Source organism: Streptomyces sp. NPDC029674, from assembly GCF_044903205.1.
Taxonomy (GTDB): Bacteria; Actinomycetota; Actinomycetes; order Streptomycetales; family Streptomycetaceae; genus Streptomyces.
The window spans coordinates 56,446-282,889 of the sequence record NZ_JBJDPY010000012.1 but is presented as its reverse complement, the minus strand read 5'-3'; the positions used below and the strand labels follow the sequence as shown (position 1 = coordinate 282,889).

At 70.7% G+C, this 226,444-nt stretch carries 207 protein-coding genes, 14 tRNA genes, 1 other RNA gene and 2 riboswitches (2 of these 224 running past the window's edge); of the genes, 100 read left to right on the top strand and 122 right to left on the bottom strand.

What is annotated here, in order from left to right; genetic code table 11:
• The 8 genes from ACI2L3_RS27950 to ACI2L3_RS27915 all read right to left on the bottom strand — a co-directional run.
• Positions 1–1,038 carry the 5' portion of a M23 family metallopeptidase gene (locus ACI2L3_RS27950; RefSeq protein WP_404755131.1) on the bottom strand. It extends 48 nt beyond the left edge of the window, so 1,038 of the gene's 1,086 nt are visible here — the first part of the coding sequence; the start codon lies at positions 1,036–1,038; its stop codon lies off the left edge, out of view.
• An 11-nt stretch (positions 1,039–1,049) separates the two neighbouring features.
• Positions 1,050–1,197: riboswitch (cyclic di-AMP (ydaO/yuaA leader) on the bottom strand.
• Between the two features lie 221 nt (positions 1,198–1,418).
• Entirely contained in the window at positions 1,419–2,579 is a 1,161-nt protein-coding gene (locus tag ACI2L3_RS27945) for a PP2C family protein-serine/threonine phosphatase (RefSeq protein ID WP_404755130.1), read from the bottom strand.
• A gap of 175 nt (positions 2,580–2,754) precedes the next feature.
• A tRNA-Met gene (locus ACI2L3_RS27940) sits at positions 2,755–2,828 on the bottom strand.
• 128 nt (positions 2,829–2,956) lie between these two features.
• Positions 2,957–3,029 (bottom strand) — tRNA-Lys (locus ACI2L3_RS27935).
• Positions 3,030–3,177: 148 nt separating this feature from the next.
• Positions 3,178–5,250 carry a LamG-like jellyroll fold domain-containing protein gene (locus ACI2L3_RS27930; protein ID WP_404755129.1) on the bottom strand — a complete coding sequence of 691 codons (2,073 nt, stop codon included), beginning with the start codon at positions 5,248–5,250 and terminating at the stop codon, positions 3,178–3,180.
• 191 nt (positions 5,251–5,441) lie between these two features.
• Positions 5,442–7,772: a DEAD/DEAH box helicase gene (locus ACI2L3_RS27925; protein WP_404755128.1), complete on the bottom strand. Its 2,331-nt coding sequence runs from the start codon at positions 7,770–7,772 to the stop codon at positions 5,442–5,444.
• Positions 7,773–7,996: 224 nt separating this feature from the next.
• Positions 7,997–8,542: a hypothetical protein gene (locus tag ACI2L3_RS27920; RefSeq protein WP_404755127.1), complete on the bottom strand. Its 546-nt coding sequence runs from the start codon at positions 8,540–8,542 to the stop codon at positions 7,997–7,999.
• 167 nt (positions 8,543–8,709) lie between these two features.
• Positions 8,710–9,060, bottom strand: coding sequence for a metallopeptidase family protein (locus tag ACI2L3_RS27915; protein WP_404755126.1), 351 nt, complete (start codon positions 9,058–9,060; stop codon positions 8,710–8,712).
• Positions 9,061–9,131: 71 nt separating this feature from the next.
• Between ACI2L3_RS27915 and ACI2L3_RS27910 the strand changes: the two genes are divergently transcribed.
• The 4 genes from ACI2L3_RS27910 to ACI2L3_RS27895 all read left to right on the top strand — a co-directional run bounded on the left by ACI2L3_RS27910 (position 9,132) and on the right by ACI2L3_RS27895 (position 11,047).
• Complete coding sequence (locus ACI2L3_RS27910) at positions 9,132–10,682, top strand: metallophosphoesterase (protein ID WP_404755125.1); 1,551 nt, start codon at positions 9,132–9,134, stop codon at positions 10,680–10,682.
• Positions 10,683–10,762: 80 nt separating this feature from the next.
• Positions 10,763–10,835: transfer RNA gene (locus ACI2L3_RS27905), tRNA-Glu, on the top strand.
• Between the two features lie 39 nt (positions 10,836–10,874).
• Positions 10,875–10,949: transfer RNA gene (locus ACI2L3_RS27900), tRNA-Asp, on the top strand.
• 24 nt (positions 10,950–10,973) lie between these two features.
• Positions 10,974–11,047 (top strand) — tRNA-Phe (locus ACI2L3_RS27895).
• A gap of 326 nt (positions 11,048–11,373) precedes the next feature.
• On the opposite strand, the gene ACI2L3_RS27890 is transcribed toward ACI2L3_RS27895, so the two are convergent.
• From ACI2L3_RS27890 to ACI2L3_RS27875, 4 genes are all read right to left on the bottom strand, one after another.
• On the bottom strand, positions 11,374–12,495 hold the full coding sequence (locus tag ACI2L3_RS27890; RefSeq protein ID WP_404755124.1) for an ABC transporter permease: 1,122 nt from the start codon (positions 12,493–12,495) through the stop codon (positions 11,374–11,376).
• 38 nt (positions 12,496–12,533) lie between these two features.
• Positions 12,534–13,388, bottom strand: coding sequence for a cytochrome c biogenesis CcdA family protein (locus ACI2L3_RS27885; RefSeq protein ID WP_404755123.1), 855 nt, complete (start codon positions 13,386–13,388; stop codon positions 12,534–12,536).
• On the bottom strand, positions 13,385–14,176 hold the full coding sequence (locus tag ACI2L3_RS27880; RefSeq protein ID WP_404755122.1) for a DsbA family protein: 792 nt from the start codon (positions 14,174–14,176) through the stop codon (positions 13,385–13,387). The genes ACI2L3_RS27885 and ACI2L3_RS27880 overlap by 4 nt, the downstream gene beginning before the upstream one ends.
• Positions 14,177–14,265: 89 nt before the next feature.
• The gene (locus ACI2L3_RS27875; protein WP_404755121.1) at positions 14,266–14,637 is read right to left on the bottom strand and encodes a hypothetical protein; all 372 of its coding nucleotides are present in this window, start codon (positions 14,635–14,637) and stop codon (positions 14,266–14,268) included.
• Between the two features lie 83 nt (positions 14,638–14,720).
• Between ACI2L3_RS27875 and hrpA the strand changes: the two genes are divergently transcribed.
• The 3 genes from hrpA (at position 14,721) to ACI2L3_RS27860 (ending at position 19,597) form a co-directional block, all read left to right on the top strand.
• The gene (gene hrpA / locus ACI2L3_RS27870; RefSeq protein WP_404755120.1) at positions 14,721–18,701 is read left to right on the top strand and encodes an ATP-dependent RNA helicase HrpA; all 3,981 of its coding nucleotides are present in this window, start codon (positions 14,721–14,723) and stop codon (positions 18,699–18,701) included.
• 95 nt (positions 18,702–18,796) lie between these two features.
• Positions 18,797–18,871, top strand: a tRNA-Asp gene (locus tag ACI2L3_RS27865).
• Positions 18,872–19,342: 471 nt separating this feature from the next.
• Positions 19,343–19,597 (top strand): DUF6274 family protein, encoded by a 255-nt coding sequence (locus tag ACI2L3_RS27860; protein WP_404755119.1) that lies wholly within the window; start codon positions 19,343–19,345, stop codon positions 19,595–19,597.
• Positions 19,598–20,064: 467 nt separating this feature from the next.
• Here ACI2L3_RS27860 and bldC read toward each other — a convergent pair whose 3' ends face one another.
• On the bottom strand, positions 20,065–20,271 hold the full coding sequence (bldC, locus tag ACI2L3_RS27855; RefSeq protein ID WP_003949541.1) for a developmental transcriptional regulator BldC: 207 nt from the start codon (positions 20,269–20,271) through the stop codon (positions 20,065–20,067).
• Between the two features lie 454 nt (positions 20,272–20,725).
• Positions 20,726–21,559, bottom strand: a complete 834-nt coding sequence (locus ACI2L3_RS27850; protein WP_404755155.1) for a hypothetical protein — start codon at positions 21,557–21,559, stop codon at positions 20,726–20,728.
• Positions 21,560–21,711: 152 nt separating this feature from the next.
• Between ACI2L3_RS27850 and ACI2L3_RS27845 the strand changes: the two genes are divergently transcribed.
• Complete coding sequence (locus ACI2L3_RS27845; protein ID WP_404755118.1) at positions 21,712–22,788, top strand: Leu/Phe/Val dehydrogenase; 1,077 nt, start codon at positions 21,712–21,714, stop codon at positions 22,786–22,788.
• 317 nt (positions 22,789–23,105) lie between these two features.
• Positions 23,106–23,363, top strand: a complete 258-nt coding sequence (locus tag ACI2L3_RS27840) for a DUF3073 domain-containing protein (protein ID WP_344522176.1) — start codon at positions 23,106–23,108, stop codon at positions 23,361–23,363.
• Between the two features lie 117 nt (positions 23,364–23,480).
• On the opposite strand, the gene purM is transcribed toward ACI2L3_RS27840, so the two are convergent.
• Both purM and purF read right to left on the bottom strand, forming a co-directional pair.
• Entirely contained in the window at positions 23,481–24,554 is a 1,074-nt protein-coding gene (gene purM, locus ACI2L3_RS27835) for a phosphoribosylformylglycinamidine cyclo-ligase (protein WP_404755117.1), read from the bottom strand.
• Between the two features lie 36 nt (positions 24,555–24,590).
• A complete protein-coding gene (gene purF, locus ACI2L3_RS27830) occupies positions 24,591–26,117 on the bottom strand; it encodes an amidophosphoribosyltransferase (protein ID WP_404755116.1) in 1,527 nt (508 codons plus the stop codon).
• A gap of 215 nt (positions 26,118–26,332) precedes the next feature.
• Here purF and ACI2L3_RS27825 point away from each other — a divergent pair, with 215 nt between their 5' ends.
• Entirely contained in the window at positions 26,333–27,790 is a 1,458-nt protein-coding gene (locus ACI2L3_RS27825) for a sulfatase (RefSeq protein ID WP_404755115.1), read from the top strand.
• Between the two features lie 512 nt (positions 27,791–28,302).
• Here the strand turns inward: ACI2L3_RS27825 and ACI2L3_RS27820 are convergent.
• From ACI2L3_RS27820 to purS, 8 genes are all read right to left on the bottom strand, one after another.
• Entirely contained in the window at positions 28,303–29,169 is an 867-nt protein-coding gene (locus ACI2L3_RS27820; RefSeq protein ID WP_404755114.1) for an META domain-containing protein, read from the bottom strand.
• Between the two features lie 55 nt (positions 29,170–29,224).
• Entirely contained in the window at positions 29,225–30,025 is an 801-nt protein-coding gene (locus ACI2L3_RS27815; RefSeq protein WP_404755113.1) for a sterol carrier family protein, read from the bottom strand.
• 10 nt (positions 30,026–30,035) lie between these two features.
• Complete coding sequence (locus ACI2L3_RS27810; protein WP_404755112.1) at positions 30,036–30,674, bottom strand: TetR/AcrR family transcriptional regulator; 639 nt, start codon at positions 30,672–30,674, stop codon at positions 30,036–30,038.
• A gap of 5 nt (positions 30,675–30,679) precedes the next feature.
• Complete coding sequence (locus tag ACI2L3_RS27805) at positions 30,680–31,519, bottom strand: M23 family metallopeptidase (protein ID WP_404755111.1); 840 nt, start codon at positions 31,517–31,519, stop codon at positions 30,680–30,682.
• Between the two features lie 42 nt (positions 31,520–31,561).
• Positions 31,562–32,068, bottom strand: coding sequence for an ArsR/SmtB family transcription factor (locus ACI2L3_RS27800; RefSeq protein WP_404755110.1), 507 nt, complete (start codon positions 32,066–32,068; stop codon positions 31,562–31,564).
• A 115-nt stretch (positions 32,069–32,183) separates the two neighbouring features.
• Positions 32,184–34,433: a phosphoribosylformylglycinamidine synthase subunit PurL gene (purL, locus tag ACI2L3_RS27795; protein WP_404755109.1), complete on the bottom strand. Its 2,250-nt coding sequence runs from the start codon at positions 34,431–34,433 to the stop codon at positions 32,184–32,186.
• Positions 34,430–35,110: a phosphoribosylformylglycinamidine synthase subunit PurQ gene (purQ, locus tag ACI2L3_RS27790; RefSeq protein WP_404755108.1), complete on the bottom strand. Its 681-nt coding sequence runs from the start codon at positions 35,108–35,110 to the stop codon at positions 34,430–34,432. Before purQ ends, purL begins: the two co-directional genes overlap by 4 nt.
• A complete protein-coding gene (gene purS / locus ACI2L3_RS27785; protein WP_404755107.1) occupies positions 35,107–35,358 on the bottom strand; it encodes a phosphoribosylformylglycinamidine synthase subunit PurS in 252 nt (83 codons plus the stop codon). Before purS ends, purQ begins: the two co-directional genes overlap by 4 nt.
• Before the next feature lie 332 nt (positions 35,359–35,690).
• On the opposite strand from purS, the gene ACI2L3_RS27780 reads away from it, so the two are divergent.
• The 8 genes from ACI2L3_RS27780 (at position 35,691) to ACI2L3_RS27745 (ending at position 40,239) form a co-directional block, all read left to right on the top strand.
• The gene (locus ACI2L3_RS27780; RefSeq protein ID WP_404755106.1) at positions 35,691–36,008 is read left to right on the top strand and encodes an Lsr2 family protein; all 318 of its coding nucleotides are present in this window, start codon (positions 35,691–35,693) and stop codon (positions 36,006–36,008) included.
• A gap of 122 nt (positions 36,009–36,130) precedes the next feature.
• Positions 36,131–36,202, top strand: a tRNA-Gly gene (locus tag ACI2L3_RS27775).
• 79 nt (positions 36,203–36,281) lie between these two features.
• A tRNA-Gly gene (locus ACI2L3_RS27770) sits at positions 36,282–36,357 on the top strand.
• Between the two features lie 142 nt (positions 36,358–36,499).
• Positions 36,500–37,471 carry an ABC transporter ATP-binding protein gene (locus ACI2L3_RS27765; RefSeq protein ID WP_404755105.1) on the top strand — a complete coding sequence of 324 codons (972 nt, stop codon included), beginning with the start codon at positions 36,500–36,502 and terminating at the stop codon, positions 37,469–37,471.
• Positions 37,468–38,247 (top strand): ABC transporter permease, encoded by a 780-nt coding sequence (locus ACI2L3_RS27760; RefSeq protein WP_404755104.1) that lies wholly within the window; start codon positions 37,468–37,470, stop codon positions 38,245–38,247. The genes ACI2L3_RS27765 and ACI2L3_RS27760 overlap by 4 nt, the downstream gene beginning before the upstream one ends.
• A 13-nt stretch (positions 38,248–38,260) precedes the next feature.
• The gene (locus ACI2L3_RS27755; RefSeq protein ID WP_404755103.1) at positions 38,261–39,535 is read left to right on the top strand and encodes a sensor histidine kinase; all 1,275 of its coding nucleotides are present in this window, start codon (positions 38,261–38,263) and stop codon (positions 39,533–39,535) included.
• Complete coding sequence (locus ACI2L3_RS27750; RefSeq protein WP_362991970.1) at positions 39,532–40,140, top strand: response regulator transcription factor; 609 nt, start codon at positions 39,532–39,534, stop codon at positions 40,138–40,140. The genes ACI2L3_RS27755 and ACI2L3_RS27750 overlap by 4 nt, the downstream gene beginning before the upstream one ends.
• Before the next feature lie 23 nt (positions 40,141–40,163).
• Positions 40,164–40,239, top strand: a tRNA-Gly gene (locus ACI2L3_RS27745).
• A 60-nt stretch (positions 40,240–40,299) separates the two neighbouring features.
• Here ACI2L3_RS27745 and ACI2L3_RS27740 read toward each other — a convergent pair.
• From ACI2L3_RS27740 to ffs, 6 genes are all read right to left on the bottom strand, one after another.
• Entirely contained in the window at positions 40,300–41,196 is an 897-nt protein-coding gene (locus ACI2L3_RS27740; RefSeq protein ID WP_404755102.1) for a phosphoribosylaminoimidazolesuccinocarboxamide synthase, read from the bottom strand.
• 292 nt (positions 41,197–41,488) lie between these two features.
• A complete protein-coding gene (locus ACI2L3_RS27735) occupies positions 41,489–42,970 on the bottom strand; it encodes a N,N-dimethylformamidase beta subunit family domain-containing protein (RefSeq protein WP_404755101.1) in 1,482 nt (493 codons plus the stop codon).
• A 969-nt stretch (positions 42,971–43,939) separates the two neighbouring features.
• Entirely contained in the window at positions 43,940–45,781 is a 1,842-nt protein-coding gene (locus tag ACI2L3_RS27730; protein WP_404755100.1) for a hypothetical protein, read from the bottom strand.
• A gap of 363 nt (positions 45,782–46,144) precedes the next feature.
• Positions 46,145–47,398, bottom strand: coding sequence for a phosphoribosylamine--glycine ligase (gene purD / locus ACI2L3_RS27725; RefSeq protein WP_404755099.1), 1,254 nt, complete (start codon positions 47,396–47,398; stop codon positions 46,145–46,147).
• A gap of 428 nt (positions 47,399–47,826) precedes the next feature.
• The gene (locus ACI2L3_RS27720; RefSeq protein ID WP_404755098.1) at positions 47,827–50,097 is read right to left on the bottom strand and encodes a DNA polymerase III subunit gamma and tau; all 2,271 of its coding nucleotides are present in this window, start codon (positions 50,095–50,097) and stop codon (positions 47,827–47,829) included.
• 44 nt (positions 50,098–50,141) lie between these two features.
• Positions 50,142–50,240, bottom strand: an RNA gene (ffs, locus tag ACI2L3_RS27715) — signal recognition particle sRNA small type.
• 120 nt (positions 50,241–50,360) lie between these two features.
• Here ffs and ACI2L3_RS27710 point away from each other — a divergent pair.
• A tRNA-Ser gene (locus ACI2L3_RS27710) sits at positions 50,361–50,445 on the top strand.
• A gap of 77 nt (positions 50,446–50,522) precedes the next feature.
• Here the strand turns inward: ACI2L3_RS27710 and ACI2L3_RS27705 are convergent.
• The 17 genes from ACI2L3_RS27705 to ACI2L3_RS27625 all read right to left on the bottom strand — a co-directional run bounded on the left by ACI2L3_RS27705 (position 50,523) and on the right by ACI2L3_RS27625 (position 61,576).
• Entirely contained in the window at positions 50,523–50,759 is a 237-nt protein-coding gene (locus ACI2L3_RS27705; RefSeq protein WP_404755097.1) for a hypothetical protein, read from the bottom strand.
• A gap of 10 nt (positions 50,760–50,769) precedes the next feature.
• Positions 50,770–50,997: a hypothetical protein gene (locus ACI2L3_RS27700; protein ID WP_404755096.1), complete on the bottom strand. Its 228-nt coding sequence runs from the start codon at positions 50,995–50,997 to the stop codon at positions 50,770–50,772.
• Between the two features lie 50 nt (positions 50,998–51,047).
• Positions 51,048–51,902 (bottom strand): peptidoglycan-binding protein, encoded by an 855-nt coding sequence (locus ACI2L3_RS27695; protein WP_404755095.1) that lies wholly within the window; start codon positions 51,900–51,902, stop codon positions 51,048–51,050.
• Between the two features lie 27 nt (positions 51,903–51,929).
• Positions 51,930–52,565 carry a hypothetical protein gene (locus ACI2L3_RS27690; protein ID WP_404755094.1) on the bottom strand — a complete coding sequence of 212 codons (636 nt, stop codon included), beginning with the start codon at positions 52,563–52,565 and terminating at the stop codon, positions 51,930–51,932.
• 54 nt (positions 52,566–52,619) lie between these two features.
• A complete protein-coding gene (locus ACI2L3_RS27685; protein ID WP_404755093.1) occupies positions 52,620–52,793 on the bottom strand; it encodes a hypothetical protein in 174 nt (57 codons plus the stop codon).
• Positions 52,790–55,171 (bottom strand): hypothetical protein, encoded by a 2,382-nt coding sequence (locus ACI2L3_RS27680; RefSeq protein ID WP_404755092.1) that lies wholly within the window; start codon positions 55,169–55,171, stop codon positions 52,790–52,792. The genes ACI2L3_RS27685 and ACI2L3_RS27680 overlap by 4 nt, the downstream gene beginning before the upstream one ends.
• Positions 55,158–55,997, bottom strand: a complete 840-nt coding sequence (locus tag ACI2L3_RS27675) for a hypothetical protein (protein ID WP_404755091.1) — start codon at positions 55,995–55,997, stop codon at positions 55,158–55,160. The genes ACI2L3_RS27680 and ACI2L3_RS27675 overlap by 14 nt, the downstream gene beginning before the upstream one ends.
• Before the next feature lie 50 nt (positions 55,998–56,047).
• Positions 56,048–57,160 carry a hypothetical protein gene (locus ACI2L3_RS27670; RefSeq protein WP_404755090.1) on the bottom strand — a complete coding sequence of 371 codons (1,113 nt, stop codon included), beginning with the start codon at positions 57,158–57,160 and terminating at the stop codon, positions 56,048–56,050.
• A 41-nt stretch (positions 57,161–57,201) separates the two neighbouring features.
• Positions 57,202–57,750 (bottom strand): hypothetical protein, encoded by a 549-nt coding sequence (locus ACI2L3_RS27665; protein ID WP_404755089.1) that lies wholly within the window; start codon positions 57,748–57,750, stop codon positions 57,202–57,204.
• Positions 57,751–57,829: 79 nt separating this feature from the next.
• Entirely contained in the window at positions 57,830–58,387 is a 558-nt protein-coding gene (locus tag ACI2L3_RS27660) for a hypothetical protein (RefSeq protein ID WP_404755088.1), read from the bottom strand.
• A gap of 66 nt (positions 58,388–58,453) precedes the next feature.
• Complete coding sequence (locus ACI2L3_RS27655) at positions 58,454–58,870, bottom strand: hypothetical protein (RefSeq protein WP_404755087.1); 417 nt, start codon at positions 58,868–58,870, stop codon at positions 58,454–58,456.
• 8 nt (positions 58,871–58,878) lie between these two features.
• Positions 58,879–59,169, bottom strand: a complete 291-nt coding sequence (locus ACI2L3_RS27650) for a hypothetical protein (protein WP_404755086.1) — start codon at positions 59,167–59,169, stop codon at positions 58,879–58,881.
• Positions 59,170–59,316: 147 nt separating this feature from the next.
• On the bottom strand, positions 59,317–59,898 hold the full coding sequence (locus tag ACI2L3_RS27645) for a phage tail protein (RefSeq protein WP_404755085.1): 582 nt from the start codon (positions 59,896–59,898) through the stop codon (positions 59,317–59,319).
• A gap of 103 nt (positions 59,899–60,001) precedes the next feature.
• Complete coding sequence (locus tag ACI2L3_RS27640; protein WP_404755084.1) at positions 60,002–60,403, bottom strand: hypothetical protein; 402 nt, start codon at positions 60,401–60,403, stop codon at positions 60,002–60,004.
• A gap of 212 nt (positions 60,404–60,615) precedes the next feature.
• Positions 60,616–60,813 carry a helix-turn-helix domain-containing protein gene (locus tag ACI2L3_RS27635; protein WP_404755083.1) on the bottom strand — a complete coding sequence of 66 codons (198 nt, stop codon included), beginning with the start codon at positions 60,811–60,813 and terminating at the stop codon, positions 60,616–60,618.
• The gene (locus tag ACI2L3_RS27630; protein WP_404755082.1) at positions 60,810–61,370 is read right to left on the bottom strand and encodes a hypothetical protein; all 561 of its coding nucleotides are present in this window, start codon (positions 61,368–61,370) and stop codon (positions 60,810–60,812) included. The genes ACI2L3_RS27635 and ACI2L3_RS27630 overlap by 4 nt, the downstream gene beginning before the upstream one ends.
• Positions 61,370–61,576, bottom strand: a complete 207-nt coding sequence (locus tag ACI2L3_RS27625; RefSeq protein ID WP_404755081.1) for a hypothetical protein — start codon at positions 61,574–61,576, stop codon at positions 61,370–61,372. Before ACI2L3_RS27625 ends, ACI2L3_RS27630 begins: the two co-directional genes overlap by 1 nt.
• Before the next feature lie 498 nt (positions 61,577–62,074).
• Between ACI2L3_RS27625 and ACI2L3_RS27620 the strand changes: the two genes are divergently transcribed.
• From ACI2L3_RS27620 to ACI2L3_RS27600, 5 genes are all read left to right on the top strand, one after another.
• Positions 62,075–62,431 (top strand): helix-turn-helix domain-containing protein, encoded by a 357-nt coding sequence (locus tag ACI2L3_RS27620; protein WP_404755154.1) that lies wholly within the window; start codon positions 62,075–62,077, stop codon positions 62,429–62,431.
• Between the two features lie 66 nt (positions 62,432–62,497).
• Entirely contained in the window at positions 62,498–62,926 is a 429-nt protein-coding gene (locus ACI2L3_RS27615; protein ID WP_404755080.1) for a hypothetical protein, read from the top strand.
• A gap of 119 nt (positions 62,927–63,045) precedes the next feature.
• Complete coding sequence (locus ACI2L3_RS27610; protein ID WP_404755079.1) at positions 63,046–64,500, top strand: FG-GAP-like repeat-containing protein; 1,455 nt, start codon at positions 63,046–63,048, stop codon at positions 64,498–64,500.
• Between the two features lie 150 nt (positions 64,501–64,650).
• Positions 64,651–65,394, top strand: a complete 744-nt coding sequence (locus ACI2L3_RS27605) for a hypothetical protein (protein WP_404755078.1) — start codon at positions 64,651–64,653, stop codon at positions 65,392–65,394.
• Positions 65,330–66,079 (top strand): ankyrin repeat domain-containing protein, encoded by a 750-nt coding sequence (locus ACI2L3_RS27600; protein ID WP_404755077.1) that lies wholly within the window; start codon positions 65,330–65,332, stop codon positions 66,077–66,079. Before ACI2L3_RS27605 ends, ACI2L3_RS27600 begins: the two co-directional genes overlap by 65 nt.
• A 36-nt stretch (positions 66,080–66,115) precedes the next feature.
• On the opposite strand, the gene ACI2L3_RS27595 is transcribed toward ACI2L3_RS27600, so the two are convergent.
• Entirely contained in the window at positions 66,116–67,717 is a 1,602-nt protein-coding gene (locus ACI2L3_RS27595; RefSeq protein ID WP_404755076.1) for an ABC-F family ATP-binding cassette domain-containing protein, read from the bottom strand.
• A 170-nt stretch (positions 67,718–67,887) separates the two neighbouring features.
• Between ACI2L3_RS27595 and ACI2L3_RS27590 the strand changes: the two genes are divergently transcribed.
• From ACI2L3_RS27590 to ACI2L3_RS27570, 5 genes are all read left to right on the top strand, one after another.
• Positions 67,888–68,478 (top strand): HhH-GPD-type base excision DNA repair protein, encoded by a 591-nt coding sequence (locus tag ACI2L3_RS27590; RefSeq protein WP_404755075.1) that lies wholly within the window; start codon positions 67,888–67,890, stop codon positions 68,476–68,478.
• A 104-nt stretch (positions 68,479–68,582) separates the two neighbouring features.
• On the top strand, positions 68,583–68,912 hold the full coding sequence (locus tag ACI2L3_RS27585) for a hypothetical protein (RefSeq protein WP_404755074.1): 330 nt from the start codon (positions 68,583–68,585) through the stop codon (positions 68,910–68,912).
• A gap of 81 nt (positions 68,913–68,993) precedes the next feature.
• On the top strand, positions 68,994–69,158 hold the full coding sequence (locus tag ACI2L3_RS27580) for a hypothetical protein (protein WP_404755073.1): 165 nt from the start codon (positions 68,994–68,996) through the stop codon (positions 69,156–69,158).
• 248 nt (positions 69,159–69,406) lie between these two features.
• Complete coding sequence (locus ACI2L3_RS27575; RefSeq protein ID WP_003955420.1) at positions 69,407–69,703, top strand: type II toxin-antitoxin system VapB family antitoxin; 297 nt, start codon at positions 69,407–69,409, stop codon at positions 69,701–69,703.
• Between the two features lie 117 nt (positions 69,704–69,820).
• The gene (locus ACI2L3_RS27570) at positions 69,821–70,474 is read left to right on the top strand and encodes a LytR C-terminal domain-containing protein (RefSeq protein ID WP_404755072.1); all 654 of its coding nucleotides are present in this window, start codon (positions 69,821–69,823) and stop codon (positions 70,472–70,474) included.
• 28 nt (positions 70,475–70,502) lie between these two features.
• Here the strand turns inward: ACI2L3_RS27570 and upp are convergent, their stop codons facing one another.
• Positions 70,503–71,138, bottom strand: coding sequence for a uracil phosphoribosyltransferase (upp, locus tag ACI2L3_RS27565; RefSeq protein WP_404755071.1), 636 nt, complete (start codon positions 71,136–71,138; stop codon positions 70,503–70,505).
• Positions 71,139–71,238: 100 nt separating this feature from the next.
• Between upp and ACI2L3_RS27560 the strand changes: the two genes are divergently transcribed.
• The 9 genes from ACI2L3_RS27560 to ACI2L3_RS27520 all read left to right on the top strand — a co-directional run bounded on the left by ACI2L3_RS27560 (position 71,239) and on the right by ACI2L3_RS27520 (position 76,775).
• Positions 71,239–71,415, top strand: coding sequence for a hypothetical protein (locus tag ACI2L3_RS27560; protein WP_230901671.1), 177 nt, complete (start codon positions 71,239–71,241; stop codon positions 71,413–71,415).
• 204 nt (positions 71,416–71,619) lie between these two features.
• Positions 71,620–72,177, top strand: a complete 558-nt coding sequence (locus tag ACI2L3_RS27555; protein WP_404755070.1) for a hypothetical protein — start codon at positions 71,620–71,622, stop codon at positions 72,175–72,177.
• Between the two features lie 101 nt (positions 72,178–72,278).
• Positions 72,279–72,710: a tRNA adenosine(34) deaminase TadA gene (gene tadA / locus ACI2L3_RS27550; RefSeq protein ID WP_404755153.1), complete on the top strand. Its 432-nt coding sequence runs from the start codon at positions 72,279–72,281 to the stop codon at positions 72,708–72,710.
• 59 nt (positions 72,711–72,769) lie between these two features.
• Positions 72,770–72,857 (top strand) — tRNA-Ser (locus ACI2L3_RS27545).
• Between the two features lie 312 nt (positions 72,858–73,169).
• Positions 73,170–73,349 (top strand): hypothetical protein, encoded by a 180-nt coding sequence (locus ACI2L3_RS27540; RefSeq protein ID WP_150169725.1) that lies wholly within the window; start codon positions 73,170–73,172, stop codon positions 73,347–73,349.
• 55 nt (positions 73,350–73,404) lie between these two features.
• A complete protein-coding gene (locus ACI2L3_RS27535) occupies positions 73,405–73,698 on the top strand; it encodes a Dabb family protein (protein ID WP_404755069.1) in 294 nt (97 codons plus the stop codon).
• Positions 73,699–73,909: 211 nt separating this feature from the next.
• Positions 73,910–74,839, top strand: a complete 930-nt coding sequence (locus ACI2L3_RS27530) for an RNA polymerase sigma factor SigF (protein ID WP_404755068.1) — start codon at positions 73,910–73,912, stop codon at positions 74,837–74,839.
• Between the two features lie 244 nt (positions 74,840–75,083).
• The gene (locus ACI2L3_RS27525; protein WP_365366118.1) at positions 75,084–75,947 is read left to right on the top strand and encodes an RNA polymerase sigma factor SigF; all 864 of its coding nucleotides are present in this window, start codon (positions 75,084–75,086) and stop codon (positions 75,945–75,947) included.
• Positions 75,948–76,532: 585 nt separating this feature from the next.
• Positions 76,533–76,775 (top strand): hypothetical protein, encoded by a 243-nt coding sequence (locus ACI2L3_RS27520; protein ID WP_404755067.1) that lies wholly within the window; start codon positions 76,533–76,535, stop codon positions 76,773–76,775.
• A 391-nt stretch (positions 76,776–77,166) separates the two neighbouring features.
• On the opposite strand, the gene ACI2L3_RS27515 is transcribed toward ACI2L3_RS27520, so the two are convergent.
• Positions 77,167–77,370 carry a hypothetical protein gene (locus ACI2L3_RS27515; protein WP_404755066.1) on the bottom strand — a complete coding sequence of 68 codons (204 nt, stop codon included), beginning with the start codon at positions 77,368–77,370 and terminating at the stop codon, positions 77,167–77,169.
• Positions 77,371–77,545: 175 nt separating this feature from the next.
• On the opposite strand from ACI2L3_RS27515, the gene ACI2L3_RS27510 reads away from it, so the two are divergent.
• The 3 genes from ACI2L3_RS27510 to ACI2L3_RS27500 all read left to right on the top strand — a co-directional run bounded on the left by ACI2L3_RS27510 (position 77,546) and on the right by ACI2L3_RS27500 (position 81,663).
• The gene (locus ACI2L3_RS27510; protein ID WP_404755065.1) at positions 77,546–78,049 is read left to right on the top strand and encodes a MarR family winged helix-turn-helix transcriptional regulator; all 504 of its coding nucleotides are present in this window, start codon (positions 77,546–77,548) and stop codon (positions 78,047–78,049) included.
• 13 nt (positions 78,050–78,062) lie between these two features.
• Positions 78,063–80,621, top strand: a complete 2,559-nt coding sequence (locus ACI2L3_RS27505; protein WP_404755064.1) for an MFS transporter — start codon at positions 78,063–78,065, stop codon at positions 80,619–80,621.
• A gap of 220 nt (positions 80,622–80,841) precedes the next feature.
• Complete coding sequence (locus tag ACI2L3_RS27500; protein WP_404755063.1) at positions 80,842–81,663, top strand: YceI family protein; 822 nt, start codon at positions 80,842–80,844, stop codon at positions 81,661–81,663.
• A 72-nt stretch (positions 81,664–81,735) separates the two neighbouring features.
• Here ACI2L3_RS27500 and ACI2L3_RS27495 read toward each other — a convergent pair whose 3' ends face one another.
• The 11 genes from ACI2L3_RS27495 to ACI2L3_RS27445 form a co-directional block, all read right to left on the bottom strand.
• Positions 81,736–82,512 (bottom strand): TetR/AcrR family transcriptional regulator, encoded by a 777-nt coding sequence (locus tag ACI2L3_RS27495; RefSeq protein ID WP_404755062.1) that lies wholly within the window; start codon positions 82,510–82,512, stop codon positions 81,736–81,738.
• A 62-nt stretch (positions 82,513–82,574) separates the two neighbouring features.
• Positions 82,575–84,083: a DHA2 family efflux MFS transporter permease subunit gene (locus ACI2L3_RS27490; RefSeq protein WP_404755061.1), complete on the bottom strand. Its 1,509-nt coding sequence runs from the start codon at positions 84,081–84,083 to the stop codon at positions 82,575–82,577.
• A gap of 125 nt (positions 84,084–84,208) precedes the next feature.
• Positions 84,209–86,299: an ArnT family glycosyltransferase gene (locus tag ACI2L3_RS27485; protein WP_404755060.1), complete on the bottom strand. Its 2,091-nt coding sequence runs from the start codon at positions 86,297–86,299 to the stop codon at positions 84,209–84,211.
• Positions 86,300–86,319: 20 nt separating this feature from the next.
• A complete protein-coding gene (locus ACI2L3_RS27480) occupies positions 86,320–87,636 on the bottom strand; it encodes a glycosyltransferase (RefSeq protein ID WP_404755059.1) in 1,317 nt (438 codons plus the stop codon).
• Between the two features lie 26 nt (positions 87,637–87,662).
• Positions 87,663–89,261 carry a sensor histidine kinase gene (locus ACI2L3_RS27475; protein WP_404755058.1) on the bottom strand — a complete coding sequence of 533 codons (1,599 nt, stop codon included), beginning with the start codon at positions 89,259–89,261 and terminating at the stop codon, positions 87,663–87,665.
• The gene (locus ACI2L3_RS27470) at positions 89,258–90,007 is read right to left on the bottom strand and encodes a response regulator transcription factor (protein WP_404755057.1); all 750 of its coding nucleotides are present in this window, start codon (positions 90,005–90,007) and stop codon (positions 89,258–89,260) included. The genes ACI2L3_RS27475 and ACI2L3_RS27470 overlap by 4 nt, the downstream gene beginning before the upstream one ends.
• A 120-nt stretch (positions 90,008–90,127) precedes the next feature.
• A complete protein-coding gene (locus ACI2L3_RS27465; protein WP_404755056.1) occupies positions 90,128–90,484 on the bottom strand; it encodes an antibiotic biosynthesis monooxygenase family protein in 357 nt (118 codons plus the stop codon).
• Positions 90,485–90,635: 151 nt separating this feature from the next.
• The gene (locus ACI2L3_RS27460; protein ID WP_404755055.1) at positions 90,636–91,526 is read right to left on the bottom strand and encodes a DUF2797 domain-containing protein; all 891 of its coding nucleotides are present in this window, start codon (positions 91,524–91,526) and stop codon (positions 90,636–90,638) included.
• 213 nt (positions 91,527–91,739) lie between these two features.
• Positions 91,740–92,864: a hypothetical protein gene (locus tag ACI2L3_RS27455; RefSeq protein ID WP_404755054.1), complete on the bottom strand. Its 1,125-nt coding sequence runs from the start codon at positions 92,862–92,864 to the stop codon at positions 91,740–91,742.
• A 479-nt stretch (positions 92,865–93,343) separates the two neighbouring features.
• Positions 93,344–93,416: transfer RNA gene (locus ACI2L3_RS27450), tRNA-Arg, on the bottom strand.
• Between the two features lie 183 nt (positions 93,417–93,599).
• Positions 93,600–93,690, bottom strand: a tRNA-Ser gene (locus tag ACI2L3_RS27445).
• A gap of 214 nt (positions 93,691–93,904) precedes the next feature.
• Here ACI2L3_RS27445 and ACI2L3_RS27440 point away from each other — a divergent pair.
• Positions 93,905–94,324 (top strand): SSI family serine proteinase inhibitor, encoded by a 420-nt coding sequence (locus ACI2L3_RS27440; protein WP_404755053.1) that lies wholly within the window; start codon positions 93,905–93,907, stop codon positions 94,322–94,324.
• Between the two features lie 203 nt (positions 94,325–94,527).
• Entirely contained in the window at positions 94,528–98,964 is a 4,437-nt protein-coding gene (locus ACI2L3_RS27435) for a PAS domain-containing protein (protein ID WP_404755052.1), read from the top strand.
• 18 nt (positions 98,965–98,982) lie between these two features.
• Here ACI2L3_RS27435 and ACI2L3_RS27430 read toward each other — a convergent pair whose 3' ends face one another.
• Positions 98,983–99,558, bottom strand: a complete 576-nt coding sequence (locus ACI2L3_RS27430; RefSeq protein ID WP_404755051.1) for a TetR family transcriptional regulator — start codon at positions 99,556–99,558, stop codon at positions 98,983–98,985.
• Between the two features lie 135 nt (positions 99,559–99,693).
• On the opposite strand from ACI2L3_RS27430, the gene ACI2L3_RS27425 reads away from it, so the two are divergent.
• Entirely contained in the window at positions 99,694–100,971 is a 1,278-nt protein-coding gene (locus tag ACI2L3_RS27425) for an MFS transporter (protein WP_404755050.1), read from the top strand.
• Between the two features lie 10 nt (positions 100,972–100,981).
• Here ACI2L3_RS27425 and ACI2L3_RS27420 read toward each other — a convergent pair whose 3' ends face one another.
• The 9 genes from ACI2L3_RS27420 to ACI2L3_RS27380 all read right to left on the bottom strand — a co-directional run bounded on the left by ACI2L3_RS27420 (position 100,982) and on the right by ACI2L3_RS27380 (position 109,663).
• The gene (locus ACI2L3_RS27420) at positions 100,982–102,652 is read right to left on the bottom strand and encodes a long-chain fatty acid--CoA ligase (RefSeq protein WP_404755049.1); all 1,671 of its coding nucleotides are present in this window, start codon (positions 102,650–102,652) and stop codon (positions 100,982–100,984) included.
• Positions 102,653–102,750: 98 nt separating this feature from the next.
• Positions 102,751–103,332 carry a SigE family RNA polymerase sigma factor gene (locus ACI2L3_RS27415; RefSeq protein WP_404755048.1) on the bottom strand — a complete coding sequence of 194 codons (582 nt, stop codon included), beginning with the start codon at positions 103,330–103,332 and terminating at the stop codon, positions 102,751–102,753.
• Between the two features lie 182 nt (positions 103,333–103,514).
• On the bottom strand, positions 103,515–104,351 hold the full coding sequence (locus ACI2L3_RS27410; protein WP_404755047.1) for a DUF1906 domain-containing protein: 837 nt from the start codon (positions 104,349–104,351) through the stop codon (positions 103,515–103,517).
• A 52-nt stretch (positions 104,352–104,403) separates the two neighbouring features.
• A complete protein-coding gene (locus tag ACI2L3_RS27405) occupies positions 104,404–105,570 on the bottom strand; it encodes a lipid-transfer protein (protein WP_404755046.1) in 1,167 nt (388 codons plus the stop codon).
• Positions 105,567–105,986 (bottom strand): MaoC/PaaZ C-terminal domain-containing protein, encoded by a 420-nt coding sequence (locus ACI2L3_RS27400; RefSeq protein ID WP_404755045.1) that lies wholly within the window; start codon positions 105,984–105,986, stop codon positions 105,567–105,569. Before ACI2L3_RS27400 ends, ACI2L3_RS27405 begins: the two co-directional genes overlap by 4 nt.
• Positions 105,983–107,011, bottom strand: a complete 1,029-nt coding sequence (locus ACI2L3_RS27395) for an acyl-CoA dehydrogenase family protein (protein WP_404755044.1) — start codon at positions 107,009–107,011, stop codon at positions 105,983–105,985. The genes ACI2L3_RS27400 and ACI2L3_RS27395 overlap by 4 nt, the downstream gene beginning before the upstream one ends.
• Before the next feature lies 1 nt (position 107,012).
• On the bottom strand, positions 107,013–107,981 hold the full coding sequence (locus ACI2L3_RS27390; RefSeq protein ID WP_404755043.1) for a bifunctional MaoC family dehydratase N-terminal/OB-fold nucleic acid binding domain-containing protein: 969 nt from the start codon (positions 107,979–107,981) through the stop codon (positions 107,013–107,015).
• On the bottom strand, positions 107,978–109,141 hold the full coding sequence (locus tag ACI2L3_RS27385) for an acyl-CoA dehydrogenase family protein (protein ID WP_404755042.1): 1,164 nt from the start codon (positions 109,139–109,141) through the stop codon (positions 107,978–107,980). Before ACI2L3_RS27385 ends, ACI2L3_RS27390 begins: the two co-directional genes overlap by 4 nt.
• A 210-nt stretch (positions 109,142–109,351) precedes the next feature.
• Entirely contained in the window at positions 109,352–109,663 is a 312-nt protein-coding gene (locus ACI2L3_RS27380; RefSeq protein ID WP_404755041.1) for a hypothetical protein, read from the bottom strand.
• A gap of 408 nt (positions 109,664–110,071) precedes the next feature.
• Here ACI2L3_RS27380 and ACI2L3_RS27375 point away from each other — a divergent pair, with 408 nt between their 5' ends.
• Entirely contained in the window at positions 110,072–110,968 is an 897-nt protein-coding gene (locus ACI2L3_RS27375; protein WP_404755040.1) for a bifunctional DNA primase/polymerase, read from the top strand.
• 80 nt (positions 110,969–111,048) lie between these two features.
• Here the strand turns inward: ACI2L3_RS27375 and ACI2L3_RS27370 are convergent.
• A tRNA-Ser gene (locus tag ACI2L3_RS27370) sits at positions 111,049–111,133 on the bottom strand.
• Positions 111,134–111,187: 54 nt separating this feature from the next.
• Entirely contained in the window at positions 111,188–112,711 is a 1,524-nt protein-coding gene (locus ACI2L3_RS27365) for a S1C family serine protease (protein WP_404755039.1), read from the bottom strand.
• Between the two features lie 246 nt (positions 112,712–112,957).
• Here ACI2L3_RS27365 and ACI2L3_RS27360 point away from each other — a divergent pair, with 246 nt between their 5' ends.
• The 3 genes from ACI2L3_RS27360 to ACI2L3_RS27350 all read left to right on the top strand — a co-directional run bounded on the left by ACI2L3_RS27360 (position 112,958) and on the right by ACI2L3_RS27350 (position 115,507).
• Entirely contained in the window at positions 112,958–113,794 is an 837-nt protein-coding gene (locus ACI2L3_RS27360) for a glycerophosphodiester phosphodiesterase (RefSeq protein ID WP_404755038.1), read from the top strand.
• 53 nt (positions 113,795–113,847) lie between these two features.
• On the top strand, positions 113,848–114,465 hold the full coding sequence (locus tag ACI2L3_RS27355; protein ID WP_404755037.1) for an ATP-binding protein: 618 nt from the start codon (positions 113,848–113,850) through the stop codon (positions 114,463–114,465).
• 61 nt (positions 114,466–114,526) lie between these two features.
• Positions 114,527–115,507 (top strand): DUF5926 family protein, encoded by a 981-nt coding sequence (locus ACI2L3_RS27350; RefSeq protein ID WP_404755036.1) that lies wholly within the window; start codon positions 114,527–114,529, stop codon positions 115,505–115,507.
• A 280-nt stretch (positions 115,508–115,787) separates the two neighbouring features.
• Here the strand turns inward: ACI2L3_RS27350 and ACI2L3_RS27345 are convergent, their stop codons facing one another.
• On the bottom strand, positions 115,788–116,339 hold the full coding sequence (locus ACI2L3_RS27345) for a hypothetical protein (protein WP_404755035.1): 552 nt from the start codon (positions 116,337–116,339) through the stop codon (positions 115,788–115,790).
• Positions 116,340–116,394: 55 nt separating this feature from the next.
• Entirely contained in the window at positions 116,395–117,072 is a 678-nt protein-coding gene (locus tag ACI2L3_RS27340; protein ID WP_404755034.1) for a bifunctional DNA primase/polymerase, read from the bottom strand.
• Positions 117,073–117,661: 589 nt separating this feature from the next.
• Between ACI2L3_RS27340 and ACI2L3_RS27335 the strand changes: the two genes are divergently transcribed.
• A complete protein-coding gene (locus ACI2L3_RS27335) occupies positions 117,662–119,080 on the top strand; it encodes a PP2C family protein-serine/threonine phosphatase (RefSeq protein WP_404755033.1) in 1,419 nt (472 codons plus the stop codon).
• A 123-nt stretch (positions 119,081–119,203) separates the two neighbouring features.
• The gene (locus ACI2L3_RS27330) at positions 119,204–120,667 is read left to right on the top strand and encodes an aminopeptidase P family protein (RefSeq protein ID WP_404755032.1); all 1,464 of its coding nucleotides are present in this window, start codon (positions 119,204–119,206) and stop codon (positions 120,665–120,667) included.
• Between the two features lie 70 nt (positions 120,668–120,737).
• On the opposite strand, the gene ACI2L3_RS27325 is transcribed toward ACI2L3_RS27330, so the two are convergent.
• Positions 120,738–121,253 (bottom strand): carboxymuconolactone decarboxylase family protein, encoded by a 516-nt coding sequence (locus ACI2L3_RS27325; protein WP_404755031.1) that lies wholly within the window; start codon positions 121,251–121,253, stop codon positions 120,738–120,740.
• A 47-nt stretch (positions 121,254–121,300) separates the two neighbouring features.
• Between ACI2L3_RS27325 and ACI2L3_RS27320 the strand changes: the two genes are divergently transcribed.
• Complete coding sequence (locus tag ACI2L3_RS27320) at positions 121,301–122,818, top strand: PLP-dependent aminotransferase family protein (protein WP_404755030.1); 1,518 nt, start codon at positions 121,301–121,303, stop codon at positions 122,816–122,818.
• Here ACI2L3_RS27320 and ACI2L3_RS27315 read toward each other — a convergent pair.
• Positions 122,781–123,242: an ATP-binding protein gene (locus ACI2L3_RS27315; RefSeq protein ID WP_404755029.1), complete on the bottom strand. Its 462-nt coding sequence runs from the start codon at positions 123,240–123,242 to the stop codon at positions 122,781–122,783. The genes ACI2L3_RS27320 and ACI2L3_RS27315 overlap by 38 nt on opposite strands.
• A gap of 250 nt (positions 123,243–123,492) precedes the next feature.
• On the opposite strand from ACI2L3_RS27315, the gene ACI2L3_RS27310 reads away from it, so the two are divergent.
• From ACI2L3_RS27310 to ACI2L3_RS27270, 9 genes are all read left to right on the top strand, one after another.
• Positions 123,493–124,398: a hypothetical protein gene (locus ACI2L3_RS27310; RefSeq protein ID WP_404755028.1), complete on the top strand. Its 906-nt coding sequence runs from the start codon at positions 123,493–123,495 to the stop codon at positions 124,396–124,398.
• A gap of 142 nt (positions 124,399–124,540) precedes the next feature.
• The gene (locus ACI2L3_RS27305; protein WP_404755027.1) at positions 124,541–125,263 is read left to right on the top strand and encodes a YcnI family protein; all 723 of its coding nucleotides are present in this window, start codon (positions 124,541–124,543) and stop codon (positions 125,261–125,263) included.
• Positions 125,264–125,350: 87 nt separating this feature from the next.
• Positions 125,351–126,037 carry an SCO family protein gene (locus ACI2L3_RS27300; protein ID WP_404755026.1) on the top strand — a complete coding sequence of 229 codons (687 nt, stop codon included), beginning with the start codon at positions 125,351–125,353 and terminating at the stop codon, positions 126,035–126,037.
• Positions 126,038–126,093: 56 nt separating this feature from the next.
• Positions 126,094–126,546 (top strand): copper chaperone PCu(A)C, encoded by a 453-nt coding sequence (locus tag ACI2L3_RS27295; protein WP_404755152.1) that lies wholly within the window; start codon positions 126,094–126,096, stop codon positions 126,544–126,546.
• A gap of 14 nt (positions 126,547–126,560) precedes the next feature.
• On the top strand, positions 126,561–128,561 hold the full coding sequence (locus ACI2L3_RS27290) for a copper resistance CopC/CopD family protein (RefSeq protein ID WP_404755025.1): 2,001 nt from the start codon (positions 126,561–126,563) through the stop codon (positions 128,559–128,561).
• An 11-nt stretch (positions 128,562–128,572) separates the two neighbouring features.
• Complete coding sequence (gene efeB / locus ACI2L3_RS27285; protein ID WP_404755024.1) at positions 128,573–129,817, top strand: iron uptake transporter deferrochelatase/peroxidase subunit; 1,245 nt, start codon at positions 128,573–128,575, stop codon at positions 129,815–129,817.
• Positions 129,818–129,876: 59 nt separating this feature from the next.
• The gene (pheA, locus tag ACI2L3_RS27280) at positions 129,877–130,812 is read left to right on the top strand and encodes a prephenate dehydratase (protein WP_404755023.1); all 936 of its coding nucleotides are present in this window, start codon (positions 129,877–129,879) and stop codon (positions 130,810–130,812) included.
• Positions 130,813–131,417: 605 nt separating this feature from the next.
• Positions 131,418–132,695: a serine--tRNA ligase gene (serS, locus tag ACI2L3_RS27275; protein WP_404755022.1), complete on the top strand. Its 1,278-nt coding sequence runs from the start codon at positions 131,418–131,420 to the stop codon at positions 132,693–132,695.
• Positions 132,692–133,516, top strand: a complete 825-nt coding sequence (locus ACI2L3_RS27270) for an HAD family hydrolase (RefSeq protein WP_404755021.1) — start codon at positions 132,692–132,694, stop codon at positions 133,514–133,516. The genes serS and ACI2L3_RS27270 overlap by 4 nt, the downstream gene beginning before the upstream one ends.
• Before the next feature lie 29 nt (positions 133,517–133,545).
• On the opposite strand, the gene ACI2L3_RS27265 is transcribed toward ACI2L3_RS27270, so the two are convergent.
• The 4 genes from ACI2L3_RS27265 to ACI2L3_RS27250 are packed head-to-tail and all read right to left on the bottom strand — an operon-like array spanning position 133,546 to position 137,084.
• Entirely contained in the window at positions 133,546–134,265 is a 720-nt protein-coding gene (locus tag ACI2L3_RS27265; protein ID WP_404755020.1) for an ABC transporter permease, read from the bottom strand.
• Positions 134,266–134,276: 11 nt separating this feature from the next.
• Positions 134,277–135,188, bottom strand: coding sequence for an ABC transporter ATP-binding protein (locus ACI2L3_RS27260; RefSeq protein ID WP_404755019.1), 912 nt, complete (start codon positions 135,186–135,188; stop codon positions 134,277–134,279).
• Positions 135,185–136,102 carry an ABC transporter permease gene (locus ACI2L3_RS27255; RefSeq protein ID WP_404755018.1) on the bottom strand — a complete coding sequence of 306 codons (918 nt, stop codon included), beginning with the start codon at positions 136,100–136,102 and terminating at the stop codon, positions 135,185–135,187. Before ACI2L3_RS27255 ends, ACI2L3_RS27260 begins: the two co-directional genes overlap by 4 nt.
• Positions 136,092–137,084, bottom strand: coding sequence for an ABC transporter ATP-binding protein (locus tag ACI2L3_RS27250; protein ID WP_404755151.1), 993 nt, complete (start codon positions 137,082–137,084; stop codon positions 136,092–136,094). Before ACI2L3_RS27250 ends, ACI2L3_RS27255 begins: the two co-directional genes overlap by 11 nt.
• A 260-nt stretch (positions 137,085–137,344) precedes the next feature.
• Between ACI2L3_RS27250 and ACI2L3_RS27245 the strand changes: the two genes are divergently transcribed.
• The 5 genes from ACI2L3_RS27245 to ACI2L3_RS27225 all read left to right on the top strand — a co-directional run bounded on the left by ACI2L3_RS27245 (position 137,345) and on the right by ACI2L3_RS27225 (position 142,583).
• Complete coding sequence (locus tag ACI2L3_RS27245) at positions 137,345–138,196, top strand: M24 family metallopeptidase (RefSeq protein WP_404755017.1); 852 nt, start codon at positions 137,345–137,347, stop codon at positions 138,194–138,196.
• Positions 138,193–139,986, top strand: a complete 1,794-nt coding sequence (locus ACI2L3_RS27240; protein WP_404755016.1) for an SDR family oxidoreductase — start codon at positions 138,193–138,195, stop codon at positions 139,984–139,986. Before ACI2L3_RS27245 ends, ACI2L3_RS27240 begins: the two co-directional genes overlap by 4 nt.
• Entirely contained in the window at positions 139,983–140,891 is a 909-nt protein-coding gene (locus ACI2L3_RS27235; RefSeq protein WP_404755015.1) for a metal-dependent hydrolase, read from the top strand. Before ACI2L3_RS27240 ends, ACI2L3_RS27235 begins: the two co-directional genes overlap by 4 nt.
• Positions 140,892–140,939: 48 nt before the next feature.
• Positions 140,940–141,872: a MerR family transcriptional regulator gene (locus ACI2L3_RS27230; RefSeq protein WP_404755014.1), complete on the top strand. Its 933-nt coding sequence runs from the start codon at positions 140,940–140,942 to the stop codon at positions 141,870–141,872.
• Between the two features lie 141 nt (positions 141,873–142,013).
• Positions 142,014–142,583, top strand: a complete 570-nt coding sequence (locus ACI2L3_RS27225) for an RNA 2'-phosphotransferase (RefSeq protein WP_404755013.1) — start codon at positions 142,014–142,016, stop codon at positions 142,581–142,583.
• A 19-nt stretch (positions 142,584–142,602) separates the two neighbouring features.
• Here ACI2L3_RS27225 and ACI2L3_RS27220 read toward each other — a convergent pair whose 3' ends face one another.
• The gene (locus ACI2L3_RS27220; RefSeq protein WP_404755012.1) at positions 142,603–143,514 is read right to left on the bottom strand and encodes an LLM class flavin-dependent oxidoreductase; all 912 of its coding nucleotides are present in this window, start codon (positions 143,512–143,514) and stop codon (positions 142,603–142,605) included.
• A gap of 140 nt (positions 143,515–143,654) precedes the next feature.
• On the opposite strand from ACI2L3_RS27220, the gene ACI2L3_RS27215 reads away from it, so the two are divergent.
• On the top strand, positions 143,655–144,563 hold the full coding sequence (locus tag ACI2L3_RS27215) for a Cof-type HAD-IIB family hydrolase (RefSeq protein WP_404755011.1): 909 nt from the start codon (positions 143,655–143,657) through the stop codon (positions 144,561–144,563).
• Here ACI2L3_RS27215 and ACI2L3_RS27210 read toward each other — a convergent pair.
• From ACI2L3_RS27210 to ACI2L3_RS27190, 5 genes are all read right to left on the bottom strand, one after another.
• Positions 144,560–145,654 (bottom strand): murein hydrolase activator EnvC family protein, encoded by a 1,095-nt coding sequence (locus ACI2L3_RS27210; protein ID WP_404755010.1) that lies wholly within the window; start codon positions 145,652–145,654, stop codon positions 144,560–144,562. The genes ACI2L3_RS27215 and ACI2L3_RS27210 overlap by 4 nt on opposite strands.
• 148 nt (positions 145,655–145,802) lie before the next feature.
• Positions 145,803–147,539 carry a GAF domain-containing sensor histidine kinase gene (locus ACI2L3_RS27205; protein ID WP_404755009.1) on the bottom strand — a complete coding sequence of 579 codons (1,737 nt, stop codon included), beginning with the start codon at positions 147,537–147,539 and terminating at the stop codon, positions 145,803–145,805.
• A 43-nt stretch (positions 147,540–147,582) separates the two neighbouring features.
• Positions 147,583–151,113 (bottom strand): thiol reductant ABC exporter subunit CydD, encoded by a 3,531-nt coding sequence (gene cydD / locus ACI2L3_RS27200; protein ID WP_404755008.1) that lies wholly within the window; start codon positions 151,111–151,113, stop codon positions 147,583–147,585.
• 73 nt (positions 151,114–151,186) lie between these two features.
• Positions 151,187–152,191, bottom strand: a complete 1,005-nt coding sequence (cydB, locus tag ACI2L3_RS27195) for a cytochrome d ubiquinol oxidase subunit II (protein WP_404755007.1) — start codon at positions 152,189–152,191, stop codon at positions 151,187–151,189.
• A 19-nt stretch (positions 152,192–152,210) separates the two neighbouring features.
• Entirely contained in the window at positions 152,211–153,752 is a 1,542-nt protein-coding gene (locus ACI2L3_RS27190; protein WP_404755006.1) for a cytochrome ubiquinol oxidase subunit I, read from the bottom strand.
• Between the two features lie 241 nt (positions 153,753–153,993).
• On the opposite strand from ACI2L3_RS27190, the gene ACI2L3_RS27185 reads away from it, so the two are divergent.
• Entirely contained in the window at positions 153,994–154,362 is a 369-nt protein-coding gene (locus tag ACI2L3_RS27185; RefSeq protein ID WP_404755005.1) for a cyclophilin-like fold protein, read from the top strand.
• Positions 154,363–154,375: 13 nt separating this feature from the next.
• On the opposite strand, the gene hisC is transcribed toward ACI2L3_RS27185, so the two are convergent.
• Positions 154,376–155,458 (bottom strand): histidinol-phosphate transaminase, encoded by a 1,083-nt coding sequence (hisC, locus tag ACI2L3_RS27180; RefSeq protein WP_404755004.1) that lies wholly within the window; start codon positions 155,456–155,458, stop codon positions 154,376–154,378.
• A gap of 395 nt (positions 155,459–155,853) precedes the next feature.
• On the opposite strand from hisC, the gene ACI2L3_RS27175 reads away from it, so the two are divergent.
• From ACI2L3_RS27175 to ACI2L3_RS27165, 3 genes are all read left to right on the top strand, one after another.
• Positions 155,854–156,975, top strand: coding sequence for a LacI family DNA-binding transcriptional regulator (locus ACI2L3_RS27175; protein WP_362992161.1), 1,122 nt, complete (start codon positions 155,854–155,856; stop codon positions 156,973–156,975).
• 227 nt (positions 156,976–157,202) lie between these two features.
• The gene (locus tag ACI2L3_RS27170; protein ID WP_404755150.1) at positions 157,203–158,273 is read left to right on the top strand and encodes a metallophosphoesterase; all 1,071 of its coding nucleotides are present in this window, start codon (positions 157,203–157,205) and stop codon (positions 158,271–158,273) included.
• A gap of 180 nt (positions 158,274–158,453) precedes the next feature.
• Complete coding sequence (locus ACI2L3_RS27165; protein WP_404755003.1) at positions 158,454–159,347, top strand: hypothetical protein; 894 nt, start codon at positions 158,454–158,456, stop codon at positions 159,345–159,347.
• 6 nt (positions 159,348–159,353) lie between these two features.
• Here ACI2L3_RS27165 and ACI2L3_RS27160 read toward each other — a convergent pair whose 3' ends face one another.
• From ACI2L3_RS27160 to thiC, 4 genes are all read right to left on the bottom strand, one after another.
• Positions 159,354–160,382, bottom strand: coding sequence for a hypothetical protein (locus ACI2L3_RS27160; RefSeq protein WP_404755002.1), 1,029 nt, complete (start codon positions 160,380–160,382; stop codon positions 159,354–159,356).
• Positions 160,379–161,017: a hypothetical protein gene (locus ACI2L3_RS27155; RefSeq protein ID WP_404755001.1), complete on the bottom strand. Its 639-nt coding sequence runs from the start codon at positions 161,015–161,017 to the stop codon at positions 160,379–160,381. The genes ACI2L3_RS27160 and ACI2L3_RS27155 overlap by 4 nt, the downstream gene beginning before the upstream one ends.
• 166 nt (positions 161,018–161,183) lie before the next feature.
• Positions 161,184–161,858, bottom strand: a complete 675-nt coding sequence (locus ACI2L3_RS27150; protein WP_404755000.1) for a hypothetical protein — start codon at positions 161,856–161,858, stop codon at positions 161,184–161,186.
• Positions 161,859–162,213: 355 nt separating this feature from the next.
• Positions 162,214–164,022 (bottom strand): phosphomethylpyrimidine synthase ThiC, encoded by a 1,809-nt coding sequence (thiC, locus tag ACI2L3_RS27145; protein WP_404754999.1) that lies wholly within the window; start codon positions 164,020–164,022, stop codon positions 162,214–162,216.
• Positions 164,015–164,170: riboswitch (TPP riboswitch) on the bottom strand. Its footprint overlaps the gene before it by 8 nt.
• Positions 164,171–164,241: 71 nt before the next feature.
• On the opposite strand from thiC, the gene ACI2L3_RS27140 reads away from it, so the two are divergent.
• On the top strand, positions 164,242–165,714 hold the full coding sequence (locus tag ACI2L3_RS27140) for a YibE/F family protein (protein WP_404754998.1): 1,473 nt from the start codon (positions 164,242–164,244) through the stop codon (positions 165,712–165,714).
• 182 nt (positions 165,715–165,896) lie between these two features.
• Here ACI2L3_RS27140 and ACI2L3_RS27135 read toward each other — a convergent pair whose 3' ends face one another.
• The 4 genes from ACI2L3_RS27135 to ACI2L3_RS27120 form a co-directional block, all read right to left on the bottom strand.
• Positions 165,897–166,334, bottom strand: a complete 438-nt coding sequence (locus ACI2L3_RS27135) for an SsgA family sporulation/cell division regulator (protein WP_404754997.1) — start codon at positions 166,332–166,334, stop codon at positions 165,897–165,899.
• 103 nt (positions 166,335–166,437) lie between these two features.
• On the bottom strand, positions 166,438–167,151 hold the full coding sequence (locus ACI2L3_RS27130) for an IclR family transcriptional regulator (protein WP_404755149.1): 714 nt from the start codon (positions 167,149–167,151) through the stop codon (positions 166,438–166,440).
• Positions 167,152–167,463: 312 nt separating this feature from the next.
• Entirely contained in the window at positions 167,464–167,685 is a 222-nt protein-coding gene (locus ACI2L3_RS27125; RefSeq protein WP_404754996.1) for a DUF5326 family protein, read from the bottom strand.
• 215 nt (positions 167,686–167,900) lie between these two features.
• Entirely contained in the window at positions 167,901–168,218 is a 318-nt protein-coding gene (locus ACI2L3_RS27120; protein ID WP_362338708.1) for a cupin domain-containing protein, read from the bottom strand.
• Positions 168,219–168,283: 65 nt separating this feature from the next.
• Between ACI2L3_RS27120 and ACI2L3_RS27115 the strand changes: the two genes are divergently transcribed.
• The 4 genes from ACI2L3_RS27115 to ACI2L3_RS27100 all read left to right on the top strand — a co-directional run bounded on the left by ACI2L3_RS27115 (position 168,284) and on the right by ACI2L3_RS27100 (position 171,594).
• Positions 168,284–168,664, top strand: coding sequence for a phage holin family protein (locus ACI2L3_RS27115; RefSeq protein WP_404754995.1), 381 nt, complete (start codon positions 168,284–168,286; stop codon positions 168,662–168,664).
• 67 nt (positions 168,665–168,731) lie between these two features.
• The gene (locus tag ACI2L3_RS27110; RefSeq protein ID WP_404754994.1) at positions 168,732–169,931 is read left to right on the top strand and encodes a cystathionine gamma-lyase; all 1,200 of its coding nucleotides are present in this window, start codon (positions 168,732–168,734) and stop codon (positions 169,929–169,931) included.
• Positions 169,932–170,147: 216 nt separating this feature from the next.
• Positions 170,148–171,053 (top strand): LysR family transcriptional regulator, encoded by a 906-nt coding sequence (locus ACI2L3_RS27105; protein WP_404754993.1) that lies wholly within the window; start codon positions 170,148–170,150, stop codon positions 171,051–171,053.
• A gap of 58 nt (positions 171,054–171,111) precedes the next feature.
• Positions 171,112–171,594: an NUDIX domain-containing protein gene (locus tag ACI2L3_RS27100; RefSeq protein WP_404754992.1), complete on the top strand. Its 483-nt coding sequence runs from the start codon at positions 171,112–171,114 to the stop codon at positions 171,592–171,594.
• Positions 171,595–171,629: 35 nt separating this feature from the next.
• Here ACI2L3_RS27100 and ACI2L3_RS27095 read toward each other — a convergent pair whose 3' ends face one another.
• Together ACI2L3_RS27095 and ACI2L3_RS27090 are read right to left on the bottom strand one after the other, a co-directional pair.
• Positions 171,630–173,006: a globin domain-containing protein gene (locus ACI2L3_RS27095; protein ID WP_404754991.1), complete on the bottom strand. Its 1,377-nt coding sequence runs from the start codon at positions 173,004–173,006 to the stop codon at positions 171,630–171,632.
• Positions 173,007–173,408: 402 nt separating this feature from the next.
• Positions 173,409–174,041 carry an HAD family hydrolase gene (locus tag ACI2L3_RS27090; protein WP_404754990.1) on the bottom strand — a complete coding sequence of 211 codons (633 nt, stop codon included), beginning with the start codon at positions 174,039–174,041 and terminating at the stop codon, positions 173,409–173,411.
• A 260-nt stretch (positions 174,042–174,301) separates the two neighbouring features.
• Here ACI2L3_RS27090 and ACI2L3_RS27085 point away from each other — a divergent pair, with 260 nt between their 5' ends.
• The gene (locus ACI2L3_RS27085) at positions 174,302–175,171 is read left to right on the top strand and encodes a GNAT family N-acetyltransferase (protein ID WP_404754989.1); all 870 of its coding nucleotides are present in this window, start codon (positions 174,302–174,304) and stop codon (positions 175,169–175,171) included.
• Between the two features lie 98 nt (positions 175,172–175,269).
• On the opposite strand, the gene ACI2L3_RS27080 is transcribed toward ACI2L3_RS27085, so the two are convergent.
• Both ACI2L3_RS27080 and ACI2L3_RS27075 read right to left on the bottom strand, forming a co-directional pair.
• Positions 175,270–175,719, bottom strand: a complete 450-nt coding sequence (locus ACI2L3_RS27080; protein ID WP_404754988.1) for a heme-binding protein — start codon at positions 175,717–175,719, stop codon at positions 175,270–175,272.
• 79 nt (positions 175,720–175,798) lie between these two features.
• Positions 175,799–177,007 (bottom strand): MFS transporter, encoded by a 1,209-nt coding sequence (locus ACI2L3_RS27075; RefSeq protein ID WP_404754987.1) that lies wholly within the window; start codon positions 177,005–177,007, stop codon positions 175,799–175,801.
• A 139-nt stretch (positions 177,008–177,146) separates the two neighbouring features.
• Here ACI2L3_RS27075 and ACI2L3_RS27070 point away from each other — a divergent pair, with 139 nt between their 5' ends.
• Complete coding sequence (locus ACI2L3_RS27070) at positions 177,147–177,605, top strand: MarR family winged helix-turn-helix transcriptional regulator (RefSeq protein WP_404754986.1); 459 nt, start codon at positions 177,147–177,149, stop codon at positions 177,603–177,605.
• A gap of 81 nt (positions 177,606–177,686) precedes the next feature.
• Positions 177,687–178,139: a GNAT family N-acetyltransferase gene (locus ACI2L3_RS27065; protein WP_404754985.1), complete on the top strand. Its 453-nt coding sequence runs from the start codon at positions 177,687–177,689 to the stop codon at positions 178,137–178,139.
• A 103-nt stretch (positions 178,140–178,242) separates the two neighbouring features.
• Here ACI2L3_RS27065 and ACI2L3_RS27060 read toward each other — a convergent pair whose 3' ends face one another.
• Both ACI2L3_RS27060 and ACI2L3_RS27055 read right to left on the bottom strand, forming a co-directional pair.
• Positions 178,243–179,619: a serine hydrolase domain-containing protein gene (locus ACI2L3_RS27060; protein WP_404754984.1), complete on the bottom strand. Its 1,377-nt coding sequence runs from the start codon at positions 179,617–179,619 to the stop codon at positions 178,243–178,245.
• Positions 179,620–179,702: 83 nt separating this feature from the next.
• Positions 179,703–180,167, bottom strand: coding sequence for a carboxymuconolactone decarboxylase family protein (locus tag ACI2L3_RS27055; RefSeq protein ID WP_404754983.1), 465 nt, complete (start codon positions 180,165–180,167; stop codon positions 179,703–179,705).
• Between the two features lie 248 nt (positions 180,168–180,415).
• On the opposite strand from ACI2L3_RS27055, the gene ACI2L3_RS27050 reads away from it, so the two are divergent.
• Positions 180,416–181,141, top strand: a complete 726-nt coding sequence (locus ACI2L3_RS27050) for a dienelactone hydrolase family protein (protein ID WP_404754982.1) — start codon at positions 180,416–180,418, stop codon at positions 181,139–181,141.
• 37 nt (positions 181,142–181,178) lie between these two features.
• Here ACI2L3_RS27050 and ACI2L3_RS27045 read toward each other — a convergent pair whose 3' ends face one another.
• The 3 genes from ACI2L3_RS27045 to dnaB form a co-directional block, all read right to left on the bottom strand.
• On the bottom strand, positions 181,179–182,072 hold the full coding sequence (locus ACI2L3_RS27045; protein WP_404754981.1) for an alpha/beta fold hydrolase: 894 nt from the start codon (positions 182,070–182,072) through the stop codon (positions 181,179–181,181).
• Positions 182,069–182,680: a TetR/AcrR family transcriptional regulator gene (locus ACI2L3_RS27040; protein WP_404754980.1), complete on the bottom strand. Its 612-nt coding sequence runs from the start codon at positions 182,678–182,680 to the stop codon at positions 182,069–182,071. Before ACI2L3_RS27040 ends, ACI2L3_RS27045 begins: the two co-directional genes overlap by 4 nt.
• Before the next feature lie 107 nt (positions 182,681–182,787).
• The gene (gene dnaB, locus ACI2L3_RS27035) at positions 182,788–184,263 is read right to left on the bottom strand and encodes a replicative DNA helicase (protein WP_030780096.1); all 1,476 of its coding nucleotides are present in this window, start codon (positions 184,261–184,263) and stop codon (positions 182,788–182,790) included.
• 460 nt (positions 184,264–184,723) lie between these two features.
• On the opposite strand from dnaB, the gene ACI2L3_RS27030 reads away from it, so the two are divergent.
• Complete coding sequence (locus ACI2L3_RS27030) at positions 184,724–186,061, top strand: MATE family efflux transporter (protein WP_404754979.1); 1,338 nt, start codon at positions 184,724–184,726, stop codon at positions 186,059–186,061.
• Between the two features lie 132 nt (positions 186,062–186,193).
• Here ACI2L3_RS27030 and rplI read toward each other — a convergent pair whose 3' ends face one another.
• The 4 genes from rplI to rpsF all read right to left on the bottom strand — a co-directional run bounded on the left by rplI (position 186,194) and on the right by rpsF (position 187,935).
• Complete coding sequence (gene rplI / locus ACI2L3_RS27025; protein WP_398301807.1) at positions 186,194–186,640, bottom strand: 50S ribosomal protein L9; 447 nt, start codon at positions 186,638–186,640, stop codon at positions 186,194–186,196.
• Between the two features lie 18 nt (positions 186,641–186,658).
• Complete coding sequence (gene rpsR / locus ACI2L3_RS27020; protein WP_003949403.1) at positions 186,659–186,895, bottom strand: 30S ribosomal protein S18; 237 nt, start codon at positions 186,893–186,895, stop codon at positions 186,659–186,661.
• 74 nt (positions 186,896–186,969) lie between these two features.
• Positions 186,970–187,566: a single-stranded DNA-binding protein gene (locus tag ACI2L3_RS27015; protein ID WP_404754978.1), complete on the bottom strand. Its 597-nt coding sequence runs from the start codon at positions 187,564–187,566 to the stop codon at positions 186,970–186,972.
• A gap of 78 nt (positions 187,567–187,644) precedes the next feature.
• Positions 187,645–187,935: a 30S ribosomal protein S6 gene (gene rpsF, locus ACI2L3_RS27010; RefSeq protein WP_016644628.1), complete on the bottom strand. Its 291-nt coding sequence runs from the start codon at positions 187,933–187,935 to the stop codon at positions 187,645–187,647.
• A gap of 266 nt (positions 187,936–188,201) precedes the next feature.
• Between rpsF and ACI2L3_RS27005 the strand changes: the two genes are divergently transcribed.
• From ACI2L3_RS27005 to ACI2L3_RS26995, 3 genes are all read left to right on the top strand, one after another.
• On the top strand, positions 188,202–188,516 hold the full coding sequence (locus ACI2L3_RS27005; protein ID WP_404754977.1) for a hypothetical protein: 315 nt from the start codon (positions 188,202–188,204) through the stop codon (positions 188,514–188,516).
• A 147-nt stretch (positions 188,517–188,663) separates the two neighbouring features.
• Positions 188,664–189,785: a peptidoglycan bridge formation glycyltransferase FemA/FemB family protein gene (locus ACI2L3_RS27000; RefSeq protein ID WP_362988283.1), complete on the top strand. Its 1,122-nt coding sequence runs from the start codon at positions 188,664–188,666 to the stop codon at positions 189,783–189,785.
• 66 nt (positions 189,786–189,851) lie between these two features.
• Entirely contained in the window at positions 189,852–190,883 is a 1,032-nt protein-coding gene (locus ACI2L3_RS26995) for an alanine racemase (protein WP_404754976.1), read from the top strand.
• 145 nt (positions 190,884–191,028) lie between these two features.
• Here the strand turns inward: ACI2L3_RS26995 and ACI2L3_RS26990 are convergent, their stop codons facing one another.
• Both ACI2L3_RS26990 and ACI2L3_RS26985 read right to left on the bottom strand, forming a co-directional pair.
• Positions 191,029–192,564, bottom strand: a complete 1,536-nt coding sequence (locus tag ACI2L3_RS26990; protein ID WP_404755148.1) for a glycosyltransferase family 87 protein — start codon at positions 192,562–192,564, stop codon at positions 191,029–191,031.
• Between the two features lie 126 nt (positions 192,565–192,690).
• Positions 192,691–195,468, bottom strand: coding sequence for a transglycosylase domain-containing protein (locus ACI2L3_RS26985; RefSeq protein ID WP_404754975.1), 2,778 nt, complete (start codon positions 195,466–195,468; stop codon positions 192,691–192,693).
• A gap of 373 nt (positions 195,469–195,841) precedes the next feature.
• Here ACI2L3_RS26985 and ACI2L3_RS26980 point away from each other — a divergent pair, with 373 nt between their 5' ends.
• The 4 genes from ACI2L3_RS26980 to ACI2L3_RS26965 all read left to right on the top strand — a co-directional run bounded on the left by ACI2L3_RS26980 (position 195,842) and on the right by ACI2L3_RS26965 (position 199,589).
• Positions 195,842–196,528, top strand: a complete 687-nt coding sequence (locus tag ACI2L3_RS26980) for a helix-turn-helix transcriptional regulator (protein ID WP_404754974.1) — start codon at positions 195,842–195,844, stop codon at positions 196,526–196,528.
• 59 nt (positions 196,529–196,587) lie between these two features.
• Positions 196,588–197,670: an inositol-3-phosphate synthase gene (locus ACI2L3_RS26975; protein WP_404754973.1), complete on the top strand. Its 1,083-nt coding sequence runs from the start codon at positions 196,588–196,590 to the stop codon at positions 197,668–197,670.
• A gap of 80 nt (positions 197,671–197,750) precedes the next feature.
• Positions 197,751–199,007, top strand: coding sequence for an MFS transporter (locus tag ACI2L3_RS26970; protein ID WP_404754972.1), 1,257 nt, complete (start codon positions 197,751–197,753; stop codon positions 199,005–199,007).
• Between the two features lie 114 nt (positions 199,008–199,121).
• Positions 199,122–199,589 carry a hypothetical protein gene (locus ACI2L3_RS26965; RefSeq protein WP_404754971.1) on the top strand — a complete coding sequence of 156 codons (468 nt, stop codon included), beginning with the start codon at positions 199,122–199,124 and terminating at the stop codon, positions 199,587–199,589.
• A gap of 101 nt (positions 199,590–199,690) precedes the next feature.
• Here the strand turns inward: ACI2L3_RS26965 and ACI2L3_RS26960 are convergent, their stop codons facing one another.
• Entirely contained in the window at positions 199,691–201,157 is a 1,467-nt protein-coding gene (locus tag ACI2L3_RS26960) for a CCA tRNA nucleotidyltransferase (RefSeq protein ID WP_404754970.1), read from the bottom strand.
• A 192-nt stretch (positions 201,158–201,349) separates the two neighbouring features.
• Between ACI2L3_RS26960 and ACI2L3_RS26955 the strand changes: the two genes are divergently transcribed.
• From ACI2L3_RS26955 to trxA, 7 genes are all read left to right on the top strand, one after another.
• Entirely contained in the window at positions 201,350–203,758 is a 2,409-nt protein-coding gene (locus tag ACI2L3_RS26955; protein WP_404754969.1) for a DUF6049 family protein, read from the top strand.
• A 46-nt stretch (positions 203,759–203,804) separates the two neighbouring features.
• Positions 203,805–206,288: a murein biosynthesis integral membrane protein MurJ gene (gene murJ / locus ACI2L3_RS26950; RefSeq protein ID WP_404754968.1), complete on the top strand. Its 2,484-nt coding sequence runs from the start codon at positions 203,805–203,807 to the stop codon at positions 206,286–206,288.
• 118 nt (positions 206,289–206,406) lie between these two features.
• A complete protein-coding gene (locus ACI2L3_RS26945) occupies positions 206,407–208,119 on the top strand; it encodes a protein kinase family protein (RefSeq protein WP_404754967.1) in 1,713 nt (570 codons plus the stop codon).
• 42 nt (positions 208,120–208,161) lie between these two features.
• Positions 208,162–208,893 (top strand): RNA polymerase sigma factor SigM, encoded by a 732-nt coding sequence (gene sigM / locus ACI2L3_RS26940; protein ID WP_404754966.1) that lies wholly within the window; start codon positions 208,162–208,164, stop codon positions 208,891–208,893.
• On the top strand, positions 208,890–209,864 hold the full coding sequence (locus ACI2L3_RS26935) for an anti-sigma factor family protein (RefSeq protein WP_404754965.1): 975 nt from the start codon (positions 208,890–208,892) through the stop codon (positions 209,862–209,864). Before sigM ends, ACI2L3_RS26935 begins: the two co-directional genes overlap by 4 nt.
• Before the next feature lie 172 nt (positions 209,865–210,036).
• Entirely contained in the window at positions 210,037–210,996 is a 960-nt protein-coding gene (trxB, locus tag ACI2L3_RS26930) for a thioredoxin-disulfide reductase (protein WP_404754964.1), read from the top strand.
• Between the two features lie 40 nt (positions 210,997–211,036).
• Positions 211,037–211,366 (top strand): thioredoxin, encoded by a 330-nt coding sequence (trxA, locus tag ACI2L3_RS26925; protein ID WP_404754963.1) that lies wholly within the window; start codon positions 211,037–211,039, stop codon positions 211,364–211,366.
• 94 nt (positions 211,367–211,460) lie between these two features.
• Here the strand turns inward: trxA and ACI2L3_RS26920 are convergent, their stop codons facing one another.
• Positions 211,461–211,856, bottom strand: coding sequence for a RidA family protein (locus tag ACI2L3_RS26920; RefSeq protein ID WP_404755147.1), 396 nt, complete (start codon positions 211,854–211,856; stop codon positions 211,461–211,463).
• A gap of 99 nt (positions 211,857–211,955) precedes the next feature.
• Here ACI2L3_RS26920 and ACI2L3_RS26915 point away from each other — a divergent pair, with 99 nt between their 5' ends.
• Positions 211,956–212,930, top strand: a complete 975-nt coding sequence (locus ACI2L3_RS26915) for a helix-turn-helix transcriptional regulator (protein WP_404754962.1) — start codon at positions 211,956–211,958, stop codon at positions 212,928–212,930.
• Between the two features lie 10 nt (positions 212,931–212,940).
• Here the strand turns inward: ACI2L3_RS26915 and ACI2L3_RS26910 are convergent, their stop codons facing one another.
• The 9 genes from ACI2L3_RS26910 to rpmH form a co-directional block, all read right to left on the bottom strand.
• Entirely contained in the window at positions 212,941–213,558 is a 618-nt protein-coding gene (locus ACI2L3_RS26910; protein WP_404754961.1) for a GNAT family N-acetyltransferase, read from the bottom strand.
• A gap of 305 nt (positions 213,559–213,863) precedes the next feature.
• Positions 213,864–214,979, bottom strand: coding sequence for a ParB/RepB/Spo0J family partition protein (locus ACI2L3_RS26905; RefSeq protein WP_404754960.1), 1,116 nt, complete (start codon positions 214,977–214,979; stop codon positions 213,864–213,866).
• A complete protein-coding gene (locus ACI2L3_RS26900) occupies positions 214,976–216,052 on the bottom strand; it encodes a ParA family protein (RefSeq protein ID WP_404754959.1) in 1,077 nt (358 codons plus the stop codon). Before ACI2L3_RS26900 ends, ACI2L3_RS26905 begins: the two co-directional genes overlap by 4 nt.
• A gap of 318 nt (positions 216,053–216,370) precedes the next feature.
• Entirely contained in the window at positions 216,371–217,087 is a 717-nt protein-coding gene (gene rsmG / locus ACI2L3_RS26895; protein ID WP_404754958.1) for a 16S rRNA (guanine(527)-N(7))-methyltransferase RsmG, read from the bottom strand.
• 115 nt (positions 217,088–217,202) lie between these two features.
• A complete protein-coding gene (locus tag ACI2L3_RS26890; protein ID WP_404754957.1) occupies positions 217,203–217,718 on the bottom strand; it encodes a protein jag in 516 nt (171 codons plus the stop codon).
• Between the two features lie 14 nt (positions 217,719–217,732).
• The gene (gene yidC / locus ACI2L3_RS26885) at positions 217,733–219,055 is read right to left on the bottom strand and encodes a membrane protein insertase YidC (RefSeq protein ID WP_404754956.1); all 1,323 of its coding nucleotides are present in this window, start codon (positions 219,053–219,055) and stop codon (positions 217,733–217,735) included.
• Between the two features lie 3 nt (positions 219,056–219,058).
• Entirely contained in the window at positions 219,059–219,415 is a 357-nt protein-coding gene (gene yidD, locus ACI2L3_RS26880) for a membrane protein insertion efficiency factor YidD (RefSeq protein WP_404754955.1), read from the bottom strand.
• Positions 219,412–219,783, bottom strand: a complete 372-nt coding sequence (gene rnpA, locus ACI2L3_RS26875) for a ribonuclease P protein component (protein WP_404754954.1) — start codon at positions 219,781–219,783, stop codon at positions 219,412–219,414. Before rnpA ends, yidD begins: the two co-directional genes overlap by 4 nt.
• A 21-nt stretch (positions 219,784–219,804) precedes the next feature.
• Entirely contained in the window at positions 219,805–219,942 is a 138-nt protein-coding gene (gene rpmH, locus ACI2L3_RS26870; protein ID WP_003949374.1) for a 50S ribosomal protein L34, read from the bottom strand.
• A gap of 367 nt (positions 219,943–220,309) precedes the next feature.
• On the opposite strand from rpmH, the gene dnaA reads away from it, so the two are divergent.
• The 5 genes from dnaA to ACI2L3_RS26845 all read left to right on the top strand — a co-directional run.
• Positions 220,310–222,175: a chromosomal replication initiator protein DnaA gene (dnaA, locus tag ACI2L3_RS26865; protein ID WP_404754953.1), complete on the top strand. Its 1,866-nt coding sequence runs from the start codon at positions 220,310–220,312 to the stop codon at positions 222,173–222,175.
• 909 nt (positions 222,176–223,084) lie between these two features.
• Positions 223,085–224,215: a DNA polymerase III subunit beta gene (dnaN, locus tag ACI2L3_RS26860; protein WP_404754952.1), complete on the top strand. Its 1,131-nt coding sequence runs from the start codon at positions 223,085–223,087 to the stop codon at positions 224,213–224,215.
• A gap of 89 nt (positions 224,216–224,304) precedes the next feature.
• Positions 224,305–225,189, top strand: coding sequence for a phosphogluconate dehydrogenase (NAD(+)-dependent, decarboxylating) (gnd, locus tag ACI2L3_RS26855; protein WP_223775665.1), 885 nt, complete (start codon positions 224,305–224,307; stop codon positions 225,187–225,189).
• 80 nt (positions 225,190–225,269) lie between these two features.
• Complete coding sequence (recF, locus tag ACI2L3_RS26850; protein WP_404754951.1) at positions 225,270–226,391, top strand: DNA replication/repair protein RecF; 1,122 nt, start codon at positions 225,270–225,272, stop codon at positions 226,389–226,391.
• Positions 226,388–226,444 carry the 5' end (the start) of a DUF721 domain-containing protein gene (locus tag ACI2L3_RS26845; protein ID WP_404754950.1) on the top strand. 507 nt of this gene lie beyond the right edge of the window, so only the first 57 of its 564 coding nucleotides appear in the window; it begins with the start codon at positions 226,388–226,390; its stop codon lies off the right edge, out of view. The genes recF and ACI2L3_RS26845 overlap by 4 nt, the downstream gene beginning before the upstream one ends.

Sequence of the window (226,444 nt, the reverse complement as noted above, 5' to 3'; positions counted from 1 at the left end):
GGAACCGCCGGGCGTGTGGACCTCCAGGTGGAGGTGGGGGCCCGTGACGTTGCCCGTCGCGCCGACGCGGCCGATGACGTCGCCCGTGCTGACCTTCTGGCCCGCGCTGACGTTGAGCGACGACTGGTGGCAGTACCAGACCTCCGTGCCGTCCTCGAGTTCGAGCACGGTGCGGTAGCCGTACGCGCCCGCCCAGCCGGCCTCCTTGACGGTGCCGGTGTGCACGGCCTTGAGGGGGGTACCCGTGGGAGCGGCGAAGTCCAGACCCGTGTGATGCCCGGAGGACCACATGGAACCGGCGTCACCGAAGTGCGACGTGAGGGTGTACGAGGAGGTGGGGATGGCGTAGCTCTTGGCGAGCTCGGCCCGGCGCTCGGCCTCGGCCTTCGCCTTCCGGGCCTCCTCCTCCTTCTTCTTCTTGGCGGCGGCCTTGGCGTCCGCGGCCTTCTCGGCCGCTTTCTGCTGCTCGGCGGCCTCTTCGGCGGCCTTCTTGACGGCGGCCTCCTCGGCCGCGGTCCGCACGGCGGTGTCCGCCTGGTCCTGCTGGTTCTCGGCCTGCTGCATGATGCGGGCGCGCAGCGCCTCGCCCGCGTCGGTGGTGCCCTGCTCGGCGTCGGCGGTGCTGACACCGGCGGCGGTGAGCGGTGCGGCGGCCGCGACCGTGGTCGTCTCCGGCGCGTCGTCGGCCATCAGGGAGCCGACGCCCGGCAGGGACTCGGCCTCGGGCAGCGAGTCCGCGACGGCGCCGACGCCCGGCAGGTCGGGCATGGATATGGAGACCGGCGGCTTGCCGTCCTGCGCGGTGGCGATGCCGCCCGCGCCGACGGCGGCGATGACGCCCACGCCGAGCACGGTGGAGCTGCGGGCGAGGCCGCCGCCGCTCTTCTTGTGCACGCGGTGCCTGCCGCGGACGGGACGGATGGACTCCTCGGTGGGGTTCCACTCCTCGAAGGTCTCGGTGGAGCCCTCGTCGTACGAACCGAAGTCGTCGTCATTCGGCACGTACACGGCTTGGGGGGCAGGCCGGTTGGACGCCACTGGGGCGCGCTCCTTTCCTTCCTTCTCGCCTACCGGGTTAGCTGACGGGTTCGGAGCAGGAAGGTCTCCTACGAACAGCCGGCGCGTAGGCACAGCTGCCCGATTCACCCCAAGTTGGTGGTTCCCCGGCTCCCTTGCGGGATTAGGCGCGTGCGCGCGGAGCCGCCTCGAGTGACGGCTGGGACGACCGCGCTGCGTTATCGAACGTTAATAGACAGGGGGTCCGTATTCCAAGCCGTTCCGGTTGATCGTTAACGCTCATCGGCTGTACGTACCGGGACACGAGGGTGCGGAACGGGGCGAGTTGACCCCGCCCCTCCAAACACCGGAGCTTCACATTTTCTTGACAGAGCGTCAGTTGTTATGCGGAGCGGTGTACTTCAGTCACCACCGGTGACCCCCACCTCGCCGGCGGTGGGCCGCCGCACCGCGAGCAGCGCCATGTCGTCCGTCATCGCGCCTCCGGTGTGCCGCCGCACCTCCCCCGCGAGGGCGGCGAGCAGCGCGTGCGGGCCGCCCCTGCCGGGGAAGATCCGCCCGCCGAGCCGCGTCGCCGGATCGTAGAACTCCCCCGCCGCGTCGCGCGCCTCCGACAGGCCGTCCGTGTAGAAGAGCAGCGTCGCGCCGGGCGGGAACTCCGACTCGTCCGCCCGGTCCGGCCAGACCCCGAGGTCGCCCATGCCGAGCGGCAGCGCCGGCTCGCTCGCCGACATGACGCACAGCCGCCCGTCGCCGCGCAGCAGCAGTGGCGGCGGGTGCCCGCGGTTGATGAGGCGTACGGAACCCTCGCCGTGCCGGATCTCGGCGAGGACGGCGGTGGTGAACCCCTCGAACGCGTCGAGACCGTCGCGCCGGGTGCCCTCGCGGGCGAGCGCCCGCTCCAGGCGCTGCGCCACCGCCTCCAGGGTGGCCTCCTGCTCGGCGGCCTCCCGGAAGGCACCGATGACGACGGCGACCGCCGCGACTGCGCCCATGCCCTTCCCGCGTACGTCGCCCACGATGAGCCGTACGCCGTGCGGGGTGTCCTGCACGGCGTACAGATCGCCCCCGATGAACGCGTCGGCCTGCGCGGCCTCGTACCGTGCCGCGATGTCGAGCCCGCCGATGCGCGGGTCCGGCGCGGGCAGCACGGCGCGCTGAGTGGCCTCGGAGATGGAACGGGCGATGGCGAGCCGGTCGTTGCCGCGGCGCACGACACGGTTGATCACGATCGCGAGGGCGGCGACGGTCGCCACGGTGACCACTTCGGTGACGGCCTCGACATGGCTGCTGACGCGGTTGCCGTAGTGCAGGAAGAGGACGGCGCCCGTGGCCGCGGCGCCGGTCAGGACGGTGTTGAGCAGCGAGTAGAAGGGGGCGGCGATCAGCGGGGCGGCCGTGAAGAGCGGGGCCGCGGTGAACTCGGCCGGAGTCGCGGCGTCGTACCCGACACCGACCATGAGGAGCAGCAGCGGCAGTATCCGGACGAAGGCACGCTCGGTCCCGGTGGCCCCCCTGGCCGCCCTGGCCTCCCTGCCGCCGGGTCCTCCTCGCTGCCCCACCGCTTGTCTCCCGCCGACTCCGCGCCCATGACCGCGCTCCACTCAGGGTTCCCGCAGCGGGGGAAGGGTGCGACCCGTGTGGGCCGAGCGGGTTACGGACGCGTACGCCCTCTGGGGCCACGGAAAACACCCAGGGCCCGGAACCATGTTCTGGTTCCGGGCCCTGGGTCTTCAGTAGCGGGGACAGGATTTGAACCTGCGACCTCTGGGTTATGAGCCCAGCGAGCTACCGAGCTGCTCCACCCCGCGTCGGTGAACCCAACAGTACGCCATCCGGAGGGGTGCGTCGAACCACTTCCCTCGCGGCCACCGGGCACCCGCCCGGAACGACGCGGCGCCCGCATCCACCGAGGTGGGTGCGGGCGCCGCGCAGCGGGTAGACCGTGTGGGACTCGAACCCACAACCAATGGATTAAAAGTCCACTGCTCTGCCAATTGAGCTAACGGTCCTCGTCGGTGCACCCCCGAGCATAGCGGGACGGGGCCCGCCATCCGATCGGGTATTGCCGTCGAGGACCGGTGCTGTTGCGGAATGAGAGGTTCCGCGACCTGTGGAAGCCTCCCGCGGACGCTTCCGCGGGAGCCCACCTGCCGAGCGTCAGATCGCCCCGCTCAGCCCCACCACCTCCTGCTCACTGAGCACGCCCGTGTAGGCGTGCACGTCGTCCACGGCCCCGTGCAGGTACTCGCCCTGGCCGACCCGCAGCCCGCCGGTGGCCTTCCACGCGTGGTGGAACGGCGCACGAGCCTGCACCGTGCCGTCGACGTACAGCAGCACCTCGTCGGCCCCGTCGTCGTACACCACCGTCAGGTGGTGCCGGTCACCCGTCGATGCCCAGTCGTTGTCCGCCTTGAGCGTCGTCGTCTCCGCTCCCGCCCGGTCCTCGTGAGCCAGGGACAGCTCCCATATCTGCCGCTCCGGCGTGTACCGCAGCGTGGCGAGGTCGCTGTTCTCGCCCGGCAGGGAAAGAACTGTCATCGTCCGGTCCGCTGCGGCCGGGTCGAGCCGCACGTGTGCGGCCAGCGAGAAGCTGTCGCCGGTGTCCACGACCGGAGCGCCGGTCGCGGCGAAGTCACCGTCGCCGTCGAGGAGCAGTTCCCCCTCGCCCACCATCACGGGGTCCCCCGGACCGCACGCCGGGTCCAGCGGATCGCACGTCTGGTCGTCACGACGGATCTTCGCGTCGCCGCCCAGCTTCAACGGCTGCCCGCCGTCCTCCTCGGGGCTCACTCCCCCGGGCGCCCGGTCGAGCCGCCAGTGCCCCGCACGCACGGCCGCGCGCTCCGCGAGCTTCGCCGCTTCCGCCGGGACGACGACCCGGTTCCAGGCACGTACGTCGGCGATCCGGCCGGCCCAGTTCCCGCCCTGCCCGGACGCGTCCAGGACCCGGCCGATCTGCGCGCCACCGGTCCCCCGGGGTACCGGAACGTTCTCCGCCTTGTCGACGAGGCGGCCGTTCACGTACAGCCGGGCCGTCTTCACCGCCGGGTCGTACACACCCGTCAGCTGTGCCCACTCCCCGCTCTCCGGAGTGCCGCCCTTCGCCCGTACGACAGCGCCCTCCGGCCCGCCCAGCGCGAAGGACCACGTCCCGTCACCGTCGGTCCCCAGCCGGTAGGCCGCCGCCCCGTCACCGTCCTGGCTCACCGCGGCCATGCTCCGGCCCACCTCGTCGGGCCGCACCCAGGCGCTCACCGCGAAGGCCCCTCCGGTGTCCACGGCCGGGGCGCCCGGCGACAGATACGCGTCGGCCGAACCGTCCAGCCGCGCCGCCGACCCCACCCCCGTACGAGCCGGCCCTTCGGCGCCGAAAGTGACACCGGAGCCCGCCTTCGCGGGCTTGCCGCCCGATTCGGCGGCGCCTTCGGAAGCCCCCGCCGGGTCGGCGAGCTTCCAGTGGGCGGCCGGTGCGCTGCCCTTCTTCACGCGGAACTGGTAGCTCGTCGGTGCGCTCCTGTTCCCGGCACGGTCCTGCGCCTGGACGCTGACCGTCATCGGGCCCTCCCGCTCCGGCAGCCAGCTGAATGCGGCAGGCCCGCCCGGCCGTCCGGGCTCGACGGTCTTCGGCGTCTCCCCGATGAAGCTGTAGACGTAGGCCACGGTGTCGTCGGAGTCCGAGTCGACCGTGAAGGTGCCGCGCACGCCGACCCCGTCGTGCCACACGTCATCGTCCGGATACTGCGGCGACGCCACCGAAGGCTTCGCGGGCACCTCGTTGTCGTACACGAACTCGCAGCCGCCAGAGGCCGCCTCCGCGCTCCACGGCCCCCACGCCGAACCGTCGAAGGCCCGCACCCGCCAGCTCACCTCGGTGAGCGCCGGCAGATCTTCGGGAACGGTCCAGCTGAACGACGAGCCACTCCCCTTGGACGTCGTCCGCGCGGAGCGCACCTGCCGCTCCCCGTCCTTGCCCGTCCAGGACACCTCGAACTCCGCGGAGACCGGCTGCGCGTCCGGATCACGGAGCACCGCCCTCAGCTGCGGCCGGGTACGGACATAGGGTCTCTCGGCGTCGGCGGCGCACTCCTTGTCACCGGTTCTCAGATCCGCCCGCGCCGGTTGCTCCGGCGGACGGTTCTCCGCCGCCCCGGCCGCCCACGGTGTGGCGACGACGGCTGACGAGGCGAGTGCGGCAGCGACTGCGCAGCGCACGAAGGCATGACGAACCACGGGGTCCCCTCCCAATCGGCCCGGCTCCCCACCGGACCACCATTCCCAACGTGCCCGAAGGTAACAGCGAGTACTGACATCGGTACGCCATTTATGAGGGGGTGGTCCGGACACGCCGAAGGGCCCGCGCGACGCGTACGTCGTGCGGGCCCTTCGGTCAGGCAGACCTGGCTACAGATCCTGGCTGAGGATCAGCCGTTGCGCTTCCAGCGCGGCTTGTCGTCACGGCGGCCGAACGAGCCCGTGCCGGAGCCGGAGCGGTCGTCGCGGCGGTTGTACGACGGACGGTCGTGGCCGCCGGAGCGGAAGCCGCCGGAGCCGCCGGAGGGACGGTCGTCGCGACGGTCGCGGTTGAACGGGCGGTCGCTGCCGCGGTGGCCGCCGGCCGGGCGGTCGTCACGGCGGAAGCCGCCACGGTCGCCGCCCGACGGACGGTCGTCACGACGGTCGCGGTTGAAGCCACCGCCACGGTTGTCGTCACGGCGCTCGAAGGAACGGCCGCCGCCCGACGGACGGTCGTCGCGGCGGTCGCGGTTGAAGCCGCCACCACGGTTGTCGTCACGGCGGAAGCCGCCACGGTCACCGCCGGAGGGACGGTCGTCACGGCGGAAGCCGCCACCGCGGTTGTCGTCACGACGGTCACGGTTGAAGCCACCGGACGGACGGTCGTCGCGACGGAAGCCGCCGCCACGGTTGTCGTCACGACGGTCGCGGCTGAAGCCACCGCCACGGTTGTCGTCACGGCGCTCGAAGGAACGGCCGCCACGGTCGCCGCCGCGGTCGTCGCGGTTGAAGCCGCCACGGTCGCCGCGGTCGTTGCGACGCTCGTAGTTGCCGCGCTCGTCACGCTGCGGACGGCGGTTCTCGTACGAGGAGGAGCGCTCCTCGCGGGCCGGGCGCTCGGCGACGGGCTGCTCCGGGACCGACGCGGCGGCCTCGACGACCGCCTCGGCGGCAGCGGCGGCCTCGGCGACCGCGGTCTCCGGGTCGTCACCGCGCTCACGGGCGGCACGCGCGGTGAGGCGGTCGGCCTCCTCGCGCAGCTCGGCGGCGCGACGGGTGGCGCGCTCCAGCTCCTTGGTGAGCTCCTTGACCTCGCGCTCGGCCTGGACCGCGGCGTTGCCCGCGGAGTCGGCCTGCACCTCGGTCATCGAGCGGGCGCCGGTGATCTCGGCGACCTCCGGGTCGAAGGTGCCGCCGCCGTTGATGATGTGGCGCGTGGCGTCGACGCCCGCGTCCTCCATCAGGCGGAAGATCTGGCGGCGCTGGTGCGGCAGCGAGAGCGAGACGACCGTGCCGGAGCGGCCGGCTCGGGCCGTACGGCCCGAGCGGTGCAGGTAGTCCTTGTGGTCGCCGGCCGGGTCCACGTTCAGGACCAGGTCGATGCCGTCGACGTGGATGCCGCGGGCGGCGACGTCGGTGGCGACGAGGGCGTTGACGTAGCCCTTCTTGAAGTCCTCCAGGACGCGCGTACGAGCGCCCTGCGTCATGCCGCCGTGCAGCGCGTCGGCCTTCACACCGGAGTCGCAGAGCTGCTCGGCGATGCGGTCGGCGCCCAGCTGGGTGCGGACGAAGATGATCGTGCGGCCCTTGCGCGCGGCGATGGCGGCCGTGACGGGCGCCTTGTCGCGGGGCTTCACGATGAGGATGTGGTGCGTCATGGTCGTGACGTTGCCCTGGGCGCTGTCGACCTCGTGCGTCACCGGGTTGGTCAGGTAGCGCTTGACCAGCGTGGAGATCTCGTTCTCCATCGTGGCCGAGAACAGCATGCGCTGGCCGCCGGACGGGACCTGGTCGAGCAGCTCGGTGACCTCGGGCAGGAAGCCCAGGTCCGACATCTGGTCGGCCTCGTCGAGGACGGCGATCTGGGTGTTCTCCAGCGAGCAGGCGCCGCGGTTGATGATGTCGCGCAGGCGGCCCGGGGTGGCGACGAGGATGTCGACGCCGCGCTCGAGGGCGTAGATCTGGTTGCCCATGGACGTACCGCCGCAGACGACCTTCATCTTCAGGCCGAGGACGTCGCCGTAGGGCTGGAGGGCGTCCGCGACCTGCATCGCGAGCTCACGGGTCGGGGTGAGGATGACGCCGCGGGGCTTCTTCTTCTCGGTGCGGCCGTCGGCGGCCAGCGTCGCCAGCATCGGCAGACCGAAGGAGAGGGTCTTGCCGGAGCCGGTGCGGCCGCGGCCGAGGATGTCCTTGCCGGCCAGGGCGTCCGGGATGGTCGCGGCCTGGATCGGGAAGGGCGTGGTGACGCCGTTCTGCGCGAGCTTGCGGACGATGCCCTCGGGCAGACCGAGGTCGGCGAAGGTCATCTCGGGCTCGGCGTCGGCGTCGGCGGCCGCCTCGGAGACGTCGGAGGCGTCAGAGGAGGCGTCAGCGGCCTGAGGGGCCTCGGGGGTGACCTCGGGGACGTCCTGAGCCTCGGCGGACTCGACGATCTCGACGGCGGCCACTACGGCCTCGTCGTTCTCGACGATCTCGTTCTCGGGCAGGACGGCGTGGTCAGAACTGAAAATGGACATGCGAAATGCGAAACCTTCCGGAGTCTCGGCACGCGCCCGTCAACTCCGTGATTTCGCAATGGACCGCCTCGATGCGGTCAGCCACGGCAAGGGAGAGTACGCGCCACGCGGCGCTCTTCTGTGTCGGCGCCGGGCAAATGGGATCAAACGATCTACCACCATACGCACCCTCCACCCCTTATGGCAAACCGCCCCCACGAAAACCCCTCTCACCTGCACATATGTCACTGGGGGCCCGCCTGGGGCGACGGCTCGCGCTCCACGATCTCCGCGTTCCGCCGCTGGAGCTGCGCGCCCTGTCCCGACCCCTCCGAGGACGACGGCTCCGGAGTGGTCGGATCGGGCGTCGGGGTGGGCGTGGGCTTCGGCGGCTCCGGTGCCGGGGTGGTCCGCGTCGGGGTCGGATTCGGCCGGGTCGGGGTCGGCTGCCCCGGCCTGCCCGGCTTCGCCGGCCGCTCGGAGGCTGCCGCCGTGGAGGACTCCGCGGGCTTCGCGGCCCCCGCACCGGCCCGGTCCTCGCGTGAGGACCCGCCCCCGCCCTTCTGCTTCCCCTTGTGCCGCCCGCGGCCCGGCGCGTGCTCACCCCCGGACGCCACGTCACCGCCCTGCGTCACGGGGTCGCCGTCGGGCGCGGCCGCGCCACCGCGCCGCCCCGCGGAACGGTCGGGCGCCGGAGCGTTCCCGTCGTCACCGATGCTCATGCAGCCCGCGGTCGCCGCTACGGCCACCACGACCGCGGCCCAACGGACGGGAACGTTCAGCTGGCGCACGGCCGAGCACCTCCTGAGGCGCTGAGAATCGAGACGCCCTGCCCAACTCCCGCGGCCCGCAAGAGGACACGGAGGGCGCGGAGGGCGCACCCCCCGACCGCCCGGCCCCGGACACCGGGGCGGGCCCCGCGCTCACCCGTACCCGGAACCCGCCCGCGGCCCGGCGCTCACCCGTATCCGAGCGCGTGCAGCCGGTCGTCGTCGATGCCGAAGTGGTGGGCCACCTCGTGCACCACGGTGATCTCCGTCTCGGCGACCACGTCCTCGCGCGACTCGCACATCCGCAGCGTCGGACCGCGGTAGATCGTGATGCGGTCCGGCAGCACCCCGGCGTACCACTCGCCGCGGTCGGTCAGCGGAGTCCCCTCGTACAGCCCGAGCAGCTCGGGATCGTCGGACGGCGGCTCGTCCTCGACGAATACGGCCACGTTGTCCATCAGCCGGGTCAACTCCGGCGGAATCCGGTCGAGAGCCTCGCCGACCAGTTCCTCGAACTCCTCGCGCGTCATCTCCAGCACACCCCCATTGTCAGCCACACCGTCCGCCCCGTCCCGGCATACCCGCACCCGCACTTGGGCATACGGGACCAATGGCACGCGGCTTCACGGTCGTTCTCCAGGGCGTACGACGGGCGGGCGGCGCCCTCGTGGGCCACTACCGCGCTCACCGCACCCACCCCACCACCGAACTGATCAGTCCACCGCACCCGTACGCCCGCGCCCTGGGCCTGATCACGGTCGTCGTCCTGGGCGCCTGGCTCGGTCTGCTCGTCGTCGGCAGCGTGCGCGCGCCCGTCGGCCCGATGGACACCCGTATGACGCTCCGCCCGTCCGTCTCCGGCGGCACGAAGATCAACGTCTCACCGCTCGGCGCCCTGGAACTCCGCTCCCACGTGGCCCCCCTCCGCCTGGACGTCGACGTGGACCGCCTGGACCCGGTGCGCTCCCAGGCCCTGGTCGACCACCCCGAACGGCTCTCCGGCCTCCAGGAGGAGGTCGCGCGCGACGTCGGCCACGGCACGCTCGACCTGGCAGTACGCTCCTGCGTCGCCGTCGTCTCCGGCGCCACGGCCCTCGGCCTCGCCGTCTACCGCCGCCCGCGCCGCGCGCTCGCCGCGGGCGGTCTTGCCCTCGTCCTGCTCGCCGCCTCGGGCACGGCGGCGTACGCCACCTGGAACCCGAAGTCCGTCCTGGAGCCGAAGTTCTCGGGACTGCTCAGCAGCGCGCCCTCCGTCGTCGGCAACGCCCGCAGCATCGTCAGCGAATTCGACATCTACCAACAGGAGTTGGCGCGCCTGGTCACCAACGTCACCAAGCTCTACGACGTGACGTCCACGCTCCCCGCGTACCAGCCGGACCCCACCACGATGCGGGTCCTGCACGTCTCGGACATCCATCTGAACCCGGCGAGCTGGAAGATCATTTCTTCCCTCGTCACCCAGTACGACATCGACGTCATCGTCGACTCGGGCGACACCATGGACCACGGCTCGGCCACCGAGAACGGCTTCCTCGACCCCATCGAGGACCTCGGCGCGCCCTACGTGTGGGTGCGCGGCAACCACGACTCGCTCACCACCCAGCGCTACCTGGAGCGCTTCAAGAACGTTCACGTCCTCGACGAGGGCCGCGCCGAGACCGTCGCCGGCCTGCGCTTCGCCGGCATCGGCGACCCGCAGTACACCCCCGACCGCTCGGAGAAGGCCGAGGGCGACTCGGTGGAGCACATGGCGGGCATACGGCTCGCCTCCGCCCTGCGCGCCGAGCGGGCGGCCGGCACGCCGGTCGACGTGGCCGTCGTCCACAACCCGACGGCGGCCCGCGAGACGGACGGCGAGGTCCCGCTGGTCCTCGCGGGCCACGTCCACCACCAGGAGATGGAGGTCATGGACGAGGGCACGCGGCTGCGCATCGAGGGGTCGACGGGCGGCAGCGGGCTGCGCGCGGTCGAGGGCAAGTACCCCGATCCGGTCGATGCCTCCGTGCTCTACCTGGACCGTACGAGCAAGCGGCTGCAGGCCTGGGACGAGATCAAACTGGGCGGGCTCGGGCTCACGAAGGCCGAGGTCAGCCGCCACCTCCCCAAGGAGAACCGCCCCGGCGCACCCTCCTCGCCGGCCGCCCCGTCCCCCTCCGGCTAAACCGTTTTGGCGATAGCTCCCCGCATCCCATATGCTTCTCACGTCCCCGACGCGCTGCAAAGCGCCCAGGCGGGCCCTTAGCCCTCATCGTCTAGTGGCCCAGGACGCCGCCCTTTCAAGGCGGTAGCACGGGTTCGAATCCCGTTGGGGGCACGCAACACCTTGTGCGAGACTGGTGCTCGCACAAAGCTTGGTCCTGTGGAGCAGTTTGGAGTGCTCGCCACCCTGTCAAGGTGGAGGCCGCGGGTTCAAATCCCGTCAGGACCGCTTGCGATTCCACGCGGATCGCGTGGCTGGGTAGCTCAGTTGGTACGAGCGATCGCCTGAAAAGCGATAGGTCGCCGGTTCGATCCCGGCCCCAGCCACCTCTCACAGAAGCCCTGCCCTTCCGGCGGGGCTTCTGCCGTTTCCGACTCCGCGCCGCCCCGCGGGGGTAGGAGCACCAAGCCCGCCGCTTCGCGGCGGATGCATCCCACCCACCCGCCCGTGCACCCCGCGACGCAGCTGCCAGGTAGGGGCAAGGACGGGAGCCCCCACCGGGGCGCAGCCGCACACGCTCCCGAGGGGGTGTGGGGGTATGTGCGAACGGAGCACCGAGCGAACTCTGGCGTCTTTGGACTTGAGGCGTGACGCAGGGATAGCGAGTACGCACATACCCCCGCGCCCCCGCCCCCGAGCCGGACAGGAAGCGCTACCCGGCGTGAGCGGGAGACGACGTGCGGCCGCCCGGGTGGCGGTGGCGCCATACCCAGAACACCGCGCTGGAGAGCAGCGCCCAGCCGCCCAGCACCAGGAACGGGAACGCGTGCTGGTGGCCGCCGAAGTAGACCGCCGTGTGCTGTGCGTTGACCGACGCCCCCGGCGGCAGCCACTGGCCGATGTGTCCGAGGACGGACGGAAGCAGCGGCCAGGACACCGCGCCGCCGGACGACGGGTTGCCGAGGAGCACCATCAGGCCCCACGTCGGCAGCATCGCCCACCGCCCGAACATCGTGTTGAACATCGTGAAGACCATCCCCGACGCGAACATCGTCAGCGCCAGGATCAGCCAGGACTCCACGAAGGGCAGCCGCACCGCCCCCAGCCACCAGTCCACGACCGCCGCGATGACGAACGCGCCCAGCAGGGCGTAGAGCACCGTGAAGCCGATCCGCTCCGCCGGATTCAGCCCGCGCGCGTGCACGCTCAGCTGAATGGCCCCCACGAAGCCGATGATCACGGCGGCCAGCGAGATGTAGAAGATGGCGAGGCCCCGGGGATCGCCTTCCTGCAGCGGTTTGATGTCCTTCACCGCCACCGGTACGCCGACCTTCTCGCCCACCTTGGGCGCGGTCTCCGCCAGCACCTGCGCGACGGACGCGCCGGACGCCCCGGAGACGTCCAGCGTCACCTTCTCCCCGCCCCCGCCCCCGTCCCCGCCGCCGCGCGCCACGTCGAGGACCGCGAAGACCTTCTGCTCCTCCACGTCCCGCAGCGCCGCCGCCCGGTTGTCGTACCGCCGCACCTCCAGGGAGGCGTTCAGCGCCTTCTCCATGCCGCCGAGGAACGCCTTGCCCCGCTTGGAGTCCGGCGCGTCGACCACCGCGGTGGGGATGTGGTGCGGGGTCGGGTTCGCCATGGAGTACGTGTACGAACCGGCGAAGAGCCCGGCGGCGGCCGCGAGGATGAACACCAGCACGATCGCGGGCAGGAAGGGCGACTTCTTGAACGCGTCCCACCGCTCGCTCCGGGTGGGAACGCGTCCATGCGCCCCGTGCGCGCCCTGGGCCTCACGCTGCTGCTGCTCCTGCTGGTCCGGCTCGTGATCAGGCATACGAACACGCTAAACCAAACACCGCATAAGCAGCCTTCTCACTCAGCGTGCGACGCATCCGGCGAAACGGACTCCTTCCGCCTCCGCCAGCCTCGCACCGCGAGCACCACGCCCACCACCCCGACCACCCCGGCCAGCAGCACCGCGTCCGGCACCGAACGGCCGACCCCGCCCGCCCACTGCTCCACGGCGAACGAGTCGTCCACGTCCAGCAGACCGGGCAGCGCGGTCGTCCCGTCGTAGGCCAGGAACAGCGCGCCGAGCGCGACGAAGAACAGTCCCGAAAGCAGCGACGTCGTGTGCAGCTCGAACCGGCCGAGCCGGAACGTCCGCCCCCGCAGCCACCCGCGCCGCCCCAGGTCGAACCGCTCCCAGAGCAGCGCGAGCAGGAAGAGAGGAACGGCCATCCCCAGCGCGTACACGGCGAGCAGCAGCCCTCCGTAGACCGGGCTTCCGCTCACCGCGGCGACCGTGAGGACGCTGCCGAGGATCGGCCCCGCGCAGAACCCGGCGAGCCCGTACACCGCCCCCAGCGCGTACACGGAGAAGGCGGTGGTCGGCCGGATCCGTCCGGACAGCTCGGCCATCTTCCGCGAGGCGAAGCCCATGCCGAGGATCTGCAGCACGCCGAGCCCGATGATGAGCCAGCCGGCGGCGAGCACGAGCTGGTCGCGGTGGCCGAAGAAGAACCGGCCCGCGTAGGACCCGGCCGCGCCGAGCGGGACCAGGGTGGTGGCGAGTCCGGCGTAGAAGATGCCGGTCCGCACGACGAGGCGCGAGGCCGAGTCGATGGAGTAGGCGAAGAAGGCGGGCAGCAGCAGGGCGCTGCACGGGCTGACGAGGGCGAGCAGGCCGCCCAGGAACGCGGCGAAGTACCCGACGTCGGCCGTCACTCGGAGCCGCCCTTGCCCGCACCCTGGCCCGCGGCGGACCCGCCCTTGCCCGCGCTCTTCGCCTGTTCCGCCGCCGCCTCGATCGCCTGGTCGAAGACCTGGTCCGGCTGGGCACCCGAGATGGGCCGGCCGTTGACCAGGAAGGACGGCGTCGAGGCGGCGCCGAGGCCGTACGCCTCCTCCTGGTCCTTCTTCACGGCGGCCCTGGCGGCGTCGCTGTCCAGGTCCTTCACGAACCGGCCGACGTCCTTGACCCCGGCCTCCCGCGCCAGCTCCTTCAGCCGTCCCTCGCCGAAGCCCTTCTCCTTGGACCCGTCGGCGTACGCGGCCTCGTGGAACTGCCAGAAGCGGCCCTGGCGCCCCGCCGCCCACGCGCCGCGCGCGGCCCGCTCGGAGTCCTCGCCGAAGATCGGGAAGTTGCGCCATTCGATGCGCAGGGTGCCCTCGTCGACGTACTTCTTGACGAGGCCGGGCTCGGTGTCGCGGGCGAACTTGCCGCAGAAGCCGCACTTGAAGTCGGCGTACTCGACCATCACGACGGGCGCGTCCGCACGGCCCTGGGCGAGCGGGTCCCCGGCGTCGCGCCGGGCGAGCTTCTCCAGCTCGGGGTAGACGCCGTTCTGCGGGTCGGCGGAGACGTCGGCGGCGGCCTCCTCCTTGACCGTGCCGCGCCCGGCGTCCTCCGGCTTGGTCGCGGTGTACGAGGCGACCCCGAGCAGCACCGCGGCGACGGCGACACCCGCGCCGATCGCGATGTTGCGGCTCTTCTTGTTGTCGTTCTTGGGCATGGGTGTGCTCTCTGCTCTCTCTGTCCTGGTGTGCGTCTCGCACGTCGATGTGGGAGGCCCCTGCGCCACGTAGGAACGTGGGGGGCCTCCTACACGCGTAGGACGGAGAGCTCCATCGGTGACGGCGGGTCCAGCGCGGGCGGCGCGCGGACCGGCGACAGCGGCAGAACGACCTGGCCGGCACCGCACGCGCCGGTCGCGGCGTGGGCGTCGTACAGCGCGGGAAGCAGCTCGTACGAGGTACCGGAGCGCGCCGGCGTGCCCGGCACGTGGTCCGCGTCCTGCGGGCTTCCCTTGCCGCAGCCGGGCGTACCGCCCGCGTTCACGGTCACCGCCGTCGAGGTCCCCGCAGGGTCCGCCGCGGCCGTCGCGGTCCCGCCGCAGAGCAGCCCGAGCACGACGAGCAGCGCTGCCACCAGGGGGCACCACGGGTGCCACGGCGTACGCGCACGGGACGACATGCCCGGAATCGTACGTGCCCGGCCGCGTGCCACCGGAAATCGGTTCGCCACTGCCGAGTCGCGGGTGAGATCCTGGACGCCGTATGTCTACGCAGCCCGCCCTCGCCCTCGACACCCTCGCCGCCCGCCTCTCCGAGCTCTCGCTGCGCGACGAGCACCGGATCGGCCGGCGGCTGGAGGGTGCGCGCCGGATCCGTAAGCCCGAGGCCCGTGCCGCCGTCCTCGCCGAGATCTCGGCGGACGTGGAGAAGGCCGCGGCGCGGATGGCCGAGCGGGGCAGCAGGCTGCCCACGATCACGTATCCGCAAGAGCTCCCGGTCAGCCAGAAGAAGGACGCGATCGCCGAGGCGATCCGCGACCACCAGGTGGTGATCGTCGCGGGCGAGACCGGCTCGGGCAAGACCACGCAGATCCCCAAGATCTGCATGGAGCTCGGCCGGGGCGTGCGCGGGATGATCGGCCATACGCAGCCCCGCCGCATCGCGGCCCGCACGGTCGCCGAGCGTGTCGCCGACGAGCTGGACACGCCGCTCGGCGAGGCCGTCGGCTGGAAGGTCCGCTTCACCGACCAGGTCGGCGCGGACACGTACGTGAAGCTGATGACGGACGGCATCCTGCTCGCCGAGATCCAGACGGACCGCGAGCTGCGCGCGTACGACACGATCATCATCGACGAGGCCCACGAGCGCTCGCTCAACATCGACTTCCTGCTGGGTTACCTGGCGCAGCTCCTGCCGAAGCGCCCGGACCTGAAGGTCGTCATCACCTCGGCGACCATCGACCCCGAGCGGTTCTCGCGGCACTTCGGGGACGCCCCGATCGTGGAGGTCTCCGGGCGGACGTATCCGGTCGAGGTCCGTTACCGCCCCCTCCTCGAAGAGGAGGGGGACGACTCCGACCGCGACCAGATCACCGCGATCACGGACGCCGTCGAGGAGCTGCAGGCCGAGGGGAAGGGCGACATTCTCGTCTTCCTCTCCGGGGAGCGCGAGATCCGCGACACGGCGGACGCGCTGAACAAGAAGAACTACCGGTTCACGGAAGTGCTGCCGCTGTACGCCCGGCTCTCGCACGCCGAGCAGCACCGGGTTTTCCAGCAGCACACCGGCAGACGCATCGTCCTCGCGACGAACGTCGCCGAGACATCCCTGACCGTCCCCGGCATCAAGTACGTGATCGACCCGGGCACGGCCCGCATCTCCCGCTACAGCCACCGCACGAAGGTGCAGCGGCTGCCCATCGAGGCGATCAGCCAGGCCAGCGCCAACCAGCGCAAGGGCCGCTGCGGCCGTACGTCGGACGGCATCTGCATCCGGCTCTACTCCGAGGACGACTTCCTCTCGCGCCCCGAGTTCACGGACGCGGAGATCCTCCGTACGAACCTCGCGTCGGTCATCCTGCAGATGACGGCCGCCGGCCTCGGCGACATCGAGAAGTTCCCCTTCATCGACCCGCCGGACCACCGCAACATCCGCGACGGCGTCCAGCTTCTCCAGGAGCTGGGTGCGCTGGACCCGGCCCAGAAGGACCCCAAGAAGCGCCTCACGCCGCAGGGCCGCAAGCTCAGCCAGCTGCCCGTCGACCCGCGCCTCGCCCGGATGGTCCTGGAGGCCGAGAAGAACGGCTGCGTGCGCGAGGTCATGGTGATCGCCGCCGCGCTCTCCATCCAGGACCCGCGCGAGCGCCCCGCCGAGAAGCAGACGCAGGCCGACCAGCAGCACGCCCGCTTCAAGGACGAGACGAGCGACTTCCTCGCGTATCTGAACCTCTGGCGGTACGTCCGCGAGCAGCAGAAGGAGCGCGGCTCGTCCTCCTTCCGCCGCATGTGCAAGGCGGAGTACCTGAACTTCCTGCGCATCCGCGAATGGCAGGACATCTACTCGCAGCTGCGCACGGTCGCCAAGCAGATGGGCATCCAGCTCAACGACGAGGACGCCCCCGAGCAGCACATCCACATCTCCCTCCTGTCCGGCCTGCTCTCCCACATCGGGATGAAGGACGTACGGGAGTCGAAGGAGAGCAAGGAGAAGGACCCCAAGCAGCGCGGCGGCGGGCGTAACGAGTACATCGGCGCCCGTAACGCCAAGTTCGCGGTCTTCCCCGGTTCGGCCCTCTTCAAGAAGCCCCCGCGCTTCATCATGTCGGCCGAGCTGGTGGAGACCTCGCGGCTGTGGGCCCGGGTCAACGCGCGCATCGAGCCCGAGTGGGTCGAGCCGCTCGCCCAGCACCTCGTGAAGCGGACGTACAGCGAACCGCACTGGGAGAAGGACCAGGCCGCGGTGATGGCGGTCGAGAAGGTCACCCTCTACGGCGTCCCGATCGTCACCGACCGCAAGGTGAACTACGGCCGCATCGACCCCGAGGTCTCCCGCGACCTGTTCATCCGCAACGCGCTGGTGGAGGGCGACTGGCGCACGCACCACAAGTTCTTCGCCGCCAACCGCAAGCTCCTCACCGAGGTCGAGGAGCTGGAGCACCGCGCGCGGCGCCGCGACATCCTCGTCGACGACGAGACGCTCTTCGACTTCTACGACCAGCGGGTGCCCGCGGACGTCGTGTCCGGCGCGCACTTCGACTCCTGGTGGAAGAAGAAGCAGCGGGAAGAGCCCGAACTGCTCGACTTCGAGCGGTCGATGCTGATCAACGAGAAGGCGGGGGACGTCTCCAAGGACGACTACCCCGACTCGTGGCGCCAGGGGCAGCTCAAGTTCCGGGTGACGTACCAGTTCGAGCCGGGCGCGGACGCGGACGGCGTGACCGTCCACATCCCGCTCCAGGTCCTGAACCAGGTCACGGACGAAGGCTTCGACTGGCAGATCCCGGGCCTGCGCGAGGACGTGGTCGTCGAGCTGATCCGCTCCCTGCCGAAGCCGATCCGCCGGAACTACGTGCCCGCGCCGAACTTCGCGCAGGCGTTCCTGGACCGTGCGGTGCCGTTGCAGGAGCCGCTGCACGTCACGCTGGCGCGCGAGCTCCAGCGGATGGTCGGCGTGCCGGTCACGCCGGACGACTTCGATCTGACGCGCGTGCCGGACCACTTGAAGATCACGTTCCGGATCGTCGACGAGCGGCGCAAGAAGCTCGCGGAGGACAAGGACCTGGAAGCCCTGAAGCTCCGCCTCAAGCCGAAGGCCCGCAAGGCGCTCTCGCAGGCGGCCGCGGCGACGGCGGAGCGGACGGGCGGCTCGGCGGTCGAGCGGGCCGGCCTCACGGACTGGAGCATCGGCACGCTCCAGCGCGTCTTCGAGACGCGCCGCGCCGGCCAGCCGGTGAAGGCGTACCCGGCGCTCGTGGACGACGGCACCACCGTCTCCGTACGCCTCTTCGACACCGAGGCCGAGCAGCAGCAGGCCATGTGGCGCGGCACCCGGCGCCTCATCCTGCTGAACATCCCGGTCAATCCGGCCAAGTTCGCCTCCGACAAGCTGACCAACCAGCAGAAACTCGCCCTGTCCGCGAACCCGCACGGCTCCATGCAGGCCCTCTTCGAGGACTGCGCGACGGCCGCCGCGGACAAGCTGATCGCGGACTTCGGCGGGCCCGTCTGGGACGAGGAGTCGTACCGCAAGCTCTTCGACAAGGTGCGCGCGGAGATCGTCGACACGACCGTGCGGGCGGTCGGCCAGGTCCAGCAGGTCCTCGCCGCCTGGCAGGCCTGCGAGCGCCGTCTGAAGTCGACGGCGAGCCCGGCACTCCTCCCCAACCTCGCGGACGTGCGGGAGCAGCTGAACACCCTCATCAAGCCGGGCTTCGTGACGGAGACGGGCCTGCGCCGCCTGGCGGACCTGATGCGGTACATGGTGGCGGCGGACCGGCGCCTGCAGCAGATGCCGACCAACGTCCAGCGGGACACCGCGCGCATGGAGAAGGTCCGCGAGATGCGCGACGAATACCTGTGGCTCCTCGAACAGCTGCCGCAGGGCCGCCCCGTCCCGCAGGAGGCCCTGGACATCCGCTGGATGATCGAGGAGCTCCGCGTCAGCTACTTCGCGCACGCGCTGGGCACGGCGTATCCCGTCTCGGACAAGCGGATCGTGAAGGCGATCGACGCCCTCGCCCCGTGATCGTCCCTGCACGGACGGTGAGTTCGACCGCCGGGCCTGCACTGCTGTAGAGTCCTGTCTCGCAGCACAACGCGCAAGCAAGTGCCGCGAAGCAAGGTCCTGTGGAGCAGTTTGGAGTGCTCGCCACCCTGTCAAGGTGGAGGCCGCGGGTTCAAATCCCGTCAGGACCGCAGTGAGAGTGAAGGGCCGCATCCAGTGGATGCGGCCCTTTCTCGTGTCGGCCGCGCCCGCGGCGGAGCCGCAATCAGACACAGCAAATCCCGTCAGGACCGCCGCGGGGGATGAGGGCCGCATCCCCAAGGGTGCGGCCCTCACTCGTGCCGGCCGCGCCCGCGGCGGAGCCGCAATCAGACACAGCAAATCCCGTCAGGACCGCCGCGGGAAATGAGCGCCGCACCCCCAAGGGTGCGGCCCTCACTCGTGTCGGCCGCGCCCGCGGCGGAGCCGCAATCAGACACAGCAAATCCCGTCAGGACCGCCACGGGAAATGAGCGCCGCATCCCCAAAGGTGCGGCCCCCACTTGCGTCTCCGAACACCCCCCGCGCGCGGCCCGTTCCCGTGCCCGCTTCTTGACTGCGTCACATTCCACCGGTACCCCGGACAGCAGGGAGCCGGCGGGAGGCTCCCCTGGAGGTGACGCATGTCCGCTTCTTCGGCGTCCGCGCGGCACGAGACGCGCGCCCTGCTCCGCGCCCACCTCGCGGCGGCCACCGGCTACCGCCACCTGACCCGGCACTGCCCCATCTGTCACCGGCTCCTGAGACTGGCCCTGGAGCCCTCTCAGCGCGTCTCCGAGGAGCACGGAGGCCCCGAGGCGGGTTTCGTGCGCGAGAGCGGCCCTGACGGGGCCGAGGCGGGCGGAGACGTCGAGGACGAAAGCCCCGGCGGCGCATGACCGCAGGGGACGCGCGCGGCCCGTCTCCCCTTTAGCGCAGGGGAGTTGGGTGCAACAAGATTCACGGCATGTGACGGGTGTCACCGAACTGGTTTAAGAAACCACGGAACTTACACCCGCCCTACAACAGGCCAATTTAATATGTGCAATTGCACTACCCCCTGGCGTGCTCCCCCGCACCCGTCGGCATCCCGCCGACGCCCCGCCAACACATCCGATCAACACGCCCCACCAGCGCATCCTCCGCGCACATGCGCGCACAAAAAAGATCGCGCTGGACCCGGCGGAGTCCAGCGCGATCGAACGACTCACCCATGTGTCGCAGGCGTGGATCCCGTTGGGGCGGGATCCTCGTCGTGTGTAGCCATATGTCGGACGTACGGCCAGGTTGGGGGACCTGGCAGCGGTGGTGCCCTTCGCCCGAGTTGTACGAGTTACTGCTGGTTGAGCGGTACTTCAGGCGTACGTCAGGCCTCGCTGCGCTGCTGCGGAATGCCCGCGAGCAGTGCGCGGACCTCAGCCTCGCGGTAACGGCGGTGTCCGCCGAGCGTGCGAATCGACGTGAGCTTGCCAGCCTTGGCCCAGCGCGTCACCGTCTTCGGGTCGACGCGGAACATCGTGGCGACCTCAGCCGGGGTCAGCAGCGGCTCGGCATCAGGGGTGCGAGCGGTCATGAGCGGCCTCCTCGGGAGAACCGAACCTTCTCGGTTCATTCCTCTAAATTCTGCACCTTGACCCGCGTTGCCCGAAATGGCGGACGCGAGTCGAGTCGGTTATAGGACGAACGGCTTGTCCTCGGCACTACAACTACACCATCCGTCCAGCCGCGTCGGCCAAACCGATGGAATTGCCCTCCCAGGTGTTCATCACCGACGGAAGCCGATGGACCATGCCATAGCGGACAGTCACGCCACAGTGACGATCAGTCACAGAGCGATCAGGAGTCAACAGACCCCCCATAGAGTGCAATGCTGAGCATTCCGCCCTTAGTTGGGCGGAAGGAGCCCTCCCCGGACTCCTTGTCCTATTTTGGCATGAGGAGGGGTGATGGGCGCAAGAGCCCCGTTAGTGCGGTCCGTCACGCTTGAGACAAAGGCCCGTATCGGGACCTACGTCCCGACGCCGCCCTCAGTTCGCGAACTGAAGCGCCCCGACCGCCCGCCACCGCTCCACGAGCCTCGCATACGCCTCGCCGGCCGCCTCGTCGTCGCCGTCGCGCAGCGCCTCGATCCCCTCGGTCACGTCGGCCGCCGAGTGGTCCTCGTCGAGCTCGTCGGCCGGCACCGCGTGCACGAGGCCTCCGTAGTCGAGCTCGACCAGCGAGCGCGGGTGGAACTCCTCCAGCCAGCGGCCGACGTCCACGAGCCCGTCGATGACCGGAGCCTCGTCCAGCGTCTCCCGCAGCGTCCGCAGACCGCGCGCGACCCGGCGCCGCGCCTGCACCATCGGGGTGCGGTAGCGCAGCACGGTCGGGTCGCCCTTCGCGTAGCACCGCTCCTCGTCGGAGAAGAGCACGAACCAGTGCAGCGGCACCTGCCACGTGGACGTACGGATCCAGGGGCGCGCGTCGGGGTTGCGGGCCAGCCACTGTTCGTAGTCCGCGGCCGTCTGGCGGCGGAGCACCGGCGGGAGCACCGCGTCGAGGACCGGCGCGGGCAGCTGCCCGGCCAGCTCCCCCATGGCCTGCCAGCCGCGCAGCCGGGTCCGCCAGGGGCAGACGCACAGCACCCCGTCGGCCTCCACGACGAACGCGTCGCCGCTCTCGTGCACCGGCACGGGCACCGGCGGCGTGGGCAGCAGGTCGGCGAGGGAGCGGCGGAGCTCGTCCTGGCAGGAGGGGAGGTCCTCGCGGCGGGCGTAGCGCTCCCAGTGGCCGCGCTCGGGCTCGGGGAAGGCGGCCAGCGGCTCGTACACACGCAGGTAGGACGCGTACGGGACCGTCACCGAAGACACCTTGGGCACGGCTGCTCTCTCCCCCATGGGTGGACTCGAAAACGTGATCCTCGACTCCGGGCGGTCAAGGTGGGTGGACAGCCTTTAGTCTCATGCCCATCGGACCCCGCCACCCGTACGGGAGTCCGCCCAACCGCCGCACTCGACCGGGAGTCACCACAGTGACCGAAGCAGACAACGGCGTCCTGCACACCCTGTTCCACTCGGACCAGGGAGGCCACGAGCAAGTAGTGCTCTGCCAGGACCGTGCCAGCGGCCTCAAGGCCGTCATCGCCATCCACAGCACCGCCCTGGGCCCCGCCCTCGGCGGCACCCGTTTCTATCCGTACGCGACCGAGGAAGAGGCCGTCGCCGACGTCCTGAACCTGTCGCGCGGGATGTCGTACAAGAACGCCATGGCCGGGCTCGACCACGGCGGCGGCAAGGCCGTGATCATCGGGGACCCCGAGCGGATCAAGAGCGAGGAGCTGCTCCTCGCCTTCGGCCGCTTCGTCGCCTCGCTCGGCGGCCGCTACGTGACGGCCTGCGACGTCGGCACGTACGTCTCCGACATGGACGTCGTGGCGCGCGAGTGCCGCTGGACCACCGGGCGCTCCCCCGAGAACGGCGGCGCGGGCGACTCCTCCGTGCTCACCGCCTTCGGTGTCTTCCAGGGCATGCGCGCCAGCGCCGAGCACCTGTGGGGCGACCCTTCGCTGCGCGGCCGCAAGGTCGGTGTCGCGGGCGTCGGCAAGGTGGGCCACCACCTCGTCGAGCACCTCCTGGAGGACGGCGCCGAGGTCGTGATCACGGACGTCCGCGAGGAGTCGGTGAACCGGATCCTCCACAAGCACCCGTCGGTGACGGCGGTGGCGGACACCGAGGCACTCATCCGCACCGAGGGCCTCGACATCTACGCGCCCTGTGCGCTCGGCGGCGCGCTCAACGACGAGTCCGTGCCGGTCCTGACCGCGAAGGTGGTGTGCGGCGCCGCCAACAACCAGCTGGCGCACCCCGGTGTGGAGAAGGACCTCGCCGACCGGTCGATCCTCTACGCGCCGGACTACGTGGTGAACGCCGGCGGCGTGATCCAGGTCGCCGACGAGCTGCGCGGCTTCGACTTCGACCGGTGCAGGGCGAAGGCGTCGAAGATCTTCGACACCACGCTGGCCATATTCGCTCGTGCAAAGGAAGACGGCATTCCGCCGGCCGCCGCGGCCGACAGGATCGCCGAGCAGCGGATGGCCGACGCGCGCTGAAAGTGACCGGAATCTGACGTTCCGGGGGCGCGCGACGCTTTGACAGGACTCCGTCGACGGACTCGGGGAGACAAGACTCACCCCCGTCGGCGGGTCGCCCGGCAAGAAGAGGTTAAAATCGCAGTTGACCAGCGAGGACGGGGCTCCTCGAGGGTCGTGCGCCGAGGCGCGTCCTGCGGGCGACGTACCGTATGGCCGCAGGAACAGGTACCGTGGAAGCCCTACGGACCGGTCTCTCCACGGAGAGCCCGTTCCAGATCATGAACGCGTGTCAAGACTCTGGGGCCGTCGAGCCCCGTATCCGAGGGGGTCGAGCCATGGGGCGCGGCCGGGCAAAGGCCAAGCAGACGAAGGTCGCCCGCCAGCTGAAGTACAGCAGCGGCGGGACTGACCTCTCGCGTCTGGCCAATGAGCTGGGCGCTTCGACTTCGCAACAGCCGCCGAATGGCGAGCCGTTCGAGGACGACGACGAGGAAGACGACCCGTACGCCCAGTACGCGGATCTGTATAACGACGACGAGGACGACGACTCTGCCGAAGAGTCCGGTCCTTCGTCTCAGCGCCGCGGCGCTTGACCTCGTTGAATACGCATTATTTATTTCCTACGCAGTATTCGCAGTTCTCATAGCAACTGCACTTCACCCGGTCCGGGGGCACCACCCCGGGCCGGGTTTTGTGCTGCTCCGTAATTCTTACTTCGCGTAGTCGCCGATCAGGGCGGCGCCCGTCGCGTGGTCACCGCGGTCGGTGATCTCGCCCGCGACCCAGGCGTCCACGCCGCGGTCCGCGAGGGTGGTGAGCGCCGCGTCCGCCGACTCCTCGGGGACGATCGCGATCATGCCGACGCCCATGTTCAGCGTCTTCTCCAGTTCGAGGCGCTCGACCTGACCGGCCTTGCCGACCACGTCGAAGACCGCGCCGGGCGTCCACGTCTCGCGGTCGACGATCGCGTGCAGGCCGTCCGGGATGACCCGGGCGAGGTTCGCCGCGAGGCCGCCGCCCGTGATGTGGCTGAAGGCGTGGACGTCCGTGGTGCGGATGAGCGCCAGGCAGTCCAGGGAGTAGATCTTGGTGGGCTCCAGGAGCTCCTCGCCGAGCGTGCGGCCGAACTCCTCGACGTGCCGGTCCAGGGCCCAGCCCGCGCGGTCGAAGACCACATGCCGCACGAGCGAGTACCCGTTCGAGTGAAGACCGGAGGCGGCCATGGCGATGACCGCGTCACCCTTACGGATGCGATCCGGGCCGAGCAGGCGGTCGGCCTCGACCGCGCCCGTGCCGGCGCCCGCCACGTCGAAGTCGTCCGGGCCGAGCAGGCCCGGGTGCTCCGCCGTCTCGCCGCCGACGAGGGAGCAGCCCGCGAGGACGCAGCCCTCGGCGATGCCCTTGACGATGGCGGCGACGCGCTCGGGGTGGACCTTGCCGACGCAGATGTAGTCGGTCATGAAGAGCGGCTCGGCGCCGCACACGACGATGTCGTCCATGACCATCGCGACGAGGTCGTGGCCGATGGTGTCGTAGACGCCCATCTGCCGGGCGACGTCGACCTTCGTGCCGACGCCGTCGGTCGCGGAGGCGAGCAGGGGGCGCTCGAAACGCTTGAGCGCGGAGGCGTCGAAGAGCCCGGCGAAGCCGCCGAGGCCGCCGAGGCCCGCGACCTCGGGACGCTGGGTCTTCTTGACCCACTCCTTCATCAGCTCGACGGCGCGGTCGCCCGCCTCGATGTCGACGCCCGCGCTTGCGTAGCTGGCACCAGTGGTCTCAGACATGACGGTGAGAACTTTCGTGTCGTACTGCGTGGGGTCTTACGGGCGACGGATCGCGTCGGCGGCGGCGGTGCTCGCCGGGCCCGCGGCCAGTTCCGTCTCCAGGAGCTGCTTGCCGAGCAGCTCGGGGTCGGGCAGGTCCATCGGGTACTCGCCGTCGAAGCAGGCGCGGCAGAGGTTCGGCTTGTCGATGGTCGTGGCCTCGATCATGCCGTCGATGGAGATGTACGAGAGGGAGTCGGCGCCGAGCGACGTGCCGATCTCCTCGATGGTCATGCCGTTGGCGATGAGCTCGGCGCGCGTCGCGAAGTCGATGCCGAAGAAGCACGGCCACTTCACGGGCGGGGACGAGATCCGGATGTGGACCTCGGCGGCGCCGGCCTCGCGGAGCATCTTGACCAAGGCGCGCTGGGTGTTGCCGCGGACGATCGAGTCGTCGACGACCACCAGCTTCTTGCCCTTGATGACTTCCTTGAGCGGATTCAGCTTGAGACGGATGCCGAGCTGGCGGATCGTCTGCGAGGGCTGGATGAAGGTCCGGCCGACATAGGCGTTCTTGACCAGGCCCGCGCCGAAGGGGATGCCGGAGGCTTCCGCGTACCCGATCGCGGCGGGGGTGCCGGATTCGGGGGTCGCTATGACGAGGTCGGCCTCGACGGGAGCTTCCGCGGCCAGCTTGCGGCCCATCTCGACGCGCGAGAGGTAGACGTTGCGGCCCGCGATGTCCGTGTCGGGGCGCGCGAGGTAGACGTACTCGAAGACACAGCCCTTGGGCTTCGCTTCCGCGAATCGGGAGGTTCGCAGTCCGTTCTCGTCGATCGCGACGAACTCGCCGGGCTCGATCTCGCGGACGTAGCTGGCGCCGCAGATGTCGAGCGCCGCGGACTCCGAGGCGACGACCCAGCCGCGCTCCAGGCGGCCGAGGACCAGCGGGCGGATGCCCTGCGGGTCGCGGGCCGCGTACAGCGTGCCCTCGTCCATGAAGACGAGGGAGAAGGCGCCCTGAACCTGCGGGAGGATCTTCATGGCGGCGTCTTCAATGGTCAGCGGCTTGCCGTCGTCGTCCACCTGGCCCGCGAGGAGAGCCGTCACCAGGTCGGTGTCGTTGGTCGCGGCGACCTGGGTCGCGCGGCCGTTCTCCTTCGGGAGTTCGGCGACCAGCTCGGCGAGCTGGGCCGTGTTGACGAGGTTGCCGTTGTGCCCGAGCGCGATGGAGCCGTGCGCGGTGGCACGGAACGTCGGCTGGGCGTTCTCCCAGACGGAGGCGCCAGTGGTCGAGTAGCGGGCGTGACCGACCGCGATGTGACCCTGGAGCGAGCCGAGAGAGGTTTCGTCGAAGACCTGGGAAACGAGGCCCATGTCCTTGAAGACGAGGATCTGGGAGCCGTTGCTGACCGCGATTCCCGCGGATTCCTGGCCCCGATGCTGGAGGGCGTAGAGCCCGAAGTAAGTGAGCTTTGCGACCTCTTCGCCCGGAGCCCAGACACCGAAGACGCCGCAAGCGTCCTGGGGGCCCTTCTCGCCGGGAAGCAGATCGTGATTGAGTCGACCGTCACCACGTGGCACGCCACCGAGTGTAGGCGAGATCGACCACTGGTCCGAATTGGGGATACGACCCCTGCACGGAGGGTGAGCGCGGCCCGTCGGAGGAGCCGTCGCGGCCCGTCCGCCGCGCGAGTACTTCAGACGTACGACAGGGCTGTGAACTGCGACGACGGCTTTGTGAACAGGTGCGGCGGCGCGTTGACGCCCCTTCCGGCGCCCCGCGAGGCTCCTGATCCATGCAGCCTCATGGATTGTCCCGGTCTTCGTCTTCTCGGTTGTCCCGGCGCTCCTTCACCGGCGGGGTGGCGGGCGCCGCCGTCGGCGTGGGTGCCGTAGGCGCCGCGACGCGGGCCGACGCCGCGCCCGGCGCCCCCGCCACGGCCCCCACCGAGCGCCCCTTCGCCGCCGCACGCGGGCGGCACTCCCGACGCCCCAACATCCTCTTCATCCTCGGCGACGACCTCGGCTGGGCCGATCTGTCCGCCTACGGATCGCCGCACATAAGAACCCCGAACCTGGACCGCCTCGCCCGCCAGGGCGTGCGCTTCACCGATGCCTACTCCGGCTCCGCGACCTGCTCGCCGACCCGCTTCAGCCTGTACACGGGGCGCTACCCCGGGCGTACGAAGGGCGGGCTCGCCGAGCCGATCGCCGACAAGTCCGTGGGCCTCGACCCGACCCACCCCACGCTCGCCTCATTGCTGCGCGACGCCGGGTACGCGACCGCGCTGATCGGCAAGTGGCACTGCGGCTATCTGCCCGACTACTCGCCCACGAAGTCCGGCTGGGACGAGTTCTTCGGGAACTTCGGCGGGGCCCTGGAGTACTACTCCAAGCTGGGGCTCGGCGGGGAGTACGACCTCTACGAGGGCGCCGTCCGGGAGGGCGACGCCGAGTACAAGGACCTGCGGTACTACACGCGCGTCCTGACCGAGCGGGCGAGCGAATACGTCCGGCGGGACCACGGCGAGCGCCCCTGGCTGCTCAACCTCAACTTCACCACTCCGCACTGGCCTTGGATCGCGGACGGCGACGAGGAGCAGAGCGCCGAGATCGTGCGGCGGATCAAGGCGGGCGACAAGGGCGCGCTCCGGCACCAGGACGGCGGCTCCGTCGAGAAGTACACGGAGATGGTCGAGGACTTGGACCGCTCCATAGGCGAAGTGCTGCGCGCGCTGCGGAAGTCCGGGCAGGAGCGGGACACGCTGGTGTTCTTCGCCTCTGACAACGGCGGTGAGCGCTTCTCGTACAACTGGCCGCTGTCCGGCAACAAGGGTTCGCTGAAGGAGGGCGGCATCCGCGTGCCGACCATCGTGCGGTGGCCGGCGCGACTCGACGGCGGGCAGGTCAGCGACGAGCCCGTCTACACGCCGGACTGGACGGCGACGCTCCTGGAGGTCGCAGGGGCCCGGCCGCACCCGGCGTATCCGCTGGACGGGACGAGCCTCGCCCCCTACCTCCTGAAGGGGGAGGCCGTCGCCGAGCGCGAGCTGTTCTGGCGGGTGCGCGGGGAGCGGGCGCTGCGCCGCGGGAAGTGGAAGTACTACCGCGGCAAGGGCGGTCCGGACCAGCTGTTCGACCTCGCGGCCGACCGGCGTGAGCAGGCCGACCGTGCCGCGGGCGAGCCGGAGCTCCTGGCCGAGCTGAGGGCGACGTGGGAGCGGACGGACGGGGAGCTGCTGGCGTACGGCTGAGCCCCGACGCGCCGTGCGGCTGAAGCCCCGACGCGCCGTAAGGCAGAAGCGTCGGCGCCGCACCGCTGAAGCCCGGGCGCCGTGGGGTCGAAGCCCAGGCGCCGCACTGCTGAAGCTCGGGCGCCGTGGGGTCGAAGCCCGGGCGCCGTGCGGTCGAAGCTCGGGCGCCGTGGGGCCAAAGCCCCGGCGCCGTGCAGCCGAAGCTCAGGCGCCGCACTGCTGAAGCTCGGGCGCCGTGGGGTCGAAGCTCGGGCGCCGTGGGGCCAAAGCCCCGGCGCCGTGCAGCCGAAGCCCGGGCGCCGTGCGGCCGAAGCCCGGGCGCCGTGGGGCCAAAGCCCCGGCGCCGTGCAGCCGAAGCCCGGGCGCCGTGCGGCCGAAGCCCGGGCGCCGTGCGGCTGAGGCCCCGGCACCCCAGGCGCCGCACCGCTGGAGCCCCGGCACCGGGCGGCTGCAGCCCCGGCGCGACCGGCTGGGCACCGGCGCCGGGCACCTGGAGTACCGGCGCCTTGCGGCTACTTCGCCGGCTTCGCGGATCCCTCGCGGTCCGCGTTCGCGCCGATCACCGTGCCGTCGGCGGCGGTGATCTTCAGGGTGCCCTGCTTCACCTCGTAGCGTGCCGTGCCGTCGAAGATCTTCAGGAGCTTGCGTTCCGTGGTCATCGCCTCGCCCTGGCACAGCTTCCGGGTGGTGGCGGGGGCGCCGAAGGTGATGCGGCCGTCCTTCGCCTCGGCCTTGGCGGTGACGTCGTTGCAGCCGAGGTTGCCGCGGACCTTGCCGTCCTCGAAGGTGAGGTGGACCTTGTCGGCCACGGCCTTCGGCAGGGACGCGGTGGTCCTCGCGTCGCCGACGGAGTTCACCTGCCACTTGGTGCCGGTTAGCGGGGCGTCGGGCTCGGCGGGCTGCGAGGTGAAGGCCACGCGGTCTCCCTTGGCGGTGGTGAGGGTCATGCGGTCGCCGGCGACCTTCGCGGTGAACTTCTGCTCGCCGAGGGCGCGCAGGGCGTTCTTCTCGAACGTCATGCGGCCGTCGTCCGTGCAGGCCCGCTTCGTCGTCAGCGGCTGCCCGAACTCCACGGTCCCGTCCTTGATCGTCACGTCGGCGCCGACCGAGTTGCAGCCGAAGCTGCCGCCGGCCCGGCCGTCCTCGCCGATCTTGAGGTAGGCGCCGTCCGGGGCGTCGTGCTTCTTGCCGCCCAGGGTGAGGCTCTCGACGTTCCAGCGGACGCCGGTGAGAGCCGCCCCGGTCTCCCCGGAGCTCTCCACGGACCGGCCGCCGGAACCGCCTTCGGAACCGGCCCCCGACTCGGTGCCGCATGCGGTGAGCAGCAGCCCGGCGGAGGCCAGCGCGGTCAGGGTGAGGGTCAGTCGCTGCGTGTGCATGACGATGTGACGGGACAAGTGGGGGTGCCGGTTCCATCACCCCCGCCGGCCGCGGCTAACCCATGATCGGCAGCAGCCCCGACAGGTCCGCCCGCTCCCCGCTCGCGCCGACCTGCGCCGCGTCGAGCGCCGTCGCCCAGTCCGTGCGGCCGGTCGCGAGGCGGATCCAGGTGAGCGGGTCGGCCTCGACCACGTTGGGCGGGGTGCCGCGGGTGTGCCGCGGGCCCTCCACGCACTGCACGACCGCGTACGGCGGGATCCGCACCTCGGTCGACGCGCCCGGCGCCTTCACCGCGAGGGCGTCCGCGAGCAGCCGGGCGCAGGCGGCGAGGGCCTGCCGGTCGTACGGGACGTCGAGGCCCGGCACCGCGTCGTTCAAGTCGTCGGTGTGGACGGTGAGTTCGACGGTCCGGGTGACCAGGAAGTCGCCGAGGGTCATGGCGCCGAAGCGGGACGGCACCAGGCGCTCGTCGGACGCCGCGGCCAGGGACTCCTCGATGCCGGAGAGGGTGCGGGCGAACAGCTCGTCGAGCTCCGTGCCCGCGCTCTCGGCGATGGCGCGGGTGTCCTCGTCGACCTGGGCCGCCGCGGTGACGGTCGCGAACGGCCAGTCCATGAGCGGCACTTCGTGCTTCTCCGGCTCGGGCATGCCCAGGTAGCGGTGGACGGTGCCGAGGACCATCGCGATGTGGGCCGCCAGTTCGTGCACGGTCCAGTCGCCGAGCCGGGTGGGGCGGGCCAGCTGCTCGGGGGTCAGGGTGCCCACCGCGTCCCGCACGTTCCCGAACTGGGCGAGGACGGCGGTGCGGATCTTGGCGGAGTCGTACGAGCGCGTGCGCTTCTTGGCCGGTGGCATGGAGCCGAGCCTAAGCGTTTTCGGGGTACCCCTGAAGTCCCTTTTCCACCAGATCGAAGGCGCGCTCGGCGGCCTCGGCGCAGTCCTTCGCGATCTCGTCGACCGGGACGCCGACGAGCGTGCGCTCGTGGTTCTCCATGATCAGCGCGTTCCTCGCGCCGATGAGCTGGGCGGCGGCGACCCGTGCGAGGAGCGTGTCGCCGGTCTCCTCGGCGAGGGCGTCCGCGAGGAGCTGGACGCTGCGCATGTGGAAGATCACCACGCGGTGCGCGAGCGTCGGTGTCTCCTTGATGAGCTGGCGCACCTTGAGGGTGCGCGGGTCGCCGCTGAGGCCGATCGACGGGTCGTGCCCGGGGATCTGCTCCAGGAACTGGCGGCGCACCGCGGCGACCGCGGACTCGTCGGGCCGCCGCTCGCGCACCGCGCGGGCCGGGTCCTCCGCGTGCTCCTCCATCGGGCCGACGATCACGCCTTCTTTGGTGCCGAAGTAGTTGAAGACGGTCATCTTCGACACGTCGGCCGCCTCGGCGATCTCCGCCACGGAGACGTGGTCGAAGCCCCGCTCGGAGCAGAGGTCCACGGCGACCTGCCAGATCCGCGCGGCGGTCTGCCGCTTCTTCCGCGCGCGCAGCCCCTGCTCCTCAGTCATGCAGGTCACGGTACCGGGGTGGCTTCTTCCCGCACGGTGAATGTCTCGCGGTTGCGGGGCACGCCGACCCCGCGCCAGCTGAACGGCACGCCGCGCGCGGTCTCCGGGTCGGGTCCGTCCATCAGCTGGAAGTGGACGTGCGGCTCGGTGGAGTTGCCGGAGTTGCCGCAGCCGCCGATCCGCTGCCCGAGGGCGACCTTGTCGCCGGCCCGGACCGCGAGCGAGCCCTGCTGGACGTGCGCGTACAGGGCGTACGTTCCCTCGCCGAGGTCGAGCACGATGTGGTTGCCGATGACGCGGCGGGCCCCGCCGAGCGTCCTGCCGACGCCTTCGACCAGCCAGAAGTACAGCACTCCGAGGAGGGAGCTGCGGCTCAGGTGGTCGCGCTGGCCGTCCTCGGCGTGCACGACGGTCGCGTCCGCCACCGCGTACAGCGGCTCACCGAAGGCGGGGTAGGCCCGGCCTCGCCGGGCGACGGGCCAGAACCAGACGGGGGCCGGGCGGGCGGTTCCGTCCTCCGGCTCGGCCGTGATGTCGATGGCGTACGTCTGTGCCAGGTAGTGCGTGCCGTGGCTCGGCACCTTGTCGGCGGGGCTGTTGAGCGCGGACCAGCGGCCGGCGACCGGGGGCGCGACCTCGACGGGAGACGCAGGCTCCGCCTCGGACTGCCGGCGCGCGGAGCGGGACAGCGTGGTGCTGACGGCGATCGCGGCGATCGCGGGCAGCCAGCTCAGCCAGTAGTTGTACGGCAGGTCCGTGAAGATCCTGACGACGAACTGGCCGAAGAACACCACCCACAGCATCCGATGGAGCACTGCGGCCGACTTGCGCAGGCCTATGGACATAACTCCCCCTCGTACGTACGGACATACATGTCGACAGCGCGGTCAGGTCACCGGGCGCGCGGCCGTGAGCACCACGAGCAGCGGCACCACCCGCCCGGCGGGGACCTCGTACCGGCCGCGCTCGGTCGTGTGCAGCCAGCCCGCGCCGGTCAGCTGCCGCAGGTGGTGGTAGATCTGGCCGGTCGTCCCGACGTCGTCGAGCGCGGCCAGCTCGGCGGCGGTGCGCAGGCCGCCGAGGATCTCCCGGAGCAGCCGAAGCCGTACGGGGTTGCCGAGGGCGGCGAACGACTCGGCCGTCTCCGCCCAGTCGCCCTCGAACACCGTCTCGGTGAGCAGGCCGTACTGCCAGTCGTACCGATGTCCCGTCGGCACCCGCACCGAGCCGGTGAACAGGACGGCGCCGTCCGCGTCCTGCGTCACCGGGTGCCGTGCCTTCAGTGCGTCGAGCGCCCAGAAGTCGCCCTCACCGACGGGGGGCGCGGCCGGTCCCGCGCCCTCCAGCTCCGCCATGCGCCGTTCGAGCTCGGCGACGCGTTGTTCGAGATCCACGAGTACGACGTTACGTAATTACGTAATTCCTGGCAACCCTCGACGTGTCCCGGGAACGACGAAACCCCCGCCCGGACCAGGTCCGGACGGGGGCTGTCGTGTCAGCCGAGGTGGATCAGGCGAAGAGCCCCGGCAGGGTCCCCTCGTGGGCCTCGCGCAGCTCGCTCAGCGGCAGCGTGAACTCGCCCTGTACGTCGACCGCGTCGCCGTCGACGACACCGATGCGGCGGACGGGCAGACCCCGCGCCCCGCACATGTCGGTGAAGCGCAGCTCCTCGCTCCGCGGCACGGAGACGACCGCGCGCCCCGCCGACTCGGAGAACAGGAACGTGAACGCGTCCAGGCCGTCCGGCACGACGAGCCGGGCACCGCGCCCGCCCCGCAGGCACGACTCGGTGACGGCCTGCACGAGACCGCCGTCCGACAGGTCGTGCGCGGCGTCGATCATGCCGTCGCGCGAGGCCGAGATCAGGATCTCGGCGAGCAGCTTCTCGCGCGCCAGGTCGACCTTGGGCGGCAGGCCGCCGAGGTGCCCGTGGACCACCTGCGACCAGGCCGAACCGCCGAACTCCTCGTGCGTCTCGCCGAGCAGGTAGAGGAGCTGGCCCTCTTCCTTGAACGCCATCGGCGTACGCCGTGCGACGTCGTCGATCACACCGAGGACGGCGACGACCGGCGTCGGGTGGATCGCCGCCTCGCCGGTCTGGTTGTAGAGCGAGACGTTGCCGCCGGTGACCGGGGTGCCGAGCTCCAGGCAGCCGTCCGCGAGGCCGCGGATGGCCTCGGCGAACTGCCACATGACGTCCGGGTCCTCGGGCGAACCGAAGTTCAGGCAGTCCGAGATCGCGAGCGGCTTGGCGCCGGACGCGGCGACGTTGCGGTACGACTCGGCGAGCGCGAGCTGCGCGCCCGTGTACGGGTCGAGCTTCGCGAACCGGCCGTTGCCGTCGGTGGCGATGGCGACGCCGAGGCCCGTCTCCTCGTTGATCCGGATCATTCCGGAGTCCTCGGGCTGCGCGAGCACGGTGTTGCCCTGCACGAAGCGGTCGTACTGGTCGGTGACCCAGGACTTGGCGGCCTGGTTCGGGGCGGCGACCAGCTTGAGGACCTGCTCGCGCAGCTCTTCGCCGTTCGCCGGGCGGGCCAGCTTGTTCGCGTCGTCGGCCTGGAGGGCGTCCTGCCAGGACGGGCGGGCGTACGGACGCTCGTAGACCGGGCCGTCGTGCGCGACCGTGCGCGGGTCGACGTCGACGATCTTCTCGCCGTGCCAGAAGATCTCCAGGCGGTCGCCGTCGGTGACCTCACCCACGACGGTGGCGATGACGTCCCACTTCTCGCAGATCTCCAGGAAGCGGTCGACCTTCCCGGGCTCGACCACGGCGCACATGCGCTCCTGGGACTCACTCATGAGGATTTCCTCGGGAGTGAGCGTGGAGTCGCGCAGCGGCACGTCGTCCAGCTCGACGCGCATGCCGCCGGAGCCGTTGGACGCCAACTCGCTGGTGGCGCAGGAGAGTCCGGCCGCGCCGAGGTCCTGGATGCCGACGACGAGCTTCTCGGCGAAGGCCTCCAGGGTGCACTCGATGAGGAGCTTCTCCTGGAAGGGGTCGCCGACCTGCACGGCGGGGCGCTTGCTCGGCTTCGTGTCGTCGAAGGTCTCGGAGGCGAGGATCGAGGCGCCGCCGATGCCGTCGCCGCCCGTCCGGGCGCCGTACAGGATGACCTTGTTGCCGGGGCCCGACGCCTTCGCGAGGTGGATGTCCTCGTGCCGCATGACGCCGATGGCACCGGCGTTGACCAGCGGGTTGCCCTGGTAGCAGGCGTCGAAGACCAGCTCGCCGCCGATGTTCGGCAGGCCCAGGCAGTTGCCGTAGCCGCCGATGCCGGCGACGACGCCGGGGAGCACGCGCTTGGTGTCGGGGTGGTTCGCGTCACCCATGCGCAGCGGGTCCACGACGGCGACCGGGCGGGCGCCCATCGCGATGATGTCGCGGACGATGCCGCCGACGCCGGTGGCCGCGCCCTGGTAGGGCTCGACGTACGACGGGTGGTTGTGGGACTCGACCTTGAAGGTGACCGCGTAACCCTGGCCGACGTCGACGACGCCGGCGTTCTCGCCGATGCCGACGAGCATCGCGTCGTTCTCCGGGACCTTCTCGCCGAACTGGCGCAGGTGGACCTTGCTGCTCTTGTACGAGCAGTGCTCGGACCACATGACGGAGTACATGGCGAGTTCGGCGCCGGTCGGGCGGCGGCCGAGGATCTCGCGGACGCGCTCGTACTCGTCTTCCTTCAGGCCCAGTTCGGCCCAGGGCAGCTTGACGTCGGGCGTCTCGGCCGCGTGCTTGACGGTGTCCAGAGTCATGCGTTGACCAGCTTCTTCAGGATCGAGGTGAAGAATCCGAGGCCGTCGGTGCGGCCGGTCCCGACCAGCGGCTCCACGGCGTGCTCGGGGTGCGGCATGAGGCCGACCACGTTGCCCGCCTCGTTGGTGATGCCGGCGATGTCACGGAGCGAGCCGTTGGGGTTGCCGTCCAGGTACCGGAAGGCGACGCGGCCCTCCGCCTCCAGCATGTCCAGGGTCCGCTCATCGGCGGTGTACTGCCCGTCGATGTTCTTCAGCGGGATCCGGATCTCCTGACCGGCCGTGTAGTCGGCGGTCCAGGCGGTCTCCGCGTTCTCCACGCGCAGCTTCTGCTCGCGGCAGATGAAGTGCAGGTGGTTGTTGCGCAGCATCGCGCCCGGCAGGAGGTGCGTCTCGGTGAGCACCTGGAAGCCGTTGCAGATGCCGAGGACCGGCATGCCGGCCTTCGCCTGCTCGATGACGGTCTCCATCACCGGCGAGAAACGGGAGATGGCGCCGGCCCGCAGATAGTCGCCGTAGGAGAACCCGCCCGGCAGCACCACGGCGTCGACCTGGTGGAGGTCCTTGTCCTTGTGCCACAGCGGCACGGCTTCGGCGCCCGCCACACGGACGGCGCGCTGGGTGTCGCGGTCGTCGAGGGTTCCGGGGAAAGTGACGACTCCAATTCGAGCAGTCACTTCTCTTCCTCCACCTTTACGACGAAGTCCTCGATCACGGTGTTGGCGAGGAAGGTTTCCGCCAACTCGTGGATACGGGCGAGGGCCGACTCGTCGACGGGCCCGTCCACCTCGAGTTCGAAGCGCTTTCCCTGACGTACGTCGGAGATGCCCTGGAAACCGAGGCGCGGCAGTGCACGCTGCACCGCCTGGCCCTGGGGGTCGAGGATCTCCGGCTTGAGCATGACGTCGACTACGACGCGTGCCACTGGCACTCCCGGTGTGTGGTGCTGGCGTGTGCTGCTTGCACTGTGCTGAGCAGGTCTGCTGAGCAGGTTCCTTCAGACTACCGGCACAAAATTTCTACTCGCGTAGATTCGTAGCAACCTACGAGACGGTGGTCACGTTCCGGGGGGCAAACAGGTTTCGAAGCGGGAACCTTCACGATGAATCCATGAAAGATCTAGCCCCGCAATGCAGCAATACAATGCCGGGCACTGTACAAAGGAATTGGCAATAGCCGATACTTTGCCCAAAACATCCGTGCAGTCGGCATCACCGCATGTCAACGCGGTAGAGCCGCGCGAAGGGACCGATATTCGTGGCGCAACGTGTCGTGGTCACTCTCTTTGACGACATCGACGGCGGGGAAGCGGCGGAAACGGTCGCGTTCGGTCTTGACGGCAAGTCGTACGAGATCGACCTCAATCAAACCAATGCCAAGAAACTGCGCACGGCCCTCGCGCCGTACCTGGAGGCCGCCCGCAAGCAGACGAAGTCCGGCGTCGCCTTCCGGCACACGGCGGTCTCCGCCGACCCTTCGGCGGTCCGCGCCTGGGCGCGCTCGCACCAGATGGACGTCCCGCCCCGCGGCCGCATCCCCAAGAAGGTCTACGAGGCGTTCGAAGCGGCCAACTGACCCCGCGCCCCCGGAGGCCCGAGCCCCTCGCGGGTACCGACTTGCGCTGCACCCCTCCTGGTCGGCTAAAGTCTGGAGCACGCCGAGGGGCGAGGCCGAAAGGCCGGACCTCACGGAGTCTTGCGGGTGTAGTTCAGTAGTAGAACATCCCCCTTCCAGGGGGAAGGCGCAGTGTGCAATTCCTGTCACCCGCTCTGCATCGCTCACCGACCGGTCCGCCGGTTGCGGTAAGCTGGTGCCCGCGCCGGTCGGTGAAAGCCGATCGGAGGCAATGCGAACGTAGCTCAGTTGGTAGAGCGCAACCTTGCCAAGGTTGAGGTCGCGAGTTCGAACCTCGTCGTTCGCTCCATGTGAGAGGCCCCGGTCATTCGACCGGGGCCTTCTTCGTGTCCCCACTGCTCCCCACTGCCCCGAGTGGTTCTGACATTTGTCATGCGGGCCGGTGACAGCGCGCACTGCCGACCGCTCCCCGGCCGGGAGACGCTCGACACATGACTGACCAAGTGATCGACGTGACCGACCTGCGGCGCGTGTACGGGGGAGGTTTCGAGGCGGTACGGGGGATCTCGTTCACCGTGGGACGCGGCGAACTCTTCGCGCTGCTCGGCACCAACGGCGCGGGCAAGACGTCCACCGTCGAAATCCTCGAAGGACTCGCGGCGCCGGCCTCCGGACAGGTGCGGGTGCTCGGGCACGACCCGTACACCGAACGGAGCGCGGTGCGCCCGCGGATCGGCGTCATGCTGCAAGAGGGCGGCTTCCCCGCCGAGTTGACCGTCGGCGAGACCGCGCGGATGTGGGCGGGCTGCACCAGCGGCGCCCGGCCCGTCGGTGAGGCCCTGGAGATCGTCGGGCTCGCCAAGCGGTCCGGCGTCCGTGTGAAGCAGCTCTCCGGCGGCGAGAAGCGGCGCCTCGACCTGGCCCTCGCGCTCCTCGGCCGGCCGGAGGTGCTCTTCCTCGACGAGCCCACCACCGGACTCGATGCCGAAGGACGGCGGGAGACCTGGCAGTTGGTCAGGGACCTGCGCGACAACGGCACCACCGTGCTGCTCACCACGCACTACCTCGAAGAGGCCGAGGACCTCGCCGACCGGCTCGCGATCCTGCACGAGGGCCGGATCGCCGCCGAGGGGCGCGTCGCCGACGTAGTGGCCGCGCAGCCCTCCCACATCTCCTTCGAACTGCCCGAGGGGTACTTCGTGGGCGACCTGCCGCCGCTCGCCGGGCTCGGCGTGACCGGGCACGAGACGGACGGGCGCCGCATCCGGCTGCGCACCGAAGAGCTCCAACGGGCCGCCACCGGCTTGCTGTTGTGGGCCCGCGACGCGCGGGTCGAGCTGACCGCGCTCGACGTGCGCGCGGCCACGCTGGAGGAGGCGTTCCTGCGGATCGCGCGGAACGCACAGAGCGGAACGGGCGAGGCCGCCGAGCGGCGCGTCGGCGACAAGGAGGTGGCGGTATGAGCACGGTGACCGTGACCACCCCGGCGGGGCGGATGCAGGCGCTGGCCCGCGCCGAGATGACGCTGATCGGCCGGAACAAGGGAACGCTGTTCGCGGCGCTCTTCGTGCCGATGGTGATCCCGTTCAGCATGAAGGAGGCCGCCAACGGCATGGACCTGAAGGGCACCGGTCTCGACGTCGGTACCGTCGTCCTGCCGAGCGCCCTCGGCTTCTCGCTGCTGTTCGCCGTGTACTCCGCGCTGACCAACGTCTACGCCGCCCGCCGCGAGGAGCTCGTGCTCAAGCGGCTGCGCACCGGCGAGCTCCGGGACCCCGAGATCCTCGCGGGCGCCGCGCTGCCGTCGGTCCTCATCGGAGTCGTGCAGTGCCTCGTGCTCGCCGTGGGCTGCGCGGTGCTCCTCGACTCCGGGGCGCCGAGCGCGCCGCACCTCGTCGTCCTCGGCATCGCGGCGGGCCTCGTGATGTTCGCCGCGCTGGCCGCCGTCACCGCCAGCTTCAGCAGGTCCACCGAGTCCGCGCAGGTCATGAGCATGCCGCTGATCCTCGTGTCGATGATGGGCTCGGGGCTCTTCATCCCGCTCGAAGTCATGCCCGACAAGATCGCCTCGGTCTGCGAGCTGCTGCCGCTCTCGCCCGTCATCGAGCTGATCCGCGGCGGCTGGGCAGGCAACCTCTCCGCCTGGGACGCGCTGGGCGCCGCCGCCACCGCGGTGGCCTGGACCGTGCTCGCGGTGTTTGCTGTACGGCGGTGGTTCCGCTGGGAACCCCGGCACTGAGGGAGGAGTCGGCGTGATCGACCGCATGCGGGCCTGGCAGCGTGACTGGCACGGGCGCAGCAAGATCGAGAGGGTCGAGCTCCAGAGCGTCGTCATGTGGCACGCCATGCCGTGGATCTTCTTCCTCAGCTGGCTCTCGGTGCCGCTCGGCCTGAGCCTGCGCCCGGAGCTCGCCGCGCAGCTCTTCGGCTGGTCGCTGATCGCGCTGGCAGCCGCGCAGTGTCTGCACGTCAACCGCACACTGCGCCGGTCGATCGACCACTACCTCCGGCGGGCGCCCCTGCCCCGCCGCGACCTTGCCGTGGCCGCCACCCTCATGGGCGGCACCGTGGGGCTCGCCGTCGGCCTCCAGGCCGTGGACGGCGTGGACGGCGGAATGCTGGGCCTCACGACCCTGTACGTGACGATGCCGTTCGCCCAGGCGCTCGCCTTCGCCGTCAGCGTCCGGGGCTTCCTGGCCAGGATGGCGCTGGTCGACGCCGTGGCCGTGGCCGCCTTCGCGGCCGGCGGAGCCCGCGGCGGCGAGCTCGCCGTGGTCGGCGGCCTCATCGCCTTCGCCGGCGCCCTGGCGCTGGTCTCCACGCGCTGCGGCGCCTGGACCCTCTCCGTGATGTGGGAGGCCGACCGGGCCCGCGAGGTCGAGGCGCGGCTCGCGGTCGCCGAGGAGCGGCTGCGGTTCGGACGGGACCTGCACGACGTGATGGGGCGCAACCTCGCCGTCATCGCGCTCAAGAGCGAACTCGCCGTGCAGCTCGCGCGCCGGGGACGGCCCGAGGCGGTGGACCAGATGGTGGAGGTGCAGCGGATCGCGCAGGAGTCGCAGCGGGAGGTGCGTGAAGTCGTACGGGGATACCGCGAGGTCGACCTCACGGTGGAACTCGCGGGCGCGCAGGGCGTGTTGGAGGCGGCCGGGATCACGTGCCGGGTGGCCGGGTCCGCGGCGGAGCTGCCCGCCTCGGTGCAGTCGGCCCTCGGGTGGGTCGTGCGGGAGGCGGCGACGAACGTGCTGCGGCACGGTGACGCGGGGCGCTGCGACATCGCGCTCGCGGTGGACGAGGGGCGGGCGACGCTGGTGGTGGAGAACGATGGAGCGCCGGAGATCGCGCCCGAAGGCCGGGGGTCCGGCCTCGCGGGGCTGCGGGAGCGGCTGGCCGCGGTGGACGGCGTACTGGACTTCGCGTCCGGCGACGGGGTGTTCCGCCTCGCCGTGGAGGTGCCGTTGCCGCTGCCTCCGACGGGGACTCCTGAGCAGAAGCAGGCCCGGGACAGCCGGAGGGTGGCCGCATGAGCCTGCGCGTACTGCTCGCCGATGACGAGCACCTCATCCGGGGAGCGCTCGCCGCGCTGCTCGCTCTCGAGGACGATCTGGTCGTGGTCGCCGAGGCCGCGTCCGGGCCCGAGGCGCTCGCCATGGCGCGGGCCCACCGCCCCGATGTCGCCGTGCTCGATCTGCAGATGCCGGGCGCCGACGGTGTGAGTGTCGCCACATCCCTGCGGGACGAACTCCCGCACTGCCGAACCATGATCGTGACGAGTCATGGCAGACCGGGACATCTCAAGCGGGCCCTCGCGGTGGGGGTGCGCGGCTTCGTACCGAAGACCGTGAGCGCCCAGCGGCTCGCCGAGATCATCCGCACCGTGCACTCAGGAAACCGTTACGTGGACCCGGAGTTGGCGGCCGACGCGATCTCCGCCGGGGACTCGCCGCTGACCGCCCGGGAGGCCGAGGTGCTCGAACTCGCGGCCGACGGGGCGCCCGTCGCGGAGATCGCCGAGCGCGCCGCGCTGTCCCAGGGGACCGTGCGCAATTACCTCTCCTCGGCGGCCACCAAGATCGGGGCGGAGAACCGTCATGCGGCGGTGCGTCTCGCACGGGAGCGAGGTTGGGTATAGTTGGTCTCGCGCTTCGGCGCAACGCGGACGTAGCTCAGTTGGTAGAGCGCAACCTTGCCAAGGTTGAGGTCGCCAGTTCGAACCTGGTCGTCCGCTCCAGATGAAAGGCCCCGGTCGATGCGACCGGGGCCTTCTTCATGCTCTGCCCGCCCCCGTCGGCTACCAGGGCGTGCCGGTCAGTCGCTCGTACGCCTCGATGTACTTGGCGCGGGTGGCGTCCACCACGTCCTGCGGCAGCGCCGGCGGCGGCTGCTCGCTCTTGCGGTCCCAGCCCGACGCCGGGGACGTCAGCCAGTCCCGCACGAACTGCTTGTCGTACGACGGCTGGGCGTGGCCCGGCTCCCACTGGTCCGCGGGCCAGAAGCGCGAGGAGTCCGGGGTCAGGACCTCGTCGCCGAGGATGAGCGACTCCCCGTCGAAGCCGAACTCGAACTTCGTGTCGGCGAGGATCAGGCCGCGGTCGCGCGCGATGTCCCGTGCCCGGCTGTAGACGGCGAGGGTCGTCTGGCGCAGCCGCGCCGCGGTGTCCGCGCCGACCTGGCGCGCGACTTCCTCGTACGACACGTTCTCGTCGTGCTCGCCGACCGCGGCCTTCGCGGCGGGCGTGAAGATCGGCGCGGGTAGCTCCGAGCCGTCGACCAGGCCCTCGGGGAGGGCGAGGCCGCAGACGGTCCGGGAGTCGTTGTACTCCAGGAGACCGGAGCCCGTCAGATAGCCGCGGGCGACGCACTCGACCGGGACCATCTGCAGGGACTTGCAGACGAGGGTGCGGCCCTCCCAGTCGGCGGGCGCGCCCTGCGGCAGCTCCGTGGAGATGACGTGGTTCGGGACGAGGTCCGCGAGCTGGTCGAACCACCACAGGGAGAGCTGGGTGAGGACGCGGCCCTTGTCGGGGATCTCCGAGGGCAGCACCCAGTCATAGGCGGAGAGCCGGTCGCTGGCGACCATGACGAGCTCGCCCGCCTCGTTCTGGTACAGCTCGCGCACCTTGCCGGTGTGGAGGTGGACCAGGCCCGGCACCTCGAGCGGCTCGGGCTTTTCTACGAATCCGGACACGGTTCCCTCCCGTGGTTCTGGCCAAGTGGAGTCGATTCTCCCGTATGGGAGGCGCGGTTTTGGCCATGGGTCGAGCGGGGCTGTGCGGTGGCGCGTGCCGGTGAGGTCCGGCCGCGCCCGTCGACGCGGTTCCGCTGCGCGGGGCGGTGGGGTTCGGGTGTGCGGGGTGGTGCTGTGCGTGCCGCGCGGGGCGGCGGGATTCGGTCGTGCCTGGTGGTGCTGTGCGCGCCGCGCGTACCGGTGGTGTTCGGTCGCGCGCGGCGAGGGCGTACCGCCGCGCGGGGCGGCGGGGTCAGTCGCGTTTGCAGATGCGGTCCAGGAGGTTGGCGGTGGCGCGCTGGATGCGGGTGTCCACGTGGCCCGGGCGGTCGAGCGCCGGGGACCAGGCGAAGGTGCCGGAGGCGAAGACCAGGGCGCCGGACGGGGCGCGGTAGAGCGACGACTCCTGGTGGCGGGTGACGCCCTCGGTGTCCTCGTACGGCGAGTGGGCGAGCAGGATGCGGCCCTGGTGCTCGGGGAGCGCCGTCCGCGGGAAGTACCGGTCGGCCTCGCCGGCGACCAGGCCCTCGATCTCGTCGTTCTCGTGCGCCCCGGTGGCCTCCCACAGCCAGTGGTCGGCGTTGCGAACGACGAGGGGACGCGGCTCGGGGACGCGGCCCGCGTACTGGATGCCGAGCAGCTGCTGCTCCGCCTTGTCCTGCTCCCGCCAGAGAGCCGGCCGCCCCGGACCGCGGCGCTTGCGGCAGGTGAGGAGGCGGTCCTCCACGCCGGACGCGGACGGGCCCAGCTCCACCTGCCAGTACATGGTGTTGGCGGAGAGGAAGACCAGCGAGGTGCCGTGCTCGCGGGCCAGCTCCGTGGTGCGGCGCATGCTCGGCGACCAGTACTCGTCGTGGCCGGGGAAGACCAGGCCTCGGTACCGGGTCGGGTCGATGCGGCCGGCGTGCAGGTCGCGCGCGTCGGCGTACGCCAGGTCGTAGCCGTACCGCTCGGCCCAGCGGATGAAATCGTAGGCGTGGCCGACGTGCAGGGGCAGGCCCGCGCCCGCGTACGGCCGGTCGAAGGAGACCGTGACGGCGGCCTCGCTCTCGCCGAGGAGACCGCCCTCCTCGTCCCACGCGTGGTACAGGCTGGCGCCCGTGCGGCCGTCCTCCGGGTAGAGGTTGTACGCCTGCCAGGTGATGTCCGGCAGGAGCAGCAGGAGGTCGGCGGGGTGGCTGTCGCGGACCGTGAAGGGGACGTGCGAGCGGTACCCGTCGGCGGTGGTGAGGACCGCCACGTACGCCCCGATGCTCCAGTAGCTCGGGATCTGCAGCCGCCAGGAGAGCCACCAGTGGTGGCAGGAGACCGTGCGGTCGGCGGTGAGCGGGGCGGGCTGGACGATGCCGGAGAGGCGGGGGCTGGTGGTGATCTTCGACGCGCCGTCGCCCCCGTAGTGCCCGATGCGGTAGATGTCGACGCTGAACTGCTGGGGCGGGTCCACGGTGACGTGGAAGTCGATCGCCTCGCCCGGGGCGGCGGCGCCGGTGGAGGTGAACCCCTTGATCTGACGGTGCACGTCGTCGGCGGTGAGCGGGCCCCCGGTGCGTGGCTCCGGGATGTTCGCCGCGCCGGGCGCCGGGGCATGGTCGACGTACCAGGGCACGACCTGGCCCGTGTCGTCGAAGTAGTGCTCGGATCCGCGCAGCCAGGGCAGCGGGCCCTGGCCGAAAGGATCCGACACGGCGTGCGCCAGCGCGCCCGATTCCCAGCGGCGGATCGGCTCCGACCTCATCTGTGCCCCTCCCTCGCTCCCCCGAGCCTTCGGCGCCTCTTGGTGCATACGGTCCGGCGACCGCTCCCAGCACATCACATTAAGCACGCGCGCCGTTACCGTTCGTCGCGAATTGATGTGAACGGAGCGTGATGCTCCGAGCGGGTCGGCGGCCGGGGTGGCGCGGGGGTGGCGCCGGGGTGGCGGCCCGGCGGGCGACGGGGCTGGTGAGCGGGGGTGCGGCCGTGCTGACCTGGCCGTTCGGGGGTGGAGGGGCGGTGGGGGCGCGAGCGGTGTGGTGGGGGGGGCGCGGGGGGTGGCGTGCGCCTGGGGGTGGTGGGTGGTGCGGGGGGGTGGTGGGTGGTGGGTGCTGGGCGGTGAGTGGTGGGGTGGTGGATGGCGGGACGGCGGGGGGTGGACGTCGGGACGGCGGGGGGGGTGGACGTCGGACGGTAGGCGTCGGGCGGTGAGCGTCGAACGGTGGGTCGCGAACGTCGGCAGTGGGCGTCGGGCCGCGGGCGGTAGGTGGGGGGGCGGTAGGTGGGGGGGGCGGGGGCCTGGGCACGGCGGGCCCTTGCACGGCGGGCGTCGGGACGGCGGACCTCGGCACGGCGGGGACCTGCACGGCAGGCCCTTGCACGGCAGGCGTCGGGACGGCGGGCCTCGGCACGGCGGGGACCTGCACGGCAGGCGCCGGGACGGACGGCCCTTGCACGGCGGGCCTCGGGACGGAGGCCCCCGCACGGCGGGCGCCGGGACAGCAGGCACCGGGACGGCGAACCTCGGCACGGCGGGCACCGGGACGGCGGACCTCGGCACGGCAGACCCCTGCACGCCGGACCTCGGGACGGCAGACCTCGGCACGGCAGACCCCTGCACGCCGGGCGCCGGGACGGCAGACCCCCTGCACGGCGGGTGCCGGGACGGCAGACCTCAGGGCGGCAGGCGTCGGGACGCTGGGCCTCAGGACGGCAGGCCTCCGGAGGCCTGTCAGACCAGGCGAACCGGTTTCTCCGGGCGGATGCCCAGGCGGGTGAGCCAGTCCCGCAGGGGGGACGGGTCGCCGTCCTCGACGAGGCTCAGGACGCGCGGCGTGAGGTCCGCCGCGCGCTCGCCGTCGACCAGCAGCGCGGGCCCGTCGAGCCAGTCGAGGCCCGGCGCGGCACCCGCGGTGTCCACCGCCGCACAGCACACCATCGCCGTGACGTGGTCGGCGAGGAGCTCCCGCCCCGTACGCGGCGGCTGGAGCGGGAAGAGCGGCAGCGCGCCGTCGTCCCACAGCGCCTCGTCGGGGCCCTGCCCGGTCGGCGCGGGACGGGGCGGCGCGGCGGCCTCCTCGCGGGCGAGCTCGGCGGTGAGGCCCGCGGCGAGCATGCCGCCGAGACTGTGCTCGTCGGCTCCGTCGACTCCGTCGGCTCCGTCGACGCCATCGGCTTCGTCGTCCGCCGGGAAGAGGGAGGCGGCGTGCTCGGGAGAGTCGGGTGTGAGCCGGTGCCGCGGGGTCTTCCGGGCCGGCCCGGCACCCCCCGCTCCGTCACTCTGCGTGCTGCCCGGGCCAGACGTCGTGAGGTGCTCCAGGACGCGGCCGAGGGTCGGACCGTCCGGGTCCGGGGCCGTCGGATCGGCGGAGTGGCCGACACCGAGGGAGTCCAGGACGCGGTGCAGCCGGGCGGCGTCCATGCGCCATTTCCGGTCAACGACCTCGTCCGGATACTCCTGCCAGGCCACCGGCGCCCAGTCCGGCCCCGCCTCCGCGGGCCCGCCGTGGAAGAGCCGGGCGGCGAGCAGCGACGCCGCCTCGTCCACCGTGCCGGGCTCCTCCAGGAGGTCGCAGGCGGGACGCTCGCCAAGGCGGGAGGCGAAGCCCTCCGCGAGGCGGTCCCTGCGGGACAGCTCGGTGAGCGCGGAGACCACGCCCGCGTCGAGCCGGGAGGGCCAGCGGCCCATGCGCCAGGCGGGCAGCGCGACGCGGGTGAGGAGACGGTCCCAGCCCGCGTACGCGAGGCCCACCTGCTCCTGGGCGACGATCCGCACTCCGTAGTCCACGGCCTGGGCGCGCTCGGCGGCCGCCGCGGCGACGCCGCGCTCCATCTCGGCGGCGTGCACCCGGCAGTGGCGCAGCAGCAGCCGGGCGATCCGGCCGATCCCGGCGAGCACCACGCGCGAGAGGGGGTCGCGACCAGGGGCCGCGGCGACCGCGACCGCCGCGTCGAGCCCGCGTACGAACCGGCGGGCGGCGGCTATGTCGGGGTGCGCAGAGGGCCCCGTCCCCGCTACGACGGGGGCGAGCACCGCGCGCAGCTCGCCGACCCGCATCCACCACAGGAAGGGTGAGCCGATGACGAGGACGGGCGCGACGGAGGACGGACGCTGCGGGCCGTGCGGCTGCTCCCGGCGGACTCGCGCGGGCGCGACGCCGTGCGCGGGGTGGGTGCGGTCCTCCAGCCAGCTGTCGCAGTCCGGGGTGAGCGCTATCGCGGAGGGCGCCGGCACGTCCAGGCGGTCGGCGAGGTCCCGCACCAGGCGGTAGAGGTCGGGAGCGGACTCCTCGGTGACCGGCACCGTCGGGCTCAGGGCGGGCCTGGCCCGCGCGACGACCAGGCCGACACCGGCCGCGACGAGCAGCACGAGCACGGCCACACCGGTCACGACCCAGCGGACCGCATCCCAACGCCCGCCACCCGCATGCCCCGTGGCCCCGGCCGCGAGCAGCACGACGGCGACGGCCGCGGGCAGCAGGGCGACGGCCAGTGCCCTGCTGCGCAGCCGCAGCACGGCGAGGGCCCGGGAGCGCGCGGCCTGCGCGCCCACCTCCACACCCGTACCTGACACGACCGATGGCACCCCCTGCTGCCTACTGCTCGGCCGCCGGCCGGGGCCGGCGACGCACATCAACGGCGTTCGTGTTGCTCACTCCCCCACTGTGGCACCCGCCACCGACATCGCAATGCCGATGGTCTGTTTGGCTCTGAGTGCCTGGAACGCTTTCGCCGCACCCTAGTTGGGGCGTCCGCCGTCGTCAGCCGGATGGGCCACCGGTCACTCGATGGAATGGCTTTGGCTAAAGCTGGCTGTCAGAAAGGCCCCGGATCCAGTGTCAGATCCGGGGCCTTGCTGGGGCGGCAGTGGCCGAAAGTCACGCGAGGGTGTACGGGAGGAACGGGAGGCGGGTCATGCCTCCGCGGCGGAGGCGGGTCACGCCTCCGCGGCTGCCTTCGCGGCGATGTCGGTGCGGTGCTGGGAGCCGTCGAGACGGATGCGGGACAGCGCGGCGTACGCGCGCTCCCGCGCCTCGGTGAGGCCGGCGCCGGTCGCCGTCACGGACAGCACGCGGCCGCCCGCGCTGACGACGGCGTCACCGTCGCGCTTCGTACCGGCGTGCAGGACGTACGCGTACGGGGCGTCCTGCGCCGCGACCTCGTCCAGGCCCTCGATGGGGTCGCCCGTACGCGGCGTACCGGGGTAGTTGTGCGAGGCGACGACCACGGTCACCGCGGCGTCGTCGCTCCAGCGCAGCGGGGGGAGATCGGCGAGGTTGCCGGTGGCGGCGGCCATCAGGAGCCCGGCGAGCGGAGTCTTGAGGCGGGCGAGGACGACCTGCGTCTCCGGGTCGCCGAAACGGGCGTTGAACTCGATGACGCGCACGCCGCGGCTCGTGATCGCCAGGCCCGCGTACAGCAGCCCCGAGAACGGGGTGCCGCGGCGCCGCAGCTCGTCCACGGTCGGTTGGAGCACGCTGCTCATGACCTCGTCGACCAGCTTCGGGTCGGCCCACGGGAGGGGCGAGTACGCACCCATGCCGCCGGTGTTCGGCCCCTGGTCCCCGTCCAGTGCGCGCTTGAAGTCCTGGGCGGGCTGGAGCGGTACGACGGTCTCGCCGTCGGTGACCGCGAAGAGGGAGACCTCGGGGCCGTCCAGGAACTCCTCGATGACGACGCGGTCGCAGGCGAGGGCGTGCGTACGGGCCGCCTCGACGTCGTCCGTGACGACGACGCCCTTGCCGGCGGCGAGTCCGTCGTCCTTGACGACATACGGCGCTCCGAAGGCGTCGAGGGCCTCGTCGATCTCGGCGGGGGTCGTGCAGACGTACGACCGGGCGGTCGGCACGCTCGCGCCCGCCATCACGTCCTTGGCGAAGGCCTTGGAGCCCTCCAGCTGCGCCGCCTCCTTGGACGGCCCGAAGCAGGGGATGCCCGCCGCGCGCACGGCGTCGGCGACGCCGGCGACGAGGGGCGCCTCCGGTCCGACGATGACGAGCCCGGCACCGAGCCGCTGGGCGAGGGACGCCACGGCGGCGCCGTCGAGGGCGTCGACCCGGTGCAGCTCGGCCACCTCTGCGATGCCGGCGTTGCCGGGGGCGCAGTGCAGCTCGGAGACGGCGGGGTCGAGGGACAGAGAGCGGCACAGGGCGTGTTCGCGGGCACCACTGCCGATGACGAGGACCTTCACGGTGGTCAGCCTAGCCCGCGGGGCGGTGGGCCTTTGTACGGGATGCCCAGGTGGGGGTGCGGGGGCGTTTGTACGTTCCTCTAGCTCGGGGAGCGGGGAGGGGCTCTTGGCCGGGGCGCGGGGGCTCTTGGCCGGGGCGCCGTCGGTTCGGGTGCGGGTCGGTTGCGGGACTGGACCGCCGCTTCGCGGCGGATACCTCCCACCCGCCCGCCCGTGGGCCCCGCGACGGCCGGCGGGAGTAGGGGCGCCGGGCGCCGGCGTCTCGGGCGGCGTGAGCCTGGGCTGGCCGGGGCCCGGGCAGCGCGAGCCCGGCGTGGCCGAAGACCAAGCGACGCGAGCCTGAATGACCGGCCCGCGGGCAGCCGGGCTCAAGGTGGTCGGACCGGGGCGGCCGGAGCCCCCCGCATGGAACCCCGCCCCACCCCGGCCTATTCGTTCGGGTACTCGTCGACCACCGTCGCGCCCAGTTCTCGGACGATCAGGTCGTGGCCGGAGAGGGCTGACTCGACGAGGTCCGGGTCGTCGTCCTCGGGGATGTCGTCCTCGGGGGACACGTGCTCCGGGGCCGGGGCGGGGGCGGCCGCGCGGGGGGCCGGGGAGGGCTCCGGGGCGGGGCGGGCGGCGGGTGGGGACTGGGGGGCTGTCGGTGCCGACGGGGGCGGGGACGGCTGCTGCGGGGGCGGGGCGGGGCGGGAGGACATGGGGGCGCCGCCGCCGAAGTTCCCGGCGGCGGGCGGGGGTGCCGAGCCGCCGGACGGGTCGACGATCGCCTCGACCTTCCACTGCACGCCGAACTGCTCGGACAGCGCCTGCCGCAGCACGTCCTCGCTGCCGCTGCTCGCGAAGTTGTCCCGCGCGCCCGCGTTGACGAAGCCGATCTGCAGGGTCGTCCCGTCGAACCCCGCAACCTGCGCGTTCTGACTGAGCAGGATCCAGGTGAAGCGGCGGCGGTTCTTCACCGCCTCCAGGATGTTCGGCCAGAGGGTGCGCGGGTCGGGCCCGCCCGCGGGGGGCGCGGCGGCCGCCATGGGGGCGGGTGCCTGGGGGGCGGAGGGCTGCGGGGCAGCCGGAGGGGCAGGGGGGCCGCTCGCCGTCGAAGCCGCGGAGGCCGCCGTCGGCCAGCCGCCCGGACGGGACGGCGCCGGCTGGGCAGGAGCCGCGGCCGCCGGGCCGCTGCCGGGTGCCGAGGCCGTCGGCCAGCCCCCGGGCCGCCGCTCGGTGGCGGCAGGAGCGGGCGGAGCAGGCTGCTGCGGTGCCGCTCGGGGCGGCTCGGGCGTGTGGGAGGGCTGGGGGGCCGGGGAAGGCTGCGCGGGCTGGTCGGGCGCGTCGGGAGCCGGTCCGCCGCCCTGGCCCTGCGGTGCGGCCACCGTGCCCCGCACCGCCGCGCGCGCGGCGGCAGGCCCACCGCCCGGAGGCACGGGCGGCCCCTGCGGGACAGCTGCGGGCATGGCAACCCCGGACTGCTGCACGCCCGCATGGGCCTCGGGCCCGGGCACGTACCCCATCGCAGGGCCGGGGCCCTGCCCACCGGGCACGAAGTTCCCGCCGCGCTCCAGGCGCTCGAGGCGGGCCATCATCGAGCGCTCGTCGTCGTAGGCCGCAGGGAGCAGCACGCGCGCGCAGATCAGCTCGAGCTGGAGCCGCGGCGAGGTGGCGCCGCGCATCTCCGTGAGGCCTTCGTTGACGATGTCGGCGGCGCGGCTGAGCTCGGCGCCGCCGAAGACGCCGGCCTGGGCCTGCATCCGCTCGACGACGTCGGAAGGCGCGTCGATCAGGCCCTTCTCGGCGGCGTCGGGCACGGCGGCGAGGATCACGAGGTCCCGCAGCCGCTCCAGGAGGTCGGCGACGAAGCGCCGCGGGTCGTTGCCGCTCTCGATGACGCGGTCGACGACCTCGAAGGCCGCCGCCCCGTCACCGGAGGCGAACGCCTCGACGACGGAGTCGAGCAGCGAACCGTCCGTGTACCCGAGCAGGGACGTCGCCATGGCGTATGTCACACCGTCGTCGGCGGCGCTGGCGAGGAGCTGGTCCATGACGGACATGGAGTCACGCACGGAGCCGGCACCGGCCCGCACGACCAGGGGGAAGACGCCGTCCTCGACGGCCATCTCCTCGCGCCCGCAGACCTCGGCGAGGTAGTCGCGGAGGGTGCCGGGCGGCACGAGCCGGAACGGGTAGTGGTGGGTGCGCGACCGGATCGTGCCGATGACCTTCTCGGGCTCGGTCGTCGCGAAGATGAACTTGAGGTGCTCCGGGGGCTCCTCGACCACCTTCAGGAGGGCGTTGAAGCCCGCCGAGGTGACCATGTGGGCCTCGTCGATGATGTAGATCTTGTACCGGCTGGACGCGGGGCCGAAGAAGGCCTTCTCGCGCAGGTCACGGGCGTCGTCCACGCCACCGTGCGAGGCGGCGTCGATCTCGATGACGTCGATCGATCCCGGGCCGTTCCGCGCCAGGTCGCGGCAGGACTGGCACTCGCCGCAGGGCGTGGGAGTGGGACCTTGCTCACAGTTCAGACAGCGGGCCAGGATGCGCGCGCTCGTCGTCTTGCCGCAGCCGCGCGGGCCACTGAACAGGTACGCGTGATTGACCCGGTTGTTCCGCAGCGCCTGCTGCAGCGGGTCTGTCACATGCTCCTGCCCGATGACCTCGGCGAAAGACTCCGGGCGATAACGGCGGTACAACGCGAGAGACGACACGCATACGAGGTTATAGGCGACCACTGACAACCCGGACCGCCCCAACGCAAAGCGCCCCTCACGCACCCGCCAGAGCCGACCTACCCTTGCTGCCTTCCGGCCCTGGGGGAGTTCAGTCAGATAGCGCCACGTGAGGGGCTGACGCCCACCCTAGCGGATCCCGGGCCGCGGAGGCGACGCCGGGAGGCACCGTCCCGACCTCGGGAAGCCGCCGAGTGGATCGTGTTCGCGAGCACTCCCCAACGTCTTGTATTGTTTGCGGCGGAGGATTCGCCTAGTGGCCTAGGGCGCACGCTTGGAAAGCGTGTTGGGGGCAACCCCTCACGAGTTCGAATCTCGTATCCTCCGCACCCGCCCGCAAGGGCAGATGAAGGCCCCGACCGGTTCGCCGGTCGGGGCCTTCGTCGTTCTCCGGCCTCAGTGAGTCACCTGCCGCCCGCCTGCCAGAGCGTCACGGCCAGGGCCGTGCAGGAGGTGATGGCCGCCAGGGACGGCAGTGGCCAGCGGGCGCGCTCCAGGGTGTCCAAGCGGTCCTCGTGTTCCGAGAGGGTTTTGTCGGTCTGGTCGGCCCGTTGCAGGAGGAGGGCCAGGTCGCCCCTGGTGGTGGCGAAACCCACGTCTACGGAGCGGCGCAGTCTCTCCAACTCCAGGGGGATGCTCATGCTTCCCGTGTCAGTTCCGGGCATCGTGCGGCCCCTTCCTCCTCAGCCACGGAGGCAGCAGTTCCTCCACAGCCGGGACGGCCATCAGCCGACTCAGTGCCGTGGCGAAGGCCACCAGGCCCGCGAGTGCCGGGACATCGGCGATGCCCGGGTCCTTCGCGAGGAGCGGGAGCGCGGCGAGGAGGGTGCAGAGCGTCTGTACGGCGGTGCGCAGGCCTCTGCGTGTGGCGTCGTTCATGGGCGTCCTCGTGCGGCGTCGTTCATGGGCGTCCTCCCAGGACTCGGTGGTCAGGACCGCGGTACGCGCAGCCGGTCCCAGCTCGAGCGGCCCGGGATGCCGTCCGCGTCCCCGCCCCGGTAGCCGAGCTTGTGCTGCCAGACGGCGTACGAGGCGCGGTCGGCCTCGGTCCAGACCGGGCCGGGGCCGATCTCGTACCGTCCGCAGCCCTCCTTGACCAGGCGGCGGCCGACCGCTGTGCAGAGTGGGCTGCGCCGTCCGATCGTGAAGAAGGCCGCGCCGGGGAACGGTTCGTACGTCGTGGCGTCGTCGCCCGGGGGTTCGGAGCCGAGGCGCCTCGCCACCCGGCCGCGCATCACCGGCATCGAGAACGTCGGGTCGATCTTCCGGCGGGTCCACTCCTTGTGGCCGATGACGCTCGCGCCCGACCAGCCGTGCGCCCGGCAGAGGGCCGCCGAGAGGCGTTCGACCGTGTCGAGCTGGGCAGTGGGGAACTGGTCGCGGCCGTTGCCGAGGTTCTCGATCTCGAAGCCGTAGAAGCGGGCGTTGCCGTCCACGGCGTCGGGGCCCGGTCTGGACGGCGGCACCTTTGACCTGCGTACCGCGTCGAGCACCGCGGTCGAACCGTTGCCGGCGTGGTTGGTGCGGCCGTAGCCGACGAGGTGGAGCGTGCCGTCCTTGGTGATCAGGCCGATGCAGAGCGGGCCGGGCAGGGCGGGCATGCCCTTGCGGCAGAGCGCGAGGCTGTCGGTGCCCGCGGTGTGGTGCAGCATGACGCCGTGCACGGGGCCCCAGGCTCCCTTGTGGTTGCGGTTGTGCGTCCTCCAGTTGCCGTGTTCTCTCATGCGGACGCCCTCGCCGCGCAGGGCGCGGACGAGGGCGTCGGGGGTCAGAGGTGTGGCCATGGGGCCTCCTCGCAGCGGGATCAGATGTCAGTTCAGGGGTGTGATCGTGAGGAAGCGGTTGGTGAGGCTCGTCGAGGTGGCGGTCGTGCGGAAGGCGCCCGTGACGGTGTGGGCGGCGCCCGCGGTGAGGCCGGAGACCGGGAACTGGACGCTCGCCGAGACCTGGTTCGTGCCGCCGACGGTGGCCGCGCGGGAGTCCGCAGCGGCGGATACGACCCTCGTGCTCTGCTTCACGGAGGCCGAGAAGTAGGTGAGGCCCGCCGCGCTGTTGTTGAAGCGGGCACCGACCGTGATGAGCGCGATGCCCGCCGGCGGGGCGATGAACGAGACGGCCAGGGGGTCCGTGGCGCCGGTGAGCGTCTCGACGTACGCGGCCGAGCTCGTCGTACCGGTCAGCGTGCTGAACCAGTGGACCGGGCCGGGGACGAGCGGCGCCCACTGCTTGGCGGCGGTGAAGTGGTAGTAGCGGCCGGGGTTGTTGAGCCAGGCGACCATGCCCGGGAGCGGGTCGGTGATCTTCGCGTCGCGGGCCGCGGCGTCGGCGAACCGCAGCACGGTGCGGCCGTCGACGGCCTCGGCGAGGGACTGCAGGTGGACGGGGATGTCCGCGTTGTCGGTGGGCTGCGGGTAGGGCAGGCTGCCGAGCGGGGTGAGAGCGACCATGGGTTCGGATTCCTCCTGAGGGCAGGGGCGGGCGGGTGGGGGCCGGGGCCCCGGTCAGCCGTCGAGGGGCGGCGGCAGCGTCTCGCTCGGGTCCATCCCCTCGTCGTCCGCCGCCACGAGCGGGTCGTCGATCTGGACGGGGCCGGGCGGGGGCACGTACGCGTCGGTGACCGTCAGCGGCTCGGTGGGCGGCGCCACGTCTCCGACAGGGATCTCGGGCTCGTTCATTCCGTCGCTCCCGGTGTCGTGAGCAGCGTCCGGTAGCTGATCCCCGCCGCGGTGAGCGGTGCGAGCGTCGCGTACTGGGCGGTGAGCCGTTGGTACGTCCGCTGCTTGCCGTGGGCGGGGTCGACCGGGCCGTCGGGGGTGAGTCCTTCGTCGGCGGGCACGCCGTTGTAGGCGGTGCCGCGCAGGGTGAGGGTCTGCTGCGGCGCGCTCCCTGCGGCGTGCGTGGTGCGGATGCCCACCACCCAGGCGAGCGTGTCCAGTTCGGCGCCCGCGGAGTCGACCACCCGCACCACGTCGCCGAGTTGGATGCGCGGGTCGTGCAGGACCTCGACCTCGCCGAGGAGCGGCACGGGGTAGCGGCCCGCGGTGAGCATGGCGTTCGAGAGGGCGGAGGCGCTCGTGGACGTCTGGACCCAGTCGGCGGAGGGTGCCGTGTACTGCTGTTTGCCGTAGTGCAGCTGGCTGGTGGTGTTCCAGCGGGCGTACGAGCGCTGCCTGGGGTCGGCCGAGCGCTTGATCGGGACGATGCGCACGGAGGGCTTGCCGTCCTTGGTCACCGTCCACACGCTGGTCGTACCGCGGTTGGAGAACCGTACGAAGTACGTCGGTCCTTCGCGCCAACAGCTCACCGACACCTTGCCCTTGACCGCCGTGCCGCCGGTCTTCGCGGTGCCGAAGCGCACCCGGTGGCCGTCGTTGACGACGCTGTCGTCCGTGATCACGAGCGGGCCGATGTCGTTCTCGTCCTCGGCCATCGCGTACTGCACGACGACGGCGGTGTTCGGTTTGATCTCGCGTACGACTGTGTCGTCCACGACCTCCCCCGCCAGCGCCTTGATGCCGTTCCAGTCCTGGTAGGGCTGCTCGCAGTGGTTTCGGCAGGCGTCGATCTCCTCGGTGACGGTGAGCGAGGCGATGTCCCTGCGCGTGGTGACGGTGAGGTCGGGGGCGGCCGGCACCTTGGTGAACCGCGAGGGGCCGCGCCAGCGGAAGACGCCCTGTTCGTCGAATTCGGCGGTGGACATGCTGGCCCGCGCGATCTCGGTGATCACGTCCCATTGGGAGCCGGACACCTTGGGGATGTCGTAGAGCGGCAGTTCGGGCAGGTCGAGGACGGCGCCCTTCGTCCACCAGCCGCGCGGTTCCCACACCTCGCTCGTGAAGCTGTCGACGTCGGGCAGGAACCGGTCCGTGACCTGGAGGCACTCCACGGCCATGTCGGTGGTCAGATCGATCCGGTTCAGCTCGGAGATCGGCTGGAACGCGGCCTCGTTCGTGAAGGTGTACTTGCCGCCCACGCGTGCCGAGCCGTCGGGTGCGGTGAGGCGCGGCTGCACGGTCGGGGCGACGACCGTCCCGGTCGACCGGGTGTCCACCAGGAAGCCGAGGTGCCAGATCCCGCGCAGCGAGGCCAGCTTGTCGATGCCCCAGGTGACCTTGGACGAGCCGACGTCCTTGGTGCCCGCCTCGATGCCGACGACGCCCGTGGAGATGTCGAAGGATCCCTTGATGAAGCCGGTCCTGGTGCCGCTCTGGTCGAAGACCGTCGAGATCTCGACCAGGTTGCCGCGGGTGAGCGCCGTGTTGACCCAGCACTCCACCAGGAACACCTTGCCGGGCATCACGAACCGTGAGCGCGGCATCCAGGAGGCGGTGAGCCCGGCGGCCTTCGGCATCAGGGCGATCTCGTGGGGCGCGCCCTCCTGGATCCAGTCGTACGTGGTCGGGCTCGGCAGGGTCTCCGGCTGGCCGTACGTCGAGTTGAAGCCGCCGTGCAGGGAGGCGTAGAGCACGGTGAACGGGTTCTCGTCCGCCGTGTCGTCCTTGTCGACGAGCGGGGCGCGCGGCGGCGGGCAGGTGTGGATGCCGCCCTGGCGGAGCAGCTCGTCCACGCACCAGGTGGCGGTGGCGACCGGCCGGCCGTAGTAGTAGCCGTGGTACGGCCGGGGCAGGGAGGCGGGGCCGCGCAGCCGCTCGGCGCCGTCCAGCGCCTGCACGGTGACGGTGTCGCTGCCGGACGCGGCGGTGCGGGAGCGGACGGTGCCGCGGAAGGCGGGCAGGGTGCGGCCGCCCGCGCCCGCCGTGTGGACGACGGACTGTCCAGGCCGTACGACGTCGCCCGTCCCGCGGTCGGCCCAGGCGGAGTAGAGGCGCGGGGCGGGGATGGTGCCCGTGCCGCCGAGGAGCAGTTCCAGCTGGGCGGAGGCACTGCCGGAGAAGGCGCGCATCGCCTCGGGCAGGTCGGTCGCGTACGCGCGCTCGACCTTCCACGACTGGACCTGGCCGCCCAGCTCCTTGCCGCCGAGGCGGGTGGAGTGGGCGGGGACGCGCTCGGGGGACGAGAGGGCCTTGGCGAGTGCCTCGTCAGAGGGCTGCACGGCGCACCTCCACGAGATCGACGCTGATGTTGCGGTACGGCAGGGGCCGCGCCGGGACGTCGCTGTACGCGGTGACGGCCATGGCCGGGCAGCCGTCGCCGAGCGCGTGCGCGACGGGGGTGTCGCCCAGGGTCAGGCAGGCGCCCGCGAGCCCGAACAGGCCGATGGCGCCGGGCCGTCCGACGGGCGTGACGAAGGCGGCGCCCGCGGGGGCGGTCGCGGTGAGGGTGGTGCCGGTGACCTGGCCCGTGCTGCCGGTGACCTGGCCCGTGCTGAGATACGTGCCGTCCGCGGCCTTCCAGTCCAGCTGGGCGGTCGCGGTCGCCGGGTCCCAGCCGGCCGGGAGCAGCCACGAGACCCGCATGCCCGGCGCCACCGGCCACCCCGCCCACGTGCCGTGCACCCAGCCGACGGCGGCGGCCGGGTCCTGGCAGTCGGCGGTGGTGACGGCGTCGGCGTTGCGGGCCAGCGCGATGTCGCCGTTCATGGTGAACCAGTGGTCCCAGCCGCCGGGGACGTCCGACTGCCCGGCCGCCTGATAGGGATCGAGGAGGTTCACGGAGACCGGGTCGAGCACGACGAGCGGGCCCCGGCCGGTGCCGACGCGGCGGGCGAGCTGGGCGAGGTGCTGGGCGTCGGCGGGCTCCAGCGCGTCGAAGGACAGCTTGAGGCGGCGGACGGTGCGGGTGGGCGCGAAGGTGGTGACGCGCCCTTCGAGCGCCTTGAACTCGGTGACGTTGAGCTCGGCGGTACGCTCCCAGCTCTTCGCCGCCTGCCGGATCTCGCGGAGCCGGCCGGGGGCTCCGATCCACAGGTTCCTGGCCATGGAGTCCTCCTGAACTGTTCTGTTGTCGGGTGCGGGACGGGAGTCGGCGGCTAGCGGCGGGCCAGGGCGCGCTGTCCTGCGAAGACGGCGCGGGCGATGGTCTGCGAGTCCACGTCGACGTGCACGGGACGGTCGGCGAGCCGCTCCATGGCCTCGGCGAGGCGGCGCAGGGCGGCGCTGTTGCCGCCGCCACGGCTGAGCATGCGTTCCAGCTTGGAGAGCGGGATGACGGCCTCGGACTCGCCGGCCTCGCCGATGAGGGCGAGGGTGCCGCCGTTGCGGGCCTGGACGACGCCGCCCTGGGCGAGGTGCGGGACGGGCACGCGCAGGCGCGGGAAGCCGAAGGACTTGCCGCCCCACTTGGGCACCCAGCTGGGGATGGAGATCTTGATCCCGGCGAGGACGCCGAACACGCCGTTCAGGGCGGTGGCGAGCCCCTTGATCGGCGTCAGGATCACATTGCCGAGCCCCTTGACCAGCGGCTTGATGAAGTCGACGGCCGCGCGGGTGCCGGACTTGATGCCCTTCCACGCGGCGTCCATGCCGCGCTTCAGGGCGGCGGTCACCTTGTCCATGTTCACGAACTGGGCGATCAGCGGGGCGGCGAGCGTCATGATCAGCCCGAAGGGGCTGGCCGCCATGGCGAGGTTGAGCCCCTTCTGCGCGGTGCTCGCCCCCTTGAGCCCCTTTCCGAGGCCGTTCATCGACTTCCCGCCCTTGTCGGCGTTCTTGCCGGCCTTGCCGACGGACTTCTCCACGGCGTCGGCCTGACGCTTCACGTCGCGCAGGGCGTTCTTGGTCCGGTCGGCGGAGCCCCGCAGCTTGTCGAGGGAGCTCTTGAACTTGTCGGACCCTTTTCGGGCCTTTCCGAGAGACCCGTCGGCGGTACGGAGCCCGGTGTTCAGTTTCCGTACGGCACTGTCGCCGTTGTTCGCGGACGTACGGAGCCTGCCGATGGCGGTGGAGGCGGTACCGCCCGACTTGCCGAGCTTTCCGACCGCGGTGGAGGCGGTGCCGCTCACCTTTCCCAGCTTGCCGACCGGGTTGTCGGCGGAGCCGGTCGACTTGCCCAACTTGCCGACCTGGGTGGCGGCCTGGCTCGCAGCGGTACGCATGCGGCCGAGCTGGGTGGCCGCGGTTCCTACGGACTTGTTCAATGCCATGGGTGTCTACTCCTCCGGGTCTCTACTCCTTGCGCGCCGGGTCAGAAGCGGGCATTGAGCCGGGCGATCTCGTCGTTCAGCGCCTGGACGGTGACTTGTGCCTGGCGGGCCTCGCGGTTCAGCGCGTTGACCTGGCTGCTCCGAAGACCTTCGAGCTGGCTGTCGTGCCGGTCGGCGGTCTGGCGGAGGGCGGAGATGTCGGCTTTGCGTGCGATCTTGCGGTTGAGTTCGGTGGAGAGGTCGGTGACGCGCCGGTCGGCGCCGGTGGCTTTGGTCTCGGCCCTGTCAGCCGTCGTCTGTGCTCTTCCGGTCGCCGCTTTGAGTTGACTCGGTAGTTCGCCCCGGCCTTCAGCCTGCTTCTCCTCAAGCATCTGGATGGGGTCCAAGAGGGTCTTCTCCAGCTTGATTCCGGTGAGCTCGCCATTGAAGCCATTGGCGGCGAAGGCAGCGCCGTTCATCTCGCTCTTGAGCGCGTTGAGCTCGACCTTCTTCACGAGCTCCCGTTCGGTTAGATCCTTGAACCACTTGACGACGGTGGGGTCGGGCGAGGCCATGGCCTTATCCGGTGCAGGGGTGCTCGGTTCGACCATGATCAGCTCCTAGAAACAGGTGACGGCCCTGGGCGCCTCCTGTCGGGGCGCACAAGGCCGTCAGTGGTGATCCGATGGGTCAGGCGATGTCGAGTGTCCAGCGGTCGGCATCGAGGAGGAGATACCCGGGGCCGGTGACGCGGATGGCCTCCCGGGTGTGTTGCGGTTCGGACAGTTCCTCGCCGGCGCCGGAGCCGGCGCGGAAGAGCGTCAGACAACCGGGGGACTTCCCCTGGTTCCACACGACGCGCAGGGTCTTTGCGGAGCCGTCCGCGAGCCGCAGCACCCACGGACCGCGACCGGCCATCCGGCCGACGGCGAGGTGGACGTCCTCATCGGCCAGCCTCGTCACTTTCCAGGGGCCGATACCGGAGGAGCTGCTGGAGCCGACAGAACGCCGTGAGATATCCAGGGAGTTGTATCCCGCAGGGAGAATGACGCGACGTTTATCCGCACCCCATACCCGGTACGAAATACCGTGTGCGACGGTCGAATCCGTGCGCTGGACCGCGGAAGCCACCACGTAGGCTCCGAACACTCCCCGGATCTGCAGTGGTATCGGTCCGGTTTCCCCGGCCTCGCGCACAAGCACCTCCTTGCTGCGCCACGAGGACCAACTCGTTGTCTCCGCTTTCATGCAAACCCCTCCACAGGTTGTCTGTCGTTCGGCAGATCATGGCCCCTGTGGAGGCTGCGGAGAAGGTCAGGTGAAGAAAGCGGCCAGCTGCTGCGGGGTCGGTTTCGCTGGGGTCGCATTCACAGCGGCAGTGGGCGACGGATCCCGCGCTTCGGGCTCGCCGGTGGCGCTCTCGGTGTCCGGTCGCGGCAACGGCTGCGGCGGTTCCAGGGGATCCGCGTCCTCGTCCTGATTGACCGTCGCGAACATCCAGTTCGCCTGCGCCAACTGGTCCACCGCGTGGGCGAGCAGGTAATCCCCGACCGACCACTCCGCCGCCTCCCCCTCCGTCTCCCGGGCCACCGCCCCGTCCCGCGGCAGGTGGCGGATCAGGACCGCGAGGCGGCGCGAGGAGAGGTCGCCGCGGTGCCAGTCCAGGAGGTCAAGACCGTAGAAGCGGAGCAGATCGGCTTCCAGGGCCTCGGCGTGTTCCTCCACGAACACGCCGAGGCTCAGCCTTCCCCCAGGCCGAGCCCGGTCTCCTTGCCGTACGCCTCAAGGATCGCCGCGATGTCCTGCATCGTGACGTCGTGCCGCTCGAAGCGGGCGAACTGCTCCTCTCCGAGGAGGAGTTCGAGCAGGCCGTCCACGTCGTTGTCGTCGAGGTCGCGCAGCTTGCGCGCGGTGGTGCGGGTGAGTTCGGTCGGCAGCTCGAAGCTGTCGGAGTCGAGCTCGAAGGTCCAGGCGCGGCCGAGCGCTTCGAGGCGCTGGGCGCGGGCGGCGTTGACGTTGAAGCCGGACACGGGTGTCTCCTTCGGCAGGGCGACGCCCGGCCGTGCTGGGGGCACGGGCCGGGCGTCGCTCGGATCCTAGACGGTCGCGCGCAAGCGCAACCGGCGATTTCGCGCAATCAATCAGACGGTGTGCGGGGCGCGTTGCCCCCGGCCCGCCTACGAGTACGACGCGGCCAGCTCCTTGATGCGGAAGCTTGCCAGCGGCGCGTTGTCGTCCTTGGCGAGCGCAGTGAAGGTGACGCCCAGCTTCACCGCACCGGTACGGGTCATCGCGATCTCCTCGGTCTCGGTGACCTGACCGCGCGGGATCACGAAGCGGTACTTGGCCGTGCCGTCCGTGAACTCGATGCCGAGCGCGCGCTCGTCCGGCGCCGGGCTGTTGGCCAGGTCGTACGTGAACTCCTTGAGGTCACCGACCGCCGTGCCGACCTTGACCTCGCCGCCGCCCATGAAGAAGGACAGGGTGTCCTTGTTCAGCTGCAGCAGCTGGAACTTCACGGTCAGGTCGCGGTCGGAGTAGATGAACCGCGCCGGGCTCACCGACTGCCAGGTGTCGACCGGGTCGATCTTGTCCTTCTTGTTGAACTTGATGCCGTCGGTCGTGGTGTAACCGAGGTCCGTCCACTTGGTGGTGTCCCAGTCGACGCCGGCGCTGGCCGGGGCGTCGGTCCCGGCCGGCGCGATGAGGACGCGTCCGCTGCCGGCGACGCGGATCTGCTTGCCGTTGTTGCCTGCCATGAAGTACTCCTCGGGTGGTTGTACGACTGGTGGTACGACGAAGGCCCCGCCGGGGTCGGCAGGGCCTGGCTTGGTGCGAGGGAATCGCGGGGTACGGCGTTGCTTACGCGGGACGTACGGAGATCCGTACCGTCGACAGGTAGCGGCTGCCCGCCGGGCGGTTGTAGTCGGGCAGCCAGCGCGGCCCGTCCGCCTCGGTGACGTCGGTGACGACGGCCCCGCCGTACGAGGTGCCGGTCAGTTCGAGCACACAGGCACGGGCGGCGAGGGAGACGCCGTGCGCGGTGGACTTGTCCGGGCCGTAGACCTCGATGTCGAGCAGCGGCTGGTCGAGATGCTTGTCGTCGATCCACGCGCCGCCGACGCGGGAGACGAGGACGGCCTTCTGGGTGCCGTCGAATCCGGCGGGCGGCTTGTTGTCGACGACCGAACCGGCGAGCTCCGCGCGGTTCTTGAGGAAGTCGACGACGAGCCGTTCCGCGTCGGGGAAGGTCAGGATGGACACATGGACACTCCCTGTCGTGAGGGCAACACAAAGCGGCAGGTCCGCCGCCCCCGGTGGGGGCGCAGCTCTGCCGCTGCTTCAAGTGTGATCCAGGGGTCCGTATCCCGCAACTGAACTTAGGTAGGGGGGCGTTGGGCCTGGTGGGAGTACGTTGGACATACGCGAAGAGGGCCCCGCACCACCCGGTGCGGGGCCCTCTTCTTCGTACCCGACTACGTCTGCGGCCGTGTCGCCCGTACTCCCCGCACAAAGCGTTCGGCGGCGAACACATCCTCCAGGCGGTACATCGCCCGCCGCCCCTGCCGGCCCGCGGCCTTCAGATGGCCCAGCTGCACCCACTTGCGGATGGTCGCCGGCGAGACGTCGGCCTCGGTGGCGGCGAGGTCCCCCGAGATCAGCGGCGCGTTCATACCGTCTCCTCCTCGCCCTCGTCCTCGGCCAGTACGTGCCGGCAAGGCGGGTTCACGCACATCGCGATCCCGCGTTCGGGAAAGGCGCGCAGCGACACGGAGCCGCAGGACGGGCAGCGGCCGGGCAGCCGGACGAGCTGCTCGGGGTCCCCGAGGGCGCGGGCGCAGCGACGGGACATGCGGCGGGTCTCCTCCTCGACGTGGGCCGCCAGGTCGGGGTTGTCCCTCACGGAGTCGAGGAGTTCGGCGAGGCGGCGCAGGCGTACCGGCACCGGGGCCGCGGCGATGCGGCGCAGGCCGAGCCGGTCCCGTACGGCCTCCTCCAGTTCGACCACCCCGTCGCCGATGTCGCGGAGGGCGTCGGAGACGTAGAGGCGGACCGGCGCGACGGCGGACGCGGCCGGACCGCCGCCCCGCACCTCGCGGAACGTCCGTCCCGTGCCGGGCGCCAGCTCCTCCAGGAGCAGGGGGTACCGGCGCCGCAGGGAGTCGATCCAGAGTGCCGCGCGTTCGACCGCGGTGCTCGTACCCGCGCTCGTGCTCGTATTCGTGCTCATCACGGCCTCCCGGCGGCGGACTTGCGCGGCTTGACCTCGCGGCCGTTGCGCCAGAGGCGTCCGCCGCAGACCCCGTCGAACCACGTGTGCGACGGATCGACGATGGCCTCGCACTCGCGCCGGATGGGGCACTGATTGCAGGCGCGCAATACCGGTGCCGCCTCGGCGGGGGTACGGGTGAAGACGTACTGCTGTGGGAGATCCACGCAGGCGGCGTTTCGACGCCAGTCGAGAGCTTCGCCCGAACGTTCCCGGGCGTCCCGTGTGTCCCGTGTGTCGGGAAGCGCACTGGTCAGCGTAGGTGCGAGGAGAACAGTCCGATGAGACATGCGCAGCCCCTCCGCGGGTATGCGAACATTAGTTCGAAGTCGTGGATGCGTGATCAGAGTTCCACGCTGCGTGCGCATGCGCAACTAAAAACGGAAGGGTGTGGGACTGCGGGAAGGAGTGAGAGGTGGCCGAAAAAGCGTGCGCCTGCGCGGGATCTTCACAAGAACGTGCGAGCGCGCACATATTTCGGTGCGCGCGCGATCGGTACGCTCGCCCTGCGACGAGGGGAGAGCGACGACATGGTGTCAAGCCCGCGGGCCAGCGCCCGCAGCGACCAGGTGTACCGAACGGATCCCGGCCACGGCCAAGCCCGCGAGAGTGGCCGGAATCGCGCGGACGAACTGGAGGAGTTCGCCGAGTGGATCGAAGGCGTGATGCGGGAGCGCGGCTACGACATCGACAGCCCGCGCGGCGGCGGCAAGTCGAAGCTGGCGGACGACGCCGGCGTGCACCGGGCCGCGGTCAGCCGCCTCATCCAGCGGCAGAGCATGCCCGACCTGGAGACGATGCGACGCCTGGCCGCGGTGCTCGGGGTGCCGTTGCGGGACATGCTGATCCGCTCCGGCCGGCTCTCCGAGAACGACCTGCCGATCGCGGCCGCCCGGGGCGGTGACACCGGCGCCCCCCGGCTGCTCAGCCCCGAGGAAGCGGCCCGGAGAATGGGCGTTCCTCCGGAGCTGCAGGCGGTCTTCGTGAGAGTCACGAAGGCGTTCCTGCCGCAGACCGAGTAGCCCGACAGCAGGACCGGCTCAAGGGGCCGACTTACGCAGCCCGGGGGGCACAGAGGGAGTGCGAACATGCCGACTGACGAAGCGGAGGGGCCGTCCGAACGCCACGGCACCGCCGCCGGGACGACCGCGGCGGAGGAGCTGGCCTACCTCGTCGGCGGCCTGCTGATCGAACTCGGTTCGAAGATCCAGGAGGCCGGGGTGGACGGCGTCCGCATCCTCACCGAGGAGGAGGCGCAGCAGACCCAGTTGCGCTGGTTCCGCGAGGGCTGGTCGGAACATGCCCGTGCGACGGAACACGCGCGTGCGACAGAACAAGCGCGTGCGACGGAACACCGGTATGCCGACCCGCATGCCGATGCCGGTTCCGATGTGAGGCCTTCGTCCGCCTCCTCCGCCCGGCTGTTCCAGTTCCCGCCGGGGCCGCGGGACGCCTCGAAGCGCCCGCGTCAGGGGTCCGGCCTCGGGACCGAGCCCGAGCCCGACGACCAGGACTGATCAAACCCGGACATCCATACGCCCGTACAACCTCCGCACCCCCAAGAAGGTCTCCTGTCGACACGTTCGACACGGGACGCCCGCAGCACGGCGTCCCGCATGCCGCGCAGGAGAACCACATGCCCAAGATGTTCCGTACGGTCCTGGTGGGCGCCGCCACGGCCGCCCTCACCGGATCCCTGCTCGCCGCCACGGCGGCCACCGCCGGTGCCGCGCCCGCCGCAGGGGCTGACCAGATCCGCGCCGACTTCAACGGCGACGGCTACGGAGACCTCGCGATCTCCGCGCCCCTCGGCACCGTCTCGGGCAAGTCCAACGCCGGTTACGTCGCCGTCGTCTACGGCACCGCGAGCGGCCTCGACACCACCAAGCGCACCCTGATCAGCCAGGCCACCACCGGCATACCGGGCACCCCGGAGAGCGGCGACTATTTCGGCGACCGGATGACCACCGGCGACCTCGACGGCGACGGCTACACGGACCTGGTCGTCGGCGTGCACGGCGAACGCATCGGAAGCACCGACGAGTTCGGCGCGCTCACCGTCGTCTGGGGCGGCGCGGGCGGCCTCAAGACGGGGACCGACATCAGCTCGCCGCTGCCCGAGAACCGCAACGAACTCGGCTGGTCCGTCGCCGCCGGCGACTTCGACGGCGACGGCGTGACCGACCTCGCCGCCGCCAACAACGCCATGCCGGGGCTGAACATCTTCAAGGGCCCCGTCTCCCGTACCGGCAAGGCGGCGGCGCTCACCGGCGTCGACACGTCCGACGCGACCGGCATCAACACCGACAAGATCGTCGCCGGTGACGTCAACGGCGACGCGGCCACCGACCTGCTGGTCATGGGCCAGGAAGAGAGCGGCGACGGCTACCGCACCCGTAGCGTCCTCTACAAGGGCGGTACGACGCTCAAGCCGGCCGGCAAGGTCGCGGGCGGCTACGCCGCGACGATCGCCGACGTGAACAAGGACGGCTACGGAGACATCGTCACCGGCAACTTCATGGAGAAGTCCGCCGACGAGCCGAACGGCGGCACCGGCGGCGCCGTCACGGTGACGTACGGCAGCGCGACCGGTCTGAGCACCCGCACCCCCGTCCGCATCACGCAGGACACGGCGGGCGTCCCCGGCGCCGCGGAGAAGGGCGACGCCTTCGGCTGGAGCCTGTCCGCGGGCGACACCAACGGCGACGGCTACGCGGACGTCGCCGTCGGCGCGCCCTCCGAGACGCTGGGCAGCGCGCAGAAGGCCGGTTCGGTCGTCGTCCTGCGCGGCTCGGCGAACGGACTGACCGGCACGGGCGCGAAGGCGTTCTCGCAGAGCACCTCGGGCGTGCCCGGCACCGCGGAGTCCCGGGACTTCTTCGGAGCCTCGGTGCGCCTCACGGACGCCGACGGCAACGGCCGCGCCGAACTCGTCGCGGGCGCGTACGCCGAGAACGACGGCGCCGGTTCCGTCTGGCTCTTCAAGACCAACGCCTCCGGCACCACCGCGACCGGCGCGAAGTCGGTCAGCGGCCCGGGACTCGGCGGTCCGGCGGGCCTCTCGTACTTCGGGGACGTACTCGAAGGCTGACGGCCCGCGCTGTCACGTATCCTCCCCATTTTGTTCGGTAGACGGGGGTCTACGAGGGACGAAGGGGATGGGGAGCCGGTGTCGCTGGTCGCACGCCTGGCCGGCCGGTGCCGGGACGCGCTGCTCCGGGAGTGGCGGAACGTCGTCGCAGTGCCATTCCGCGCACTCCGGGAGCGGGGCCCGCTCGGGGTCTCGCTGGCCGTCCTCGCCACCCTCGCCGTGATCGGACTGCACGAGTTCCAGCAGACCGGCACGGGCGCCGGTGTGGTGCGTGTGGTCAGCGAGGTGCGGGCCGACCAGCCCCTCTGGCTCTCCCTGCTCCGCACGCCCGTCTCGCTCTTCGTGCCCGCGGTGGACCTGCCCGCGTGGGGCGGGCTGCCCCGCCTGTTCCTGGCGTTCGCGCTCGCCGAGCTGCTCTTCGGGCGCGTCCGCACGCTGGCGGTGGCGTACGCCGTCACGCTCGCCGGCACCCTCTCCGCGCGCGTGATGACCGCCCTCGGGCCCGACCGGCTCGGACTCCCCGCCGACGCCGCGCACACCGTGGACACCGGTGCCTCCGCGGCGATCGTCGGCCTCTTCGCCTATACGGCCGTGGCGCTGCGGGCGCCGGTGCTCTTCCTGGCCGCCGTGGTCCCGACGGTGACCGGGTCGTTCGCCGATCCCGGTCTCGCGGGCCGGGAGCATCTCGTCGCCGTGGCCGCCGCGATGATCCTCGCCGCGGTCGCGCACCGGCCGTTGTCAGTGCCCGCTGCCACAATCGACGGCAGTCGGTCGGATCGTGAGCGGAACGGGCCGCGGCGAACGGAGAGCGGCGAAGGGAAGGTCGGGCATGGCAGTTCTCGACGCGGAGGAGCCGCTGGCCGTCGCGGTGACCGGAGCGATCCGTTCCGGTGATCTGACCGCGCTGCGGAAGCTCCTCGACGCCCACCCCGGCCTCGCCGCCACGGGAATCAGACAGGACGGCGAGGCCGCGGGCACCCGCAGCCTGCTGCACGTCGCCACGGACTGGCCCGGGCACTTCCCCTCCGGACCCGAGGTCATCGCCGTCCTGGTCGCGGCGGGCGCCGACCCCGACGCCCGGTTCGTCGGCGCGCACAGCGAGAGGCCCCTGCACTGGGCCGCGAGCAACGACGACGTCGCGGCGATCGACGCCCTCGTCGCGGCGGGCGCGGACATCGAGGCGACCGGGGCCGTGATCGCGGGCGGCACACCGCTGGCCGACGCGCGCGCGTTCGGACAGTGGCGGGCGGCCCGCCGGCTCCTGGAGCACGGGGCGCGGACGACCTTGCAGGACGCGGCGACACTCGGCCTCCTCGACCGCGTGACGGCCTTCGTCGAAGGGGAGCCGGGCCCCGGCTCGGGACGGCCCGACGCCTCCGACATAACCAGCGCCTTCTGGGGCGCCTGCCACGGCGGACAGCTGGCCACCGCCCGCTACCTTTCGGCCCAGGGAGCCGACCTCGACTGGATCGGGTACGACGGCATGACCCCGCTGGACATCGCCGTCGAGTCGGGCGCCGACGACGTCGCACGGTGGCTGCGCGACCGAGGCGCCCGGCGCCGGGCCGAGTCGACATGACGGCCGAACCCGGCGCCCCGCCCCCCTCCGGGCACGTCAGGCGAGCGTGACAAGCTCCCTGTAGTCGGGGCTCCACAAATCCTCGTCCCCGTCCGGGAGCAGCAGCACCCGGTCCGGACGCAGCGCGTCGATCGCGCCCTCGTCGTGCGTGACCATCACGATGGCACCGGGGTACGTGCCCACGGCGGCGAGGACCTCGTCCCGCGAGGCCGGGTCGAGGTTGTTCGTGGGCTCGTCGAGGAGCAGCACGTTGGCGCCCGAGTGGACGAGTCCGGCCAGCGCGAGCCGGGTCTTCTCACCGCCGGAGAGGACCGCCGCGGGCTTGTCCGCGTCGTCCCCGCCGAACAGGAACGACCCCAGCACGCGCCGCACCTCCCCGTCCGTCAGATGCGGAGCCGCCCCGGCGAGGTTCTCCCGGACGGACTTCGCCCCCTCCAACGTGTCGTGCTCCTGCGCGAAGTACCCGAGCCGCAGCCCGGGGCCCGCCACGACCCGCCCCTCGTCCGGGACTTCACGCCCGGCCAGCAGCCGGAGCAGCGTCGTCTTGCCCGCGCCGTTGAGCCCGAGGACGACCAGCCTGCTGCCCCGGTCGACCGCCAGATCGACGCCCGTGAGGACGCGATGTGCCCCGTACGCCTTGGTCAGGCCCACCGCCCCGAGCGGCATCCGCCCGCACGGCGCGGGCTCGGGCAGCCGGATCCGCGCGACCTTCTCGCCGCGCCGCACCGGCTCCGTCCCCGCGAGCATCCGCTCGGCCCGCCGGTCCATGTTCTTCGCGGCGGTGGCCGTGGCGACGTGCGACCGCATCTTGTCCGCCTGGGCGCGCAACGACGCCGCCTTCCGCTCGGCGTTGGCCCGCTCCCGCGTACGCCGTCGCTCGTCCGCCGCGCGCTGCGCGAGATACGCGTGCCAGCCGGTGTTGTGCACGTCGATGACCGCGCGCCGGGGATCGAGGTGGAAGACGCGGTTCACCGTGTCGGCGAGCAGCCCGGTGTCGTGGCTGATGAGGACGAGCCCGCCCGGATACGTCGACAGGTAGCCCCGCAGCCAGCCCACCGAGTCGGCGTCGAGGTGGTTGGTCGGCTCGTCCAGGAGCAGGGTGTCGTGCTGCGAGAACAGGATCCGCGCCAGCTCGACGCGGCGCCGCTGGCCGCCCGACAGGTCGCCGACCGGCTGGTGCAGGGCACGCTCCGGCAGCCCGAGCCCGGCGGCGACACGTGCGGCCTCCGCCTCCGCCGCGTAGCCGCCCCGCGCCTGGAACCGGTCGTCCGCACGGGCGTACGCGGCCATCGCCCGCTCCTGCGCGGCCGGGCCCGCGGCCGCCGCCATCGCCGCCTCGGCGGCACGCAGCGCGGTGACCGCCTCGTCCAGGCCGCGCGCCGACAGGATGCGGTCGGTGACGGTGACGGCGGGGTCGGCGGCGCCCGGGTCCTGGGCGAGGTGGCCCACGGAACCGGAACGGGTGACGGTGCCGTCGGCGGGGGCCGCCTGCCCCGCGAGGATCTTCATCAGGGTGGTCTTGCCGGCGCCGTTGCGCCCGACCAGGCCGACGCGGTCGCCGGGGGCGATGTGGAAGGAGACGCCGGACAGCAGCAGACGGGCACCGGCGCGCACGTCGGCGCTTCGTACGGTGATCATGAGGTAACGCTCCGCAATAGCGAATGGACACACGGGTGACGTGAAGGCGTGTGTCCTGGCTAGGAAATGCGGGGCGTAGACATGCCTTCCACGCTAACGAATGCCCCGGGCCCCCGGCATCCCGATTTCGCCGCCCTGCGACGGACCAGTCCGCGAGGGATGATCGGGCCATGGACGTGACCCTTCACCTCGCCCAGGAGCCGGCCGCCGACGAACTCCTCGGCCGCAGTCCGCTGGCCGCGCTGATCGGCATGCTCCTGGACCAGCAGGTGCCCATGGAGTGGGCGTTCGCGGGACCGCACACGATCGCGACGCGCCTGGGGTCGGACGATCTGGACGCCCACGAGATCGCGTCCCACGACCCCGAGGCGTTCGCCGCGCTCCTCTCCACGAAACCGGCGGTGCACCGCTATCCGGGCTCGATGGCCAAGCGCATTCAGCAGCTCTGCGCGTACCTGGTGGACCACTACGACGGCGACCCCACGGCCTTGTGGCAGGACGTCGCGACCGGCGACGAACTCCTGAAGCGCCTGAACGAGCTCCCCGGCTTCGGAAAGCAGAAGTCCCAGATCTTCCTGGCCCTCCTCGGCAAACAGCTCGGCGTACGCCCCAAGGGCTGGCGCGAGGCCGCGGGCGACTACGGCGCCCCGAAGGCGTACCGCTCGGTCGCGGACATCACGGGCCCCGAATCCCTCCAGAAGGTCCGCGCCCACAAGCAGGAACTGAAGGCCGCGGCGAAGGCGGCATCCGCACCGAAGTAGAGGCCTCTACAGAGCCCCGCCCCGCGCCGACCGCCCCGTAGCCCATGAGGGCGGATCTCGGCAGCCGGCGATCGACGACGGCTCCGCCCGGGGAAATGCCCTGTATGAGCGTTACGGGCCCGCCACACCGCCACTCCACGTGGCCGCGCGCCCTGCTCACCCTCCTCGCCCTCGTCCTGGCCACGCTCACCGCGGCCCCCGTCGCCCAGGCGAGCCCGCCGCCCCCGGTCGCCCTCGCCGCGGAGGTCGGTGGCGAGACCCACCAGGACGCGACCGAGACGGCACTCCGCCTCCCCACCCGGCACGCCACCCGCCTGCCCACCGCGCGTCCCCCCGCCCCGGTCCCGGCCCGACGCGCCACGTCATCCGTCCCGCACCCGGCCGGCCTCCGCCCCCACGTCCCGACCCCGCGCACGCCGGTCCTGCGCTGCTGAGGGAGCCGGGGAGGGCACACGCCCTCCCCGCCTCACCACCTACCCCTCACCAGCAACCAGCGCAGACCGAAGGACACCCCCATGCCCATGGACCCCTACGCGGCCCTGCAGGCGCTCCTCCGCGCGGAAGCCGCCCGCACAGCACCCCACGAACCCGCCCGGCGCCGGCCGCCCGCACCTCCCCAGCAGCCCGAAGACCACCGCCGACGGGAGTCGCAGCAGCCCGGGCACCCCAAGGACGCCTGACGCCGGCGACGGCCCGGCGCAGACCACGCAGACCGCTCTGCGCCGAGCCGTCACCGCCACACCCGGCACGGACTCGTTCGGGCGGTTCACATGACCCGGCATGGACGGAATCGGCTGGCTCTCGCTCACTTCGATCCCTGTTCCGGCAGGCCTCTTCCCGTTTTGGCCCGATTTAAGGCGGCATTTCCCAGGGGCGTACTCCGTCGTCATGGCTGCGCCCGGAGAGCCTTGCCCGGTAGGCTTTCCGTGTGATCTTCAAGCGCATCGGAAACGGCCGGCCGTACCCCGACCACGGCCGGGAAAGCACCCGGCAGTGGGCGGACGTCGCGCCGCGCCCGGTCCGCCTCGATCAGCTCGTGACGACCAAGGGCCAGCTCGACCTCGAGACGCTGCTCGCCGAGGACTCCACGTTCTACGGCGACCTCTTCGCGCACGTCGTGAAGTGGCAGGGCGACCTCTATCTGGAGGACGGGCTGCACCGCGCGGTCCGCGCCGCGCTCCAGCAGCGCCAGGTCCTCCACGCCCGCGTACTCGAACTGGGCTGACGCGGCCGCTCCCCCGCCCGACCGGGTGCCGATCCCGCATTGGCCCTTTCGGGTGCGCCGAGCCCCGCCAATGATCATTTAGTAGGCATCGCCGCCCCGTCGCACTACGCTGCGCCCATGAGCATGCTCACTCCCCCCGGCATGGGCGGCGAATACCGCATCACGGGGGACAAATACCCACGGATGCGCCGCCCGAGCGGCCGCCGCAGGATCGCGCTCGCGGTCGTCGCGTCCACCGCGCTGGTGGGGGTGCTCGGCTGGGGCACGCTGCAGCTCATCGACGTGTTCACGGGGGGCGACAAGGCGTCGGCCGCGGCCCGCGCGAGCGGCGACTGCGACCGTGACCGCGCACCGGCCACCTCCGCCCGGGCCGCGAAGCCGAAGCCGCTGCCCCGGCCGGGCCAGATCACCGTCAACGTCTACAACGCCACGCCCCGCGGCGGCCTCGCCAAGAACACCGCCGACGAGCTCAAGAAGCGCGGCTTCACCATCGGCAAGGTCGGCAACGCGACGAAGGAGTACGACAAGAAGGTCAAGGGCACCGGGCTGCTGCTCGGCGCCAAGGCCGCCGCCGACACCGCGCTCCCCGTCCTCGGCACGCAGCTCGCCGGCGCCGAGCGCAAGGCCGACGGCCGCAAGGGCGGCGAGGTCGACCTGGTCATCGGCGACCGGTTCAAGAATCTGGCCAAAAAGGAGGACGCCGACAAGGCCCTGGCCGCACTGGCCAAGCCCGAGCCGACGTCCAAGCCGTCCGGCAGGAAGAACTGCTAGCCGGATACTGGCCGCAGGAGCCGCGGAGCTACTCCGCCGTCCCGTACATCCGGTCGCCCGCGTCGCCGAGGCCCGGCACGATGTAGCCCTGCTCGTTGAGCCGCTCGTCGACCGAGGCCGTCACGACCGTCACCGGCGTCCCCGCCAGCTCGCGCTCCATGATCTCGACACCCTCCGGGGCGGCGAGGAGCACCACGGCGGTCACGTCGTCGGCGCCGCGCTTGATGAGTTCACGGATCGCCGCGACCAGCGTGCCGCCCGTGGCGAGCATCGGGTCGAGGACGTACACCTGCCGCCCGGAGAGGTCCTCCGGCATGCGCGTCGCGTACGTGGAGGCCTCCAGGGTCTCCTCGTTGCGGATCATGCCGAGGAAGCCCACCTCGGCGGTCGGGAGCAGCCGGACCATGCCGTCGAGCATGCCGAGACCGGCGCGCAGGATCGGCACCACCAGCGGGCGGGGGTGCGACAGCTTCACGCCTGTCGTCCCCGTCACCGGGGTCTGGATGTCGACCTGCTCGGTGCGCACGTCCCTGGTGGCCTCGTACGCGAGCAGGGTGACCAGCTCGTCGGCGAGGCGCCGGAAGGTCGGGGAGTCGGTGCGCTTGTCGCGCAGCGTGGTGAGTTTGTGCGCCACCAGCGGGTGGTCGACGACGTGGATCCGCATGGCATCAACAGTAACCGGGCCGGAGCCCCTCCCACCTCGTCGGCATCAACCCGGGCCTCGCAGGGAAGGTGGGGACGTACGGACAGAGGTGGTGGGGCCCATGGCCGAGCGCAAGCCGGAACCGGCGGACGAGACCGACGCCGAGCGTCGCAGGCGGCGCGCCCAGTTCCTGCGCGAACGCGCCGAGGCCATCGAGCTCCGCGACCGCGTGAAGCCGCGCCGCGCCCGGGCGGCACGCATGCGACAGCAGATGCGTATGCGTACGTTCCGCTGGTAGCCGCCCGCCCGGCGACGGGCCCGCGGAAGCCGGGGAAGAACGCGACGCGGAACACAGCGGCCGGAAGACCTCTCCTGACGGCGCCGTTTCTGCCACGATTCCGAATGGGCGGGGCTTGGCACCAGCACTCCCCGCTCCCCGACCTCGCCGGGGGGACCCCAAAACCGCCAACCGGCACCGCTTATGACCAGTGGGAGAGTCACGGTGTACTTCGCCGCACTGCTCGCGCGCACCGAAGACGGGTGGGAAGCGAGCGACACGGAGCTCGACGATGTGGAGACCCTGTCGGATCTGGCCGACCTGGCCCGTGAAGCCACGGTCGATTACGACGACGACACGGTGCTCGTCTTCATCGAACAGGAAGACGCGTGGTTCGGCGTCGTCCGCGTGGACGGGGAGGAAGACCCCCGTATCTACGTCTCCGACGCGGCCGCGGCCGCCCGCAGCTCGTACGGGGAGATCCTGCTCACCGACGAGATGCTCGGCCGCGACCCTGACGACGACGGGGTGGTCGATCTGGACGCCCTCGACCTCGACGGCACGGAGGACGGCGAACCGGAGGCGTCCGACGACGCCGAACCGGACGCCGCCGACGGCGCCCCCGGCACGCCGGGGGTGCCGTCCGGGCCGCTCGGGGACACGGAGATCCTCGCCGACCTCGGTGTCCCCGAAAAGAATCTGCTCGGTCTGGAGGCCGGCGACGCGCTCAACGAGATCGCCGACGTCCTGGGAGCGGCGGAGGTGCTCGAGACCGTCCGCTGAGCACCGTCCGCTAGGTTCCCCGTGTGACCGACCCGACCTGCCACACCACCGAGACCGATCCCGTTCTCGCGGATCCCGTACGCGACCGCTGGCGGGCGCCCATGCGGCTCGCTCTGGCCGAGGCCGAGCGTGCCGTCGCGGGCGGTGACGTCCCCGTCGGCGCCGTCGTGCTGTCCCCGGACGGCACGACGGTGCTCGCCGTGGGGCACAACGAGCGCGAGGCGGCCGGTGACCCCACCGCGCACGCGGAGGTGCTCGCCCTGCGCAGGGCCGCCGCCGCGACCGGCGAGTGGCGGCTGACCGGCTGCACGCTCGTCGTGACGCTGGAGCCGTGCACGATGTGCGCGGGCGCGCTCGTGCAGTCCCGCGTGGACCGTGTCGTCTACGGAGCGCGGGACGAGAAGGCAGGGGCGGCGGGTTCTCTCTGGGACGTCGTACGGGACAGGAGGCTGAACCACCGGCCCGAGGTCATCCAGGGTGTGCTCGCCGACGAGTGCGCCGGCCGGCTGACGGACTTCTTCCGCAAGCGCTGATCCGGGAGCTCGCGGAACGGATTTCTTTCCGCGGCCCACTTTGGGCTAGAGTTCCTCTCGGTAGCGTGTCCGAGCGGCCGAAGGAGCTCGCCTCGAAAGCGAGTGAAGGGTAACCCCCTTCCGTGGGTTCAAATCCCACCGCTACCGCTCTTGAAACGAAGGGCCCGTCCAGCTGAGCTGGACGGGCCCTTCGTCGTTCCCGAGCCCTCGGCCAGCGCCGCCGTCGGGGGGGAAGCGGACGGCGCGGACCCCGCAGTGGGGCCGGTCCCTCGCCCCGCGGATTCCTGCCAGATCCGCCGGGCTCACCACCAATCCTGCGTGCCGCGCCACCCGCGGAGCTCGGGCAAAGGGCCTCTGCTGCCGGGCCGTTGGTCCCTAAAAGCCCCGTCAGTACGGGCCGGGTTAGACTCACCGCCGTCACAGGGGTCACACGGGGCGCGGGTAAGGGGAGGCCAGATCGTGGCAGTGCAGTGGAAGAAGCTCGGCCTCTTCGCGGTGGTCGTCTTCGTGCTCTACGTGATCATCACCGACCCGGCCAAGGCCGCGGACTACGTGCAGATAGGGTTCGAAGGTATCTCGAGCGCCGCTCAGAGCATCGGTGACTTCATGACGTGGGTCGCCAACGGAGGCAAGGACTGAGCGGCCCCCCGGGCCGCCGACGCCGTCGGGCCCCAGCCCCCTCCAAGGAGTGCCCGTGATCCGCCATCTGGTCCTCTTCAAGCTCAACGACGGCGTACGGCGCGACGAGCCGCGCGTGATCGAGGGCGTCGAGGCCTTCCGCGCCCTCGGCGAGCAGATCCCGGAGCTGACGTTCTGGGAGTGCGACTGGAACATCACCGACCGCCCCATCGCGTACGACTTCGCCATCAACTCGGCGGTCGAGGACACCGATGCGCTGAAGCGGTACATCGAGCACCCCGCCCACCAGGCGGGCGTCGCGCTGTGGCGCGAGTTCGCCACCTGGGTGATCGCGGACTACGAGTTCTGAGCCACCGGGCGCAGCAGCTCCCCGAACGGCCCCGCACCGGAACGGTGCGGGGCCGTTCCGCGTCGTAGCTCTCAACTTGCCCCTCAACACGTAGTTTCCGGGTGCTTGCACACAGTGCACATGTCTTGTGATGCTATGACCGCTTTTGACGGATGAGTTGACCGAGGTCGACCGAGCTTGACTGTGCCTGACAGTGCTTGTCTGAGAGAGGGTGGCGTTGACCGTGCCGGCCAGTACTGCGCCCGAGGCTCCAGCCGCGACGGCCTCACCCGAGACGCCCCCACCCACCACACCCGCTCCCGCCGCATCCCCTCCCGCCTCGTCGCCTCCCGCCGCGGCCTCTCCCGGGAAGGCCGGACAGTCGGGCAGCGGGAGCACCCGCGGGGCCGACACCCGTGCCCTCACCCAGGTGCTCTTCGGCCAGCTCAAGGAGCTGGAGCCGGGCAGCCCGGAGCACGGCCGGGTGCGGGGCGCGCTCATCGAGGCCAACCTGCCGCTCGTGCGGTACGCCGCCGCGCGCTTCCGCAGCCGCAACGAGCCGATGGAGGACGTCGTGCAGGTCGGCACCATCGGGCTCATCAACGCCATCGACCGGTTCGACCCGGAGCGCGGGGTGCAGTTCCCGACCTTCGCGATGCCGACCGTGGTCGGTGAGATCAAGCGGTACTTCCGCGACAACGTCCGCACGGTCCACGTACCGCGGCGGCTGCACGAGCTGTGGGTGCAGGTGACCGGGGCGACCGAGGACCTCACCACCGCCTTCGGGCGCTCGCCGACGACCTCGGAGATCGCCGAGCGGCTGCGCATCACCGAGGACGAGGTGCTCGCCTGCATCGAGGCCGGACGCTCGTACCACGCGACGTCCCTGGAGGCGGCCCAGGAGGGCGACGGGCTGCCCGGCCTGCTCGACCGGCTCGGCTACGAGGATCCCGCGCTCGACGGCGTCGAACACCGCGACCTCGTACGCCACCTCCTGGTCCAACTGCCCGAGCGCGAACAGCGGATCCTGCTCCTGCGCTACTACAGCAATCTGACGCAGTCACAGATCAGTGCCGAATTGGGCGTTTCGCAGATGCATGTGTCGAGACTGCTCGCCAGAAGCTTCGCGCGGCTTCGGTCCGCAAATCGGATCGAGGCGTAACCGTATCGAGTGGAGTGCCGTCGGGGCTCTTCCCGACGGCACTCTTTGCTGAAATGGCGCAGACCCCCTCTTTCCTGCACGGATGTCACCCTTGTTTGTCGACAAGTAACTACAGCGCGTTGCCGACATGTGACATTCTGCTGGAACCGCGTTTGCCGTAGCCCCACCTCCGGTATTCAGGTGGAGGCTGCGTTCCTCCGACGGGAGCGCCCGCCGCGACCGTCCGCGACCTCAAGGGGGTGGCATGTCCGCAGACCAGGGCAGCTCGAAGGTGCTCACGCTCACGCTCACCAAGAGCCCGAGCGAATCCGCGCCCGACGCGCTTCACAGCTCACCGGCTTCGGAAGCCATCGACACCCGGACCCTGTCCCGCTCCCTCTTCCTGCGGCTCGCCACGCTCGCCCAGGACAGCCCGGAGCGCGTCTATGTACGCGACACGCTCATCGAGCTCAACCTCCCGCTCGTGCGGTACGCGGCAGCGCGCTTCCGCAGCCGCAACGAGCCGATGGAGGACATCGTCCAGGTCGGCACGATCGGCCTGATCAAGGCGATCGACCGTTTCGACTGCGAACGGGGCGTGGAATTCCCGACGTTCGCGATGCCGACGGTCGTCGGTGAGATCAAGCGCTTCTTCCGGGACACCAGTTGGTCGGTGCGCGTGCCGCGCCGCCTCCAGGAGCTGCGGCTCGCGCTCACCAAGACCAGCGACGAGCTCGCCCAGCGGCTCGACCGCTCGCCGACCGTGCCCGAACTCGCCGTGGCGCTCGGGGTGTCGGAGGAAGACGTCGTCGACGGCCTCGCCGTCGGCAACGCGTACACGGCGTCCTCGCTCGACTCCCCGACCCCCGAGGACGACGGCGGCGAGGGCTCCCTCGCGGACCGGCTCGGGTACGAGGACTCGGCCCTGGAGGGCGTGGAGTACCGCGAGTCCCTCAAGCCCCTGCTCGCCAAACTCCCGCCGCGCGAGCGTCGCATCATCATGCTGCGCTTCTTCGCCAACATGACGCAGTCGCAGATCGGCGAGGAGGTCGGCATCTCGCAGATGCACGTCTCCCGGCTGCTCACGCGGACGCTGGCGCAGCTGCGCGAGGGCCTCATCTCGGACTGAGGCCGGCCAACCTCCCTTGCCGTGAACGGTGTTGCTGACGGGGTTCCTAATTGACGGGTCGTCAGCCACACTGGCGCGATGCGACGTGGTGTGCGGAACCTGCTCGGGGCGGGGGCCGCTGCGCTGTGCCTCGGCGGACTGCTGTCCGCCTGCGGCGGCGGCAGCGGGGACGGTTACGTGGCGACCGGTGCGGCTGGGTCGGGCCCGGAGCGGGTGGGGCCCACCGGTGGTGTGCGGTTGATTCCTCTTGAGGGGGCCCGAGGCGGGGGTAGGGGTTCGGATAGCCCGGGGCCCGGCGCGGAGGGGGGCCGGGGCGATGCCTCGGAGGGCCCTGGCGGCTCTGGTGACTCTGGTGGCTCTGGTGACTCGGAGGGGAAGTCGCCGGGTGTGCGGGGCGGGGGTGCGTCGATGTCGCCGCCGAGGGGTTCTGATCCTGGAGCGAGCGCTCCGAATACGCCGGGGACGCCGAGCGCGCCCGGCACGCCTGGCACGCCGGATGCGCCGGAGACTCCGCCGAGTGGGCCCGCGAAGCTCAGCTTCGGTGAGCCTGAGCGGGAGCCCGGGGACAAGCGGTGGTGCGACAAGGTGACCGTGACCTTCCGCAACTCCGGTCACTCACCGGTGCGTTCGGGAACGGTCACCTTCGGTACGCATGTCATCGGCGCGCTCGGCGTCGACTGGGCCACGATCGAGTCGACCGTGGGGCTGCCGGCGCCTATCGGGGCCGGGCAGAAGAAGGTGAAGACGTGGCCGGTGTGCGTGGACGCGTGGCGGGTGCCGCTCGGCATGCACGTCGAGACGCGGGACGTCTCGGTTAAATGGGAGTAGCGGGGGGCTGTGCTGGGGGGCACGATTCGTCTGCGGGTGCGCCGTGGCTGTTCGCGCAGTTCCCCGCGCCCCTGAACGGGGCTTCCCGGCTCTCTCGTCTGCGGGCCCGTCGTGGTTGCTCGCGCAGTTCCCCGCGCCCCTGAACGGGGCCGCCCGGCTCTCTCGTCTGCGGGCCCGTCGTGGTTGCTCGCGCAGTTCCCCGCGCCCCTGAACCGGCCGCCCGGCCCCGTTGTCTGCGGGGGCCTTGTGGGGCCTTGGCTGCTGCGGGGGCCAGAGGGTCGGTTTCCCAGGGGCGCGGGGAACTGCGCGATCAGCCACGACGCACCCGCAGGAGATCACGCACCCCGCGCCGGAGGCGTGGAAGCCCGTCGGGGAAACGTCGAGCTGGCCGTTACTTAAGGGCCAACCAGGCAACGCCCGCCACGATCACAATCGCGAGGACCACGCCGATGATCAGGCCGACTCGCGGGCCCGAGGAAGCCGCGGCCTGTGGCTGGCGGCTCTGGGGGGCCTCGTCGACGAAGGCGCGGAACATCTGGGTGCTGCCGGCCGGGTCGGGGTTGCCGTTGCCGTTGCCCTGGGGGTTGTGTGCCATGGGGCAGGACACTAGCGAACTCAGCGCCGTCGGCCCAACCCCCTCTGGCCAGCGACTTTACGCACGGGGTCCCAACGCTTTGCCGAGACTTTAGCCCCATGGGCCCGTTTTAGTTTGCCTGCAGCAACCAACTGCTCCTATCGTTGCCCTAAGCAACAAATATTCAGGAGGTGCCGTGGCCGCGCAGCGTCAGTACGAGGAGCTGGCCCGACAGCTCAGCGCCATCGGTGCCGTGAAGCGCGGTCTCGGGCGGGGCCTGCCCCACGACTGCCCGGCCGGATCCGCCGCCGTACTCGTCCTGCTCGACCGGCACGGTGCGATGCGGATGAGCAGGCTCGCGGAGCTGCTGGCCGTCGACACGTCGGTGACCAGCCGGCACGTCGCCCACGTCGCGGAGAAGGAGTGGATCGTCCGCGATCCCGACCCCGCGGACAAGCGGTCCAGGATCCTGCGGCTCACCACCGAGGGCAAAGCCAAGGTGGACGAGCTCTCCGAGCTCTCCATCCGGACGCTCACCCACTACCTGCACGACTGGACCGACGACGAGGTCGTCCAGCTCAGCACGCTGCTCGCGCGTCTGCGCGACAGCTTCGGGGACTGCCGCGCGGCTTCGGCCCGGCTGTTCCCCTCCCCCCACGACGTACAGACCACGTCGGAGACCACCCGTACACCCGCGTAAGAAAAGGAAATCCATGGCAACAACCACACCAGCCGGTGTGCGGGGCAGCCATGCCAAGCACGGAGCACACGGTCACTCCGGTGAGAACGCTCCGATGACGCACCGGCAGATCATGGAAGCGCTGTCCGGGCTGCTGCTCGGCATGTTCGTGGCGATCCTCTCGTCGACGATCGTCTCCAACGCCCTGCCCGAAATCATCGGCGACCTCGGCGGCGGCCAGTCCGCCTACACCTGGGTCGTCACCGCGTCGCTGCTCGCGATGACCGCGACGACGCCCCTGTGGGGCAAGCTGTCCGACCTCTTCAGCAAGAAGGCGCTCGTACAGATAGCCCTGATCATCTACGTCGGCGGATCGATCGTCGCCGGTCTCTCGCAGAGCGCAGGGATGCTGATCGCCTGCCGCGTTGTGCAGGGCATCGGCGTGGGCGGTCTCTCCGCCCTGGCGCAGATCGTCATGGCCGCGATGATCTCCCCGCGCGAGCGCGGCCGGTACTCCGGCTACCTCGGCGCGACCTTCGCCGTCGCCACCGTCGGCGGCCCGCTGCTCGGCGGTGTCATCACCGACACCTCGTGGCTCGGCTGGCGCTGGTGCTTCTACGTCGGCGTGCCCTTCGCGATCATCGCGCTGATCGTGCTGCAGAAGACGCTGAAGCTCCCCGTCGTCAAGCGTGACGTCAAGGTCGACTGGGCCGGCGCCTTCTTCATCAGCGCCGCCGTCTGCCTGCTCCTCGTCTGGGTCACCTTCGCCGGTGACAAGTACGACTGGATGTCGTGGCAGACCGCCGCCATGGTCGGCGGTTCGGTGGTGCTCGCGCTGATCTTCGTGCTCGTCGAGTCCAAGGCGAGCGAGCCGATCATCCCGCTGCGGCTCTTCCGCAACCGCACCATCACGCTCGCCTCGCTCGCCTCGCTCTTCGTGGGTGTCGCGATGTTCGCGGGCACGGTGTTCTTCAGCCAGTACTTCCAGCTGGCACGGGGCGAGTCCCCGACGATGTCCGGTGTGATGACGATTCCGATGATCGGTGGTCTGTTCATCTCGTCGACCGTCTCGGGTCAGGTCATCACCAAGACGGGCAAGTGGAAGGCGTGGCTGGTCAGCGGTGGTGTGCTGGTGACGGCGGGCCTCGGTCTGCTCGGCACCATCCGGTACGACACCGAGTACTGGCACATCGCGATCTTCATGGCCCTGATGGGTCTCGGCATCGGCATGATGATGCAGAACCTGGTCCTGTGCACGCAGAACCAGGTCGCCCCCGAGGACCTCGGTTCCGCCAGCTCCACCGTCACCTTCTTCCGCTCCCTGGGCGGTGCGATGGGTGTCTCGGCGCTCGGCGCGATCATGGCGACGCGCATCAGCGACTACGTCAAGGACGGCGTCACCGACCTCGGCCCGAAGGCCGCGGCGCAGTTCGGCCACGGCGGTACCGGTGGCGGCGGCATCCCCGACCTGGACAAGATCCCCGAGCCGTTCCGCACGGTGATGGAGAGCGCGTACGGGCACGGCATCGCCGATGTCTTCCTGATCGCCGCGCCGATGGCGCTGATCGCCTTCCTGATCACGATCTTCATCAAGGAGGTTCCGCTGCGGACCTCGGGCGGTCTCGCGCAGGCCGCGGGTGAGACGGCGGACGCCACGGCTCCGGCCGCCTCTCCGGCCACTGCCTCGGCGGCCACCGCCGAGCAGCCCGTCCTCGCCTCCGTCGCCTCCGTCCCCTCGGACACCGAGGCCGGTCCCGAGGGCACGCAGCGGCTCGCCGCCGTGGCCTCCGCCGCGGAAGCGGGTGCCGGTTCCGGTCTGCCGCCGGTCACGAACGGCATCCCGGTGCACGGCTACGTCCGCGGCGCCGAGAGCGCGCCCGTTCCGCAGGCCGCCGTCACGCTGATCTCCCTCGGGGGACGGCAGCTCGGCCGCTCGGTCGCGCAGGGCGATGGCGCCTACACCGTCGACGCCCCGGGCGCCGGATCGTACGTGCTCATCGCCTCCGCCGACGGCTTCCAGCCGCAGGCCTCGACCGTCGTCGTGGGTGAGGACGCGCTGTCGTACGACATCCTCCTCAGCGGCACCAGCGGGCTGAGCGGCCTCGTGCGCGACGCCGACAGCAAGCTGCCCGTCAGCGGCGCGATGGTCATCGTGACCGACGTGCGCGGTGACGTCCTCGCCACCGGACTCTCCGGCGAGCAGGGCGAGTTCACCTTCGCCGAGCTGGTCCCCGGCACCGTCACCATCGCGGTGAACGCCGCCGGACACCGGCCGCTCGCGCTGCCCGTCGAGGTCGGCGGCACCGGGGTCACCCGGGTCGAGGTCGAGCTCAGCTCCGGCGCGCGGGTGCTCGGCACGGTGCGCGCGGGCGGCGGCCCGCTGAACGACGCGCGGGTCACGCTCGTCGACGCCGCGGGCAACGTCGTCGCCACCGCCACCACCGGGGCGGACGGGGCGTACGCCTTCACCGACCTGGACAGCGGCGAGTACACGGTCATCGCGACCGGATACCCGCCGGTGGCCACGGGCCTGACCGTGGCCGGCAGCGGCGTCGACGGTCACGACATCGAGCTCGCCCACCCGGGCGAGTGACCGACCCCGGCCCGGCGCCGCGCCCCGAGCGGAGGCGCGGCCCCGGGCCGGTCGTGGGAAGGGCCCCCGGGCCGGCGGTGGCGTTCATGGCAGGGGACGGCCAGTCACCGCCGCCGGGGGCCGCCCGCGTTCCACGGGCCTTTCGTGCCCCCTGTGCAGCGTGAACTTGAGCTTTGGCTGTGAGGCTTCCCGATCGGAAGCCGGCAAGGAGTAAAACGGGATGGGACTCAACGCTCGGATCCGTACGCGTGACGGGTGGGCCGTGCCCCACGCCGTCGTCACGGTGACCGACATGACCGGTACGCAGGTGCTGCGGGCGGAGACGGACGCGGAGGGCGTCGTGCGGGACGGGACGGAGCTCACGCCCGGTCCCTACACCGTCATCGTCACCGCCGTCGGCTACGCGCCGGTGGCCTCCACCGCGCTCGTCACGGCCAGCGGCCGGGCCGAGGTCGGCAACGTCGTCCTCGCCCGGCAGGGCGGCACCGAGCTGCCCCCGCCGGGACCGTGGACCGTCGACCCCGCGCACTCGACCGTCGGCGCCGTCGCCCAGCACCTCGGAATCACCAGCGTGCACGGGCGGTTCCTGGAGTTCGGCGGGCGCATCGAGATCGCCGAGGACGTCGAGAAGTCCCGGGTCGAGGCGGTCATCCGGGCGGCCTCGATCGACACGGGGAACGGGATGCGCGACGGTCATCTGAAGTCGGCCGACTTCCTGGACGTCGAGCAGTACCCGGAGATCACCTACCGGTCGAACGGGCTTAGCCCGGCCGGCCCCGACCGCTGGACGGTCCACGGCGAACTGGGCATGCACGGCGTCGTGCGGCCGGTGGACCTGGACCTCAGCTACCTGGGCACCGGCGCGGACCCCTGGGGCGGCACGCGCGCGGCGTTCCGGGCGACGGCGGAGCTGCGCCGGGAGGACTTCGCGATGAACTACAACCAGGTGGTGCAGGCGGGTATCTCGGCGATCGGCACGACGCTGCGGGTGGAGCTGGACATCCAGGCGGTGCAGGGAGAGGGACTGCCGCAGGCCGGCTGACGGCCGCCCACGGGGGGGGCGCGACGGGTGGGCCGGGGTGGCGGGTCAGGGGTATCAGGGGTATCAGGGGTGTCAGGGGTTCTTCGAGAGGAGGGACTCGATGCCCGCGATCATCAGGTCGAGGGCGATCGTGAAGTCCCGTTCCCACATCTCCTCGACCGTGTCGCCCTCCCGCGCCGCCATCAGCTCGTCCGCGCTCTCCAGCAGCCCGTGCGAGGCCAGTTCGGTGCGGACCGTGCCGGCCGCCTCCCGGTAGTACTCCTCCTGGGACATCCCCGCCTCCGCGCACCGCGAGATGTAGTGCCCCTCGATGGTGCCGAAGCCGTACACGAACTGGAAGACCGCGGAGATCGCCCCGTTCTGCGTGTACGCGGGAAGTCCCGTGTTGCGCACCGCGTTCTGGATGGCGAGGGCGAAGGCCAGCCAGTTGGGGCCGATGTTGAGGAAGCGGCCGACGAGCGGTGACACCCAGGGGTGACGGATCAGCGTCGCCCGGTACTCGTCGGCCAGCGCGCGGAGTTGCTCGCGCCAGGCCTCGGGTGCCGCCGCCGCGTCGGGGATACGCATCTCGCCGCAGACCGAGTCGAGGGCGAGCTCCAGGAGGTCGTCCTTGGTGTCGACGTACCAGTAGACGGACATCGCCGTGACGTTCAGCTCCCCGGCGAGTCTGCGCATGGAGAACTTGTCGAGCCCCTCCGCGTCCAGGAGCCGGACCGTGGCCTCGGTGATGCGCTGCCGGTCGAGGCCGTTCGGCTGGTCGCCCTTGCGGCCGCCGCCGCGGGGTGTCCTGGCCTCCAGCCAGACACTGGTCCGCGCCGGGTTCTTCGTGCGGCCGGCTGCCTTCGCCATGGCGCACCTTCCTCGTCGGTCCTCGGGGATGGTACGGAACCGGGTGGTCCACCCCCCTGATGCTATGCCGCTGTCTTACCCACGGAACCGGAGTCTGCCCTTTCCGCCCTGCGCAGCAACGCCGCCGCCAGCATGCCGCCGACGAGCACCGCCGCCGCGCCCACCAACTGGCTCGTCTCCAGGCCGGAGGAGAACGCGTCGGCGATCCGCTCGCGCTCACCCGTCGACTTCGCCGCGGCCATGGCCGCCGGGAACGACGCGGCGGAGACCGCGACGAGCGAGGCGAAGCGGGAGTTGAGGACCGCGCCGAGCACGGCGACGCCCAGGCCGTTGCCGAACTCCGCGAGCGTGCCGTTGATGCCCGCGCCCACGCCCGCCTTCTCCGGCGGGATGGCGCTCATGATGGCGTTGGCCATGGCCGGCATGGCGAGCGCGATGCCCGCGCCCATCACGATGAGGCCGAACAGCAGGCCGTTGTAGTTGTCGCCGCCGAGCACCGCTATGGCAGCGAGGCCCGCCGCGAGCAGGCTCATGCCGGACGCGATGGTGACGGGCGTGCCCATCCTGGCGTGCAGCTTCGCGCCGATGCCCGCGAGGTTGAGGGCCACGATGGTCACCGCGAGCGGCGCGGTGCGCAGCCCCGCCTCCAACGGCTCGTACCCGAGCACGAACTGCAGGTGCTGGGTGAGCAGGAAGAGCGAGCCGCTCAGGCCGAAGGCGACCAGGATGGCGCCGGCCACGGCTCCGATGAAGCGCTGGTTGCGGAAGAAGTGCATGTCCAGCATCGGGTACGGGGTGCGCAGCTCCCAGAGCGCGAACGCGCCGAGCACCAGTACGCCGACGGTCGCGGAGACCAGGACCTGCGCCGACGTCCAGCCGTGCTCGGGGCCGGAGATGATCGCGTAGACCACCGCGGCCATGCCGACCGTCGAGAGCAGCGCGCCGAGCAGGTCGGGGCGGTCGCCCTGGGGGTTCTTGGACTCGGGCACCAGCTTCAGGACCGCGACCAGGCCGAGCAGCGCCACGGGGATGTTGATCAGGAAGATCGAGCCCCACCAGAAGTGGTCGAGCATGAAGCCGCCGAGCAGCGGCCCTGCCGCGAACCCGAGGGAGTTGATGGTGGCCCAGAGCCCGATCGCCTTCACGCGCTCCGTGTCGTCGAAGATCTGCACGACGACCGCGAGGGTGGTGGTCATGAGCAGCGCGCCGCCGATGCCCATGCCCGCGCGGGCGGCGATGAGCTGCGAGGAGCTCTGGGCGAGGCCCGCCGCCAGCGAACCCAGGCCGAACAGGGCGAGGCCCGCGGCGAGCATCTTCTTGCGGCCGTAGCGGTCGGCGGCGCTGCCCGCGGTGAGCAGCAGGCCCGACTGGACCAGCGAGTAGGCGTTGATCATCCACTGGATGTCGGACGTGGACGCGTCCAGCTCCCGGGTGAGGGAGGGGATCGCGACGCTCAGCACGGTGTTGTCCAGCAACACGGTGAGCTGCGCCAGGCAGATGACGCCGAGGATCAGCCAGCGCTGCGGGTGCCTCGGCGAGGCGGTGGGGGTCTCGGCAGTCGTCGCCGTCATGCGGTCCTCCCTTTCCGGATAGCTCTTGTACGGTGTACGGGACCTTGTGTTGTACACCGTAGAACACGTCCCGTACGCCGTACAAGAGATTTCTCCGGGAAGGGGCGAGGGGGCGGCCGGCGCTGCTACTTCTTCGGCTGCGTCAGGTCGTAGAACGTGGCGCCGCCCGCCGTCACCTTCTTGAACGTCGACTCGACCCAGGACGTGATCCCGGCCTCGGTGCCGTCACCGCCGCCTCCGCCTTCTCCGCCTCCTCGGCCCCCTCCCGTGCCGCTCGCGATGAAGTAGTGGATCCTGCCGTCCGCCACGTACTGCTGGAACTGCGCGAGCGTCGGCGACGGGTCACTGCCGTTGAAGCCGCCGATCGCCATCACCGGGTCGCCGGTGGTGAGTTGGTAGCTCGCCGCGTTCTGGGAGCCGATGGCTGCCGCGGCCCACGTGTAGTCCCCGGCGTCCGTCTCCAGGAGCTTCTTCGCCGCGGCGGAGACCTGCGCACCGTTCAGCAGCCCGCCCATGCCGCCGCCGACGCCCGGCCTGCCCTCGGGCGTGCCTCCGCCACCCGGCCTGCCCTGGGGCGTGCCGCCGGCCGGCGCGCCCTGGGGCATGCCGTTACCCCGCTGGCCGGGACCGGGGCCGGCACCCGGGCCTCCCGGCCCCCCGCCGCCCCGCGGGCCGCCCATGCCGCCCCCGCCGCCCCTGCCGCCCGCCGAGGCCGGGCCCGCCGTCACGATCGAGCCCGTGTGCGCGCTGTCCACCGTCGACAGGGTGTACGCGACCGGGCCCGCCACGGAGGCCGCCAGGCTCACGCCGATGGTGGCGAGGGCGAGCCCGCGGCCCAGCCGACTCGCCGCCGGCAGGCCCGCCGCCCCGGCCGCACCCGCCACGAGCACCGCCCACCGCAGCCACGGCAGGTGGTCCGGGACCCGGCCGAGCAGGACGTACGCCCAGACCGCCGTGCCCGCGACCGTCACCCCGAGCACCGCACGCGCCCACCACGAGGCGCGCTCCTCCCACAGGACCGTGGCGCCCATGCCGACGAGCGCCGCGATGTAGGGGGCCAGGGCCACCGTGTAGTACTGGTGGAAGATCCCCGCCATGAAGCTGAAGATCACGGCGGTCATCAGGAGCGAGCCGCCCCACGCCACGAACGCCGCCCGCGCGGTGTCCGTGCGGCGCGCCTTGCGGGTGAGGACGAGGCCCGCCACGAGCAGGATCAGCGCGGCCGGCAGCAGCCAGGAGATCTGGGCGCCGATCTCGGAGTCGAACATCCGGCCGATGCCGGTCTCGCCCCACTGACCACCACCGCCCCCGCCGCCACCGGGGCCGCCGCCCCCGCCCACGCTGCCGGTCTCCTCGCCGTTGATGCGGCCGAGTCCGTTGTAGCCGAACGTCAGCTCCAGGAAGGAGTCGTGCTGCGAGCCGCCGATGTACGGACGCGAGGACGCGGGCCACAGTTCGACGATCGCCACCCACCAGCCGCCGGAGACGAGCATCGCGCCCGCCGAAAGGGCCAGTTGGCCGAAGCGCCTGCGCAGGCGTACGGGCGCGCACACCGCGTACAGGACCGCGAGCGGCGGCAGGATCAGGAACGCCTGCAGCGTCTTGGCGAGGAAGGCGAGACCGACCGCGACACCCGCCCACACCAGCCACTTGGTGCGCCCGTGCTCCAGGGCGCGCAGCACGCAGTAAACAGTGACGGTCATCAGGAGGGCGAGCAGCGCGTCGGGGTTGTTGAAGCGGAACATCAGCGCGGCGACGGGCGTCAGCGCGAGGACCGCGCCCGCGATCAGACCGGCCGCCGCGCTGAACCGCCGCCGCACGGCCGCGTACAGCACGCCGACCGTCGCAACCCCCATCAGTACCTGCGGGACGAGCACCGCCCAGGAGTTGAGGCCGAAGAGGCGCACGGAGAGCGCCATCGGCCAGAGCGACGCCGGGGGCTTGTCGACGGTGATCGCGTTGCCCGCGTCGAGGGAGCCGAAGAAGAAGGCTTTCCAGCTCTGGCTGCCGGCCTGGGCGGCGGCGGAGTAGAAGGAGTTGGCGTAGCCGGACGCGCTGAGGTTCCAGAGGTAGAGGGCGGCGGTGCCGAGCAGCAGGCCGAGGAGGGCGGGGCGCGCCCAGCGGGGGTCGTCGGGGCGGCCGCGCCACAGCCGGGCGGGCAGTGCGCCTCCGGCCCGCCGGTGCGCGGACCCCGCGGCGACGGTTGTCGTCGTCATCGTGCGTTCCTCTGTCGGCGTCATCGTGCGTTCCTCGGCTCGTCCGCGGGGGTGATGTCGTGCGCGGCGCCGGGCCCCGGCCCGGCGGCACCGCGGTCCGGGAACACCCATGCCCGCAGGAGCAGGAAGCGCAGCACCGTCGCCGCGAGGTTCGCCGCGATCAGGACCGCGAGCTCCGTGGAGTGCGCGGGCTCGCCGGACGCCGCGCCGAGCGCCGCGAGGGAGCCGCTGGTGAGGGCGAGACCGATGGCGAAGACGACGAGGCCCTGCGCCTGGTGACGGACCGCGCGGTCCCGGCCGCGTACTCCGAAGGTGAGCCTCCGGTTCGCCGCCGTGTTGGCCACCGCCGACACGAGGAGGGCGAGCGCGTTGGCGGCCTGCGGTCCCGTGAACGTTCGGAAGCCGCTGTAGAGCAGCAGATAGAACAGGGTGGACAGGGCGCCGACGACACAGAACCCGACGAGCTGGCGGGCGAGGCCGCGCGGCACCCCGGTCAGCCGCCGGTCGCGCGGGTCGTCGCCGAAGGGCCTGGCCAGCCGGTCGAGCGGCAGCGCGCCGACCGCGAGCGCGCGGCCCACCCGCCACACACCCTTGAGGTCGTCCATGGCCGTCCGCACCAGGTGGACCGTGGAGTCCGGGTCGTCGACCCAGTCGACCGGCACCTCGTGGATGCGCAGCCCGGCGCGCTCGGCGAGGACCAGCATCTCGGTGTCGAAGAACCAGCCGGTGTCCTCCACCAGCGGCAGCAGCACCCGCGCCACATCACCGCGGATGGCCTTGAACCCGCACTGGGCGTCGGAGAAACGGGCGTGCAGCGAGCCGCGCAGGATGAGGTTGTACGCCCGCGAGATCAGCTCGCGCTTGGGGCCGCGCACCACCCGTGAGCTGCGCGTCAGGCGCGAGCCGATGGCCAGGTCGGAGTGGCCGGAGATCAGCGGGGCGACCAGCGGCAGCAGCGCGTTGAGGTCGGTGGAGAGGTCGACGTCCATGTACGCGAGGACCGGCGCGTCGGACGCGGACCAGACGGCGCGCAGCGCACGGCCGCGGCCCTTCCGGTCGAGCCGCACGTGCCGCAGCTCCGCCATGGAGGCGGCGAGTTCGGCGGCGACCTGTGGCGTGCGGTCCGTGGAGGCGTTGTCGGCGACCGTGATGCGGAAGGGGTAGGGGAAGGTGCGGGTGAGGTGGTCGCGCAGCCGCAGGACGCACGGCCCGAGGTCCTTCTCCTCGTTGTGGACCGGGACCACGACGTCCAGGACGGGCACGTCGCGCCAGGTGGCGGGAAGGTGGTCCCGGGACGGCAGGACGCCCAAGGAATCCAAGGGAGTGTCGGTTCGCATGTGACCGACGTTCGCCAAGTGGCCTGTCAGGGCTGTGTGGTGAGGCTGTGGCCCGGCTGTGAGCCCTCGTCCTCGGAAACCGCCGCCTCGGACACCGCCGCCCCGGACACCGCCGCCCCGGACACCGCCGGGAGCGTGACGGCGAACACCGTCCGCCCCGGCACGCTGTCGACGGTCACCGTGCCGCCGTGCGCGGCCACGATGGCGCGTACGAGGGCGAGGCCGAGCCCCGTCGATCCCCCGCCCGTCCGGCGTGTGCGGGAGGCGTCGCCGCGGGCGAACCGCTCGAAGACCGAGGGCAGGAGGGCGGGCGGGATGCCGGGCCCGTCGTCCTGGACCTCCAGGCGCACGCGGGCCCCGTCCGCCCGGACGCGGGCGGTGACGGTCGTGCCGGGCGGGGTGTGCGTGCGGGCGTTGGCGAGGAGGTTGACGAGGACCTGGTGCAGGCGGGCGGTGTCGGCGCGCACCGGGGCCGGTTCGTCGGGGAGTTCGAGGCGCCAGTGGTGGCCGGGGCCGGCGGCCCGCGCGTCGCTGACCGCGTCGACGACGAGCGGTGCGAGATCACTGCTCCGGTACGAGAGCGGCTGCTCCGCGTCGAGCCGCGCGAGCAGCAGCAGGTCCTCGACGAGCCCGGTCATCCGCTCGGCCTCGGACTCGATCCGGCCTAGCGCGTGCCGCGTGTCGGGCCCGGTGGCCTCCCGCCCGCGGCGCGTCAGCTCGGCGTACCCGCGGATCGAGGCGAGCGGCGTCCGCAGCTCGTGGCTGGCGTCCGCGACGAACTGACGTACCCGCGTCTCGCTGCGCTGGCGCGCGTCCAGCGCCGAGTGGACGTGGTCGAGCATGCGGTTGAGCGCGGCGCCCACCTGTCCGACCTCGGTGCGCGGGTCGGCGTCCGGGGCGCGCTCGTGCAGGGCCACTTCGCCGCTGTGCAGGGGGAGTTCGGAGACGCGCGTCGCGGTGCTCGCGATCCTGCGCAGCGGGCGCAGCGCGACGCCGACCATGGCGGCGCCGGCGAGCGACGCGGCGGCGAGACCGGCCGCGGTCACGCAGACCTCGACGACGATCAGCGTGCTGAGCGTGTTCCGCACCTTGGCGGTCGGCAGGCCGACGAGGAAGTCGCCCTTGTGCCCGGCCGCGTACGTCACGCGGTACTCGCCGAGCCGGGGGATGTCCACGTTGTGCGGCCGCCCATCCCTCGGCACGCCCGCGAGCGCCGCGACCTGCGCCGCGTCCAGCTTCGTCGCGTCCGGCAACGAGCCGCCGCCGTCATCCTCAGTGCTGACAAGGGCACGCCCTACGGAGCCGTCGCGCACCTCGGCGCCGACCGCCCCGATCTCCTGCGGGCCCCGGGTGACGAAGTCCAGCGGGTCGTCGTCCGCGCCCCGGTCGCCGCCCGGGCCCGGCGGCGGCTTGTCGCCGCCGGGTGCGACGGCGGGCCCCGCCGCCCGCTGCGCGACCCCGCCGAGCGCCCCGTCCAGCTGCTCGTACAGATGTGACTTGAGGGCGATGGTGGTGACGACCCCGATGACCGCGCACACCACGGCGATCAGCGCGACGGCGGAGAGAACGAGCCGCGTCCGAAGGGTGCGCGGCCGCTGCCGCCTTTCCGGAGACGGACGTCTCACGCGGAGACGAGCGTGGCGGCCTTGATCAGATAGCCCGCCCCACGCCGCGTGTGGATCATCGGCTCCCGGCCCGCGTCGATCTTCCTGCGCAGATACGAGATGTAGAGCTCGACGACGTTGGCCTGGCCCCCGAAGTCGTAGTTCCACACCCGGTCGAGGATCTGCGCCTTGCTGAGCACGCGCCGCGGATTGCGCATGAGGTAGCGCAGCAGCTCGAACTCGGTGGCGGTGAGGTGGATGGAGTCCCCGCCGCGCGTCACCTCGTGGCTGTCCTCGTCGAGAGTCAGATCGCCGACGACCAGCGTCGACTCGCTGCGCTTGTCGGCGGCGCCGGCCCGCCGGATGAGGCCGCGCAGCCGCGCCACGACCTCCTCCAGGCTGAACGGCTTGGTCACGTAGTCGTCGCCGCCCGCCGTGAGCCCGGCGATGCGGTCCTCCACCGCGTCCTTCGCGGTGAGGAACAGCACGGGCACGCCCGGCATCTCGCGGCGCAGTCTGCCGAGCAGGGAGAGCCCGTCCATGTCGGGCAGCATCATGTCGAGCACCACGGCGTCGGGCCGGAACGCGCGCGCGGCCCGCACCGCGCCCGCTCCGTCGGCCGCACTGCGGATCTGCCAGCCCTCGTAACGCAGGGCCATGGACAACAGCTCGGTGAGCGACACCTCGTCGTCCACGACGAGCACGCGGACGGGGCTCCCGTCCGGCCTGAGCAGTTCGGTACGCGCCTGAGGCGAGGTCGTGGTCATGCCCCTCACCCTGCGACGCGCCCCTGAGAGCACTCTTGCGCGAACCTGTGAATTCCCTGAGAAAGCCCGCCGGGGCCCTCCGCATCCGCACCGGTGCCGGCACCGGCACCGGCACCGGCACTACTGCTCCCGCACGAAGCCGTGACTCCTCTCGACCTTCGCGACGTGCAGGACGTACTTCTCGTACCAGTCCTCGCGCCCGCGGCGCTGCGCCGCGCGGTGCTCCAGGTTGCTCCGCCAGGCCTTGATGGACTCCTCGTCGCGGAAGTACGAGACGGTGATACCGAGGCCGCCGGGTGTACGGGCCGACTCCGTGCCGAGGAAGCCGGGTACGTCCGCGACGAGTTCGTCCATGCGGTCGGCGGTCTCGCCGTAGCCGTTGTCCCCCTCGGTGCGCACGGAGGAGAAGACGACGGAGTAGTAGGGCGGTTCGAAAGGCCCGACAGGTCCAACGGGCTCTATGGCGTGATCACTCATGCCGCCACACTCGGGCCCGCACCACACCCGCGTCCACCCTTTTCGGCCCGCCCTTGCCCAACGGTCGACCGGACTTGACCATTCGGTCAGCGAGCCGATCGATCAGCGGTCTGCGAACCGGCCGTACGACCGGTCAGAGCCGTGCAACCGGTCAGAAAAGCCCATCCTGTTCGGCGCCACCGCCACCGCCACCGCCCCCGGCCTCCACGGCCTGCACCGGCACGGTCACCCCCGCCCCCGCGTCCGCCGCCGCCAGCTCCCACCCCACGAGCACCCGCGTGTCGACCACCAACGCGCCGCCGCCCGCGACTTCCAGGTGCAGGTCGGGCCCTGCCGCCGCGACCAGCCGGCCCGCGACCGTCCCGCCGTCGACCAGCTCCCGCACCACCCCGGCCGGCGCGGCCGGACCTCCGCGGGCGCCGAGGCCGAACGCCTCCGCGTGGTCAACCGCCTCGAACGGCACCCGCTCCAACGCCTCGGCCCACCCGTCGAGCGCCACGGCCCGCCGGTACAGCTCATCCAGCTCCCGCGCACGCTCCGGCCAGGCGGGGAGCACCGCCCGCACCCCGCGCTTGCGGGCGTACGGCACCCGGTCCGGCACCCCCAGCGCCGCCCGCAACAGCTCCTCCGTACGCCGCGCCGCCATCAGCGGCCCGCGCCCCAGCCAGCAGAACGCCACCGCGCCCTGCTCGAGCAGCCGCACGGCACCCCGCTCCTCCGCCGTGATCCCGGCCTTGACCATCCCGGTCCCGAACCACGCCAGATACACCCGGTACGTCCGCGGATCGTCGGGCACACCGTCCGCCGCCACCGAGAACGCCCGGTCGAGCCGCGCGCACTCCGCACAGCGCGCCTGCGTGGCCCGGCCCGGCACGACGGCCCGCAGCGGACACGGATTCCCCCGCGCCCCCACACACCGCCGCTCACCCACGGCCCGGAACCCGATGTCCGTCCCGTACGCGAGAACGCTGCGCCGGCCCCCCGCCCACCGCAGAACAGGCTTCCCGTCCGGCCACCCGAGCCCGGCGCACCGCCACTCCACTCCGGCGCCTCCCTCTTCGACGTCCTCGGCCCCGGCAACGCGAAAGGCCCCCGGATCGTCCCCGGGAGCCTTTCGACTGTGTGCACTCGGCAGGCGCCCCGTCTGATCGCCCACGATAGCGATCACTCGTCTGCATGCGCCGTCGTTGCCGTCAACGCTGCCGTCACCCCCCGGACGGTGCCCTCCTAACAGCGGCCTACTTGGACTGCTGTCTCAGGAGAGTGACCACCAGTTGACCCATAGGTCGGAGTCGTCGGTGATGACGAAGGCATACGGCCGCTGCGTGGCGTTCGGATTGTCCTGCATGGTGATCGCCTCACCGGGGCGTTCGATGACGCGTCCGGGCGGGGTGTTCTGGGCGGCCCAGTGCCAGGCCTTGCCGTCCCACCAGTTGACGTACAGCTTCGAGTCGTCGGCGATGACGAAGGCGTACGGGCGGGTGAAGGCGTTCGGGTCGTCCTTCATCGTGACCACGCCGACGGAGTCGAGGATGAGCCGTCCACTGGGCGCACCCTGCGCGCTCCAGTTCCACTTGCTGCCGTCCCACCAGTTCACGTACAGCTTCGAGTCGTAGCCCTGGACGAAGACGTACGGCCGCTCCGACGCGTTCGGGTCGTTCTGGGCGCTGATGACGCCCGCCCCTTTCTTGACCGGCTGCCCGGACGGCGCGCCTTGGTCGCTCCAGTGCCACTTGGAGCCGTCCCACCAGTTGACCCAGACCTTGGAGTCGTCGGTGATGACGAAGGCGTAGGGGCGGGTGAAGGCGTTGGGGTTGTCCTTCATCGTGGTGACGCCGATGGGGCGGGAGATGGTGCGGTTCGGCGGCGCGCCCTGGTCGCTCCAGTGCCACTTGGAGCCGTCCCACCAGTTGACCCACAGGCGGAAGTCGTCGGTGATGACGAAGGCGTACGGGCGCTGCGCCGCGCTTGGATTGTCCCGGGCGGAGATGACGCCGACGCCCTCACGGACCAGACGTCCGGCGGGCGCGCCCTGGTCGCTCCAGTGCCACTTGCTGCCGTCCCACCGGTTCACGTGCAGTTTTGAGTCGTCGGTGATGACGAAGACGTAGGGGCGCTGCTGTGCGTTGGCGTCGTCCTGCATGGTGACGGCGCCGACCTTCTCGATGATCGTGCGCCCGGCCGGCGTTCCCTGGTCGCTCCAGTGCCACGCCTTGCCGTCCCACCAGTTGACGTGCAGCCGCGAGTCGTAGCCGCGCACGAAGGCGTACGGCCGCTGCACGGCCTGTGGGTCGTCCTTCATGGTGACGGCGCCCATCGTGGCCCGGACGCCGACTGTGGTGGTGGGCTTTTCCTGATCGCTCCAGCGCCATGAACCCATCGCGTTCCCTCTCCGGCCCACAACCCGCTCTTGGCGGACGGGGCATGCTCAAGTGAGACGTGCTCTCAAGGCCCTGGCGCCGCAGAAGGCGGGCACCAGGATTCAGGGACGGGTCCGGCCGGATTCCCGCGACGTGCCGTGCGCGCACACTCTGGCACCGTATGACCGACCTGTCATCGCCTCAGAAGCGAAGAAAGCGATCTACTGACCTGTTTCAGACATGTCAGTCCACGGCGCCGTATTCCTGGCAGCGGGCCGCATGAGCCGGTCAGCGTGCGATCCGCGGAGAGAAGAACGCCGAAGATCACGTGACAGACGAGGACATCCAGAGGGCCGAATGGCCAAGTATCGGCTCCGCCCGGCCACCCGCACTTGCCGTGACGGAGAGCGTCGCCACACCCGGCGCTCCCGTCAGACACTGCCGTCAAAGCAAAAGCCAGAGGCCCCGTGGATTGCTCCACGGGGCCTCTGGTCTTCTGTGCACTCGGCAGGATTCGAACCTGCAACCTTCTGATCCGTAGTCAGATGCTCTATCCGTTAAGCTACGAGTGCTTGTTTTTTCTTTTGTTTCCGTCTCCGCTCCCCGGCTCTTCGGCCCGCTCGCGGCGACAGGAAGAACATTACATGACTGCCGCCGTCATGTGAAATCCGTTCCCCGGACCCCTTGTGAGCTGCGGAAATGCCCTGACGCGCCGAAGCCCCGGTCCGTCTGGACCGGGGCTTCGGATCTTGCGGCGGAGGCGGAGGGATTTGAACCCTCGATGGGCTTTAAGGCCCAAACCGCATTAGCAGTGCGGCGCCATAGACCGGACTAGGCGACGCCTCCAGCTTGCACACCTGCGCGAGCGCGGGGGGTGCGTGCAGATGATGACACAGCCGAGCGGTCTGTCACCAATCGCGGACTCCACGGTACTAGTCGCGCGCCCCGCGGGGCAAAGCGTTTCGCCGCACCGCAACGTAGCGCGGTGCACGGCGTTAGAAGCGGTAGAAGCGGTGGAGCCACCCGGCCACCCGTCCCGTCGTCATCCGAGGAGCCCGCCATGCTGCGTCGTCTCGCCCTCACCGTCACCGCCTCCGCCGCCGCGCTGTCCGCCGTGCCCGTCACGGCCCACGCCTCGGCGTTCCCCACCACCCCGACCGACCGGCTCACCGTGACGGTCAAGGGCTCGGGGAGCAGCGACGGCACGTACCGGCTGAACTGCCACCCGACCGGCGGCACGCACCCGGACGCGGCGGCCGCGTGCGACAGGCTCGACGAAGTCACCGTCTACGGAACCAACCCCTTCGCGCCCGTGCCCAAGGACTCGATGTGCACGATGCAGTACGGCGGACCCGCCACCGCGCACATCACGGGCACCTGGCAGGGGCGGCCCGTCGACGCCACGTACGACCGCAGCAACGGCTGCGAGATCGGGCGGTGGAACGCTCTCGTGCCGGTGCTGCCCGCGACCTCCGCGTGACCAGGCAGTACCGGCCCGGTCGTGACCAGGCAGCACCGGCCCAGTACCGAAAACTCACATCTTCTGCGTGCGACCTCCCTCTCATCCGGCGTCGCGCGCACAACCACTCCCCGTAGACTCCCTCCCGTGACACGCCACGGGCCGAGGGGCAAAATGGCCTGAGCGAGTCGGCAAGCAGCGGTAACCAGGGAGGAAGCGTCGTCGTGAGCAGCAGGCCATCCCGAGGCGCTGCTCGCCTCGCAGCCATACTCGACGCGCTCCCTGACGCGCTCGTCCTCGTCAACGCCAACGGCACGGTCGTGAACGCCAACGCCATCGCGCTGGAGGCGTTCGAGACACCCGGCACCGCCCTCGTGGGGCGCGGTCTGCTCGACCTGCTGCCGGAGTTCGACTCACGGCTCATCCCCGGCTCCATGCGGCGCCCGGACACCATCGACGAGCGCGGGCGCACCAAGCCGACGCGGATGACCGCCCGGCGCACGGACGGCAGCGAGTTCCCCGTAGAGGTCACCAGCTCCCCGCTGGAGGACGGCAGGGACGCCTACGACCAGTACGGGTACACCGGCGACGAGCTGCTGATGCTCGTCGTGCGGGACCTGTCGGGCACGGTGGACACCGAGGCCGAGCTGGCGCGCTCGCAGCGGCAGACCGAGATGATCCTGCGGGCCGCCGCCGAGGGCGTCGTCGGCACGGACACCGACGGCCGCGTCGTCCTGGTCAACCCGGCCGCCGCCCAGATACTGGGCTTTAGGGCGAGCGACCTCGGCGGGCGGGAACTGCACCCGCTGGTCCTCCACTCGCGCGCCGACGGCGAGCCGTTCCCGTACGAGGAGTCCCCGCTCGCCGACACCCTGCGCTCCGGGCGGAAGCACCGCGTGCGCGGCCAGGTCCTGTGGTCCAAGAGCGGCGCCAAGGTGCCCGTCGACCTCACGACGTCGCCGGTGCGCGACGGCGACCAACTGGTCGGCGCGGTGATGACGTTCACCGACCGCAGGCCCTACGACGAGCTCAACGAGAAGTACGAGGCCGCCCTCGCCCGGCACGCGGAGGAGCTCACCGCCGCCGCCGAGGAGCGCGCCGCCGAGATCAAGGCCGCCGAGGAGCAGCGGGCCGAGGAGCTCGCCGCCGAACAGGAGCGGTACGCGGCGCTCGCCGAGCGCGAGAAGGACCGCTTCGAAGAGCTGGCCGAACGCGAGAAGACGCGGTACGACGCGCTGGCCGCGCGCCACGAGCAGCTGCTCGCCGTCCTCGGCTCGTCCCTGCGCGGCCCGCTGGACGAGCTGCGCCGCGAACTCGCCGCGCTCGCCTCGGACGACGCGGGACAGCTGTGGCCCGAGGCCAACCAGGTCCTGCACCACCTGTCGGCCGGGTACGCCCGGATGACCACGCTCGTCGACAACGTCCTCGGCTTCCAGCGGCTCGACGCGGGCGAAGCGCAGCTCTCCCGTACGACGGTCATGCTCGACGCGGTCGTCGCCGCCGGCGTGGAGGGCGCGGTCGAGCTGATCGGGCCCGGGCGCGCCCAGTTCGCGGTGCACGCGCCGCCGATCGAGCTCGTCGTCGACGCGGAACGGCTCGCCACTGCGGTCGCCCACCTCGTCGCGGACGTGGTGGGGATCGACGCGACCGGCAACACGCGCGCGGGCGGCTATGCGGGCGGTTACGTGGACTCGACCGTCGTCGTCGCCGCGGCTCAGCGCGGCGAGGTCGTCCGCATCGAGGTGCGGGGGCCGTACGGCGGGGGAGACCCGGTGCACGAGCCGATCGTGCGCGGCATCGTGCGGGCCCACGGAGGCGTCCTGCAGACGCATGAGGTGCCGGGGATGGGCGGCAGTGCGTACGTTCTCGAGGTGCCGATCGGGGAGGTGCCGGCCGGGGCGGCCTCTACGGAGAAGGTGCCTTCGGGCTCTGTGGCCTCTTCGGGTCCTGTGGTCTCCTCGGGTTCGGCTCCTTCCGGAGGTGCCACTCCGGGCAGTGCGGTGGTGGTGCCCGGACAGGCGTCGGCCACTTCCGGTGGCGGGCGCCGGCGGGCTCGGCGCCCCTCGGTGGACTCCTTCCTGGAGAGTGCGACTTCGAGCACGGAAGCCGATACGGACGGCTCCGGAGTCGCTGGTGCGCAGAGTGCCGCGCCGAGCGGCGGTACGGGGCGGCGCAGGGGCCGGCGTGCGGCGGAGGCCTCCTCTCCGGAGACGCTCGGCGGAGCGGTGGCCACGGAACCGGTGGGCGGCCCCGGTGTGGGGCCGCAGACCACGGAGACAGCCAGTGGTGGTACCGGACGGCGACGTGGTCGGCCGAGTGCCGCGGAGGGCACCGAAGGTGCCGTGATGACCGCGGCCGAGCACGCGGCGGGGTCCGCAGCGCTGGGTGAGACGGTGCCGCCGCAGGGCGTGCCCGTTGCTGACGGGCCGACGGGGCGCCGGGCCCGGGGTGCCGGCGAGCAGCACGCGCTGCCCGCGCTGGCCTCGGGGCCTTCGGAGACCTCCGGCGCCGTTCCGGGCACCGAGCTCGCCGCGGTGGAGGCCGGACACGGCGACGCCGCGCGGCCCACGGGGCGGCGGGCGCGGCGCGCGCTGGCCGCCGCCAAGGAGCGTGCCGCCGCGGAGGAGGCGAACAACGGCCGCGTCTTCGCGCTGCCGCCCGCCACGGCCGACCGCACGCCGGGCCCGGACACCGCGGGTCAGAACATCAACGTCACCGGCCAGGAGTACGCGGCCGGGCAGGGCGACACCGGCCACCATGCCGCGGCCGTACGCGGCGCAGGCGACGACCACACCCCGCCGCAGCCCCATCCGACGCAGGCCCCGACGGGGCGCCGGTCGAGGCAGGCGGCTCCGGGCGTTCCGGTACCTCCGGGGACTGGGCAGGTTCCGGGGGCGGTTCCTGCTCAGGGGACGCCCGCTCAAGGGGCGCCTGGGGCGCCCGGAGTACCTGGGGTGCCCTCTCAGGGGACCCCGCAGCAGAGCGCTCGCGGCGCCGAGCCCGGCCCGCTGCCCGCGCCGCAGCCGTGGCCGGACGGCACCACTCCGGCGCAGGGCGTCCCGACGCCGCCGCGCGGTGCCGCGCTCCCGCCCGAGAGCGGCGTGCAGGCCCGGGCGGCCCAGCCGCTGCCCGCCGAGGCCGCGCCCGGTGACCCCAACTCGACGCAGGGACGCGCGATCAGCGTGCGTACCCTCGGGCAGGGCGTGCCGTTCGGGCAGCAGATCACCGAGCAGCAGCGCGGGCCGCAGGGTGGCGGCCCGGCGGTGTCCGGTCAGGGCCAGCCCGTACCGGGTCAGGGCCAGCCCGTACCCGGTCAGGGTCCGGGCGTGCCCGGTCAGGGCCAGCAGCCACCGCGGAACGCCCGGATTCCGGGGTCGCCGCAGCCCCCGCTGCCGCCCCAGATGCCTCAGGCACCTGCACCTCAGGCACCTCAAACGTCTCAGCAGCCCCAGTCGCCTCCTCACGCATCCCAGGCGCCCCAGCCAGGGCATTCGGCGGCGGCGGCAGCGGCAGCCGCGGCGGGCCCGATGCCGGCCCCCCAGGCGCCGGAGGGTTCGCAGCAGCCCCGGACACCGGCTCAGCCACCGGCCCAGGCCCAGGCTGCTGCCACCTCGCAGTCGCACACGCTGGGCGGCGGCGGGTCCGGGCGCAGGCGCAGGCTGGCCACTCCTCCGGAGCCGACGGCCGACGAGCGCCCGGAGACCTCCGCGCGCCCGCACCCGCAGCCTCACGCCCAGCCCCAGACGCAGACGCAGCCCCAGCCGCCGATTCCGGTGCACCCCCAGTCCCGTATCGCGTCCACCACTGAAGGGGCCGGTCGTTCGTACGCGATCGGCGCCCCGGACGAGGACGCCGACGAAGGGCCGGAGCCGTTGGACGGGCCCGGCGGCGCCGTCGAGGTCGCGAACCGGCCGCAGCCCCAGCCGATGGACGACGAACTGCCGCCCGAGCCGCTGGACAACCCGCGCCGTCTCCTGGTGTGGCCCGCGCCGGACGCCACCACCCAGCAGGCGCTCAGCGACCGCGGCTACCGCCCCGTCATCGTGCACTCGCGCGAGGAGGTCGACGCGCAGATCGCGGCGTTCCCCGCGGCTCTCTTCGTGGATCCGCTGACCGGCCCGATCACGCGCACGGCGCTGCAGTCGCTGCGTCAGGCCGCCGTGGCCGCCGAGGTGCCCGTGCTCGTGACGGCGGGTCTCGGCCAGGCGACGCGCGAGGCGGCGTACGGCGCCGACCCCGCCGTACTCCTGAAGGCCCTCGCTCCGCGCGACAGCGAACAGCACCCGTCGCGCGTCCTGCTCATCGAGGAGCACGAAGAGATCGCGCTCGCCCTGACCGCCACGCTGGAGCGGCGCGGCATGCAGGTCGCGCGGGCCGAGAGCGACGCCGACGCGGTGACGCTCGCGGCGCAGATGCGGCCGAACCTCGTGGTGATGGACCTGCTCCAGGTACGTCGCCGCAGGGCCGGAATCGTCGACTGGCTGCGCGCGAACGGCCAGTTGAACCGCACTCCGCTGGTCGTCTACACCGCGGCCGTCGACGAGACGGAGCTGCCGAAGCTCGCGGCGGGCGAATCCGTGCTGTTCCTGGCAGAGCGCTCCACCAGCACCGAGGTGCAGAGCCGGATCGTGGACCTGCTGGCGAAGATCGGCACGAACTGAGGTCCACGGTGGCGGGCTTCAGGCCGTGATCCGCCGCACCGCCGCCTTGATGGAGGCGCGCAGCCGCTCACGGTCGGCGTCCTCGTCGCCGACGAGGATCCGCCGCATCTGCGGCACGGCCGTGGACCAGCCGGCCAGCGCGACCACCATGAACAGCAGGTGGGACGCGGGGATCTCGTCGCTGATGACGCCCCGGGCCTGCGCGTCGGCGAGGACGGCGACCTTGCGGTCGTAGTGGTCGCGGCGCTCCCGCTCGTCGGGGAGGTCCTCCGTGCCGTACTCGATGCCCTCCCAGAAGAGCAGGCGCAGCAGCTCGGGATGCGCGGCGTGGTAGTCCATCAGCCGGTCCATCCAGCCGTCCATGTCGTCCGCGTCGACCGGATTGGCGACGGCCATGTCCAGCATGCGCTTCTCCAGGACCTGCGTGAACAGCTCCGCCTTGTTGCCGAAATAGGCATAGATCAGCTGCTTGTTGGCCTTTGCCTGGTTCGCGATGCGGTCGATGCGGGCGCCCGCGATGCCGTACCGGGCGAACTCGGCGACCGCCGCGTCGAAGATCCGCGCCTTGGTGGCCTCGGGGTCTCTCACTGCCATGAGCCCAGGGTAGGCGAACCCGTTCGGGTAACCAACTGTTTGGTTGCTTGACAGTGCGACCGCGCCGGGCGCAGACTTTTTGCAACCAACCAACCAGTTAGTTGCCAGCTGTGGTCTCGGAGGAGTCCCACGCCCATGCCTTCATCAGCGACATCCGCGTCCGTCCCCCATGCGGCGACCGGGCCCGCCACCCGGCCCCTGCCACTGTCCTCCCACGCCCCGCTCCCCGTCCCACCCACCGTCTTCCTCCTCCTGATCGCCGTCTGCACCGCGGTGACGGCCGCCAACATCTACATAGCGGCTCCGCTGCTCCCGCTGATGGCCCGCGACTTCGGCTCGACCCCGTCGGCCGTCGCCTGGATCGCCTCGGTGGCGCAGTTCGGGTACGCGGCGGGGCTGCTGTTCTTCGCCCCGCTCGGCGACCGGGTCGACCGCCGCCGGCTCGTCGCAGTGCTCTCCGTGGTCACGGCGGTGGCGCTCGGCCTGGGCGCGGCCGCCTCGGGCGCCACCGCGCTCGCGGCCGCCGTGCTGGTGGCGTCCGCCGCGACGGTCGTGCCGCAGCTGCTCGTGCCGCTGGTCGCCGAGCGGGCGCCCGCGCACCGGCGGGCCAGCCATGTCGCCGCGCTCATCACCGGCCTGTTCACGGGCATCGTCGCGGCCCGCGTCCTCGGCGGCCTGGTCGGCCAGGCCTTCGGCTGGCGTTACGTGTTCGTGGGCGCCGCCGTCCTCACGGCACTGCTAGGCCTGGCCTCCGCCGCCGTGCTGCCCGCCGAGCACCGCCGGCGGACCGGGCCGGTCTTCGCCGGTCTCGCCCGACTGCCCGCCGTGGTGCGGGGCTCCGCCGAGCTGCGGCGCGCGTGCATACGCCAGGGCGGGATGTACGGCGCGTGGAGCGCGCTGTGGACCTCGCTGGCCCTGCTGCTCACCGGCAGCGGCGACGGCGGGCACGGCTATGGCATGACGACCGCCACCGCGGGCCTCTTCGGCCTGTTCGGTCTCGCCGCCGCCGTCGTGGCGCCGCTCGCGGGCGGCCTCGTCGACCGCTTCGGCGCGGCCAAGGTGGTCTCGGCCGCGTACGGCACGGCCGCTGTGTCGGTGCCGCTGTTCTGGCTGGGCGGCGGGGCGCTCTGGGCCCTGTGCGCGGCGGCGGTCGTCCTCCACATGGCGCTGGTCGCCAACCACATCGCCAACCAGACCTTGGCGCTGACGACCACCTCCACCCCTGCGGTCGCCAACACCGCCTATGTGGTCGCCGGATTCGCGGGTGGCGCGATCGCCTCCGCCCTGGCGGGCACGGCGTTCAGCCACTGGGGGTGGACGGGCGTGTGCGCGGTCGCCGCCCTCTGGCTCGCGCTCGGCTGGGCGACGACCGCGATACCGGGCCGCAGCCGCCGTCGCGCCGAATCCGCGTGACCCGTCGGGGTCAGAGCCGGGTGACGTCCAGCTCGCCGTCCGCGTACTGCCTGCGCAGCACCTTCTTGTCGAACTTGCCGACGCTCGTCTTCGGGACCGCGGGGATGATCGCCCAGCGTTCCGGGAGCTGCCACTTGGCGACGTGGCCTGCGAGGAAGTCGCGCAGGCCGGCGTAGTCGGCGGTCGCGTCCTCCTTCAGCACGACGGTGGCCAGCGGGCGTTCGCCCCACTTCTCGTCGGGTACGGCCACGACCGCGGCCTCCGCGACTTCCGGGTGGGACATGAGGGCGTTCTCCAGCTCGACCGACGAGATCCACTCGCCGCCCGACTTGATGACGTCCTTGGCGCGGTCGGTGAGGGTCAGGAAGCCGTCCGCGGTGATCACGCCGACATCGCCGGTCTTCAGCCAGCCGTCCTCGCTGAACTTGTCCTCGGGCCGGAGCAGCTCGCCGCCCGCGCCGCCGTAGTACGCGCCCGCGATCCAGGGGCCGCGCACCTCCAGCTCACCGGCCGACTCGCCGTCCCACGGCAGGTGTTCGCCGCCGGGGCCGACCAGCCGGCCCTCGACGCCTGCGGGGAAGCGGCCCTGCGTGAGCCGGTAGCCGAACTCCTCGTCGGTGCCGATGGCGTGGGCCGGCGGGCGGGCGACCGTACCGAGCGGGGACGTCTCCGTCATGCCCCAGGCGTGGCAGACCCGCATGCCGAACTGGTCGAAGGCCTCCATCAGGGCGGGCGGACAGGCCGAACCGCCGATGGTGACCTGCCCGAGCGAGCTGACGTCGCGCGGCTTCGCGGTGAGCTCGGCGAGGAGGCCCTGCCAGATGGTGGGGACGGCGGCCGCGTGCGTGGGCCGCTCCGACTCGATCATCTCGGCGAGCGGGGCGGGCTGCAGGAAACGGTCCGGCATCAGCATGTTCACGCCGGTCATGAGGGTGGCGTGCGGCAGTCCCCAGGCATTCACGTGAAATTGCGGGACGACCACCAGCGACGTGTCCGCGTCCGTCAGACCCATCGACTGCGCCATGTTGACCTGCATCGAGTGCAGGTAGATGGAGCGGTGGGAGTAGACGACGCCCTTGGGGTCGCCGGTGGTGCCGGAGGTGTAGCACATGGCGGCCGCGGCGCGCTCGTCGAGCTCGGGCCAGTCGTAGGCGGTGGGCTTGCCCGCGATCAGCTCCTCGTACTCGTGCACCTGCGCGTGCGAGCCCGCGAGCAGGGAGCGGTCGCCGGGGCCCGACACCACCAGGTGCTCGACGCTCGTCAGTTGGGGGAGGAGCGGCGCGAGGAGGCCGAGGAGGGAGCCGTTGACGAGGATGACGCGGTCGGCGGCGTGGTTGACGATCCACACCAGCTGGTCCGCGGGCAGCCGCAGGTTGAGGGTGTGCAGGACGGCGCCCATACAGGGCACCGCGAAGTACGCCTCGACATGCTCGGCGTTATTCCACATGAAGGTGGCGACGCGCTCGTCGTCCGTGACGCCGAGGTCCTCGCGCAGGGCGTGGGCGAGCTGGGCCGTGCGCTCACCGATTTCGCGGTAGCTGCGGCGCTGCGGTTCGCCCTCGCCGGTCCAGGTCGTGACCTGTGATGCCCCGTGCACGGTCATGCCGTGCCGAAGGATGCGGGTGACAGTCAGCGGTACGTCCTGCATCGTGCTCAGCACGGCGTCCTCCTGGGGCGACATCGCCTACGCGGCGGTATGGGCTGCGCTGATTCTGCGCGCATACCGCGCGGTATGTCACTACTCCAGGAGATGATCGATCATCCGCCCCTCGCCCCTTCTCAGCGGACCGGCGTGAGCTCCGGGTCCTCGCGGAGCTTGCCGAGCGCGCGGGACACCGCGCTCTTGACGGTGCCGACGGACACCCCGAGCACCTCGGCGGTCTGCACCTCGCTGAGGTCCTCGTAGTACCTGAGGACGACCATCGCCCGCTGCCGCGCCGGCAACTTCATGATCGCGCGCCACATCGCGTCACGGAGCACCTGCTGCTCGGCGGGGTCCCCGGCCGGCGTCACGTCGGGCTCCGGCAGCTCGTCGCACGCGAACTCGTCGACCTTCCGCTTGCGCCACTGCGACGTGCGCGTGTTCAGCAGGGCCCGGCGCACATAGCCGTCGAGCGCACGGTGGTCCTCGATCCGGTCCCACGCCACGTACGTCTTGGTCAGCGCCGTCTGCAGCAGGTCCTCGGCATCGCTCGGGTTCGCGGTCAGCGAGCGGGCGGTGCGCAGCAGTACGGGCTGGCGGGCCCGCACGTAGGACGCGAACGACGGGTACGTGCGGGGCCCGGTGGCCCGCGTCGGACCCGTGCCCCGCGTCGCGGCCTGGGAAGCGCTGGTGCACACGGACACCATGGATGCGGTCATGGCTCCACGCTAGAAGCGCCCCCTACTTCAGCGGATCGGCCGGAGGTCCCGAAGCCGTGTCCGCCTCAGGTTGTACGAGGGGTGTCAGCTACACCTCCTACAGGTGGAGGAGACGGAGCACACCCCTGAGGGTTCACCCCTGAGAGCCGCCCGGTGCGTCGCCGCCCGGGCGGCTCGTCCGGCTAGCCGATGCGCGCCACCGGGGCGTGCACCAGGTTGCGGTCGATCACGATCGTGCGCCCGCCGTGCCGCTCCTTCACGTTCCCCGCGTACTGGTGGATGCGCCGCGCCGGACGCCACGCGTTGCGGCCCAGCGAGGGCTCCCCGTACAGGCGCGGCTTGGTGTGCCAGCGCGCGAACCACATCACCGACGGCAGATCCCGCACGCCCGCCCGGCGTGCCGAATCCATGTGCCGCACGCCGGAGTCGGCGCTGCTGTAGAAGCCGGGGACGTAGCCGTGGCTGCGCACTTCGCGGTTCCAGGAGCGGACGAAGGTGAGCGTGGTGTGCGCGCAGGCCTTCTTCCGGTGGGCGTACGACTCCATGTCCAGGTAGAGCGGGCTGGACGGCCGGATGCCGAACGCCTTCGCCGCGCGTACCGCGTCACGTCCCTCCTGCTTCCCCTGGCTCCAGGGATGCCGTCCGATGGGTACGTTCTTCTTGTTCCTCGCGACGACACACGGCGACTGCGATCCGACGTACAGCGGGAGGACCCGCCAGCCCATCCGCTTCACCGCGCGCATCCAGTCGTGGCTGAGCTGCGGCTGCCGCTTGCAGGCCCGGCCGCGGCCTCCGTAGTACACGCCGACGGCGCCGTATCTGGACTGCCGCCAGCGCCGCATGGTGTCCGTGGACCGGGCGAGGCAGGTGTCGAAGGCCCAGCCGCGGAAGGTCGACACCTTCGCGGGCGCCTTGCCGGCGGTGTGGTCGGACGCGGCGCCCGGTGGTGAGGCGGTCAGGTCCACGGCCAGGGCCGTCAGGACGAGGACGAATCCAATGATCATCGTTCGAAGACGCATACGCCGAGTGAAAGGGTCAGGACCCGTTCCGAAGCCGGGACACGCGCCGCGTTCAGCCGTCCGACCGCAGAATCAACCCCGATGTGGGAACGCCCGTGCCCGCCGTGACCAGAGTGCGCGCGGCGCCGGGTATCTGATTCACGGAGGCGCCGCGCACCTGCCGGACCGCTTCCGCTATGCCGTTCATGCCGTGCAGATACGCCTCTCCCAGCTGGCCGCCGTGCGTGTTCATGGGCAGCCGCTCCTCGGCGACGAAGCCCGCCGCCTCCCCGGGCGGGCAGAAGCCGAACTCCTCCAGTTGCATCAGCACGAACGGGGTGAAGTGGTCGTAGAGCACCCCCACGTCGATGTCCGCCGGGGCCAGCCCCGAGGTGCGCCACAGCTGCTGCGCCACCACGCCCATTTCGGGGAGCCCTCGCAGATCGTCGCGGTAGAAGCTGGTCATCTGCTCCTGCGCTCGGCCGGCGCCCTGGGCCGCCGCCGCGATCACGGCCGGCGGCTGCGGGAGGTCGCGGGCCCGCTCCACGCTCGTGACGACGATCGCCTGGCCGCCGTCCGTCTCCTGGCAGCAGTCGAGGAGACGCAGAGGCTCGACGATCCAGCGCGACGCGGCATGGTCCTCGAGCGTGATCGGCTTCCCGTGGAAGTACGCCGCGGGGTTGGTGGCCGCGTACTTCCGGTCCATGACGGCCACATGGCCGAAGGCCTCCGGCGTCAGACCGTACGTATGGAGATAGCGCTGGGCCGCCATCGCCACCCAGGAGGCGGGCGTCAGCAGTCCGAACGGCAGGGCCCAGCCGAGCGCCGCCCCCTCGGCGGACGGCTCGCGCCGCTGCACCCCGGAGCCGAACCTGCGCCCCGAACGTTCGTTGAACGCGCGGTAGCAGACCACCACTTCCGCCACCCCGCACGCCACCGCGAGGGCCGCCTGCTGGACGGTGGCACAGGCCGCGCCGCCGCCGTAATGGACGCGGGAGAAGAAGGACAGCTCCCCTATCCCGGCCGCCTGGGCGACCGTGATCTCCGGGCTGGTGTCCATGGTGAAGGTGACCATGCCGTCGACGTCGGCCGGGGTGAGCCCGGCGTCGTCGAGCGCGGCGCCCACCGCCTCCACGGCGAGCTTGAGCTCACTGCGCCCGGAGTCCTTGGAGAACTCCGTCGCCCCGATGCCGGCGATCGCGGCCTTCCCGCCGAGACCGTCGCGCGTACGGACACTCATGCGGCGCCTCCCGCGGGGACGGTGACCGTGACGGTGCCGGTCACGTGCTTGCCGATGCCGTTGACCCCGACCACCCTGACGACAGCCGTGTCGCCGCCGGGCCCGGCCTCGATGTTCTCGACGGTCCCGGTCAGCACCATCGTGTCCCCCGGATAGTTGGGCGCCCCCAGGCGTATCGCCACCTTGCGCAGCACGGCGGTGGGGCCGAACTGGTCGGTGACATACCGCCCGACCAGGCCGTTGGTCGTCAGGATGTTCATGAAGACGTCGGGGGACCCCTTGGCCCGCGCGAGCTCCGCGTCGTGGTGCACGTCCTGGTAGTCGCGGGACGCGATGGCCCCGGCGACGATCAACGTGCGGGTGATGGGAATCTCCAGCGGCGGCAGCTCCTCACCCCGTGCCCTCGTCACCGTCATGCGGACTCCCCCCTCGCGATCAACGCGCCCAACTCCTCAAGCACTTCGCTTCCGCACCCCAGATACGCGTCCAGCTGTCGCCCCCACAGGAAGTGCCGGTGCACGGGATGATCGAGGTCGGCGCCCATGCCGCCGTGCAGATGCTGGCCCGTGTGCACGACGCGCTTGCCCGCCTCCGAGGCCCACCAAGCGGCGGTGAGGGCGTGCGTGTCGTACGGCAGGCCGGTGTCCCGGCGCCAGGCCGCCTCGTAGGCCGTGACTCTTATCGCCTCGGTGTCCATATGGGCGTCGGCGGCGCGGAGCTGGACGCCCTGCTTCGCGGCGAGGGGGCGCCCGAACTGTTCGCGCTCGTTCGTATGGGCCACCGCGCGGGCCAGCGATCCCGCGCACACCCCGGCCTGCAGCCCGGCGAAGGCCGTCCGCGCGACGGCCCGCACGTCGTCGTACGCCGCGGCGCCGCCCAGCCGCTCCGCGGGCGTCCGGTCGAGGACGAGCCGGCCCGCCGCCCAGGGCGCGGTCAGCTCGACCGGCTCCACGCGCGCGTCGGCGACCCGCACCAGCCACAGGGTCCGGTCGGCCGCCGCCACCAGCACCTGCGTCGCGTCCCTCAGCCACGGCACCCACGTCACCGTGCCGCTCAGCGCCCCCTCCGCGGACGCCTCCACACCGCCCCGGGCGGGCAGCGCTCCCGTCATGACCGCGCTCCCCTGCCGGAGCGCCGGCAGCAGCCGGTCCCGCTGCTCGGCCGTGCCGTGGGCGGCCACCACGAGCAGGCCGTAGACACAGCTCGCCGCGAAGGGCACCTGGGCCGTCACCCGCCCCTGCTCCTCCAGGAGGAGCACCAGACCGAGCAGCCCGATGTCCTCGACCGCGCCCGGCAGCCCCGCCGCGCACAGGGCCTTCCACAGCTTGGCGTCCGAACCGGTCCCCGCCGCCGCGAGCCGCTCGGGGGTGGCCAGGTCGGTGAAGATCTCCCGCGCGAGATCACGGGCGGCCGCTTGCTCCTCCGTGGGCGTGAAGTCCACGTCAGCCACCGCCTTCCGCCGCGCCACCGGAGGCCCGCACGCCCTCGGAGGCTCGTCCGCCCTCGAAGGTCTGTCCGCCGTCGACGGCCCGGAACACCGGTAGCTCCAATTCCTCGTCGACCCGCCGGAACTCGAGCCGCACCGGCATGCCGATCCGCACCTTGTCGTACGGCACCCCGGTCACGTTGCTGATGATGCGCACGCCCTCCGCCAGCTCGACGAGTGCCACGGCGTAGGGAGGGTCGAAGGCGGGGAAGGGCGGGTGGTGCATCACGACGTACGAATAGACCGTGCCCTCGCCGCCGGCCTCGACCGTGTCCCACTCGGGCGAACCGCACGCGTTGCAGCCGGGGAGCCAGGGGAAGCGCAGGGTTCCGCAGCCGCCGCAGCGCTGGATCAGCAGGCGGTGTGCGGCGACACCCTCCCAGAAGCCGGCGTTGTCGCGGTTGACGACGGGGCGGGGACGCTTCTCGTCCGGTCTGCGCCGACGCTGCGCCGGGGCGTACTTGAGGATGCGGAAACGGTGTGTGCCCGCGAGCCTGCCGCCCGCGCGGACGTCCATCCGTGTCGTGACGAAGTGCCCCGCGCCCAGCTTGGTCGTCTTGCGCTCCGAGACCGACTCGATCACCGCGTCGAAGGTGATCTCGTCGCCGGGCCGCAGCGCCCGCAGATACTCCTGCTCGCAGTCGGTGGCGACCACCGAGGTGTACCCGGCGCCGTCGAGCAGGGCGAACAACGCGTCGTACGCCTCCGAGCGGCCGTCGTGGCCGGAGAGTCCGCCCATCGTCCAGACCTGCAGCATCGTCGGGGGCGCCACCGGACCCGCGCCCCCGTACGCGGGGTGCGTGTCGCCCATGGCCTCGCACCAGTGCCTGATCATGGGTTCGTTCACCGGGTCCTTGCCGACGCCCCCTTCCGCTGCCGGCCTGCCCTCGAACGCCTGCAACTCCTCGTACGCGATGTCCTTCACCGTCGCCCCCTCCGCATACCGAGCCGCATCGTCGCGACGATCTCGCGCTGCACCTCGCTCACCCCGCCCCCGAACGTATTGATCTGCGCGGACCTGTTCATCCGCTCCAGCTCGCCGCCCCCGAGACCGCCCGGCGAACCGGCCCGCACGAGCCCTGCTTCGCCCGCGATCTCCTGACACATTCGGTACACCTCCACGGCCGATTCGGTTCCCATGAACTTCACGCCGCTCGCGTCGCCCGGCGCCGGTCCGCCCGCGCCCACATCGCCCACCAAACGCCAGTTGAGCAGGCGCGTTGCCGCGAGCCGGGCATGCACCTCGGCCAGTCTCGACCGCACCCACGGCGCGTCAATCCGGCGTTCGCCCGTCACCGGATCGGGTGCGCGGGCGAGGTCCAGCGCCGCCGCGTAGAAGTCCTCGGCCTGCATGCCGATCGCGGCGAGCGCGACCCGCTCGTGGTTGAGCTGGCTGGTGATGAGGGCCCAGCCGCCGTTCTCCTCGCCGACGAGGTTCGCGGCCGGCACCCGGATCCCGTCGTAGTACGTCGCCGTCGTCGTCAGTCCGCCCACCGTCTCGATCGGTGTCCACGAGAAACCGGGGTCGTCGGTGGGCACGAGGAGGAGGGAGATGCCCTGGTGCTTGGGGGCGTCGGGGTCGGTGCGGCAGGCCAGCCAGATCCAGTCGGCGTGCTGCGCGTTCGAGGTGAAGATCTTCTGGCCGTCGATCAGCCAGGTGTCGCCGTCTCGCACGGCCCGGGTCCGCAGCGCCGCCAGGTCCGTGCCCGCGGAGGGCTCGCTGTAGCCGATCGCGAAGATGATGTCGCCTCTGAGGATGCCCGGCAGGAAGGCCGCCTTCTGCTCCTCGGTGCCGTACTTCATGAGCGTCGGTCCGACGGTGTTCAGGGTGACCATCGAGACCGGGGCGCCCGCGCGGTGGGCCTCGTCGAAGAAGACGAACTGCTCGTCCGCGCCCCGCCCTTGGCCGCCGTACGCCACGGGCCAGCCGAGGCCCAGCATGCCGTCGGCGCCGATGCGTCGCAGCAGGCGGCGCTGTTCCGCCGCGTCCGCGGCGGCGGGCGGGCCGTCGGGCATCACCTCCCGGAAGTAAGCGCGCAGTTCGGCACGGAGTCGGCGCTGGCGTTCGGTGGGGGCCAGGTGCACGGCGGCGGCCTCTCCGTCTCGTACCGGCAGGGTTTCTGACTGTCCGTCAGATTGCGTGCCGGTGTCAAGAGATCCGCGCACCGCCCGCCCTGCGGCGGGTGGACCCCGGACACGCCTGTGCGGCGGTGCCGAAGCACCGCCGCACAGACCGTCTCACCCCACAGCTCACGCCCCTTGGAGCCGTCCCGAGCGGCACCAAGGGGCACCGGCTCACCAGAGCTGGGCGAAGTTGACCGCGACGTTGTCGTTCGACTGATCGAGCGCCGTGAAGCCGGAGCCGTTCACCTGGGCGGTGTTGTTCTGGTTGGACGCCCCATTGCCGATGGCCTGCTGCTGCGTCGTCGTCGAGTTGCCTCCGTTGTCGTCCCCCACGCCGCTGCCGTTCACGGTCGCCACACCCGCGTTCGATCCGTTGTTCGCGAAGGCTCCGTTGTCGGCCGTCGCGACGCCCGAGAAGAGCGCGGCAGCCAGCGGCACGGCCGCGGCGGCGGCGATGATGCGGGCGGTACGGATGCTTGCCATGTCTGTTCCTCCAGAGCAGGAGGTACGCGCCGGCCGAGGCCTGGCGTACCGGAAGTACGGCTTGTTCCAAGGCAGTCGGCCGACCGCCCCGGAGTGTGCTGCACGACGTCGCGGGTCCAGAGTTGCCCACCGAATCCCCGGCGAACCACCCCGGAAGACCCGATTCCCCCGCAAGCGTGAGGACATATCGATAAACACTCCTCGCGCCCCCACCGGCCTGCCCCGGCACCTGAGCACCCTTGACCGGGCCACAGCTCAGGCCAGACACCGCAAGGGGCGAATCGTTCTGCCAATATCCTCCCCGCCGACGGCTCGAAGGGGCGGCGCCCCCTCCCGAACGGCCCCGTACACCACACTCTCCGGCCGCTCCCTCTTCCCTTCTTCGAACACGCGTACGAAAATGGGTCCATGGCCACCATCGATCGCCATGCCACCACCCTCGCGCTCGCCCACGCACTGTCGGCCGCCGAGCGCGGCCTCGCGGTGATCCCGCTGTCCCGAACCAAGCTCCCGGCCCTGCGCTCCCCCCACCACGAAGACCCCCGGCCCGCCCCCTGCCACGGTGAATGCGGCCGCCTCGGACACGGCGTGTACGACGCGACGACCGACCCTCGGCGCATCCGCGAACTCTTCGCCGCCGCTCCCTGGGCCACCGGCTACGGCATCGCCTGCGGACTGCCGCCGCACCATCTGATCGGCATCGACCTGGACACCAAGTCCGGCACGGACGCCTCGGCGGCCCTGCGCGAACTGGCGCTGCGCCACCTCTTCACGATCCCCGCCACCGTCGTCGTGATCACTCCCAGCGGCGGCCGCCACATCTGGCTGACCGGGCCACCCGACACCGTGATCCCCAACTCGGCGGGCCGCCTCGCCCCCGGCATCGACGTCCGGGGCGCCGGCGGTTACCTCGTCGGCCCCGGCTCCCGCACCGAGCGCGGCCTCTACAGCACCGCGCCCGGCACCGCCCAACTGCCCCCCGCGCACTGCCCTCCGTCCCTCCTGCGCCTGCTCACGCCCCCACCCCGTACCCACCAGCACGCACCCGGCCACGCCGACCACTCACCGCCCGGGCACCCCGACGCAGAAGCCCAACGCGGCCACGGACTGGTGCAGTTCGTGCTCGCGGCGCACGCGGGCCAGCGCAACACCCGCCTCTTCTGGGCCGCATGCCGCGCCTACGAGAACGACATGGGCGAGACCCTGGCCCCCCAGCTCGTGGACGCCGCACTCCACGTCGGCCTCACCGAACGCGAGGCCCACTCGACGATCGCCTCGGCAGCCCGCCTCACGGGACGCAGGTGAGCCGTCTGTCTACGGAAGACATGCCTACAGGCATGCGTAAGGGGCGCCCTCAATGGAGGACGCCCCTTACCTGCACCATGCGGTGGGTGTGGGATTTGAACCCACGGTGACTTGCGCCACGACGGTTTTCAAGACCGTTCCCTTAGGCCGCTCGGGCAACCCACCCCGCGCCGTCCGCCGGAAACGGAATCAGGACCGCGCGGGGACAAGACTAGCGGGTCAGCTGTCTCCCTTGCGCTGGCCCAGGGTCACGTCGACCGTGTGCTCCTTGCCGTCGCGCTCGTATGTGATCTTGACGGTGTCGCCCGGCTTGTGGGTCCAGATCTGGCCGATCAGGGTCGGGCCGCTGTCGATCACCATGTCGTCCAGCTTCGTGATGACGTCGCCGGGCTTGAGGCCCGCCTTGTCCGCCGGGCCGTTCGGGGTGACCGCGTCCGAACCGCCCGCGCCCTCCTGGGAGATCGTCGCGCCGTTCGTACCCTCCTGCTGGAGGGAGACCGAGGCGCCGATCACGGGGTAGACCGGCTGGCCGGTCTTGATCAGCTGCTCGGCGACCTGCTTCGCCTGGTTGACCGGGATCGCGAAGCCCAGGCCGATGGAACCGGACTGGCCCGAGCCCCCGAGGCCGCCGCTGTCGGCGGGCTTGATCGCGGAGTTGATGCCGATGACCGCGCCGCGCGAGTCGAGGAGCGGGCCGCCGGAGTTGCCGGGGTTGATGGAGGCGTCGGTCTGCAGGGCGCTCATGTAGGAGCTCTTGCCGCTCTGTCCGCCGTCGCTGGAGGTCACCGGGCGGTTCTTGGCGCTGATGATGCCGGTGGTGACGGTGTTCGAGAGGCCGAAGGGGGCACCGATCGCGATGGTCGAGTCGCCGACGGCCACGCGGTCGGAGTTGCCGAGCTTGAGCGGCCGCAGGCCGTCGGGGGCGCTCTTGAGCTTGATGACCGCCACGTCGTAGCCCTCGGCGCGGCCGACGACCTCGGCGGCGTACTTCTTGCCGTTCGAGAACGTCACCTGGAGCTTGCCGCCCTCGGCCGCCGACGCCACCACGTGGTTGTTGGTGAGGATGTGGCCCTGCGTGTCGTAGACGAAGCCGGTGCCCGTGCCGCCCTCGCCGCCGCCGCTCTGTGCCTCGATGGTGACGACGCTGGGCAGTGCGTTGTTCGCGGTGGCGGCGACCGAACCGGGCTCGCGCTTGACGTCGGCGGGGGTGTCGGGCGCGGCCACCGTGGTCGAGCTGGTGTCGCTGTCGTTCCGCTCGGCCGCCCAGTAGCCGACGCCGCCGCCGATGCCGCCCGCGAGCAGGGCGGCCGCGAGCACCGCGGCGACCAGACCGCCGCGCCGACCGCCGGGCTTCGGCTCCTGCGGGTGGTACGAAGCGCCCCAGCCCGACCCGGAGCCACCGCCCGTGGCGTACGACGGCATGGCGGGCGGCTGCGGAGGCGGCCAGTCCGCGGCGCCGGAAGCGGCGTGCGGGGTGCCCTGAGGGGCGCCAGCGGAGGCGTGGGCAGGAGCATGCGCGGGGGCGTGGTTCGCGGCATGCTCGGGGGCGTGCGCCGGAGCTGAGTGCGCCCCCGCGTGCCCCTCCTGCCCGGCCGACCCGCCGGCAGGCCCTGCGGCGGACCCGCCGGAACCGGGGGCGGAACCGGCTGCACTGGAGTCGGCGGGAACAGCGGGAGCGTCCACCGGCGCGGGGGGCGCGGACGGGGCCTGGGGTACCTCGTTGCCCTCGTTCTCGGTGCTCACAGCTCTTCTCCTCGGTCCATGCTGTCGTTGCGTGCGTTCTCGGTCACGGCCAGGGTGTGCCGACTGGGCGGGCGTCAGCGGCTGTCGGGGTCATCCGTCGCCATCCGTCGTCATCCGTCATTTTTGTCTGCTGTCAGCTTTTCCCATGGGCTGTCAGGGCACCATAAGCCGATCCTGTGTGTTCGGCGTCCCGGCGGGGCGTCGTCCGGCGAGCCGACGGGTACCCCGTGATGGCACCATGACGCGGTGACCCTCGCACGACAGCACCAGATTCAGGTCATCGCCCACCGCGGAGCCTCCGAGGATGCCCCCGAGCACACGCTGGCCGCCTACAAGAAGGCGGTCGAGGACGGTGCCGACGCCCTCGAATGCGATGTGCGGCTGACCGCCGACGGCCATCTCGTGTGCGTCCACGACCGCCGTGTGAACCGCACGTCGAACGGGCGCGGAGCCGTCTCCGCCCTCGAACTCGCCGACCTCGCCGCCCTGGACTTCGGCTCCTGGAAGAGGCATCACGGCGAGGCCGAGGAGGACCCGGACTGGGAGGGCTCCACGGGAGAGGACACCTCCGTCCTGACCCTGGAGCGACTGCTCGAGCTGGTGGCCGAAAGTAATGCCTCAGGACGACGCGTGCGGCTGGCCATCGAGACCAAGCACCCCACGCGCTGGGCGGGCCAGGTGGAGGAGCGCCTGCTCCTGCTCCTGAAGCGCTTCGGACTGGACGCGCCGCCCGCCGAGGGTCCTTCCCCGGTACGGGTCATGAGTTTCTCGGCGCGTTCACTGCACCGCGTCCGGGCCGCTTCCCCGACTCTGCCGACCGTTTACCTGATGCAGTTCATCTCGCCGCGCCACCGTGACGGCCGCCTTCCGCAGGGCGTGCGCATCGCTGGTCCGGCCATGCGGATCGTGCGCAATCACCCGTCGTACGTGGAGAAGCTGAAACGCGCGGGACACGAAGTGCACGTCTGGACCGTGAACGAGCCTGCGGATGTTGAACTCTGTGCGGAACTGGGTGTCGACGCGATCATCACCAACCGCCCCAAGCAAGTTCTGACCCAACTGGACCGGCTGGGACTCCGGTAACTCCGGTTACAGGGAGTGCACCGGCGCGTTCGGCCCGTATTCGATCGTTACGAGTGCGTCACCGGACGTCGGTTGGCCGGTTTCCGGTCCAGTCCATTGGGGCATCCACACCGTGGCGTGGGGCGAAGGAGGTCTCGGGGGTGGCGTTGGTGGTGGCACGGGAGGTGCCCACGTCGTCGAGCATGGCCGTTCCCCATGGCCCTGCGGGCGTGGGGGAAGCAAGACACCGTATGCGTGATCAGCTGCGCATGAGCGGGGTCTCGGAGACGGTCGTCGACGATGCCGTACTGATCCTGTCGGAGTTGCTCAGCAATGCCTGCCGGCACGGCAGGCCGCTGGGCCGCGGGATGGTCGGCGACGGGGACGTGCGGGCGGCATGGCACGTCGACGAAGCAGGCCGGCTGACGGTCGAGGTGACGGACGGCGGCGGCCCGACCCGCCCGGCTCCGGCGACCCCGTCGGTCACGGCACACGGCGGCCGCGGGCTCAACATCATCACGGCGCTCGCCGACGCCTGGGGCGTCCGTGACGACGTGCACGGTGAGGTCACCGTGTGGGCCGTCGTCCAAGCGGCGCACCATCACGAGGATTTCGCTACGCGCGTCGCCGCCCCGTCGGCGGCCGCGATATCCGACCTCGCCTTCGTGGACCCCTTCGACGAGCGGGACTGAATCCGCGAACGGCTAGGCTCGCGCCCGTACGCAAGAGAGCCGTAGCCGGGAGACACCCAAGATGGCCAAGAAGCGCCCCCAGCCCAAGGGCAAGCAGCAGCCGCAGCTCAAGGGCGGCCCCGGAGACGGGGAGATCCCCGTCGTCGGCGCCCGTGAACCCTGCCCCTGCGGTTCGGGCCGCCGGTACAAGGCCTGTCACGGCCGGGCCGCCGCGCACGCGGTGACCGAGCTGGTGCAGCGCCCCTTCGAAGGCCTGCCCGGCGAGTGCGACTGGGTCGCGCTGCGCGAGCTGGTCCCCGCCGCCACGGTCGAGCTGACCCTCAAGGGCGGCCTCCCCGAGGGCGTTTCCTCGGTCTCCCTCGCGACCGTGCTGCCGATGGCCTGGCCGGCGCTGCGCCGCGACGACGGCTCGGTCCTCCTCGGTCTGCAGAACGACACCTCGTCCGGTGACATCAGCCGCGACCTCGCCGACACCCTGCAGCGCGCCCTGGAGGCCGAGCCGGGTACTCCGGTGAAGGGCCGCCGCGCCCCGGCCGACGGCCCCCGGCTGCAGGACCTGCTCGACCCCGAGGGCGCGTTCGAGCCGGTCGTGCACCCCGGCTTCGAGTTCTGGGTGCCGGACGCGGAGAACGCCTCTCCGGAGGTGTCCGCCTCCCTGGAGCGGGCGAACGACGCCGCCATCCCGACGGCGAAGCTGACCGGTGTCGACGCCGCGTACTGGTGCGAGACCCCGGAGAAGAACCACCTGCGCTGGGTCATGCCGCACCCCGAGGAGAAGCTCCTCGACGCGCTGGCCCGGCTGCACGCGGCCGGTACGTCGAGCCTCGGCGAGGGCACGCGGCTCGTCGGCTCCTTCCGGGCGCACGGCCTGACCGTGCCGGTGTGGGACCTGCCGACCGGGGTCTCCGCCGCGGACGTCGAGAAGCCCGCGGCGGAGTTCGCGGAGCGGCTCGCGACGGCGCTCGCCTCGGACGCCCCCCTCACCGCGGACGAGCGCCGCGCGCGCGGCGGCCTCACCAACCGTCAGGTGACGCTCAGCTGACGCATGGAGCTCAGCCGACGCATGAAGCCCGGCTGAACACGCCGTATCGACTGACCCAGCAGTCAGTCGGTACGGCATAAAAGGGAATGCGTGACTCCAGTCACAACTCCCGTTGGCCGCAGAGAAATCCCTGTCCGGATAACTGAGATCGAATTTGCCAGGAGCCGATCTCTTGTTACCGTTCAGGTAGCCCGGTTGCTGGTGCATCCCCCGTCGCCAGCAACCGGGCCCTTTCGTGCCCGGGGCATGTCCGGGGAGCCGCGGGGAACCGGTTCAGGACTCAACTGTCCTGCGGTGATGCCGAGTTGCTTCCGGAGCGCAGCAGCAGCCCGTCCGCCTCGCCCGCCGCGTACTCCGCCACCGCCGAGTACGCCGACGCGTCACCCGCCGACCGCTCGCGCGGAGTCTCGCACGCTGCCGGTTCGTCCCCCGCGGCCACCTCGCAGTGCATCTGCACGGTGCGCGCGTCCGGCCCCATCAGAGTCAGTACGGCGGCCAGTTCCTTGCCGGTGGCATTGCGGTAATAGCTACGCGCCCAGGTGTCGCGGCCCCGTGTGAGGACGCAGGTCTGCGCCTCGATGCCGTCGGGCGAGGAGAGTTCGGGGCCACACCGGGCGGCGGTGGTCGCGCCGAGGCCGGCGAGCAACGAGGGCTCCGAGGCCGTCTCCGTGGACCGCTGCTGCCCCGAAGAGGCGTTCGAGGGAGTGGGTGAGGGGGGAGGGAGGGGCGACTTCGCGTCACCGTCGCCCGCCGGTCCCGCGAACGCGCCGGCGAGCGGCAGGAGGGCCGTGACGGCCATGACGCCCAGGAGCACGAGCAGGCGGGGTTGCATGAGCCGAAGATATCGACAGCGGGCGCGCGGCCGGCTCGCCGCGCGCCCGATTCCCCTACAACTCGGGGGCGCTCACACCCGTACGAGTGAGCGCGTCCACGACGGCGTCCACCACCGCTTCGACGTCCGGCACCCAGGGGGCGGCGGAGCCGGGCAGCGGGGCGCGCTCCCAGCGGACCCGGCCCTGTCCCGTGTCGGAGGGCGGCAGGGCGAGATAGCCGCCCTCGCCGTGGAAGCGGAGCGAGCCGGGGACGCAGTCCTTGGCATAGAGCAGCTCGCCCAACTGGGCCATGGAGTACGGCGCGACGAGCAGATGGAGTCTCGCCTCGGTGGCGACCACCGGGCCGAGCCTGATGCCGGCCTCGTCGAGTGCGGCGAGGGCGCGCGCGCCCGCGTCCACGGGGAGGCTCACGGCGCACGGGGCGCGGCCTCCGGTGGCGAGTACGACGGGTGCGCCGGGTCGGTTGGACCACCACCAGCGGATCATCCGCTCGTCGGTGGTGGCGGCGAGAAGACCGGGGTCGAGGGGGTGCGCGCCCGGTACCGCGCAGTCGAGGTCGGGGCAGGCGCACCGGCTGCCGTCGCGCCGGTCGAGACCGACTCCCGGCAGTACCGGCCACCGCCATGCGGTCGCGAAGGTCAGAGCCGCGCCGAGCTGTCCGGCGCTCCGGCCGGGCTTCCTTCCGATTCGCCAGGACAGGAGCCTGCGTCGCCTTCCGAGGATCTCGCGCATGAGCGCTCGTTCCTTTCCGTTGCACGCCGGCGTTAGCCGGGGAGACTGCGGGCCACATCACACCATGTGTGGATCACTTCACCATGTGTGGATCACTTCGCTGTACGTACGAGCTGGCACATCTGCCCCCAGCCTGTGGCATGGGGAACCACGCTGAACCGAGCGTTGACGTGGCGTGGGGTGGCGGCGCCTGGCGTTTGCCGTCCCGCGATATTGCTTGCCGCCTCCGCCACGGGAGGATGGGGCACGGTCGTCGTGAGTTAGGACGTCCGGGTCCTTGGTCAGGTTCCGGATGGACCCCAACTGCCCCTGGTCATCACTGAGTACGTACCCAGCGCGACCACTGCAACGCTCTACCGAACAACGTCAGTCGACCCTAATATGCCCTAACCCGGCGCTGTTTTCAGCCAACTTCACAAGATCTTTTTCTGGTCCCAGAATTACCTCGGACACCAGGAATCCCAGCAGGACAATGCTGGACATCCCCTCACCAGTGCGTGTACATCTGGAGACATTGCTAGCGGCGCATAATGACATGGGGGTTTGCGATGCTATTGAGCATTACGCACCGGCCGGAAAGCCGTGAGCCATGAACGCCCCGCATCTTCCGAAAGTGGCCGGAATCGATTCCACAGTTCCGCCACCGGCACACACTGTCGCGCCCGCCGCGCGGACCACGCCCGCCGCAGCAGTTCCGGAGGGTACTTCCGTCCCGAGCGCACCCGGCGCCGTGCTCCAGGACCGTCTCGCGGGCTGGGTCTCCGACCTCACCACGCTGCACGAACTCACCGAGCGGCTCTCCCGCACGGCCACCCTCGACGAGGCGTTGCGCGAGCTCCTGCGCGCCGGTGCTGCCCTGGTGGGCGCGCGACGTGGACTCACCGTCATCGAACCCGCCGACGGGCTCGGCCCCGAGACCACCGTCGGCCTCGGACTGGCCCGCGCCGACCTCGGGCACATCGAGACGGTGCCGCGCGGCGCCACCTCGTACGGCAAAATCCTGGACGCCTTCGAGAGCCGGCCGGGTGCCGTGCCGGAGGAGATCGCGCAGCCCGATCTGCTCGCCGAGGAAGGCCTCGACCCGCTCCACCGCGAAGTCGCCTGCCGCCTCGGCTACGCCGCCAGTTATGCCCTCCCCCTCGCCACTTCGACGGCGGACCGGATCGGTGCCGCCGTCTGGCTGTACGACGAGCCGGCCGAACCCGACGAGCGCCGCCGCCACCTCGTAGGGCTCTACCTCCGGCAGGCCGCCGAGCACGTGGCGCGGCTGCTCGAACTGGACCGCGTCCGCACGGCCGACGCCACCCTCCGGGAGGAGCTCATGCCGTCGCGGCTGCCCCGGGTCGCCGGGGTGCAGCTCGCCGCCCGGCACCGCACGGGGCCGCGCGGCGGCGGTGACTGGCACGACGCGCTGCCGCTGCCCGACGCGGCGCTCGGCCTCGCGGTGGGTTCCGTGACTGGGTCGGGGCCGAGCGCCGTGGCCGCGATGGGGCGGCTGCGGGCGTCCCTGCGGGCGTACGCCGTGATGGAGGGCGAGGACCCCGTCGCCGTCCTCTCCGACCTGGAGCTGCTGCTGCGGCTGACCGAGCCCGCGCGGTCGGCGACCGCCCTCTTCGCGTACTGCGAGCCCGCCCTGCGCAAGGTCGTCCTCGCCGGTGCCGGGCACAGTCCGCCGCTGATCGTCGGGGAGCGCCGCACGGAGTACGTGGAGACCTCCCTCTCCGCGCCGCTCGGCATGCTCGCCTGCTGGGAGGCGCCGAGCGTGGAGATCAGCCCGGAGCCCGGAGAAACGGTGCTTCTCTACACCGACGGGCTGCTGCACCGCACCGGCGACCCGATGGACCGGGCGTTCGCGAGGCTGCACGCTGCCGCCGCGAGCGTGCCGAGGGCCGTCAGGGACGACCCCGGCGCGATCGCCGACCACGTGCTGCACGCCGTCCTGCCGGACGGGCTCGACGCCGTGGACAGCGACGAGGACGTGGTGCTGCTGGCGGCCCGCTTCGAGTGAGGCGCGAGCGCGCTCCCGTGTGAGGCGACGGGCACACTGTGTAAGTGGCCTTCCGGCCCTGGGACCCCTTCCGTACGCCCGTACGATGGAGGACGGCCCAGTGTCGTACATAGGAGGCAGATCGTGTCGGAGGCGCTCAACCCGGCGAACCCGGAAGAGACCGAAGAAGAGCCGATCAAGCAGCGCAAGAACGGCCTGTACCCGGGCGTGTCCGACGAGCTTGCCGAGAACATGAAGTCCGGCTGGGCCGACACCGAGCTGTACGACCTGCAGCCGATCGCCCAGGCCGAGCACACCGCCGCCCGCCGCGCCGCGCTCTCCGCGCGCTTTCCGGGCGAGCGCCTGGTGATCCCCGCGGGCAACCTGAAGACCCGTTCGAACGACACCGAGTACGCCTTCCGCGCCTCCGTCGAGTACGCGTACCTGTCGGGCAACCAGACCGAGGACGGCGTCCTGGTCCTGGAGCCGAAGAGCGGCGGCGGCCACGACGCCACCATCTACCTCCTGCCGCGCTCCGACCGTGCGAACGGCGAGTTCTGGCTCGACGGGCAGGGCGAGCTCTGGGTCGGCCGCCGGCACTCCCTCACCGAGGCCGAGAAGCTGTACGGAATCCCCGCCTCCGACGTGCGCGAGCTGGCCGGCGAGCTGCGCGAGGCGACCGGCCCCGTCCGTGTCGTGCGCGGTTACGACGCAGGCATCGAGGCCGCCCTGACCGACAAGGTCACCGCCGAGCGCGACGAGGAGCTGCGCGTCTTCCTCTCCGAGGCCCGCCTCGTCAAGGACGAGTTCGAGGTCGGCGAGCTCCAGAAGGCCGTCGACTCCACCACTCGCGGCTTCGAGGACGTCGTGAAGGTCCTCGACAAGGCCGAGGCCACCAGCGAGCGCTACATCGAGGGCACGTTCTTCCTGCGCGCCCGCGTCGAGGGCAACGACATCGGCTACGGCTCGATCTGCGCCGCGGGCCCGCACGCCACCACCCTGCACTGGGTGCGCAACGACGGCGCCGTCCGCTCCGGAGAGCTGCTGCTGCTCGACGCCGGCGTGGAGACGCACACGTACTACACCGCGGACATCACGCGCACGCTGCCGATCAACGGCCGTTTCAACGAGCTGCAGAAGAAAATCTACGACGCCGTGTACGAGGCCCAGGAGGCCGGCATCGCGGCGGTGAAGCCGGGCGCCAAGTTCCGCGACTTCCACGACGCGGCGCAGCGCGTGCTCGCCGAGAAGCTCGTCGAGTGGGGCCTCGTGGAGGGCCCGGTCGAGCGCGTCCTGGAGCTCGGGCTGCAGCGCCGCTGGACGCTGCACGGCACCGGTCACATGCTCGGCATGGACGTCCACGACTGCGCCGCCGCGCGCACCGAGACGTACGTGAACGGCACGCTGGAGCCCGGCATGTGCCTGACGGTCGAGCCCGGTCTGTACTTCCAGGCGGACGACCTGACCGTGCCGGAGGAGTACCGCGGCATCGGCGTCCGGATCGAGGACGACATCCTCGTCACGGAGGACGGCAACAAGAACCTGTCGGCCGCACTGCCGCGTACGTCCGAGGACGTCGAGGCGTGGATGGCGCGGCTCAAGGGCTGAGCCAAGGGCTGAGCCGCACACGCGTGACGAAGGGCCGGTTCCCTCCCGGGGGCCGGCCCTTCGGCGTTCCTCAGTGGGCCGCCCGCTCGTCCTCGCCCGCGACCTTGGCGGTGCTCAGGGCGATGCGGTTCCAGGTGTTGATGGTGAAGATCAGGGCGAGCACGCGGGCCAGTTCGGACCCGTCGAAGTGCCGGGCGGCCTCTACGTAGACGTCGTCCGGGACGCCGCCCTGGGAGACGAGCGTGACCGACTCGGTCAGGGCGAGGGCCGCCTGCTCCTTCGCCGTGAAGAAGTTACGGGCCTCGCGCCACACGCCGATCATGTGCAGCCGCGCCTCGTCCTCGCCGGCCTTGCGGGCGTCGGAGGTGTGCATGTGGAGGCAGTAGGCGCAGCCGTTGAGGAGCGAGGCGCGGATCTGGATCAGTTCGACGAGGGCCGGGTCGAGGCCGTCGCGGGCGGCGGCGTCGAAGCCGATGAGGGCCTTGAAGGCCTTGGGGGCGGCCTTGGCGAAGTTGAGGCGCGGGGCAGCGGTGGGAGCGGCGGAGGCGGTGGCGGCGGTCTGCGTGGCGTTCGTGTTGTTCGTCATGACCATGAATCTAGGGCCGGGAAAGACCTCGCGTAGGGTGCATTCCCATGCCGGAATCATGGGTCAATTTGGCGGAGCGAATCGGCAGTGACCTGCACGTGGACCTGTCCGGTCCCGGCAGTCGCCGTGCCGTTCTCATCCGCGCGCTGCGGGACGCCGTACGCGAGGGACGGCTCCCTCCGGGCACCCGGCTGCCGCCCTACCGCTCGCTCGCCGCCGACCTCGGCCTGGCCCGCAACACGGTCGCCGACGCCTACGCCGAGCTGGTCGCGGAGGGCTGGCTGACGGCGCGGCAGGGTTCGGGGACGCGGGTCGCGGAGCGCGCGGCGCCGCCCAAGCGCCCGCGCATGCCGAAGCCCGCTCCGGCGCGGCCCGCCGCGCCCGCGTACGACCTGCGCCAGGGCACGCCGGACGCCGCCTCCTTCCCGCGCACGGCCTGGCTCGCGGCCGCCCGGCGCGCGCTCGGTGCCGCGCCCAACGAAGCCTTCGGGCCCGGTGACCCGCGGGGCCGCGTCGAGCTGCGCCGGGCGCTAGCCGACTATCTGACGCGGGTGCGCGGGGTGCGCGCCGACCCCGAACGGATCGTGGTGTGCTCGGGGTTCGCGCACGCGCTGCGGCTGCTGTTCGCGGGGTCGCGCGGGGCGGGCGGCGGGGTGCTGCGGGGACCCTTCGCCATGGAGTCGTACGGACTCGGGTTCCACCGGGACATCCTGGAGAGCGCGGGTGTGCGGACCGTGCCGCTGGGCCTGGACGAACGTGGCGCCCGGGTCGAGGAGTTGACCGACGGACCGTCCGCGGGGTCACGGACCCGCGGCGTACTCCTCACGCCCGCACACCAGTTCCCGACCGGCGGCCCACTGCACCCCGCCCGGCGCGCGGCGGTCGTCGACTGGGCCCGTACGAGCGGCGGTCTCATCCTGGAGGATGACTACGACGGCGAGTTCCGTTACGACCGCGAGCCGGTCGGCGCCGTACAGGGTTTGGATCCCGAACGGGTCGTCTACCTCGGCTCGGTGAGCAAGAGCCTCTCCCCCGCCGTGCGCCTCGGCTGGCTGGTGCTGCCCGAGCAGCTCGTCGACGGCGTGCTCGCCGCCAAGGGGGAGCGGGAGGCGTGGGCGAGCGTCCTGGACCAGCTCACGCTCGCCGAGTTCATCTCCTCCGGTCAGTACGACCGGCACATCCGCCGGATGCGGCAGCGCTACCGGCACCGTCGCGACCGGCTCGTCACCGCCCTCGCCGAGCGCGCCCCGCACATCACGGCCACCGGTATCGCGGCCGGCCTGCACGCGGTGCTGCGGCTGCCGCCGGGGACGGAGGCGTCCGCGGTCAAGGCGGCGGCCTGGCAGGGGATCGCGCTGGACGGGCTCGCCGCGTTCCGTCACCCGGGGGCGACGATGCCGGCCGGGGACGGTCTCGTCGTCGGGTACTCGACGCCTACGGAGCACGCGTACGGGGCGGCGGTGGAGGCGCTGCTGCGGGCGCTGCCGCCGGCCGACGGGGAACAGCCGCCCGCCGGTGGGGAACTCCTCACGCCGTCATCAACGGCGCGTCCTCCCGCCACTTGAGGATCTTGTCGAAGCTGATCACCGCACCGCTCCTGCCCGGCTTGTTGCCGAGGTGGACGTGGTCGGCGAGCTCCCTGATCAGGCACAGGCCCCGGCCGTGCTCGTCCGTCTCCGCGGCGGGCGGCCGGGGCGCGGGACAGCCGCGCGCCGTGCCGGGGAAACCGGGCCCGGAGTCGTCCACCTCGATGCGGCACTTCTCGCCGTCCAGGTAGGCCGTGACCCGGTACCCGCCCAGCGCGGCCCCGGGCGCGACCGCACCGCCGTGCTCGACGGCGTTGGCGCACGCTTCGCTGAGGGCGACCGACAGGTCGTAGGAGACGTCGGGATCCACGCCCGCCGTCTCCATCGTGCCGATCAGCAGCCGGCGGGCGAGCGGAACGCTCGCGGCGTCGCGCCGCAAATGGAGAGACCACCAGATGCTCATGCTCCAGCCTCCTGGCCGCGGCTCGACATACCGATACGTATTGCCGCACGCGCCCCCGAATAAGCGCCCGAACGACGTGATGCCGCCCATACGGCGGACGCGCGGCCCCCGTCAGGCGGTGTAGGACGGCGGGACGGGACACGCCACTCGCACCGCCTCAGGCCCACCAGAGCCGCACCCATCGCCCGGAACAGGACCTTCCGGACCTGCCGTACGCAAGGGGAGGGCCCAGTGCGATGATGGCCCGGCCATGACTGCCCCCCACCAGCGCAAGACGCGCGACGGAGCCGACCTCCGGCTGCTGAGGGCCGCGACGTTCGCCGCGGTCTGCGTCGTGCTGTCCGCCGGGGGCCATGTGCTCGCTTCCTGCGTCGCCGTCCCGCTGTGGACGCTGGCCGCGGGCTTCCTCGCCGTCCTCGCGGTCGCGCTGCCGCTCGCCGGGCGGGCCCGCTCGCTGCCCGGCATCGCCGCGCTGCTCGCGGCGGGACAGCTCGGTCTGCACGCCCTGTTCGGCCTCGGCCAGCACGGCACGGCCGCCGCGAGCGCCGCGAACGGTGACGCCTCCCTGGTGGAGCGGGCCGCGCGCCTGGTCTGCGGTGCGGGCGCCGCGACGATCACGCCCGCGCAGGCCCACCGGATCCTCACCACGGCCGGGCTCGGCCCCGGCGGCGCGGGCGCTTCCGGAGCGGGCCAGTCCGCCGGGCATCAGCACGGCCGGTCCGCCGCCGCGGCCGCGGACACCGCGCTGGACTCGGTCTCGGCGTCGGCGACCGGCATGCCGCACACCGGTGGCATGGGGTCGATGGGCGCCATGGCGCTCGTCCCGTCCTTGCCCATGCTCGTCGCGCACCTCCTCGCGGCCCTCGCGGCCGGCTGGCTGCTCCGCAGCGGCGACCTCGCGCTGCTCCGCCTCGTCCGGCTCGCCAACGGGGCACAGGGAGTCGCCGAAGGGGCGCTCGTACGTTCCCTGCGCTCGGCCCTCACTCTCGTCCGCGCCCTGCGGGCCGGCCTGCCCGGCGCGCCTGAGACGACCGGCCCGCGGCCTCCGCGCACCGCGCTGCTCGCGCCGCCGAAGCCGCGCACGGTCGCGCTCGAGGACGCAGTGATCAGGCGCGGGCCCCCGGCCGGGCGCCTCGACGTCGAACTCGCCGCCTGACGCGACACACTCCACACCGCAGTACGGAGAACACTCCTGACGCCGTACGGAGGGGTCGCTCGGCGCGCACGCGCGCGTGCCCGACGCGGCCGCGCTCACCCCTCGTACTGATCACCACTGACGAAAGTGGAGTGTTCCTGTCATGAAGCTGTCCCGTATCGCCGCCGTCGGCACCGTCGCCGCCTCCGCCGTGCTCGTCCTCTCGGTGCCCGCGTTCGCGCACGTCAGCGTCTCGCCGGAGGGCCAGGCCGCCAAGGGCGGGTACGCCACGGTCAACTTCAAGGTGCCGAACGAGATGGACGACGCCTCGACCAACAAGCTCGAGGTCTCCTTCCCGGCCGACCACCCGCTCGCCTCCGTGATGACGCAGCCCGTCCCGGGCTGGACCGCGAAGGTCACCAAGTCGAAGCTCGACAAGCCGCTGGAGATCCACGGCAAGAAGATCGACGAGGCCGTCTCCAAGGTCACCTGGACCGCCGACGGCAAGGGCATCCAGCCGGGCACCTTCCAGAAGTTCCCGGTCTCCATGGGCCAGCTGCCCGAGGACGCCGACGAACTCGTCTTCAAGGCGGTCCAGACGTACGACAACAAGGAAGTCGTGCGCTGGATCGAGCCGCAGCAGAAGGGCCAGGAGGAGCCGGAGCACCCGGCGCCCGCCCTCCCGCTGACCGCCGCCACCGACGGCCACGGCGGCGCGGCCGACACCGCGAAGGCGGACGACAAGTCGCACAAGACGGAGAGCGCGTCGTCCGACTCCGACAGCAGCGACACCACCGCCCGCGTCCTCGGCATCGTCGGCATCGTCGTCGGCGCGGCGGGTGTCGCGTTCGGCGTGCTCGCGGGCCGCCGTCGCGTCACCGGCTGAGCCGCCGGCCGAGCCACCCTCGGGGTGCGCCGCGGCGCACAGCCGCCCCGGCGCACCCCGGCCCCCTCACATCTGGGACATTTTCGTATGCGCACCAAGAGCTCCAAGAGCTACGCGAAGAGCACCGACAAGAAGGTCGCCGCCGCTGCCCTGCTGGCCGTGGCCGCCCTCACCCTGACCGCCTGCGGCGGCGGTGACGACAACAAGAAGCCGGTCGCCGAGGTCTCCGTGGAGAGCGACTCGGGCAAGGCCGCCACGGTCCTGGACAAGCCGTACGAGAAGCCGAACCTCGTCCTCACCGACACGCACGGCAAGAAGTACGACCTGCGCGAGGAGACCAAGGGCAAGCCGACGCTGCTCTACTTCGGCTACACCCACTGTCCGGACGTCTGCCCGCTGACAATGAACAACATCGCGGTCGCCAAGAAGGCTCTGCCCAAGGCCGATCAGGACAAGCTCAAGGTCGTCTTCGTGACCACCGACCCCGACCGCGACACCCCCGCCGAGCTCGGCAAGTGGCTCAAGGGAGTGGACGCCGAATTCGTCGGCCTCACGGGTGACTTCGACACCATCCAGGCCGGGGCCCGCCAGCTCGCCATCAACGTCGAGCCGTCCAAGAAGGACAAGAAGGGCAAGATCGTCTCGATGCACGGCACGCAGGTCTTCGCGTTCTCCCCGAAGACCGACGCGGGATACGTCCTGTACAGCGACAAGGCCACCGCGGCCGACTACACCAAGGACCTCCCCAAGATCCTCGAGGGGCAGAACCCGTGAACCACCGCACCACCCAGCACCGCACCACCCAGCACCGCGCCCTCGCCGCCGGGGCCATGGCACTGACCGCCGCGCTCGCCCTCGCGGGCTGCTCCGACGACTCGGGCTCCGGTTCCGGGGACGCCGCGAAGAAGCCCGAGCTGAAGGTCAGCGGGGCCTACGTCCCCGAGCCCACCATGGACGACATGGCGGCCGGCTTCTTCACGCTGACCAACAAGGGCAGCGCCGACAAGCTCACCTCCGCCACCAGCGACATCGCCGGCTCCGTCACGCTGCACAGCACCAAGGACGGCGCGATGAAGGAGGAGAAGTCCTTCGACGTGCCCGCGAACGGCGAGCTCACCTTCGCGAGCGGCGGCAACCACCTCATGCTCGAGAAGCTCAAGCGCAAGCCGAAGCAGGGCGAGAAGATCGCCATGACCCTGCACTTCCAGAAGTCGGACCCGATCACCGTCGAGGTTCCGGTCAAGGAAGCGACGTACAGCCCCAAGCAGCACAAGTCGCACTGAGGGACGGATCGTTGATGCAGACCATCGCTCCCCGCTCCGGGATCGTCTCCGGGGCCGGTACAGCTCCCCGCCTCTGGCGGCTCCTTCTGGTGCTTCTCGCCGCGACCGGCGTCTTCCTCGCCGGTGCCGCGCCCGCGTCCGCGCACGCCGCGCTGACCAGCAGCGACCCGAAGCAGGGAGCGGTGGTCGACAAGGCCCCCGAGCAGGTCGAGCTCACCTTCTCGGAGAAGGTCGCCATGTCGGACGGCTCCGTGCGGGTGCTCGACCCGTCCGGCAAGCGGGCCGACGCCGGGAAGACGTCGGACCTGGGCGGCAACACGTACGGCGTGAAGCTGCGCCCGGGCCTGCCCGACGGCACTTTCACCGTCGCCTACCAAGTGGTCTCCGCCGACAGCCACCCCGTCGCCGGCGCCTTCACCTTCTCCATCGGCGCGCCCTCCGACACCAAGGTCACGCTGCCCGACCAGGAGGCCGGCGGCGGCCTGGTGGGGCTGCTCTACGACATCGCGCGCTACTTCTCGTACGCCGGGTTCATCCTGCTCGTCGGCGGCGCCGCCTTCGTCCTGGGCTGCTGGCCGCGGGGTGCCGGAGTGCAGCCCGTGCAGCGGATCGTGACGGCCGGCTGGGTCTCGCTCGCCGCCTCCACCCTCCTCCTGCTGCTCCTGCGCGCCCCCTACACCGGCTCCGGAAAGCTCGCCGACGCCTTCGACATGGGCAAGCTCGGCGACGTCCTCAACACCAAGACGGGCGCCGCCCTGGTCTCCCGGCTGCTGCTCCTGGCCGCCGCCGCGCTGTTCGTCGCGGTCCTCTTCGGCGCGTACGAGAAGCGCGAGGACCCGAAGGAGAAGAAGGACCTCACCTTCGGGCTCGCCATCGGCGGCACCGTCGTCGCCATCGGCATCGCGGCGACCTGGGCGATGGCCGAGCACGCCTCGACCGGCATCCAGGCGGGCATCGCGATGCCCGTCGACGTGCTGCACCTGCTGGCCGTCGCCGCCTGGCTGGGCGGACTCGCGACGCTGCTCGTCGCGCTCTTCCGGACGTCCGCGGTGGACGCGTCGGCCGTGCGGCGGTTCTCGACCGTGGCGTTCACCAGCGTCGTCGTGCTGGCGGCGACCGGCACCTACCAGTCGTGGCGGCAGGTCGGCTCGTGGTCGGCGCTGACCGGCACGTCGTACGGGCAGCTGCTCCTCGTCAAGATCGGCCTGGTCGTCGTCCTGGTGGGCGTCGCCTCCGTCTCGCGGCGGTGGACCGGGCGGATCGCCGCCGAGGCGGGTGGCATGGCTCCGGAGAGCGCGGCCGCCGTGGTCGTCGAGCAGCGCGCGAAGCAGTCTTCGAAGCAGTCGGTGAAGCAGTCTTCCAAGCAGTCGGCGAAGGCCATTCAGAAGGAGCCGGTCACGGTACCGGCCTCCTCCGGGTCCTCCGCTGACGCGGCCGACGACCCCAAGCGCTCCGCCCAGCTGGCGCGCCAGCGGGCCGCCATGGACAGCGCCCGCGAGAAGCGCGTCCGCGACGCCGACCCGCACCGCTCGGGTCTGCGCCGTTCGGTGCTGACCGAGACCGGTATCGCCGTCGTCCTGCTGGCCGTGACGACGATCCTCACCACCACCGAGCCCGGCCGCACGGAGGAGGAGGCCGCCAACGCCACCTCCGCGGCAGCGGCACAGCGCTCGGGCCCGCTCAAGCTCAAGGTGCCCTTCGACACGGGCAGCGCCGACGGCAAGGGCACCGTGCAGCTGGACCTCGACCCGGGCCGCAGCGGCAGCAACACCCTGCACCTGTATGCGAAGCGGCCCAACGGCAGCGCCTTCGACGTCCCCGAGGTGAAGGTGTCCTTCACCCTCGAGTCGAAGGACGTAGGCCCGCTGCCCGTCGCCCCGGACCGCATCGCCACCGGACACTGGACCGCGACCGGCGTGCAGATCCCGATGGCAGGCAAGTGGAAGATCGCGGTGACGGTGCGGACCTCCGACATCGACCAGGTCACCGTGAAGAAGAACGCGCAGATCGGCTGAGTGGAACAACCATGGCGGACAACGGGATTTCCAGGCGGCGGCTGCTCGGCACCGCCGGCGCGACGGGCCTCGCGCTCGGCGCGGCGGGCGGCGCCGTCGGATACGCGGCGGCCCCGGGCGCCGCGGCGGACTCCGCCGGCGCGTCGCGGACGGAGCTCGCTTCCCTGGGCGCCGAACAGGTGATGTTTCACGGGAAACATCAGCCCGGCATCACCACACCCCTGCAGTCCCACGGCCACCTGATCGCCTTCGACCTGGCGGCGGGCGCGGGCCGCAAGGAGGCGGCTGCTCTGCTGCGCCGCTGGTCGGCGACGGCCGAGCGGCTGATGGCGGGCGAGCCGGCCGGCGACGCGGACACGGCGGTCGCCCGGGACGCGGGCCCGTCCTCGCTGTCCGTCACGTTCGGCTTCGGCGCCTCCTTCTTCTCCCGCACGGGCCTGGAGAAGCGGCGCCCGAGCGCCCTGGACCCGCTCCCCGACTTCTCCTCGGACCACCTCGACAAGGCGCGCGGCAACGGCGACCTGTGGGTGCAGATCGGCGCCAACGACTCACTCGTCGCCTTCCACGCGCTGCGTGCGATCCAGAAGGAGGCGGCCGGGACCGCGCGCGTGCGCTGGCAGATGAACGGCTTCAACCGCTCGCCGGGCGCCACGGCGCGGCCCATGACGACCCGCAACCTGATGGGTCAGGTCGACGGCACGAACAACCCCAAGCCGACGGAGAAAGACTTCGACGAACGGATCTTCGTGCCGGGCGACGGCGACCCTTCCTGGATGGCGGGCGGCTCCTACGTAGTCGTACGCCGCATCCGGATGCTCCTCGACGACTGGGAGAAGCTCGCCCTGAAGGAGCAGGAGGCGGTGATCGGCCGGCACAAGTCGGACGGCTCCCCGCTCACCGGCGGCACCGAGACGACCGAGCCGAAGCTCGACAGGACGGGCCCGGACGGCAAGGTCGTCATCCCGCTCGACGCCCACGCCCGCATCACCCGCCCCGACCAGAACGGCGGCGCCGCGATGCTGCGCCGCCCCTTCTCGTACCACGACGGCTTCGACGCCAAGGGCGAGCCCGACGCGGGGCTGCTCTTCGTCTGCTGGCAGGCCGACCCGATGCGCGGCTTCATCCCGGTGCAGCGCAAGCTCGACCGGGGCGACGCCCTGTCCCGGTTCATCCGGCACGAGGCGAGCGGCCTCTACGCGGTGCCGGGCGGGGCGGCGAAGGGCGAGTACGTGGGGCAGGGGCTGCTGGAGGGGTGACACGGGTCGCTTCGTGAGACACGTGAGCCGCGCCACGTCGGGCCCATTAGGGTGACGGTATGTCGGCGACGCGCTATACGTACCTTGGCCCCGAAGGCACCTTCACCGAGGCGGCTCTCCGCACGCTGCCCGAGGCGGCCGCCCGGGAGCTCGTCCCGATGGTCTCCGTGCCGGCCGCGCTGGACGCGGTCCGCGGCGGCGAGGCGGCGGCCGCGCTGGTGCCGATCGAGAACTCCGTCGAGGGCGGCGTCACCACCACCGTCGACGAGCTCGCCAAGGGCGAGCCGCTGATGATCTACCGCGAGGTCGTCCTGCCGATCGCCTTCGCGCTGCTCGTCCGCCCCGGCACGAAGCTCACGGACGTCAAGACCGTGACGGGCCATCCCGTGGCCCAGCCGCAGGTCCGCAACTGGCTGTCCGCGCACCTGCCGGACGCCGTGTGGGAGTCGGCGGCGTCGAACGCGGACGGTGCCCGGCTTGTGCAGGAAGGCCGTTTCGACGCGGCCTTCGCGGGCGAGTTCGCGGCGGCGACGTACGGCCTCGAACCGCTGGTCAGCGAGATCCACGACGCGGCGAACGCGGAGACCCGCTTCGTCCTTGTCGGCCGTCCGGCCCGGCCCGCGGCGCCGACGGGGGCCGACAAGACGTCCGTCGTCATCTGGCTGGGTGACGACCACCCCGGCGCCCTGCTCGAACTCCTCCAGGAGTTCGCCGTGCGCGGCGTCAACCTGATGCGCATCGAGTCCCGCCCGACGGGCCAGGGCATCGGCAACTACTGCTTCTCCGTGGACGCCGAGGGGCACATCACGGACCGCCGGGTCGGCGAGGCACTGATGGGGCTCAAGCGGATCTGCCCGCAGGTGCGCTTCCTCGGCTCGTATCCGCGTGCCGGGGTGTCGACGGAGGACGTCCGGGCGCTGCGGCCCGGCACGACGGACAGCGAGTTCATCGCGGCGTCGGACTGGCTGGCGCACTGCCAGGACGGCCGTTTCTAGCCGCCCCCTGTGGTTCGGGGCGCTCTGCCCGCGCGGTCCTACCTGCAGATTTACGTTGTCCACAGAAGTTATCCACAGGGTTGGGTCTCGACCTGGGGACAAGTCGACAACGAAGCACGACATGGTCGACAAATCGGCCCACAGCCCCCAAGTCCGTCCACAGAGGCACACGTCACCCCTCGTCCACTCTTTTCTATTGATCAACTCTTTGGAGCGAGGTATTTCCACTCGAAAGAGGGTGTGCGGGTGGTTTGGGAAGGGATTCCCCGGACGCGTGAGGGGCTTTCGAAACGGCCCGTTCCGACATCCACAGATCTTTCGCACACCCTGTGGATAACCACCCGGAGGCGCTGGTTCCTGTGGACAACCAGGGTGGACGGAAGGCCCAAGTCCCCCTTCACGCAAGGAGGTCGGGTCAAGGGCGCGGACACACTCTGCCCCCTTTCGGGGAATAGTGCCCTTTTTATTGACCGGGAGCCGTTGCGCTCGGACGGAGCTTTTCCGGCCGCTCCGAGCCAGTAATTCACATTCCGGCAAACCGGGCATAACGTACACAATGGAATATGGAGTCGTTGGCCGGAAGCACGCAACGGTAGCCTTGAGGGGTGATTGACCTTCGCCTGCTCCGTGAGGACCCCGACCGTGTTCGCGCCTCCCAGCGCGCCCGTGGAGAGGACGTCGCGCTCGTCGACGCCCTGCTCTCCGCCGACGAGCGTCGCAGGTCGTCCGGCCTCCGCTTCGACGAGCTCCGCTCCGAGCAGAAGGCGCTCGGCAAGCTGATCCCCAAGGCCGCGCCCGAGGAGAAGCAGGAGCTGCTGAAGAAGGCGGGCGAGCTCTCCGCCGCTGTCAAGGCCGCCGACGCCGCCCAGGACGAGGCCGACGAGGAGACCAAGCACCTCCTGCGGCAGCTGGGCAACCTCGTCCACCCGGACGTCCCGGTCGGCGGCGAGGAGGACTTCGTCGTCCTCGACACGATCGGCACCCCCCGCGACTTCGCGGCCGAGGGCTTCGAGCCGAAGGACCACCTGGAGCTCGGCGAGGCGCTCGGCGCCATCGACGTCGAGCGCGGCGCGAAGGTCTCCGGCTCGCGCTTCTACTACCTCACCGGTGTCGGCGCCCTGCTGGAGCTCGCCCTGGTGAACGCCGCGATCGCGCAGGCCACCGAGGCCGGGTTCATCCCGATGCTGACGCCCGCCCTGGTCCGCCCGCGCGCCATGGAGGGCACCGGCTTCCTCGGCCAGGCCGCGGAGAACGTGTACCACCTGGAGAAGGACGACTACTACCTGGTCGGCACCTCCGAGGTCGCGCTCGCCGGGTACCACATGGACGAGATCATCGACGCCGACAAGCTGCCCCTGCGGTACGCGGGCTTCTCGCCCTGCTTCCGCCGCGAGGCCGGCACGTACGGCAAGGACACCCGCGGCATCTTCCGCGTCCACCAGTTCGACAAGGTCGAGATGTTCTCGTACGTCGACCCGGACGACGCGGAGAACGAGCACAAGCGTCTCCTGGAGTGGGAGAAGCAGTGGCTGACCGGCCTCGGCCTGCCCTTCCAGGTGATCGACGTGGCGACGGGCGACCTCGGTGCCTCGGCCTCGCGCAAGTTCGACTGCGAGGCCTGGATCCCCACCCAGGGCAAGTACCGCGAGCTGACCTCCGCCTCGAACTGCGACGGCTTCCAGGCCCGCCGCCTGTCGGTGCGCATGCGTGACGGCAAGAAGATCCAGCCGCTCGCGACGCTGAACGGCACGTTGTGCGCCGTCCCGCGCACGATCGTGGCCCTCCTGGAGAACCACCAGCAGGCCGACGGTTCCGTGGTGGTACCCGAGATGCTCCGCCCGTACCTCGGGGGACGAGAGATCCTGGAGCCCGTCGCCAAGTGAGCCATCCTGCCCCGGTTACGCCCGCCTTCCCGTACAAGCTGGTCGCGACCGACCTCGACGGGACGCTGCTGCGCCCCGACGACACGGTTTCGGAGCGGACGCGCCAGGCGCTCACCGCGGCCACCGCGGCAGGCGCCGCGCACATCATCGTCACCGGCCGTGCGGTGCCCTGGACCCGCCACATCCTCGACGACCTCGGCTACGACGGTCTCGCGGTGTGCGGCCAGGGCGCGCAGGTCTACCACGCGGGAGAGCACCGGCTGCTCACCTCGGTGACGCTCGACCGGCAGCTCGCGGGTCTGGCGCTCGCCAAGATCGAGGCGGAGATCGGGCCGCTGGCCGTCGCGGCGAGCCGTGACGGCATCGACGGCGAGGTCCTGGTCGGTCCGGGGTACGTCGTCCAGGACGGCCCGCTCCCGGCCGTCCCCTTCACGGACGTCACCGACCTGTGGGCGGCCCCGCTGAACAAGCTCTACATCCAGCATCCCGGCCTGAGCGACGACGCGCTGACGGAGGTGGCCCGGAAGACGGCGGGGGACCTGGTGGGCGTGACCATGGCGGGCGAGGGCATCGTCGAACTGCTGCCCCTCGGTCTCTCCAAGGCCACCGGCCTCTCCCTGGCGGCCCGCCGGCTGGGCGCGAAGGCCGTGGACACGATCGCCTTCGGCGACATGCCCAACGACATCCCGATGTTCGCCTGGTCCGCCCACGGGGTGGCCATGGCCAACGCCCATGACGAGCTCAAGGCGGTGGCGGACGAGGTGACGACGTCGAACGAGGCGGACGGCATCGCGGTGGTGCTGGAGCGCCTCCTCGGCTGACCCCGGGGTGTGACCCCGGGGCGCGGTGCCTACTCCTCCCCGGCCAGCGTCAGCGACCTGAGCTTCTGTCCCGCGTACCAGGTGGCGAGCGCGGTGACCACGACCAGCAGGACCGTCGCGGCGGGCAGCCCGACGTCCGAGGTGATCAGGTCGCCCTCGCCGACCTTCTGGGCCACGGCGAGGGACCACTGCTGCACGCTGAGCGTGCGGGCCCCGGAGACCAGCGATCCGAAGAGGGCCTCCCACACCAGGGCGTAGACGAGGCCGAAGACCACGGCGTGCCGGGTGAGGGTGCCGAGCAGCAGGAAGATCGCCGCGTACGTGATGGAGGCGACCAGCGCCGCGATGGTGTAGGCGATGGCGATCTGCTGGCCGTTGCCGTTCAGGATCATCCCCGAGATGAAGGTGGGGATCGCGGAGAAGGCCATGGTCACGGCGATGGCGACGATCAGCTTGGTGAAGATGATCGTGGGGCGCTTGACCGGTTTGGACAGCAGATAGACGACCGATCCGTCGTCGATCTCCGGGCCGATGGCGCCCGTGCCCGCGATGACACCGATGATCGGCACCATCGTGGCGAGCGCGAAGCCGCCCAGGACGTCGACGGCCACCTGGTCGTCGGCGCCGCTGAAGCCGCGTACGGCCGCGGAGATGACGATCAGCAGGACGGGCAGGGCGAAGAGGATCAGGGCCCGGCGGCGGCCGAGCAGGGCCCGGTAGGTGAGCCGGGCGACTGTGGGGTTGTACACGATGGCTCCCTTCAGGCCGCGACGAGGTAGGAGAAGACCGACTCGAGGGACTCGTCCGAGGGCGAGACCGTCAGGAGCCGGATGCCGTGCTCGCGGGCGACCCGGGGCAGCAGCGTCGTGAACCGGCCGAAGTCGACCGCCTGAACGCGCAACGCGCCCTCCTTGAGGTCGACTTCGATGCCGGCCGTCGAGGGGTCGGCGATCAGCGCGGCGGCCAGCGCACGGTCGTCGCTGGAACGGATCAGATAGCGGTGGGGCCGGTCGGTCATCAGGCGGCGGATCCTGCGGAAGTCGCCGCTCGCCGCGTGCCGTCCGGCGACGATCACCTCGATGTGCGAGGCCAGTTGCTCGACCTCTTCGAGGATGTGCGAGGAGAACAGGACCGTGCGGCCCTGGTCCCCCATGGTCCGCAGGAGCTCCATCAGCTGCATGCGCTGGCGCGGGTCCATGCCGTTGAACGGCTCGTCGAGCAGCAGCACGGCCGGGTCGTGGACGAGGGCCGAGGCCATCTTCACGCGCTGGCGCATGCCCTTGGAGTACGTGGAGATCTTCCGGTCCTGCGCGTACTCCATCTCGACCGTGGCCAGCGCCTTCTTCGCGGCCCGCTCGTCCAGGCCGTGCAGTTCGGCGTTGGCGACGACGAATTCGCGGCCCGTGAGGAAGTCGTACATGGCCTCACGCTCGGGGACGATGCCGATGTCCCGGTAGATCTCTTCGTTGCGCCAGATCGGCTTGGCGTCGAGGGTGACGCTGCCGGTGGAGGGGGCGAGGAAGCCGCCCATCATGTTGATGAGGGTCGACTTGCCCGCGCCGTTCGGACCGAGGAGCCCCGTGACTCCCGGGCCGATGTTCATGGTGATGTCGTTGACCGCCACCACGTTCCCGAACCAGCGGGAGGTGTGGTCGATGTTGATCGTGCTCACAGCCCGACCTTTCGGTAGCGGCGCATCAGGGCGCCGTAGCAGCCCGCGATGAGGCCGAGGACGACGACTACGTAGACGACGCCGACGCCGGACGAGGGGCCATTCCCTCCGGGGAAGGAGGACGTCGCGCCGAGGAAGGCGGTCTGGACGCCGTCGATGAGCGTGATCGGCGAGAAGAGCCCGAGCCAGGCGATGGCGTCGGTGCTGCCCTGTTCGTGGGCGATCGCCTGGACGGTGGAGACCGCTCCGTAGGTGATGGTCAGGACGGCGATGACGGCGGCGATGCCGAAGCCGCGGCGGGGTGTGATCGCCGAGATGACGAGCGCGATGCCGGAGAAGAGCAGGGAGAGCAGCGCCAGGGAGACGAGCCCCTGGGCGAATCCCTCGGTCTGGTCGGCGAAGTCGAGCTTGGCGAGCAGCGCCCCTACGTAGAGCACGAGGAGGGGGGCCGCCGTGAGGACGAAGAGGGCCGAGGTCATAGCGGCGAACTTCGCCACTACGTAGTCCCCGCGCTCGATGGGCCGTGAGAAGTAGAGCGGCACGGTCTTGAAGCGCAGGTCCCGGGACACGGTCTGCGGGGCCTGGGCGGCCAGGAAGAGGCTGATGACGGCCTGCAGCACGATCGCGTAGCGCGTGTAGTCGAGGGGGAGGTCCTTGGCCTTGGTGGCCACGGCGACCGCCACCATGATCGCCGCGGGCAGGCACATCACCGCGAAGAGGATCATCGGCAGGACCTTGGACTTGGCGGAGCGTCCGAGGCCGTACGCGCCGCGCAGGCTCTGGGAGAAGAGCGAGCGGCGGGCGTAGGCACGGCCGAGGCGCGGGCCGTCGTAGTTCCGGTAGCCGATGTCGTGGATCCGGGTGGACTCGGGGGTCCGGGCGGGATCGGGGACGCGGGTGGACTCAGTGCTCATCGCGCCGGCCTCCTGTCTGCTGTGCGGCCGCGGTGACGGGCTCCGGCCGGGACGCGTCCTGGTCCTTGAAGACCTCCGCGATGTGGTGCCTGCGCTGCTCCATCCGGACCAGGCCGAGGCCGAGGTCGGCGACGAGGTCGCGCACGACGTCGTACGTCTCCTCGCCCTCCGCGGTGAGCAGGATCGTGTGTCCCGCGCCGGGCAGTTCGCCGCCGGCCTCGGTGGCTATGTCGCGGGCCCGCAGCGCGTCGCGCAACGCCCGGGTGCCGTCGGGGTGCTGGTCGGAGTCCGTGACCTCAACGGCGAGTGTCGTGGTGGTCTGGGTGAAGTCGGTGGTGGAGCTGGACCGCAGGAGCTTGCCGCCGTCGATGACGACGACGTGGTCGCAGGTGCGCTCCAACTCGCCGAGCAGGTGCGACGTCACCAGGACCGAGATGCCGAAGTCGGTGTGGACGCGGCGGATCAGGGCGAGCATCTCGTCGCGTCCGACCGGGTCGAGGCCGTTCGTCGGCTCGTCCAGGAAGACCAGGTCCGGGTCGTGGACGAGGGCCTGGGCGAGCTTCACGCGCTGCTTCATGCCGGTCGAGTAGCCGCCCATGGGGCGGTACCGCTCTTCGTAGAGCCCGACGTGGCGCAGGGTGTCCGCGGTGCGCTCGCGGGCCGCGGTGGGCGGGAGACCCGACGTGCGCGCCATGTGGACGACGAACTCGGTGGCCGAGACGTCGGGCGGCAGACAGTCGTGCTCCGGCATGTACCCGACGCGCTCGCGGATCTCACCGCCCCGGGTGGCGACGTCGAGGCCGAGCACGGCGGCCCGGCCCTCCGTGGCGGGGGACAGACCCAGCAGGATCTTGATCAGTGTGGACTTGCCGGCTCCATTGGCTCCGACGAGTCCGGTCACACCGGGCCCGATGTCCATGGAGAGCCGGTCAAGCGCGGTCACCCTCGGGAACCGCTTGCTCAGGCTTTCGGTCGCGATCACAGTCACGTTTCGACGGTAGTGGCGCAGACCACACCGCCGCGTCAGACCACGGGCTTGCCCTGCCCTCACTCTGGAGTATTACGGGCCCGTAAGGGTCGTCCGGAAGTCGACCCCTGGGGGTTCTTCCGGACCTGTCCCGGAGGGTCGGGCAGAACTATTGACGTAGCCGCCGGGCATTGTCACATTCATCAGTGTCAAGTTACGACCGCGTACGGCGATGGACCGGACACGGATGGACCGGACTCGGGACGGACGGTGGCATGACCTCAGCGGTGGCAGGTGAACTCTCCGCGGAACTGCGGGGGTTCAGAGAAGTGCAGACCCTCGCGTATGCGTGCGCGGAGGCGGTCGCGGCACAGCTGAAGCCGGGTGTGACGGAGCGCGAGGCCGCGCGGATGCAGCGCGAGTGGCTGCGTGAGCGGGGTGTGCGGGACTGGTTCCACCTGCCGTTCGCCTGGTTCGGGGACCGCACGGCGTTCGTGAACTTCCGGGTGCCGCTGCAGTTCTTCCCCTCCAACCGCAGGCTGGAGCCGGGGATGCCCTTCATCCTCGACATGGCTCCCGTGTACAAGGGGTTCACGGCCGACATCGGCTATTCGGGCTGCCTCGGTCTCAACCCCGTGCACGACAAGCTCCTCGCCGATCTGGAGGCGCACCGCGAGCTGATCCTGCGCGAGGTGCGCGAGCGCCGCCCGCTGCGGGAGATCTACGAGAGCGTGGATCGGCTCATGGTCCGCCAGGGCTATGCCAACCGCCATCGCGCCTATCCCTTCGGCGTCATCGCGCACAAGGTCGACCGGGTCAAGGAGCGCCGGCTGTCCCCGCACGTCTTCGGGTTCGGCACGCAGGCGCTGAAGGGCCTGGCGAGCGACGCCCTGCGCGGCCACCGGGACGGCTGGTCTCCCCTGTGGTCCCCCTACAAATTCTCCGACCACCCGCCCCGGAAGGGGCTCTGGGCGGTCGAACCGCACCTCGGTTTCAGGGGTACGGGCGCGAAGTTCGAGGAGATCCTGGTCGTCACCGACTCCAAGGACCCCGAGCAGAGCGCGTTCTGGCTGGACGACGACCTGCCGCATGTGCGGCGCTGGGCTGAGGAGAGGGCCGCCGCATGACGACCGGAGACATCGCCAAGGGCACCGGCAAGAGCCTGCGGGACGCGCGCGAGCGCTGGGTGCGCACGGGCGGAGTGGAGCTGTGCGTCGCCGAGCTCGGCGACCCCGACCGGCCCACGGTCCTGCTGGTGCACGGCTATCCGGACTCCAAGGAGGTGTGGTCCGAGGTCGCCGAGCGCCTCGCGGACCGCTTTCACGTCGTGCTGTACGACGTCCGGGGACACGGCAGGTCGACCGCGCCGCGGCCGCTGCGCGGCGGTTTCACCCTGGAGAAGCTGACCGACGACTTCGTGGCGGTCATCGACGCGGTCAGCCCGGACAAGCCGGTGCACGTGGTCGGGCACGACTGGGGCTCCGTCCAGTCCTGGGAGTTCGTCACGGTCAAGCGGACGGAGGGCCGCATCGCGTCCTTCACGTCGATGTCGGGCCCGTCGCTCGACCACTTCGGCCACTGGATCAAGAACCGCATGTCCAGGCCCACACCCCGCAAGGTCGGCCAGCTGCTCGGCCAGGGCGCCAAGTCCTGGTACGTGTACATGCTGCACACCCCCGCGCTCCCCGAGCTCGCCTGGCGCGGCCCGCTCGGCAAGCAGTGGCCGAAGATCCTCCAGCGCGTCGAGAAGATCCCGGCGGGCGACTATCCGACGTCGTCGCTGCCCCAGGACGCAGCGCACGGCGCCTGGCTTTACCGCGACAACATCCGCGCGAGGCTGCGCAGGCCCCGCCCCGACGCGTACGCGCACGCGCCCGTGCAGCTCATCACGCCCTCCGAGGACGCCTTCCTCTCCGAGCGGCTCTACGACGACCTGGAGCTGTGGGCCCCGCAGCTGGTCCGCCACACCCTGTCGGCCAAGCACTGGATCCCCCGCACCCGGCCCGACCAACTGTCGGCCTGGATCAGCGAGTTCGTCACGGCGAACGAGGACGGCCTGCCCGCCAGGGGCAGCGCCGCCACCGGAAAGTACGCCGACCGGTTCGGCGGCCGGCTCGTCCTGGTCACCGGCGCGGGCAGCGGCATAGGGCGGGCCACCGCCTTCGCGTTCGCCGAGGCGGGCGCGCGCGTGGTGGCCGTCGACCGGGACGCGGAGAGCGCGGCCCGCACGGCGGAGATGTCCCGCCTGATAGGCGCCCCGGACGCCTGGGGCGAGACGGTCGACGTCTCCGACGAGCAGTCCATGGAGAAGCTCGCCGAGCGGGTCGCCACGGAGTACGGCGTGGTGGACGTCCTGGTGAACAACGCCGGTATAGGCCTCGCCGGCTCCTTCCTGGACACCACCAGCGAGGACTGGAAGAAGGTCCTCGACGTCAATCTGTGGGGTGTCATCCACGGCTGTCGGCTCTTCGGCAAGCAGATGGCCGAGCGCGGCCAGGGCGGCCACATCGTCAACACCTCCTCCGCGGCGGCGTACCAGCCCTCCCGGGCCCTGCCCGCCTACAGCACGTCCAAGGCGGCGGTCCTGATGCTCAGCGAGTGCCTGCGCGCGGAGCTCGCGGGCCAGGGCATCGGCGTCTCCGCGATCTGCCCGGGCTTCGTGAATACGAACATCACGTCGACGTCCCGTTTCGTCGGCGTAGGGGCAGACGAGGAGAAGCGCCGCCAGAAGAGGTCCGCCCGGCTGTACGGCCTGCGCAACTACCCGCCGGAGAAGGTCGCCGACGCGGTCCTGCACGCCGTCGTCAAGAACCAGGCGGTGGTCCCGGTCACCGCCGAGGCCCGCGGCGCCCGCTTCATGTCCCGCTTGAGCCCCAAGGCCCTCCGTGCGATCGCCCGGCTGGAACCGCCGTTGTGAGCACGGAGGAGCACTACACGATCGTTCCGCGCCGGGTCTCGTTCGACTGGGATGCGACACCGCTGCACTGGATACCGGACGAGCCGACGGCCACCCACGTCATCAACGTCCTGCATCTGCTCCTTCCCGCGGGGGAGCGGTGGTTCGTGAAGGTCTTCAAGGAAGGCCTGCCCCTGATCACCGACCCGGTGCTGCGGAGCGACGTCAAGGGGTTCATGGGCCAGGAGGCCACGCACAGCGTGCAGCACGCGCAGGTGCTCGACCACTTGGCGGCGCAGCACCTCGACACCGCCGCCTTCACCCGGTACGTCGACTTCCTCTTCGAGAAACTCCTCGGTGAGAAGCCTCCGTTGGGCGTTCCGGTGCCGACGCAGGAGTGGCTGCGCTTCCGGCTGTCGATCGTCGCCGCGATCGAGCAGTTCACGGCGGTCCTGGGGAACTGGGTCCTGCACGCGGAGGGCCTCGACCGCGCCGGGGCCGACGAGGTGATGCTCGACCTGCTGCGCTGGCACGGCGCGGAGGAGGTCGAGCACCGGGCTGTCGCCTTCGACATGTTCCAGCACTGCGGCGGCCGGGGCCTTCCCCGGTACGGCCGCCGGATGGCGGGCATGACGGTCACGGCCCCTGTGATGCTCTACCTGTGGATATGGGGCACGGCCTATCTGATCCGGCACGACCCGCGGCTCGCGGGCCGGGTGCGGTACTCACTCGCCGAGCACAACAGGGCGGTCCGCAAGGGCCTGCTGCCCACCTGGCGCGAGATCGGCACTGCCATACCCCGCTACCTGCGGCGGTCGTACCATCCCTCGCAGGAAGGCTCGTTGCGCAAGGCAGTCGAGTATCTGGCGCAGTCGCCCGCGGCACGGGCGGCGGCGGGCGCGATCGGCCGGTCGGCCACCGCCTAGGGCGTGTCTGCACCGCCCTGGCAAGAGTCATCACGGAGGACGGGCAGCGTGGAGTACCGCATCGAGGACCTGGCGCACCACAGCGGCGCGACCGTCCGCACGATCCGCGCCTATCAGGACCGGGGGCTGCTGCCCCGCCCGGAGCGGCGCGGCCGGTCCAACGTGTACGGGGACGCGCATCTGGCACGGCTGCGGCAGATCGCGGACCTGCTCGACCGCGGATACACCCTGGCCTCCATCAAGGAGCTCCTGGAGGCCTGGGACGCGGGCAGAGGGCTCGGCGGGGTCCTTGGTCTCGCCGCGGAGGTCGACGGCCCGTGGACGGACGAGAAGGCCGACCGGATCACCCGCGCGGAGCTCGACGCGGCCTTCGGCGGCACTTCGGACGAGGCGGCGGTGGCGGACGCGGTCGCCCTCGGCGTGCTCGAACCGATGCCGGGGCGGGAGGACGAGTTCCTGGTACCCAGTCCTCAAGAGCTCGCCGTAGCGGTGGAATTGCACGCGGCGGGCGTGCCGCTGTCCGCGATTTCGGGCCATTTGCGGGAGTTGCGGGGGCAGGTCGAGCACATAGCCTCCCGTTTCCTGGAGTTCACGACGGAGCACGTGTTCGCCCGCTATCTCGGACAGCAACCGCCGACCGAGGCGGACGCCGCCGAGGCAGCGGCCCTCGTACGCAGACTCAGACCGCTCGCGCAGCAGTCGGTCGACGCCGAACTGGCGCGAGCGATGCGCCTGTTCGCCACCCGGCACCTTCGCCAGCACCTCGAAGCGGGCGAGCCACCGCGGCGAGCGGACGAGACGGAGTACGTGGCGATGCCCGGGACCACAATGCTGGCTGTTCGGGCCCTGGTTGGCGTGGAGAACGCGGCGGCGTTCATTGCGGCGGCCGCTGAAAGGGAAGTGCAGGCAAGGACATTGGACGCTCTTACCGCAAGCCCGTTGCAAGGTGGGCAAGTTGGGCAAATGCCGCCTGTCGCCTAGGAGTTGTCCACAGAAAAGTCAACTGGCCTGTGGATAACCCGACTTGGCTGTGGATCAAACCTTCGGGTGTAAATCCGTCGATGAAAAGCTGGTGGACAAAAATCAAGTGCGCGGAGAAGTGATCACCGAGACGCTGGAGGCATGAAAGAAAGACCACCCGCAGCGGGCGAACAGCGCACCGTGAAGGTGTCCAAGTACCTGTCGAAGCACCTGCGCCACAGCCCCGACCGGATAGGACTCGTCCTCGACGCGAACGGCTGGGTGGAGATCGACACGCTCCTCGCCGCGGCCGCCGCCCACCGCTTCCCCATCACCCGGGCCGAGCTCGACCACGTGGTGGCCGTCAACGACAAGCAGCGCTTCGCCGTCGAGGACGGCCGGATCCGCGCCAGCCAGGGCCACTCCGTCGACGTCGACCTCGCGCTGCCGCCGGCGACCCCGCCCGCGTACCTCTACCACGGCACCGTGGCCGCCCACCTGGACGCGATCCGCGCCGAAGGGCTGCGCCCCATGAACCGGCATGCCGTGCATCTGTCACGCGACCGCGAGACGGCGACGCGCGTCGGCGCGCGCCGCGGCCGCCCCGTCGTCCTCTCCGTCGACGCGGGCGCGATGCACCGCGACGGTCACGTCTTCCAGGTCAGCGCCAACGGCGTCTGGCTCACGTCCGCCGTCCCGCCCGGCTTTCTGCGCTTCCCCGGCCGGCGCTGAGCAGGCCGCGCGGAGGCGGTCAGCTCAGCTGGCGTACGGCCTCGGTGGCGATCTGCTCGAAGACGGCCTGGTCCGCGGCGAAGTCGGAGCCGGGGATCGGCCAGTGGATCGCGAGCTCGGTGAAGCCCAGCTCCTGGTGGCGGCCGGCGAAGTCCACGAAGGCGTCGAGGGATTCCAGCGGGCGGCCGCGGTCCGGGGTGAAGCCGGTCAGCAGGATCTTGTCCAGCTCGGCCACGTCCCGGCCGATGTCCGCGCAGGCCTTGCCGAGCTTGTCGACCTGGTTCCGGATCGCCTCGCGGGACTGCTCGGGCGTTCCCGACTCGAAGAGCTTCGGGTCCCCCGTGGTCACCCACGCCTGCCCGTGCCGGGCCGCGAGCTTCAGACCGCGCGGGCCGGTGGCCGCGACGGCGAAGGGCAGCCTCGGCCGCTGCGCGCAGCCGGGGATGTTGCGGGCCTCCAGCGCCGAGTAGAAGGTCCCCTCGTACGTCACCGAGTCCTCGGTCAGCAGCCGGTCGAGGAGCGGCACGAACTCCCCGAACCTGTCGGCGCGCTCGCGCGGCGTCCACGGCTCCTCGTCGCTCTTCAGCAGCGTCGTGGCATCGAAGCCGTTGCCGCCCGCGCCGATGCCGAGGGTGATGCGGCCGCCGGAGATGTCGTCGAGCGAGATGAGCTCCTTGGCGAGGGTCACCGGGTGCCGGAAGTTGGGCGACGTGACGAGCGTGCCCAGGCGCAGCCGCTCGGTGGCCGTCGCGGCGGCCGTCAGCGTGGGCACCGCGCCGAACCACGGACCGTCACGGAAGGTGCGCCAGGCCAGGTGGTCGTACGTGTACGCGGTGTGGAAGCCCAGTTCCTCCGCGCGCCGCCACTGGTCGCGACCGCCCTCCTGCCAGCGGCGTACGGGAAGAATCACGGTGCTCAGGCGCAGACTCATGCCTCAGAGCTTACGGCGAGGCGGACGGGGCGGGCCGCGCGCGTGAGCGGACGCTCCACCGCACGGGCTCCACCGCGAGTACCACTCAAATGTGCGCCCCAGCGCACGGCCGTGCACGCATATGCGGGACAATCGGCGGCGTGACCTCAGCTACCCCAGGGCCCCGGATCCCGGCCTCCACCGCACCGGCAGCCAGCGGCCCGCCCGCGCCGCGACCACGGCCCCGCCTGATCGCGACGGATCTGGACGGCACCCTGCTGCGCGACGACAAGACGGTTTCGGACCGTACGGTCGCCGCGCTCGCGGCCGCCGAGGAGGCGGGCATCGAGGTCTTCTTCGTGACCGGCCGCCCGGCCCGCTGGATGGACGTCGTCAGCGCCCACGTCCACGGTCACGGCCTCGCCATCTGCGGCAACGGCGCCGCGGTGGTCGACCTGCACGGCGGCCCCGGCACCCACAGCTTCGTCAAGATCCGCGAGCTGGCGCGGGAGCGCGCCCTCGACGTCGTCCGCAGACTGCGCGCCGCAGCGCCCGGCACGTCGTTCGCCATCGAGCGGACCGGGGGACTCCACCACGAGGAGACGTACCCGCCGCTGCACATGGAGCCGGGCGAGAGCGTCGCGCCCGCCGAGAAGCTGCTGGCCGAGACCCTGGCGGACTCCGCCGTCGCCGAGCAGCCCGTCCTGAAGGTCCTCGCCTTCCATCCCGGCCTCGCTCCCGACGAGTTCCTGGTGCTCGCCCGCGCGGCCGTCGGCGACCGGGCGACGGTCACCCGGTCCAGTCCCAGCGCGCTCCTGGAGATCAGCGGCCCCGGTGTCTCCAAGGCCAGCACCCTGGAGCTGTGCTGTGCCGAGCGCGGCATCACCCCGGCGGAAGTCGTCGCCTTCGGAGACATGCCGAACGACATCGAGATGCTCGCCTGGGCGGGTACGTCGTACGCGATGGGCAACGCCCACCCGGACGTCATCGCCGCGGCCTCCGGACGCACGGTCGCCAACAACGACGACGGCGTCGCGGTCGTGATCGAGCAGATCCTGGCTGACCGCTAGAGTCCGGCGGATCGCTTGAGCCTGACGCCCCGCTCGGCCAGCCACTTCCGCGGGTCGACGCCCGATCCCAGGTGGGGCGTGAGGCGCGTCTCGAAGTGCAGATGCGGTCCGGTGGAGTTGCCGGTCGTGCCGGCCTGCCCGATCCACTGGCCGGTGCGCACCCGCTCCCCCTGGTCGACGGTGACGGCCGCGAGGTGCGCGTACTGCGTGAAGTACCCGCCCTCGTGCCGCACCAGGACCTGGATGCCGAAGCTCCCGCCGCACGACACGCTCTCCACCCGGCCCGCGCCCACCGACCGCACGGGTGCTCCGATGTCGACCGCGAAGTCCTGCCCGGTGTGCCGGCCGGCCCAGCGCTCGCCGGCACTGTCGAATCCCGCCGAGAGTTCGTACGTCTTCACGGGCGTCACCCACGCGCGCGTGACGGGCCTTCTCCGCTCCTCCCGCTTGTCCCGCTGCTCCCGCTGCTCCTGCTGCTCCAGACGGACGGCACCGCGGCACTTCCCCGCCGCGACCGAGCGGTCGGCCTCACCCTGCAAGGTCCACTGCGCCGTCTCCAGCTTCCGCTCGATGCGGCGCTTCAGTGCCGCAAGGCGTGCGGTGCGCCGGCTCAGCAGGTGCTTGGCGCGGTCCGCCCTCTCCTTGGCGACGGCGAGTCCGGCCACCGCCCGCCGGGTCTTGGTGACGGCGCTGTTGACGGCCAGGTCCGCCTGCCACAGTGCCTGCCTGCCGCGCATGACGGCGTCGGGACTGTCGGCCAGGAGCAGCTGCGCGGAGTAGGGGAGGCCTCCGCCGGTGCGGTACTGGGCGCTGGCCATCCTGCCCAGGTCCTCGTGCAGCACCGACACGTGCCGCCGCTCCTTCATCAGGAGTCGGTTCAGTTTCCGAACTCTCGCCTTCTGGATGCCGGCTGCTCGACGGCCCTCTTCGTAGCGGGCGGTCGCGGCGGAGGCCTCTTCGTAGAGCCGTGCCACTTCGGCGCTCGTGCTCGGTCCCTCGGAGGACGTGGCGGGAGGCGCGGGCCCGAGCAGCGCGCACAGCAGCACCGGCACGCAGAGGAAGGGGCGCGGATGGCGGCGGCTCGGACGCATGTCACGGATCGTTGCCCGCCGCGGCGGCGCCAGCTCTGTGCAACTCCTGCACCTGGGGGGTGCGGTGCCCCGTACGGACCAGACGTATACCGCCGAACAGGCCCCCTCCGCCGCCGGACAGGAGGCCGGCGGCGCCCTTCCCGCACGGTCAGTACGGTGCCTCCCACACCACCGTCGTACCGCCCTCGTCCTCGCCGATCCCGGGTCCGTACCAGCTGTCGCCGCCGAGCGACTCCGCACGCCGCTTGAGGTTCTTCAGGCCGCTGCGCCGACCGCCCTCCGGGATGCCCACGCCGTCGTCGGCGACGGTCAGGCGTACGCCGTGCTGCCCGTCAGGGAGGATCACGGTCGAGTCGACCACGACATCGATGCGGGCGGCCTGCGCGTGCCGGTACGCGTTGGACAGCGCCTCCCGCAGCGCCGCGATGAGGTTCTTTCCGGTCAGTTCGCCGACCACCGTGTCGATGGCCCCCACGAAGTGGTGCGAGGGCTTGAAGCCCAGAGGGACGGCGGCCATGTTGATCTCGCGCAGGACGCGGGTGCGCAGCCCCGACGGGGCTTCGGCGGGCCCTTGCTGGAGTGCGAAGATCGCCGTGCGGATCTCCTGGATCGTCACGTCCAGCTCGTCGACCGCCCTGCCGACACCGACCTGCACCTCGGGGACGACCGACCTGCGCTGGGCGCTCTCCAGCATCATCCCGGTGGCGAACAGGCGCTGGATGACCAGGTCGTGCAGGTCCCTGGCGATCCGGTCGCGGTCCTCGTACACCGCGAGCCGCTCCCGGTCCCGCTGGGCCTCCGCCATCATCAGCGCGAGGGCAGCCTGTGAGGCGAACTGGGTGGCGAGGGTCCGCTCGGCCTCGCTGAAAGGACGTGCTCCACGCGCGCGGGGCGTCACCAGCGTCCCCAGGACGCGGCCGTCGCTCTGCAGCGGCAGCATCATGACGGGGCCGTAGGCACGGGCGATCTCGGTCATCACGCGCGGGTCGCTCGCCGCGTCGTCGATGAACACGGACTCTCCTTCAAGGAGGTCGGCGACGATGCGGCTCTCCGGAGGGACGGTCACGCCGAGCGCCCCGGTGGGCTCGTCCGAGGAGACCGCGACGACCTCCATGCCGCCCTCCTCGTCCGGCAGGAGCACGATGCCCGCGGCGGAGTCCGCGAGGTGCCTGGCCTGCTCCGCGACGACCGCGAGCGCCTCCTCCGCGTCGCTGCCCGCCAGCAGGGCGGTGGTGACCGCCACGGAGCCGTCGATCCAGCGCTCGCGCTGCTTGGCGGCTTCGTAGAGGCGTGCGTTCCCGATGGCGATGCCGGCCTCCGTCGCGAGTACGCGGACCATGTGCACGTCGTAGTCGTTGAACTCGGCCCCGTCCCGCTTCTCCGTCAGATAGAGGTTGCCGAAGATCTCGCCCTGCACGCGGATGGGGACGCCGAGGAAGGTCCGCATCGGCGGGTGGTGGGCCGGGAATCCGCAGGAGCGCGGGTCTACGGAGAGGTCGGCCAGGCGCAGCGTCCGCGGCTGGTGGATGAGGGCACCCAGCAGTCCTTTGTGGCCGTCGGGCAGGTGCCCGATCCGCTGGGCGGTCTCCTCGTCGATGCCGTGGTAGACAAAGTCGGAGAGCCCTTCGCCGTCTTCGGCGACGACTCCGATCGCGGCGTAGCGGGCGTCCGCGAGCTCGGCGGCGGTCTCGCAGATGCGGTCCAGAGTGGTGTGCAGTTCGAGTCCGGTGCCGACCGACCGCATGGCTTCGAGCAGTTGCGGCACCCGGGACGTCAGCTCGGGCGAGAACCCTTGGAGGGTGCGGCCCGCCCGCGCCGCCGCCTGCACCGAGTCAGGTGTGCCGTCGGGGAACGGGGCGTCGGCGGACGCCGAGGGTGCTGACATGCCTTTGAGCCTAGTAAGTCCTATTTGCAGGGGAAAGTCGAGGTCACCCCGCCACCAGCAGATCCGCCGCCCGTTCCACCTCCAGCATCCGCCGCAGCGGCCCCTCCTCCGCCGCGAGCTCCGCGTACGTGCCGCGCTGCGCCACCCGTCCGGCGTCCAGCACGAGTACCTCGTCCACGGCGTCGAGTCCGGCCAGCCGGTGCGTGATGAGCAGCGTCGTGCGCCCCTCGGTCGCGGCCAGCAGGTCGGCGGTCAGGGCGTCGGCGGTCGGCAGGTCGAGGTGTTCGGCGGGCTCGTCGAGTACGAGGACGGGGAAGTCGGCGAGCAGCGCGCGGGCCAGCGCGAGGCGCTGCCGCTGTCCTCCGGAGAGGCGTGCTCCGTGCTCCCCGACGAGCGTGTCGAGCCCGTCGGGCAGCGAGTCGACCCAGCCGTCGAGCCGCGCGCGCTCCAGGGCGTCGCGCAGGTCCGCGTCGGTGGCGTCCTTCTTGGCGAGCAGCAGGTTCTCGCGCACCGAGCTGTCGAAGATGTGGGCGTCCTGGGCGCACAGCCCGACCATGCGGCGCACGGTGTCGCCGTCGAGCGCGGCCGCGTCCGTGCCGCCCAGCGTGTACGTCCCCTCGTACGTTCCGAGGAACCGCAGCAGCACCTGCGCGAGCGTCGTCTTGCCGGACCCGGACGGGCCGACCACGGCGATCCGCCGCCCGCGCTCCAGCGTCAGGCCGACGTCCACCAGCGCGGACGCGTCGACGGACTGCCCTTCGTAGCGGGCGCGCAGCCCTTCGACACGCAGCGGGAAAGGCGTACGCGGGGCCTCTGCGGGCACGGCGGGCTCCGGGACGGCCACGGGCGCGTCGAGGACTTCGTAGACCCGCTCGGCGCTCTTCCTGACCCGCTGGCGGTACTGCACGGCGAGCGGCAGCCCCATGACCGCCTCGAAGGCGGCGAGCGGCGTGAGCACGACCGCGGCGAGGGCCACACCGCTGAGCCGCCCGTCGTGGACCCCCTGTACGCCGACAAGCGCGGCGGCGGCCACGGTGAGCCCGGTGACGAGGGCGCCGAGGCCGTCGCCGAGCGCGGTGGCTGTGGCGCCCCTGGAGGCGATCCGGGTCAGCTCCGCGTCGGCCTCCGCGGCCTTGTCCGTACGACGCTTCAGCGCACCGGCGACGGTCAACTCGGCGGTCCCGCTGAGCAGATCGGCCACGCGCGTGGCGAGCTCCCCGCGCGCGGGAGCCAGCTTCCGCTCCGCGCGACGGGCCACGGCGCCGCTCACCAGCGGCACGCCGACACCCGCCGCGAGCAGTCCCGCGGCGAGCACCGCACCCGCCTCGGGCAGCAGCCAGGCGGTGAAGCCCACGGCGCCCGCGCCGACGACGGCCGCGGCGGACGCGGGGGGCAGCCAGCGCAGCCAGTAGTCCTGGAGGGCGTCGACGTCGGCGACCAGCCGGGAGAGGAGGTCGCCGCGCCGGGCCCCGCGCAGTCCGGCAGGGGAGAGCCGCTCCAGGCGCCGGTAGACAGCGACCCGCGTGTCGGCGAGCATCCGCAGCACGGCGTCGTGCGACACGAGGCGCTCGGCGTACCGGAAGACGGCGCGGCCGATGCCGAAGGCGCGGGTCGCCGTCACGGCGATCATCAGGTACATCACCGGGGGCTGCTCCGAGGCCCGCGAGATCAGCCACCCGGACGTGGCCATGAGGCCGACGGCACTGGCGAGCGCGAGACTGCCCAGGAGCAGCGCCAAGGCCAACTGCCCCCGCCGGGCCTGCGCGGCGTCCCGGACGCGGGCCAGCACCCGGCCCTGCGGACGGACGGCCTCGGCCCCGACCTCGACCTCACTCCCGGCCCCGGCCTCGCTCTCGGCCTGGGCGACCACCTGGTCACCGTGGTGGTCTCCCGTACCGCCGGACCGCGCGGACGGGCGCGCCCCCGGGTGCGCGGACGTCGCGGCAGCGGCGTCCAGCCGTACGACCCGGTCGGCGACAGCCAGCAGCGCCGGCCGATGCACCACCAGCAGCACGGTCCGCCCGACGGCCAGCCGGCGGACCGCCTCGACCACCTCCGCCTCGGTGCCGCCGTCCAGCGCCGCCGTCGGCTCGTCGAGCAGCACCACGGGCCGGTCGGCGAGGAACGCCCGCGCCAGCGCGAGACGTTGCCGCTGCCCGGCGGAGAGTCCGGCGCCGTCCTCCCCCAGCAGGGTCTCCGCCCCGGCGGGCAGCGCGTCCACGAACTCCAGGGCGCCCGCCTCCCGCAGCGCCTCCCGCAGCCGCACGTCGTCCGCATCCGGCCGCGCGAGCCGTACGTTCTCCGCGACGGTCCCGGCGAAGAGGTGCGGCCGCTGCGGCACCCACGCGATCCGCTCGCGCCAGCGCTCGGGCGAGACGTCCGCCAGGTCGACACCCCCGACACACACCCGCCCCTCGGTGGGCGGGACGAATCCGAGCACCACGTTCAGCAGCGTCGACTTGCCCGACCCGCTGGGCCCGACGAGCGCCACGGTCTCCCCGGGCGCCACCTCGAAGGACGCCCCGGAGACGGCGTCCGACGCCCGCCCCGGATACCGGACCGTCACGCCTTCCACGCTCAGGACGCCCGAAGGCGCCGCCCCGGCCCCGGCGGCCGGCACCGGGGTCTCCAGGACCTCGAAGATCTCCTCGGCGGCCGAGAGCCCCTCCGCCGCCGCGTGGTACTGCGCGCCGACCTGACGCAGCGGAAGGTAGGCCTCGGGCGCGAGGACGAGGACGACGAGACCGTCGTACAGCTCCATCTCGCCGTGGACCAGCCGCATGCCGATGGTCACCGCGACCAGTGCGACCGAGATCGTCGCGAGCAGCTCGAGGGCGAACGACGACAGGAAGGCGACGCGGAGCGTCCGCATCGTGGCCTGCCGGTACTCGCCGGTGATCTTGCGGATCGACTCGGCCTGCGCCTTGGCGCGGCCGAACACCTTCAGGGTCGGAAGGCCCGCCACCACGTCGAGGAAGTGGCCCGAGAGCCGGGAGAGGAGCCGCCATTGACGGTCCATGCGGTTCTGCGTGGCCCAGCCGATCAGGATCATGAAGACCGGGATCAGGGGAAGCGTCACGACGATGATCGCCGCCGACACCCAGTCCTCGGTGACGATGCGGGCCAGCACCGCCACCGGCACCACCACCGCGAGCCCCAACTGCGGGAGGTAGCGCGAGAAGTAGTCGTCGAGCGCGTCGACGCCACGGGTCGCCAGAGAGATCAGCGAACCGGTGCGCTGCCCGCCGAGCCACCCGGGCCCGAGCGCGCCCGCCCGCTCAAGCAACCGCCCCCGCAATTCGGACTTGACCGCCGCGCTCGCCCGGTGCGCGGCGAGCTCGGTCAGCCAGGAGACGAGACCGCGCCCCGCCGCGACCACGGCGAGCAGCACCAGCGGAGTGCCCAGTTCGCCTACGGAGTGACCGTCCTGGAAGGCGCCCACCACGATCTCGGCGATGAGCATCGCCTGGCCGACGACCAGGCCCGCCCCGGCCAGTCCCAGAACCACGACCGCGACGAGGAAGAAGCGAGTGGCGCGGGCGTACCGAAGCAGGCGCGGGTCGATCGGTTTCACGTGAAACACACCCTCCGAAGAGCAGGTGGCCGGCAGGTCGAAACGGGCTCAGTGCGCGGCAGGTCGAAACAGCTCAGTGCGCGGCATCCGCGATGTGCTGCGTACCGATCCGCTTGCGGAACACCCAGTACGTCCACGACTGGTAGAGCAGCACGACAGGCGTCGCGATCCCCGCGCACCAGGTCATGATCTTCAGGGTGTACGGGCTCGACGAGGCGTTGGTGACCGTGAGGCTCCACTCCTCGTTCAGCGACGACGGCATGACGTTCGGGAAGAGCGTCAGGAAGAGCATCGCGACGGCCGCCGCGATCGTGGCGCCGGAGAGCGCGAACGACCAGCCCTCGCGCCCGATCTTGATGGCCACGATGGCGCCGACGAGGGCGACCACGGCCACGGCCATCGCGACCAGGCTCTTGCCGTCGCCGTTGTCGGCCTGCGTCCAGAGCAGGAAGCCGAGCGAGAGCACGGCCGTGACGAGCCCCAGACCGAGTGCCGCCCTGCGGGCCCGCACCCGGATGTCACCCACCGTCTTGAGCGAGGTGAACACCGCGCCGTGGAAGGTGAAGAGCGTCAGGGTGACCAGACCGCCGAGGAGCGCGTACGGGTTGAGCAGGTCGAAGAAGCCGCCCACGTACTCCTTGTGGGCGTCGATCTTCACGCCGCGCACGATGTTGCCGAAGGCGACGCCCCACATGAACGCCGGGATCAGCGAGGTCCAGAAGATCGCGTGCTCCCAGTTGGTCTGCCAGCGCTCCTCGGGCCGCTTGGCGCGGTACTCGAAGGCGACACCGCGGACGATGAGGCAGATCAGGATGAGCAGCAGCGGCAGGTAGAAGCCGGAGAAGAGCGTCGCGTACCACTCGGGGAAGGCGGCGAAGGTCGCACCGCCCGCGGTGAGCAGCCACACCTCGTTGCCGTCCCAGACAGGGCCGATGGTGTTGATGAGGACCCGCTTCTCGACCCGGTCGCGGGCGAGAAGCTTGGTCAGGACACCGATGCCGAAGTCGAAGCCCTCCAGGAAGAAGTAGCCGATCCACAGGACCGCGATCAGTACGAACCAGACGTCGTGAAGTTCCATGTCCTCGTCGCTCCTTCCTTCAGTAAGAGAAGGCCATGGGCCGGTCGGCATCGGAGTCGGAGTCCGAGCCGTTCTTGCCCGACCCGGGTCCGCTGATCTTGGTGGGCGGATTCAGGTCCGCTTCGGTCAGCTCGGGCGGACCCGACCTGACGTACTTGAGCAGCAGCTTCACCTCGATCACGGCGAGGATCGCGTAGATCAGCGTGAAGCCGATCAGCGAGGTGAGCACCTCGCCCTGGGAGACCCCTGGCGAAACCGCGTCCCTCGTGCGGAGGACTCCGTAGACCACCCAGGGCTGTCGGCCCGTCTCGGTGAAGATCCAGCCCCAGGCGGTGCCGATGAGGGGGAAGATCAGCGTCCACTGCGAGAGCCGCCACCACCACGTGCCGAGCTTCGGCGAGAGCTCCTTGTTCTTGGTGAGCATCAGCTTGGGTATTTCGTCCGCGCCGGTGCGGTGCTCCGGAGCGAGCCAGAACTTCTTCCGCGTCAGCCAGAGGCCCGCGCTGCACAGCGCCATCGAGACCCCGCCGAAGCCGATCATCCAGCGGTACGACCAGTAGGCGGTGGGGATGTTGGGCCGGTAGTCACCGGGCCCGAACTTGTCCTGCGCCTGCTTGTTGAGGTCGTTGATGCCGGGTATCTCGGCGCTGAAGTTGTTCTTGGCGAGGAAGGACAGGACGCCGGGAACCTCGATGGCGACCTTGTTGTGCCCCTCGGCGACATCTCCGTACGCGAAGAGCGAGAAGGGCGCCGGCTTCTCGGTCTCCCACAGCGCCTCGGCGGCCGACATCTTCATCGGCTGCTGCTCGTACATGACCTTGCCGAGGGTGTCGGCGCTGACGACGGTGAGCAGTGTGCCGACGAACGCGGTGACCAGGCCGAGCCGCATCGACATCCGCATGGTGCGGATGTGCTGCTTCTTACGGAGGTGGACGATGGCGATGCCGGTCATGAAGGCGCCGCCGACCAGGACGGCCGCCGAGATGACGTGGAAGAAGTTGACGAGCGCCGTCTCCTGGAAGAGCACCTTCGCGAAGTCGGTGAGCTCCGCGCGCTTGGTGCCGTCCCGCTCCACGATCTTGTAACCGACCGGGTGCTGCATGAAGGCGTTGGCGGCCATGATGAAGTACGCCGACAGGACGGTGCCGATGGAGACGATCCAGATCGTCGCGCAGTGCAGCTTCTTCGGCAGCTTGTCCCAGCCGAAGATCCACAGGCCGATGAAGGTCGACTCGAAGAAGAAGGCGATCAGCGCCTCGAAGGCGAGCGGCGCCCCGAAGACGTCACCGACGAAGCGCGAGTAGTCGGACCAGTTCATGCCGAACTGGAACTCCTGGACGATGCCGGTGACGACACCCATCGCGATGTTGATCAGGAACAGCTTTCCCCAGAACTTGGTCGCCCTGAGGTAGTGCTCCTTGCCCGTCCGCACCCATGCCGTCTCGAGGATCGCCGTGAGGGCGGCGAGGGAGATCGTCAGGGGGACGAACAGGAAGTGGTAGACGGTCGTGATGCCGAACTGCCATCGCGCCAGAGTTTCCGGCGCCAGAGCCAGGTCCACTGCGTCTCTCCTTACTCGCCGTGCCCACAGCGACCAGTCATCCCTTTTGTCCCTCTGATCTCGGGACGAACCGGGGCACGCTTGTGAACGCGTTCACATTCACAAGCATTATGTCGTACTGGTGGTCGGAACCCCAAAGGGGGGTCCCCTTACTCGCGGGAACACGGAAGAAGGCCCCGGGCGACACCCGAGGCCTTCCGAGGCCTTCCCAAGAACTTCAACATATTGTTGAATCCGCGCCATGCAGATACGGATCTCGTGGCCCGCCGGCCACCTCACCGCGACCCTTGACGAGACCCCGACCAGCCACGCGCTCGGCAAGGTCCTGCCGCTCTCCACCACCGCCAACACCTGGGGCGAAGAGGTCTACTTCGACACGGGCGTCGGCGTTGAGCGCGAGCCCGGCGCCCAGCAGGTCGTCGAACCGGGCACGGTCGCCTTCTGGACCGACGGCGACGCCCTCGCGCTCCCCTACGGGCCGACACCGATCTCGCGGGGCGACGAGTGCCGCCTCGCGAGCCCGTGCAACCTCGTGGGCCGGCTCGACGGCGACCCGCGCCTGCTGGCCACCGTCCGCTCCGGAGACCCCATCCGCGTCGAACTCGCCTGACGGCTCCGGAGCCTCACAGCTCCTTGCGGAACGCCTCCGCCGCCTGCAGGAAGATGTCGTTGGCCTCGGTCTCGCCGATCGTGGCCCGCATCCCCTCACCCGCGAACGGCCGCACGACCACGCCGGCCTTCTCGCACGCCGCCGCGAAGTCCGCCGTACGGTCGCCGAGCCGCAGCCACACGAAGTTCGCCTGCGTCTCGGGCACCGTCCAGCCCTGCCCGCGCAGCGCCTCGACCACGCGCGTGCGCTCGGCGACCAGCGCGCCCACCCGGCCCATCAGCTCGTCCTCGGCGCGCAGCGACGCCACCGCCGCGTCCTGCGCGAGCTGGCTCACGCCGAAGGGCACCGCCGTCTTGCGCAGCGCCGCGGCCACCGGCTCGTGGGCGACCGCGAAACCGACGCGCAGGCCCGCCAGGCCGTACGCCTTGGAGAACGTGCGGAGCACGCAGACGTTCGGGCGGTCACGGTAGATCTCGATGCCGTCCGGCACCTCGGGGTCCCGGATGAACTCGCGGTACGCCTCGTCGAGCACGACCAGGACATCGCCCGGCACCCGGTCGAGGAAACGCTCCAGCTCGGCCCTGCGCACCACGGTGCCGGTGGGGTTGTTGGGGTTGCAGACAAAGATGAGGCGGGTGCGGTCGGTGATGGCGTCGGCCATCGCGTCGAGGTCGTGCACCTCGCCGTCGGTCAACGGCACCCGCACCGACGTGGCGCCGCTGACCTGCGTGATGATCGGGTACGCCTCGAAGGACCGCCACGCGTAGATGACCTCGTCACCCGGGCCCGACGTGGACTGCAGCAGCTGCTGCGCGACGCCGACGGAACCGGTGCCGGTGGCGATGTGCGAGGCGGGCACCCCGAAGCGGTCGGCCAGCTCGCTCATCAGGGCCGTGCACGCCATGTCCGGGTAGCGGTTGAAGGACCCGGCGGCGGCGAGCGCGCTCTCCATGACGCCGGGGAGCGGCGGGTAGGGGTTCTCGTTCGAGGACAGCTTGTAGGCCGCGGGACCGTCGGCCGCCGCCGCGGGCTTGCCGGGCTTGTAGGTGGGGATCCCCTCCAGCTCGGCGCGCAGCCTCGGGTTCGTCTCGCTCACCGCAGTCCTCCTCGTAGCCAGTCACACCAGTTCGAATACTGCTCACCTTATGAGGATTCGGCGCCGCTGCGAATGGCCTTCCGGCATCGGCGTACGCCCGTCCCGGTCCCGTCCCGCACCGGCGCGCGGAGCGGGGGGAGCGCCCCGCACTTCGCTTCGCGCCGGTAGCTCGCTCCGTGGCGCGCATCCCCCGTGAAGGTGAGTTGAGACCTCTTCGAGACCTGTTCCATTCGCCAGGCCCGCGCGCGACGATCAGGTACAGCTGTCCGTCGAGCCGCCCAACCCCCTTGCTTTCCAAGGCATTTGGCGGCCCTGCGCCATGCAGAAACGTGCCTGTCAACGCGTGCATATGCGCCCCTGCTACCCACCCCCATGAGCCCTACTATCGGCTCGCCATGACAGCAGCAGGGAAGCACCAGGTGAGCCGAGCGGAGACCGCGCGCCGGGGCAACCGGCAGAGTCGAGCGGGGATCAGAGACGTCGCCGCCGCCGCCGGTGTCTCCATCACGACTGTCTCCGACGCCCTCAACGGCAAGGGTCGGCTCCCCGACGCCACCCGACGCCACGTCCGCGAGGTCGCAGAGCGGCTGGGCTATCGCCCGTCCGCGGCGGCCCGAACCCTCCGTACCGGCAAGTCCGGCCTCATCGGCCTGACCGTGACGACATACGGGGATGAACCTTTCACCTTCACCGAATTCGCCTACTTCGCCGAGATGGCCAGAGCCGCCACATCGGCCGCGCTCGCCCGGGGCTACGCCCTGGTGATCCTGCCCGCCACCTCGCGCCGCAGCCCCGTCGACGTGTGGTCGAACGTCGCGCTCGACGGCACCGTCGTCGTCGACCCCTCCGACCACGACCCGGTGGTCAGCGAGCTGGTCCGGCAGGGCCTGCCGGTCGTCTCCGACGGGCGCCCGGCGGGATCGCTGCCGGTCACCGCCTGGGTGGACAACGACCACGAGGCCGCGGTCCTGGAGATCCTCGATCACCTCGCGGCCGCCGGCGCCCGCCGGATCGGCCTCCTCACCGGCACCACCACGGACACGTACACCCACCTGTCCACGACCGCGTACCTGCGCTGGTGCGAGCGTGTCGGGCAGGATCCGGTCTACGAGTCCTATCCCGCCCACGACCCGTGCGCGGGCGCCGTCGCCGCCGACCGGCTGCTCGCCCGGCCCGACCGGCCCGACGCCGTGTACGGCCTCTTCGACCCCAACGGCACCGACCTGCTCGCCGCCGCCCGGCGGTACGGCCTGCGCGTCCCCGACGACCTGCTGCTCGTCTGCTGCAGCGAGTCCACGGTGTACGCCACCACGGAACCGCCCATCACCACGCTCTCCCTCAAACCGCGCCGCATCGGCACGGCCGTCGTACAGCTCCTCATCGACGCGATCGAGGGCCTCGACACGGGCCGGCCCGTCGAGCAGGTGATACCGACCGAACTGATCGTGCGCACCTCGTCCGAGCGACGTCCGCCCCGCACGACGGTCAGCCCGCCACGCTCGTCCGGCTCCGGCTGATCGCTCCCGCCCGCGCACGCGGACCTGGGCAGAGGACGGTTTCCACCCCGCCACCAGCGGGGAAACCTCTGCCCAATTCGGGAGAAATCCGCAATGAACGAGGGTCCGGCACCGATTCACCACCCCTGGTGCACCACACAGCGGGAGCCGCATTCCTATGATGGGCGGACGACACCGCGGGCCGCAGCGACCAAGCAGTCCGATCTCGGTGCAGATGCGGCGCAATGGTGGTGGAGGGGTCGATGACTCAGGGGGCCGGTCAGGGACCCGATGTGCGGACGGCGACGCTGCGCGACTTCCGCGTACCCGCGTACATCCATGAGACGACCGGCCCCGCCGTGGGCGGCCCGGGAAATCCGGCCGAGGTGCCGGACGGGGGCTACACCCCGACCCAGCGGGACCTGCCGGTCATCAACCGCGGTGACACCGTCCAGGTACAGGTCATGCCGGAGCCCCCGCAGCCGCGGGCGAGCGACGAGCACGGCCCGCTGTTCGTCGTCGGCGATGTGCACGGCTATCTGGACGAGCTCGTCGCGGCCCTCCAGGAGCAGGGCCTCGTCGACGCCGAGGGCAACTGGTCCGCGGGCAACGCGCGTCTGTGGTTCCTCGGTGACTTCACCGACCGCGGGCCCGACGGCATCGGCGTCATCGACCTCGTGATGCGTCTTTCCGCCGAGGCCGCCGCCGCCGGCGGCTACTGCAAGGCGCTCATGGGCAACCACGAGCTGCTCCTGCTCGGCGCCAAGCGCTTCGGCGACACCCCCGTGAACTCCGGCGCGGGCACCGCCACCTTCCAGGCCGCCTGGCTCCTGAACGGCGGGCAGAAGACCGACATGGAGCGCCTGGAGGACCACCACCTGCAGTGGATGGCCCGCCTCGACGCGATGGAGGAGGCCGACGGCCACCTGCTCGTGCACTCCGACACAACCGCCTATCTGGATTACGGTGACTCGATCGAGGCGGTGAACGACACCATCCGGGAGACCCTCACGCGCAACGACGCCGACGAATGCTGGGACCTCTTCCGCAAGTTCACCAAGCGCTTCGCCTTCCGCGACGAGTCGGGCCCCTCGGCCGTACGCGAACTCCTCGACATGTACGGCGGCACGCGCATCGTCCACGGCCACAGCCCCATCCCCTACCTCCTGGGTGACGTCGGCTCCGAGGACGAGTCGGACGGCGGCGGCCCGGTCATCGAGGGCCCGCACGTCTACGCCGACGGGCTGGCCATCGCCATGGACGGCGGAGTGACCATGGCCGGAAAGCTGCTGGTCCAGCAACTTCCCCTGGCTGTCTGAGCGTTCTCCGGGCAGGCGCTCCTCTACACGATCACGCTGGCCAGGGGGGCAATTTCCGGAAACCCCCTGTCACCGCGTGCCGTCACGGCTCTACCATCGGCTTATCCGTAGCAGGCTCCCCTCCGTTTCTGCCCAACGGCTCGCAGCCATGCGAGCCTCAGCCCTACGGAGCATCGGGGGATGCACATGAACAGCGCTCCACACCTGCTCAATGAGGACCGCCCCGAGTACGAGCGGATCCTCGATGAGGCGCTGCGCACCGCACCTGACCGTCCGGAACTCGCCGCAGTGGGCCAGCGGCTCAACACGGAACAACTGCGCACCATGGCCCTGAACGCGACAGCACTGATCACGGCCGCGGCCGCGGCCGAGTACGCGCACTACGTGAAGGTTCGCGAGGAGTTGCGCGAACCTCGACCGTCGTCCACGTCGATCCGCGAAGGGAATGGACAGAGCGCCGCGGAGTCGGGCTCCGGCGGCGTCAGCCTCGCCACCACGATGGGCGAGGTCGCCGAACCAGCGGCAGCGGGAGCCGGGGCGATCGCCGTCGTCGCGGTCCTCGCACCCGTCCTCGCCGGGGCGGCCGCCGCGATATTCCTGCTCGTCGGCTACATCCTGAAGATGCTCAACCCCGAGCCCGCCTTCGCGGACACCCTGCTCACCGCGGGATGGCTGTTCGGCGCGCTCACCGCGGGGGGCATCCTGGTCGCAGCGGTCGGTCTGCTCCTGACCGCCCTGCGCAACGGATCCACCTCGCTGCAGGCAGGACTCCACGGCGAACAGCACGAGGAGTTGTCCCGCGCCAGGGAAGCCTGGGGCCGGGCGCTCCTCGAGCGGGGCGTCGTGCCGTTCCTGCGGGAGGCCCTGACGGAACCGGGCGGGGCTGCCGCAGCCCGCACACCGTCGACGAACGCAGGGGCCACCGGGGCGAACGGCCGCATGCCCCAGCTCGGATACAACCGGCCGGGGTTCAGCAGCCCGGACGGCGGTCCTACCGCGGGGCCCCGTCCGAGCTTCTCCAGCCCCGACTTCTCCAGCCCGGATTTCGGCGGGCCCGACCACAAGCCGGAGTAACGGGAATCAGCACGGCCTCGACGCGCCGCTGTCGGCGAGCGGCGGCGCGAACTCGAGGCGTACGGAGGAGGACCGGGGAAGCAGTACGGCGACGCCGTCGGCCCGGGACCAGCGCTCGGGCACGAGGACGTACTGCCCTCCGGACTGCAGCATGAGCTTGAGCCCGTCGTACCGGAAGCGGTAGGCGGCCTTGGAGTCACGGCAGCGGGTCTCGCGCACCCCCGGTGCCGTGAGGCTGAGGCTGTCCGCGCTGTAGACGACCGCGTACGGATAGCCGGGCAGGCCCGCGGCGAACTCGCGGGCCCGGGTCTCGCCGACGGCGGCCGCGTAGTCATTGGCCGCCCAGAAGAGGCCGAGCCCCACGAGCACGAGAACGACGCCCCACTCGGCGAGAGCGGCCGCGGCGGGGCGGGGCGTGCTCGGCGGGGATGGCGGGGGTTCTGGAGGGTCCGGGGTGCCGCCTGTGCCGCTGTCGGGGTCCTCGTTCGTGTCCTCGTCCGTGTCCTCGTCCTCGGGCGTGGGCGTGCCCTCGTCCGGCGCCCGGTCGGGGAGCGCACGCCAGAGATGGAGCGTGTACGCGAGGAGCAGTACGCCGAACGACAGGCTCAGCGGCGCCGCCACCAGGAAGTCGCGCAGGAAGAAGGCCCGGGAGAGCACGGACCAGAAGCCGCCGAGCGTGAGCAGCGCGCCGATGCCCGCCATGAAGGGCAACGCACGGCGCACCACCCGGAGTTCCGCGCCGGCCGTGAGGCGTCCGCGCAGCAGTTCGTGGCCCCAGAGCACGAGCAGCGCGGCGCCCGCCGTGACCGTCAGCGGCACATAGAGCGCGTCCAGGCTGCGCATCAGGTAGTCGGTCGTGCCGAAGCCGAGGACGGTGGAGTTCACGCCGTAGTAGTCGAAGAACCAGTACGCGTGGTGCCAGCCGAAGTAGTAGAGCAGCGCGGTGATCATGCTGGTGGGGGCGATGATCGTGCCCACGATCGTCCACAATTGCTGGATTCCGAGCGGGGCTTCGGACGGTTCCTGTGCGGTCATGGAGTGCTGGTCGACGGGCTCACGGGCGGTGACCCGGCGGGCGACGGACTCTCGGGCGACGGGCTCCCGGGCGGCGGGCTCTCGGGCGGAGAACCGCCGCCCGGCGTCCCGCCCAGGCAGGGCCCGAGGCCGATGATCGTCAGGGGTGAGTCGCGGTCGACCTGCGTGCCCGCGACCGGGGCGATCTTCACGAAGCCGCACTCCTCGACGGTCTCGGTCTCGGAGGCGGGCAGATCGGTGCTGTACACCCGTTCGAGGCGAAGGCAGACGGTGCCGTCCTCGCAGGCGGTGCGGACGTCGTTCTGGATCAACTCCCAGGTCTGCCTGCCGAAGTCGGTGACGGCGTCGAAGGGTCGTCCCTTGTAGTTGATGGCCGGAATGTGCAGCGGCGAGGTCGGCACTTTTCCGCCACCGTCGTCCCCGCCGCCGCCCGCCGTGTCGCCGTCCGAGGTCGAGCCCTCCGAAGCCGCCCCGTCCGAAGCCGACCCGTCCGAGGTGGAGCCGTCCGAAGTGGAGCCTCCGATGATGCCCCCTCCGGAGGCGGCGACCCCGCCACCGGACGTACTCGACCCACCGCTCCCGCCGTCATCGTCATGACCCCCGCAGGCGAGGGCGGGCAGACACAGGACGCTCATGAGCAGGAGAACGGCCGGCCGAGGCATCCGAAGAGACGTCGCCATATCGCACCACCAATGGCACCTATGTCCCGAACTGTGTGGTCCCAGGAGAATGGCACCGTGCGGACACGCCCGTCTACGGTCCGGGCGTGACCCGCCCACTCACCCCGGCGGACGTCTGCCGCTACATACGCCGAACGATTCGCGCCTCCGCCCTTTCGACCGTCGTACGGCTGTAGACGTGCACCAACGCGAGATGGAAGAGCGCCGGCGCGAGGGGAGCCCACCGGTGGATCCGGTCGGCACGCAACATGTACTTGACCACTGCCGCCGGGCGGAACGGCACGCAGTCGATGGTCTGGTGCTCCCACCTGTCCGCGACTCCGCGGCTCATCCGCGCCTGCAGCCCTTCGCGAGTCAGATCCTTCAGCCTGGCGTAGAAGTGGGCGCTCCAGTGGCGTTTGTCGATGTCCAGGACAAAGGCGAGCAGTTCGAGCGAGTACTCGTTCGGCTCGATGGAGAGCTCCTCCCGCATGCCGCGTCGCGCGACGGCGTGCAGGTCGGGGGCGCTCCGTCCGGACGAGTCGATGTGCCGTGACATGCCCTCGTTCACAGAGGAGTTCCAGACGCCCGGCGCCATACGGACCCGCTCACTGCGCTGGCTCACGACCAGCATGTCGTCGGCCGTCACCACCGCGACGTTGGTGGCGAAACTGCACTGCAGAAACGCGGGCGCCCGCAGCGGACTGTCCGGGTCCAGGTAGCGGGACCGCGGAGTCGTCCCGTCGGCCAGCCGACGGTCGAGCTGCTGAGCCGCGAGAAACGTGTAGTAGTCGGTCGGCCGTAACCGCAGGTGCACTTCCGGTTGTTCGTCGAGGGCGGTACGGGAGACATCGAACGAGTCGACCGCGTCGCCGGGGTACGGCCGACTCGCCGTCCCCCTCCACGATCAGGGCGGACGTGTGGAGGGGCCCAGGGAGAAGGTGCGCCACGCGGGTCGCCCCTGTCAGGCAGGGCAGGGACCTGGACCGGGCCGTGCGCGATCTTGGCTGTTCCGTTACGGCGTGGGGCAGGGCCGACCGAAGCCTGGCGGGGCCCTGGCCCCGGACCCGAGCACAGTAGCCGGGGCCCGGGCCCCGAACCCGGGGCGAAGTAGCGGGGCCCGGGCCCACCAGACGCGGGCCCTCACCAAGAACTCAGCCCGTGCGCCGAGGTCAGTCCGCGATCGGCAGATAGACGCGGTTGCCCGCCGCCGCGAACTCCTTGGACTTCTGCTCCATGCCCGCCGCGATGTCGTCCGAGTCCAGGTCACCGCCGTGCTGACGCCGGATGTCCTGGGAGATCTTCATCGAGCAGAACTTCGGCCCGCACATCGAGCAGAAGTGCGCCGTCTTCGCGGGCTCGGCCGGCAGCGTCTCGTCGTGGTACTCCCGTGCCGTGACCGGGTCGAGGGCCAGGTTGAACTGGTCCTCCCAGCGGAACTCGAAGCGCGCGTCCGAGAGGGCGTCGTCCCAGTCCTGCGCGCCCGGGTGCCCCTTGGCGAGGTCCGCCGCGTGCGCCGCGATCTTGTACGTGATGACGCCGGTCTTCACGTCGTCGCGGTTGGGCAGGCCCAGGTGCTCCTTCGGCGTGACGTAACAGAGCATCGCCGTCCCCCACCAGCCGATCATCGCGGCGCCGATGCCGGAGGTGATGTGGTCGTAGGCGGGCGCGATGTCAGTGGTCAGCGGGCCGAGCGTGTAGAACGGCGCCTCCTCGCAGATCTCCTGCTGAAGGTCGATGTTCTCCTTGATCTTGTGCATCGGGACGTGCCCGGGGCCCTCGATCATCGTCTGTACGTTGTGACGCTTGGCGATCGTGTTGAGTTCCCCGAGGGTCCGCAACTCGGCGAACTGCGCCTCGTCATTGGCGTCCGCGATCGAACCGGGCCGCAGGCCGTCGCCGAGCGAGTACGTCACGTCGTACGCCGCGAGGATCTCGCAGAGCTCCTCGAAGTGCTCGTAGAGGAAGCTCTCCTTGTGGTGCGCGAGGCACCAGGCGGCCATGATCGAACCGCCGCGCGAGACGATGCCGGTCTTGCGGCGTGCGGTGAGCGGAACGTACGGAAGCCGCACGCCGGCGTGCACCGTCATGTAGTCCACGCCCTGCTCGGCCTGCTCGATGACCGTGTCCTTGTAGATCTCCCAGGACAGCTCCTCGGCCTTGCCGTCGACCTTCTCCAGGGCCTGGTAGAGCGGCACGGTGCCGATCGGCACGGGGGAGTTGCGCAGGACCCACTCGCGGGTCGTGTGGATGTTGCGGCCGGTGGAGAGGTCCATGACCGTGTCGGCGCCCCACTGGGTCGCCCAGGTCATCTTGTCCACCTCCTCCTCGATGGAGGAAGTGACCGCGGAGTTGCCGATGTTGGCGTTCACCTTCACCAGGAACTTCTTGCCGATGATCATCGGCTCGATCTCCGGGTGGTTCACGTTGGCGGGGATCACCGCGCGGCCCGCGGCGACCTCTTCCCGCACGATCTCGGGATCCATGTTCTCGCGGATCCCGATGAACTCCATCTCGGGCGTGATCTCGCCGCGCCGGGCGTACGCGAGCTGCGTCACCGCCTGGCCCTGGCGGCCGCGGCGCGGCTGGCGGGGACGGCCGGGGAAGACCGCGTCGAGGTTCTTGAGCCCGCCGCGGGGCGAGGTGTGCTTGATGCCGTCGTCCTCGGGACGCGGCGGACGGCCCACGTACTCCTCGGTGTCGCCGCGGGCGATGATCCAGTTCTCCCGCAGCGGCGGCAGTCCGCGGCGGACGTCGGTCTCGGCCGACGGGTCGGTGTACGGGCCCGAAGTGTCGTACAGGGTGACGGCCTTGCCGTTGGTGAGGTGCACCTGGCGGACCGGCACGCGCAGGTCGGGGCGCGAACCCTCGACATACGCCTTGTGCCAGCCGATGGACTTCCCGGCCCCGTCAGCCGCGACTGCACTCTCAGAGTGCTCGTCGCTGCTGGAGGCAGGCGTGCGTGCGTCCGATGTGGTCATGAGACCTACTCCCTACGCCGGCATTACCCGGTAACAGGTTCGGCGGTCGACGCAGCGAATCCCGTACGTTTCGTGCACTCTTCGTGCCGTTTCGTACGGAGGTCAGCGCCCTCTCAGCCCGGTGCTCCGAGCTCCCGCGATTGCAAAGGTGGCTCCACGCTAGCGTCATGTCGGCCGCGCTGAACAGAGGGCCCCCGCCGTTCTTGCGATGATCGGTCAGTGACCACCACAGAACCGCCGCCCCCGCCGCCCCCACAGCCGCCCGCCTCCGGGCCGCCTCCGGAGGGGCATGGACATGGGTCAGGGCACGGGCCCGGAGACGGGTCCGGGCACGGAAATGGGTCCGGGCACGGACATGGGCATGGGCATTCCCACAGCCACGGTCCGGCCGCGCCCGTCTCCAAGCATCTGCGCAAGGTCATCGCCGCGGTCCTGATCCCCTTCGCCGCCGCGGTCGTCGTGGGGCTCATGGTGCTGTGGCCCGGCGGCACGCCCTCGCACGAGCGGACCGGCGTCGGTTTCGACCGACAGACCCAGTCCGCGAAGGTGACGAAGGTGCAGGAGCTGCCCTGCAAGGAGCTCAGCCCCTCCCAGCCGCCACCGACCGGCGACACCTCCACCCCCGAGGGCCAGTCCGCGCAGTCCCGCGCCACGGGAACCTGCAAGAAGGCGACGATCGAGGTGAGCAGCGGCAAGGACACGGGCCGTACCTTCACCGAGATCATCCAACCGGACTCGCCCCGCCAACTGCGCCAAGGCCAGGAGGTGGTGGTCGCCTACGAACCCAAGGCACCCGAAGGACTGCAGTACTCGGTCACCGATGTGAACCGCAAGATCCCCATGGCGCTGCTCGCCGGCATCTTCGCGCTCGCCGTCGTCGTGGTGGGACGGCTGCGCGGCGTGATGGCCCTGGTCGCGCTCGCCATCAGCTTCATGGTGCTCACGTTCTTCATCCTGCCCGCGATCCTTCAGGGCTCGAACCCGCTGGTCGTGGCGGTGATCGGGGCCAGCGCCATCATGCTGATCGCGCTCTACCTCTGCCACGGCCTCACGGCCCGCACCTCGGTCGCGGTACTCGGCACGCTCATCTCCCTCCTGCTGATCGGGCTGCTCGGCTCCCTCTTCATCGGCTGGGCCGCACTCACCGGCAACACGGACGACAACACCGGCCTCATTCATGGCCTGTATCCGTCCATCGACATGAGCGGCCTGCTCCTCGCGGGCGTCATCATCGGCTCGCTCGGCGTACTCGACGACGTCACGGTCACCCAGACCTCCGCGGTCTGGGAACTGCACCAGGCCAACCCGACGATGGGCTGGCGCGGCCTGTACCGCGCGGGCATCCGCATCGGCCGCGACCACATCGCCTCGGTCGTCAACACCCTCGTCCTCGCCTACGCGGGCGCCGCGCTGCCCCTGCTCCTGCTCTTCTCGATCGCTCAGTCCAGTGTGGGCACGGTGGCCAACAGCGAGTTGGTCGCCGAGGAAATCGTGCGCACCCTGATCGGCTCGATCGGCCTCGTCGCCTCCGTGCCGGTGACGACCGCCCTGGCCGCCCTGGTCGTCTCGGCCGACCGCACGTCGGGGCACGGCACGGGCTCCGTCGGCATCCCCGCCACCGCCGACGGGCGTGGAGGCGCGAGCGGGGCCCGGCCTTCCCGCGGGGGGAAGGGCCGCCGCCGCAAACGGTGACGGCGGGTGGGACGGCGGCAGGCGAGAGCACCGACGGGTGGGACGGCAGCGGGACAGGACGACGATGGGTGGGGGGCCGGCAGCGGTGCCGACGGGGGTGAACGGGACGGCCCGGGGCGCCCCCCTGACTGCCATGAAATGCACCAAAGTGCCGCCCGCTTCGGCCCGTTGACCGCGCTGGCTCAGCCCGCGTTCTGCTCCTCCCCGAGGATCCGGTCGAGCGCCTCGTCAAGATGCGCCTCGAAGTCGGCGAGAGCCCGCTCCTGCCCGAGCGGCACCAACTTGTCCGTACGGTCGAGGAAGGCGAGCAGCGGTGGAATGCCCACCCGGAAGAGCGCTCGGTCTCCGCCGACCTGAAGCCTGATCAGGGCCTCGTCGAGCAGGTCGGGACCGGTGGGCTCGACGCGCACGTCCCCGTCCCCGCAGGGCCTGCCCACCCCGTCGATCAGCAACTCACGCCCGAAGGCCCAGGTCACCGGCGTGTCCCCCGGCAGATGGAACGTCAGCCGCACGGCATAGGGATCACCGATCTCGTAGCGCAGCTCCACCGGGATGCGGAACGACAGCTCCTCGGAAACGAGGAAGCTCATCATGACCTCTGCCTGCACCGTCTCGCCCATCGCGGCCTACCCCGTCGCTTCTCCATCACCTGGCCAGGGACCAACTCCATGGCACCACTGGCATCTTGCTCAACGTGCACAGCGGATCACAAGGAGTGAGTTTTCAGATGCTGATAGAGAAGGCGAGTGTCCCTAGTAGCTTTCCAACCTCCCGTTGCAACTTCTGGGCTGCGGGCAGCAACCGATCCGCCTGGTTGGCGGGAACGGAAATGGCCATGGTCGCAGCGGTGTCACCCGCTGTAATCGGAATTGCCGCGCAGACCGTCCCCAGTGCGTACTCCTGACGCTCCACGACCGGCCGCATCCGCTCCATCGAGTCGAGCCGCCGTTTGAAGGCGCGGTCGTCCCGTACCGAGTAACGCGTGATCGATTGCACCGGGTAGCGGTCGAGGTGGTCCTGGCGTGCCTCTTCGTCGAGTTGGCCGAGGAGGCATTGGCCGATCGCGTGGGCGTGTCCCGTCTCCCGGAAGTCCGCCCACTCCTCCACAGCGGGGTTGCCCGGAGTGTCCGCGACGGCCAGGACTTCGATCTCGCCCTCCCGGTAGACGGCGAAGTACACCGGGACGCCGATGGTGTCGCGCCAATGCGCCAGGGACTCGTCGATTTTCCCGCGCCGGCTCTGCTGTGCTCCGCTGCTGCCCAGCCGCTCGGCGGCCTCGCCCAGTACGAACAGTCCCTTCTCTCGGCGCAGGTATCCCTCATGAGTCAGGGTGCGCAGCAGGTGGTACGCGGTGGGGAGCGCGAGGCCCGCCTCTCGCGCCAACTGCTTGGCGGGCGCGCCGTTCTGGTGCGATGCGGCGGCTTCCAGCAGTCGCATCGCCCGCTGCACGGAGCCGATGAGGGTCGGCCCGACGACTCCGGAGGCCGGTTCTGCGGGGTCTGCCGCGTCTGTTGAGGTCGCGTCGCCAACCGGTGAGGTGATGCGGTCTACCGCGGCCAAGGTCACTCCCTAAGCACGTGGGGGGTCCGCCCGTGCTCGGAGTAACGGAGTACCGAGGGAGGGGCGGTGCGCGTGCGCCCGTGCGCGGAGATCGATCCCCGCTTCGGATTCCGGACTCTAATCCTCGGCCATCGCCCTATGCCGCCCCACCGGGAAACTTCCCCCTGCCGGGGGAACCGGTGCCAAAAGTCACCAGTCGGTTCGCGACGAAGAGGAGCCGGATATGAACTTCCGTACGACGTAGATGAGTCCGCCGACCAGCGCTACGAATAGCAGCGCCTTGAAGAGCAGGGTGACCACGAATCCGACGACGGTCGCTATCACGCCGCCGAAGACGACGAGTGCGATGACCGGCACGGCCACCCACTTCACCCACCACGGCATTCCCGCAAAGATCTCCTTCGCTGCCATCGTTCTTACCTCTCTCCGCTCTGTCCGCGCTTCTGCGCTCTTCGCATCGGCGCGGGTCCTGAATCTCCGCAGGTTCCTGGCTTCTCGCATTCGATGCTAGGACGCCGAACGGCTCCGCGGGGGCCTCGGAGCCCTTGCCCTCCCCTGATCCGACCCTGAGGGAACCCCGAGGTCGCAGCCCTGAACAGGTCAGCCTCGGGAGGGAGAGCGGGAGATCAGGCCTCCGGGGGAGAGAAGACGACGAGTACGCGCAGGTCCTCGCTGATGTGGTGGAACTTGTGGGCGACACCGGCCGGCACATAGACGACGCTGCCCCGCGCCACCTGCGTGGTCTCCATGCCGACGGTGATCGAGGCCCGGCCGCTGACCACCATGTAGACCTCGTCCTGCCCGTGCGGCTGCTGCGGGTCGGCCTCCCCGGCGTTGAGCGCGTACAACCCGACCGACATGTTCCGCTCGCGCAGGAACTGCAGGTAGGCGCCGTCGTTGGCGGCGCGCTCCGCCTCCAGCTCGTCCAGTCGGAATGCCTTCATCGCCCTCGTACACCCCTCGCTTGTGAGCCGACCGTTCCCGACCCATGTCTGCCACGATCAGACACATGAAGAATTTCGTAGTCAAGACGATCGCCAATGCCGCGGCGTTGGCCGTCGCCGTGTGGGTGCTCGACAAGATCACCCTGACCGGCGACAGCACGGGCAAGAAGGTGGGCACGCTCATCGTCGTCGCCCTGCTCTTCGGGCTGGTGAACTTCCTGGTCAAGCCGGTGGTGAAGGTCCTGACCTTCCCGCTGTTCATCCTGACCCTCGGCCTGATCACCCTCGTGGTGAACGCGCTGATGCTGCTGCTCACCTCGTGGCTGGCCGACAAGTTCGACGTCAGTTTCCACGTCGACGGCTTCTGGACCGCCGTCCTCGGCGGCCTGATCATCTCGATCGTGTCCTGGGCCATGAACGTCGTGCTCCCCGACGACAAGGACTGAGAATGGTGGGGGCGGCGAGCGAAGGCCTGCTCGCCGCTGTACGCGTAGCAGTGGAAAGGCGGGCGGCATGACGGAATCAGGGTCTGCGGGATCCATAGGCGACGGCTCGGAGGGCGCCCGTGGTGCCGCGACGGGCGTCGGCGACGGCACGCGGGCGGTCCGGGTCGGGCTGCCCGAGCCGGTGAAGCACGAGCCCACGCTGCCGGGTCCGGTGTTCGCCGCGCACTTCCACCTGCCGGGCGACCCCACGGGTGGTTACGCCTACGGGCGTGACGAGAACCCCACCTGGACGCACCTGGAGCGCGCGATCGGCGAGCTCGAGGCGCCCGACGCCGGTGCGGACGTCGAAACGCTGGTCTTCGCCTCCGGTATGGCCGCGATCTCGGCGGTGCTGTTCTCGCAGCTGCGTGCCGGTGACGCGGTCGTCCTGCCGGATGACGGCTATCAGGTCCTTCCGCTCGTCCGCGAGCAGCTCACGGCGTACGGCATCGAGGTGCGTACCGCCCCGACCGGTGGCGACGCCCAGCTCGACGTCCTGGACGGCGCCAAGCTGCTGTGGATCGAAACGCCGTCCAACCCCGGGCTCGACGTCTGCGACGTACGGCGGCTCGCGGACGCGGCCCACGCGCGCGGCGTGCTGGTGGCGGTCGACAACACCCTCGCGACACCGCTCGGTCAGCGCCCCCTCGAACTCGGCGCCGACTTCGCGGTGGCCAGCGGCACCAAGATGCTCACAGGTCACGGCGACATCCTCCTGGGGTACGTGGCCTGCCGCGACACGGAGCTGACTGCTTCCGTACGGCGTTGGCGCAAGATCGTCGGGGCGATCCCGGGGCCGATGGAGGCCTGGCTCGCGCACCGCTCGCTGGCCACGCTGCAGCTGCGCGCCGACCGGCAGAACGCGAACGCCCTGGCCGTCGCCGAGGCGCTGCGGGGCCGCACCGAGGTGTCGGGGCTGCGCTACCCCGGGCTGCCCGACGACCCCTCGTACAAGATCGCCTCACGGCAGATGCGGCGCTTCGGGTGCGTGGTCTCCTTCACGCTGCCCACGCGCGCGCGTGCCGAGCGTTTCCTCGAAGCGCTGCGCCTGGTCGACGACGCGACGAGCTTCGGCGGTGTGCGGTCCACGGCCGAGCGCCGCGGGCGGTGGGGCGGGGACGCCGTTCCGGAGGGCTTCATCCGCTTCTCCGCGGGCGCCGAGGACCCTGACGACCTCGTGGCGGACGTGCTGCGCGCGCTGGACGAGTCGGCCGGTTCGGCGGGCTGACCCCGCCCCACCCGACCGCCGCCGCACCCCGGCTACGCACAACGAACGGTCCGAGCCTCCCCCCTCGTGGCTCGGACCGTTCCGGTTCCGCGCGCGAGGAACCGCGCCAACAAGGCTAGTTGACTCTGTGTCAGTGTCCAATCACAGTAGCGACAGAGTCCTATCGACATATTTATAGTTGGCGGGCCCTGGGGGTACGAAGGGGAGGAACGCGCCGTGGACTTAGCCCTGCTGCGCACCTTTGTGACGGTGCACCGGGCCGGGTCCTTCACACGTGCGGCAGCGCTGCTCGGTCTCTCCCAGCCCGCGGTCACCTCCCAGATCCGCACGCTGGAGCGGCAGCTGGGCCGGCCGCTCTTCCTGCGCCAGGCCCGCGGCGTGACCCCCACGACCATCGGTGACGAGCTCGCCCACAAGGCCGCGCCACATCTCGACGCCCTCGTGGAGATCGCCGAGGCCGGACTGAACGAGGAGTCATCGTTACGGACCCTGCACCTCGCGGGCCCACCGGAGTTCACCGCGGAACGCGCACTGCCCGCGCTCACCGCCCTGAGCGGCCGGGACAGCCAGAGGCATGCCCTGCGCGCCTCGTTCGGCAACGCCGAGGAGGTGCTGGAAGGGCTCGCCGCCGGTCACCACGACCTGGCCATCACCACGGCCCGCCCACGTGGCTCGCTGCTCACCGCGACACCGCTCTGCGACGAGGAGCACGTCCTGGTCGCGGGGGAGCGCTGGGCGGACCGCATCGGGCCCGGCGGATCGCGTCGCCGGCCGCCGTTGCCGCTCGACAACCTTCCGGTGGTCGAGGTCCATGAGTCGCTGCCGTTCGTCTCTCGTTACTGGACCGCTGTCTTCGACGCCCGCCCCGCGGCATCGGGCACCGTCATCGTGCCGGACCTGCGCGCCGTCCTGGCCTGCGTGATCTCAGGCGCGGGCCTCGCCGTGCTGCCCCGCTACCTGTGCGCCGCGGCCCTGGAACGCGGCGCCGTCGTGGCGCTCCTCGACCCGGCGGTACCCCCTCTGAGGACGTATTTTCTGGCGGCGCGCACGGGAACACTCGCCATGCCGCACATCGCGCGGGCGCATGAGTGGTTGCTGCGCGCTGCCGCCGACTGGGCCTGATGGGGGCGCGGCTGGTTCGCGATGTTTCACGTGGAACAGTCCGGGCCACATTCCCCCCATGACCGTCCGACCCGTGGTCAAGCGCACCGCACGCGCCGTCCTGCTGGACGGCGACGACCTGATCCTGATCAAGCGCACCAAACCCGGTGTCGATCCGTACTGGCTCACCCCGGGTGGCGGCGTGGAGGCGGAGGACGCCTCCGTCGTCGACGCGCTCCACCGTGAGGTTCATGAGGAACTCGGCGCCAAGATCACCGATGTCGTGCCCTGCTTCGTCGACACCGTGGAGCACATCCCCGAGGACGGCGGCGTGGCCGGCGTAAAGGTGCAGCACTTCTTCGTCTGCCGCCTGGAATCCATGGACACCAGCCTGCGGCACGGCCCCGAGATCGAGGAGCCGTGCGGCGAGTACGAGATCGTGCACGTCCCCTTCACCCGGGTCGGCATCGCCTCGGTCCATCTCGTACCGCTGTCGCTCCGGCACTATCTGGACGGCAACATCGAGGGCGTGCGCGCGATGCACGCCCCCGACCTGGGCTGACGCCCGGCTTGGGCTGACGCCCGACTAGGGCCCGCCTAGTCCGAGGCCACGAGCTCCTCGACTGAGTCGTGGCGGATCCTGCCCTCCGGAATGCCGATGTCCCGCAGGGCGTCCACTCCGTTGCGGATCATGCCGGGCGGGCCCGAGAGATACGCGTCGTACTCGTTCCACGGGCCGTACTCGCGCACGGCCTCCGGCAGTTGCGCCCGCTGGTCGACGACCGGGCGGACAGCGAGCCAGGGGTGGGACTGTTGCAGCCGCAGCATCGTGTCGATGTCGTACAGATCGTGGTCGGTCCGAGCGCCGTAGAAGACCTCGACGGGGCGTCGCCTGCCGTGCTCGGCGACGTCCTCGACGAGCGCCTTGATGGGCGCGATGCCCGTGCCGCCGCCCAGACAGAGCAGCCCGCTGTCGGTGGTGTGGTCGACGGTCATCGAGCCGGCCGGTGGGCCGAGCCGCAGGACGTCACCGGGGCGGGCGTGGTGCACGAGCGCGTTGGACACCCAGCCGGCCGGGACGGCCTTGACGTGGAAGGACAGCAGTCCGTCGGAGCGTGGGGCCGAAGCGAAGGAGTAATGCCGCCAGATCCGCGGCCACCAAGGGGTCTCCAGGCTGGTGTACTGCCCGGCGAGGAAGGGGTACGGCTGGTCGGGCCGGACGGTGACCACCGCGATGTCCGGGGTCCTGAGGTCGTGCGCGACGACCTCGCCGAACCACCAGGCGGGGGCGCGCAGTTCGTCCTCCGCGGCCGCGTCGATCATGACCTGGGAGATCGTCGTGTACGTACGGACCCAGGCGGCCTCGGTCTCCTCGTCCCAGGTCGCGCTCGCGTACCGGCTCAGCGCGGCGATCAGGCACTCGCCGACCGCCGGGTAGTGCTCGGGCCGGGTGCCGTACTTGCGGTGGCCGCGTCCGAGGTTCTTCAGATACGAGACGAGTACGTCGGTGTGATCGATGTGCTCGGCCGCGGTCAGCAGTGCCTTGAGGATCCGGTCCCGCTGGGTGTCCATCGCCGCGGGGAAGAGCGCGCGGAGGTCGGGGTGCCGGGTGAAGAGCAGCGCGTAGAAGTACGAGGTGACCTTGTCGGCGACAGGGCCTATTTCGGCCATCGTGCGCTGCACGAGGACGGCATCGGGCGACGCCGTCTGCGGCGGCTTCGCCTGCGGGGTGGAGATCGGGGGCGACGTGTTCTGGGCTTGAGGGGCCGACGCCGGGGCCGGAGAGACCACAGAGGCCTCTGAAGCTCCGGATATTCGCTCGTCCGACGGCTCTGTGACGGGTGACGCGGAGGAACCGGAAGGCTGCTGCCCGGCCTCGTCCTCCGGCCGGTTCGACGGCCTGCGCGGGGTGAACCAGCCGCCCCCGCCGTCGGAAGTACCGTCATCCGCCGACGCGGTGGTCGGAGCGTCCATGCTGTGCCTCGCCTCGAACATCTCTCGGTCGGTCTGCGCACTTCCCTGCCGGAAGCTGCCTGCTTTCCCCGCTCTTCCTCGATGACTCCTCAATGGCCGATACGGCCACATTGAACCCCGGGCCCCCGGACCCTACGGACAAGTAGGGAGAGAATGTGACATTGGCCGCAGCCGTCTCATCGCAGCGTCCCATTCCCCGTCACAACGCCGGCCGCATAACAGGAAGTACGGGTTCTGGATCTCTTTGCCCCGTTAAGCTTCATTGACCTGCGCGCGTACCCCCAGAGCGCGAAGAGACGCACCTGGCACGAACCTTGATCGACCATACCGGCAGCGGCCGAACGCACAAGTCCTTCTTCCCTTCACTCTCAATTCCGCGTCCCTGCCTGCCAATTGCCTCAATTACCGGCCGTGCCGGACCAATTCGTACGCCTTACGCAGATCCCGCCCGACATAGGAGTGGGTGGCGAGGCTCACCAGCCGTTGATCCGCATTGATCGCCACGGAAACGGGCACCGCGCCGAACAACTCCAGGTCGGAAAGCGAGTCACCGTACGCGACGCAATCGCTCCGGCCGACCCCGAACTCTTCACAGAGCCGGTCCGCGATCTTCACCTTGGCCGCCGCGTTGAGAATGCCCGTCGGATCGACAGGCTGGGTGAACGGCACAGCCGGGAATCGCGACCCGTGCGCGGCATGCGCACCCCACCCGATGAGCCGCTCCACGAAGAACGACGGCGAGAGGGAGACCACCGCGCAGTAGTCACCGCCCTCCCTGATCTCGGCCCAGGTCTCCTGAATACCGGAGAGCCAGGGCGCTCCATCGAAGGCCGCCGACACCTGCGCCTCCGTGAGCTCCGCCCACAGGGCGTGCACGCGCACCGCGTACTCCGGCGAGTCGATGTGTCCGGCCACGAAGTCCCGCTCCAGTGCGGCGATCTCGGCGTCCAAACCGAGCTGTCGGGATATCTCCACGGGGGCCGCCGTGCCGTGCAGCAGCGTGCCGTCCAGGTCGAAGAGGTGTAGGCGTGCCATGTCGGCCGAGGCTAGTCCCCACGGCTGCTTCCGCCCTCGGGAGCTCCTCGACCCGGTGCTCCAGCCATTGGCTCAGCCGTCGCTCCAGCCGTTGCTCGACGCTGTCCTCGGCACCATGTTTCACGTGAAACCTCGCCGTCCTTCTGCTGCTGTCTCCGAGGGCCTACCCGCCATGGCCAGATGCAAGGTGGCCAAAAGCAACGTGCTTCTCCCCACAAACGGCTGGACGCCGAGGATGTACGTCAGACAGCCTGGCCCGCGTGTCGACACCTTCCCTCTCCGCACTGCCCATCCGCCGACTGACCCCCCGCGACCTCAAGGCCTGCGCCGATCTGTCCGAGGACCGGGGCTGGCCCCGTGAAGAACACAAGTGGGGCCTGCTGTTGTCGGCCGGAACGGGCTACGGCATCGACGACCCCGACGGCAACAGCCTCATCGGCGCCTACGTAGTGACCCAGTACGGCCCTTTCCAGCGCCCCGCCCTCGCGGCGATCGGCATGGTCCTCGTCGCCGAGCGGTACGCCCGACGGGGTATCGGCCGCCGACTGATGCAGTACGCCATCGAAGAGGCAGCCACCACGCCGCTGACCCTCCACGCGACACCTACGGGCCGCCCTCTCTACGAGCAGCTCGGGTTCAAGGTGATCGGCAGGGCGGAGATGGTCAGGGGCCACTTCACCGCAGCCGGGCCCCTGCCCGGCATCGCCACCAGGTCGGCCACCGCGGAGGACCTCAGCGCCATCCTCCGGCTCGACACCGAGGTCTTCGGCCATGACCGCATGCATGTGATCACCCGGCTTCCCGCCTTCACCGACCAGCTGCGGGTCGCGGAGGCCGACGGCGAGATCGTCGGCTACGCGGGCGCCTGGCCCAACATGGAGACCCACGTCGTCGGTCCGCTCGTCGCGCGCGACACCGACACCGCGAAGGCACTCATCGCCTCGCTCGGCGCCGGCACCGACCGTCCCCTGCGCACCGACATCGACGTACGGCACACGGAGCTCCTGGCGTGGGTGAAGGAGCACGGCCTCGAGTCCGTCGCCTTCAACGCCGTGATGGCGTACGGGACAGCGGAACTGCCCGGCGACTGGACCCGCCGCTTCGCACCGCTGACGGTCGCGGCGGGCTGATCCGTCGACAGTCGCGGCGGGCTGTTCAGCCGTCGCGCACTCCGCGGCACGGAAAGGCCCGCCCCGGTTCCCCTGGGGCGGGCCTTTCCGTCCACGCGTTACGCGAGCGCTTCGACGGCTGCCGTGGCGAAGCCGTGGTCCTGCTGCGGGGCGCCACCGCCGACGCCGATGGCACCGACTAGACGGCCGTCGCGGTGGACCGGCACCCCGCCCGCGATGAAGAGCAGCGGACGGTCGAGGGCGGTGGGCAGGGTGTGGAAGAGGCCACCGGGCTGGACCGCGTCGACGAGGTCGGCGGTCGGGGTGTCCAGCTGGAGGGCGGTGTACGCCTTGCGGGTGCTGGTCTCGCCGGAGATCAGCACGGCCCGGTCGTCACGCCGGAAGGCCAGGAGGTGGCCTCCTGCGTCGAGGACGGTGACGCTGACGGTGACACCGGCCTCCTCGGCCGCGCGGCGGGCCGTGGTCACGAGCGCCTCGGCGTCCTCGATGGTCAGCGGGGCGACAGCGGTGGTGCTGAGGCCGGCGGTGGTGCTGGCGGTGGTGCTCATGGGGGTTTCTCCTTGCGGGTGGTGCCAGGGGTAGGGCTGCCCGGGGTGCCGAGCGAGTCGGGCCGTGGAGGGGGGTCAGTCAGTGGTGGACGGGCGTGCGCCGCTCGGCCGGTGCCGCGGCCGCCACGACCGGGCTCGGGCCTCCGGAGCGGCGCTCCAGGGCGGCCGAGACCAGGGCCAGGACGAGGGCGGAAGCGGCGAGTACCGCGCCGACCCAGTTCGGGGCGGTGTAGCCGAGGCCTGCGGAGATGACGAGGCCACCGAGCCAGGCGGAGAGGGCGTTGCCCAGGTTGAAGGCGCCGATGTTGACCGCGGAGGCCAGGGTCGGGGCACCCGAGGCGTAGTCCAGGACCCGCTTCTGCAGGGGCGGCACGGTCGCGAAGCCCAGGGCGCCGATCAGCAGGATGGTGACGGCGGCCGCGATCTTGTTGTGCGCGGTGAGGGTGAACAGGGCGAGCACGAGGGCGAGGGCGCCCAGCGCCACGTACAGCATCGGCATCAGCGCGCGGTCCGCGAACCGTCCCCCGACGAGGTTGCCGCCGACCATGCCGAGCCCGAAGAGGACGAGCAGCCAGGTGACGGAGGAGTCCGCGTAGCCGGCGACGTCCGTCATCATCGGCGTGATGTAGGTGATGGCCGCGAAGACACCGCCGAAGCCCAGGACCGTCATCGCCATGGCGAGCAGCACCTGTACGTTGCGGAAGGCGCCCAACTCGTCGCGCAGCCGCACCCCTTCAGGCTTGGGCAGGTCCGGGACGAGCCTGGCGATGCCGAAGAGGCCGATGACCCCGAGGGCGGCGACGATCACGAAGGTGACGCGCCAGCCGATGGCCTGGCCGACGAGCGTGCCGAGCGGGACACCGACCACGTTGGCCACCGTGAGGCCCGAGAACATCATCGCGATCGCCCCGGCCTTCTTCTCGGGGGCGACCAACTCGGCCGCGACGACCGAGCCGATGCCGAAGAAGGCACCGTGGGCGAGTGAGGCGACGACGCGGCCGGCCAGCATCACGCCGAAGACCGGGGCGACGGCGGAGAGCAGGTTGCCGACGACGAAGAGGCCCATCAGCAGCATCAGCATCCGCTTGCGGGGGATGCGGGTGCCGAGGGCGGTCATCAGAGGAGCGCCGAGCACGACACCGAGGGCGTAGCCGGTCACGAGGAAGCCGGCGGTGGGAATGGAGACACCGAAGTCACCCGCGACCTCGGGAAGCAGCCCCATGATCACGAACTCGGTGGTTCCGATTCCGAAAGCCCCGATCGCGAGGGCCAGAAGCGCGAGAGGCATGGATCTACCTTCCAAGCGATTGCAGGTGCGCTTAACGTGCGTCCACAATAATTGCAGACGCGGGCTACTTGCAAGCGCTGGATATTGCAGCGGTGGACTACCCTGGATGCTGCCGCTCCGGGACGGAGGAACAAGAGCCATGACAGCGACAGACCCCGCACTCACCGCGCTCGCCCAAAGCTGGTGCGCCCTCTCCTTGCTCCACGGGAAGATCGAGGCCCACGTCGAGCGCGCCCTCCAGGGCAAGCACGGCCTGAGCGTGCGGGAGTACAGCCTTCTCGACGTCCTCAACCGCCAGCACGACGGCGAAGGCGGCCATCTGCAGATGAAGCAGGTCGCCGACGCCGTGGTGCTCAGCCAGAGCGCGACCACGCGCCTGGTGACCCGGCTCGAGGAGCGTGGCCTGCTGTCCCGCTACCTGTGCCCCACCGACCGCCGCGGCATCTACACGGACGTCAGCGAGGCCGGCGCCGCGCTGCTCGCCGAGGCGCGACCCACGAACGACGCCGCCCTGCGGGAGGCGCTCGACGAGGCCGCGCGAAACCCCGAGCTGGCCCCGTTGGTCAAGGCCGTCGAGACACTGCGCGTACCGGCATGAGGTCAGGGCCTGGGCTGGTGCCTGTGTCCGGATCTGGTCCGTGGACGGCTCTCGGCCATGGCCGCCGCATAGGCTGCGGCCATGGGAGATCTTGAAATACGCCCGGCTGTCACCGCGGACCTGCCCGCGATCGTGGACATGCTCGCCGATGACCCCCTGGGCGCCACGCGCGAGTCGCCGGACGACCTCAGTCCGTACATCACGGCGTTCGAGCGGCTGGTCAGCGACCCGAACCAGCACCTGGTCGTCGCCGAGCGCGAAGGGCGTGTCGTCGGCACACTCCAGCTGACGATCATTCCGGGGCTCTCCCGCAAGGGTTCCACCCGCTCGATCATCGAGGGGGTACGCGTCCACGCCGACGAGCGCGGCAGCGGGCTCGGCACGCGGTTCATCGAGTGGGCCGTCGAGGAATCACGGCGCCAGGGCTGCCAGTTGGTGCAGCTGACCTCCGACGCCACGCGCACCGACGCCCACCGTTTCTACGAGCGGCTCGGCTTCTCGGCGTCGCACGTGGGCTTCAAGCTGCAGCTCTGAGGCCGTTCTTCGTCGGTTTCACGCGCGCGAGGGCATGTTTCACGTGAAACATGCCCCGCATCGCTCGGAACTGCATGAAACACACCCTGCGGCCTCACCAGGATTAGAAGCCGCGCCACCCCTGCGGGTCCACCCCGCCCGGCACCGGCGCCCCCTCGTCGTACGGCTCGCGGGTCAGGACGAACGAGCCCAGGTCGAGGTGGCTCACCGAACCGTCCGGCCGCCGCACCGCCCGCAACAGCTCCCCGGCGTAGTACCCGTTGAGCCCCGTCCACGTGCCGTCACCGTTGGGACGGAACCGCGCCTGGCGCCCCCAACCGGACAGCGGTCCCAGCTCCACCCCGCCGTCAGCCGTCAGGCGAAGCACGAGCACCTGAGTCCCCCAGTACCAAGGGCCGGCCAGCTCCAGTACCTGCTCATCGACTTCGGGGAGAGGCCGCCACGGCTCCGGGATGCGCGGCTCGGCCTCGGAGACGATCTTCACCAGGTCCACGGCCAGCGCCGCCACCGGCGGACCAGACGTGCAGTTGGCGAGCGCGACCGCGGCGATACCGTCCGCCTCGCTCACCCACAGGGCGGCGAGGAAGCCGGGCAGCGACCCCCCGTGCCCGGCCAGGCTCCCCCGCTCCCACCGCAGCAGATCCACCCCCAGGCCGTACGCCCTGTCCCATTCACCCGTCGGCAACGGAGCCGCCGGCGTCCGCATCTCCCGTACGGAATCCGCGCTGAGAACCCGGTCGTCGCCCCGCACCAGAAAGGCTCCAAAGCGAACCAGATCCGCCGTCGTGGACCACAGCTGACCGGCCGGAGCCATCAGCCCCAGGTCCTCGACGGGCTCCGGCATCATTACGTCCGCCCAGGGATGCACGGCCCAACCACCGGCGTGCGGGTCCTGCGGCTGAGCGCTCGTGCGACTCAGCCCCAGCGGCTCCAGAACCTCGCGGTGGAGCACTTCCTCCCACGGGGCGCCCCGCAACGTCTCCACCAGCGAACCCAGCAACGTATAGCCGGGGTTGGAGTAGTGGAAGCGTCGGCCGACAGGGTGCTTGAACGGGTCGTCCCCCAGGACGTCGGCGAGCTCGGGACGCGTCGATCCGGGGGTGCGCTCCCACCACTCACCGGGCGTCTCGGCCGCCAGCCCGCCGGTGTGCGAGAGGAGTTCGGCGATCGTGGCCTCCCCCGCGCCGGTCCCCGGCAAGTGCTTCTCCAGCGGATCGCCGAGGTCCAGCACACCCTCGTCACGCAACCGCATGACCAGGACGGCGGTGAAGGTCTTGGTGATCGAACCGATGCGGTACTGGACGTTCTCGTCCGGCTCGTGCCCGTCCACCATGCTGCGGCCGCCACTCCACACCAACACGCCGTCCCGGGCCACCGCGGCGGCCAGCGACGGGGTCCGGCCCTCCGCCTGAGCGGTGGCGACGCGGTGCAGCAGGGCTCGGCGGGTGGAGGGAAGCAGCTCTTCATGGGGTGTCGTCATGGGACCAGTTCACCCGGGAGACGCCCGTGCGTCGAGCGAATTCGACGGCGGCCGAGCCGGATTCAAGGCTTGGCGCCGGCCCGTCATGCCTCCCACGGCTGTGATCCGGTGGCCCGCCGCGTCGTGACGTTGATCCGATTGAGCATGTTGGCCACGCCGATGGCGAGGACGAGCGCCGCCAGCTCCTGTTCGGTGAAGTACTTCGCGGCCTCCTCCCAGACCGCGTCCGGCACCGGATCGGGCCGGTCGGCGAGCCGGGTGGCGGCCTCCGCGAGGGCGAGGGCGGAGCGTTCGGCCTCGCTGAAGCAGGACGTGTCGCGCCAGACGGCCACCGCCGAACGCTGCTCCTCGGTGGCACCCGCAGCGGCGGCACTGCGCGCGTTCCCGGCCACGCAGACGCTGCTTCCGTTGATCTGGCTCACGCGCAGCTGCACCAGCTCGATCGTCGCCTGGGGCAGACCTTGCTTCCTGGCAACCTTCGACAGGATCAGCAGGGCCGTCATGGCCTCGGGGATGATCACGGCGGGGTTCTGCATACGAGCCTGCATGAGTTTTCTCCTCAAGCGTCTGCCCGGCGCCGCTGTCTGCCGCAGTGGCGTCGCTGTGGTCCGTCACTGCTCCGACGAATCGCGACGCGGAAGTGTGAGCGGCGCGGGACTGTGAGCGGCGCGGCCGCCCAGCCCGGCGTCCGTCCCGCCAGGCAGGTGCTGCCCCACCCACGGCCCCACACTCACACCGCTCTGCCGACAGAAGATTTCTGCCCGACCGGATCCGGTGATCACTACAGTCCGGTCTCATGACGACGGTCACCACACGCACGGTCGAATACCCGGCCGACGGCCTGACGATGATCGGGCACCTCGCCCTACCCGCCGGTTCCGGCCGCCGGCCCGCGGTCCTGATCGGGCCCGAGGGCCCGGGCCTGAACGACTTCCAGCGCCGCCGGGCCGACGCCCTCGCCGAACTGGGCTACGTGGCGCTCGCCTTCGACATCAACGGCGGACGCTGGTTCACCGACCCACAGGAGATGCTGGCGCATACGACCCCCCTGCTCGCCGCCCCCGAGCGGATGCGGGACATCGGCCACGCGGCCCTCGATGTGCTGCGCGCCGAACCGCGGACCGACCCCGGCCGGATCGCCGCTGTCGGCTACGGCACCGGAGGCGCGATCGCGCTGGAACTCGGGCGCGACGGCGTGGACCTGCGGGCGATCGGCACGGTCAACGCACTGACCACGGGCCGGCCGGGCGAGGCGGCGAACATCCGTTGTCCCGTGTGGGCCGGAGTGGGCTCGGAAGACCCGATCATGCCCGCCGCGCAACGGGACGCGTTCGCCGCCGAGATGCAGGCCGCGGGAGTCGACTGGCGCCTCGTGGTCTACGGCGGGGCCCTGCACGCCTTCCACCACCCTCCGGTCGACCAGACCGTGCTCCCCGGCATCGGCCACCACCCGAAGCACGCACAACGGGCCTGGCACGACATCGTCGGCCTGCTCGCCGAGTGTCTGCCCGTGACGGGGTGAGTCAGGAGCGTACTGACCGGGGCGAGCGGCTTCAGGCCTAGGGGCGGAGCGCCTTCCGCAGGTGCTCGGCGAACTCGGCGGGGTGCGTGGTGAGGCCGGTGTGCCCACCTGGAAAGTGCCGCAGTTCCGTCCCGAGACGCTCGGCCAGCAACGCGGCTGGGCGGTAGGGCAGCTCACCCCGGGAGTCCTGACCGCAGGCAAGCACGAGGCGGTCCGACACCGCCTCCAGACGGTTCATGTCCGGGGCGTAGGACATGAAGCTCGGCACGATGCGTCCCACGAAGTACGGCAAGTTGGCCATCGTCTGCTCGGCCCGCGCCGCTGCCTGCGGCGGAAGCTCCACTTCAGCCACCTCCACCTCAGCCGCCCCCGGCTCAGCCTCCTTCACCCCGGCTGACTTCGGCTCGGTCGCGTCGCCGTCCTTCTTCAGCCCCGCAGCGAAGACAGCCATCGCCGGCATGAGCCCCTGGGTACGGAACGTCTCCTGCACGCGCGCGACGAGAGCACGGTGTTCGGGGGCGTCCGGCAGAACCTCCACGATCGGCGGCTCGTGTGCCACGACCAGCTCGACGCGTTCGGGGTGGGCCGTCAGCAGGTGCAGGGCCGCGATCGCACCGGAACTGACGCCGAGCACTCGAGCACGCTCAGGAGACCCAGCAGGCGACAGCAGTTTCAGCAACCGGAACGCGTCATCGGCGTGCTCAGCCACGCTCTGCTCGGCCTCGGGGTCATCCAGCACGCTTCGGGACATGCCACGCGGGTCGTAGGTCACGACGGTGTACTCCGTGGCCAGTTCGTCGGCGATGCCGTCGAAGGAGGCGGCGCCGCCCGTCCCGCCGGGTATCAGCAGCAGGAGCGGACCCTGGCCGCGCACTTCGTAGTGCAGCGTCGCGCCGTTCACGCGCAGGCTGCCGGTGCTCGGGGCGGTCATGAAGGGTCTCCTTCTCGGGACGCGGACGTGGACGCGGATTCGGGCCAGTGCTCCAAAAGGGCGTGCAGGGCGTCGAGCGCGCGGACCCAGGTCTGCTGCGGCGAACGCTCGTGAGCGAACCCGCCCGCCGCCTCCAGGGCGACGAACCCGTGGAACGTGCTGCGCAACAACCGGACCGCATCCGTCAGGTCGGGCTCGGCCAATCCGTAGCCGCGCAGCATGCCGTAGGTCAGCTCGACCGCGCGCCGCGGCCCGGGCGCCTTCGCGGCCAGCTCGGGGTCGATCTGGATCGAGGTCTGCGTCGCCATGTACCGGCCCGGATATCGACGGGCGTACTCCCGCCAGGCGTCGGCGAACGCCACCAGCGCCTCGCGGCCGGCCCGCCCGGCGGTCGCCTCCGCGATACGGATGGTCTTCTCGTCCGCTGCCAGCAACGCGATCCGACCGCGCAGGTCCTCCAGGCTGCGGACGTGCGTGTAGAGGCTCGCGTCCTTCACACCCAACCGCCGCGCCACCTGCGACATCGTCACGCGTTCGAGCCCGACCTCGTCCGCCAGCTCGGCCCCCGCGATCGTCACCCGCTCCGCCGTCAGCCCGGCCCGCACCATGCACCCTCCCGATTCCTAGGGCCTCTAGTTCTACCCTAGGCCCCCTAGGAAAGCTAGGCGCACGGAAGCGGGGCGGATCTAAGAACCTACGAGGCCGAAGGACCGGATCAGGTCTGCGCCATGTCCACGAAACGCGAGTAGTGACCCTGGAAGGCGACCGTGATCGTCGCCGTCGGGCCGTTACGGTGCTTGCCGACGATGATGTCCGCCTCGCCCGCGCGAGGTGACTCCTTCTCGTACGCGTCTTCGCGGTGCAGCAGGATCACCATGTCCGCGTCCTGCTCGATCGAGCCCGATTCACGCAGGTCGGAGACCATGGGCTTCTTGTCCGTACGCTGCTCGGGGCCACGGTTCAGCTGCGAGAGCGCGATCACCGGCAGCTCCAGCTCCTTGGCGAGGAGCTTCAGGTTTCGCGACATGTCCGAGACTTCCTGCTGGCGGCTCTCGGCCCGCTTGGAACCGCCGGACTGCATCAGCTGCAGGTAGTCGATGACGACGAGCTTCAGGTCGTTGCGCTGCTTGAGGCGGCGGCACTTGGCGCGGATCTCCATCATCGACAGGTTCGGGGAGTCGTCGATGTAGAGCGGGGCGGCCGAGACGTCGGGCATACGCCGGGCGAGGCGCGTCCAGTCCTCGTCCGTCATGGTGCCGGAACGCATGTGGTGCAGGGCGACACGGGCCTCGGCGGACAGCAGACGCATCGCGATCTCGTTGCGCCCCATTTCGAGCGAGAAGATCACACTCGGCATGTTGTGCTTGATCGAACAGGCCCGCGCGAAGTCGAGGGCCAGCGTCGACTTACCCATGGCGGGACGGGCCGCGATGATGATCATCTGGCCCGGGTGCAGGCCGTTGGTGAGCTGGTCGAGGTCGGTGAAGCCGGTCGGCACACCGGTCATCTCCCCCGAGCGCGAGCCGATCGCCTCGATCTCGTCGAGCGCGCCCTCCATGATGTCGCCGAGCGGCAGATAGTCCTCGGTGGTGCGCTGCTCGGTGACCGCGTAGATCTCGGCCTGGGCGCTGTTGACGATCTCGTCGACGTCGCCGTCCGCCGCGTACCCCATCTGGGTGATGCGCGTACCGGCCTCGACGAGGCGGCGCAGCACCGCGCGCTCGTGGACGATCTCCGCGTAGTACTCGGCGTTCGCCGCCGTCGGGACCGTCTGGACCAGCGTGTGCAGATACGAGGCGCCGCCGACCTTGGTGATCTCTCCGCGCTTGGTGAGCTCGGCCGCCACGGTGATCGGGTCGGCCGGCTCACCCTTCGCGTAGAGGTCGAGGATCGAGGCGTAGATCGTCTCGTGCGCGGGCCGGTAGAAGTCGTGGCCCTTGAGGACCTCGACGACATCGGCGATGGCGTCCTTGGAGAGCAGCATGCCGCCGAGCACCGACTGCTCCGCGTCGAGATCCTGCGGGGGGACGCGCTCGAACGACGAACCTCCGCCGTCCCAGCCGCCCTCGCGGCCGCGCTCGTGCTGCTCGTCGCGGCCCCGGCCTCCGTCGCGGCGCTGGCGGGAGACGGGCAGACGGTCACTGGGACCGCTGTCGGCCCAGGGGTCGTCCAAAGGCTCGGAGATACTCACCGGGCCACCTCCTCCCGTCCGCCGCGCGGACCTAGCCGTGCCCCTCTTTCCTAAGGCACGACACTGACAAATAAGGGGGCCCAACTCCGGTTCTGACGCGTCGGTTTTACGGGGTTTCCGAGGTCGTACGACGAGGCGGGCGCCGGACCACGGTAGGCCTGTGGGCACCGTCAGCCAATCTGGTTATCCACAGGCGGTGTGGATGACGGGCCCGATGCTGTGGAGAACTCAGCCAAACCTGTGCACGGCCCGGTGGACAGCCCTGTGAACAAGCCCTCAGCCAGTTCGAGAAACCACTTCTGACCTGCGCATTTCCCGTCCACCGGCTGTGCAGAAGAAAAACTTTCCCAGTCGGACCAAGATCGTTGCAAAACACGTCCGACAGCGCGTCGAGCGACGGCTCAGGTAAGGGTCTCAGTAACATTGCATCTCTTACCTGTGGAAGATTACATTGGTGTCCATGACACAGGCTCCCGCGGCACCCAAGGCCGTTCGGCGACGGCACGACCGAGAGATCATCGCGCTCGCCGTCCCCGCCTTCGGCGCACTCGTCGCCGAGCCCCTCTTCGTGCTCGCCGACAGCGCCATCGTCGGCCACCTCGGCACTGCCCAGCTCGCCGGTCTCGGCGTCGCCTCTGCGCTCCTCACCACCGCGGTGAGCATCTTCGTCTTCCTCGCCTACGCCACTACGGGCGCCGTCGCCCGCAGGGTCGGCGCGGGAGATCTCCAGGCCGCCATCCGGCAGGGCATGGACGGCATCTGGCTCGCCCTGCTCCTCGGCGCCGCCGTCATCGCCGTCGTCCTGCCGACCGCGCCTGCCCTCGTCGACCTCTTCGGCGCATCGGACACCGCGGCCCCGTACGCCATCACCTATCTGCGAATCTCGTCGTTCGGCATCCCGGCCATGCTCGTCGTGCTCGCAGCCACCGGCGTGCTGCGCGGCCTGCAGGACACCAGAACCCCGCTGTACGTCGCGATCGGCGGCTTCGTCGCCAACGCCGTCCTCAACGTCGGCCTGGTCTACGGCGCCGACCTCGGCATCGCCGGCTCCGCCTGGGGAACCGTCATCGCCCAGTGCGGCATGGCCGCCGTGTACCTCTTCGTCGTCGTCCGCGGCGCCAAGCGGCACGGAGCCTCGCTGCGGCCCGACGCCGCCGGGATCCGGGCCTGCGCACAAGCCGGTGTGCCGCTCCTGGTCCGCACGCTCTCACTGCGGGCCATCCTGATGATCGCGACCGCCGTGGCGGCCCGTCTCGGCGACTCCGACATCGCCGCCCACCAGATCGTGCTGTCCCTGTGGAGTTTGCTGGCCTTCGCGCTCGACGCCATCGCCATCGCCGGCCAGGCGATCATCGGACGCTATCTGGGCGCCGGCGACACGGACGGCGCACGCGCCGTCTGCCGTCGGATGGTGCAGTGGGGCATCGCCTCGGGCGTCGTGCTCGGCCTGCTGGTCGTCCTCGCACGGCCGTTGTTCATCCCGCTCTTCACCGGCGACGCCACCGTCCAGGACGCGGCACTGCCCGCACTCATCGTGGTCGCCCTCGCCCAGCCGGTCTGCGGCATCGTCTTCGTCCTCGACGGCGTCCTGATGGGCGCGGGCGACGGACCGTACCTCGCCTGGGCGATGATCGTCACGCTGGCGATCTTCACACCTGTCGCCCTGCTCGTGCCCACCTTCGGCGGCGGACTGACCGCGCTGTGGGGGGCGATGACCCTGATGATGGCGGTGCGCATGGCGACGCTGTGGCTGCGCTCCCGCTCCGGCCGCTGGCTCGTCACCGGCGCCACGCGCTGAGCCCTGCCCCGCCCCTGACCCGCTGGACCCTGTTTCACGTGAAACAGCACCGCCACCGCCCCGCGAAGCACGTTGGGCCGCACCCCGAGGGGTACGGCCCAACGATTGCTTCAGCTCTGCCAAGCGCAGTGCTTAGGCGGAGACGACCTCGACGTTGACCTTCGCGGCAACCTCGGGGTGCAGACGCACGGACGTCGCGTGGGCGCCCAGCGTCTTGATCGGCGCGCCCAGCTCGACACGGCGCTTGTCGACCTTCGGACCACCGGCAGCCTCGATCGCCGAAGCGATGTCGGCCGGGGTGACGGAACCGAAGAGACGACCGGCGTCGCCGGAGCGGACGGCCAGGCGGACCTTGACGCCCTCGAGCTGGGCCTTGACCTCGTTGGCCTGCTCGATGGTCGCGATCTCGTGGATCTTGCGAGCACGACGGATCTGCTCGACGTCCTTCTCGCCACCCTTGGTCCAGCGGATCGCGAAGTTCCGCGGGATCAGGTAGTTGCGGGCGTAGCCGTCCTTGACGTCTACGACCTCGCCGGCGGCGCCGAGGCCGGAGACCTCGTGGGTGAGGATGATCTTCATTAGTCGGTCACCCTTCCCTTATCGCGCGGTGGACGTGTAGGGCAGCAGCGCCATCTCACGGCTGTTCTTCACGGCCGTGGCGACGTCACGCTGGTGCTGCGTGCAGTTGCCGGTCACGCGGCGGGCACGGATCTTGCCGCGGTCGGAAATGAACTTCCGCAGCATGTTCGTGTCCTTGTAGTCCACGTACGTGACCTTGTCCTTGCAGAAAGCGCAGACCTTCTTCTTAGGCTTGCGCACAGGCGGCTTCGCCATGGTGTTTCTCCTGTGTGATCAAGAAGTGGGGTTACGGCCCACCCTCGGCCCGGAGGCCTGAAAAGCCCTGGGGCTTAGAAGGGGGGCTCGTCCGAGTAGCCGCCACCGGAGCCGCCGGAGCTTCCGCCCCAGCCGCCACCGCCGCCGCCCTGCTGCTGGCCGCCGCCGGCCGGCGCACCGGTCGCCCAGGGGTCGTCGGCGGGAGCACCGCCGCCACCCTGCTGCTGACCGCCGCCGGAGCCACCGCCCCAGCCGCCGCCCTGCTGGCCGCCGCCACCGCCGCCGTAACCGCCCTGGCCGCCTCGGCCGGTGGTCTTGGTGACCTTGGCCGTGGCGTTCTTCAGGCTGGCGCCGACTTCCTCGACGTCCAGCTCGTAGACCGTGCGCTTGATGCCCTCACGGTCCTCGTAGGACCGCTGCTTCAGCCGGCCCTGCACGATGACGCGCATGCCTCGCTGGAGCGACTCCGCGACGTTCTCCGCCGCCTGACGCCAGACCGAGCAGGTGAGAAAGAGGCTGTCGCCGTCCTTCCACTCGTTCGTCTGGCGGTCGAAGGTGCGGGGGGTGGACGCGACACGGAACTTCGCGACCGCCGCACCGGAGGGGGTGAAGCGCAGCTCGGGGTCGTCGACAAGATTGCCGACGACCGTGATGACGGTCTCGCCTGCCATGGGGGAACCTCTCGGCGGGTTTGCTGCTGGCTGCTTGTTGCTGCTACTCGATTCCCGGGTGCTGCTGAGCTAGGAAGCTCAGTGCATCTCGGGACGGAGGACCTTGGTCCGGAGGACCGACTCGTTCAGGTTCATCTGTCGGTCGAGCTCCTTGACGACCGCAGGCTCGGCCTGCAGGTCGATGACCGAGTAGATGCCCTCGGGCTTCTTCTTGATCTCGTAGGACAGACGACGACGGCCCCAGGTGTCGACCTTCTCGACCTTTCCGTTGCCCTCACGGACGACGGAGAGGAAGTTCTCGATCAGCGGGGAGACAGCGCGCTCCTCGAGATCGGGGTCGAGGATGACCATCACTTCGTAGTGACGCATGTGGAACCCACCTCCTTTGGACTCAGCGGCCACGGTCGTTCCGTGGCAGGAGGGTCGTGATGCGTACGCAACGGTATCGGCCGCCACTGACAATCGGCTCCCGCGAGCGGGGGCTCATGCTGTGGCCAGGGCAGACACCGGTGCAGACGGTACAGAGTACCCGCACCGAGGCTTCCGGTTGAAATCCGGCGAGGGACGGGCAGAATCTGTACACATCGGGTGTGTATGGCGCTACGATGCGCCGCCTTCCGCAGGAGGTGCCTCACATGGCACAAGTAATGCGACAGAACACCGCCACGTCCCTCTTCGCCACGGACGGCAAGTCCCATCCGCTCCAGGACGCGCTGCTCGGCGTGACCCTGGTGCTCGGGGCGATCGCCTTCGTGACGGCGATGTTCCACAACCTCCATCTGATCAGCTCGTGGACCGGCCTGGCCGGGATCGCCACGGGTGCGTACGGCCAGCTGATCTCGGCGACGACCCGCGAACGCTTCGGTCTGATCCTGGGCCTCGGCGCTTCGGCGATCGGTTTCTTCCTCGGCATGGCACACGGCGGACTCTTCGGCGGAATCGTCGGCTGACGGCCCCGCCGCACCCCGGCCGCGACCAGCGGCCGGGGCCCGAGTTCCGTACGCCCAGACGGGGCGCTCGCGGGGCGCAGTAGGCTTCGGCGCGAGAGCCGGAGCCCCTGTACCCATGGGGACACACCAGCCCGAGGAGCGCCCCGAATGAGTCTGACCCTGAGGACCATCAGTCGCGAGCAGCATCTGGCGTATATCCAGACACTGCCGTCGGCGAGTCATTGCCAGGTCCCCGCATGGGCTGACGTGAAGAGCGAATGGCGCTCGGAGAACCTGGGCTGGTTCGACGACAGGACCGGCCAGCTCGTCGGTGCCGGCCTGGTGCTCTACCGCCAGCTGCCCAAGCTGAAGCGTTATCTCGCGTACCTGCCCGAGGGCCCGGTGATCAACTGGTACGCCCCGAATCTTGATGAGTGGCTGCAGCCGATGCTGGCGCATCTGAAGCAGCAGGGCGCCTTCTCCGTGAAGATGGGTCCGCCGGTCGTGATCCGTCGCTGGGACGCTCCGGCGATCAAGGCCGGAATCCAGAACCCGGACGTGAAGCGCCTGCGGGACGTCGAGGCGACCTACATCGAGCCGCGCGCCTTCGAGGTCTCCGACCGGCTGCGCCGGATGGGCTGGCAGCAGGGTGAGGACGGCGGCGCCGGCTTCGGTGACGTGCAGCCCCGCTTCGTCTTCCAGGTGCCGCTGGCCAACCGCTCCCTGGACGAGGTCCAGAAGGGCTTCAACCAGCTCTGGCGGCGCAACATCAAGAAGGCCGAGAAGGCCGGTGTCGAGGTCGTCCAGGGCGGCTACTACGACCTCCCCGAGTGGCAGCGGCTCTATGAGATCACCGCGGTGCGCGACAAGTTCCGCCCGCGGCCCCTCGGCTACTTCCAGCAGATGTGGCAGGCCCTCAACTCCGAGGACCCCAACCGCATGCGGCTGTACTTCGCGCGGCACAACGGCGTGAACCTGTCGGCCGCGACGATGCTCGTCGTCGGCGGACACGTCTGGTACTCCTACGGCGCGTCGGACAACATCGGGCGTGAGGTCAGGCCCTCGAACGCGATGCAGTGGCGGATGCTCCGCGATGCGTACGCCATGGGTGCGACCGTCTATGACCTGCGCGGCATCTCCGACTCGCTGGACGAGACGGACCACCTCTTCGGCCTGATCCAGTTCAAGGTCGGCACCGGCGGCGAGGCCGCCGAGTACATCGGCGAGTGGGACTTCCCGCTCAACAAGCTGCTGCACAAGGCGCTCGACATCTACATGTCGCGCCGCTGATCCCGCACAATTTCCTTCCATAACTCTGATACACCGCAGACACGAGAAAGGTTCCGGGATCCAGCCATGGCGCTCACGCTCTATGTCGACACCGCGCGCTGGCGGGCACACCAGAAGCACCTGCTGGAGCAGTTCCCGGGCATCGTCCCGGTCTGCAAGGGCAACGGCTACGGCTTCGGTCATGAGCGCCTCGCTGAGGAAGCAACGCGTTTCGGCTCCGACATCCTCGCCGTGGGCACCACCTACGAGGCCGCCCGGATCAAGGACTGGTTCAGCGGTGACCTGCTGGTCCTGACCCCGTTCCGGCGGGGTGAGGAGCCGGTGCCGCTGCCCGACCGCGTCGTCCGCTCCGTGTCGTCGCTCGACGGCGTGCACGGCCTCGTGGGCGCCCGCGTCGTCATCGAGGTCATGTCCTCGATGAAGCGCCACGGCGTCAGCGAGCAGGACCTTCCGCAGCTGCACGCCGCCATCGAGGACGTACGTCTCGAAGGCTTCGCGCTCCACCTGCCGCTGGACCGCACCGACGGCTCGGACGCCGTCGAGGAGGTCATCGGCTGGATGGACCGCCTGCGCGCGGCCCGCCTGCCGCTGCACACGATGTTCGTCAGCCACCTCAAGGCCCATGAACTCGCCCGCCTGCAGCAGCAGTTCCCGCAGACCCGCTTCCGGGCCCGCATCGGCACGAACCTCTGGCTGGGCGACCACGAGGCCACCGAGTACCGCGGTGCCGTCCTCGACGTCACCGCTGTCGCGAAGGGCGACCGCTTCGGCTACCGCCAGCAGAAGGCCGCGTCCGACGGCTGGCTGGTCGTGGTCGCCGGCGGCACCTCGCACGGCGTCGGCCTGGAGGCCCCGAAGGCGCTGCACGGCATGATGCCGCGGGCCAAGGGTGTGGCCCGCGCGGGACTCGCGACGGTCAATCGCAACCTGTCGCCGTTCGTCTGGGCGGGCAAGCAGCGCTGGTTCGCGGAGCCGCCGCACATGCAGGTCTCGATCCTCTTCGTCCCCTCCGACGCGCCGGAGCCGAAGGTCGGCGAGGAGCTGGTGGCCCATCTGCGGCACACCACCACGCAGTTCGACCGGCTCGTCGACCGCTGAGGCGGATCGATCCAGCACGCGGAACACCCGGAACACGCGGAAGGGCCGGCACGACGACGAGTCGTGCGGGCCCTTCCGTCTACCGAGCCGCGCGTGTTCGCTCAGGGCGAACGCACCGGAAAGTCTCAGCGTGAGTCGTGAAAGCTCAGCGCGAGAGATCGGTCGCCGATCCCCACCGCACAGCGGGCGCCTCGGCGGAGCGCATCGCCGCCCGCGTCGCACGGCTCGCGTGCCCCAGGACGAAGACGTCCCGCGCGCCGTCCAGGACACCCCCTGAGGGGTCGTCGTCACCGGCCCGCCGCACCACGTCCCGCTCCGGCATCAGGATGTCGCGTACGACCACGGCACACAGGTACAGCGTGCCCAAAAGATGCACCGTGATGGCCAGTTGGTAGCCCTCGGTCGGCAGGCCCTTGTGGGCGTCTCCGCTCGTCGTGTACGCCAGGTACGCCCAGATCCCGAGGAAGTACGCGACCTCGCATGCCTGCCAGACCAAGAAGTCGCGCCAGCGCGGCCGGGCGAGCGCGGCGAGGGGAATCAGCCACAGGACGTACTGCGGCGAGTAGACCTTGTTGGTGAGGACGAAGGCGGCCACCACCAGGAAGGCGAGCTGCGCGAAGCGCGGGCGGCGCGGCGCGACGAGGCCGAGCGCACCGATGCCCAGGCAGGCGAGGAGCATCATCACCATCGCCAGGGTGTTCACCGTGTCGGTGGTCAGCGGCGAGTCCATGCGCTGGGAGAGGATCAGCCAGAAGGACCCGAAGTCGACGCCGCGCTCCTGGCTGAACGTGTAGAACTTCGACCAGCCGTCGCTCGCGAGCAGCATCACCGGCAGGTTGACGAGCAGCCAGGCGCCCGCCGTGCCGAGCAGCGCGGTCCCCAGCTCCCGCCACCTCCCCGCGCGCCAGCACAGGATCAGCAGTGGCCCGAGAAGGAGCACAGGGTAGAGCTTGGCGGCCGTCGCCAGCCCGAGGAGCACACCGAAAGCCAGCGCACGCGCGCGTGCCCACATCAGCATCGCGGCGGCCGTGAGGGCCACCGCGAGGAGGTCCCAGTTGATGGTGGCCGTCAGTGCGAAGGCCGGGGCGAGAGCGACGAGCAGCGCGTCCCAGGGGCGGCGCCGATGGGTGCGCGTGACGCACACGGCGATGACCGCGGTGCAGGCCATCAGTATTCCGGCGTTGACCATCCAGTAGATCTTTTCCTGGTGCTGGATGGAGCCGCTGCCGGGTGTGACCCAGGAGGCCACTTCCATGAACATCCCGGTGAGGACCGGGTACTCGAGGTACTCCATGTCGCCGGGCAACTTGTCGAAGTACGGCACGAGACCGTCGGCGAAGCCGCGTCCCTGGTAGAGGTGCGGGATGTCGGAGTAGCACGCGTGCGTGTACTGCGAGCTCGCCCCGAAGAACCACGCGCCGTTGTAGCACGGCATCTTCTGGATCATCCCGAGTGCGAACATCCCGAGGGCGACGAGCGCGATGACGCGCACGGGAGTCCACCACGTCGCCGCGAACATCACTCTTCGGCCGATCGGGCCCCCGATCAGCTCGCTGCCGGCCCGAGCGACCTCGTCCTCCTGGGTGGGCCGTACCGGCTCCGGCTCCTGCGGGCTCACAGGCTCGTACGCGCTCGTGCGCGGCGTCTCTGCGCTGGGGTCTGCACTGGGCATGCCCGCCATCCTGCCGTACGCGACTGAGAACACGGAGAGGGCCGCCGCACCCATCGGTGCGACGGCCCTCGTTTCACGTGAAACATCGGCGGGGGAGTCCGCGACGGCCTACCGGGTCACCCCGGCGGGCCCGGCTCAGCCTGTCGGGCCGCCGAAGATTCCGCCGCCGTTTCCTCCGTTGCCGTTGCCGTTGTTGGCTCCGCCACCTGCTGGGTCGTCCGTCGGCGGTGGTGACTCCCCTCCGGGACCACCGTCGACACCGCCCTCGGCGCCACCGTTCTCCTGACCGCCGTCGTGGTTGCACTCCCAGTCGAACGGTTCGCAGGACTCTTCGGGATCGGGCGACTCCGACGGAGGCTTCGAGGACTCGGACTCCGTGGGTGTCGGCGAAGTGGTCTTCTCCGGCTCCTCCTCGGTCTCCGTCGGGGACGGCGGCGGGGGCGGAGTCTCACCGACGACCTTGCCGATCGGCCCCGGCACGGGGAAGGCCACCGCAGGCTGGCCCTTGAGAGCCTGCTCCATGTAGTCCTGCCAGATCTGCGCGGGGAACGAGGCTCCGTGGATCTTCTTCTCGCCGCCCGTGCCGAACATCTCCAGGAACTTGCGCTTCTTGTTGGTCTCGTCGTCGTCGAGCCGGTACATGCTCACCGCCGTCGACAGCTGCGGGGTGTAGCCGACGAACCAGGCGGACTTGTTGCCGTCGGTCGTACCGGTCTTTCCGGCGACCTGACGGCCGGTGAGCTTGGCGGAGGTACCCGTGCCCTTCTCCACGACCGTTCGCAGCACGTCGGTGACGTTGTCGGCGACTTCCGCGTCGAAGGCCTGCTTGGTTTCCTTCTTGTGCTGATAGACCGTGTCGCCTCCGTGCTCGACCTCCTTGACGGAGTACGGCTCGTTCTGCTTGCCGCTCGCCGCGAAGGTCGAGTACGCACCGGCCATCCGGATCGCGCTCGGCGACGAAGTGCCGAGTGAGAAGGACGGGTAGGTGGCGCCGGCCATGGAGCTGTCGTCCTTGAGGCCGGCGTCCATGGCGGCCTCCTTCACCTTCTCCAGGCCGACGTCCATGCCGAGCTGCACATAGGCCGAGTTGACCGACTCCCTCATCGCCTCACGGAGGTCGATCTGGTAGCTGGGCGCGTTGTACGACTGGTTACCGTCGTTCTTCTGGTTCCACTGCTTGCCGTCGCGGTCCGTCCAGACCTGCCCGTTGTACTTCTGGATCTTGAGCTCGTTCTTGCCGCTGTACAGGCTCTTCGGGTTGACGATGGTGCGCTCGGCCTCAGTCTGCTGTTCCGCGCCGTCCGGGTCGCGCACGCCGTACTTGAACGCGGCGGCCAGCACGAAGGGCTTGTACGTCGAACCGACCTGGGCACCGGTCTGGTCCGCGTTGTTGGTGAAGTGCTTGGTCGCGTCCTCACCGCCGTAGATGGCCTTGATCGCGCCGTCCTTCGGGTCCACGGAGGCGCCGCCGAACTGGACGTGCGTGTCCTTCTCCGGACGCAGCTTCGGCTTGATCTTGTCCTTGCGGACCTTGTTGACCGCCTTCTCGAGCTCCTTGACCTTTGCCCTGTCGAAGGTCGTGTGGATCTCGTAGCCGCCCCGCCGGAGCTTCTCCTCAGTGATGTCGGTGTTCCTGATGACGTAGGCCTTGGCCAGGTCGACGAGGTATCCGGTCTGGCCGGCCAGGTCCACGTTCGACCGCGGGTTCTGCAGCTTCGGGAACTCCGTGTACTTGGCCCGCTGCTCGGCGGTCAGGTGGCCGTCCTTGACCTCCTCGTCGAGGATCCACTTCCAGCGCTTCTTGGCGCGGGCGGTGTTGTCTTCCTTGTTGGCGGCGGGGTCGATCTCGGGGTAACCGGCCGGGTCGTAGTACGTGGCGCCCTTGAGCACCGTGGCGAGGAGAGCACACTCGCTCGGGTCCAGCTCACCGGCTTCCTTGTTGAAGTACGCCCGGGCCGCCGCCTGGATGCCGTAGGCCCCACGCCCGTAGTAGGCGGTGTTGAGGTACCCCGCCATGATGTTTTCCTTGGAGACCTGCCGGCCGACCTTTATGGAGATGAAGAGCTCTTTGAACTTCCTGGTGAACGTCTGCGACTGGTCACCCAGGCGGGCGTTCTTCACGTACTGCTGAGTGATGGTCGAGCCACCCTGGGTCTGCCCGCCCTTGGCCATGTTGACCAGGGCACGCGTGATGCCCATCGGGTCGATGCCCTTGTCCTTCTCGAACGTCTTGTTCTCCGCCGACATGACGGCGAAGCGCATCTCCTTGGGGATGTCGTCGTAGTCGATGATCTGGCGGTTGCGCTCACCACCGGTCGCGACCATCTGCTTGCCGTCGGCCCAGTAGTAGACGTTGTTCTGGGCCGTGGCCGCCTTGTCGACCTCCGGCACCTCCACCAGGGCGTACGAGATGCCGGCGACAGCCATCAGGCTGCCGAGGAAGCCGATGAACGTACCCGTGACCAGGCGCCACGACGGGACCCAGCGGCGCGCGCCGCTCTTCCCCGCGCGCGGGTAGTCGATGAACCGCTTCTTACGAGGAGGCTCGGCACCACGGCCCCTGCCGCGCCCTGCCCCGCCCGGGCCACCGGCCCCGCCACCGCCGCGGCGGCCACCACCGCCCGAGCGCCCACCCCCGTCGGGCGCTCTGCGACGGCTGCCACCCGTGCCGACGGAACCGCTGCGCTGCGCGGCGCGCCGGGCCTCGGCCCGGCCGCCGTAAGGACGGTTCCCTTCGTCCGGGGCACCGGATCCAGACGCCCCGTAAGAAGAAGACGCCCCATAAGAAGAAGGCGATCCTGTGTCGCCCCGGGGGGCCGCGCGGCGGCCCGACGGCGCTCCTGGGGCGCCACGCCTGGCCGCGGCGCGTCCGCCGCCCTGCGGCTGCGGCGGTTTGCGACGGTGCTCGCTCATCGAACGATTACTCCTCGGGCAGGCGCAGCTGTCCACGCCTGGAAACGGCGGCTGGTTTCCGGTCCCCCCGAAGTGCGGATGCGTCCATTCCGGAACCCACCCGCACTACACCAGGGACGACGACGCTCTCATGCGTCACTTGGTTCCCGGCGGCATGCATGGCGCACAGACTACGCACCGTCAAAACCCTCGTAGAGCCGAAGTTCACCCCAAAACAGGCAAGTTACTTCCTACGAATCGGTGATGTGACGCCGTTCACCGTGCCCCCTCTTGTCTCAACCGGATCGCCGTTCTATCGTCTCGATGTATCGAGTCGATACATCAGCTCGGCATAAAGGCCGTACTGAGGGACCGTGGCAGACGGGAGGCGAAGATGAGCAGGCGCTCCGGCATCCTGGAATTCGCTGTGCTCGGTCTGCTCCGCGAGTCCCCGATGCACGGCTATGAGCTGCGTAAACGGCTAAATACATCGCTGGGAGTGTTCCGTGCCTTCAGCTACGGGACGCTCTACCCCTGCCTCAAGACGCTGGTCGCCAACGGCTGGTTGATCGAGGAGTCGGGCGGCACCCCTGAAGACGCCCTCGCAGCTCCGCTCGCGGGACGTCGCGCCAAGATCGTCTATCGGTTGACGGCGGAAGGTAAGGAGCACTTCGAGGACCTGCTCTCGCAGACCGGCCCCGACGCGTACGAGGACGAGCACTTCGCCGCCCGCTTCGCCTTCTTCGGGCAGACCTCGCGGGACGTGCGGATGCGGGTGCTCGAGGGCCGCCGCAGCCGTCTCGAAGAGCGTCTGGAGAAGATGCGCGCCTCCCTGGCCCGTACCCGGGAGCGCCTGGACGACTACACGCTCGAGCTTCAGCGGCACGGCATGGAGTCCGTGGAGCGCGAAGTGCGCTGGCTGAACGAGCTCATCGAGAGCGAGCGCGCGGGGCGGGACCAGCAACGGTCCGCCCCCGGGAGCTCCGCTCAGCAGAACAGCACATCCGGGGAGTCGGCGGGCCTGCCCCGGCGGCGGGAGACCAACCCGCCGCCGGATCCGTCCGATGACCCCACCAAGTGAGACCCAGCGTTCCGCGGGGTTTCAACCGGAATACCGAGATCACACAGGGAGCAACCGGAATGGGTTCGGTTCGCGTAGCCATCGTCGGCGTGGGCAACTGCGCCGCCTCGCTGGTCCAGGGCGTCGAGTACTACAAGGACGCCGACCCGGACACGAAGGTCCCGGGCCTGATGCACGTCCAGTTCGGCGAGTATCACGTCGGTGACGTCGAGTTCGTCGCCGCCTTCGACGTCGACGCGAAGAAGGTCGGCCTCGACCTCTCGGACGCCATCGGTGCCAGCGAGAACAACACCATCAAGATCTGCGACGTCCCGAACAAGGGCGTCTCGGTCCAGCGCGGCCACACCCTCGACGGCCTGGGCAAGTACTACCGCCAGACCATCGAGGAGTCCGACGAGGCCCCGGTCGACATCGTCCAGGTCCTCAAGGACCGCGAGGTCGACGTCCTCGTCTGCTACCTGCCCGTCGGTTCCGAGGACGCCGCGAAGTTCTACGCGCAGTGCGCCATCGACGCCAAGGTCGCGTTCGTCAACGCGCTTCCGGTCTTCATCGCCGGCACCAAGGAGTGGGCGGACAAGTTCACCGAGGCCGGTGTCCCGATCGTCGGTGACGACATCAAGTCGCAGGTCGGCGCCACCATCACGCACCGTGTGATGGCGAAGCTGTTCGAGGACCGCGGTGTCCGTCTCGAGCGCACCATGCAGCTGAACGTCGGCGGCAACATGGACTTCAAGAACATGTTGGAGCGCGACCGCCTCGAGTCGAAGAAGATCTCGAAGACGCAGGCCGTCACCTCGCAGATCCCCGACCGCGAGATGGGCGAGAAGAACGTCCACATCGGCCCGTCGGACTACGTCGCGTGGCTCGACGACCGCAAGTGGGCGTACGTCCGCCTCGAGGGCCGCGCCTTCGGTGACGTCCCGCTGAACCTGGAGTACAAGCTCGAGGTCTGGGACTCCCCGAACTCCGCGGGTGTCATCATCGACGCCCTGCGCGCCGCGAAGATCGCCAAGGACCGCGGTGTCGGCGGCCCGATCCTCTCCGCGTCGTCGTACTTCATGAAGTCCCCGCCGGTCCAGTACTTCGACGACGAGGCCTACGACAACGTCGAGAAGTTCATCAAGGGCGAGGTCGAGCGCTAAACAGCACTCTCCTTTGTCGCATGTCGAGGGTCCTCGGGCATTCCGCCCGGGGGCCCTCCTCGTATGTGAGGCTTGGCCCCATGGCTGTCGTCGGTGACCTGCGGATACTGCTGCGGCTGCGGGACTTCCGGCGGCTCCTCGCCGTGCGGCTGATCTCCCAGGGGGCCGATGGCGTCTACCAGGTCGCGCTCGCCACGTACGTCGTGTTCTCCCCGGAGAAGCAGACGTCGCCCGCCGCCATCGCCTCGGCCATGGCGGTGCTGCTCCTTCCCTACTCACTGATCGGCCCGTTCGCCGGCGTCCTCCTCGACCGCTGGCAGCGCCGCCAGGTCTTCCTGTACGGCAATCTCCTGCGGGCCGCACTGGCGTCCGTGACCGCCGTGCTGATGTTCAGCGACGTCGCCGACTGGCTCTTCTACGTCTCCGCCCTCTGTGTCACCGCCGTCAACCGCTTCGTCCTGGCCGGTCTCTCGGCCGCGCTGCCGCGGGTGGTCGACACCGACCGGCTGGTCATCGCGAACTCCCTCTCCCCGACCGCGGGAACGCTCGCCGCGACCCTGGGCGGCGGACTCGCCTTCGTCATGCGCCTGGTGGGCCCGGACTCGGACGCGGCGGTGGTCCTTCTCGGAGCCGCCCTGTACCTCTGCGCGGCCCTGGCCTCGCTGCGCATGGCCCGCGAGCTGCTCGGCCCGGACCCCGACCTGGTGCAGCCGCGGCTCGCGACCGCTCTCGCGGGGACGGCGCGCGGGCTGAGGGCGGGGGTACGGCACCTGGCGCAGCGCCCCGCGGCCGCCCGCGCGCTGGCCGCGATGACGGTGCTGCGGTTCTGCTACGGCGCACTGACGGTGATGGTCCTGATGCTCTGCCGGTACGCCTGGTCGTCGACGGAGTCCGACGGGCTCGCGCTGCTCGGGCTGGCCGTGGGGATCTCCGGCGCGGGCTTCTTCGTGGCGGCCCTGGTGACGCCCGCGGCGGTGGGGCGGATGGGGCCGGCCGGCTGGATCGTCGCCTGCGCGGGAACGGCGGCGGTCCTCGAACCGGCTCTGGGCCTCCCCTTCGAGCCCGTACCGCTGCTCATCGCTGCCTTCGTCCTCGGCCTGACGACCCAGGGCGCGAAGATCGCCACGGACACGGTGGTGCAGTCCTCCGTGGACGACGGCTTCCGCGGACGCATCTTCTCCCTCTACGACGTCCTGTTCAATGTCGCCTTCGTCGGCGCCGCCGCAGTGGCCGCGCTGGTGCTGCCGCCTGACGGACGGTCGGCTCCACTGGTCATCGGCGTGGCCCTGCTCTACTCGGCGATTGCTGCAGCTATGGCCCGGTTTGCCGCGCAATAAGTGTCACATCAGTGCCACAGAGTCCCTCTGGGCTTCAGAGATCCCACCACACCCGGATAACTTACGGGCGTCGTATTCGCGCCATCGCGCCTTCGTTCGAGGGGGAACCCCAAAGTGACCACACCGCCGCCCCAGGGCCAGGCTCCGTACCCGCCTCAGGGCCAGAACCCCTACGGCCAGCCGCAGGGCGGCGTGACGCAGCCGTACACGCCCTACAACCAGGGTGGGCCCGTCCCTCCGCCGCCGGCCGCACCCCGCCGCCGCGGTGGCAAGAAACTGCTCCTGCGCATCGGCGGCTTCGTCCTGGTCGCGATCCTCATAGCCGTCGGCAAGTGGTACCTCGGCAAGAGCGACGCCGAGTCCACCTCGGTCGGCAGCTGCATGCACAACAAGGGCACGCAGATCTCGCCGGAACTCGAAGAAGTCGATTGCTCCTCGAGCGACTCCGAGTTCGAGGTCGTCGAGAAGTTCGACGGCACGAGTGACAGCGACAAGTGCAAGACCGTCAAGGGCTCCGAGATCGCGTACTACCAGCAGGGCAAGGGACACAACGTCGTGCTCTGCCTGAAGGAAACGAAGTAGGACACGGCCGAGGGGCGTTGTTTCACGGTTTCACGTGAAACAACGCCCCTCGACGTTCCCGGGATGGTGGACGTTTCACGTGAAACACCCACTGCATCACCTCAGTTCTGCGCGGCCCACCACTCCTTGAGCGCCGCGGCCGCCGCGTCCCGCTCCATCGGCCCGTTCTCCAGGCGCAGCTCCAGCAGGAACTTGTACGCCTTGCCGATCACCGGACCCGGTCCCACGTCCAAGATCTCCATGATCGCGTTGCCGTCGAGGTCGGGGCGGATCGAGTCCAGCTCCTCCTGCTCCTGGAGGCGGGCGATGCGCTCCTCCAGGCCGTCGTACGCGCGTGACAGGGCGTTCGCCTTGCGCTTGTTGCGCGTCGTGCAGTCGGAGCGCGTCAGCTTGTGCAGGCGGTCCAGGAGCGGTCCCGCGTCGCGCACGTAGCGGCGTACGGCCGAGTCCGTCCACTCACCCGTGCCGTATCCGTGGAAGCGCAGGTGGAGCTCGACCAGGCGCGAGACGTCCTTCACGAGCTCATTGGAGTACTTGAGCGCCGTCATCCGCTTCTTGACCATCTTGGCGCCGACCACCTCGTGGTGGTGGAAGGAGACGCGGCCGTCGCTCTCGAAGCGCCGGGTACGCGGCTTGCCGATGTCGTGCAGCAGCGCCGCGAGCCGCAGCGTCAGGTCGGGGCCGTCCGTCTCCAGCGCCATCGCCTGCTCGAGGACGATCAGCGAGTGGTCGTACACGTCCTTGTGGCGGTGGTGCTCGTCCCGCTCCAGACGCAGTGCCGGCAGCTCGGGCAGCACCCTCTCGGCGAGGCCCGTCTCCACGAGCAGGGCGAGGCCCTTGCGCGGGTATGCGGAGAGCAGCAGCTTGTTCAATTCGTCCCGGACCCGCTCCGCGGAGACGATGTCGATGCGCTCAGCCATCGCCTTCATCGCGGCGACGACGTCGGGCGCCACCTCAAAATCCAGCTGGGCGGCGAAGCGCGCGGCCCGCAGCATGCGCAGCGGGTCGTCCGAGAAGGACTCCTCCGGGGTGCCGGGGGTGCGCAGGACACGCTCCGCCAGGTCCTCAAGGCCACCGTGCGGGTCGACGAACTCCTTCTCGGGGAGCGCCACGGCCATCGCGTTGACCGTGAAGTCGCGGCGCACGAGGTCTTCCTCGATGGAGTCGCCGTAGGACACCTCAGGCTTGCGCGAGGTCCTGTCGTACGCCTCCGAGCGGTACGTCGTGACCTCGACCTGGAAGCTCAGATCGGCGTCCCCGACGCGGGCGTCCTTCTGGCAGCCGACCGTGCCGAAGGCAATGCCGACCTCCCACACCGCGTCGGCCCACGGCCGGACGATCTTCAGTACGTCCTCGGGGCGGGCGTCGGTCGTGAAGTCCAGGTCATTGCCGAGCCTGCCCAGAAGGGCGTCCCTGACCGAGCCGCCGACCAGGGCGAGGGAGAACCCGGCCTCCTGGAAACGGCGGGCGAGGTCGTCCGCGACAGGGGACACGCGGAGCAGTTCGCTGACCGCGCGGCGCTGCACCTGGCTCAGTGCGCTGGGGTTGTCTTCATTGGCGTTCGGCACAACAGAAAAGGGTACGTGCCCCGGGCGCCCGCGACCGACCCGATCACCGCCCGGTCCCACAGGGCTCGTCCCGGCGCTTGTGCCGCTCTTCTGATCACGTGGAGCAGTCCGCGGCACTTCGCCACAGCGCGCATCGTTACCATGCGTGGACGCACAACCGACGACCACTGACGACGAGGGACGGGCGAACGCGTGGCCGAGGCGGCAGACTTTCCGGGGACGAGCCCCTCACCTGCCCGCCGGTGGCTGCGGCGCACCGCAGCACTGCTGGTGGGTACCCCCTTGCTGGCCGGCCTCCTGACGGCCCCGACAGGGCCCGTGGCGCAGGCCGCCACGCCGAGCACGAAGGCCGGGACGGCCGTGCCGAGCGCGAAGGCCGACGCCACCGGCTCGCGCACCGTCGACGTGTCCCTGGACTCGCTCACCCCCACCGCTCCCGGTGAGGGCGACACCCTCACCGTTTCGGGCACGGTCACCAACAACGGCAAGCAGCCGGTGACCGCCGCGCAGGTCGGACTCCGCGTCGGCACCCCTCTCAGCAGCCGCAGCGCGATCGACAGCGCGGCGAAGCGCACGGGCTTCCAGCCGGGGGCCGAGGGCAGGGAGATCGGCGGGAAGTACGTCGAGAAGATCAGCAGGCTCGCTCCGGGAGTGCGGCAGGACTTCAGCATCTCCGTACCGGTGAAGGCGCTGTCCCTCGGCGGCGACGGCGTCTACCAGCTGGGTGTCGCCCTCACCGGCCAGAGCGCCGCCCAGCCCTACCCCCAGGTGCTCGGCATCGAGCGCACCTTCCTGCCGTGGCAGCCCGACGCCGCCGACACGAAGACGAAGACCACGGTCCTGTGGCCGCTCACCACCTCGACCCACCTCACGGCGAAGACGGGGTCCGACGAACAGCAGACACCCGTCTTCAAGAACGACGACCTGGCCGACGAGCTGGCCCCGGGCGGGCGCCTGGAACAGCTCCTGTCCCTCGGCAGCCGCCAGGACGTCACATGGGTCATCGATCCGGACCTGCTCGCCTCGGTCGAGGCGATGACGAAGAGCTACCGGATCGAGAACCCCGATGGAACGACCAGCAGGGCCGGCAAGCACCAGTCCGTCGCCAATCAGTGGCTCAACGACCTCCAGGCCGCCGTGAAGGGCAAGAAGGTCGTCGCGCTGCCCTTCGCCGACCCCGACCTCGCCTCCCTCGCCCACACCGGCAAGGCGGTCGGTGGCTCTCTCGGGCACCTCAAGGAAGCCACCGAGGTCGGCGCCAGCACGGTGAAGACGATCCTTCAGGTGAAGCCCACCACGGACTTCGCGTGGCCTGCCGACGGGGCCATCGATCCGTCGATCGTCGACGTCGCCACCTCAGCGGGCGCTCACACAGTGATCAGCCGCAGCGACAGCCTTCGTGAGACCGGCGGCCTCTCGTACTCGCCGACCGCGGCCCGGCCCATCGGCGGCGGCACCACCGCCGTAGTGGCGGACGCCCGTCTCTCCACGGCCTTCCAGGGCGACATGTCGGACGCCGGGAACTCCACGCTCGCCGTCCAGGAGTTCCTCGCCCAGAGCCTCATGATCAACCTGCAGGACCCGGACAACCAGCGGAGCATCGTCGTCGCACCGCAGCGCATGCCCTCGGTGAGCCAGGCCCAGGCCATGGAGAAGGCGCTCAGCGCCCTCTCCGACGAGAAGTGGTCACAGTCCGAGAGTCTGACCGCCGCCGCCAAGGCCAAGCCCGACCCGCAGGCGACCACCCAGGTGCCGTCGGCCGGGGCGTACCCGGGCTCACTGCGCAGGCAGGAACTGTCACAGAAGTCCTTCGAGACCATCCAGAACACCCAGAACCGGCTCGAGCGCTTCCAGGTGATCCTCAACGAGAAGGACCGCGTCGTCACCCCCTTCGGGCGGGCCATAGACCGTGGGATGTCGACGTCCTGGCGCGGTCGCGCGGCGGAGGCGACGGCGTACCAGGAGAGCGTCTGGAAGTACCTCAGGGACCTCACCAGGCAGGTGAGCCTGATCAAGAGGTCCGACGCGAAGCTGTCCGGCCGCAGCGCGACCATCCCGGTGTCGGTGCAGAACAACCTGGTGCAGGGCGTCGACCATCTCGTCCTGCGGCTGTACTCGCAGAACCCCACCCGTCTGAAGATCGGCGGCGGACAGTTCGAAGAGAAGCAGATCAAGATCGCGGGCGGCCACTCCCAGTCCGTGAAGTTCACGACCACCGCCAACGCCAACGGTCCGGTACCGGTGTACGCCCAGCTCTTCACCGAGGACGGTGAGCCCTACGGCGACGCCGTGCGCTTCGACGTCAATGTCACCGAGGTCACCCTCACTGTGATGCTGGTCATCGCCGGTGGACTCCTCCTGCTCGTCCTCGCCGGGTTCCGGATGTACACCCAGCGCAAGCGCGCGGCCCGGAAGCAGGCCCAGGAGGGGCCTGGCCAGGACCCGGAGGAAGGCTCGGACGGGGGTCCCGAGGAGGGCCCCGACGGTGAGTCCGGCAGTGGGCCGGGGACGGACGACCCCGAGCAGCCGAGTGACCCGACACCGGACACCGCTCCCGAAAGCACCGACCCGTCGGACACGGGTGAGAGAGTGGACCGTTGAGCGATGTCGTGGCCGGTGGGCCCGGGGACGATGAGGTGGGGTAACCATGAACGCGCCGTACGACGGTGACCGTGGCCAGGGCGCGGGCGGCTCCGCCTCGCCCGAAGGCCCACCGCCCGGCTCCCCCGAGCACGGGCAGGTGCCGCCGCAGCCGGCGCCGGACATGTACCTCCAGGACGCCTACGACCAGGACCCCTACCGGGCGCAGGACCTCTCCGCCCAGGACCCGGTGACCGAGGCGCTCTACGACCGCGCGGCGCACCCCCCGCCACCGCCCGGCACGTATCAGCAGCAGCCGCTCTACGGCCAGCCGCCGACCCCGGAGCACGCCCCCGACCCGCGCGTGTGGGCCCAGCCCCCGGCCCCCGAGCCGGAGGGGCCCACCCGCCACCTCCCCTACGGTGACGACGCCCGCACGACGCAGTTCGTGGGCGTCGACGACCTGGTCACCCAGGCCGGCGAGGAGCGCCACGAGCCGGACGCGTTCGCTCACCTCTTCCGCGACCAGCAGGTCGGCGGCTACCGCGACCAGCAGGGCAACGGCTACCAACAGAACGAGTACCAGCAAGGCGCCTACCAGCAGGACGGCTACCAGCAAGACGGGTACCCGCAAGGCGGCTACCAGCAAGGCCATGGCTATCAGCAGGGCGCGTACCCGCAAAGCGAGTACCAGCAAGACGGCTACCCCCAAGGCTCCGGCTACCCCCAGGGACACGCCTACCAGCAGGGCCACGGCTATCAGCAGGGGGACGACTACCAGCAGGGCAACGGCTACCAGCAGCCCGCCAACGGCGGTTACCCGCCCGCTGCCGAGCAGCCGCTCGTCCCCGGCCCGGCCGCCGCCCCGGTACCCGCTCCCGCCCAGGCCCCCGCGCCCGCACCCGCCGCCAAGTCCGGCGGCCGCGCGTCGAGCCTGCTGAAGTCGAGCGCGCTCATGGCGGCCGGCACGCTGGTCTCGCGCCTCACCGGCTTCATCCGCTCCGCACTGATCGTCTCGGCGCTCGGCGTCGGCCTGCTCGGCGACACCTTCCAGGTCGTCTACCAGATCCCCACGATGATCTACATCCTCACCGTGGGCGGCGGCCTCAACTCCGTGTTCGTACCGCAGCTGGTGCGCTCCATGAAGGAGGACGAGGACGGCGGAGAGGCATACGCGAACCGTCTGCTGACCCTGGTCACGGTGGCGCTCGCCGCGCTCACCGTCCTCGGCATCGTGCTGGCCCCGCAACTCGTACGGATGATGTCCGTGCCCGTCGCCAACGACGCGGCGGCGACCGACGTCGGCACCACGCTGCTGCGCTACTTCCTGCCCTCGATCTTCTTCATGGGCGTCCACGTGGTGATGGGGCAGATCCTCAACGTCCGCGGCAAGTTCGGCGCGATGATGTGGACGCCGGTCCTCAACAACGTCGTCATCATCGCCACGCTCGGCATGTTCCTCTGGGTCTACGGGACGTCGGAGACGTCCGGCATGACCGTCAAGAGCATCCCGCCGGAGGCCGAGCGCCTCCTCGGCGTCGGTGTCCTGCTCGGCCTCATCGTCCAGGCCCTGGCGATGATCCCGTATCTGCGCGAGACCGGTTTCAAGCTGCGTCCGCGCTTCGACTGGAAGGGCCACGGCCTGGGCAAGGCCGCCAAGCTCGCCAAGTGGACGATCCTGTTCGTGCTGGCGAACCAGGCCGGTGCCGTCGTCGTCACCCAGCTGGCCACCGCCGCCACGGTCGACCTGCCCTCGGCGGCCGGCATCGGTTTCGCGGCCTACGCCAACGCCCAGCTCATCTGGGGACTCCCGCAGGCCATCATCACGGTCTCCCTGATGGCGGCCCTGCTCCCGAGGCTGTCCCGCTCCGCGAATGACGGGGACACCGGCTCGGTCCGTGACGACATCTCGCAGGGACTGCGCACCACGGCTGTCGCGATCGTGCCGATCGCCTTCGGATTCGTCGCGCTCGGCATTCCGATGTGCACCCTGATCTTCGGGTCCTCCGGCAGCCCGCAGGCCACGAACATGGGCTTCATGCTGATGGCCTTCGGCCTCGGCCTGATCCCCTACTCCGTGCAGTACGTCGTGCTGCGTGCCTTCTACGCCTACGAGGACACGCGGACGCCGTTCTACAACACGGTCATCGTCGCCGCAGTGAACGCCGCCGCCTCCGCGGCCTGCTTCTTCGTCCTGCCGACCCGCTGGGCCGTCACCGGCATGGCGGCCGTCTACGGCCTCGCCTACGCCATCGGCGTGGGTGTCGCCTGGCGACGGCTGCGGAAGCGGCTCGGCGGCGACCTGGACGGCTCTCGCGTCCTGCGTACGTATGCCAGGCTCGGTATCGCCTCGCTGCCCGCGGCCCTGCTCGGCGGCGGCGCCGCGTACGCGGTCACGCAGGCGCTCGGACAGGGCGTGCTCGGCTCGCTGGCCGCACTGGTCGCGGGCGGTGCCGTCCTGTTCGGTGTCTACTTCATCGCCGCGAAGCGCATGCGGATCGAAGAGCTCAACTCGATGGTCGGAATGGTCCGTGGCCGTCTCGGTCGGTGAGATCGGCAGGCTCGCACAACCATCGTCGGCCACCGTGTGTCGTGCATAGCGCCGGACTGTGGGCACAATTGGCTTTGGCGTCTGACGAAGCGCGATGGATGGGGAGGCAGGAACGACGGTGGCGGAACGGAGCACGGCTGCCGTCGACGTGGCAGACAACAGCGGTGACGAGCCGCTGACCGCCAAGGCGGAGCAGCCCACGGCCGACGGGGAGGCCCAGACCCGGGAGCGGGACACGGCAGCAGACGAAGAGGCGGCGGAGACAGACAGGTCCACGAGCCCCGGGGCGTCCTCGCCCCCCGAACTGCACAGCGGACACAAGCTCGCCAGACGCTATCGGCTCGAAGAGTGCGTCACCCGTCTGGACGGTTTCAGCAGCTGGCGTGCGGTCGACGAGAAGCTGCGCCGGGCTGTCGGCGTGCATCTCCTGCCCGCCGACCACCCGCGGGCCCGCTCGGTGCTCGCCGCGGCCCGTTCCTCCGCGCTGCTCGGTGATCCGCGCTTCGTACAGGTCCTGGACGCCGTCGAGGAGAACGACCTCGTCTATGTAGTCCACGAGTGGCTCCCGGACGCCACGGAGCTCACCGCGGTCCTTGCCGCCGGCCCGCTCGAGGCACACGACGCCTACCAGCTCGTCAGCCAGGTCTCCCAGGCCATGGCCGCCGCGCACCGTGAGGGCCTCGCGCATCTGCGGCTCACCCCGAGCGCCGTGCTGCGCACCTCTACGGGGCAGTACCGCATCCGTGGCCTCGCCGTGAACGCCGCACTGCGCGGCATCAGCTCCGAGACACCGCAGCGCACGGACACGGAAGCGATCGGCGCTCTCCTGTACGCCTCCCTGACGCAGCGCTGGCCGTACGAGGACGACGCGTACGGCCTCTCCGGGCTGCCCAAGGGCGTCGGGCTCATCGCCCCCGACCAGGTGCGCGCGGGCGTCCACCGAGGCCTGTCGGAGCTCACCATGCGCGCGCTCGTCAACGACGGGGCGACCGCTTCACGCCAGGAACCTCCGTGCACGACGCCGGAGGAACTGGTGAAGGCCATCGCTGAGATGCCCCGCATCCGCCCGCCGGAGCCCGCGTTCACCGCGCCACCCGAGTACCAGCGCACCACGTACCAACAGGGCACGTACGGCCGCCCGGCGGCCCACCCCGGGGTCACCCAGCCCGTGCCCACCCCGCCGCCCCCGCTGCAGAGCCGTACCGGCAGGGCCCTCAAGTGGGGTGTCTCCGCGCTGCTCATCGCCGCGCTCGGGCTGGGCAGCTGGCAGCTGGCGGACGCGCTGATGGAACACGAGAAGTCCAGCGACCCGGGAAAGACGAACACCAACACGGGTGGCGACAAGGGCCAGCCCAGGCCCAAGAAGCCGATCAGCATCAAGAACGGCCAGGAGCTCGTCCTCAAGGGCAACGCCCAGGAGCCGGAGAACGTCCGCCACACCTATGACAAGGACCGGGCCTCTCTCTGGCGCACGAAGACGTTCAGGGAAGGGCCACCGCTCGCCCCCTTCAAACCCGGTGTCGGTATCGTCTACGACCTCGGCTCGGAGCAAGAGGTCTCCGAGGCGTCGGTATCCCTTCTGTACCCCGGCGACCGCACCACGGTCTCGCTGTACGCCACGGATTCGCTGTCGCCCTCGACGGACATCGAGTCCATGAAGAAGATCGGCACCGGCACCACGTCGGACACCACCGTGAAGATCAAGTCCAAGAAGCCCGTGAAGTCGCAGTACGTGCTCCTCTGGATGACCGCGGTCCCGTACTCCGGTGTCGACGGGTACTACGGGGCGGGCTACAAGCAAGCCATCAAGGACGTACAGCTCAAGGGCTGAGGGTTCGGCCCGCCACAGCTCACTGGGGGAGGGGGTTCGACGGTGAACAGCGCCGCACACGGTGACATGAGCGATCAGGACCTCCTCGCCGCCCATGTCGCCGGCGACAAGGACGCCTTCGGTGAGCTCGTGCGGCGCCACCGCGACCGCCTGTGGGCCGTGGCGCTGCGCACCCTCGGAGAGCGCGAGGAGGCCGCTGACGCGGTGCAGGACGCCCTGGTCTCCGCCTACCGCGCGGCGCACACGTTCCGGGGCCAGTCCGCCGTGACGACGTGGCTGCACCGCATCACCGTGAACGCCTGCCTCGACAGAGCACGCAAGGCGGCCTCCCGGAAGACCTCCCCGATCGACGACAGCGAGCGCCTCGAGCAGCTCCTGGAGCCTGCCGAATCGGCCGCGGCCCCCGTCGAGCGGGGCGACCTCCACCGGGAGCTCCTGGAGGCTCTCGGGACCCTCCCCCACGATCAGCGCGCCGCTCTCGTCCTGGTCGACATGCAGGGCTACCCGGTGGCCGAGGCCGCCCGCGTCCTCGACATCCCCACAGGGACGGTCAAGAGCCGCTGCGCGCGTGGCAGAGCCAGATTGTTGCCGCTGCTCACTCATCTGCGTACGGGGCCACCTTCGCGCGACGAGACCAGCGCCGACGGAGGAAGCAAGAAGACCGGCTCGGGAAGGAACCGCACGCAGGGGACATCCGTCCCACCGGCAGCAGGGCCACAGGACACAGGACCAAGCGATTCAGCTGCCGTGAAGGGCGGAGGTGGGCGAGCGTGACAACCGCGACCGACTCGGACGGGCACCCGGATGTCGCTGAGATCTCCGATCTGACCGAAGGCCTGCTCTCTCCGTCGCGCACGAGCGACGTGCGACGGCACCTGGACAGCTGTGAACTCTGCACCGACGTCTACGCCTCGCTCGAGGAGATCCGGGGCATGCTCGGTACGCTGCCAGGCCCGCCCCGTATGCCGGACGACGTCGCCGGACGCATCGACGCGGCACTCGCCGCGGAAGCGCTGCTGGACTCCACCGCTCCCGAAGGCCTCTCCTCCGAGACAGCGGTGTCCGAGCCCGTCACCGTCGCTGCTTCTCCGTCCACCCCCACGTCGACGCCCGGCCCCGCGCGTGTTTCACGTGAAACAACGTCCGCCTCCGCCTCCTCAAGGAGCGCGGACCGCCCTGCGGGACATGCGCGTGCGGCCACCGGCCCCGGTCGCGGCGGTCGCCTGCGCGCCACGCGTCGACGCACCACGGTGCTCGGCGCGGTCTTCACCGCGGCCGCCATCGGCCTCGGCACTCTGCTGATCCAGACCATGGGCGGCGACTCCGGAGGGACGGCCGGAACGCCTCCGGAACATCGGGACACCGCCAACTCCTTCTCCGAAGGAAAGCTCAAGGGCCGCGTCGCCGATCTCCTCGAGAAGAACGCGCCCCACGAGACCGGGGGGAAGTCGGACACCTCGCCTCCGTCCTTCGACATCCGCAACAGCCCGGAGTCCCCCAAAAAGTCGGCCGATACCAAACGCGCGGTCCAGGTGCCGGACTGCATTCAGCGCGGCATCGGCGACAAGACGCCACTCGCCGCCGAAGAGGGCTCGTACGAGGGCAAGCGCGCCTACCTCGTCGTGGTGCCCCATGACTCGGACAGCACCAAGGTCTCCGCGTACGTCGTCGACGCCGCCTGCGTGGGCAAGTCCTCGCCCGCCGCGGGCAAGGTCCTCGTGACGCACTCCTACCCGCAGAACTGACACCGCGGCCGACCGCCCAGCGGTCCATGGCACTCCTCGTCCTGCCACACTTCCGTGCGCTCGGACACGTCCGGGAATGCAAGCCCCGTAGGATCCGTTGGGTGGGGTGAGAGTCCTGAGACAGGCACCCACCAGCAGTACGCAGCAGTCCCCAGAGACGAGGAATCAAGCCGTGACCGACGTCCGTAACGTGATCATCATCGGCTCCGGGCCCGCCGGCTACACGGCGGCGCTCTACACCGCGCGCGCGTCGCTGAAGCCGCTGGTGTTCGAGGGCGCCGTCACCGCCGGCGGTGCGCTGATGAACACCACCGAGGTGGAGAACTTCCCCGGCTTCCAGGACGGTGTCATGGGCCCTGAGCTCATGGACAACATGCGGGCCCAGGCCGAGCGCTTCGGTGCCGAGCTCGTGCCCGACGACATCGTCTCCGTCGACCTCACCGGTGAGATCAAGACCGTGACGGACACCGCGGGCACCGTGCACCACGCGAAGACCGTCATCGTCACCACCGGCTCGCAGCACCGCAAGCTCGGCCTGCCCAACGAGGACGCCCTCTCCGGACGCGGCGTCTCCTGGTGCGCCACCTGCGACGGCTTCTTCTTCAAGGACCAGGACATCGCCGTGATCGGCGGCGGCGACACCGCGATGGAGGAGGCGACCTTCCTCTCGCGCTTCGCCAAGTCCGTGACGATCGTGCACCGCCGCGACAGCCTGCGTGCCTCCAAGGCGATGCAGGAGCGCGCCTTCGCCGACCCGAAGATCAAGTTCATCTGGGACAGCGAGATCGCCGAGATCAAGGGCGAGCAGAAGCTCTCCGGCCTGACGCTGCGCAACCTGAAGACCGGCGAGACGTCGGAGCTGCCGGTGACGGGTCTGTTCATCGCGATCGGCCACGACCCGCGCACGGAGCTCTTCAAGGGGCAGTTGACGCTCGATGACGAGGGCTACCTCAAGGTCGACGCACCCTCGACCCGGACGAACGTACCCGGTGTCTTCGGCGCCGGCGACGTCGTCGACCACACGTACCGTCAGGCGATCACGGCGGCCGGCACCGGCTGCTCCGCCGCTCTCGACGCCGAGCGCTTCCTCGCTGCCCTCGTCGACAGCGCGTCGGCGGCCGTCACCGCCTGACACCTCTTCCCCACCGCACAACCGAGTTAAGGAGCCTCCTGTGGCCGACCTGAAGAACGTGACCGACGCCTCCTTCGAGGAGGTCGTGCTCAAGAGCGACAAGCCCGTACTGGTGGACTTCTGGGCTTCCTGGTGCGGCCCGTGCCGTCAGATCGCCCCCTCCCTGGAGGCGATCGCGAAGGAGCACGGCGACAAGATCGAGGTCGTCAAGCTCAACATCGACGAGAACCCCGGCACGGCCGCCAAGTACGGCGTCATGTCGATCCCGACCCTGAACGTGTATCAGGCGGGCGAGGTCGCCAAGACCATCGTGGGTGCCAAGCCGAAGGCGGCCATCGAGAAGGACCTGGCTGACTTCATCGACGATTAATCGGCGGCGATGTTTCACGTGAAACACGAATGGACCAGTCCCTGAGGGGCTGGTCCATTCGCCTTTCAGCAGCCCGCTCCTCGGCGGCGCCGCATCATGCGACGGCGGTTCCCTCCAGCTCGACCAACTGGCCCGGGATCGCCAGCCGCGTCACCCCGAGCATCGTGGTGGTCGGGGCCACCGCTGCGGCGCCCAACCGCGCCGCCAGCACGCCGTAGTGCTGAAAGAGCAGATCGACGTCCGTCGTGTAGACGTTGAGCCGGACCAGGTTCGCGAGAGACATGCCGGCCTCGACGAGCACCGCCTCCACGTTCTCGATGCTCAGTCCCAACTGCGCTGCCATGTCGCCGTCGTGCTGGGGCTTGCCGTCAGCGCTCATCGCGGTCTGGCCCGAGATGTACAGGGTCCGGGTGTGCCCGGAGACAACCTCCCCCTGGTTGAACCCCATCTCCGCCGACCACGTCACCGGGTTGACCGCCGTTCGTTCCACTGTCACGTCAGCTCCATTTCGATTCGCCTCGTCGTCGCGTCACAGAGCCTCGCAACAATTCACGACATCCTTGGTCACGTATTTCGATAACGTTCCCGTATGCGCGCCGACCGGTTGGTCTCGCTGGTGCTGCTGCTGCGTCAGCGAGGTCGGCTGACCGCGGACACGCTCTCCCGTGAGCTGGAGGTATCCACTCGCACCGTGCTGCGCGACATCGAGGCGCTGTCCGCGGCCGGCGTCCCGGTCTACGCCGAGCGCGGCCGACACGGCGGCTTCGTATTGGCGCCCGGCTTCCGCACCGAGCTCACCGGCCTGAACCACGACGAGGCCCTCGCTCTACTGACTGCTGGATCGGGCCGCGGTGAGCAGGTGTTCGGCCTCAGCTCGGCGCTCGCTTCGGCCATGCGAAAGGTGGTCGACGCACTGCCCGAAAGCCACCGCAGCACCGCGAGCGACGCGGCCCAGCGTTTCCTCGTGGAGCCGGAGACCGACCTGCTCTCACGCCGGCTGGTCACCGAGGAGGTGGCCGCCGGCACGATGATCGAGGTCCGGCGCGCGGTGCTGGCAGGGCACAAGCTGCGCATCCACTACGCGGCCACGGGACAGGCACCACAGTGGCGCACGGTGGACCCGATCGGTCTGGTCACCGTGCGCGACCGCGCCTACCTGCTGGCCACGAGATCCGGCGCCGACCGTACCTACCGGCTGTCGCGGATGCTGGCCGCCGAGGAGCTCCCGGAGACGGCACAGCGACCGAACCAGGTCGACCTGGACCGGATCTGGCGGGAGCGCTCCGCGCGGTTCCTCTCCGACGGCGACCACATCACCGCGCTGGTCCGGGTGAACCCGGCGCGGCGAGAGGATCTGGTGGACACAGCGCTCGCCGTCCGCACGAAAGAACCCGGCCCCGACGGCTGGCCGCGGTTGAAGGTGACCTACCAGGACTCTCGTCACGCCGAATGGGCGCTGTGGCAGCTCGGCACGGACGCGGAAGCCCTGGCCCCACAGTCCTTGCGCACATCCCTGCGCGACCGCGCCGCCGCGATCGCCACCCACTACGAAGACTCGTGCTGAGTCCTTGGGTTCACAGCGGCCGGAGCGCGGGCTCCTTCTGCACCGCTCCCAGCAATCGGTCGAGCGCCATCTCGACGTCTTCCTTCCAGGACAGCGTCGTACGCAGTTCGAGCCTCAGCCGCGGATAGGAGGGATGCGGGCGGACCGTCTTGAAGCCCACCGCCAGAAGGTGATCCGCGGGCAGCACGCACGCGGGCTTCTCCCACCGCGCGTCGCCGAAGGCCTCGATCGCCTTGAACCCTCTGCGCAGCAGGTCCTTCGCAACGGTCTGGACGATCACCCGGCCGAGCCCCTGCCCTTGGTAGCCGGGCATGATCCAGGCCGTCATCAGCTGAACGGCATCCGGGGAGACGGGGCTCGTGGGGAACGCCGTGGAGCGCGGAACGTACGCCGGAGGTGCGTAGAGCACGAAGCCCACCGGTACGTCGTCCACGTAGACCACCCGGCCGCAGGAGCCCCACTCCAGAAGGACGGCGGAGATCCACGCCTCCTTCTCCAGGTCCGGGGTTCCGGCCTTTACCGCGGCTTCGCCACTGACCGGGTCCAGCTCCCAGAAGACGCAGGTGCGGCAACGCTCGGGGAGGTCCGGGAGGTTGTCCAGTGTGAGCGGTACGAGCCGACGCCCCATGAAGGCGGTTCCTCACTTCCGTCGGCCGCCGCGCTGCGGGCGGCTGTCAACGCGCTGCGTTCCCTGAGCAGGCTGCCGACGAAGCCGCCGACCGCTCCCAGCCCGAGGCCCGCTGTCATCAGTCCGGTGCGGCTCATCGTTCGCATGGCCCCCGCCTCCCCAAAGAGGTGCCGTCAGGTGGATGCGCCATACCTGAACGCATCGTATCCACGATGGGATTGCATCGAAACCGTAAGAAAGCAAAGAGCGGGCCGTGTTCCGGCACAGACCGGACACGGCCCGCTTTCGCGGTGCTTACCTGCGGGTCAGGCCTTGTCGTCCTCAGAGGCCTCGTCCGAGTCCTCCTCGGCCAGCCCGTTCTTCAGGACCGGCCCCTCGCCCGGAGCCAGCGTGCTGAGAATGCGCTCCAGGTCTTCGAGGGAGGCGAAGTCAACGACGATCTTCCCCTTTTTCTGACCCAGGTCCACCCGCACCCGGGTCTCGAACCGGTCGGAGAGCCGGGTGGCGAGGGTGCTCAGCGCCGGCGAAACCCGGGCACCGGCCCGCGGTCCCTTCGCCTTCGGAGCACGCTGCGGCCGCGAACCCATGAGGGTCACGATCTCCTCGACGGCACGCACCGAGAGGCCCTCCGCCACGATCCGGTGGGCGAGCCGGTCCTGCTCCTCCGAGTCCTCGACGGAGAGCAGCGCCCGGGCGTGCCCCGCGGAGAGAATCCCGGCAGCGACCCGGTTCTGCACCGTCGGCGAGAGCTTCAGCAGACGCAGCGTGTTGGAGACCTGCGGGCGGGACCGGCCGATGCGGTCCGCCAGCTGGTCGTGTGTGCAGTTGAAGTCCTTGAGCAGCTGGTCGTAGGCGGCGGCCTCTTCCAGCGGGTTCAGCTGTGCGCGGTGCAGGTTCTCCAGCAGCGCGTCCAGAAGGAGCTTCTCGTCCTCGGTGGCCCGCACGATGGCGGGGATGCGCTCCAGGCCCGCCTCCCGGCAGGCCCGCCAGCGCCGCTCACCCATGATGAGTTCGTATCGCGCGGGTCCCAGCTGCCGTACGACGACCGGCTGGAGAAGCCCAACTTCCTTGATGGAGGTCACGAGCTCGGCGAGAGCGTCCTCGTCGAAGACCACGCGCGGCTGCTGCGGGTTGGGGGAGATGGAGCCGATCGGCAGCTCGGCGAAGTACGCGCCGGCCACGGCCTGGTTCTCCGGCGTCTCCGCGGCCTGCTGGAGTGGCTCCACCGTTTCACGTGAAACAGGGCTCTGCGGGAGTGCCGTCACCTTCGCGGCCGCCACGCCCCGCTCGGCGGTCAGTACCGGCACCGCCGAGGGAGAGGTGGAGGCTCCGCTCGCGTTCTGCGGGGCCTGCTTCTCCGTCGGGGCTGCGGGGATCAAGGCACCGAGGCCTCGCCCCAGTCCTCTGCGTCGCTCGCTCACTGCATCCCCTCCGTCATGCTGTGCTGGTCGTTCTGAGCGCCCATGTGGGCGTGCTGGACGTCGTAGCGCACTCCGACCCCGCGCAGCGCGATCTCGCGTGCTGCTTCGAAGTACGAGAGGGCGCCGCTCGATCCTGGATCGTAGGTGAGCACTGTCTGGCCGTAGCTCGGGGCCTCGGAGATGCGGACCGACCGCGGAATGCTGGTCCGCAGGACCTCGTCGCCGAAGTGGTTGCGCACCTCGTCCGCCACCTGAGAGGCGAGCCGGGTCCTGCCGTCGTACATGGTGAGCAGGATGGTCGACACGTGCAGGTTCGGGTTGAGGTGCCCCCGCACCAGGTCTACGTTGCGCAGGAGCTGGCCGAGGCCTTCCAGTGCGTAGTACTCGCACTGGATGGGGATCAGCACCTCCGCACCGGCCACCAGAGCGTTGACCGTCAGGAGACCCAGCGAGGGCGGGCAGTCGATGAGGATGTAGTCCAGCGGCTGCTCGTACGCCTGGATCGCCCGCTGCAGCCGGCTCTCCCGTGCCACCAGCGACACCAGCTCGATCTCCGCACCGGCGAGATCGATGGTGGCCGGGGCACAGAAGAGACCCTCGACATCGGACACCGGCTGGACGACCCCGGCGAGCGGCTTGCTCTCGACCAGTACGTCGTAGATGGACGGCACGTCGGCGTGGTGATCGATACCGAGAGCCGTGGAGGCGTTGCCCTGCGGGTCGAGGTCGATCACCAGGACGCGGGCGCCGTGCAGAGCGAGCGAGGCAGCGAGATTGACGGTCGTCGTCGTCTTGCCCACCCCACCCTTCTGGTTGGCGACCACCATGACGCGGGTCTGCTCGGGGCGAGGCAGGCCCTCGCCTGCGCGGCCGAGCGCGTCCACCGCCAGTTGGGCAGCACGACCGATGGGTGTGTCGTCCATCGGGGTCGGTGTTTCACGTGAAACATCCTCCCCCGCCGACTCGGTACGGGGACCGGGGACCGGATCGGTCATCGGTCCCGCGATGTTGGCGTCGGACCGCAAGGATTCACTCTCCTCGACATCAGGCTCGCAATGAACAGAGCCTCCCATGCTTTCAGGGTCGTGAACCAGCGAGGCCCGGTCTTCTGTGGACGAATCCACCTCTGTGGAAAACTCCGTGCCCTTATCGAGGGAACCGAGTGGACGACGGTCGCGAGGTTCCGCGGCGCGGCCGCGATTGATGATGCCATGCAGCAGTGAGCGACGTTTCACGTGAAACACGATGCACGGAAGCCGGGGTGCCGCTGGTGCGACACCCCGGTATGGATACGTTTGACAGCTTTTGTGGAGTACGGCTCGTCGTCAGGACGGATCAATGACGGCATCGACTCGGATCACGCGGATGGACACCGTCGGCCGTAGAGGGGCTCAGCGGCGCCGACGCGTACGTCCGGTGCGAGCGGCCTTGGCGCGCTTCGCTGCGAAGCGCACACCGCCGGGGCTCTCCCCGACCTCGACCCGTACGACGGTGGACAGCGGGTCCACCACTCCCTCACCCACGTGCAGCACGGAGGTGTCCACGGCACCGAGCTTGCTCAGGGCGGCACCCGCTGCCTTGACCTCTTCCTCAGCGGTGTCGCCCTTGAGGAGCAGCATCTCCCCGTACGGACGCAGCAGCGGGACACCCCAGGCCGCCAGGCGGTCCAGCGGAGCAACGGCTCGCGCAGTCACGACGTGGACGGGAGGGAGCTTGCCGAGTACTTCTTCGGCGCGGCCGCGCACGACGGTCACGTGGTCGAGACCGAGCAGCTCGACGACTTCGGTGAGGAAGTTCGTACGCCGAAGCAGCGGCTCAAGGAGCGTGATCTTCAAGTCCGGGCGGACAAGGGCCAGCGGAATGCCGGGCAGGCCGGCCCCGGAGCCGACGTCGCACACCGTGACGCCCTCGGGCACGACCTCGGACAGTACGGCGCAGTTCAGCAGGTGCCGTTCCCACAGCCGCGGCACTTCGCGAGGGCCGATCAGACCGCGCTGGACACCCGCGTCGGCGAGCAGTTCCGCGTAGCGGACCGCATCCGGGAAGCGATCACCGAATACCGTCCGGGCCTCTTCCGGCGCCGGGGGGAGCTCCGCTGCCTCCGTCACGGGGACCGTCCTTCCGTACCGCACTGGGGTGGCTGTCTGTCGGTGGCTGTCTATCAGGCTGACAAAGACCGGCCCCGCCTGCGAACAGACGGGGCCGGGAAACGCTCTGCCGCGATCAGGCGGGGAGTACGACGACGAAGCGCTGCGGCTCCTCGCCCTCGGACTCGCTGCGCAGGCCGGCGGCCTTGACCGCGTCGTGCACGACCTTGCGCTCGAACGGCGTCATCGGCTCGAGCTTGGCCGGCTCGCCGCTGCTCTTCACCTCGGCCGCGGCCTTGGCGCCCAGCTCCGAGAGCTCCTCGCGCTTCCTGGCGCGGTAACCCGCGATGTCCAGCATCAGGCGGCTGCGGTCACCGGTCTCGCGGTGCACGGCGAGACGCGTGAGCTCCTGGAGGGCCTCCAGGACCTCCCCGTCACGGCCGACCAGCTTCTGCAGGTCGCGGCTGCCGCTGTCGCTGATGATCGACACAGCGGCCCGGTCGGCTTCGACATCCATGTCGATGTCGCCATCGAGGTCGGCGATGTCCAGCAGACCCTCGAGGTAGTCCGCCGCGATCTCACCCTCCTGCTCGAGGCGGGTGAGGGTGTCGCCGGCCTCAGCTGCGGCAGAGGTGGTGGTGCCTTCCGTCACGGGATGGGCTCCTTCTACTTCTTGGAGGACGGGTGCTTGGGCCGCTGCTGGCCCTTGCGCTGCTGTCCCGACTTGGCACGGCTGCGCTGACCGGAGCCGGGCTTGTTGCCCTGCTTGTTGTTGCCACCGGCCTGCTTGGTCTTGGGGGAGTCGTCCGAGTCGTCCGCGGGCTCGGCCGCGGTCTTCTCCAGCGACGTCTTCGCGTCGGAGGGCTCGTCCGCCCTGGTGGCCCCGGCCGCTGCCTGCGTGGTGGCGGACTGGCGCTTGGACTTGCTCTGGCGCTTGGGCTGCTGGCGCTTCGGGGCGCCGGCGGGGGTGCCGTCCTCGGTCTCGGTGACGACGGAGGTGTCGCTCTCCACCACGGTGCCGTCGGCCTGCGCCGCGAGGCCCGCCTTGGTCAGACCGTTGATGAACTTGCGCTCGAACTCGTTGCGGTCCCGGCCCTTGGCGACGATCGCCTTGATGACGTTCGTGTTGCCACGCCCGCGCACCTTCTTGTGGTGCGTGACCTGCTTCTGCAGGCGCTCCAGGAAGGCGGCCTGAGCCTTGGAGCCCGGGGTCGGGTTCCTGCGGATCACGAACATCTGCTGGCCCATGGTCCACACGTTGGTGGTCAGCCAGTAGACGAGGACACCGACGGGGAAGTTGATGCCGAAGACGGCGAACATGATCGGGAAGACGTACATCAGCATCTTCTGCTGCTGCATGAACGGCGTCTTGACCGTGGTGTCCACGTTCTTCGTCATCAGCTGGCGCTGCGTGAAGAACTGCGACGCCGACATCAGGATGATCATGATCGCGGTGATCACACGGACATCGGTCAGCGTGGCGTTGAGCGAGGCGACCTTGTCGGCGCTGTCCGTGAACTTGGCGGCCAGCGGGGCACCGAAGATGTGCGCCTTACGCGCGCTCTCCAGAAGCCCCTCGTCGATGACGCCGACCGTCTTGCCGGTCGCGATGCCGTTGAGCACGTGGTACAGCGCGAAGAAGAACGGCGACTGCGCGAGGATGGGAAGGCACGAGGAGAGCGGGTTGGTACCCGACTCCTTGTACAGCTTCATCATCTCTTCGGACTGGCGCTGCTTGTCGCTCTTGTAGCGCTCCTGGATCTTCTTCATCTCGGGCTGCAGCGTCTGCATCGCCCGAGTGGCCTTGATCTGCTTCACGAAGAGCGGGATCAGGCAGATCCGGATCAGGATCACCAGGGACACGATGGACAGGCCCCAGGCCCAGCCCGTGTCGGGGCCGAAGAGCTTCCCGTACACCGAGTGGAACTGGACGATGACCCACGAAACTGGTGTCGTGATAAAGCTGAAGAGACTGGCAATCGTGTCCACTAATCAGGCTCCTTGAGCATGGGACGGGGTCTCGGTCTCGGCGGCCGTTCCCGGGGAGGGGTCCCCGGGCGGCGCGCTTGCGGCGGAGGGCCCGCCCTTGCGTTCGCGCCAGGCGGCGCGCAGCATCTCGTGCCACCGCGGACGCTTGCGCGGCGGTACATGGTCGACACCACCGAGCGACCACGGATTGCACCGCAGGATGCGCCAGCCGGTGAGCGCCGTTCCCTTGATCGCACCGTGCCTGTCGATGGCCAGGTAGCCGTAACGGGAACACGATGGGTAGTACTTGCACACCGGGCCCAGAAGCGGACTGATCGTCCACTGGTACAGCTTGATCAGAGCCAGCAGCGGGTACTTCATCGCGCGCCCCCTCCCAGCAACCGCTGCAAGGCGGCGTCCAGGTCTCGGGCCAGCTGTGCATGGTCGGCGTCACCCGCTCCGGGCAGCGCTCGTACTACTACCAGGCTACCGGGGGGCACCAGGGCCATCCGGTCGCGCATGAGGTGACGGAGTCTGCGCTTCACGGTGTTGCGTACGACTGCTCCACCCACGGCCTTGCTCACGACGAAACCCGCACGTGACGGGGGAAGGTTCTCCCCCGGCACGTGCGGGTCCGTTGCGCCGCTACGTAGATGGACGACGAGAAGCGGGCGTCCGGCCCGGCGTCCTCGGCGTACCGCGGTCGCGAAGTCTTCGCGCCGCCTCAGCCGATGCTCGGTAGGCAGCACGACGTCATGACCTGATCGGGATCAGGCGGACAGGCGGGCGCGACCCTTGCCACGGCGGGACGCGAGAATCGCGCGGCCGGCACGGGTGCGCATGCGCAGCCGGAAGCCGTGGGTCTTGGCGCGACGACGGTTGTTCGGCTGGAAGGTGCGCTTGCTCACTCGGGGGCTCCAGAAATGATTCGTTGGTGGCGGGACATCGCCTGGCTGTCACCGTGCGCCCACGAGAAGCTCGCGAATACGCACCGAGTGCACCGCTTCACAATCACAGATCGTGATCTTTGCCCATCGGAGGCAGGCGGCAGCAGCCATCGACAACTCGACCTGGTCACGGTACGCGGGGCTACGCCATCCGGTCAAACCGGCCATGGAGGGGAGACACTGTGCACAGCCTGTGGACAACAACTTGAACCGCAGCCGTCGCCCTGACTACCGTGACGGAACTCCGATTCGTTCCCTTCCCCCTCCCCATCCCGATTTCCGTCCCACGAACCACACGTTCGTGGGACCCCGTGAGAGAGCGTGCCCTGTGGCTGACGTACCTGCCGATCTTGCCGCAGTGTGGCCACGAGTTCTGGAACATCTGCTGGGTGAAGGCCGCGGGCAGGGAGTCGAGGCGAAGGACGAGCGGTGGCTCCGCAGCTGCCAGCCCCTGGCGCTCGTCGCCGACACCGCCCTGCTCGCCGTTCCGAACGAATTCGCCAAGGGCGTACTGGAAGGCCGCCTGGCCCCGGTCGTCAGCGAGACACTGAGCCGCGAATGCGGGCGTCCGATCCGCATCGCCATCACCGTCGACGACTCCGTGGGCGAACCCGCAGGCCCGTCGGCGCCGCCCTTCCAGCACCAGCACACCCAGCAGCAACAGCACACGCACCAGCAGCGCTACGAAGAGCCCGAGCTGCCGCCCGCCTCCAACCAGGGGCGTGAAACGTACGAGAGCTACGGACGCCGCCCCGCGGACGAGCACCAGGGCGACTCCCGGTCCGACCAGCTGCCGACCGCGCGCCCGGCCTACCCGGAGTACCAGCGCCCGGCCCCCGGCGCCTGGCCCCAGCAGCAGCCGCAGGACGACTACGGCTGGCAGCAGCCGCGGCTCGGCTTCCCCGACCGCGACCCGTACGCGAACCCGGTCCAGCAGCCGCAGCACGATTACCGCTCGCAGCCCCCACAGGACCGCTCGCCGTACGAGCAGCGGCGTCCCGAGCCGCAGGACCGGCGCGAGCGTCACGACATGTCCGAGCCGCCCGGCGGGCCGCGTGGCGGCGGTGTGCACCGGGGCGGGCCGGTCGGCCCCACCTCGTCGAGCGGTGCCCCCGGGCCGCTGGCCGCGCAGCCGGCACCCGCGACGGGCCCCGGTGAGCCGACCGCGCGCCTCAACCCGAAATACCTCTTCGACACCTTCGTCATCGGTGCGTCGAACCGTTTCGCCCACGCGGCCGCGGTGGCTGTCGCCGAGGCGCCCGCGAAGGCGTACAACCCTCTCTTCATCTACGGAGAGTCGGGTCTCGGCAAGACGCACCTGCTGCACGCGATCGGGCACTACGCCCGCAGCCTGTACCCCGGCACGCGCGTGCGCTACGTGAGCTCGGAGGAATTCACCAACGAGTTCATCAACTCGATCCGCGACGGCAAGGGCGACAGCTTCCGCAAGCGCTACCGCGAGATGGACATCCTGCTCGTCGACGACATCCAGTTCCTCGCGGACAAGGAGTCGACGCAGGAGGAGTTCTTCCACACCTTCAATACGCTCCACAACGCGAACAAGCAGATCGTGCTCTCCAGTGACCGGCCGCCGAAGCAGCTGGTCACCCTGGAGGACCGGCTGCGCAACCGCTTCGAGTGGGGTCTGATCACCGACGTCCAGCCGCCGGAGCTGGAGACGCGTATCGCGATCCTCCGTAAGAAGGCGGTGCAGGAGCAGCTCAACGCCCCGCCGGAGGTCCTGGAGTTCATCGCGTCGCGGATCTCACGGAACATCCGTGAGCTGGAGGGCGCGCTGATCCGGGTCACCGCGTTCGCGTCGCTCAATCGGCAGCCCGTGGATCTGGGGCTCACCGAGATCGTCCTCAAGGACCTCATCCCCGGCGGCGAGGATGCGGCTCCGGAGATCACCGCGCCGGCCATCATGGCGGCGACGGCCGACTACTTCGGGCTGACGGTGGACGACCTGTGCGGATCCTCGCGCAGCCGCGTGCTGGTGACGGCGCGCCAGATCGCCATGTACCTGTGCCGGGAGCTGACCGACCTCTCCCTGCCGAAGATCGGCGCTCAGTTCGGCGGCCGCGACCACACGACCGTCATGCACGCCGACCGCAAGATCCGCGCACTGATGGCGGAGCGGCGCTCGATCTACAACCAGGTCACCGAGCTCACCAACCGCATCAAAAACGGCTGACAGCGACCGGAATACGCCGCTGAGGGCGCTCCAGGACACCTCCTGGAGCGCCTTTTTGCTGTCCGCGACGCCTGCCGCGGGCCGGCCGGCGGGGTCGGCACACGCGCGTGCGGTCCGTCGCTGTTCGATTTCCCCTGCTCAGGCGGCTGTTCTCCACAGATCTGCGGACTTTTTTCCCTCCACACCCTGGGGACCGGGAAGTTGTCCAGACGCCGTCCACAGGGGACGCTGCTGAGAGATCATCAGTCCAGGTCAGGTGGTTGTGGATTCGTGGACGGAGACTCTCCACAGCCTGTGGAGAAAAAACTCGTCCACAGGCTGTGCATGAAGTTGTCCACCGGCAGCCCACAGGCTGGGAGTCGTTGTCCCCAGCTTTGCTCAGCTTCTCCACACGGCTGTCCACTGTTCGGCAACGCGACGCGCCTCCTCACCGAGTCGAGTGAAAGGCGTCACACCAAGGTGGTTGGTTGGCCTGTGGGGAAGCTGGGTAAAACTGGGGACAGCGCTGGGGAGAAGTGGCCCCCGCCTGTGCACCGGGTGTGCAGAACTTTCGCCCGTCCACAGAAACGCCTGGTTGTCCACGGGTACCGCCCACAGGGTCAGTGGATAAAAAACCGGGCCTGACCAGCGCTTTCGCGGTTATCCACGGTTTCCACAGCCCCTACTACTACTCCCGACTAGAGAGACCGGGGAAATGGTTTCGAAGCTGGGGCTGTGCACAACTCGCGCTCCGGACCTCCGGAACCGCTCGGCACGACTTGACCCCGACAGGCACCGACTGTCAGTGCGGTGCGTCAGACTGGTCCCCGGTGTCCTTCCCACGGCATGGCTGAGAGACACCGAGTCAGACGACGAGGGCCACAGGCCCAGCGGGCGAGAGCAGCCAGCAACAGCAGGAGGGCGGCTTAGGTGAAGATCCGGGTTGAACGCGACGTACTCGCGGAGGCGGTGGCCTGGGCGGCGCGCAGCCTCCCGGCCCGGCCGCCTGCGCCCGTCCTCGCGGGACTGCTGCTGAAGGCCGAGGAAGGCGCGCTGAGCCTGTCGAGCTTCGACTACGAGGTCTCGGCGCGCGTCTCGGTGGACGCGGAGATCGACGAGGAAGGCACCGTCCTCGTGTCGGGCCGGCTCCTCGCGGACATCTGCCGCGCGCTCCCCAACCGCCCGGTGGAGATCTCCACAGACGGTGTACGGGCGACGGTGGTCTGCGGCTCCTCGCGATTCACACTCCACACGCTTCCTGTGGAGGAGTACCCGGCGCTGCCGCAGATGCCGACCGCCACGGGCACCGTCCCCGGTGAGGTCTTCGCTTCGGCCGCCTCCCAGGTGGCCATCGCCGCGGGCCGCGACGACACGCTGCCGGTGCTGACCGGTGTGCGCATCGAGATCGAGGGCGACACGGTCACCCTGGCCTCCACCGACCGCTACCGCTTCGCGGTCCGTGAGTTCCTGTGGAAGCCGGAGAACCCCGAGGCGTCCGCTGTGGCCCTCGTGCCCGCCAAGACGCTCCTGGACACCGCCAAGGCCCTCACGAGCGGTGACACGGTCACCCTGGCACTCTCCGGGTCCGGTGCGGGCGAGGGCCTGATCGGCTTCGAGGGCGCGGGACGGCGTACGACGACGCGGCTGCTCGAGGGCGACCTGCCGAAGTACAAGACGCTTTTCCCCACGGAGTTCAACTCCATCGCGGTCATCGAGACCGCCCCGTTCGTCGAGGCCGTCAAGCGTGTGGCCCTGGTGGCCGAGCGCAACACGCCGGTGCGACTCAGCTTCGAGCAGGGCGTGCTGATCCTGGAGGCTGGTTCCAGCGACGACGCACAGGCTGTGGAGAGGGTCGACGCCCAGCTCGAGGGCGACGACGTCTCCATCGCGTTCAACCCGACGTTCCTGCTGGACGGCCTGAGCGCGATCGACTCCCCGGTCGCCCAGCTGTCCTTCACGACCTCCACGAAGCCCGCGCTGCTGAGCGGCAGGCCCGCCGTGGACGCCGAGGCGGACGAGGCCTACAAGTACCTGATCATGCCTGTACGTCTGAGCGGCTGAGCCCACAGGTGTGTGCGAGCGTCCGGGCGTAGGCTCGGACGCAGGTACGAAAGTGCCGTAACGCCACCTCGCTAGTGAAGGAACCTCTGATGGAGCTCGGTCTCGTCGGCCTCGGCAAGATGGGCGGCAACATGCGCGAGCGCATCCGCCGCGCAGGTCACACCGTCATCGGATACGACCGCAACCCGGACCTCGCGGATGTCCCCAGCCTCGAAGAGCTTGTGGGCAAACTCAAGGGCCCGCGCGTGGTGTGGGTGATGGTCCCGGCAGGGGCCGCGACCCAGTCCACCATCGACGAACTCTCCGAGCTGCTGCAGCCCGGCGACGTCGTCGTGGACGGTGGCAACTCGCGCTGGACCGACGACGAGAAGCACGCCGAGGAGCTGAAGGCCAAGGGCATCGGCTTCGTCGACTGCGGCGTCTCGGGCGGCGTCTGGGGCCTCAAGAACGGCTACGCCCTGATGTACGGCGGCGACAAGGACGACGTCGCCAAGGTGCAGCCCATCTTCGACGCCCTGAAGCCCGAGGGCGACTTCGGCTCGGTGCACGCGGGCAAGGTCGGCGCCGGCCACTTCGCGAAGATGGTCCACAACGGCATCGAGTACGCCATGATGCAGGCGTACGCCGAGGGCTGGGAGCTCCTGGAGAAGGTCGACTCGGTCACGGACGTCCGTGAGGTCTTCCGCTCCTGGCAGGAGGGCACGGTCATCCGTTCCTGGCTGCTCGACCTCGCGGTCAACGCCCTGGACGACGACGAGCACCTGGAGAAGCTGCGCGGCTTCGCGCAGGACTCCGGAGAGGGCCGCTGGACGGTCGAGGCCGCCATCGACAACGCCGTGCCGCTGCCCGCGATCACGGCCTCGCTCTTCGCCCGGTTCGCCTCGCGCCAGGACGACTCCCCGCAGATGAAGATGATCGCCGCGCTGCGCAACCAGTTCGGCGGCCACGCGGTGGAGTCCAAGAGCGAGCACTGATCCACAGCCTGTGCGCAACGACAGCCGTTGTGCACAGGCCTCTCAGCAATGAAGTAGGCCGGGGGAGGTCGGCGCACACCATGCACGTCACGCATCTCTCGCTGGCCGACTTCCGCTCGTACGCCCGGGTCGAGGTCCCTCTCGACCCGGGCGTCACCGCGTTCGTGGGCCCGAACGGGCAGGGCAAGACCAACCTCGTCGAGGCCGTCGGCTATCTCGCCACGCTCGGCAGCCACCGGGTCTCCTCGGACGCCCCCCTCGTCCGCATGGGCGCGGAGCGGGCCGTCATCCGGGCCGCCGTCACCCAGGGCGAGCGGTCCCAGCTGGTCGAGCTCGAACTCAATCCCGGCCGCGCCAACCGCGCCCGCATCAACAGGTCCTCGCAGGTCAGGCCACGCGACGTGCTGGGCATCGTCCGCACGGTGCTGTTCGCGCCCGAGGACCTCGCACTGATCAAGGGCGACCCGGGTGAGCGACGCCGCTTCCTCGACGAACTGATCACCGCGCGCTCCCCTCGCATGGCCGGGGTCCGGTCCGACTACGACCGGGTCCTGAAGCAGCGCAACACCCTCCTGAAGTCCGCCGCGCTCGCCCGCCGCCACGGCGGCCGCTCCATGGACCTGTCCACGCTCGACGTCTGGGACCAGCACCTCGCGCGCGCGGGAGCCGAGCTGCTCGCCCAGCGGCTCGACCTGATCTCCGCGCTGCAGCCGCTGGCCGACAAGGCGTACGAACAGCTGGCACCCGGCGGCGGACCCGTCTCCTTGGAGTACAAGCCGTCCGCACCCGGCGACGGACACACCCGCGAGGCGCTCTACGAGCAGTTGATCGCCGCCCTCGAAGAGGCCCGCAAACAGGAGATCGAGCGGGGCGTCACCCTGATCGGCCCACACCGCGACGATCTGCTGCTCAAGCTGGGCCAGCTCCCCGCGAAGGGATACGCGAGCCACGGCGAGTCCTGGTCGTACGCCTTGTCGCTGCGCCTCGCCTCGTACGACCTGCTCAGGGCCGAGGGCAACGAGCCGGTGCTCGTCCTCGACGACGTCTTCGCGGAGCTGGACGCCCGCCGCAGGGAGCGGCTCGCGGAGCTGGTGGCCCCCGGCGAGCAGGTGCTGGTCACCGCCGCGGTGGACGACGACGTCCCGGGCGTGCTCACCGGCACGCGGTTCGCGGTGTCGGACGGCGCGGTGGACCGCGTATGAGCTCCGAACAGTCTGCCGAGGGCGCCCCCAAGGACACTGCCGCGGGGACCCCG

Coding starts and splice junctions, on each gene's coding strand:
- ACI2L3_RS27925 (WP_404755128.1), bottom strand. CDS start 7,772: ATGTCCATTTTCAGTTCTGACCACGCCGTCCTGCCCGAGAACGAGATC.
- ACI2L3_RS27910 (WP_404755125.1), top strand. CDS start 9,132: ATGGCACGCGGCTTCACGGTCGTTCTCCAGGGCGTACGACGGGCGGGC.
- ACI2L3_RS27890 (WP_404755124.1), bottom strand. CDS start 12,495: ATGCCTGATCACGAGCCGGACCAGCAGGAGCAGCAGCAGCGTGAGGCC.
- ACI2L3_RS27880 (WP_404755122.1), bottom strand. CDS start 14,176: ATGCCCAAGAACGACAACAAGAAGAGCCGCAACATCGCGATCGGCGCG.
- ACI2L3_RS27875 (WP_404755121.1), bottom strand. CDS start 14,637: ATGTCGTCCCGTGCGCGTACGCCGTGGCACCCGTGGTGCCCCCTGGTG.
- hrpA (WP_404755120.1), top strand. CDS start 14,721: ATGTCTACGCAGCCCGCCCTCGCCCTCGACACCCTCGCCGCCCGCCTC.
- ACI2L3_RS27860 (WP_404755119.1), top strand. CDS start 19,343: ATGTCCGCTTCTTCGGCGTCCGCGCGGCACGAGACGCGCGCCCTGCTC.
- bldC (WP_003949541.1), bottom strand. CDS start 20,271: ATGACCGCTCGCACCCCTGATGCCGAGCCGCTGCTGACCCCGGCTGAG.
- ACI2L3_RS27840 (WP_344522176.1), top strand. CDS start 23,106: ATGGGGCGCGGCCGGGCAAAGGCCAAGCAGACGAAGGTCGCCCGCCAG.
- purM (WP_404755117.1), bottom strand. CDS start 24,554: ATGTCTGAGACCACTGGTGCCAGCTACGCAAGCGCGGGCGTCGACATC.
- ACI2L3_RS27825 (WP_404755115.1), top strand. CDS start 26,333: ATGCAGCCTCATGGATTGTCCCGGTCTTCGTCTTCTCGGTTGTCCCGG.
- ACI2L3_RS27820 (WP_404755114.1), bottom strand. CDS start 29,169: ATGCACACGCAGCGACTGACCCTCACCCTGACCGCGCTGGCCTCCGCC.
- ACI2L3_RS27815 (WP_404755113.1), bottom strand. CDS start 30,025: ATGCCACCGGCCAAGAAGCGCACGCGCTCGTACGACTCCGCCAAGATC.
- ACI2L3_RS27810 (WP_404755112.1), bottom strand. CDS start 30,674: ATGACTGAGGAGCAGGGGCTGCGCGCGCGGAAGAAGCGGCAGACCGCC.
- ACI2L3_RS27805 (WP_404755111.1), bottom strand. CDS start 31,519: ATGTCCATAGGCCTGCGCAAGTCGGCCGCAGTGCTCCATCGGATGCTG.
- purL (WP_404755109.1), bottom strand. CDS start 34,433: ATGACTCTGGACACCGTCAAGCACGCGGCCGAGACGCCCGACGTCAAG.
- ACI2L3_RS27765 (WP_404755105.1), top strand. CDS start 36,500: ATGACTGACCAAGTGATCGACGTGACCGACCTGCGGCGCGTGTACGGG.
- ACI2L3_RS27760 (WP_404755104.1), top strand. CDS start 37,468: ATGAGCACGGTGACCGTGACCACCCCGGCGGGGCGGATGCAGGCGCTG.
- ACI2L3_RS27750 (WP_362991970.1), top strand. CDS start 39,532: ATGAGCCTGCGCGTACTGCTCGCCGATGACGAGCACCTCATCCGGGGA.
- ACI2L3_RS27735 (WP_404755101.1), bottom strand. CDS start 42,970: ATGAGGTCGGAGCCGATCCGCCGCTGGGAATCGGGCGCGCTGGCGCAC.
- ACI2L3_RS27705 (WP_404755097.1), bottom strand. CDS start 50,759: ATGAGCATCCCCCTGGAGTTGGAGAGACTGCGCCGCTCCGTAGACGTG.
- ACI2L3_RS27700 (WP_404755096.1), bottom strand. CDS start 50,997: ATGAACGACGCCACACGCAGAGGCCTGCGCACCGCCGTACAGACGCTC.
- ACI2L3_RS27695 (WP_404755095.1), bottom strand. CDS start 51,902: ATGGCCACACCTCTGACCCCCGACGCCCTCGTCCGCGCCCTGCGCGGC.
- ACI2L3_RS27690 (WP_404755094.1), bottom strand. CDS start 52,565: ATGGTCGCTCTCACCCCGCTCGGCAGCCTGCCCTACCCGCAGCCCACC.
- ACI2L3_RS27685 (WP_404755093.1), bottom strand. CDS start 52,793: ATGAACGAGCCCGAGATCCCTGTCGGAGACGTGGCGCCGCCCACCGAG.
- ACI2L3_RS27675 (WP_404755091.1), bottom strand. CDS start 55,997: ATGGCCAGGAACCTGTGGATCGGAGCCCCCGGCCGGCTCCGCGAGATC.
- ACI2L3_RS27670 (WP_404755090.1), bottom strand. CDS start 57,160: ATGGCATTGAACAAGTCCGTAGGAACCGCGGCCACCCAGCTCGGCCGC.
- ACI2L3_RS27665 (WP_404755089.1), bottom strand. CDS start 57,750: ATGGTCGAACCGAGCACCCCTGCACCGGATAAGGCCATGGCCTCGCCC.
- ACI2L3_RS27660 (WP_404755088.1), bottom strand. CDS start 58,387: ATGAAAGCGGAGACAACGAGTTGGTCCTCGTGGCGCAGCAAGGAGGTG.
- ACI2L3_RS27645 (WP_404755085.1), bottom strand. CDS start 59,898: ATGGCAGGCAACAACGGCAAGCAGATCCGCGTCGCCGGCAGCGGACGC.
- ACI2L3_RS27635 (WP_404755083.1), bottom strand. CDS start 60,813: ATGAACGCGCCGCTGATCTCGGGGGACCTCGCCGCCACCGAGGCCGAC.
- ACI2L3_RS27630 (WP_404755082.1), bottom strand. CDS start 61,370: ATGAGCACGAATACGAGCACGAGCGCGGGTACGAGCACCGCGGTCGAA.
- ACI2L3_RS27620 (WP_404755154.1), top strand. CDS start 62,075: ATGCGGGAGCGCGGCTACGACATCGACAGCCCGCGCGGCGGCGGCAAG.
- ACI2L3_RS27615 (WP_404755080.1), top strand. CDS start 62,498: ATGCCGACTGACGAAGCGGAGGGGCCGTCCGAACGCCACGGCACCGCC.
- ACI2L3_RS27610 (WP_404755079.1), top strand. CDS start 63,046: ATGCCCAAGATGTTCCGTACGGTCCTGGTGGGCGCCGCCACGGCCGCC.
- ACI2L3_RS27600 (WP_404755077.1), top strand. CDS start 65,330: ATGGCAGTTCTCGACGCGGAGGAGCCGCTGGCCGTCGCGGTGACCGGA.
- ACI2L3_RS27595 (WP_404755076.1), bottom strand. CDS start 67,717: ATGATCACCGTACGAAGCGCCGACGTGCGCGCCGGTGCCCGTCTGCTG.
- ACI2L3_RS27590 (WP_404755075.1), top strand. CDS start 67,888: ATGGACGTGACCCTTCACCTCGCCCAGGAGCCGGCCGCCGACGAACTC.
- ACI2L3_RS27585 (WP_404755074.1), top strand. CDS start 68,583: ATGAGCGTTACGGGCCCGCCACACCGCCACTCCACGTGGCCGCGCGCC.
- ACI2L3_RS27580 (WP_404755073.1), top strand. CDS start 68,994: ATGCCCATGGACCCCTACGCGGCCCTGCAGGCGCTCCTCCGCGCGGAA.
- ACI2L3_RS27570 (WP_404755072.1), top strand. CDS start 69,821: ATGAGCATGCTCACTCCCCCCGGCATGGGCGGCGAATACCGCATCACG.
- upp (WP_404755071.1), bottom strand. CDS start 71,138: ATGCGGATCCACGTCGTCGACCACCCGCTGGTGGCGCACAAACTCACC.
- ACI2L3_RS27560 (WP_230901671.1), top strand. CDS start 71,239: ATGGCCGAGCGCAAGCCGGAACCGGCGGACGAGACCGACGCCGAGCGT.
- tadA (WP_404755153.1), top strand. CDS start 72,279: ATGCGGCTCGCTCTGGCCGAGGCCGAGCGTGCCGTCGCGGGCGGTGAC.
- ACI2L3_RS27525 (WP_365366118.1), top strand. CDS start 75,084: ATGTCCGCAGACCAGGGCAGCTCGAAGGTGCTCACGCTCACGCTCACC.
- ACI2L3_RS27515 (WP_404755066.1), bottom strand. CDS start 77,370: ATGGCACACAACCCCCAGGGCAACGGCAACGGCAACCCCGACCCGGCC.
- ACI2L3_RS27505 (WP_404755064.1), top strand. CDS start 78,063: ATGGCAACAACCACACCAGCCGGTGTGCGGGGCAGCCATGCCAAGCAC.
- ACI2L3_RS27500 (WP_404755063.1), top strand. CDS start 80,842: ATGGGACTCAACGCTCGGATCCGTACGCGTGACGGGTGGGCCGTGCCC.
- ACI2L3_RS27495 (WP_404755062.1), bottom strand. CDS start 82,512: ATGGCGAAGGCAGCCGGCCGCACGAAGAACCCGGCGCGGACCAGTGTC.
- ACI2L3_RS27490 (WP_404755061.1), bottom strand. CDS start 84,083: ATGACGGCGACGACTGCCGAGACCCCCACCGCCTCGCCGAGGCACCCG.
- ACI2L3_RS27485 (WP_404755060.1), bottom strand. CDS start 86,299: ATGACGACGACAACCGTCGCCGCGGGGTCCGCGCACCGGCGGGCCGGA.
- ACI2L3_RS27480 (WP_404755059.1), bottom strand. CDS start 87,636: ATGCGAACCGACACTCCCTTGGATTCCTTGGGCGTCCTGCCGTCCCGG.
- ACI2L3_RS27470 (WP_404755057.1), bottom strand. CDS start 90,007: ATGACCACGACCTCGCCTCAGGCGCGTACCGAACTGCTCAGGCCGGAC.
- ACI2L3_RS27465 (WP_404755056.1), bottom strand. CDS start 90,484: ATGAGTGATCACGCCATAGAGCCCGTTGGACCTGTCGGGCCTTTCGAA.
- ACI2L3_RS27455 (WP_404755054.1), bottom strand. CDS start 92,864: ATGGGTTCATGGCGCTGGAGCGATCAGGAAAAGCCCACCACCACAGTC.
- ACI2L3_RS27440 (WP_404755053.1), top strand. CDS start 93,905: ATGCTGCGTCGTCTCGCCCTCACCGTCACCGCCTCCGCCGCCGCGCTG.
- ACI2L3_RS27430 (WP_404755051.1), bottom strand. CDS start 99,558: ATGGCAGTGAGAGACCCCGAGGCCACCAAGGCGCGGATCTTCGACGCG.
- ACI2L3_RS27425 (WP_404755050.1), top strand. CDS start 99,694: ATGCCTTCATCAGCGACATCCGCGTCCGTCCCCCATGCGGCGACCGGG.
- ACI2L3_RS27420 (WP_404755049.1), bottom strand. CDS start 102,652: ATGTCGCCCCAGGAGGACGCCGTGCTGAGCACGATGCAGGACGTACCG.
- ACI2L3_RS27415 (WP_404755048.1), bottom strand. CDS start 103,332: ATGACCGCATCCATGGTGTCCGTGTGCACCAGCGCTTCCCAGGCCGCG.
- ACI2L3_RS27410 (WP_404755047.1), bottom strand. CDS start 104,351: ATGCGTCTTCGAACGATGATCATTGGATTCGTCCTCGTCCTGACGGCC.
- ACI2L3_RS27405 (WP_404755046.1), bottom strand. CDS start 105,570: ATGAGTGTCCGTACGCGCGACGGTCTCGGCGGGAAGGCCGCGATCGCC.
- ACI2L3_RS27400 (WP_404755045.1), bottom strand. CDS start 105,986: ATGACGGTGACGAGGGCACGGGGTGAGGAGCTGCCGCCGCTGGAGATT.
- ACI2L3_RS27380 (WP_404755041.1), bottom strand. CDS start 109,663: ATGGCAAGCATCCGTACCGCCCGCATCATCGCCGCCGCCGCGGCCGTG.
- ACI2L3_RS27375 (WP_404755040.1), top strand. CDS start 110,072: ATGGCCACCATCGATCGCCATGCCACCACCCTCGCGCTCGCCCACGCA.
- ACI2L3_RS27350 (WP_404755036.1), top strand. CDS start 114,527: ATGGCCAAGAAGCGCCCCCAGCCCAAGGGCAAGCAGCAGCCGCAGCTC.
- ACI2L3_RS27345 (WP_404755035.1), bottom strand. CDS start 116,339: ATGCAACCCCGCCTGCTCGTGCTCCTGGGCGTCATGGCCGTCACGGCC.
- ACI2L3_RS27340 (WP_404755034.1), bottom strand. CDS start 117,072: ATGCGCGAGATCCTCGGAAGGCGACGCAGGCTCCTGTCCTGGCGAATC.
- ACI2L3_RS27335 (WP_404755033.1), top strand. CDS start 117,662: ATGAACGCCCCGCATCTTCCGAAAGTGGCCGGAATCGATTCCACAGTT.
- ACI2L3_RS27325 (WP_404755031.1), bottom strand. CDS start 121,253: ATGACGAACAACACGAACGCCACGCAGACCGCCGCCACCGCCTCCGCC.
- ACI2L3_RS27320 (WP_404755030.1), top strand. CDS start 121,301: ATGCCGGAATCATGGGTCAATTTGGCGGAGCGAATCGGCAGTGACCTG.
- ACI2L3_RS27315 (WP_404755029.1), bottom strand. CDS start 123,242: ATGAGCATCTGGTGGTCTCTCCATTTGCGGCGCGACGCCGCGAGCGTT.
- ACI2L3_RS27310 (WP_404755028.1), top strand. CDS start 123,493: ATGACTGCCCCCCACCAGCGCAAGACGCGCGACGGAGCCGACCTCCGG.
- ACI2L3_RS27305 (WP_404755027.1), top strand. CDS start 124,541: ATGAAGCTGTCCCGTATCGCCGCCGTCGGCACCGTCGCCGCCTCCGCC.
- ACI2L3_RS27300 (WP_404755026.1), top strand. CDS start 125,351: ATGCGCACCAAGAGCTCCAAGAGCTACGCGAAGAGCACCGACAAGAAG.
- ACI2L3_RS27295 (WP_404755152.1), top strand. CDS start 126,094: ATGGCACTGACCGCCGCGCTCGCCCTCGCGGGCTGCTCCGACGACTCG.
- ACI2L3_RS27290 (WP_404755025.1), top strand. CDS start 126,561: ATGCAGACCATCGCTCCCCGCTCCGGGATCGTCTCCGGGGCCGGTACA.
- efeB (WP_404755024.1), top strand. CDS start 128,573: ATGGCGGACAACGGGATTTCCAGGCGGCGGCTGCTCGGCACCGCCGGC.
- pheA (WP_404755023.1), top strand. CDS start 129,877: ATGTCGGCGACGCGCTATACGTACCTTGGCCCCGAAGGCACCTTCACC.
- ACI2L3_RS27255 (WP_404755018.1), bottom strand. CDS start 136,102: ATGAGCACTGAGTCCACCCGCGTCCCCGATCCCGCCCGGACCCCCGAG.
- ACI2L3_RS27245 (WP_404755017.1), top strand. CDS start 137,345: ATGACCTCAGCGGTGGCAGGTGAACTCTCCGCGGAACTGCGGGGGTTC.
- ACI2L3_RS27240 (WP_404755016.1), top strand. CDS start 138,193: ATGACGACCGGAGACATCGCCAAGGGCACCGGCAAGAGCCTGCGGGAC.
- ACI2L3_RS27225 (WP_404755013.1), top strand. CDS start 142,014: ATGAAAGAAAGACCACCCGCAGCGGGCGAACAGCGCACCGTGAAGGTG.
- ACI2L3_RS27220 (WP_404755012.1), bottom strand. CDS start 143,514: ATGAGTCTGCGCCTGAGCACCGTGATTCTTCCCGTACGCCGCTGGCAG.
- ACI2L3_RS27210 (WP_404755010.1), bottom strand. CDS start 145,654: ATGCGTCCGAGCCGCCGCCATCCGCGCCCCTTCCTCTGCGTGCCGGTG.
- ACI2L3_RS27205 (WP_404755009.1), bottom strand. CDS start 147,539: ATGTCAGCACCCTCGGCGTCCGCCGACGCCCCGTTCCCCGACGGCACA.
- cydB (WP_404755007.1), bottom strand. CDS start 152,191: ATGGAACTTCACGACGTCTGGTTCGTACTGATCGCGGTCCTGTGGATC.
- ACI2L3_RS27185 (WP_404755005.1), top strand. CDS start 153,994: ATGCAGATACGGATCTCGTGGCCCGCCGGCCACCTCACCGCGACCCTT.
- ACI2L3_RS27175 (WP_362992161.1), top strand. CDS start 155,854: ATGACAGCAGCAGGGAAGCACCAGGTGAGCCGAGCGGAGACCGCGCGC.
- ACI2L3_RS27165 (WP_404755003.1), top strand. CDS start 158,454: ATGCACATGAACAGCGCTCCACACCTGCTCAATGAGGACCGCCCCGAG.
- ACI2L3_RS27160 (WP_404755002.1), bottom strand. CDS start 160,382: ATGACCGCACAGGAACCGTCCGAAGCCCCGCTCGGAATCCAGCAATTG.
- ACI2L3_RS27155 (WP_404755001.1), bottom strand. CDS start 161,017: ATGAGCGTCCTGTGTCTGCCCGCCCTCGCCTGCGGGGGTCATGACGAT.
- thiC (WP_404754999.1), bottom strand. CDS start 164,022: ATGACCACATCGGACGCACGCACGCCTGCCTCCAGCAGCGACGAGCAC.
- ACI2L3_RS27135 (WP_404754997.1), bottom strand. CDS start 166,334: ATGGGCGAGACGGTGCAGGCAGAGGTCATGATGAGCTTCCTCGTTTCC.
- ACI2L3_RS27130 (WP_404755149.1), bottom strand. CDS start 167,151: ATGCGACTGCTGGAAGCCGCCGCATCGCACCAGAACGGCGCGCCCGCC.
- ACI2L3_RS27125 (WP_404754996.1), bottom strand. CDS start 167,685: ATGGCAGCGAAGGAGATCTTTGCGGGAATGCCGTGGTGGGTGAAGTGG.
- ACI2L3_RS27120 (WP_362338708.1), bottom strand. CDS start 168,218: ATGAAGGCATTCCGACTGGACGAGCTGGAGGCGGAGCGCGCCGCCAAC.
- ACI2L3_RS27115 (WP_404754995.1), top strand. CDS start 168,284: ATGAAGAATTTCGTAGTCAAGACGATCGCCAATGCCGCGGCGTTGGCC.
- ACI2L3_RS27110 (WP_404754994.1), top strand. CDS start 168,732: ATGACGGAATCAGGGTCTGCGGGATCCATAGGCGACGGCTCGGAGGGC.
- ACI2L3_RS27100 (WP_404754992.1), top strand. CDS start 171,112: ATGACCGTCCGACCCGTGGTCAAGCGCACCGCACGCGCCGTCCTGCTG.
- ACI2L3_RS27095 (WP_404754991.1), bottom strand. CDS start 173,006: ATGGACGCTCCGACCACCGCGTCGGCGGATGACGGTACTTCCGACGGC.
- ACI2L3_RS27090 (WP_404754990.1), bottom strand. CDS start 174,041: ATGGCACGCCTACACCTCTTCGACCTGGACGGCACGCTGCTGCACGGC.
- ACI2L3_RS27080 (WP_404754988.1), bottom strand. CDS start 175,719: ATGAGCACCACCGCCAGCACCACCGCCGGCCTCAGCACCACCGCTGTC.
- ACI2L3_RS27075 (WP_404754987.1), bottom strand. CDS start 177,007: ATGCCTCTCGCGCTTCTGGCCCTCGCGATCGGGGCTTTCGGAATCGGA.
- ACI2L3_RS27070 (WP_404754986.1), top strand. CDS start 177,147: ATGACAGCGACAGACCCCGCACTCACCGCGCTCGCCCAAAGCTGGTGC.
- ACI2L3_RS27065 (WP_404754985.1), top strand. CDS start 177,687: ATGGGAGATCTTGAAATACGCCCGGCTGTCACCGCGGACCTGCCCGCG.
- ACI2L3_RS27060 (WP_404754984.1), bottom strand. CDS start 179,619: ATGACGACACCCCATGAAGAGCTGCTTCCCTCCACCCGCCGAGCCCTG.
- ACI2L3_RS27055 (WP_404754983.1), bottom strand. CDS start 180,167: ATGCAGGCTCGTATGCAGAACCCCGCCGTGATCATCCCCGAGGCCATG.
- ACI2L3_RS27050 (WP_404754982.1), top strand. CDS start 180,416: ATGACGACGGTCACCACACGCACGGTCGAATACCCGGCCGACGGCCTG.
- ACI2L3_RS27045 (WP_404754981.1), bottom strand. CDS start 182,072: ATGACCGCCCCGAGCACCGGCAGCCTGCGCGTGAACGGCGCGACGCTG.
- ACI2L3_RS27040 (WP_404754980.1), bottom strand. CDS start 182,680: ATGGTGCGGGCCGGGCTGACGGCGGAGCGGGTGACGATCGCGGGGGCC.
- ACI2L3_RS27030 (WP_404754979.1), top strand. CDS start 184,724: ATGACACAGGCTCCCGCGGCACCCAAGGCCGTTCGGCGACGGCACGAC.
- rplI (WP_398301807.1), bottom strand. CDS start 186,640: ATGAAGATCATCCTCACCCACGAGGTCTCCGGCCTCGGCGCCGCCGGC.
- rpsR (WP_003949403.1), bottom strand. CDS start 186,895: ATGGCGAAGCCGCCTGTGCGCAAGCCTAAGAAGAAGGTCTGCGCTTTC.
- ACI2L3_RS27015 (WP_404754978.1), bottom strand. CDS start 187,566: ATGGCAGGCGAGACCGTCATCACGGTCGTCGGCAATCTTGTCGACGAC.
- rpsF (WP_016644628.1), bottom strand. CDS start 187,935: ATGCGTCACTACGAAGTGATGGTCATCCTCGACCCCGATCTCGAGGAG.
- ACI2L3_RS27005 (WP_404754977.1), top strand. CDS start 188,202: ATGGCACAAGTAATGCGACAGAACACCGCCACGTCCCTCTTCGCCACG.
- ACI2L3_RS27000 (WP_362988283.1), top strand. CDS start 188,664: ATGAGTCTGACCCTGAGGACCATCAGTCGCGAGCAGCATCTGGCGTAT.
- ACI2L3_RS26995 (WP_404754976.1), top strand. CDS start 189,852: ATGGCGCTCACGCTCTATGTCGACACCGCGCGCTGGCGGGCACACCAG.
- ACI2L3_RS26990 (WP_404755148.1), bottom strand. CDS start 192,564: ATGGCGGGCATGCCCAGTGCAGACCCCAGCGCAGAGACGCCGCGCACG.
- ACI2L3_RS26985 (WP_404754975.1), bottom strand. CDS start 195,468: ATGAGCGAGCACCGTCGCAAACCGCCGCAGCCGCAGGGCGGCGGACGC.
- ACI2L3_RS26980 (WP_404754974.1), top strand. CDS start 195,842: ATGAGCAGGCGCTCCGGCATCCTGGAATTCGCTGTGCTCGGTCTGCTC.
- ACI2L3_RS26975 (WP_404754973.1), top strand. CDS start 196,588: ATGGGTTCGGTTCGCGTAGCCATCGTCGGCGTGGGCAACTGCGCCGCC.
- ACI2L3_RS26970 (WP_404754972.1), top strand. CDS start 197,751: ATGGCTGTCGTCGGTGACCTGCGGATACTGCTGCGGCTGCGGGACTTC.
- murJ (WP_404754968.1), top strand. CDS start 203,805: ATGAACGCGCCGTACGACGGTGACCGTGGCCAGGGCGCGGGCGGCTCC.
- ACI2L3_RS26915 (WP_404754962.1), top strand. CDS start 211,956: ATGCGCGCCGACCGGTTGGTCTCGCTGGTGCTGCTGCTGCGTCAGCGA.
- ACI2L3_RS26910 (WP_404754961.1), bottom strand. CDS start 213,558: ATGGGGCGTCGGCTCGTACCGCTCACACTGGACAACCTCCCGGACCTC.
- ACI2L3_RS26900 (WP_404754959.1), bottom strand. CDS start 216,052: ATGGGAGGCTCTGTTCATTGCGAGCCTGATGTCGAGGAGAGTGAATCC.
- yidD (WP_404754955.1), bottom strand. CDS start 219,415: ATGAAGTACCCGCTGCTGGCTCTGATCAAGCTGTACCAGTGGACGATC.
- gnd (WP_223775665.1), top strand. CDS start 224,305: ATGGAGCTCGGTCTCGTCGGCCTCGGCAAGATGGGCGGCAACATGCGC.
- recF (WP_404754951.1), top strand. CDS start 225,270: ATGCACGTCACGCATCTCTCGCTGGCCGACTTCCGCTCGTACGCCCGG.